This window comes from Speluncibacter jeojiensis, assembly GCF_029589495.1.
Taxonomy (GTDB): domain Bacteria; phylum Actinomycetota; class Actinomycetes; order Mycobacteriales; family Mycobacteriaceae; genus Speluncibacter; species Speluncibacter jeojiensis.
This window is the reverse complement of the sequence record NZ_JAAIVF010000002.1, coordinates 1-225963: the sequence shown is the minus strand read 5'-3', so window position 1 is coordinate 225963 and position 225963 is coordinate 1. Positions and strand designations below refer to the sequence as shown.

The window sequence follows — 225963 nt, the reverse complement described above, 5'->3', positions numbered from 1 at the left end:
GCAGCAACTGGTCGCCGCTGACGTCGCCGGGGACGACCCGTCGAGCATGGTCTACACCGGCGGGACCACCGGCAAGCCCAAGGGCGTGATCAACACCTTCCAGTCGGGGGTGACGCTGCCGCAGATCCAGATGGCCGAGTGGCAGTTCCCCGAGGAGATGCGCTTCCTCGCCTGCACCCCGCTCTCGCACGCGGGCATGGCGTTCTTCGTGCCGACGCTGCTGCGCGGTGGCAGCCTCTATGTGCTGCCCGCCTTCGAGCCGGGTGCCGTGCTCGAGGCCATCGAGAAGCACAAGATCACCGCGACCATGCTGGTCCCGACCATGATCTACATGCTGCTCGACCACCCGGACCTGGCCACGCGCGACGTGTCGAGCCTGCAGACCCTCTACTACGGCGCCGCCGCGATGTCACCGTCGCGGCTGCGCGAGGGCATCGACAAGCTGGGTCCGATCTTCTTCCAGTACTTCGGCCAGTCCGAGTGCGGCATGACGATCTCGGTGCTGCGCAAGGAGGAGCACCTGGCCGACGATCCGGAGCGCCTCGCCTCGTGCGGGCGGCCGGTGCCGTGGCTGGACGTGCGGTTGCTCGCCGACGACCTCAACGAGGTCCCGCGCGGCGAGCTCGGTGAGATCTGCGTGCGCGGCCCGCTGGTCATGCAGGGCTACTGGCGCAAGCCCAAGGAGACCGCCGACGCGCTGCGCGGCGGCTGGCTGCACACCGGCGACATCGCCCGGGCCGACAAGGACGGTTATCTGACGATCGTCGACCGCAAGAAGGACATGATCGTCTCCGGCGGTTTCAACGTGTTCCCGCGCGAGGTCGAGGACGTCATTTCCGCGCACCCGGCGGTCGCGTCGGTCGCGGTGGTCGGCGTACCCGACGAGAAGTGGGGCGAGTCGGTCAAGGCGTGCGTGGTGCTGCGCGAGGGCCAGACCGTCGACCCGGCGGAGCTGGTCGAGCGGGTCAAGGCGGCCAAGGGCTCGGTGCACGCGCCGAAGTCGGTCGACTTCGTCACGTCGCTGCCGTTGACCCCGATCGGGAAGCTCGACAAGAAGGCGCTGCGCGCGCAGTTCTGGGAGGGCGCGGCCCGGCGCGTCTGAGCGCCCGCGTCTGTGAGGCCGGCGAGTGTCAGGATGACCGGGTGCGTGTACTCCTCGCCCCCGACAAGTTCAGGGGATCGCTGACGGCGGCCGAGGTGGCCGCCGCGCTGGCCGTGGGTATCGCCTCGGCCCGGCCGGACTGGGTCGTCGATGCTCTCCCGGTCGCCGACGGCGGCGACGGCACGGTCGACGCGGCGCTGGCCGCGGGCTGGGACCGGCTCGACGTCGCCACCGTCGGGCCGACCGGCGGCCCGCGCACCGTGGCGTACGCGGTGCGCGGCGACGCGGCGGTCGTCGAACTGGCATCCGCGGTCGGAATGCAGGCGCTGCCCGGTGGGGTGCCGGACCCCGTGGGCGCGAGCACCTTCGGGCTGGGGACCGTGGTCGGGCAGGCGCTCGACCACGGCGCCCGGAGAGTCGTGCTCGCGCTCGGCGGCAGCGCCTCCACCGACGGCGGGGCGGGTCTACTGCAGGGACTCGGCGCGCGGATCCGTGACTCCGAGGGTCGGGACCTGCCGGTCGGCGGCGGCGCGCTGGCGCGGGCGGCGACGCTGGACCTGACAGGTCTGCACCCGGCAGTCGCGCATGCCGGGTTCGAGGTCGCGTGCGACGTCGACAACCCCTTGCTCGGACCCGAGGGCGCCGCCGCGGTGTTCGCGCCGCAGAAGGGGGCGAGCGTCGCCGACGTACGGGTGCTGGAGGCCGCGATGAGCCGCTGGGCGGAGGCGGTCCGCGCGGCCACCGGTCGCGACGAGGCCGACGAGCCCGGCGCCGGTGCGGCCGGCGGCACGGGCTTCGGCGCGATGTCGGTGCTGTGCGCCCGGCGCCGACGGGGGATCGACGTGGTGTTCGAGCTGACCGGGTTCGACGCGCGCCTGGCCGACGCCGACCTGGTGATCACCGGCGAGGGTTCGCTCGACGAGCAGAGTTTGCGCGGCAAGGCTCCGGTCGGGGTCGCGGCGGCGGCGCGGGCGCGGGGGATCCCGGTGGTCGCGGTCGCGGGACGGATCACGCTGAGTCGAGGGCAACTCGAGGCGGCGGGCTTCACTGCGGCCCACACGCTGGCGGAACTCGAGCCGGACCGGGACCGGTCGATGTTGCGCGCCGCGGAGTTGCTGCGCGAGGTGGGTCGGCGGGTGGCGGCCGAGACCGGGTGAGTGCGGGGCCTGATCACTTGCGCTCACCCGTCTCGCATGTGCGCGCTCGATCGCCTGGCGCGCCTTCCGCAACACAAATCGCGCTCAGAACGTGCAAACCACGGAATCTCGTCGATTTGTGTGCGGAAAGGCGCGGCGCCATACGCGCCTCTCCGCTGGGCAAGAATGTTCTTCCGCTTCCTGGAACAATGGGCTGAGCGAGTGAGTGGAGGCGTGATGGTGGAAGCGAAGTCGGGCGGGGTCCAGTCGGTCGAGCGGGCCTTCGACGTGCTCGAGTTGATGGCCGCGGCCGGCGGGGAGGTCGGGCTGAGTGAACTGGCGCAGTCGTCCGGGCTGCCGATCGCGACGATCCATCGGCTCACCCGCACGCTCGCGGCCCGTGGGTATGTCCGGCAGTTGCCGTCGCGCCGGTACGCGCTGGGCCCCGGCCTGATCCGGCTCGGCGACTCGGCGACGCGGTTGCTCGGTTCGTGGGCGCGTCCGCACCTGGCGGTCCTCGCGGAGAAGACCGGCGAGACCTCCAACATGGCGATGCTCGACAGCCCGATGGTCGTCTACGTCGCGCAGGTGCCGTCGGCGCACTCGATGCGGATGTTCACCGAGGTCGGGCGCCGGGTCCTGCCGCACTGCACCGGCGTCGGCAAGGCGATCCTGTGCCAGTTGCCCGACGACGAGGTGCGTCGCATCGTCGGACAGACCGGGCTGCCCGCGCAGACGACGAAGTCGATCACCGACGTCGACGCGTTGCTGAGCGAACTCGCGACCATCCGCGCGCGCGGCTACGCGATCGACGACGGCGAACAGGAGATCGGGGTGCGCTGCTTCGCGGCCCCGGTGCCGGGCGCGCCGACGCCGACCGCGGTGTCGGTGTCCGGCCCCGACGTGCGGGTCACCGCGGACTCCGACGCGCGCATGGTGCCGGTGCTGCGCCAGGCCGCCGCCGACCTGTCCGCGCAAATGAGCGGCGCTGTCTGACGACGGCGAAAAATACTCAGGGTTGAGCGGAACAGACTCAAGTTCTCGCGCGTTGGGCTTGATGACAGGCGCGTGGGCTTGATGACAGGCACACCGCCGAACCGACCGAAACTCGATGCACCGCACACACCGCGAAAGGGTGAGAAGTGGATTCGTTCAACCCCACCACCAAGACCCAGGCCGCCCTCTCGGCGGCGCTGCAGGCCGCCTCGGCGGCCGGTAACCCCGACATCCGACCCGGCCACCTGCTGGTGGCGCTACTCGACCAGACCGACGGCATCGCCGCGCCGCTGCTCAAGGCGGTCGGCGTCGACCCCGCGGTGATCCGCACGGACGCCCGGCAGCTGGTCGACGGGCTGCCCAAGGCCTCCGGCAGCACCACCACCCCCGGACTCTCGCGCGAGTCGCTGGCCGCGATCACCGCCGCGCAGCAACTCGCCACCGAGATGGACGACGAGTACGTCTCCACCGAGCACCTGCTCGTCGGCCTGGCGACCGGCGACTCCGATGTGGCCCAACTGCTCTCGACCCATGGCGCCGGGCCGAAGGTGCTGCGCGAGGCGTTCACGTCCGTGCGCGGCAGCGCCCGCGTCACCAGCCCCGACCCCGAGGGCAGCTACCAGGCGCTGGAGAAGTACTCCACCGACCTGACCGCCGCCGCGCGCTCGGGCAAGCTCGATCCGGTCATCGGCCGCGACACCGAGATCCGCCGGGTCGTGCAGGTGCTGTCCCGCCGCACCAAGAACAACCCGGTGCTCATCGGCGAGCCGGGCGTCGGCAAGACCGCGATCGTCGAGGGTCTCGCGCAGCGCATCGTCACCGGCGATGTCCCGGAGTCGTTGCGCGGCAAGACGGTCGTCTCGCTGGACCTCGGCTCGATGGTCGCCGGCGCGAAGTACCGCGGCGAGTTCGAGGAGCGGCTCAAGGCTGTGCTCGACGAGATCAAGGGCTCGGCCGGGCAGATCATCACGTTCATCGACGAGCTGCACACCATCGTCGGCGCCGGCGCGACCGGCGAGTCGGCGATGGACGCCGGCAACATGATCAAGCCGATGCTCGCCCGCGGCGAGCTGCGGCTGGTCGGTGCGACCACGCTCGACGAGTACCGTCAGCACATCGAGAAGGACGCCGCGCTCGAGCGTCGCTTCCAGCAGGTACTGGTCGGCGAGCCGAGCGTGGAGGACACCGTCGGCATCCTGCGCGGCCTCAAGGAGCGCTACGAGGTGCACCACGGTGTGCGCATCACCGACTCGGCCCTCGTTGCGGCGGCGACACTTTCGGACCGCTACATCACCTCGCGCTTCCTGCCGGACAAGGCCATCGACCTGGTCGACGAGGCCGCGTCGCGACTGCGCATGGAGATCGACTCGCGGCCCGTCGAGGTCGACGAGGTCGAGCGCAAGGTGCGTCAGCTCGAGATCGAGGAGATGGCGCTGCAGAAGGAGACCGACGACGCCTCCAAGGAGCGGCTCGAGCGGCTGCGCGAGGAATTGGCCGACGACCGAGAGAAGCTCGCCCAGCTCAACGCCCGCTGGCAGAACGAGAAGCAGGCGATCGACTCGGTGCGGCTGATCAAGGAGCAGCTCGAGGCGCTGCGCGGCGAGGAGGAGCGCGCCGAACGCGACGGCGACCTCGGCAAGGCCGCCGAGCTTCGCTACGGCCGGATCCCCGAGCTGGAGAAGGACCTGCAAACCGCTGCGGCGGCGTCGAATTCCGCGTCGGACGGTGCGGTCATGCTCAAGGAGGAGGTCGGCCCGGACGACGTCGCCGACGTGGTGGCGTCATGGACCGGGATCCCGGCCGGTCGGATGATGGAGGGCGAGACCGCCAAGCTGCTGCGGATGGAGACCGAGCTGGGCAAGCGGGTCGTCGGGCAAGCCGAAGCGGTGCAAGCGGTTTCGGATGCGGTGCGCCGCGCGCGTGCCGGGGTCGCCGACCCGAACCGGCCGACCGGCTCGTTCCTGTTCCTGGGCCCGACCGGTGTCGGCAAGACGGAGCTGGCGAAGGCGTTGGCGGACTTCCTGTTCGACGACGACCGCGCGATGGTGCGCATCGACATGTCCGAATACAGCGAGAAGCACGCCGTCGCCCGGCTGGTCGGCGCACCCCCCGGCTACGTCGGCTACGAGTCGGGCGGTCAGCTGACCGAGGCGGTGCGCCGCAGACCATACACGGTGGTGCTGTTCGACGAGGTCGAGAAGGCGCACCCGGATGTGTTCGACATCCTGCTGCAGGTGCTCGACGACGGCCGGCTCACCGACGGTCAGGGCCGCACGGTCGACTTCCGCAACACGATCCTGATCCTCACCTCGAATCTCGGTGCCGGCGGCGACCGCGACCAGGTGATGGCCGCGGTCCGGATGAAGTTCAAGCCGGAGTTCATCAACCGGCTCGACGACGTGGTCGTCTTCGAGCCGCTGTCCGAGGAGCAGCTCGAGTCGATCGTCGACATCCAGCTCGACCAGCTGGCCGAGCGGCTGCAGGCGCGCCGGCTCACGCTGGACGTGTCGGACTCGGCGCGGTTCTGGCTGGCGGTGCGTGGATACGACCCGCTCTACGGTGCGCGTCCGTTGCGGCGTCTGATCCAGCAGGCCATCGGCGACCAGCTCGCCAAGGAACTGCTGGCCGGGCGGGTCCGCGATGGCGACACCGTCCCGGTCACCGTCTCCGAGGACGGCGACAAGCTGCTCGTCGGGTAGGGCGCTGCGCGCCGGTGCGTGAGTTGCGGGGTCCCGACCTGCAACCCGCGCGCCGGCGGCGGAGCCGCATCCTGGGGCTTCCCGATGGTCGGGATCACACTCGATCTTCGAGTGTGATCCGCCTTACATTCCATCCGATTCGTTGATCGGTTGTGAGTGTGAGGAGCTGTTCATGGGTGTGTGGCGTCCTGGCCTGGTCGCGGTGGTTGCCGCGGCTGCGGTGACCCTGGCGGGGTGTGCCGGCTCGCAGTCCGATCGGGCAGGTGGAGGAGCCGACCAGCCGTACCGTGTGATGATCACTGCGGGCCTCGGCGGGCAGGGTGCGCTCGCCGCCAACGCGCAGACCTCGGTGCTGGCGGCGAAGGCCGGCGCGCAGGTGGTCAACGAGTCCGGCGGCATCGGCGGGCGCAAGGTGGAGCTGACCGTCGTCGACGACGGCGGCGACCCGACGACCGCGGTGACCAAACTGCGCGAGGCGATCTCGTCGAACCACAAGCCCGACCTCTACCTCGACTCCGGGCCGTCGACGGTCGCGCTCGCGGTGCTGCCGGTGCTCAAGTCGGCCGGGATCCTGTCGTTCAACATCAGTCCCACCGAGGACACCTCGAACCCGGCGAAGTTCCCGCTGAACTTCGACCTGGCGCCCGGCCCGGACGACAACGCCCGCGCCATCGCCGAATATGTCAAGCAGAAGGGGTACACGCCGGTCGGCGTCATCCACTCCAGCTCCGGGTCCGGCGTCGCCTACGGCGAGGCCGCCGCCGCCGCGATGAAGAAGGACGGCATCGCGGTGTCCGGCAACGAGTCCTACGACACCTCGGCGCTGGACATGACCCCGCAGCTGCAGGCGCTCAAGGACTCCGGGGCGAAGGCGCTGGTCGTCGACGCCTACGGCGCGCCGCTCGGCTACATCCTGCAGAACCTGCAGCGACTGGGCTGGAACGTGCCGCTGATCGGCCAGACCACCGTCTCGGCGACCAATCTGATCGCCGCCGACCCGCCGGCCGGTGTGCTCGGCACCCCGCAGGTCGCGAACCTGGTCACCCAGGTCTTCCAGAGCACCGTCTACGACGCCGCGAACGTGAACGTCAACAAGATGGTCGACACCATGGCCTCGCTCGGCAAGATCCCGGCGCCGCTGATCCTGGCCGACAACTATGACGCCTTCCAGCTGGTCGCCGCTGCGGCGAAGCAGGCCGGCACGACCACCGACGCGAAGAAGCTGGCCTCCGCGCTCGAGTCCGACCAGGTGCAGGCGAACGCGAAGACTGCCTTCCTGCCGCGCTACCACTACAGCGCGCAGTCGCACGCCGCCCAGCCCACCGTGGACGCGTACCGCTTCACCGCTCCGACCGCACTGGTCAACGGACAGTTCGGCAATCCCTCGGCCGGCGGGGCGCAGCGGTGACGCTGCTGTGGTCCGGTCTGGCCCTGGGCGCGGTGTACTCGCTGGTCGCGATCGGCTACAACATCGTGTTCGTCTCGTCGAACACCTTCAACTTCGCGCAGGCGCAGTTGATGATGGTCGGCACGTTCGTCGCCTACACCGGCCTGGTCACCTTCCACTGGCCGGTGTGGGTGGTCGCGATCGTCGCCACCGCGGTGGTCGCCGGGATCGCGGCGGCCGAGGAGATGATCGCGGTCTGGCCGGTGAAGAGCCACCAGAACCAGTTGGTGACCACGCTCGGCGTCGCCACCCTGCTCGGCGGAGCGAGCCAGTTGATCTGGGGCGCAGAACCGTTGACGGTGCCGTTCTTCGGGTCGAACCAGCCGGTCACGCTGCTCGGTGGCCGCACCTACCCGGTGGAGATCGCACTGCTGGTGCTGGCGGTCGCGCTGGTGATCGTGCTCTCGCTGGTGAGCAAGCGCACGATGACCGGGCTGGCGCTGATGGGCATCTCCGAGGACCGCGAGGCCGCGCAGCTGCGCGGGGTCAACGTGCGCCGGCTGGCGTTGGGCGCGTTCGCGTTCTCCGGGGCCCTGGCCGGACTGCTCGGATTGTTCGTGGGCCCCAAGACCTTTGCGGTCGCGACCCTGGGTACCGCACTGGCGATCAAGGGGTTCGTGGCGTTGGCGATCGGTGGCTTCGGGTCGCTTCCGGGCGCGCTGGTCGGCGGCCTGGCGGTCGGGCTGATCGAGTCGTTCTCGGCGCTGCACCTGGGCAGCGAGTACAGCAACATCGCCGTGTTCGTGGTGCTGATCGTGATCCTGCTGGCCAGGCCCGCGGGCCTGTTCGGCCGGGTCCGGGAACGGGTGGTGTGAGATGGATGTGACGGCGAACCTGTGGCGCCGCTACCGCGCGCTGCCGAGTTGGCTGCTGCCGCTGCTGATCGCGGTGGTCGCGCTGACCCTTCCCTATGCGGGACTGAACTTCTCGATGTCCCGGCAGATCCAGCTGGCGTGCATCCTGGCGCTGGTCGTCGGGGGGTTGAACCTGTCGCTCGGCTACGCCGGTGAGCTCGCGCTCGGGCAGGCCGCGATGTATGCGGCCGGCGCCTACACCGCCGGGCTGATGTCCATCCACGGCCACACCGACATCGTCGTGCAGCTGGTGGTCTCGGGGCTGGTCGCGTTGGTGGTCGGCATCGTCACCGGCATTCCCGGTCTGCGTCTGGGCGCGTGGTCGCTGGCGATGACGTCCTTCTTCCTGGTGCTGCTGGTGCCGGATGTGCTGTCGGTGTTCGCCGACACCACCGGTGGCCGCAACGGCCTGTCCGGTATCGAGTCGGCGACGCTGTTCGGCCAGACGATGGACCAGACCCAGTTCTATGTGGTGATCGTCGTGGTGACGATCCTGTGGTTCGCGATCATGCGCAACCTCGTCGTCTCCCGGCACGGCATCGCGATGCGCACCCTCAAACAGTCGCCGGTGCTGGCGGCATCGACGGGTGTGTCGGTGTTCCGGATGAAGCTGGCGGGCTACGCCATCGGCGCCTTCCCGGCCGGGCTGGCCGGCGCGCTGTTCGCGAACCTGGACCAGTACGTCTCGCCGGAGGCGTTCGGATTCACCTTCGCCACCGCGGTGCTGGCCGCGTCGATCCTCGGCGGGTCGGCCAGCGTGTACGGCGCGCTGGTCGGCGCGTTCATCATGCAGATCGGGCCGAACCAGTCGTCGGCGTTCCAGCAGTACTCGCTGGTGTTCTACGGTGCGTTCCTGATCGTCGGCGGCGTGCTGCTCTCCGGCGGACTGGCGAAGCTGGCGAATGGGCTGATCGCCCGGCTCGACCGCCGCGCCGGCGTCCGGGTGGTCACCCCGGTCCTCGACGACACGGCTACCGAAGGCGCGGATCCTGACCACGCGGGCCCCGCGGTCGACGCCTTGCGAGGCGGCGAACTGCGCGTCGAGCAGCTCTCGAAGGCCTTCGGCGGCAACCAGGTGCTGCGGTCGGTGACCCTGAGCGCCCCGCCCGGGCAGGTGACCGCGCTGATCGGACCGAACGGGTCCGGCAAGACCACCACCTTGAACATGATCTGCGGGTTCTACCGCGCCGACGAGGGACGGATCATGGTCGGCGACACAGATATCCAGAAGATGCGGCCGCACCAGGTGGCCCGGGTCGGGATCGCGCGCACCTTCCAGACGCCGTCCATCCCGGAGGGGATCACCGTGCTCGAGGCGGTCGCCGCGGGCCGGTACACGACCGACCGGGCGTCGATGTTCTCCACGGTGCTGCGGCTGCCGCGGTTCCGGCGGGTGCGCCGCGCCGACATCGCCGAGGCCGAACGGGTGCTCGCGCTGGTCGGGCTCGCGCACCTGCGCGACGCCGACGCGACGTCGCTGCCGCTGGGCAACCGCCGGCTGCTCGAGGTCGCGCGGGCGCTGGTGTCGAACCCGCGGGTGCTGCTGCTCGACGAGGCCGCTTCCGGGCTCGACGAGGACGAGGTGGCGCGCTTGGCCGAGCTGATCCGTCGCATCCGCGACGCGGGCGGCACGGTCGTGCTCGTCGAGCACAACTTCCGGTTGGTGCTCTCGCTCGCCGACACCATCGTCGTGCTGGCCGAGGGGCAGGTGATCGCCTGCGGCCCGCCGGACGAGGTCGAACAGGATCCGCGGGTGCTGCGCGAGTACCTGGGCATCACCGCGGGAGACAACCCGGACACCCCGGGAGACGACGAGACCCAGATGGCGGAGGTGCGGTCATGACCGATCCGATCCTGTCGGTGCAGGGCCTGGCGACCGGCTACGGCGACCTGCGCGTGGTCTGGGACGTGTCGCTGCAGGTGCACGCCGGCACGGTGACCGCCCTGCTGGGCCGTAACGGCGCCGGCAAGACCAGCACGCTGCGGGCGATCTCCGGGCTCAACAAGGTCGCCGCGGGGAGCGTCGAACTGGCCGGGCAGGACATCTCCGCGATGGCCGCGCACCGGCGGGTACGCGCCGGCATGGCCTACGTGCAGGAGGGCAAGCGGGTCTTCCACCGGCAGAGCGTCGAGCAGAACCTGCTCCTCGGCGGCTACACCCGGCGCCTGGGCCGGGCGAAGCTGCGCCGCGAGGCCGACAAGATGTACGACCTGTTCCCGATCCTCGCGCAGAAGCGGGCGCTGCCCGCCGGGTCGATGTCCGGCGGACAGCAGCAGATGCTCGCGATCGCCCAGGCGTTGATGGCCGCACCGAAACTGCTGCTGCTCGACGAACCATCGGGCGGGCTGGCCCCGTCGATCGTCGCCGAGGTGATGGACCGGGTCAAAGCGCTCACCGAGACCGGGCTGGCGGTACTGCTCGTCGAGCAGGCCGTCGAGGCCGCGATGAGCGTCGCCGACCACGTCACCGTCCTCGACATCGGCAAGGTCGTCCTCGACACGCCCGCGAACGAGATCGCCGACCTCGATCTGCTCAAGGCCGCGTACTTCGGACGGGTCGGGGCGACCGGGGAGGACGACAGGTCGGGCGCTCGTTTAGTGTGATGTCCGCGACTCGACCGCCGAGTGCGACCAATGACTTCGATCAGGAGGGCCCGTGTCGGAGCCGACCGATATGCCGACTCAGATCATGCCCGCGATCACCGACGACGCCCCGGCGCCGGGTCCGTCGGGCAAGAAGCAGGCCGGGAAGGGCCCGCTCATCGCCATCGGCGCATCCGTCGTGGCGTTGGTGATCGGCGCGTTCGGCGGGTATCTGATCGGCTCGGGCGACAACGGCGACAACGGCGCGGTCGCGAGCGCGGCGCCGCTCACCACCGCGGCTCCGGTGGTCCCCGCGGGCCAGACGACCTCGACGACCGGTGCGGTCGACTCGGTGGGCGGCGGCAGCCTTGTGCTGCTCGCCAACGACAAGTCCAAGGTGACCGTGCACACCTCGCCGACCACCAAGGTCATCACCCTGCGCGGCAACGCGCTCACCGACGTGCACGCCGGTGACTCGGCGGTGGTGACCGGATCGCGCACCGGCGATGTCGTGGACGCGGACCTGATCATCGCCGGCGGTCTGCCGGGCCTGGTGCCGACGAGCGCCGCGCCTGCCCCGGCCACGCAGGACGCCGTCGTCAAGTCCGCCCCGATCCAGCAGCAGGCCGTGGTGGACGACAGCACCGACGAGCCCGTGCAGGCCCAGTCGCCGACGGCCGCCGAGGCCCCCGCTCCCGCCCCGCAGGCGGCGGCACCGGCTCCGCAACCGGCCGCGCAGAACGAGATCGGGCCCAAGCAGCAGATCCAGGGGCCGACCGGCGACTACGGACCGAAGCAGGACAACTACGGGCCGAAGCAGGACAGCTACGGACCCAAGCAGGACAGCTACGGACCCAAGCAGGACAGCTACGGCCCCAAGTGCAACCCCTCGAACACGGGGCCGGGCTTCTACACCTGCTGACCGTCGTCGACGCGACCGGTCGCTGACCCGGACGGCCCACTTCCACGGGGTCTACGGGGTGTTCTCGTGTGCTTTTCGGGGTGAACCTCACGCGGCGCAGGATTCTCACAGGCGCACCTCAGGATCCGCTCGTAGCGTGGGTCGGGACACCGATCGGGAGTACGACGAGGCCAGGAGGACAGGCGATGGCTGAGCAAGACGGCGATCGTTCCGAGCAGGCCGATCAGCCCACCCGCAAGCTGCCGCCACCCGGCGATCCGCAGTGGGCGGAGCCGATCGACTACCCGACCACTCAGGCGTATGCGGCGAACACCCAGGCATACCCGACGGCCGGCTATCCGGGCGCCGACGGTGGTGCGCACCCGGGCACCGGCCGATACGGCTACGGCGCGCCCCCTGCCGACTCCACCTGGCCGCCGCCGGCGGGGGCGCCGACGTCGGTGCTCACCGCGCCGCCCGAGCCGCCGAAGCGTTCCACCCGCCGCACCGTCGGGCTCGCCTCGGCCGCGCTGGCCGGGGTGGGGCTGCTCATCGTCGGTCTCGGTGTGGGCTTCCTGATCGGGGTGAGCCAGACGCCGACGCCGACGAGCCTGCCCGGTCCGTACCAGCCGGCCACCCAGGCCCCGGCGAATCCCTACGCGCCGGCTCCGGCCCCCACCCCCGCGCCCGACCAGCAGCCCGGCCAGTCCGGTGGATCCGGTCAGCAGGGGCAGCACGGCAACGGCACCATCTCCGGCGCCGTCGGCACCATCGCCTCGATCAGCGGCGACTCGTTCTCGCTCAAGGCGCTCGACGGCAGCTCCGTGGCCGTCAAGACCACCCCCAGCACCCGGGTCGCCTCGCTGCGCGGCTCGGGCGGGCTGTCCAGCCTGTCCGTCGGCGACGCGGTCGTGGTCAAGGGCTCCACCGACGCGGACGGGACACTCACCGCGGACCTGGTGATCGCCGGTTCGCTGCCCAACTTCGCCGGCCGGTCGGACGGCGGGCTGCTCTGGCCCGGTACCGATCCGAACTCGGGTCAGGCGCCGGGGGACCAGGGCGGCGGCGGTTCGGGTTCCGGTGACACCGGCTCGGGCACGGGCGGCGGCCATGGTGCCTGATCCGACTTCCCCGGCTCGGCTTCGCGCGCGCTGCGGGACCGGGCGCATAAACTTTCGATGATGTCCGTCCTGTGGTTCGTACTCGCCTTCCTCGCGCTCGCGGGCGCCGGGGCGCTGCTCTATGTCGACAAGCACCGTCACCCCCGGGCCGACCACGCGCGCGAGTCCTGGGCGCGCGACCGCGGACTCGACTACGAAACCGAGGCGCCCGATCTCGAACGGGTCTGGCGGCGTGGGGTGTTCCCGACCGCACGGCGGGTCGTCGATGTCGCCGCGGGAACGTATCAGGGGCAGCAGCTGTACGTCTTCGACATCGAGGAGGCATCGACGGTCGTCGCGCTGCAGCGGCCGCTGGGATCACCGGTCGGGTTCGATCTGCGCTCGGACGCGCTGCCGCCGCCGCGCGAGCCGTACCTGCGGTTGTTCGGGGCCATCGGCACCCGGATCGCCTACTCGACCGACCTCGACGTCGCGCGGCGCGTGTGCGACCGACGCATGGTCGCCTACGCGGACACCGTGCCGGACTTCGTGCACGTGCTGTGGACCGAGGACGACTGGGCGCTGGCGAGCCTGCCGGTCGACTCGACACCGGACGACTGGGACGACGGAATCGCTGCGCTGGTGCACTTTTCGGACCTGCTGCGGGTACTGCCGCCGTCGGCTCCGCCGCGCCGGGCCCGCGCGGCGGCGCACGACCCCGGTCACCCGCACGTCCCTTGATCGGCCGGACGCCCGGCGGATCGCCGGGCCTTTTGCCGATACAGACTGTCCTACTACTGTGTCGGCCATGACACGTCCTGTTGCCCTCGTCACCGGACCCTCGTCGGGACTCGGTGCAGGGTTCGCCGAGCGGCTGGCCGCCTCGGGGCACGATCTGATCCTCGTTGCCCGTGACCGCCGCCGGCTCGACGACCTCGCACAGACCCTGTCCGCACGCCACGGTGCGCAGTCGGAGGTGCTGGTAGCGGATCTGTCCACCGCGGACGGACGCGAACGGGTCGCCGCGCGACTGGCGGGCGGCGTCGACGTGCTGGTGAACAATGCGGGCTTCGGCACCAGCGGTGAGTTCTGGACCGCCGACCCGGCGCTGCTGCAGTCGCAGCTGGATGTGAACGTCACCTCGGTCATGCGGCTGACCCGTGCCGCGCTGCCCGCCATGATCGCGCAGGGCCACGGGACCATCATCAATGTGGCGAGCGTGGCCGGGCTGGTCGCCGGCCGCGGCTCCACCTACTCCGCGAGCAAGGCCTGGGTGGTCTCGTTCACCGAGGGGCTTGCGGGCGGGCTCGCCGGCACCGGCGTCCGCATCCAGGCGCTGTGCCCGGGATGGGTCCGGACGGAATTCCACGAGCGTGCCGGCATCGAGATGCGTTCGATCCCGAAGTTCATGTGGCTCGATGTCGAGGATGTCGTCGACACCTGCCTGGAGGACGTGCGCAGGGGCAAGGTCCTGTGCGTGCCGGGTGCGCAGTACAAGGCGCTGACCACCGTGGGTCGGATGCTGCCGAAGAACCTCGTGCGGCGGGCAGCGAACCTGGTCGGCCGGGCGCGCGGTCGTACCTAGCGCAGGACCGGCGGCCGATCGGGCCGCCGCGCGCGTGAGTCTGAGATCAATCGTCGAGTCGGGATAGGGAGACATGCAAACTGTGCTGTTCGGAGTTCTGCCGGTGGTGGTGTTCCTGGGACTGTGCCTGCGGGCCGCGCTGCGCCACCGGCGTCCGGACGGGCACGACCAGGCGCCGCGGGAACCGGTGGCGGTGAGCGGAGGCGCGCCCGAGCCTGCGGGTAGGTTCGTAGCCGAACACCGGACCGAGCAGGGGTGACACATGGGCGATCGTGACAAGTTGGCAGCGCTGGTGCGTGAGCTGGCCGTCGTACACGGCAAGGTGACCTTGTCGTCCGGGCGTGAGGCCGACTACTACGTGGACCTGCGCCGGGCCACACTGCACCATGAGGCCGGTCCGCTGATCGGCACCCTGCTTCGGGAACTGGTGTCGGACTGGGAGTTCGACGCGGTCGGTGGTCTGACCATGGGCGCCGACCCGGTCGCGCTCGCGGTGATGCACGCGCCCGGCCGGCCGATCGACGCATTCGTGGTGCGCAAGGCCGCGAAGGCGCACGGCATGCAGCGGCAGATCGAGGGGCCGGACGTGACCGGCAAGCGGGTGCTCGTCGTCGAGGACACCACCACCACCGGTAACTCGCCGCTGACCGCGGTCAAGGCGCTGCGTGACGCCGGTGCGATCGTCGTGGGCGTGGCGACCGTCGTCGACCGGGCCACCGGCGCCGATGCGGTGATCGCGGCCGAGGGAGTCGAGTACCGGTCGATCCTGGGGCTGACGGACCTGGGCCTGGCCTGATGGCGCGCACGCGCCGCCGGTGGCGCCCCGAACTCGGCGTGTTCGCGGCGGCCGCCGCCGCGACGGTCGCGGGCGCGGTCACCGGTCGCGAGCGGGTGCAGCAGGTCGCCAAGCCTCTGATCGCGCCCGCCCTGGCTGTCGGCGTGGTGCGGGCGCTGCGCGGCAAGCGGATCGACGGACCGGACGGCGCCCTGCTTTTGATCGGTCTCGGCGCGGCCACCGTCGGTGACGTGTTCCTGATCGACCCGGACGACGACGCGCGCCTCACCCGCGGTGCTACCGCCTTCGGCGTGATGCAGTCCAGCTACACCACGCTGCTGCGTCAGCACCACGCGCGCCCGCACCTGAATACGGCGGCACCGCGCGCACTGGCGTGGGCGGGCGCCACCGGGCTGCTCGCAGCCAAGGCGCCGAACGTGGTCAAACCGCTTGCCGCCTATGGTTTTTCGCTCGCCACGACAGCCACCCTCGCGGGCGACCCGGCGCTCGCGCCCGGGGCGACGGTGGTGGCGGGCATGCCGTTGCCGGGCCGCGACCCGCGCAGTCGGCTGGCGCTCGGCGGGCTGGTCTTCACCGTGTCGGACGGGCTGATCGTGGCGCGCCGTTTGTTGCTGCGCTCCGAGCGCGGCCGTGCCGTCGCGGAGGGCGTCATCCTGGCGACCTATGCGGTCGCGCAGGTGCTGCTGGTCGAGGGGATGCTGCGGCTGAGCGCCGACCGCTGACGGTCGACGGCGGCGGCGGCCGATGTCGGCGGTCGGCCGGCGGGATCATTCGCCGCGAAGCCGCACGAGCACGGCGAGCACCCGGCGATGATGCTCATCCGATTGTGGCAGTTCGAGTTTGGCGAAGATGTTGCCGATGTGCTTCTCGACGGCGCGCTCGGTCACGACCAGCGAGCGGGCGATGCCCCCGTTGCTCAGCCCCTGCGCCATGAGTTCGAGCACCTCGCGCTCGCGGGGCGTCAACCGGCCGAGCGTGTCACCGCGCCGGCCCGCGCCGATCAACTGGCTGACCACTTCCGGATCGAGCGCGGTCCCGCCGGCGGCGACCCGGGTCAGGGCATCGACGAACTCTCCGACATCGGCGACCCGGTCCTTGAGCAGGTAGCCGACCCCGCGGGCGTCGCCGGCGAGCAACTCCGTCGCGTAGCGGGTCTCCACCCACTGGGAGAAGACGAGCACCCCCAGTTCCGGGTCGGACCGGCGCAGCGCGAGCGCCGCCACGAGCCCTTCGTCGGTGAACGAGGGTGGCATGCGGATGTCGACCACGGCCACGTCCGGGCGATGGTCGGTGACCGCGGATCGCAGCGCCTCCGCGTCGCCGACCGCGGCGACCACCTCGTGTCCGCGGTCCGTGAGCAACTGGGTGAGGCCGTCGCGCAGGATCGCGCTGTCCTCGGCGATGACGACGCGCATCAGCGCACCCCCTCGGTGGGCAGGTCGACGGTGACGGTCGTCGGCCCGCCGGCCGGGCTGTGCACGGTCAGCGATCCGTCGACGGTCTCCACCCGTGAGGTCAGGCCGGCGAGCCCGCTGCCCGCACCGGTCTCGGCGCCGCCGCGCCCGTCGTCGTGCACGGCGAGGCGCAGCCACCGGTCGTCCCCGTCGACCTCGACGCGGCAGGTGGTGGCGCCGGAGTGCCGGCCCACGTTCGTCAGCAACTCGGCGACGCAGAAGTAGGCGATCGTCTCGACCCCCGGGGAGGGCCGCCCGGTCATGTGCACCGACAGCTGGGTGGGGATCACGTTCCGCGCGGTCAGCGTCTCCAGTGCGGGTCCGAGTCCCAGATCCAGTGCTGGCGGGTGGATTCCGCGTACCAGGTCGCGCAGCTCGCGAATCGAGTCCTTCGTCGTGGCGTGGGCGACCGCGACCAGCTCGCCGGCATCTTCGCCCGCGTCGAGCTTCTCCTGGGCCCGCCCGAGGGTCATCCCGATCGTCACCAGCCGGGCCTGGGTGCCGTCGTGCAGATCCCGCTCGACCCGGCGCAGCGTGGCGGCGGCGTCCTCGACCGCCCCGGACCGGCTCCGCTCCAGCTGGCGCACCCGCGCGTCAGCCGGCGAAGAACCGAGCAGCCACCTGGTCAGGATCCCGCCGAGCGCGGCGACACCGCGGATCGGCCACGGTGCGACGAAGAACAGCACCAGCGCACCGCCCGCCGCGAGCAGCAGCAGCTTCGCCGCGCTGTCGAAGTAGAAGTCCCCGAACTGCACGAACGAGTGGTGCGCCACCCCTTCGGAGTCGGTGTTGATCGGGTCGCCGATCCACCAGATCAGCGGGGAGAGCACCGCGACCGCGGCCACCGCGACCAGCATCAGCGCGAGGTAGCCGCCGCACACCGCGACGACGGAGTTGAGCAGGAGGAACGCCAGCGCCCTCCACCCGACGCGGTCGCTCAGCGCCCCGCCGATCGTGGCGAGCGCCCCTTGCCGGCGGCGGAACCCGTCCGGTTCGGACACGTCGATTCGCAACAGCGTCCGCGCGAGCCACCGATACAGCCGGCCCCATTCGCGCGCCAGCGCCACGTAGCCGGCGGCGAGCGGGATCCCGACCAGCGTGACCGCCAGCACCACGCTGGAGATCACCGCCAGATAGAGGTAGCTGATCGCGAGCACGCCCAGGACGGCGCCGACCACCACGTAGCCGAGGGCGCGCCAGGTGACGCCGTCGACGGGCGCACGGAGGGCGGCGGCGAGAGGGGACCAGCGGGGTGGTTGGGGCTTGTCGGTTCGGGGCATGCACTCCATCGTGCTGGCCGGAGACGGGCTCCGCGAGGTGGCAGGCCGGTCGCTTCACGGTCGTGCTGGCCACACCATGCCGGGGCGTCCGGCGCCCGGTTGCTCACGGGCAGTGCAACTCACGGGCACAGCATGATGTGGTCGCGGTCCTTCGGGTCGACGCGGATCGGGATGGTCGCGCCGGGCACGAACTTGTCGGTCTCGTCGTAGTGCACCTCGTGCACGACCCGCCCCGAATACGACTGCGAACCGGGCACGGTCAGGTTCAACTCGATCTCGGCCAGCTCCCCGAAGTCGCGGGTGCGGCGCAGCGGCCGGATGTGCTCGATCGTCGCCCAGCCTTCGTAGCCGTGCTTGAACAGCTTGCGGTCCGCGTGGCTGGGGCGGCGTGCCCACATCAACCCGATGCCGAGTGCCGCGCCGAAGCTCGCGACGATGCCCATCAACTGCGCGCCGATGGTGTCCGGCGGCGCGAGGCGGACCAGGAAAGTCAACCACAGGCACAGCCCGACGAAGTAGATGGCGGTGACCACGACGACCGCCTTGACAACCCTGCGATGGTTCATCGACACACCCCCGTAGACCGCGTGAGGGAAGGTGTCCTGAACGTCATTTTAGTCGCGTTCGGCGGGCCGGGCCGGGTTAGCCTGAGGCGGTGAGCCCCAGTGACAGCCGGGACCGAGCGGTCCTGATCACCGGCGCCGCGTCGGGGATCGGCCGCGCGACCGCGCTCGCGTTCGCTCGGGCCGGCTACCTCGTCGGCGGCTACGACATCGACGAGCCGGGCCTGGTGTCGTTGCGCCGCGAGATCGACTCCGCGGGCGGCCTGGCGGTGACGGGCTTCCTCGACGTGACCGACGCGCCGGCCTGGCACGAGCGGCTCGCGGAGTTCACCGCGGCGGCGGGCGGTCGGCTTGACGTGCTGGTGAACAACGCCGGAGTGCTTTCGGCGGGCCGGTTCGAGGACATGACGCCGCTCGATCATCAGCGGATGGTCGAGATCAACGTGCTCGGCGCCGTCAACGGCTGCTACACGGCCTTCCCCTATCTGCGCGACACCCCCGGAGCGCAGGTGGTCAACCTGTGTTCGGCGTCGGCGATCTACGGTCAGCCGGAGCTGGCGACGTACGGTGCGACGAAGTTCGCGGTGCGCGGGTTGACCGAGGCGCTGGACCTGGAGTGGCGGCGTGACGACATCCGGGTGGTCGCGGTGTGGCCGTTGTTCGTGGACACCGGGATGCTGCACGATGTGACGACCGCGTCGACCGCGTCGCTGGGGGTGCGGCTGACCGCCGACGATGTGGCCGCCGAGATCCTCGCGGTCGTGCGCGGGCCGCGACGGCGGCTGCCGAGGGTGCACTACCCGGTCGGCCGTCAGGCCCGCGCGATGTTCGCGTCGGCGCAGTTCGCGCCGGGTTGGGTGCTGCGCGAGATCAATCGGCGGATCAACCGGAGCTGATGGGGGACCGGCGGCGTCGCGTACCGTCGATCCGTGCCGACTGCCGACGATCCCCATGCGAACGACGAACCCGGGGCGACCGAATGGGGGTCGCATCCGGTGGGGGTGGGTCCGTGGGTGCGCGAGTACGGGGAACCGTTGCCGACCGACCCCCGCTTCGACCCGGAGTTGCTTGCGGAGGGCGACCGCCGCAACGTCGTCGACGCCTACCGCTACTGGCGTCGTGAGGCGATCGTCGCCGACATCGACACCCGGCGGCACACACTGCACATCGCCATCGAGAACTTTCACCACGACGCCAACATCGGCACCGTCGTCCGCACTGCCAACGCCTTCGCCGCGGCGACCGTGCACATCGTCGGCCGTCGACGGTGGAATCGCCGCGGTGCCATGGTCACCGACCGATACCAGCATGTGCTGCACCACAGCACCGTCGAGGAGATGATGGCCTGGGCGCACGAGCGCGGGCTGCACGTGGTCGCCGTCGACAACGTGCCCGGATCGGTGCCGATCGAGACGGTGCAGCTGCCCCTCGAATGCCTGTTGCTGTTCGGGCAGGAAGGGCCGGGTGTGAGCGAGCAGGCCAAGGACCGTGCCGAACTGACCGTGTCGATCGCGCAGTTCGGGTCGACGCGCAGCATCAACGCGGGCGTGGCGGCCGGCATCGCGATGCACGCCTGGATCCGCCAGCACGCCGACCTGACGCAGGCGTGGTAGCGGCCGCGGCGGCGAGCGGGCAGGATTCAAGGGCATGGGGAACCTCTGGTCGAGGCGGGCCGACGCGGCGGAGCGGGCCGCGCTCGCGCGCCATGCGCGCCGGCTGTGGGGCCTTCCCTGCACCGAGCTCGGAGTGGTCGCGTGGCCACCGGAACTGCGTGAGCGCACGTTCGGGGTGTGGAACTACTGGTGGCAGGCCCATCTGATCGACTGCGCGGTCGATGCCGCGGTGCGGCTGCCGACCCAGGCCAGGGTCCGCCGGCTGCGACGGTTGACCCGGTCGCCGCGGATACGCAACCTGACCGGCTGGACCAACCGGTACTACGACGACATGGCGTGGATGGGCCTGGCGCTCGAGCGCGCCGGACGACAGCAGCAGGTCGAACACCCATCCGCGATCCAGACCCTGGAATCACGACTGGTCGACGCCTGGAATCCGGCGGCCGGCGGCGGCATCCCGTGGCGCAGACGCGACGACTTCTACAACGCACCCGCCAACGGTCCGGCGGCGATCCTGCTGGCGCGTACCGGGCGGTTGTGGCGGGCGCAGGAAATGGCCGATTGGATCGACGAGCGCCTGCGCGACCCGGTCACCGGGCTGATCTTCGACGGACTGCGCGGCACCGAGGTCGAGCGCGTCGTCTACAGCTACTGCCAGGGGGTGGTGCTGGGCGCGGAGACCGAACTGGCCGTGCGGATGGGCGACCCGCGGCACAGCATCCGGGTGCGCCGCCTCGTCGCGGCGGTGTCGGCGCACCTGTGTTCCGGTGGGGTGATCACCGGCGGCGGCAGCGGCGACGGAGGACTGTTCAACGGGATCCTGGCGCGGTACCTCGCGCTGGTGGCGACCGAGTTGCCCGTGCTGGACGCGGAGGACGAGGACACCCGCCGGCTCGCACGGTCGATCGTGCTGTCCAGTGCCGAGTCCGCGTGGGCGAACCGGCTGTCGGTCGACGGACTGCCGCTGTTCGGGTGCAGGTGGACCGTGCCGGCGGTGATGCCGGAGTTGCACGGCGAGGATGGGGTGCTGTGCGGCGATTCCGTGCACGCGTCGAGCGTGCCGGAGCGTGACCTGTCGGTGCAGCTGTCGGGATGGATGCTGCTGGAGGCGGCGCATACCGTGGAAGTGCTTCCATAGCAACAGGTTCTTTGCAGCGTGTGCCGATGACCGCGCGGTGCGCGGATTCGCGGAGGCGTCTGCCGTCGCACATGTGTCAGATGGTCGCGAGCAGCAGATCCTCCCCGCTCGATGGTCGCAGCCTGTCGCTGCGTTCGGCGAAGTAGCGGTCGGCGAGCGAGCTTCCCGACACATGCCGGACCTCGCGGAACCCGGACTCTCGGGCCAACGCGAGCATTTCGGTGGGGGTGTAGAAGCTGAGGAACGGTGTGCCCGAGGCCTGCGCGCCCTTCTTGCTGGTCTGCAGACCTGTCCGGTCGGCCTCGTCGACGAGCTCCGCCGGCAGCAGAAACGTCATGGCCAGCGTCGACCCGGGCCCGAGCCCGGCGATGCGGCGCAGCGTGGCAGCGGTGGCCGCCCGGGTGAGGTACATCGTCACGCCGGTCGACACGATCACCGTGGGCCGGTCGGGGTCGAACCCGGAGGCGACCAGCTGTTCGACCCAGTCGGGGGTCGCCTCGAAGTCGACCGGGACGAGATGGAGCCAGTCGGGGATGCCGTGGCCGGTCTCGATGAGGCGCCGACGTTTCCACGCCTGCGCGCCGGGCTGATCGATCTCGAACACCCGGACCCGCGAGGCGAACTCGGGCCTTCGCTGGACGAACGTGTCCAGTCCGGCGCCGAGGATCACGTACTGGTCGACGCCCCGATCGATCTGCTCGGTGATCAGGTCCTCGATGAAACGCGCGCGGGCCACGATCGCCGCCCGGAACCCGCGCGTGCCGTCGGGATCCATGTCGGGACGGCCGCGCCAGTCGGGATCGGGTTCTGTGAGCTGCAGCCCGACCTCGTCCTCGAGGACGTGCGGCGGGGCATCGACCTGCACGTGCATGGCGCGCCACAGTGCGGTCCGCACGGCGGTGTTGTCCGGTGCCGCGGTGGTGTCGTCGGTCATGTCTGGGTCCTCTCGTCAGTGCTCGATCGGCGCCTGCAGGCTCCACATCCGTCCATCCGGGTCGCGGACGGTCATCTCGCGGGTTCCGAAGTGGGTCGGCGCGAACGGCGTCACGACTTCGACGACGGGATCGGTGTGGAACGAATCGGCGTCCGGCACCTTGAGCACCAGCTGGGTCTGCGGCGCCTGGTCTTCGGGTACCTCGGCGATGAAGATGTACGGTCCTTCGCCGTTGCGGAGCTGCCCGGAACTGTGGTCGGTCGAGAACTCGAGCTCGTAGCCGAGTGCCTGGAAGAACTGCGCGGACCGGCCCCAATTGTGGGTGGTCAGGAACACTGCCTCGATGCCGTCGGTTGCCATGTCAACTCTCCTTCTCGGTTGATGCGTGCTCGTCGCGCCCGTCGGCGTCGAGGTACGACCGCAGCGCATCCGCGGTCAGTGCCGACAGTGACGTCCCTGTCTCGAGGGCGCGGTACTTGACCCGCTTGATGAGCTCGATGGGCAGGTAGACGTTGAACTGTTTGACTTCCTCGCCGGGCATGTAACTACGCTAGCATGCTAGCAACCTAGAACGCTAGCGTGCGTTGTCGCGCGCGAACGCGCCTCGTGATGACATGATCGGCGCGTGTCGACGACCGCGCGTAGATCCCGGGGCAGCGTGCTCTTCGTGGTGGGTGCGCTGCTCGCAGCGGTGGTGTCCGGACTGATGATCGCCCGGATCGCGACCCGCGACCCCAGCGCCGCGGCGATCGAGCAGGCGGAGGCAAGGTACCTGCCCGGATTCCACTTCGGTGCTGCGTCGTCCGATCAGGAGAAGATCGACGCGACCATCCGGCGGATGCTCACCGCGATGCAGGCGGGCGACGTCGCCACGGTCCGCACGCTCAGCTGCGGCGAGTTCGCGCAGGCCTTCGCCGGTCCGGAACCGCAGATCGGTGACGCGATGCGACAGGCGTACACCGCCGTGAGTTTCGCGGTCGCCGCGGTCGAGAACATCCGGGTCTCCGGCGACGATGCGCGGGCCGACGCGATCGAGATCGCCACCCAGCGCGACACCGGCAAGAAGAACCGGTCGGTGGAACAGTTCGTGCTGCAGCGCCACGGCTACGGGTGGCAGGTCTGCGACTCACACTGAGACGGCGGGGCGGGGCTTGCCGGCCGGCTAGATCTCGACTGTCTCGGGCGGCTTCGCCATCTCCTGGCGGTAGTGGCGCAGGCCGATCGCGGTGCCGGCGATCAGCGCCACCACCAGAGCCGCGGTCACGGCGGGCATCAGCCACGGGACCTTGCCCAGTTGGCCGCCGCCGTAGTAGCCGATCAGCAGGATCACCGGCGCCCAGAACACGGCCCCGATGCTGCTGGCGATCGTGAACGTGCGCCGGTTCATGTGGGCCGCGCCGGCGACCAGCGGGCACAGCGTGCGCACGAACGGTATCCAGCGGGCGATGAGCACACCCCAGAAGCCGTGCCGCTCCATGACCTGGCTGCACCGGTGCAGGTTCTTCGCGTTGAGGCAGCGCCCGCTTCGCCGGGCGATCACGCGATGGCCGTGTTTGTGCCCCAGGTGGTATCCGACCTGGTTTCCGACGATGGCCGCGGTCATCGCGCCGACCGCGAGCAGCCACACCTGCGCCTCGCTGCCGTGCGCCGCGAGCACCACGCCGGCGGTGATCAGCAGGGAGTCGCCGGGCAGGAACAGGCCGACGATCACCGCGCACTCGAGGAAGACGAACACCAGCACGATCAGCCAGACCATGACGGGTCCGGCGCTCTGCAGGGGACCGAACCCGTCCGCTGCGAGTCCCATGACCGTCAGGCCACTGGATCTTGGTCGGCCGCGGGGGCCGCGTGACGCGCACCGGCGTCCGGTAGATCACTCTTGGCGACCTCGTCGACCGCCTGGCCCGGCGTGGCGCCTCCGCGCCGCGCCGCCAGATACTTCTTGGTGATGCCGATGATGCCCGGCAGCACCGAGATGAGCACGATGAGGATGAAGATGGCCTCGATGTTCTTCTGGATGAACTCGTGTCCGCCCAGGTAGTAGCCGAGCAGCGTCACGCCGCCGCCCCACAGGATGCCGCCGACGATGTCGAACGCGAGGAACGTCGTGTACTTCATCTTCGAGATGCCCGCCACGACCGGGGCGAACGTCCGCACGATCGGCACGAAGCGGGCCAGGATGATCGTCTTCGGGCCGTGCTTCTCGAAGAACGCGTGTGATTCCGTCACGTACTCCTGCTTGAAGAACTTCGAGTCCTTTTTGCTGAACAGCGTCGGCCCGAGCTTGCGGCCGATCCAGTAGGCGACCTGATCGCCGAGGATCGCCGTCAGCGGCACCAGGATCAGCAGTGTCCAGATGCTGACCGGAGGGTGCGGCTGGTGCGCGAGCAGGCCGCCGGTGAACAGCAGCGAGTCGCCGGGCAGCAGGGGGAACAGCAGGCCGGTCTCGATGAAGACGATGGCCAGGATCGCGGGCAACACTGCGTGCCGCAGCGGCGACTCCGTCAGCAGGTACATCGGATCGATCCACTTCGGGCCGAGGGCCACGGTGGCGGTGCCGGGGTCGACAGCTGAGATGGTCTCGGCGAGAGTGTGCGCAATCACGCCAACAGCGTACCGGCGCGGCGGGGCGGCCCACGATCGACGAACCGTCGACGAACTCGAGCCATGGAGCGAGACCCCCCGTGACCGTGTCGCCGCCGCTTGTCATACTGCCTAGACAAGCGGGGCTCAACCGTGCCCTGACCACGCACACGACAGGACCTTTCACGATGCCGATCGCAACTCCCGAGGTCTACGCCGAGATGCTCGGCCGGGCCAAGGAAAACTCGTTCGCGTTTCCCGCCATCAACTGCACCTCTTCGGAGACGATCAACGCTGCGATCGCGGGCTTCGCGGCTGCGGGCAGCGACGGCATCATCCAGTTCTCGACCGGTGGCGCCGAGTTCGGTTCGGGCCTGGGTGTCAAGGACATGGTGACCGGTTCGGTCGCGCTCGCCGAGTTCGCGCACGTCGTCGCAGCCAAGTACGACGTGACGATCGCGCTGCACACCGACCACTGCCCGAAGGACAAGCTGGACGGCTTCGTCCGCCCGCTGCTGGCCATCTCGCAGGAGCGCGTCAACAAGGGCTGCAGCCCGCTGTTCCAGTCGCACATGTGGGACGGCTCGGCCATCCCCATCGACGAGAACCTGGAGATCGCGCAGGACCTGCTCAAGCTGAGCAAGGCCGCCAACATCATCCTCGAGGTCGAGATCGGCGTCGTGGGCGGCGAAGAGGACGGTGTCGAGGCCGAGATCAACGAGAAGCTCTACACCTCGTCCGAGGACTTCGAGAAGACCGTCGACGCGTTGGGCACCGGCGAGAACGGCAAGTACCTGCTGGCCGCGACCTTCGGCAACGTGCACGGCGTCTACAAGCCGGGCAACGTCAAGCTCAAGCCGGAGGTGCTCGCCGAGGGCCAGCGCGTCGCGTCCGCGAAGCTGGGCCTGGCGGCCGGTTCGCAGCCGTTCGACTTCGTCTTCCACGGCGGATCCGGCTCGCTCAAGAGCGAGATCGAGGAGTCGCTGAAGAACGGCGTGGTGAAGATGAACGTCGACACCGACACCCAGTACGCGTTCTCCCGCCCGATCGCCGGCCACTTCTTCACCAACTACGACGGTGTCCTCAAGGTCGACGGCGAGGTCGGCAACAAGAAGGTCTACGACCCGCGCAGCTACCTCAAGAAGGCCGAGGCCGGCATGACCGCCCGCGTCGTCGAGGCCTGCAACGACCTGAAGTCGGCGGGCCGTTCCGTCTCGGCGCGCTGACGCCGACCCGCACGCGAACAGCGCTGCGGGCGGCCCTGACCGGGGCCGCCGCAGCGCTGCTCTGTCTCGTGTCCGCGGTCGCCGCGCCGGCGGGAGCCGGGGCGGCCACACCGGCCACGCGGCCCGCGGCCGGGCCCAGCCCGCTGGACATGGGCCCGCTGGACACGGCAGCGCAGGCCGTCTACGCCGCGGTGCCCGCGCTGGCGAACGACTGGTCGTGCCGGCCGCGCGCCGACCATCCGGACCCCGTCGTGCTGCTGCACGGCACCCTCGAACCGGCGGTGGTCGCGTGGCGCACGCTGGTGCCACGACTGCGCGCCGACGGCTACTGCACGTTCGCACCGAGCTACGGCGATGTCGCCAGTGGCCCGCTGGAGCAGTCGGCCGCACAGATCGCCGTGTTCGTCGACCGGGTTCGCGCCGCCACCGGGGCCGCGCGGGTCGACATCGTCGGGCACAGCATCGGGGGAGTGCTGCCCCGCTATTACGTGCGCCTCCTCGGGGGCGCCCCGAAGGTCGTGCGGCTGGTCGCGCTGGCGCCGATCAACCACGGGTCGACCGTCGACGGCGAGGTCCTGGGCCCGATCTGTCCGGGATGCGCGCAGGAGTTCGACCCGCGCTCACCGTTCATGACGCGACTGAACCAGGGAGGCGACACCGTACCGGGAATCAGCTACACGGTGATCTCCTCGCGCGACGACGAGATGGTCACGCCCTTCCGGAGCCAGGGCCTGTCCGGCCCGCCGGACCGGGTGACCGACGTCGTCCTGCAGGATCGCTGCCCCGCCGACACGTCGAACCACTCGACGATTCTCGACGATCCGGTCGCCGCGCAGTGGGTGCTCGAGGCGCTGCGCAGCCCCGGCCCGGCAGATCCCGCGTTCGTGCCGGTTTGCTGAGCCGGGGCCACCGGCAACCGTCCGGTCCCATTCGGACAGAACGACCGGTGTCTGTCGGTCCGCGGTGGTAGAAAAATGGGACGATGCCCATCTTCGACGGGCCCGGATTTGCAAGATGTGGTTCTGGTGGGACCGGGGTCGTGACCAGGGGCCGATCAGGGTGATGGACCCACGCGGCATCGCAGGGTGGACCAGGAGGTCCTCATGCAGATACCGATGTCGCGCCTGACGTTGATCGGCTCGCTCCGCCCGGAACATCATGCCGAGAAGTACCGGTCCGAGTCCCACGTCGACGGCACTTTCATGGCGGGTGCCAGTCTGCGCTCGCAGGTCCTGCAGTGCAGCTTGTCCAGGACGGTCAACCCGTTCCTGCGGTTCTGGGCACACTTTCCCGATCTGCCGTGGCCGGCGGGCGCGGTCGACAGCCTCGCCCGGACCATCCCGCCGCCGCGGCACACCACCCGCCGGGCGGTCCGACTGGAGAACTGCCGGGCCGAGTTGCTGGCAGCCGCCGAGGTGGGCAGCGCGGCGGGTGCCGATCGGGTGCTGCTCTACCTGCACGGCGGCGGATTCGTGGTGTGCGGGCCGCACACCCACCGTGACCTGGTCGCCCGCGTCAGTGCGGCGGCCGACGCTCCGGCGCTGATCGTCGACTACCGGATGCTGCCGAAACACACCATCGCCGACGCCGTCGCCGACGGGGTGGACGGCTATCGGTGGTTGCTCGACGAGGGCTGGGCGCCCGAACAGATCGTGGTCTGCGGCGACTCTGCGGGTGGGTTCCTCACCTTCGCGGTGGCGGTGTCGATCCGCGACGAGGGGCTGCCACTCCCGGCGGGGCTGGCGGCGATGTCGCCGCTGATCGAGGTGGACCCCACCCGAAAGCTGGCGCACCGCAACGCCGATCGCTGCGCGGTCATCCCCGCGCAGGCCATGGTCGCGCTGTCGAACCGGCTGGTCCGTGAGGAGGGCACCCCGGTGCCGACCCCTGCCGATGCGGACCTGCGCGGCATGCCGCCGACACTGATCCAGATCGGATCACGCGAGTTCCTGCTGCCGGACGCCGAGTTGATGGCACAACGGCTCACGGATGCGGGCGGGAGTTGTGAACTGCAGGTCTGGCAGGGCCAGGTGCACGTGTTCCAGGCTGCGGCCGGGATCATTCCCGAGGCCAGGCTGGCCATCGCGGCCCTCGGCGAGTTCATCCGGAAGGTCACCTGGGCCGACCCGGTCGTGCGGTCGGGTCAGCGGGGCGCCTGAGCCGACCTCACAGGCCGAACAGCGCGCGCAACGTGTCGGCGAGTGCCGCCGCGGGCAGTTCGGGGCTGATCGCGCGCTGTAGACCGAGGCCGATGCCCAGGCTGAGCAGCGCGGTCGCGGCCTCCTCGGCTGGAAGCGTGCAGTGCAGACCGTGCCGGTCCGCGAGGCCGGTGACGATGGTCGCGATCGCCGCACGGACCCCCTGCGCACCCTCGGCCAGTTGCCGCCGGATGGCCTCGTTGTGCCGGGATCGGACCGAGAACTCGATCTCGAGCAGCGTCCAGCGGCGGTCGCCGATGGTGCGGTCGGCCCACCCCGAGAACGCGGCGAACGACTCCTCGAGCGTGGGTTCGGCGGCGAGCAGCGCGACGATCTCCGCCATCTTCTCCAGCCGGATGCGGTCGAGGACGGCCAGGCACAGCTCGTCCTTGTTGGCGAAGTTCGAGTAGACCGCACCCTTCGAGTAGCCCGCGACGTCGGCGATCTGATCGAGGGAGGCCGCGGCGTATCCCCGGTCGAGAAAGTGCTCGGCGGCGGTGGTCAGCAGATGTTCGCGGGTCTGGGCCTGCGCCTGTTGCCGGGTCATTCGGGCCACGCTCGACTCGCCTCCTGTTCGGTGGTCGCGACGCTATCAGCCCACGGGCGGGGCTACCGGAGACACTCAGATACCGCTAGTATCCGAAAAATGAGTGATGTGATGGACGCCACCTCGGGGCGGGTGCGGCGCGGACTGGCGATCGGTTGCGGCGGCACGCTCGGCTTCACCTGGACCGTCGCCGCTCTGGCGGCCGTGCGCGACGCGTTGGACTGGGACCCGCGTGAGGCCGACGCGCTGATCGGCACGTCCGCCGGGGCCGAGCTGGTCACCATGCTCGCGGCAGGGGTCGGCGTCGACGAGTTGCTCGACGCGCAGCTGGGAAGGCAGGGAGCGCGTCCGGCGCTGGCCCGACACCACGGACGCGTGCCGGGCATGGTGCCGCCGCTGCCGCGGCCGCGTCCGGGCTCGCCGCGGCTGTTGTTCGACCGCGGCCTGCCGCTGCTCAGCCGGGTCGCCGGACTGGCCCCGGAGGGCGGCGGAGACCCGGCCTGGCTCGAGGAGCTGGCACACGAGCTGGTGCCTGAGGGCACGTGGCCCGCGCACCCATCGGCGTGGCTGGTCGCCATGGACTACCGGACCGGACGTCGAGTCGCTTTCGGCTCGCCAGACGCCCCCGATGCCACTGTGGCCCAAGCCTTGTGCGCTTCGTGGGCGGTGCCCGGCTGGTTCCCGCCGGTGCGAATCGGTGGACGCCGGTACGTCGACGGCGGTGCGAGTTCGACGGCCTCGGCCGACCTGCTCGTCCCACTGGATCTCGACGAGGTGGTGGTGCTGGCGCCGATGGCCTCGGGCGCCCTGCGGCCCCCGCGCGGCGCCGCCCGTATCGAGCGGCTCGCGCTGCGCCGCGGCATGTCGGCGGGCCTCGACCGTGAGGTCGCGCAGTTGCGACGGGCGGGCACGACCGTACTGCGGATCGACGCAGGCGACGAGGACCTCGCCGCGATGGGCGCCAACTTCATGGATCACCGGCGCCGTCCCGCGACGCTCGAGACCGCGCTGCGCACCACCCGCGCCGCCGTCGAGCGGGAACTGGCCGCACACCCGAGGGGAGCGCTGCGATGACCGCCCAGGAAGCGGTACCGGACGAGACGCGACTGGACGGGCGCGAATACGACGTCGTCGTGATCGGTGCCGGGATCTCCGGGATCGGCGCGGCGATCCGGTTGCGCCAGTCGGGCATCACCGACTTCGTGGTGCTGGAGAAGGCCGACTCGATCGGCGGCACCTGGCGGGCCAACGACTATCCCGGATGCGCGTGCGACGTGCCGTCGGGCCTGTACTCGTACTCGTTCGCGGCGAACCCCGAATGGTCGCGGCTGTTTGCCGAACAGCCGGAGATCCGCGACTACATCCAGCGCACCGCCGCCGCACACGACGTGCCGCGGCACCTGCGGTTCGGCGTCGAGCTGCTGCGGGCCGACTGGGACGAGTCGGCCGCGCGCTGGCGGCTGACGACTTCGGCAGGCGTCGTCACGGCGCGTTTCACCATCGCCGCCGCGGGGCCGTGGAGCGAGCCGCTGATCCCGGAGATGCCCGGCCTGGACACCTTCCCCGGCGAGGTGTTCCACTCCTCGCGCTGGAACCACGACTACGACCTGGTCGGCAAGCGTGTCGCGGTGGTCGGCACCGGGGCCTCCGCGGTGCAGTTCGTGCCGAAGATCCAGCCGCAGGTCGCGCAGCTGCACGTGTACCAGCGCACCGCGCAGTGGGTGCTGCCCAAGCCGGACCACCACGTGCCCGCGGTGGAACGTGCTGTGATGCGGATGCCCTTCGCGCAGAAGGCATTGCGCGGCATCGAGTACGCGATCATGGAGGCGCTCGGGCTCGGCTTCCGGAATCCGTGGATCCTGCGCCAGGTGCAGCGCGCGGGATCCGCGCAGTTGCGCCTGCAGGTCCGCGACCGGCGACTGCGCCGGGTGCTCACCCCGGACTACACCCTCGGCTGCAAGCGGCTGCTGCTGTCGAACACCTATTATCCGGCGCTGACCCGGCCGAACGTCGACGTGCACGACGGCGCGGTCACCGAGATCCGGGGCCGGACCGTCGTCGGTGCCGACGGAACCGAGACCGAGGTGGACGCCATCGTCTTCGGCACCGGCTTCCACATCCTCGACATGCCGATCGCCGGACGGGTTTTCGACGGGGACGGGCGCAGCCTCGACGACCACTGGCAGGGCAGTCCGGAGGCGTACCTGGGCTCCGCCGTCGCCGGGTTCCCCAACGCGTTCGTGCTGCTCGGCCCGAGCCTGGGCACCGGGCACACGTCCGCCTTCCATATCCTCGAGGCTCAACTCGAGCATGTGACCGAGGCGGTGGCCCGGGCCGTGTGCGGCCGCTGGCGCACGATCGAGGTGCGCCGGGAGGTCCAGGACGCGTTCAACGCCGAGGTGCAGGCGGCGCTCGGCGCCACCGTGTACAACGCCGGCGGCTGCTCGAGTTACTTCTTCGATGTCAACGGCCGCAACAGCTTCAACTGGCCGTGGTCGTCGGAGGCGCTGCGGCGCCGGGTGTCGCGGTTCGATCCATGCGCCTACGACGTCACCCGTGACGACGACCTGGAGCGTGTCTCGTGATCTCGCCACTCCGAAGTCGTTACCCGAGCATCGAACTCGACGGCGCGGTCGTCGTGGTGACCGGGGGCGCCCGCGGCATCGGCCGGGCCACCGCGGAGCTGTGCGCCGACCGCGGCGCGACGGTGTGCATCGCCGATCTGGACCTGGACGTGGCGCAGGAGACCGCCGCGTCCATCGGCGGCGACGACGCCGTCGACAGGGTGCGGGCGTATCGCCTCGACGTCACCGACGCCGGGTCGTGGGCCGCCGTCGTCGGCGAGGTGCTGTCCGCGTACGGCCGGATCGACGTGCTGGTCAACAATGCCGGCGTCATGCCGCTCGGCGGGTTCCTCGACGAGCCCGACGGGACCGGCCGGGTGACCATGGAGGTCAACGTCTGGGGCCCCATCCACGGCATGCGGGCGGTGCTGCCGGGCATGCTCGCGCGGGGCCGCGGACACATCGTCAACGTCGCGTCGATGGCCGGCAAGCTGCCCGTGCCGGGCATGGCGGTCTACAACGCCAGCAAGTTCGGCGCGGTCGGGCTGACCGCGGCGGTGCGGGCCGAGTTCGCCGACTCCGGTGTCAGTGTCAGTGCGGTGCTGCCCAGCGCGGTGCGCACCGCGCTGTCCTCGGGGGTGCCGCTGGGCAAGGGGATGCCGACGGTCGATCCGGAGGACGTCGCCGCCGCGATCGTGGACACGCTGCGCACCCGCCGTGCCGAGACCGCGGTGCCGCGCTGGCTGGGCGGGTGGGGCCTGCTCGGCGCGCTCACCCCCGAGTGGCTGATGCGGCTGGCGCGCACCGTGATCGACGACCGCCGGGCGCTGACCTCGATCGATCCGGCTGGCCGGGCGGACTACGACGCGCGGGTGGCGCGGCAGGTCGCCGGTCAGGAGAAGCCGAGCACCTGACCGACCAGCGGGAGCTGCCGGTTGTGCGGTCCGGTGAGCACCGACGGATCCACGGGCAGCGGTGCGTCGCCGGTCGGCGCGGTCATCGCGGGGAGGTCGGTGACCCGGCCGAGCCCGCTGAAGGCGGTGAACTCGTAGGGCAGCCCGCGGGACTGCCGCAGCGACGGACGGTCCACCACCGCGAACCCCAGCCGAGGGCTCGCCGTCGCGGCCAGGTGCCCGATGACCTGACCTGTGTGGACCCGCTCGCCGGCGCGGACCGCGGTGTCGTGCAGGTGCGTGTACGTCGCGTAGCGGCCGCCGCCCGGTCCGAGGTCGAGGATCACCGACCCCGGCGTCGCCGCCACCACGGTCGCATCGCCGACCGCGAGCACCGGCTCGGGGGCGGAACTGGTTGCGGCGGTGCCGAACCCGCCGGCCGCGTCCAGCTTGCGCAGGTCGAGGGCGAACCGGTCCGCGGGCACCAGGGTGCCGTCGACAGCGCGTGGTGCGTCCGGCCTGTCGGCGGTCTGACAACAGCCGGCCGCCGCGACCCAGCCCGGTCCGCGCAGCGGCGGCGACACCACGACCGCGTCGGCTGCATCCACGGTGGTGCGGGCGGCGGTGAACGTGAGCGAGAGCGGACGGGTCTGCTCGGTCCAGTCGATGCTCACACGGTGCTCGATCCGGGCGATCGTCGTGCGCATCGGCACGAACGCGTCGATGTCGACCGTCGCGGAGGACCCCGGTGCGAGCACCGCGGGGGAGGCCGAGGCGTCATTCGGGCCGGCCGCCGGTTCGGGGGTTGCCGTGCTGTCGGCGGTGGACTCCGGGGACTGCGCAACAGCCTCCTCGAGAGCGGGACCGGACAGGTTCGCGATCGCCGTGCCCTGGGTGTCGGCGTTCAGCGCCTGGATCGACTGCACGGTCACCGGGTAGGCCGACAGGTTCTGCAGCGCAATCGCATACGGCAGGTGGACGAATCCGTCCGCGGCGACGACGGTGCGCGGCGTCGAGACCACGCGCACCGCGATCGGGGTGGCCTGCGCCTGCGCGTCGGGTCGCACGGTCTCGTCGGCCCAGTTGGGTGCCGGTGCGGTCGCCGGCCGCGACCCCGACGCCGAGGAGCACCCGGAGAGCAGGCCGGTGAGCAGCACCGCGAGCCCGGGCAGGGCCAGCGCCGCCCGCGCGGCCGGTCGACGGGTGGCGGGCGGAGCGGGATCCGGAGAACGGCGGGTCATGACCGCTGACGTTAGCCGCAGGGCGCCGACGATGTGATCAACTGCCGGCGACCGCCACCACGCGCGGCACCGGAACTGTCGGGTCGAAGACCATCGTCCACTCCTCTTGCCCGTCCCGGTGGGCGACCGGATAGCTCAGGTAGCCGCCGGCATCGGGTTCGGCCGGGCCGAGGATCTCGATCTCGTCGTCGCCGCTGACGATGATGTCGCCGGCGGCCAGCGTGGCCGGGTCGTTGTGCTCGCCGATCCGGTTGGCGGGGTCGGCGGCCTGGGCTGCGAGCAACCGGTGCAGCGGGTGCAGCACAGGCGCGGGACGGATCGCCGTGATCGTTCCGTCGTACGGGGACCAGGTGACCTCGCCGACGGTCGCGCCGGCGGCGGATCGGGCACGGGTGGTGCGCAGACCGTCCCCGGCCGGGAACGACTCGAATCGGAAGGTTGACGGATCGAACCGTTCTCTGTGCCAATCTGTTTCGTCGTCGAGGGCGAGGCTGACGGATTGCTCGCCGAACAGTGCGTCCACCCGGACGAAGCGCCGTCCGTCGGCGTACGCGTACGCCGACGGCGACTCGACCACCAGCAGCGGGGCGCCGCCGTCGACGACGATCAGCTCGCCGGGGGTGAGCAGCGCGGCGTCCGCGGTCCAATGCGCCGCGCCGTCCGGCACCTGCAGGTGCGGGCAGCGGTCCTGCGCGGCGAAGAGCAGGAAGCCGCGCAGTTGGTCGTGCGGGCTGGGCGGATCGATGTCGATCAGCGCGCCGTCGTGCTCGCGCCAGGACACGGCGCCGACTATGCCGCGTCCGGACCAGGCACGGATCTCGCGGACGGCGTCGCCCGCCGGGTCGATGTCGAAGTCGAGTCGCCGCAGATCCCGCGGGAGCCGGCGCACCGCGGCGTCCGCGTCGACGATGACCGGGGCGGGGCGCCGCCGACCGCGCACCGCGTCGACGACGACGAACGCCCGGCCGGAGGGCTGCGTGTGCTGCTGCGGGTGGCCGACGATCAGGAGGGCTCCGATGCGCGCGATGTGGACGAGGTCGCCCGGGGCGAGTTCTGCCGGACGCGGGGGTCGGTCGTCACCGGTCATCGGGGTGCGTCCCTTCGTGTCGATCAGAGCTCGTGCGATTGGGCCCCACCCGAAACGGGAGCGCTCTTGCCCACGCCAACCGGCATGTGCCGCTTCGTCATCCGAACCACCCCGTACACGCAGTTGGGGTTGGTGCGCGGCCCAGTCGGAGCTTGTCGCCGCATCTCGTGAAGCTCCCGCCACGCTACCCCGGCGGACCGCAACGGCCGGGGATTGACGACGGGACCGGACCGGCGCGTCGTGTGGTGGGTCTGCTCACACTCACCCCGACAGCAGCCGGATCAGGTCCCGCCGATCGCCCGACCCGGTGGTGAGTGGGCAGCGCGCCTCGACGCTGCGTCGAGGCACCGGCACAATGGCCGTCATGACTTCTTTCGGTGACCTGCTCGGACCCCCGCCGACCCTGCTGCCCGGCGACGACGAGGCGGAGTCCGCACTGCTCAACCACGAGGACCCCAAGAAGGTGGCCGCGGCGCACCCGACCGCCTCGATCGCGTGGGCGACGCTCGCCGAGGCCGCGCTGGCGGACGGGGAGCCGGTCACCGCCTACGCCTATGCGCGCACCGGCTATCACCGCGGTCTCGACCAGCTGCGGCGCAACGGTTGGAAGGGCTTCGGCCCGGTGCCGTTCAGCCACGAGCCCAACCAGGGCTTCCTGCGGGCGGTCGCCGCGCTGGCCCGCGCCGCGAAGGAGATCGGCGAGGACGACGAGTACGCTCGCTGCCTCGATCTGCTCGAGGACAGCGACCCGCGCGCGGCGGCGGAACTCGGCCTGGCCTGAGCGCTCAGCTCGGATCCGGATACAGGTCGACGTCGGTCGCCTTGGCGCTGAGCCACACCGGCGACCCGGCGTCGAGCCGGAGTTCGGCGACGGCGCCCGCGGTCACCTCGACCAGCGCCGATGGTGCGCCGTCGACCTGCACGCGCACCCGGTCGGTGAGCATCTCGATGCCGCTGATCGTGCCCGGCCAGAGGTTCCGCGGGCTCAGGTGCTCCGGCCGCTCGGTGTGCAGGGTGATCGACGACGGTCGTACGGCGACCAGGACCCGGCCGGTCGGCGCGCGCAGGTCGGGCTCGCCCGGATCAGCGCTGCCGGCCGCGTGCAGCACGCCGCCGCCGGCGAGGTCGACCGCGGTGGCGTCCGACGGGCGCCGGACGCCGGGATAGAGGTTCAGTCCGACCAGCCGGGCGACGTACTGGTTGACCGGTCGGCGGGCGACCGCGGCCGGGGTGTCCTGCTGGGCGATGCGACCGGCCTCGAGGACCAGCAGCCGGTCGGTCATCACCAGTGCGTCCAGCGGGTCGTGGGTGACCATCAGCACCGGCCCCGCGAAGTCGGCCAGGTGCCGACGCAGCTCGGTGCGCACCTCGAGCCGGGTGTGCGCGTCGAGGGCCGCGAGCGGCTCGTCGAGCAGCAGCAGCGCCGGCTCGGCGGCCAGCGCCCGCGCCAGCGCCACCCGCTGCGCCTGACCGCCGGACAGTTGCCCCGGCTTGCGTTGCGCGAACTCGCCGAGCCGCAGGCGCTCGAGCCAGTCGTGCGCCAGGCGGTGTGAGTGCCGTCGCCCCTTGCCCGCCACGCGCCCGGCGAAGGCCACGTTCTCCAGGACCGTCAGGTGCGGGAACAGCCGGTAGTCCTGGAACACCAGCCCGGCCGGGCGGTGCGCGGCGTCGAGGAACACCCGCTCGTGCGGGTCGTCGAGGACCTCGTCGCCGAGGGTGATCCGCCCGGCGTCGACGGCCAGCAGGCCCGCCAGCGTCCGCAGCAGCGTGGTCTTGCCGGCGCCGTTGGGGCCGAGCACGCCGAGCACCCGGCCCGGTTCGACCGCGAAGTCGACATCGAGCCCGAAGTCGCCCCGCGCGACCCGCGCCTGCACCCGCAGGCCGGTCACACGGCACCGCCGGAGCCGAGTCCGCCGCGCAGCCAGCGTTCGCGCAGGGCGACCAGGATGACCACGGCCACCGTCAGCAGCACCAGCGACAGCGCGATCGCCGCCTGAGGGTCGGTCTGGATCGCGTTGTAGACCGCCAGCGGCATGGTCTGCGTGGTGCCCGGATAGTTGCCGGCGAAGGTGAGGGTGGCGCCGAACTCGCCGAGCGCGCGGGCCCAGCACAGCACCGCGCCGGCGAGCAGCGACGGCAGGATCAACGGGAGCGTGACCCGCCGGAAGATGGTGATCCGCGAGGCGCCGAGGGTGGCCGCGGCCTCCTCCAGTCCGCGGTCGGCCGAGCGCAGCGCGCCCTCGACGGTCACCACCAGGAACGGCATCGCCACGAATGCCTCGGCGATGACGACCCCCGGCGTGGTGAACGGCAGTGTGACTCCCAGCCATCGGTCAAGGTACTGGCCGACGATCCCGTTGCGCCCCAACGCCAGCAGCAGCGCCAGGCCGCCGACGACCGGCGGCAGCACCAGCGGCAGGGTCACGGCCGCGCGCAGCAGCCCGATCCCGGGCAACCGCACCCGGGCCAGTACCCAGGCCAGCGGCACGCCCAGCACGATCGACACGGCGGTCGCGGCGGTCGCGCACTCGAGCGACAACCGTAGTGCCGTCAGCACCTCGTGACCGGTGAGCAGTGCGCGCATCGCACCCCACGGGGCGCGAACGACCAACGCCATCAACGGGACCAGCAGGAAGCCGACCCCGATCACCGCGGGCACGGCGAGCAGCAGCGGTGCGCCGCGACCGCCGGGCTCGGCGCGGCGGCCGCGGGCTCCGGCCCGGGGGCGGACGCGGATCAGGGCTGCTCGAATCCGTCGGCCACGAGGACCTGCCGGCCCGCGGGGGAGAGCACGTAGTCGCGGAAGGCGGCGGCGCCGGTGGCGTTGGGCGCCTTGGTCATCGTGGCGATCGGGTAGGAGGTCGACGCGTTGACGTCCGCGGGGATGGCGACGCCCTCGACCTTGGCGCCGGCCGCGCGCACATCGGTCACGTAGACGACGCCGGCGTCGACCTCGCCGAGTTCGACCTTCGTCAGCGTCGACTTCACGTCGGACTCGAGGGTGACCGGGGTGACCTTCACGCGCGCGTTGTCGAAGACCTTCTGCGCGTTGACCCCGCACGGCACCTGCGGCTGGCACAGCGCGACCTTGACGCCGGGACGGGCGAGGTCCGCGACGGTCGTGACGTGCGCGGGATCGGTCGGAGGGACGGCGATCTCCATGACGTTGCGGGCGAACGTCGTCGGCGCCGACGCCGCGCCGGTCTCGGTCACCTGGTCCATGTTGACCGGGGCGGCGGAGGCGAACACGTCCGCCGGTGCACCCTGATTGATCTGCAGCGCCAGCGCCGAACTGGCACCGAAGTTGAGCTTGACGTGCGTGCCGGGGTGCTGATGTTCGAACTGGCCGGCCAGCGTGGTGAAGGCCTCCTGCAGCGATGCGGCCGCGAAGACCTGGACGGTCCCGGTCGGCGCCGCCGCCGTGCCGCTCGTGGCGCCGGTACCCGCGCCGTTGTCGGATGAGCCGCAGCCGGCGGTCAGGGCGGCGATCGCGGCGGCCGCGACGATGACGATCGGGATCCTGCGCACAGGCATGTCCTCCTGAGAATGATTCGTGGTCAACGGGATTGGTCGGGGACCTCGATGACCACGTTGGTGGCCTTGATCGACGCGACCGCCAGTGACCCGGGTTCGAGCGCGAGTTCGTCGGCCGCCTCCCGGCTCATCAGCGAGACGACGCGGTGCGGGCCGGCCTGGATCTCGACCTGCGCCATGACGGTGTCGCGGGTGACCTTGGTGACCAGTCCGACGAACCGGTTGCGCGCGGATGCCCCGACGATCGGTGGCGTGACGAGGTCGGTGCCCTCGGCGTTCTCGGTGGCGAAACGGGCCAGTTCGGCGCCGTCGATGGCGCGCCGTCCCTGGTCGGTGGTCGAGGCGATCCGGCCGGAATCCGCCCATCGGCGGACGGTGTCGTCGCTGACACCGAGCAGCGCGGCGGCCTCCCGGAATCGAAACATCGGCATGCGGTCAGCCTATCCGCAAATGCGGAAGGTAAAGCGATCCGAGTTCCGGTTCGCGCATCGAGGTGAGGGATGGACGCACGATCTGCGGAGGGTTGCCGGGCGCAGTGCGGACGATGGGGCGCCGGTGGGCGCGCGATGCCACAGTTCCTTAAATTTCCGTTGCTAGCGTCTCGCGGCGTGATGAGGCGAGCGGTTGAACGGATGGTGGAAGGTCGGGCGTGGCCGTCGCGGCGGGCACTGGCACTGGTGACGCTGCTGGCGGTCGCGGTCGGCGCGGTGGTGTATCTGCTGGTCGTGCCGAACGCGGCAGGAGAGGGAGCGTCGCGGCAGGTGGCACTGGTCGACCAGAGCGGCTCGGCGACCGCGACCAAGTTGGCCGGCAAGTTGGCCGGCGGCGACGGGTTCGACTGGGAGAACGTGTCCGCGGAACAGGCGGAGGCAGGCCTGTCCAACGGGTCGTACCTCGCCGCCGTCACCGTTCCCGCGGGCTACGGCGTCGCGGTGGGGAAGGCCGGCGCAGACAAGCCCGCGCCCGCCGGATCGCCGGCCGATCAGCAGGTGTCGGTAGCCTTTTCGTCCCGTGCGGACCAGTCGTCGGCCACGACACTGGCGCAACAGATTTCGGCGGCCGTCACCGACGTCGGTGTCGGTAACCTGATGGTCGCGGTGAACTCGTCGCGGACCACGCTGTCCGCCGCGGGCATGTCGGCCGGGCTCATCAAGGGGGTCGCCGGGCAGGCCGACGGCGCGGTCGGCGAGCTGACCGCGCAGGCCGATCAGCTGACCGGGCAACTGCGCGTCGCGCTCGACGGATCGAAGCTGCTGCTCGACGGGGCGAACCAGGCCGGCGCCGCGATCGGTGACGCGACCCGGCAGATGGACACGCTCGCCGACGGACTGGGCGGCACCCAGGTGAGCATCGGCCAGATCCGGGACGGCGCGAAGTCGCTAGGGGACGGCATCGACGCGGAACTGACCCGGCTGCGACAGGTGCAGGCGGTGCAGGCGCAGGTCGCGCGGACCCTCGGCGCGGTCGCCGGCCAACTCCGGACGACGGGAGATCCCGCGGCTGTCGGCGCGGCCGACTCGGTCGGCCGGGCGGCGCAGGTCCTGACCGAGCAGGGGATGACCCCGGCGACGATCGACGGCCTGGTGAAGGTGGGTGACGGCTCGCGGGCGCTCGCCGGCCAACTCGACAGCACCTCGTCGATCCTCGGGATGCCGGTGCGCCCCGACACCGACATCGCCGACCTGCTTCGCGGTGGCGCCGGACAGCTGCGGCAGATGGGCGGCCTGCTGCAGCAGGGTGCCGAGCAGATGAACCAGGGGTTGAGGCAGGCGTCGACGCAGGTGGACGCGCAGCTGCCGCAGCTGCAGGACGGTCTCGAGCGCGGCCTGGCCCAGTTCCGGACGGTTACCGCGCAGCTGTCCGCGGACCTGACCAAGGGCACCGCGGGGCTCCCGACGCTCACGGCGGCCCAGCGGTCCACGTTCACGCCGGCGGTGGCGGAGGCGCCGTCGACCGCCACGGACGGGACCACTGCGGCCGAGGTAGGTGCGGTGCTGGGTGCGGCGGTGGGGACGCTGGTGCTGGGCGTCGCCGGGGCTGCCTGGTGGGCACGCCGTAGGAGCCGGCCGGCCGTGGTCGACGTCGGCTGAGTCATCCGACCGCGCCGGCGGTTGCCATACATGCATACATGCGCATATCCTCGTGATACTCGACGTGAGGAGAAGCCATGGGCGCCGGTCATGGGCATGCGCACGGTCACAGCCACGGCGTCGCGCCGGGCGACACGAATGTCAGCAGCGCCCGCATCCGCCGGATGGTGGTCGCGCTGGTGGCGCTGCTGGTGTTCCTCGGACTCGAGATCGGGGTCGCGCTGTCGGTCGACTCGCTGGCGTTGCTGGCCGACGCCGGCCACATGCTCACCGACGTCCTCGGGTTGAGCATGGGACTGGTTGCGCTGCACCTGGCCCGCCGCGGCAGCCGCGCCGCCTCCCGGACCTTCGGCTGGCATCGCGCCGAGGTGCTCACTGCGATCGCGAACGCCATGCTGCTGCTGGCGGTCGCCGGCTGGATCCTGTTCGAGGCGATCGACCGCATCGGCCGGCCGCCGAGCGTGCCGGGGCTGCCGCTGATCGTCGTCGCGGTGGCCGGGTTGGCCGTCAACGTGTTCGTGATGCTGATGTTGCGCGGGGATTCGAAGGACTCGCTGGCCGTGCGCGGCGCCTATATGGAGGTGCTCGCCGACGCGGTCGGCAACGTCGGCGTGCTGATCGCCGGTGCCGTCACCGTGCTGACCGGCTGGGGTTACGCGGACATCATCGTCGGTGTCGCGATCTCGATCTGGGTGGTGCCGCGGGCGATGTCGCTGGCCATGGCCGCGCTGCGGATCCTGACCCAGGCGTCGCCGTCGGACATCGACGTGCGCGCGGTCGAGCAGGAACTGCGGGCGGTCGAGGGTGTGGCCGACGTGCACGACCTGCACGTGTGGACGCTGACCACCGGCATGGACGTGGCGACCGCGCACATCTCCAGCGACGCCGACCCCGCCCGCGTGTTGCGCGGTGCGCAGGCGGTGCTGTCCGCGCACGGTCTCGAACACTCGACGATCCAGGTCGAGCCGTGCTCGACACGCGCCGACTGTGCGGAGACCATCACCTGGTAGCCGGCACCCGGCGGGAGGTCACCGCCAGAACTCGCGAACCCCCTGGCCCGGCCGCCAGGATCGGATGCGCATGCGGTCGGGGTCGTGCAGGACCTCGGTGAGCACCACCTGGTCGAGGTCCAGCGTGAAGTAGTGACAGGGCAGCAGCTCGGGCGGCAGCGCCGCGCACGCCTCGTCCAGTTCCGCTCCGGTCAGCTCTGCGGCGCGGCCGGAAAGCTTCGCGTCGCCGCCGACCATGGTGTGTTCACCGGGGTTGGCGTGCACGGCGAAGCGTGGATCGCGCTGCAGGTCGAGGGCTTTGCGTGCGCCGAACATCGAGCCCAGCCGCATCTCGTCGCCGGCGAACTCGACCTCGGTGCCGCTGACCCGGGGCGACCCGTCCGTGCGCAGCGTCGCGAGGACATGGTGGCGGTGCGCCTCGAACCTCGCGCGGACCGCCGCAGCGAGGTCGGGTGCTTGTTGCTCGAACTCGCTCCAATCGGCCATGTCGCGACCATGCCACGGGTCACCGACATCCGCGGCGGAGGGCGGGTGTTACATGCAACCCGCGGATACGGGGAAAATTCTGCGAGTGGCCTGTGGAATCCCACATCATTAGACGCCAGTCTAGACATAACGGTCAGGTCTCGGTGTAATTGTCCGATGCAGGTGCGCCTTCCGTTTGACAGTCGCCGAACCCAACTCGTGCGCGCCGCGCTCGAGCGCGCCGAGAAAGACGGCATCGACGCGGTGACCATCCGTCGTGTCGCCGACGACGCAGGCGTGTCGGTCGGCATGGTGCACTACTGCTTCGAGAACAAAGAAGACCTGATGTCGGCGATGATCGAGACGAACATCGACGAACTCGCCGCGGGGTTGCGGATGGCCTTCGCGTACGCCGCCACGGTCGGCGAGGAGGCCACGGCTGGGACGACGGGGCCGGTGGCGCTGTCGGCGCAACTGCAGGCCGGGCTGCGCACGATGTGGCAGTTGATCGAGCTCACGCCGTCCCGGCAGCGGCTGGCCTACGAGACGATCTGCTTCTCGCTGCGCCGGCAGGACGACCCGACCAACCCGTCGGCCCGATTGGCGAAGGTGCACAAGGAGCTCGCGCTCGCCGCGGCCGCGGAATTCCTGAGTGTCTGCGCGGAACAGACCGGCACCGAGTGGACGGTCACGGTCGAGCGGGTGGCACGCCTGTGCCTGTCGCTGCTCGACGGGGTGGTCATGCACTGGCTCGTCACGCGCGACACCGAGGCTGCCTGGGAGGACATCGACCAGATCATCGAGATGGTGGTCCAGCAGGCCCGCTGAGTGCTGTTCGAGGTGCTCAGGACCCGGCGATGCACCGCCCCGCACCCACGCGGGCGTCGTCGATCATATGTGGACCCAGAACCGCATCAGCAGGTAGCCGAAGGCGGAGAACACCCGCGGGACGCCGGACAACTCGAACAGCCAGTAGATGAGGTTGAAGAACGCGGTGTTCAGCACCGGCAGGGTCAGCAGCGCGAACACCGCGAGCATCCCGAACGGCGCCACCTGTGCCAGTGACCGGCGGGTGTTCGCGCTCAGGTGCGGTTCGAGCAGCGCGTATCCGTCGAGTCCGGGGATCGGCAGCAGGTTCAGGACCGTCGCCATCACCTGCAGGAACGCCAGGAAACTCAGGCCGTACCAGAAGTAGCGGTGGCTGCTGTCGACGCCGAGGGTGCGCACGGCGGCGAGCAGCACGATCGCGCACACCAGATTGGTCAGCGGGCCGGCGAGCGCGATCCGGCGCCGGATCTTCGGCGGGAAGCGGTTCGTGTCGAGGTAGACCGCGCCGCCGGGCAGACCGATGCCGCCGAGCGCGATGAAGATCAGCGGCAGCACCACCGACAACACCGGATGGCTGTACTTGAGCGGGTTGAGCGTCAGGTACCCGCGGGCCTCGACCTCGCGGTCGCCGGCGCGGTACGCGGTGTAGGCGTGGGCGAACTCGTGCAGGCACAGGCTGACCACCCAGCCGCCGACGACCAGGATGAACACACCGATCCGTCCGGTGGTGAGGTTCTGGTCGGACGTCCACGCGACGACGCCGCCGACGACGGTGAGCACCACCAGTGCGAGGAACACCGGGCTGGGCAGGACACGGGGCCCGCGGGCGCGGGAGATCGGTATGGCCATGGCCGGTTCAGCGTAGTCGGACGGCAGGTTCGCGAGCCGAACCACAGCGTCGGGACGAGCCGGGCAGGTGGCGGAGAAGCTCTGGCAGGCCGTGCTCAGACAGGTAACCGGGCCGCGGGGTCTGGTCCGCGGCCCGGTCGTCTGTGCCCCCCTCGAGTCCCGGCCGGGCCGTCGCTGTCGGCCCTGGCCGGGGTACGGGTGGTGACCGGCGGGCAGGTCCGGTGGCCACCCGGCCCCCTCTCCTCGACTGGCCTTCGCGCCCACTCCTCCCCTGAGGAACGACCACGAATGTCGACAGCGGGTGAGCGGCCTGGGCCGTGTTCGCCGTCGACACCCATAGTAGGAGCCGATCTTGGCGGACACATGCGTAGTGGACTACGCGGATTCGCGGACCGGAGGTCAGTGGACCAGGGGTCAGCAGACCAGAGGTCAGCGGACCAGCAGCCAATCCTGGACGTGCCGGTAGAAGGTCGAGCGGGTCAGCTCCCGAGTCTCGGACACGCCGTCGCGGACCAGGTGGGCGGCGACCGCCCCGGTCTGCGCGGCGCGACCGCTGAACCAGCGCCGGCGCAGGCCGCCGAGCCGGGCCGCCCGCAGTCCCGGTTCCTGCGGCGTGGGCCGGATCTCGACACCGCGGCAGTTCCCGCTGAACAGGACGTGGTCGTCGACGTAGGTCTCGCCGGTCAACTCGGCCCCTCCCGGTCCGGTCAGGGTCGCCGAACCGATCAGCGCCGCGCCGAGGTCGTCGCGCATCAGCGGGAGCGCGGTCGCCGCGCCGTCCAGGGCCCGCCGGGCGGCTCTTGACCCGGTCGGAAGGCGGTAGGCGCGGGTCGCGGGGGACTTCTCCGCACTGACGTAGGCGAGTTCGACGTCGAGTCGTTCGGTGCGCATCAGACGGGTCAGTGCGGCGGCCAGCGCCGCGTCCTGACCGACGACCACGAGCCGTCGGCACCCGTCGAGTGAGGCGTCGATCTGGGTCTGGGTGGGGATCTCGCCGACCTGCGACGACGGCAGCGCGGACAACTCCGGCGGGGTCGATCCGATCCCACAAACCAGGACGAAGGTGGTCACGAGCCGCTCCTGCACTAGGGTTGTTCCCCGGTTGCTGCATGTATTCGGCAGATATTTTGCCAGGGCGAACCCCGCCCCCGTGCCGGCAACCCGGCTCAGCCAGCCGGATGCACAGGGAGTGAGGCACAAATGTCGGCGATCGTCCTGATCGGAGCCCAGTGGGGCGACGAGGGTAAGGGCAAGGCGACCGATCTCTTGGGCGGTCGAGCGCAGTGGGTGGTGCGATACCAAGGCGGCAACAACGCTGGGCACACCGTCGTGCTGCCCAGCGGTGAGAACTTCGCGCTGCACCTGATCCCGTCCGGCATCCTCACGCCGGGCGTGAAGAACGTGATCGGCAACGGCGTCGTGGTCGATCCGGGCGTGCTGCTCGACGAGCTGGCCGGGCTGGAAGAGCGCGGCGTGGACACCTCGTCGCTGCTGCTCAGCGCCGATGCGCACCTGCTGATGCCGTACCACGTGGCCATCGACAAGGTGACCGAGCGCTTCCTGGGCAACAGCAAGATCGGCACCACCGGACGTGGCATCGGCCCGTGCTACCAGGACAAGATCGCCCGCGTCGGCGTCCGTGTCGCCGACGTGCTGGACGAGAAGATCCTCACGCACAAGGTCGAGGCGGCGCTGGAGATCAAGAACCAGATCCTGTCGAAGATCTACAACCGGCGCGCGCTGGATCCGCAGCAGGTGGTCGACGAGGTGCTCGGCCAGGCGGAGCGGTTCAAGCACCGCATCGCCGACACCCGCCTCGAGCTCAACCAGGCGCTCGAGCGCGGCGAGACCGTGCTGCTGGAGGGGTCGCAGGGCACCCTGCTCGACGTCGACCACGGCACCTACCCGTTCGTGACCTCGTCGAACCCGACCGCGGGCGGCGCGGCCGTCGGCTCCGGCATCGGCCCCACGAAGATCACCACCGTGCTGGGCATCCTCAAGGCCTACACGACCCGAGTCGGCTCGGGCCCGTTCCCGACCGAGTTGTTCGACGAGTCCGGCGAGTACCTGGCCAAGACCGGTGGCGAGGTCGGCGTGACCACCGGCCGCGCGCGCCGCTGCGGCTGGTTCGACGCGGTGATCGCGCGCTACGCCACCCGCGTCAACGGCATCACCGACTACTTCCTGACTAAGCTCGACGTGCTGTCGGGCCTGGACACCGTGCCGATCTGCGTGGCCTACGAGGTCGACGGCGTGCGCACCGACGACATGCCGATGACGCAGACCGACATCCACCACGCCAAGCCGATCTACGAGCAGATGCCGGGCTGGGCGGAGGACATCTCGTCGGCCCGTACGTTCGAGGAGCTGCCGGTCAACGCGCAGAACTACGTGCTGCGCATCGAGGAGCTCGCCGGCGCGTACGTGTCGTGCATCGGCGTCGGCCCGGGCCGCGACGAGACGATCGTGCGACGGGAAGTGCTGCGGTAACGGGGCGTGCTGCGGTAAGGGCTCGCACCTCACCCGCGCCCGCGCGACTTCGCATACCGCGGCAACACTTCGCATGGGCCCGGGCCTGTGCGAAGTACACCGTCGCCATGCGAGGTCGCGCTCTTCGTCGCGCGACCGAGCGCCTGGTAGTCCGCTGCGCCTGGTTCCCTCGCCGACCCCGCGGCCGAGTGCGTAGTCCACTACGCATGACGCCGGAGTGCGCCGGCGCGCACCATGGGTGACGAGGACTCGTCGGGCGCGTGCCGCGGCCGGCGGAGAGGAGTCCATGGACACGCCGCGCATCCATCTCCTGGAAATCTTGGCCCGCCTCGATCCCCGGATGTGGGATGTCGCGCGGGAGGGCGCTCGCCCGTGTGAGATCAAGGGGCCGTGCGCGGACAGCTGGGCCCGGCTGGGGGCACTGGTCGGGCGAGAGGTCGCGGCGCGCGCGGTCGCCGAGGAGGCGGCGCGGCACAGCGGGCGCGAGACACTCGAGTCGAGCGTGATCCGGTGGTGCGAGGGCGGCGGGGGGATTCGCGCCCGACTGCCGGACTGTTGCGTCTCGGGGGCCTGCCTGGTCTCGTCGCCGTCGGTGGCCGACCTGCTCGACGGCGCGGATCCGCAGCCGTGGCACGAGCGGTCGATGTACGCCGCGGGCGCGCTGACGATCGCCGGCTATGCCTCGCGGCTCGCCGAGGGGTCCCTGCGCAGCGCGATGCTCGACGCGGCCGACCGGTTGTGCCTGGCCGCGACCGAGCCGAGTCCGGGGCCGCCGCCGGGTTGACCTGTCCCACCCACCGCGCGCCCGGCCACCTGCGCCGGAGCGTCGATTCGTGCGAAGGCGACGGCGGGAGCCCGGCCCGGACCTAGAATCGTGATCATGGTCGATCGGTGGCCGACCGTGGGCCGAGCGGCGCAATTCGAGCAGGTCAGCGCCATTCTCGACGCCACGGATGGGCCGTGCGGGGTGGTGCTGGCCGGCGCCGCCGGGGTGGGGAAGACGACCCTGGCGCGTGCCGTGGTGCAGGCGTGGACGGGACGGTCCGCGTGGGTCGCCGGGACGGCTTCGGCGGGCTCGGTCCCGCTCGGCGCCTTCGCGCATCTCGTCGAGCCGCCGCCGGGGCTCGAACCGGCCGCGGTGCTGCGCGCGGCGCGCACCGCTCTGGTCGGGGGCGGGCCGATGGCGATCGGCGTCGATGATGCGCACCTGCTGGACCGGCTGTCCGCCACCCTGTTGCACCAACTGGCCGCGACCCGGTCGGTGCGCCTGGTGGCGACGGTCCCGTGGAGTGCGACGGCCCCGGACGCGGTCACCGCGCTGTGGAAGGACCAGTTGCTCACAAGGATCGACCTCGCCCCGTTCGATGCCGGGCAGACCCGACAGTTGCTCGAGGCGGTCCTCGGCGGCGACCTCGAGGACATCACGGTGGACCGGATCCACCGGCTTGCCGGCGGCAATCCGCTCTACCTGCGCCAGCTGATCGAGGGCGCGCTGCGGGCCGGGCGGCTGGCTGAGGTGGGCGGCGTCTGGCAGTTACGCGGGCAACCGGTGATCACGCCGCAACTCGGCGCGCTGGTCGGCGGTCGACTCGACGCCCTGACCGCGCCGCAGCGGCGGGTCGTGGACCTGGTCGCCCTGCACGACCCCCTTCCGCTGCCGGCGGCCGTCGCGCTGGCCGGGCGGGAAGCGGTCGAGGCGGTCGAACGTGCGGATCTCGTGGCGTTGCGGGCGGGCGCGGGCGGGCCGGTGGTGGCGCCGGCGCACCCGATGTACGGCGAGGTGGCGCGCGCACGGCTCGGGGCGGCCGCGGCCCGTCGCCTGCGCGGAGAGCTGGTGGGACGGCTGGCCGCCGCCGGCTCGACGCGTGTCAGCGACCGACTGCAATTGGCGGCGTTGGCGCTCGACAGCGACACGCCGCCGCACACCGACGAGATGCTGTCGGCGGCACGGGACGCCCTGCGGCTGGGCGAGCTGGAACTCGCCGAGCGTCTCGCCCGCGCCGCCATGGACGCGGACGCCGGATTCGAAGCCGTTCCACTGCTGGCGAATTCGTTGGTCTGGCAAGGGCGGGCGGATGAGGCTGAGCAGCTGCTCGCCGCGGTCGACTGGGAATCGCTGCCCGAGAACCAGCGTGTCGCGTGGCTGCTGCCGCGCGTCGGCAACCTCTTCTGGATGCTCGGCCGGGTGGGCGAGGCGGACGCCATCCTCAACCAGGTACGCGCCACCCTCACGTCCGGATCCGCCATCGACGTGACACGGGCGGTGTCGTCGATGTTCGTGCTGCACACCGGCGCTCCGGTCCGCGCGATCGAGCTGGCGGGTGAGGTGCTCGACTCGCAGAGCGGCCGGACCGCGCGGCTGTGGGCGCTCGTCGGCCTGGTGCTGGCCGGCGCTCGCACCGGACACTTCGAGGAGGTGGACGCTGTGGCACGCAACGGGATCGAGCAGGTGATCGGCTCCGACTACGGCTACATCCGCCTCGGCGTGGCGCGGGCGCAGATCCTCACCCGGATCATGCGGTTCGATCTGCCCGGCGCCGAACGGCTCGCGCGCGACATCGTCGAGGGCGCCGAGCAGCAGCAGCCGGCACGGGCACTCGGTGGCGTCCAGTTGGGCCTGGTCGCGATGCGGCACGGGAAGCTGGATCTGGCATTGGACGAGTTGCGCCAGTCTGCCGCGGCACTGGCAGGGGCCGGCTTCTCGTGGGAATTCGAGGCGACGGTCGGACTGTGCCAGGCCTACGCGGCGACCGGCCGGGTCGATGAGGCCGAACGCGCGCTCGCCCGCGCCCGCGAGTTGGAGGGGGAGAGCACGCAGTTGTTCGCGCCGGAACTGGCGGTGGCGCAGGCGTGGGTGTACGCGGCGCGCGGCAACGTGGCGGCCGCGGTCGAGGCAGCCCGCGGGGCGGCGGAGGTCGCGGATCGGGCGGGGCAGCGGGCGGTGGCGGTGCTGGCGGCGCATCTGGCGGTGCGGTTCGGCGACCGCGCCGCCGCGGGGAGGCTGGCGCGGCTGGCTGCCGGACTGGACGTCGAGTACGCGCGGCTCGTCGTCGCCCATGCCCGCGCCGTCGAGGCTTCCGATGCCGCTGCGCTGGAGTCGATCTCGCGGACGATGGAGTCCGGTGGCGCGTTGCTCGAGGCGGCCGAGACCGCCGCTCGGGCGGCGGTGATCCACCGGCGTGCCGGCCGGCATCGCCGTGAGTGGGCAGCGGCTGCGCGGGCGCGGGCGTTGACCGATCGGTGCGGGGGTGCGAACACCCCGGCGTTGGTCGAGGCGCAGCACCCGTTGCCGCTGACGGCGCGGGAGTTGGAGATCGCCTCGATGGTGGCCCGGGGCATGTCGAACCGTGAGATCGCCGACCGACTGGTGGTGTCTGTGCGCACCGTGGAGGGGCACATCTACCACTCGTGCACCAAGTTGGACGTGGCGGATCGGGCGGAACTCGCCCAGGCCTTCATCGCCCAGTGAGAGGAGCACCAGCCCGAGACAGTCCAGTTGGTATCAACTGGACTGCTTGTCAGTGGCTCCTCCAGAGCGGTGATCCTGTCGGTCGCGCTCCACAAAGATTCCTGCCAACGGCGCCGCGGGCCGGAACTGGTCCAGGTGGAAGGGTCGGTCGCCGTTGATTCGTCGGCCTATCAAAGCCAGCGAAGCGGTCGCGGACGCGACGACGAGGAGTACCAGCAATCCGATCATGCGACCAGTGTTCCGCGAAGTGGCCTTGTCAAAAATAGCCAGTTTCGGGACTCTGGACCGCATGGTGGCGAGAGTGGTCGGCGCGACGAACCTGACGAGGTACCTGGGCGACTGGCGCGCATCGGGCGCGGGTCGGGGCGCAGACCCCGCGTACCGGCTGCTCGCCGACGCCGTGCGGATGTTGATCAACGACGGCCGGATACCCACCGGCGTCGGCCTGCCGAGCGAACGTGACCTCTCCGCGGCGCTGGGGGTCAGCCGCACCACGGTGACCGCCGCCTACGCGATGCTGCGCGAAGCCGGATACCTGCAGAGCAGGCAGGGGTCGAGGAGCACTGTCGCGCTGCCCGCGTCGATCTCCTCGAACGGCCTGATGATGCACGACTCGCAGGACTCGGTGATCGACCTGAGCTACGCCGCCATGGACGGTCAGGACACGGCGGTGTGCGAGGCGTATGCGGAGGCGGTGCGTGCCCTGCCGTCCTACCTTGCCACCCATGGCATGAGCCCGGCGGGACTGTCGGTGCTGCGCGAGGCGGTCGCCGCACGGTACCGGCAACGCGGGGTGCCGACTGCTGCGGAGCAGATCATGGTGACCTCCGGTGCGCAGCAGGCATTTCGGTTGATCCTGCAGTTGCTCGCGATGCCGGGCGAACGGGTGCTCGTCGAGCAGCCCAGCTACCCGAACGCCATCGAGGCGATCCGCCGCAGCGGGCTCCTGCCGGTGCCGATGCGGGCAGGGGTCGGTGGGTGGGATCTCGACGCGCTCGGGGCCGCCGCCCGACAGTCGGATGCGCGCCTGGCGTATCTCATTCCGGACTTCCAGAACCCGACGGGTGCGTGCCTGGGCGCGTCGGACCGCCACGCGCTGGTCGAGCTGGCCGGCCGGACGCGCATGACGTTGGTGATCGACGAGACCATGGTCGAGATGGGACTCGATCACGGTGCGCCGGAACCCGTTGCGGCCCACGCCCACGGCTTGTCGCGGGCGGAGGTCATCACCGTCGGGTCCGCCTCCAAGTCGTTCTGGGGTGGCCTGCGGATCGGCTGGATCCGGGCGGACGCCGGTGTCATCACACGCCTGCTCGGCGCCCGGATGGCCATGGATCTGGGCACCGCCGTCGTCGACCAACTGGCGGCCGCGCACCTGGTCTCCGGCCCGCAGGAGCCGCTCGACCGGCGTCGCGACCGGTTGCGGGCCCGGCGCCGTGCGCTGCTGGACGCGCTCGGCGAGCACCTGCCGGGGTGGGAATGCGATCCCGGTCCGGGCGGCATGTCGCTGTGGGTCCGGCTGCCCGAGCCGGTCTCCTCGAAGCTCGCGGCGACCGCGGGGCGGTTCGGGGTCCGGCTCGCGGCGGGACCGCGCTTCGGCGTGGAGGGTGCGCTCGAGCGGTTCATCCGATTGCCCTATACCCGTGAGGAATCCGAACTGCGGGAGGCGGTGCCGTCGATCGCCGAGGCGTACCGTGCCCTCGGTGCCGACGCCGGAACGGAACCGCCTTCCGCGCTCGTCGTGTGACGGTCACTGCCCCCGGTCGCGGCGTCGGATGGTTCAGTCGCGGTCCAGCATCGCCTCTTCCAGATCGAGATCGTGCTGCACGCGCTTGAGCACCTCGTCGTCGATTCGGCCCGCGTCGCGTTCGGACACATAGACGACGCGCTCGGCGCCGAGCATCTCGCGCCGCAAGTTCCGGAACGCCTCCGACGGCGCCTCACCGAGTTCGTCGCCACCTCTGCCGAGCCGCTCCCACGCCTCGTTCTTGCGATGTTCTGCCCAGTGCCGCAAGAACTCCGCCGCGCGGACGCGACTGTCGTCCGGCGGCGTCTCGGCGACGATCTCGTCGAGGCGGGTGATGGCCGCCTGACCCGCGCGCTGCCTGGCCGCGGCCTCGGCGACCGCGTCGATCTTCGCCTCGTCGCTGCGGATGCCCAGGCGGCGGATCAGCCACGGCAGGGTCAGCCCGTGCAGCAGCAGTGTTCCCACCACGACGAAGAACGTCAGGAACATGATCTGGTCCCGTCCCGGGAACGGCGCGCCGCCCTGCACGGTCAGCGGGACCGCCGCGGCGGCCGCCAGCGAGACGACGCCGCGCATGCCTGCCCATGACACCACCAGTGCGGCCCGCGCGGAGGTCGGCGCCGACCGCCGGTCGAACCACACCCGCGGGGCGAGCGCGGCGCCCATCACCACGGCCATGCGCACCGCGATCACGGTGACCACCAGTACGATCCCGACGCCGATCAGCAGCCAGACGTTCTCCTCGTGGCGCAGGGACTCGACGATGCCGCGCAGTTGCAGACCGATCAGCAGGAACACGACCGACTCGAGCACGATGTCGGCGGCGCGCCAGACCGCGGTGTCCTGCAACCGGGTGGCGTAGCCCGCGCCGGTGAACCGCTGTCCGATCAGCAGTCCCGCGACGACCACCGCCAGCACCCCGGACCCGTGCAGCTCCTCGGCGGCCAGGTAGGCCCCGAACGGCACCACCAGTCCCATCGCGCTCTCGAGCACCGGATCGTCGAGCCGGGTACGCAAACGGTCGACGACGTAGCCGATGACCAGACCGACGGCGCAGCCCACCACGACCGCGACCGCGAACGTCCACAACCCCTGGAGCACCGATGCGCCGACGCCGATCGCCGCGGCGACCGCCACCTTGTAGCTGGTCAGCGCGGTGGCGTCGTTGAGCAGGCTCTCGCCGCTGAGCAGCGTCATCAGGCGCCGGGGCAGCCCCAGCTTCTGGCCGACCGCGGTGGCCGACACCGCGTCCGGGGGTGCGACCACCGCGCCGAGCACCAGCGCCGACGTGAGCGGCAGATCCGGCACCAGCAGGTGCGCCACGACGCCGACCGCGACGGTCGTGATCAGCGGCAGCGCCACCGCCAGCAGGCCCACCGACCGCATGTTCTGCCGCAACCCGATGACCGAACTGCCCATCGAGGCCGAGAACAGCAGCGGCGGCAGCACCACGAACAGCACGACGTCGGGGTCCAGGCGGACATCGGTCAGCCCCGGTATCGCCGCCGCCACCAGCCCGACCAGCACCAGCAGCAGCGGGGCCGGCAGATCCTTGCGCCGCGCGATGCCGGCGACCAGCAGGGCGACGACGGCAACCAGCAACAGTGCGCCATTCACGGGTGACTCCTTCCGCCTCCGACATACTGAATCACGAGTGCGGGAGAGAGGAGAGTGCGCGTGGTGCTCTGGCGAAGACGTGACAGGACGCGGTCGGACGCGCCGGAGGAGGCGTGCACGCACCTGGCGGCCGCCGCAGCCGCGGACGATCCCGCGCCGCTGACACCCGACGGATGCCAGGAATGCCTGCGGCTCGGCGAGCAGGCCTGGGCGCACCTGCGGATGTGCCTGACCTGCGGCCACATCGGTTGCTGCGACTCGAGCCCACACCGGCATGCGACCGCGCACCATCACGCGACCGGACATCCGGTGATGCGCAGCTTCGAGCCGGGCGAGTCGTGGCGCTGGTGCTACGTCGACGAGGTTGTAGGCTGACCGCACCGGGCACGCACGTGCGATCCGTTCAGACGCGATACCACTGACGCGCGTTGTGGCACAGCACCGCCGGCAGGTCGGCGCCGACCGCGTCGGCGAGCTGATCGAGGTCGGCGTAGCGGAACGGCCGCGGCGCGCGGGTGCCCGGCAGGTCGGTGCCGAACATCAGCGCGTCGGGGCTGACCGTGTGGATCGTGCGCAGCGCCTCGGCCACGTCGACCTCCACCCGGCCGAAGCCGCTCGCCTTCACCCGCACGCCCCAGTCGACCGCCGAGAGCAGGTGGAACAGCCCGTCGTCGGACAGCCCGAGATGATCGATGCACACCTGCGGCAGCTTCGCGAGGGTCGCCGCCAGTTCGGGCAGATCCGCCGAGTTCAGGTAGAACTCCGCGTGCCAGCCGGCGACGTCGTGGGCCTGCATCGCCTGGCGTTCGACCAGCGCCAGGTCCGGGTTCCCCCGCACCAGGTTGAACCGGACCCCGCGCACTCCCGCCCGGTCCAGTTCCGTGATGTCCTTGTCGGACGCGTCGGCCGGTAGCGTCGCCACCCCGACCCACCCCGGCCCCAGTTCGGCCAGGGCGGTCCGCAGATACCCCGGATCGGTGCCCTGGAACGAGCCGGACACCACCGCGCCGCCGGTGATGCCGAGCCCGGCGGTGCGGGCGCGGTAGTCGGCGATCGTGAACGGATCGGGCAGGTAGCCGTGATCGGCGATCAGCGGGAACCGCGGATCGATGATGTGGCAGTGCGCGTCGAAGATTTCGGACACCGCGCCATCCTGCCACCGCGGCGCCCGGAACGGTCAGTGCAACCCGCAGGCCCGGTATCCGCCGGCGGCGAAGACCGCGGCACTGCAGTAGGCGGCACGCGGATAGTAGGGACCCATGGTGACGGCCGGATCGGTGTGATCGTCCTGCGAGGCCTGGATGGACTGGGGATAGAAGGCCGGCGCCGGCAGCATGTACCGGAGGAACAGCACCTTCTTGGCAACTGTGGTTGAGCCCCAAGGTATTACGGTGACCGTGGGCGCGACCGTTGCGGGTGTGTCCGCCGGTGCGGCGACCACGTAGGTGTAGTAGCCGTCGGCGTCGAGCCGGGTCTGGAAGTCCGACGCGCAGGCGACGACCGGGTACGGCGAGACCAGATCGTTCTGGCACATCGACCAGTACCGCAACTGCCGCCCCGGGGCGGTCACCGGTTGGCCCGCGCGGGTGTCCGGAAACGACGGGGACTTGCCGCGGACGACGACGATGCGGCCGGGCTGGTAGGTCAGCCCCGCGCCGATGTACTTGTTGTCCCCGTTGGGGAACAGGCCGGAGGTGCTGGCCGGGTTCACGAACGTCGCCTCGGGCACGTTGCCGGGGAACGCCCCCGAGGCGGCCTTGGCGATGACGTTCTCGAAGCCGGCGGTGGCGGCGTCGGCGATCGGGCCGGTGTAGGCGGCGGGATCGAAGACCGCGCCGCACGGCTGCATCGGCAGTGCCGCGCCGCTGCCGATCTTCGCGGTGACCTCGGGCAGCGGCACACCGCCGGGCGCCGAGTTCGGGTTGTCGGGCACGTAGACCCGGATGATGAGGAACCCGATCGGCGCCGAACCGGCTGCCGCGGGCAGCCCGCGGATCTGGTTGCGCGCGTGGTCCGCCGCCCCGGGCACGACTGTCGCGTGCCAGCTCCGGTTCGTCGGCGTGGGAGCGGCCGCGCCGGCGTTGCCGAACGGGTTGGCACTGCCCGGATCGGGCACGATCTGGTTGTCGCGCAACGTGTCGACGGTGTTGAAGTCGGTGCCGTAGGTGTTCAGCGAGAAATACCGCGCGGCCGGATAGGTGCCCGACAGTTCCAGCGTGGTGTTCGGCCCCAGCGCGTAGGGGAGCACCCAATAGGTCGCGTTGGCGTCGGGGAAGGCCACGTTGAGCACCGTGCTGTTCGACATGTAGCGCCAGGCGCACAGTGGCGAAGGTGTGGGTGCGGCAGTGGGTACGGCGGTGGCGGTCGGCGGTGCCGCACCGGCCAGGCCCAGGCACACCAGCGCGAGGGTGCAGAGAAAGACTCGCAATCGAGCTGCTGCAGCGTGCATGACGCACTCCGTCCACTCTGTAGTGGACGGTACGGGAACCGCGTCAGCCGTGGCCGGGTTTTCGGCAGCTCGCCGGCGGGGCAACTGCCGAGTGTCGCCACGTGAAACGGCCGCGTCCGCCGACCCGGGGGATCGGCGGACGCGGCCGTTTCACGACTGTGTAGGTCAGGACTCCTGCGAGGCGCGCAGCATGTCCTCACGCTCGACGACCTTGACGCGCTCGCGGCCCTGCGGCTCGCCGAGGGCGCGCTCGTGGGCGTCGAGGCGGTACCAGCCGTCCCAGGTGGTGTATGGGTGCTGACGGCCGTCGAGGAGTTCGGTGATCGCCTCGAGGCGCGGATCCTGCGGCTGCGGCAGTGCGCCCTTGTTGAAGTCCTCGAGCAGGTTCGCGACGGTCTCGTTGGCGTCGCCCTTGGTGTGCCCGATCAGGCCGACCGGACCGCGCTTGATCCACCCGGTGACGTAGGTGCCGGTGAGGTAATGCGGACCCTCGGCTGCATCTTCGTCGTCGGCGAGCACCCGGCCGGCCTCGTTCGGGATGGTGCCGGCCTGCTCGTCGAACGGCAGCTTGGCGATGTTCTCGGACAGGTACCCGACCGCGCGGTACACGGACTGCACGTCCCACTCGTTGAACTTGCCGGTGCCGCGGACGTTGCCGGTGCCGTCCAGCTCGGTGCGCTCGGTACGCAGGCCCACGACCTTGCCGTCCTCGCCGAGGACCTCGACGGGGCTCTCGAAGAAGTGCAGGTACAGCTTGTGCGGGCGATCGCCGGCGTCGCGGATCGCGTAGTCCTGGATGATGTTGGCGACCTGGTCGCAGATCTTCGAGTTGCGGCGCGCCGCCTCGGAGGCCTCGTCGTAGTCGATGTCCTCGGGGTCGACGATGACCTCGATGGTCTTGGAGTGGTCGAGCTCCTTGAGCTCGAGCGGGGTGAACTTGGCCTGCGCGGGGCCGCGGCGCCCGAACACGTGCACCTCGAGGGCCTTGTTCTGCTTGAGACCCTCGTAGACATTCGCGGGGATCTCGGTGGGCAGCAGCTCGTCGCCGGTCTTGGCGAGCACGCGGGCGACGTCGAGCGCGACGTTGCCGACCCCGAGGACCGCGACCTTCTCGGCCTCCAGCGGCCAGGTGCGCGGGACGTCGGGGTGGCCGTCGTACCAGGACACGAAGTCGGCGGCGCCGTAGCTGCCGTCCAGGTCGATGCCCGGGATGTTCAGCGCGCGGTCGGCGTTGGCGCCGGTCGAGAAGATCACCGCGTCGTACATCGACCGCAGGTCATCGAGGGTGATGTCCGTGCCGTAGTCGATGTTGCCGAGCAGGCGGACCTGAGGCTTGTCGAGCACCTTGTGCAGGGCGGCGATGATCCCCTTGATACGCGGGTGGTCGGGGGCGACGCCGTAGCGGATCAGGCCGAAGGGCGCCGGCATCCGCTCGAACAGGTCGATGCTGATCCCCGGATCCTTTGCGGTGTCCGATTTCATCAGGGAATCGGCGGCATAGATGCCCGCCGGCCCTGCACCCACGATGGCAACACGCAATGGACGATTCACGATTTACCTTTTCGACTGCGGACTTCGACACCTCAGTTTAGAACAGAGCACCGCCCCGCCCGGTCCTGGAGCGCCCCCGCAGGCGGTTGCCGGGGGACGACCTTGCCGGATGTGGAACCCTTGGACTATGAGCGTTGAGGGAAATGCAGGCAACCCGGACCGCGCGTCGGGTGCCCCGGTGGGCGCCGCCGCCGCTGTGGATGGCTACGCGGGTGACCTGACTCCCGAGCAGTCGTGGGAGCTGCTGCGCACCGACCCGACCGCCGTGCTCGTCGATGTGCGCACCGACGCCGAGTGGCGCTACGTGGGCGTTCCCGACCTGGCCTCGCTGGGCCGCCGGACGCTGTTCGCTGAATGGGTGAGTTACCCGGCGGGGCAAGCGAATTCGCGTTTCGTCGAGCAGCTGCGCGAGCAGGGTGTCACCGCTGATCATCCGGTGGTGTTCCTGTGCCGGTCCGGTCAGCGTTCGATCGCCGCGGCCCGCGCCGCCACCGCCGCCGGGATGGGGCCCTCGTACAACGTGCTCGAGGGATTCGAGGGCGGACTGGACGGGCAGGGTCACCGCGGGTCGACCGGCTGGCGTGCCCGTGGCCTGCCCTGGCAGCAGTCCTAGCCGGCCACGGCGCCGCTCGACGCTGCGCCCGGCCCCAGTGGGCCACCCCTGTCGAATAAAAATCACCCTGATTCTTAATGCTCGCTTGGAGGAAGAAAGATGAGCCAACTCCCGGAGAACGTGCGGCCCGAGACCCTCGGGGTGCGCGGCGGCCTGATGCGGTCGAACTTCGAGGAGACCGCGGAGGCGCTGTACCTGACCTCGGGTTATGTCTACGAGAGCGCGGAGGCGGCCGAGGCCGCGTTCGTCGGTCCGGGTGAGCGGTTCGTCTACTCCCGCTACGGCAACCCGACCGTCGAGATGTTCCAGGAACGCCTACGCCTGATGGACGGCGCCGAGGCCTGCTTCGCGACCGCGAGCGGCATGTCCGCGGTGTTCACGGCGCTGGCGGCGCTGTGCGGTCAGGGCGACCGCCTGGTGGCCTCGCGCAGCCTGTTCGGCTCGTGCTTTGTGATCTGCAACGAGCTGCTCCCGCGCTGGGGCGTCGAGACGGAGTTCGTCGACGGGCCGGACCTCGAGCAGTGGGAGCGGGCGCTGTCGAAGCCGACCACCGCGGTCTTCTTCGAAACCCCGTCGAACCCGATGCAGGAACTCGTCGACGTGCGCCGGGTCTCGGAGATGGCGCACGCCGCCGGCGCGAAGGTCGTTCTCGACAACGTCTTCGCCACCCCGCTGTTGCAGCGCGGATTCGATCTGGGTGCCGACATCACCGTCTACTCGGGGACGAAGCACATCGACGGCCAGGGCCGGGTGCTCGGCGGCGCGATCCTGGGCTCCAAGGAGTACATCGACGGCCCGGTCAAGCAACTGATCCGGCACACCGGCCCCTCGATGAGCGCCTTCAACGCGTGGACACTGGTCAAGGGGCTCGAGACCATGGGCATGCGGGTCGAGAAGATGACCGAGAACGCGCTCAAGATCGCCGAACTGCTCGACACCCACCCGTCCGTGAGCTGGGTGAAGTACCCGTTCCTCAAGTCGCACCCGCAGTACGACCTGGCTCGTAGCCAGATGTCCGGCGGCGGCTCGGTGATCACCTTCGAGCTCAAGGCCCCCGAGGGGCAGGCCAAGGCGCGCGCGTTCGAGTTCATCAACAAGCTGCGTATCTTCGACATCTCCAACAACCTCGGCGATGCGAAGTCGATGCTCACCCACCCGGCCACCACCACGCACCGCGCGATGGGGCCGGAGGGGCGTGCCGCGATCGGTCTGACCGACGGGGTGGTGCGGGTGTCCGTCGGACTCGAGCACATCGACGACCTGCTCGAGGACGTCGCCCAGGCGCTGGGCTGAGCCCGCGGCGCACCCGTGCGGGTCAGTTGCCCTGCGGGGGCTCGCCGGGCGGCACCGCGCCGGGGAACGGCCCACCCCGCCCGGCGACCGGCGGCAGCTGTCCGGCGGCCGGCGGCATTTCCGCGCCGTCACCGCCCGTGCTTGCCTCACCGTTCTTGCCGGCGGCGATGACGCTGGTGGCGGTGGTCTTGTCGCCCGACGCGGTTGCGGTGATGTAGGCGGTGTCGCCGACGGCGATCATGGGGGAGCCGTCACCCGACCGGGATCCGGTGGAGGTGAGGGTTTTCGCGTCGATCACGTAGGTGTGCGCGTAGTCGTCCGCGCTGACCGCGGTGATCGATGTGTCGGAGACGGCAGTGACCTTGCCGGTCTGGGTGAGCTCGGTGGTGTAGCCGCCGTGGCCGTCGGACACGACGGACCGGGCGTGCAGCGACGTGCTCTGCTGCGATCCGAATCCGCGCATGCCGCCGGGGCCCGCGCCACCGGGTTCGCCGCCCATCGCGCCCAGGTGGGCGCCGGGTCCGCCGAAGCCGCCGGGTCCGCCGGTGTCGGTCGAACCGTTGCCCGCGGCGTAGATCGCCGCCCCGGCGCACCCGCCGAGCACGACCGCCACCGCCACGGTGGCGAGGGTCTTCTTGCGTGACCACGTGGGGTTCGGCGGCTGGGGAGCGCCCCAGACCGGTTCGGCGACGGGACCGGTCGGCGGCTCGGATTCGGGATGGGGCGCGGTCTCGTTCATGGCTGTTCTCCTCGAGTTCGTTGTGTCCGGCGATGGATGCGGTTCGTCACCGCGGGGCGGAAAGGTCGTAGATCGTGGTGTCGCCGAGGTTGATCGGCGTGAAGTTCGCCTGCACCCACTGGTCGATCTCGGCTCCCACGCCGCGGCCGCCCATCGGGCCCATCCGCCCGCCGCCGATGAAGTAGCGGATCTGCTTGTCCGCCACGTATTCCTGGAACTGGCTCAGCGTCGGGGAGTCGTCCGACCCGGTGAATCCGCCGATCGCCATCACCGAGGCGCCGGTCTTCAGTTCCAGGCTGGACGCGCCCTGCGAGCCGATGGTGGCTGCGGCCCAACGGGTTCCGGTATCGGAGATCAGGTCCTGCAGTGCGGCGTTGTCCGCGGCGCCGCCCAACCCGGGCGGTCCGGACATGCCCCCGGGGCCGTCGGATCGCGGTCCGGCGGTGGGGATGGCGCCGCTGTGCGGAACAGTCACGGTCACGATCGTGTAGGCGGCCGTGCCCGCCAGCCCGAACACCAGCCCGGCGATCGCGACCACGACAGCGCCCCTGCGGAACTGATGGACGCCGACGACCACCGCGGCGGCCACCACGACGCATCCGGCGACCACGATCCACCGCAGCGCGGGCATCCAGTCAGGGGTGCGGTCGAGCAGGATGAAGCCCCAGGTGCCGGTGGCCGCGATCATCAGGCCCAGCACGATCCGGGCGGGGGTGTGGTGCCGACCGCGCCACAGCTCGCACACCGAGATCGCGACCAGCGCGGCGATGCCCGGGGCCAGCGCGACCGTGTAGTACGGGTGGATGGTGCCGGCCATGAAGCTGAAGACCAGCCCGGTCACCACGGTCCAGCCACCCCAGAGGATCAGCGCCGCGCGGGTGCGGCCGGTGCGCGGGGTGCGTCGGGTGAACCACAGCCCGGCCACCAGCGCGATCAGTGCCGCCGGCAGCAACCAGGAGATCTCGGTGCCCATCGACTGACCGAACAGCCGGGTGAGGCCCGTCTGGCCGCCGAACATCGCGTTGCCGGCGCCGCCGCCCATGTTGCCGTCGCCGCCGAGGACGCGGCCGAGGCCGTTGTAGCCGAGCGCGAGCTGGAGCAGGCTGTTGTCGGTCGACCCGCCGATGTACGGCCGGGACCCGGTCGGCCACAGGCTCACCAGTGCGATGAACCACCCGCCGGCGACGATCATCGCAGCACACGCGCCGAGCAGTTTGCCGATCCGCTTCCAGAACCCGCCCGGCGCGGCGACCAGGAACACCAGCCCGAACGCCGGCAGGACCAGGAACGCCTGCAGCAGCTTGGTGAGGAAGGCGAAACCGACCAGCGTGCCGGCGAGCGCGAGCCACCGCCCGCTGCCCGACTCGGTGGCCCGCACCACGCAATACGCAGCCACGACCATCAGGAACACCAGCAGGGCGTCGGGGTTGTTGAACCGGAACATCACCGCGGCGACCGGGGTCAGGGCCAACAGGGTTCCGGCCAGCAGCCCCGCGACCGGGCCGCTCCACCGGCGCACCGCGCCGTACAGGAAGGCCACCGAGCCGACGCCCATCAGCGCCTGCGGGACCAGCATGCTCCACGGGCTGAACCCGAAGATCCGGCCCGACAGTCCCATCACCCACAGCGCGGCCGGCGGCTTGTCCACCGTGATCGCGTTGCCCGGGTCGAGCGAGCCGAACAGCCACGCCTTCCAGCTCTGGGTGCCGGACTGCACCGCCGCGGCGTAGAAGTCGTTGGCCCAGCCGCTGCGGCTCAGACCCCAGCAGTACAGCACCGCGGTGCCCGCGAGCAGGACCAGCAGCGCGGGCCGGACGAAGCGGGGCCGCTCCGGCGAGGAGCGTGTCGCCGGGGTCTCCGACGTGCGGGCAGGCGTGAGGAGGTCGACCATGATCTCCACGGTCGCCGACCGAGATCTGACGGCCGTGTGCGGAGGCTGTGAGTCGGCTATGAGCCCTGTCGGTCGATTGTCAGGGACGCAGATTCAGCGCCAGGCGGGTGACCTCGCCCGGCACGTCCAACTGCGGGCAATGCCCCACTCCGGGCAGCACCACCAGGGTGCTGCCGGGGACCAGTTCGTGCAGGCGCCGGCTGGCCGCGACCGGCACCAGTCGGTCCTTGGTGCCGTGCACGATCGTCATGGGGCAGTGCACCGCGGACGGGCTCAGGTCCGCGAGGAAGTCGTGCTCGGACTCGTGCACCACCGCGCGCCCCAACTCGAGCGCGGGCAGCGCGGCGTCGCGGTCGGGGATGAACCCGTTGACCAACCGCCATCGCCGGATCCGCCGTCGATCCGTGGGCGTAGGTGGCGCGCTTGGCGGCCTGGTACACGATCCGGTCGAACACCGGCCGGGGCAGTGGGAACCGCAGCAGCGGGACAAGTCGGTCGGGCAGCCCGATCAGGCGGGTGAGGGAGCGCCGCAACCCGAATCCGGCGAGGTCGATCGGCATGGCCGCGGCGATCGGCAGGTCCGGCGTGCACGCGGCGCGTACGGTCAGCGCCCCGCCCATCGAGTTGCCGACCAGGGTCACCTGTCCCGAGCCGGCCCAGTGCTCGACAACGCCGCGGACGAACTTGTCCATCTGCGGCATGACCGGGCCGTCGGCGAGGCGGTCGGCGGCGCCGAACCCGGGCACGTCGACGGCCACCGCGGCGTGACCGGCTGCGGCCAGCCGGGACAGCACCGGGCGCCACACGTCGGCGGTGTGGCTGTAGCCGTGCAGCAGCACCAGCGGGGCACCGTCGCCGGCGAGGACGAGCTCGCGGGTGCCGAACCCGGCGTACTCGGCACGACGCTCGGTGATCAGATCGGACATGGGTCATCACATTACGACCGGTTACGGGTATTTCCCGGGAAACCATCTTTCCAGGACTCCGTGGGTGGTCCCGGTTGCCGGGGCGACCGCGGCGCGAGCCGGTGCGATAGTGATTGAATCGCCGAAACGGTGCGGTCGGACGACCGCCGGACGAGGAGAGCGCTGTGGGATTGAAGCTCGGGTACAAGGCCTCTGCGGAGCAGTTCGGGCCGCGGGAGCTGGTGGAACTGGCGGTGTTGGCCGAGAGCCACGGGATGGACTCCGCCACGGTCAGCGATCACTTCCAGCCCTGGCGGCACAACGGCGGACACGCGCCGTTCTCGATCTCGTGGATGACCGCGGTCGGCGAGCGCACCAGCACCCTGCAGCTGGGTACCTCGGTGATGACCCCGACCTTCCGCTACAACCCGGCGGTGGTTGCGCAGGCGTTCGCCACCATGGGCTGCCTGTACCCGGGGCGCGTGATGCTCGGCGTGGGCACCGGCGAGGCGCTCAACGAGATCGCCACCGGCTACCGCGGCGACTGGCCGGAGTTCAAGGAGCGCTTCGCCCGGCTGCGCGAGTCCGTGCAGCTCATGCGTGCGCTGTGGACCGGTGAGCGCACCGACTTCGAGGGCGAGTACTACAAGACCGTCGGCGCCTCGATCTACGACGTGCCCGAGGGCGGCATCCCGGTCTACATCGCCGCCGGCGGACCGGTGGTCGCACGGTACGCGGGCCGCGCCGGTGACGGGTTCATCTGCACCTCGGGCAAGGGCATGGACCTGTACACGGAGAAGCTGATGCCGGCGGTCGCCGAGGGCGCGGCCAAGGTGGAGCGGGACGCCACCGAGATCGACAAGATGATCGAGATCAAGATCTCGTACGACACCGACCCGGAGAAGGCGCTGGAGAACACCCGGTTCTGGGCGCCGCTGTCGCTGACCCCGGAGCAGAAGCACTCCATCGAGGACCCGATCGAGATGGAGGCGGCCGCCGACGCGCTGCCGATCGAGCAGGTCGCCAAGCGCTGGATCGTCGCCTCCGACCCGGACGAGGCGGTCGCGAAGGTCAAGGACTACGTCGACGCCGGACTGAACCACCTGGTGTTCCACGCCCCCGGTCACGACCAGCGCCGGTTCCTCGAGCTGTTCGAGCGCGATCTGGCGCCGCGTCTGCGCGCCCTGGTCTGACGGCCGCGCGCTGCGGCCGCTGACTAGGCTGGGCGTTCATGGACGCCCAGCAGACCGCAAGCCTCCTTCGCGACCCTCTCGGTGAGGCCACCCGGGTCGTCCGGTTCCGTGCACCGGTCGACCCGGAGGCCCCCGCCGATTCCGAGGTGACCCCCGACGAGGTCGCGATCGTCATAGCCGACGCTTGTCCCGCAACGGGTTTCGCGTCGTACTCGACGCTCGATCTGGCGCGGTTCCCGACCAACGTCACCGCCGACGACGGCCGACCGATCCGCACCGAGCTGATCACCGTGGGCCGCGTCGGGTTCCGCGCGCAGGCGGACGTGCTGGCGCGCTGCGCCTTCGCGGTGGCCGGTGGTTCGATGCACGTGCTGCCCAACAGCTTGATCCCCGGTGCGGTCGCAGCGGTCGACGACGGCCGCGCCATGAAGCACGTGCTGCTCGTCGTGCCGTTCTGCTGGACCGATCTGGAGATCCTGATCGACGAGGGCGACGCGGTCACCACCTGGTTGCAGGTGGTGCCGATCTCCGACAGCGAGTTCGAGTTCGCCACGCGCAGTGGGACCGACGCGCTGTTCGCCCGGCTCGAGGCTGCCGGCGCCGACGTCTCGGACATCGATCGCGCGCCGGTGGTGTGACGAGGGGTGTGACCCGTCGCCGGGACATGCCGCTGTGATGCAGGTCCCGGCGCCACCCCCGATCAGGGGTGCGTGCCGTCACGTCCGCGGGCATATGCTGACGACATGGCAGCGGCCGAGTCGACCACCTCCAGCATCTACATCGCGTCGCCGGAGGGGGACACCGGCAAGTCGACCATCGTCCTCGGGTTGCTGCATCTGCTGGCCGCCTCGGCCGCCCGGGTCGGGGTGTTCCGGCCGATCGCGCGGTCGACGGTCGAGCGTGACTTCATCCTCGAGTTGATGCTCGAACACTCCACCGCGAACCTCGACTACGAGCAGTGCATCGGGGTGACGTACGACCGCGTGCACGTGGACCCCGAGGCCGCCATCGCGGAGATCGTGGACCGGTTCCACGAGGTCGAGCGTGAATGCGATGCCGTGGTGATCATCGGCAGCGACCACACCGACATCGTCAAGGCCGGTGAACTGGGCTTCAACGCCCGCATCGCCGTCAACCTCGGCGCCCCGGTGCTGCTGGCGATCAGCGGACTGGACCGCGACCCGGACACCGTCGCGCAGATGGCGCAGGTCTACCTGGGCGAGTTGACGGCGAACCACGCGCACACGGCGGCGGTCGTCGCGAACCGCTGCGATCCGGGCGCCCTGGGCGCGGTCACCGCCGCGCTGGACCCGCTGGGGCTGCCCGCGTGGGCGCTGCCCGAGGTCCCGCTGCTGGTGGCCCCGACGATGGCCGAGCTGATGGAGGCACTCGACGGCGAGCTGTACAGCGGCGACCCGGCGCTGATGCAGCGCGAGGCGATGAGTGTGATGGTCGGCGGCATGACCGCCGAGCACATCCTCGAACGGCTCACCGAGGGTCAGGTGGTGATCTCGCCTGCCGACCGCTCCGACGTGCTGCTGGCGCTGGTCACCGCGCACGAGGCGGAGGGGTTCCCGTCGCTGACCGGCATCATCCTCAACGGCGGGCTCAAACCGCATCCCGCGATCGACGCGCTGGTCAAGGGGCTCAAGCCGAGCCTCCCGCTGATCTTCGCCGAGTCCGGCACCTTCCGGACCGCCGAGATCGCCGCGCGTACCCGCGGGCGGGTGGGAATCGGCACGCTGCGCAAGGTCGACACCGCGCTGGCGGTGATGGAGCGGCACGTCGACGGGCCGGCGCTGCTCGAGCGGCTGCGGGTGCCGATCCCCGAGGTCGTGACCCCACAGATGTTCGAGTACCAACTGCTCGAGCGGGCCCGGGCCGACCGCAAGCACGTCGTGCTCCCCGAGGGCGAGGAGGACCGCGTGCTGCGGGCCGCCGGACGCCTGCTGCAGCGGCGCATCGTCGACCTGACCCTGCTCGGCGACGAGGCGGCGGTCCGCAAGCGCGCCGCCGAACTGGGGGTGGACCTCACCGACGCGCGGGTGCTCGACCCGAACGCGTGCGACCTGCTCGAGGGCTTCGGCAAGGAGTACGCGCGGCTGCGCGCGCACCGGGGCATCACCGAGGACCGGGCTCGCGAGATCATGCGCGACGTGTCCTACTTCGGCACGATGATGGTGCACCTGGGTGAGGCCGACGGCATGGTCTCCGGTGCGGTGCACACCACCGCCCACACCATCCGGCCGGCGTTCGAGATCATCAAGACCCAGCCCGGGGTGTCGACGGTGTCGAGCATCTTCCTGATGTGCCTGGCCGACCGGGTGCTCGCCTACGGCGACTGCGCGGTCGTGCCGGACCCGACCGACGAGCAACTCGCCGACATTGCGATCTCCTCCGCGCAGACGGCTGCGCAGTTCGGCATCGACCCGCGCATCGCGATGCTGTCCTACTCGACCGGCGACTCCGGCTCCGGCAAGGACGTCGACAAAGTGCGCACCGCAACGGATCTCGTGCGCGACCGCCGTCCCGACCTGCTGGTGGAGGGCCCGATCCAGTACGACGCGGCGGTCGAGCCGACGGTGGCACACACGAAGATGCCCGACTCGCCGGTCGCCGGGCGGGCGACGGTGCTGGTGTTTCCGGACCTGAACACCGGCAACAACACCTACAAGGCCGTGCAGCGCAGCGCAGGGGCCGTCGCCATCGGGCCGGTCCTGCAGGGCCTGCGCAAACCGATCAACGACCTGTCCCGGGGCGCGCTGGTCCAGGACATCGTCAACACGGTCGCGATCACCGCCATCCAGGCGCAGTCGATCGCCGCCGCGAACTGAGGAGCCCCCGCCGCATGAGCTCGAACAAGACAGTCCTGGTGATCAATTCGGGCTCGTCGTCGATCAAGTACCAGCTGGTCGACCCGGTCGGCGAGGCCGAGATCGCCGGCGGCCTGGTCGAGCAGATCGGCGAGCCGGACGGCCGGATCGTGCACGAGTTCGAGGGCCGCAGGTACGAACTGGTGGGGCCGATCGCCGACCACGCCGCCGGTCTGCGACTGGCCTACGACATGTTCGCGGATTCGGGCCTGAACCTCGACGACGCGGGCATCGCCGCGGTGGGGCATCGGGTTGTCCACGGCGGCACGAGCTTTCACGAGCCGACCCTGATCACCGGTGAGGTGCTCGCCGAGATCGTTCGGCTCTCGGAGCTGGCCCCGCTGCACAATCCGCCGAACGCCATCGGCATCGAGGTTGCGCGTGAACATTTCCCGGACCTCCCGCACGTGGCCGTCTTCGACACCGGATTCTTCCGTTCGCTGCCGGAGGCCGCCGCGACCTATGCGATCGACCGTGAGGTCGCCGCCGCATACGGTGTGCGCCGCTACGGTTTCCACGGCACCTCCCACGAGTACGTGTCGCGGCAGGTGCCGCAGTTGCTGGGCCGCGAGCCCGCCGAGACCAACACGATCGTGCTGCACCTGGGCAACGGCGCGTCGGCCTCGGCGGTGCGCGGCGGGGTGGCCGTCGAGACCTCGATGGGACTGACCCCGCTCGAGGGGCTGGTCATGGGAACGAGGCCGGGCGACCTGGATCCGGGAATCCTGCTGCATCTGCACCGGACCGCGGGGATGAACGTCGAGGACCTCGACGTGCTGCTCAACCGGCGATCGGGGCTCAAGGGCATGAGCGGGGTCAACGACTTCCGCGAGCTCGGGCGACTGCGGGCCGAGGGGGATGCGGCCGCGCAACTCGCCTACGAGGTGTACGTGCACCGGCTGCGCAAATACGTCGGCGCTTACCTGGCGGTGCTCGGCAGGGTCGACGCGATCGCCTTCACCGCCGGGGTGGGGGAGAACGCGGCCGACGTGCGTGAGGACGCGCTGGCCGGCCTCGAACGCCTGGGCGTCGCGGTCGACGCCGCGCGCAACCGCGCACCCGGCCGCGGCGCGCGGGTCATCTCGGCCGAGTCGTCCGAGGTGAGTGTGCTGGTGGTGCCGACGAACGAGGAACTGGCGATCGCGCAGGCGGCCTGGCGCTTCGTCTGAGCGGTGCCGGTCAGTGGGCCGGTTGCGAGGTGCCGGTCAGCGGCCGAAGCGGGCGGCGTACTCGCGGTGCATCCGCTCGTCGCGGCGGCGGGCCAACTCGTCGACCGCCTCCGGGTCGAGGCCGTGCCGCTTGAGCCGGGCGGCGCGGTAGATCTTGTTGAGCGCGATCGCGAAGTAGACGAACGGGATGAGGATCGGCAGTGTCATGCTGGCCAGTACCAGCGGCGTGGTGGGGAACAGCAGCAGCGGCGCCAGGAGGACGATCACCGGAATCGTCACGCGCACAACGGTCCTGCGTCCGGCGCCGGGGCCCGCCAGGTCGTTGCGGACCCAGTCGTTCATCGACGGCGGCAGCGTGCGGCCGTAGCAGTACGCGAGGTACTGCAGCGGGCTCGGGCGACGCAGGCTGACGGGGGTGCTCACGGGCCCACGGTAGCAGGGACGGCGCGGCCGGCTGTCGGGTGAACGGGAGGGCCGGTTTCACGCCCGAATCCGCCGCGGATCGGTCCGTGTGGTGGGAATAACTCTTGGAGCCGGCGGTGTTGTGGAGGACAGTTCTGTCCATCGGTTCGGACGAAGGGGAGGCCATGGCGACGACGCGTCCACAGCAGGCCCGGTGCCGCTCACGGGCCTACATACCGTTCTGTCCGAGCGTGCGCTGCGAGAAGGACGCCGGGCACACCGGTGTGCACCGCATCCGCAACTGGCAATGGGCCGACGCTGCGCGTGACGGCGGTTGGCCGACCGCGACGCCGGATGGTGGACGTGCCGGCCGCCGTCGCCCCCGTGCCTCCGTGTGAGCGAACCGTTCCTGGGCATCTCCTGAACCGGCAGCCAGACGCTCGAGTAGGTCACAGCACGCGCGTAACGTGACCGGCGAGACAGTTGGTGGATCGCATCGAGGAGATGGCATATGGCTGCTGTTCGTGGATCGAAGTCGATCTCGACGGCCCCGCCCGTGGCGCACACGGCGATGCTGGGCCTGGGCGTGTACCGCCCGGAGCGGGTCGTGACCAACGCCGAGATCTGCGAGCAGATCGACTCGAGCGACGAGTGGATCAGGACCCGTTCGGGCATTGTGACCAGGCGATTCGCCGCAAATGACGAGTCGGCCGTGTCGATGGGCGTGCAGGCCGGTCGTCGGGCGCTCGAGGCGAGCGGGATCGACGCCGCTCGGATCGGGTGTGTGCTGGTCGCGACCTCGACGCATCTGACGCAGACGCCGCCGGCGTCGGCGCTGGTCGCCGATGCGCTCGGGACCGGTGGCGCTGCCGCGCTCGATGTAGGGGCCGGTTGCGCCGGTTTCTGTTACGCCCTCGGACTGGCCGCGGACCTGGTTCGCGGCGGCAGCGAGGAGTACGTGCTGGTGGTGGGGACGGAACTGATGAGTGTGACCACCGAACCGACCGACCGCACCGTGCGTTTCATCTTCGGTGACGGTGCCGGCGCCGTGGTGGTCGGGCCGAGCGAGACCGAGGGGATCGGTCCGGTGGTCTGGGGATCGGACGGCTCCCAGGCCGAGGCCATCCGCCAGGAGCCCGATTGGCTGGACTTCGCGGAGAATCCCGACCAGAAGCGGCCGTGGATCAAGATGGAGGGCACCGCGGTGTTCCGGTGGGCGGCGTTCGAGATGGGCAAGGTGGCCCTGCGGACGCTGGAGCGGGCCGGCGTCGCCATCGAGGATCTGGACGCGTTCATCCCGCACCAGGCGAACTCGCGGATCACCGAGGTCATCGCGCGCAGCATCCACCTGCCCGAGTCGGTGGCGCTCTCACACGACATCGAGGAGACCGGCAACACGTCGGCGGCGTCGATCCCGCTCGCGATGGAACAGCTGCTCCGCACCGGCGCGGTGCAGCCGGGCGGGTTGGCGCTGCTGCTGGCGTTCGGTGCGGGGCTGGCATATGCGGGGCAGGTCGTGACCATGCCGCCGCTCGCCACCGGCGCGTAACGGCGCCTCCGCGGGTCAGACCGGCGCGGTCAGACCCGCGGAGCGGGGGCCGGCGCCGATTCGTGACGGTGACCGTCGGTGACCCCGCCGCGCAGTCCCTCCGGGTCGACGGCGAGTCCGCCGGAGAACGGCAGCCGCAACGAACCACCCCACGGTGTGGGCACCTCGACCAGCGGCACCCCGATGCGGTGCCGCGCGGTCATCCCGTGCTCCTCGAGCAGGGAGCCGTTGCCGGAGACGACGTCCGCCATGCTGCAGAGCGATTCGCTTCCCGGCGCGAAGTAGTGCGAGTGATCGCGCCAGGACAGGGTGTGACCACCGGGCACCTCCGCCTTGAATCGGACCGACCCGTACCCGTCGGCGGCGGGATCGCTCCCCAGACCGGCGACGCCGGCGTCGGACGCTCGCGCGAGCGGCGCGAGTTGTGGCAGCAGCCGCGCGGCGTCGGCGCCGCCGTGGACCGCCTCCGGTATGTGGCCGACCGGGTCGCTGGAGGCGTCGCCGACGAACACGTCCCCACCGGTGAGGTGGAAGTCCCCGGCGCCCCGGGCCAGATCGGTGCCGGGACACCCGACCAGGACCACGTCGTGGGTGCGCATGCCGTCGGCCGCGGCGGCGTCGGCGACGGTCGTCGCGCCGTAGGAATGACCGATCACCGTCACATGCGCCCCCGCACCGACATGCGTGGCTTCGAGGCCGTTCACGTCGGCGGCGAGCAGCGCGCCGCCGCGCCGGGCCAGTTCCGGGGTGGCGAGCCGTAGGTCGCTCGGAGCGTCGGGGGTCTCGTATCCCATCCACAGCACGACCGCGGTGGAGGTTCGAGGATCCGCCGTCGCGGCCTCGCGGTACAGGTTCAGCCCGTCGGAGCGGGACAGATAGCCGGCCCGGACACTCGACCCGACCCCCGGCACGACGACCGCGGTGCGTGCGGCGGTGTCCGGGTCGCCGAGGGTGACGGCGGCGCGTCCGCGGCCACCGAGCGACTCCGGTTGGTAGGTCATCAGGTGGACGGGATTCGCGCCGTCGTCCGACTGACGCAGCAGGGCCTGTTCGCACTGCCGGGCGTTGGTGTAGCGGGTGATGTCACGATCGGTCAGCCCGTAGCGGCCGGGGTGGACTGTGATCTCGTCGACCGAGGCCGACGGATGTGTCGCGGCCGCCACCTCGATCCGGTCGATGTCGGCGCGCATGACCCGCTCGTTGGCGAGACCGCGGGCTGCCACCGGGATCCCGTTCAGGTTGCCGAGCCGCTCCGACTGCGTGGCGAGCAGTCGTTGACGCGTGGCCTCGTCCAACCTCTCCCACCATGCGCGTACCTGCCGGGGCGGGCTGCCCGGTCCGGGCACGGCGTCGGATACCCGGCCGGTGGGGGACGGGGCGGGCCGCAGGTCCGCGCGCAGTTCGATGTTCGCGATACGGGCATCCAGCAACTCGGCGTAGTCGTCCCGCACGGTGCGCATCCGGTGGCCCTCGTCGCGCACGGTTGCGACGGCCTGGTCTGTCAGAGCCGAGCGGTCCGCTGGGTCGGCGACGTCGGCAAGACGTTCGTCGATGCGCCACAGCACCGATTCGAGCCCGGGCAGGGCGGCGCCGGCGGTCGCCTGCGCACCGGCGAGGGCCGTCGCGATCGCGTCGAGGTCCGAGGAGGTGCTCGTCAGCGCCCCGGCGGACAGCGGCAGATCGTGGGCGAGCCCGGTGACCAGAGGAGAGTCGTCGATCGGGCTCGTCGTGGTCTTCCCGCCGGCGTCACCGGATCGGTAACCATCGGCGAAGTGCTTGCGCGCGTGGGTGAATGCGTTATCGGCCTCGGTCATCTGGACGGCGGACCTGGCGAAGGCATCGCCGAGTCGCTCGATCGCCGGTGCGTCACCGACGAGGAGTTGGTCGTGGATGATCCACGGGTCGTCGGGAACCCGGGCGAGGACGGTGCGGATGTCCAGGTGTGGAAACGACGGTGCGGGCATGGCAGGTCCCGGGAGTGCGCGTCGTCAGCGTCGCAGCAGAGAGCGCCGCAGCAGGGAGTGGTTGTGCTGCTCGGCCGCGTCGAAGCCGTCGGCGGTGGCGACCGCACGGTCGGCGACCGAGACGATCCGGTCCCGCTGGGTGCGGGCATGTCCGACGTGACGGTGGTGGGCACCGGCCAGCCTGGCGTGAGCCGTGCGGGCGGCCGGAAAACCGCCGAACGATCCGACGGGCAGCGACGGCCCCGTCAACAGGCGCGCCGCGTCCTCGAGTCGTTCGGATGTCTCGTGTGATCGGTTCGCGCCCAGGCGAATTCGATGCGAATCGACGTACATGTTCCCCCCATGTGTCAGATCGACTGGCGGTCACGCTAGCACGGGGTGGGGACCTGCACGAGGGAATCAGGCGATTCGGTCAGTTCGTTCCGACGGCGTGGTCGGCGGTTGCGGAGGCCGGGCCGTCTTCGGCCAGATCGCTGAGGAACTCGTCGATGTGTGCCCAGGTCGTCTCGCGGGCCTCGGGTCCGGTCAGCACGCCGAGATGGCTGCCCGGCGCGGTCTCGAAACGTACCGAGGCCGCGCCCGGCAGCACGTTCGTGACCGCCCGCACGCAGCCGAGAGGCGCGATCACGTCGGTGGTGCCGCCCACGGCCAGGACCGGGACCTTGACTCCGGACAGTTCGACGGTGCGGTCGCGGAGCTTGAACCTGCCGGCCGCGAGGTCGTTGCGCAGGATCAGTCGCTTGTGCATCTGCGCGTACAGCCGTGCCGGGTAGCCCGGCATCGCGTTCATGAACCGCTCGATGGCCTCCATGCGGGCCAGCGTCTCGGTCTTGTGCAGGTTGCGGGCGATGAACCACGGCCTGGTCAGCTCGCGCTGCAGTGCGGTGGCACGGAAGCTGAGCTGGACCAGCGGCGCGGGAACACCTCCGATCAGCCTGGTCGCGACCGCGACGCTCTCGCCGTTGGTCAACTGGCCGAATACGCGCAGGAGGCCGGCGGAGGGGTTCTTGCTGTAGTCGATCGGAGTGCCGACGACGGAGATGGACCGGATCGGCAGTTCCGCGTGCGCGGCTGCGGTGAGCAGGGACAGGATCCCGCCCAGACTCCACGAGATCAGGTCGACGTCCGCACCGTCGCAGTCCTCGGAGACACGACGGATCGTGGCCGGGAGGATGTCGTCGACCCAGTCCTCGAAACCCATGCCGTGGTCGGCGTAGCGGATGGCGCCGTAGTCGACCAGATACGGGGTGCGGCCCGACTCGACGAGGAACTCGACCAGGCTCTGGCCCGGCAGCAGGTCGTAGCAGGAGGTGGCCACGGCCAGCGGTGGTACCAACAGCACCGGGTTGGCCCCGTCGGCAGGTCGGCCGCCGAAGCGGTGCAGGGTGCGGTGGGGTTCTTCGTGCAGGACCACCGATGCGACGGGGCTCGGTGACTTCACCCCGCCGCCCAGCGTCAGCGCCCAGGCGTTGCGGGCGGCGGTGGACGCGGCCGCGGTCAGGGACGAGATGTCGGGAACGAGGTTGAGCATGGGACCCCCTGCCGCCGTCGTCGCCGAGGCGGGTGTGTGATCGCGAACATTCTTGAAGATGCAACTGTTGGTTACAGTTACTACCAGCGTCCGATGCTCGGATGTGAAAGGCAAGACCGAAGCGCGGTCAAGTGTGATATGTCACAAAAATCGTCGCCAGTCCGGGCTCGCCGTGCAGGCGAGAGTGCCCGGTGTCGGCCGCGGCGATCTAGAGTGCCGTCAACCCTTGCTCGCACACGACCAGACCCGAGGTGCTCGATGCGTATTGGAATGGCGCTGAATTACAGCGGTGGCTTCGCCGAGACGGCGGACGAGGTCGGCGACCTCGAACGAGCGGGCTTGGACATCGCGTTCATCCCCGAGGCGTATTCGTTCGACGCGGTGAGCCAGTTGGGCTTTCTCGCGGCGCGCACGTCGCGGATCGAACTCGCGTCGGGCATCCTGCAGATCTACACTCGCACGCCGTCGTTGACCGCGATGACCGCCGCCGGCCTCGACTACGTCTCGAACGGACGATTCGTGCTGGGACTCGGGGCCTCCGGTCCGCAGGTCATCGAGGGCTTCCACGGCGTGCGGTACGACGCCCCACTCGGCCGCACCCGCGAGATCATCGACATCTGCCGCGCCGTGTGGCGTCGCGAGAAGCTCGAATACCAGGGCAAGTACTACCAGATCCCGCTGCCCGCGGATCGTGGCACCGGCCTGGGTAAGCCGCTGAAGCTGATCAATCACCCTGTTCGCGAACGTATCCCGGTGATCCTGGCGTCGCTCGGGCCGAAGAACGTCGAGTTGACGGCCGAGATCGCCGAGGGCTGGCAGCCGATCTTCTTCTACCCGGAGAAGGCGCAGACGGCCTGGGGTGAGCCGCTGGCCAAGGGCAAGGCCAAGCGTGATCCGTCGCTGGGGGAGCTGCAGATCTATGCCAGCCCGGCCCTGGCGATCGGCGAGGACGTCGACCACATGCACGAGTGGATCAAGCCACACCTGGCTCTCTACATCGGCGGCATGGGCGCTCGCGGCAAGAACTTCTACAACGACCTGGCGTGCCGCTACGGCTTCGAGTCCGAGGCCGCGAAGATCCAGGACCTGTACCTGGACGGCAAGAAGGACGCCGCCGCCGCGGCGGTGCCGGACGAGCTGGTGCGCGCGGTCTCGCTGATCGGCCCGGAGTCGCATGTCCGTGAGCGGGTGGCCGCGTTCGCGGAGGCCGGTGTGACGACGCTGAACGTCATGCCGATGGCGCAGGACCGCGCCGGCCGGGTGGCGTTGATCGAGAAGCTCCGCTCGATTTGCGACTGATCTGTTGCTCCGGCGCGGATTGCGATTAAGATCACGTCCGCTGCTCGGCTGTTGATCACCCCGGCCTGCGGTGGTGCGGATCGCGTTCCTTCGGAACTGGATGTGCCGCCGCGGGTTCGGGGTGTTCGGCGCGAAACCGTCTGATCCGATCGGGGAGAACATGAGGGCCTGGAAGACCACGTCGGGAGTGCTGCTGGTGGGCGCGCTGGTCGCGTTGCCGGTGCAGGTGGCGTCCGCGGATCCGGTTGCCACGCCGGCACCGCGTGCCGCGTTGGCGACCGACAGCAACAACCGGATCGCCGTCGCCGTCGAGGGCGGCTCACTGCGGATGGTCGACGGCGCGCTGTCGGTCGTGGGCGCGGACGGACTCGTCGACTCGGCGTTGCCGACGACGGTCACCGACGATCGTGGACGCACCGCGAAGGTCAGCTACGAGGTGGTCGGGGCCAACAGGGCGATCGTGACCGCGGATGCGCCGGTGATTCCGGTGGCGGCGTCGGTCGGACCGGGACTGCACCGCAGCGGGCTCGACCTGATCGGTTACGGCGAGTGTGTGGTCAGCGGTGCGGTCAAGCAGGCGACCGCTGCGGCACTCCAAGGCGGGCTCAAGGGCGCGGCGGCCGGCGGACTCGCGGGTGCCACCGCGGGTGGGCTGCTCGGCGGTGGGGTGACGATCTGGTCCGGACCGGGCGCGATCCTCGGGGCGGCGCTCGCGGCCGCGCCCGGCATCCTCAGTGGCGCGGCGACGGCTGCCGCCGCCGGTGCGGTCGCGGGCGCGACGTCGACGATCCTCACCGACGGGGTGAAGTCGCTGTTCAGTTGCACGCCTGCGCTGTTCCCGCAGCCGGCCGCGCCTGCGCCGACAGCGCAGCCGCAGGTCTCGCCGGCCGCGTAGGTCGGTTCGGGACCCGGGGGCACCCGGGGCCTCGAGGCTCCGACGCGAACTGGCGGCGTGGCTCGCGAACACGACTCGTTGCGCGCGGGCCCGCATGATCTCGTGCGCACGTCGACTCCGCATCGCTGCTGGCGGGGTCGACGTTTTCGGTTGTGGTGCTCTGGTTCCCACTCGGGGGCGGTGCGTCCTCGGCTGGGTCACGGCGAACCCGGTGCTGCTGGGACCGGAAACGCGCAACACATCCGCGGGGTCCAGGATCCGGCCCGCCTCACCCTCGGAGGGCAGCCCGACTGGATGCGCGGCCGGCCAGTTCTTCAACGACGGATGCGCCCGATCCCGGCACAACATCACGGGCGGGCATCTCCCTTGGTCTCCAACCACGGCATCGGCAGAGTCGAACTGAGGTTCGATGACGGCGACTTTCGGTGACTGTCCATCGGCGTGAATCGATCAGGGCAAAACGGACGCGCCGACCGGCCCCGGAAACGCCCCGCGCCCCATATTCTGGTGGGGAGCCACCCGGCGGTGCCCGGGTGCGGCGTGGTCAGCAGGCGGGAAGGTCGGATCGATGCGCGGCGACGGGGACGGTTGGGCCCTCGGGGCGGACGGACAACGGTATTGGGGCAGGCATGGTGCCGCCGGGTTGCTGCTCCGAGCACCGGACCGGGACGGATCACCGCAGGTGTTGCTGCAGCATCGCGCCGCCTGGAGCCATCAAGGCGGTACCTGGGCGCTGCTCGGTGGTGCCCGGGACAGCCACGAGACCACAGTTCACGCGGCGGTGCGCGAGGCCGAGGAGGAAGGCGGGATCGCCGGCGGGGTGATCGCGGTCCGCGCCGAACGGGTCACCGCGGGTGACCCTCACACGTGGACCTACACGACGGTCGTCGCGGACACGGCGGCGCCGCTGTCGACCACTCCCAACGCCGAGAGCCTCGAACTGCGCTGGGTCGCCGAACACGAGGTGCACGGAATGCCGCTTCACCCGGCCTTCGCAGCCGCGTGGCCCGCCCTGCGCACGGTGCCGGTGCGATTGCTGATCGACACGGTCAGTGCGCTCGGCAGTTGGAGTGGCCGGGCACTGTCCGGTCGGGACCTGGTCGACCTGGTCGCCAAGTCGGTGCCGCGGACGGTCGAACTGCCGAACCAGCGGTTCGGCTGGGTCCGCGATGTCCTCGAGTGGGGACCGGCGGATTCGGTGAGCGGAGCGGGAAACGGCGCGGAAGAAGACGCGGTGGACGTCGTCGTCACCGCGGACGAGACGCTCGCCGACCGACTCCCGGGTGCGGCACTGCTGCTCGATCCGGCGGTGCTGCCGCAGTGGGTCGCCTGACCGCGGCGGCAGCAGAGGTCGTCTCGCGCCTCGAGGTCAGTCTGCTGCGACGGCGGCCCGGAGTTCGCGGGCGGCGGCCTCGGGGTCCGCGGCCTGGGTGATCGCCCGGACCACGACGATCCGGTCGGCACCCGCGTCCAGCACCTGCGGCACCCGTTCGAGATCGATCCCGCCGATCGCGAACCACGGACGCGTCGGCGACGTGTCGGCGGTGGCGCGCACCAACTCCAGGCCCGGTGCCGAGCGGCCCGGTTTGGTCGGCGTCGGCCAGCACGGTCCGGTGCAGAAGTAATCGACGCCGATCTCGGTGGCGGCCGCAGCGGACTGTTCGGCGTCGTGTGTCGACCGGCCGATCACCACCCGATCGCCGAGGATCTCCCGTGCATAGTGGACCGGAAGATCTCCCTGGCCCAGGTGGAGCACGTCCGCGCCGGCGGCCAGTGCCAGATCGGCCCGGTCGTTCACCGCGAGCAGCGCCCCGTGCCGACGCGCAGCCGCGCCGAGCACCGCGAGCGCGGACAGTTCGTCGCGCGCCTCGAGCGGGCCGAACTGCTGCTCGCCCGGCGACCCCTTGTCGCGGAGCTGGATGATGTCGATGCCGCCGGCGAGCGCGGCGTCGGCGAACTCGGCGAGGTCACCGCGCTCACGCCGCGCGTCCGTGCAGAGATACAGACGTGCGTCGGCCAACCGGTCACGGGCGGGGATGCGGGAGGTGGGGGCGTGCACATGATCGACCGTAGGCGACTACGGTGGAAACGTCACACGGGAGTCCCGAGGTCCGCGGGGCTGAGAGGGGGCGCGCCGCCCCGACCGTCAGACCTGATCCGGATCATGCCGGCGCAGGAAGGCGAGGTTATGCGAGTGCACACAGGCAAACGTCTCACGGTCGTCGGTGCCGGGGTCATCGGCGCCTCCGTCGCGTGGCTGGCGGCCCGCGAAGGATGGCAGGTCGAGCTGATCGACCCGCTGCTCGCGGAGGGCGCCGAGCAGACCGGCGCCTCCTGGGCCGCCGGCGGGATGCTGGCCCCGTTCAGCGAGGCGTGGCCCGGCGAGGACGATGTGTTCGAACTCGGCGCCGCCTCACTGCGACGCTGGCCCGACTTCGGCGCCCGGCTGCGCGACGAGACCGGCGTCGACGTGTTCACCGGCACCGGGACCCTGCTGGTCGCCGTCGACGGCGCCGACATCGAGCGGCTCACGATGGTGGCGGACTGGCTGACCACCCACGGCTACCGGCCGCAGCGACTGACCCGCACGCAGGTGCGCGAGGAGGTGCCGTCGCTGTCCCGGTCCGTGCGCGGCGGCCTGCTGGTGCCGGAGGAACTGTCCGTCGACAACCGGGCACTGCTGCCGGCGCTGCGGCGTGCCGCGGAGGCGGCGGGTGCCAGGCTGAGCGCGCGCGAGCTGACGTCGATCGACGAATGCGGCGGTGACCAGGTGGTGCTGGCGGCCGGCTCCGACAGCCCCCGGCTGTGGCCCGGACTGCCGGTCCATCCGGCGAAGGGGGAGATCCTGCGGCTGCGCCGGCGCCCCGGGACGCCGCCGCTGCCCACCCGCATCGTGCGCGGGCTGGTGCACGGCCGGCACGTGTATCTGGTCCCGCGCGACGGCGGAATGGTGGTCGGCGCCACCCAGCACGAGGGACACGACCAGCAGGTCACCGTCGGCGGCGTGCGGGACCTGATCGCCGACGCCGAGGCGTTGCTGCCGTCGATCGGCGAATACCAGCTGGCGGATGCGATGGCCGGGCTGCGGCCGATGAGCCCGGACAATCTGCCGCTGATCGGCCGGCTGTCGGACCGGGTGGTTGCGGCCACCGGCCACGGGCGCAATGGTGTGTTGCTGACCGCGGTCACCGTCGACGCGGTGCTGGCGGAACTCGACGGCGGACAACTCGCGGATGCCAAGGCCGCGGATCCAGGGAGGTTCTGATGGAGGTGACGGTCAACGGCGACCGGCACGAACTCGACAGCGGGAGCACGCTCGACGAGCTGATGGCCGCACTCGGCATGCCCGCGCGCGGTGTCGCCGTCGCGGTGGACGGGCGGATGGTGCCGCGTTCGCAGTGGTCGCAGGCGGTTGCCGACGGCAGCGCCATCGAGGTGCTCACGGCGGTGCAAGGTGGCTGAGTCTGCGATGACCGACGTGCTGAAGATCGCGGACCGCGAGTTCTCGTCCCGGCTGATCATGGGCACCGGCGGGGCGGCGAACCTGGCCGTACTCGAGGAGGCGCTGGTCGCCTCGGGAACCCAGCTGACCACGGTCGCCATGCGCCGCATCGATGCGGCGAGCGGCACCGGTGTGCTCGACCTGCTCGAGCGGCTGGACATCGCACCGCTGCCGAACACCGCGGGCTGCCGGGACGCCGCGGAGGCCGTACTGACCGCGCAGCTGGCACGAGAGGCATTGGGCACCAACTGGATCAAGCTCGAGGTGATCGCCGACGACCGGACCCTGCTGCCCGACGGCATCGAACTGGTCACGGCGGCGGAACAACTGGTCGACGACGGATTCGTCGTGCTCCCGTACACCACCGACGACCCGGTTCTGGCGCTGCGGCTGGAGGAGGCCGGGTGCGCGGCGGTGATGCCGCTGGGCTCGCCGATCGGTACCGGGCTGGGCATCTCGAACCCGCACAACATCGAGATGATCGTCTCGCGTGCGTCGGTTCCGGTGATCCTCGATGCGGGCATCGGCACCGCCAGTGACGCGGCGCTGGCGATGGAGCTCGGGTGCTCGGCGGTGCTGCTCGCCAGCGCCGTCACCCGCGCGGAGGACCCGGAGCTGATGGCGCGCGCGATGGCGGCGGCGGTGTCGGCCGGTCGTCAGGCCCGTCGCGCCGGCCGGATCCCGAAGCGGTTCTGGGCGCAGGCATCGTCGCCCGCGCGGGTCTGCTGACGGCCTCGGATCCCCACCCGATAGGGTGACCACGATCGTCTATATAGTTGTAGACCGCAAGTAGTCGCCTGGATCCCCGGGGGTGCGTATGGCCGTGCGTTCGGCCGCCACTCGTGACGGCCGGAACCCGACACCCGGAGTGCGCGGGTTCGGGGTCCGGCGCTTCGTCGGCGATGGCGCACTGGCGCAGCTGATCCGCTTCGCCCTCGTCGGCGGCGCCAGCAACATCCTCTACATCGGGGCGTTCGCGCTGGCCGGACTCTGGGGGACCTCGGTGGCGAACTTGATCGGGGTGGTCATCAGCTCGGCCGCGGCCAACGAACTGCATCGGCGCCTCACCTTCCGCGCCGCGGACCGGGTGGGCTGGGTCGCCGCCCAGTTCGAGGGCGGGACGTTGGCGCTGGTGGCCCTCGCGATGAGTTCGGTGACGCTGTTCGTGCTGCACCGCGCGCTGCCCGGGCTCGGCGGGATCGACCAGGCGCTGCTGGTGATCGCGGTGAGCGGCATCGCCGGACTGGTGCGGTTCGTGGCGCTGCGCGGCTGGGTGTTCGGCCGGACGCTCGCCCGGTAGCCGGATCGGCGCAGCCCGAGCCCCGGAGGAAGCACACGGGGAGAACCCCGACGGCGGTGGCCCGCCGTCATCCCCAGGTATGACCGAACTCCAGACCTGCGCACGATGCCGCGGCGCCGCGCGGATGGCATCGTCGAGGCCATGATTGAAGTCAGGGGTTTGACCAAGCGGTACGGGCCCACGCTCGCCGTCGACGACCTGTCGTTCCAGGTGCGGCCCGGCAGCGTCACCGGTTTCCTCGGACCGAACGGGGCGGGCAAGTCGACGACGATGCGGATGATCCTCGGCCTGGACCGGCCGACCGCCGGAACCGCGCTGATCGCTGGTAAGCCCTACCGCGACCTGGACCACCCGCTGCGCACGGTGGGCGCACTGCTCGACGCCAAGTGGGTGCATCCGAACCGGTCGGCCCGGTCGCACCTGCGCTGGATGGCCGCGTCGAACGGGATCCCCGATTCGCGTGTCGACGAGGTCCTCGCGCTCGTAGGCCTCACCGAGGTGGCCGGTAAGAAGGCCGGCGGGTTCTCGCTGGGCATGTCGCAGCGCCTCGGGCTGGCCGGCGCCCTGCTCGGCGATCCGCAGGTGTTGCTGTTCGACGAGCCGGTCAACGGCCTCGACCCAGAGGGCATCGTCTGGATCCGCAAGTTCATGCAGCGACTGGCGGCGGAGGGTCGGACGGTGCTGGTCTCGAGCCACCTGCTGTCCGAGATGGCGCTGACCGCCGAGCACCTGGTGGTCATCGGCCGCGGCCGGCTGATCGCGGACACCTCGGTGCGCGAGTTCGTCGACCGTGCCTCCGAGTCCGTCGTGCGCGTGCGCAGTCCGCAGCTCGAGGCGCTGCGCAGCCTGCTCACGGCCCAGGGCCTGACCGTCCGGGAGGAGGGCGGCACCACCCATGACAAGCCGTCGCTGACCGTGCTCGACTCGACCACCGAGGCGATCGGCGAGCTCGCCGCGCAGTCTGGCATCGTCCTGCACGAGCTGGCCGGCCAGACCGGCTCCCTCGAGGACGCGTTCATGAAGCTGACCGGCGATCAGGTGCAGTACCACGGCACCGGCGCCGCCGAACTGCTCGAGGGGTTCCGGACAGCCCCGGCGCAGACACCACTCCAGCCACAGACACCCCCGGGGTACCCCCCGGCTCACGCAAAGGAGGCCGGACGATGAGTGTGCTTGCGGCAGAACGTATCAAGTTGACCTCCACTCGGTCGCCGTGGTGGTGCGGCGCCATCGTCGTGCTGCTCGGCATCGGGTTCGCGGCGGCGATGGGCCTGGCCGCGAAGGCGAGCGTGAACTCCACGAGCAGCGGCGACCACTTCCTGCCGACACCGGAGGCCGCGGCGAGCGGGGTGACGGGCTTCGGAGTCATGGTGATCATGATCATGGCGGCGCTCGCGGTCACCACGGAGTACCGCTTCGGGGTGATCCGCACGACCTTCCAGGCGGTGCCGAACCGCGGCCGGGTCATGGCGACGAAGGCCGCCATCCTCGCGGTGATCGCCGCGGTCCTCACCGCGGCCGTCACCTTCATCGCCTATTTCCTGGCCAAAGCCCTGAGCGGCTCGGACGCGGGCCGGGACCTGGTGCTGAGCAGCGGTGGCGATTGGCGTGCGCTCTACGGTGTCCCGATCTACGCGGCGCTGTGCGCTGTGCTGGCGGTCGGTGTCGGCGCGCTGATCCGGCAGTCCGCCGGCGCGATCGCCTTGCTGGTGCTGTGGCCGCTGGTGATCGAGAACCTGTTCGCGCTGTTCGGACGCATCGGCCGTGACATCCAGGTGTTCCTGCCGTTCACCAATGCGCACCACTTCCTCGGGGCGTCGTCGTCCGACGGCTTCCACTGGGGACCGTGGGGCGGTCTGATCTACTTCGCGGTGTTCGTCGCGGTGGTGTTCGGTGCCGGCCTGTTCGTGGTCAACAAGCGCGACGCGTGAATCGGCCCGCCCGGTCCGGGCGTCCTCGCCTACGCTGGTCCGGTGAGTGACGAGACCGGTGAGCTGCAGCAGGACGGTGCGCGCGACCGGGCGTCCGCGCTCGCGCGGTGGGTATTGGAACTGGACCGCCGGCCCGACCTCGTCGCCCTGATCCGCCGCACCCGCCGCGCTCTGCCCGGCGACCCGGGCTTCGGGGATCCGCTCTCGACCGCGGGCCCGGGCAGCGCTCGGGCGGTGGCGCGGGTCGCCGACCGGCTGCTCACCGACCAGCCCGGGGCTTCGCGAGAGGTCGGGCTCGCGGCGCTGCAGGTGTGGGAGGCGGCGCGGGAGCGTTCCGGCCGCGGTGGCGGCGACACCGAGGTGACGCTGGTGTTCACCGATCTGGTCGGCTTCTCCTCCTGGGCGCTCGCGGCCGGCGACGGCGCCACCCTGCGGATGCTCCGCGAGGTCGCCGCTGTCGCCGAGCCGGAGTTCGTGAACCGTCACGGTCGCATCGTCAAACGCATGGGCGACGGCCTGATGGCCGTCTTCCACGATCCGGCCCGGGCGGTCGCCGCGGTGTTCGCGGCCCGGCGCGCGCTAGCGGACGTCGAGGTGGCCGGGTACCGGCCGGTGATGCGGGTCGGCATCCACACCGGCACCCCGCGGCGGATCGGCGCCGACTGGCTCGGTGTCGACGTGAACATCGCGGCCCGGCTGATGCAGGCCGGCGGCAACGGGAACGTGATGATCTCGGCACCGTCGCTCGAGCAGTTGGGGGAGGAGCGCCTCACGGAGATGGGGCTGGCGGCCAAGCCGCTGCGGCGGTTCTTCTCCAGCCGAGCCCGCGGGGTCCCCGATGATCTGCGGATGTACACGTTGACGTCGGAGTGAGCCGGGTGGCGACCGCGTATTCGGCCGCCCCGCTCATGGGGCTGTGTTGTGTCGTCGCATTGTCGTCGGGCACTGGCGGCACGCCCGCCCCACACACGAATTGCGCCTTTCCCCACACAGATAGCGTCCGGATCCGTGGAACCACGTTTCACGACGGGCTTGTGTGGGGAAAGGCGCGGCGGTTGGCCGGCAGCGACGGCGCACGCCCAGCGGTCAAACGGCCAACCGTGCGCCGGTTCTCCTCAGTCGAGCGCCCTGTCCGGACCGCTCAACCGCCACAGCGGCGAGACGGGGCCGTGCCCGTGCCCCAGCGGATACGCGGCCTGCAGGCAGCGGTGCACCCAGGCCTTGCCGTACTCGACCGCCTCGGGCATCGAGAACCCGTGCGCCAGAGCGCAGGTGATGGCCGAGGCCAGGGTGTCACCGCCGCCGTGGTCGTGGCCGGTGGGCACCCGCACGGTGCGGAACTCGTGGAACCGGTCACCGTCGTAGAGCAGGTCCGGACTCTCGTCGCTGCTGCGCAGGTGACCGCCCTTGACCAGTGCCCAGCGCGCGCCGAGTTCGACCAGCGCGGCCGCTGCCTTGTGCTGGGTGCCGTCGTCGACGACGTCGATGCCGGTGATCAGCCGCACCTCGTCGAGGTTCGGGGTGACCAGCGTGGCCTGCGGGATCAGCTGCTGCCGAACGGAGTCCAGCGCGTCGAGCGCGAGCAGCGGATCGCCGTGCATCGACGCGCACACCGGGTCCACCACCAGTGGGATGTCGCCGCCACCGCCGATGCCGAGTTCTGCGCACACGGCGACCACGGCGTCGATGATCGGTGCGGACGCCAGCATGCCGGTCTTCGCGGCGGAGACCCCGATGTCGGTGACCACGCTGCGCACCTGTGCGGCGACCGTCTCGGGTGGGATCTCGTGAATGCCGGTGACGCCCACCGAGTTCTGCACTGTCACCGCGGTGATCGCAACGCAGCCGTGCACTCCCGACAGTGCCATCGTGCGCATGTCCGCCTGGATGCCGGCCCCGCCTCCGGAGTCCGAACCGGCGATGGTCAGCGCCCGCACCGGGGTCTGGCCGTCGGCCGGCGGTTCGAGCGTGATCATCCGTCGACCACCGGCAGGTAGACGTGCTTGCCGCGGTCGGCGAATTCCTCGGATTTGGCTGCCATGCCGTCGGCGATCATCCGGTCTATGTCCTCCTGTGTCTCGAGCCCGTTGCGTTGGGCGAACTCGCGCACATCGGCGGAGATCCGCATCGAGCAGAACTTCGGTCCGCACATCGAACAGAAGTGCGCGGTCTTGGCCGGCTCGGCCGGCAGCGTCTCGTCGTGGAACTCGCGCGCGGTGTCCGGATCGAGTGACAGATTGAACTGGTCGGTCCAGCGGAACTCGAAGCGCGCCTTGGACAGCGCGTCGTCACGCTCCTGGGCGCGCGGGTGCCCCTTGGCGAGGTCGGCGGCGTGCGCGGAGATCTTGTAGGTGATCACGCCGACCTTCACGTCGTCGCGGTCGGGCAGGCCGAGGTGTTCCTTGGGGGTCACGTAGCACAGCATCGCGGTGCCCGCCTGCGCGATGATCGCCGCGCCGATCGCCGAGGTGATGTGGTCGTAGGCCGGTGCGATGTCGGTGGCCAGCGGGCCGAGCGTGTAGAACGGCGCCTCCTCGCAGAGCTCCTCTTCGAGCCGCACGTTCTCGACGATCTTGTGCATCGGCACGTGGCCGGGGCCCTCGATCATCACCTGCACGCCATGGGATTTCGCGATGGTGGTGAGCTCGCCCAGGGTGCGAAGCTCGGCGAACTGCGCCTCGTCGTTGGCGTCGGCGATGGAGCCGGGCCGCAGCCCGTCGCCCAGCGAAAAGGTGACGTCGTACTTCGCGAGGATCTCGCACAACTCTTCGAAGTGGGTGTACAGGAACGACTCCCGGTGGTGCGCCAGGCACCACGCGGCCATGATCGAGCCGCCGCGCGAGACGATGCCGGTGACCCGCTTGGCCGTCAGCGGCACGTAGCGCAGTAGCACCCCCGCGTGCACGGTCATGTAGTCGACGCCCTGCTCGCACTGCTCGATCACGGTGTCGCGGTAGAGCTCCCAGGTCAACGCGGTCGGGTCGCCCTTGACCTTCTCCAACGCCTGATAGATCGGCACGGTCCCGACGGGCACCGGTGAGTTGCGCATGATCCACTCGCGGGTGGCATGGATGTCCTTGCCGGTGGACAGGTCCATGATGGTGTCGGCGCCCCAGCGGGTCGCCCAGACCATCTTCTCGACCTCCTCGGCGATCGAGCTGGTCACGGCAGAGTTGCCGATGTTCGCATTGATCTTGGTGGCGAAGCGCTTGCCGATGATCATCGGCTCGGATTCGGGGTGCCGGTGGTTGGCCGGGATCACTGCGCGACCGGCCGCGATCTCCCCGCGGACGAACTCCGGGGCGAACCCCTCGCGCGCGGCGATGAAGCGCATCTCCGGCGTGATGATGCCCTCGCGCGCCCAGGCCAACTGGGTCGCCGCGGTGTGACCCACGCCGTCGAGGGCGACCGGTTCGGGACGAGACCATCCGTCGCGGGTCTTCGGCAGCCCGGCCTCGAGGTCGATGACGGCGGTGTCGTCGGTGTACGGCCCGGAGGTGTCGTAGACGTCGTGATGCTCGCCGGTGGTCAGCTGGATGCGCCGCACCGGGACCCGCATGCCGTCGACGTCCAGATGGTGCTTCACCGATCCCTCGATGGGGCCGGTGGTGATGCCTTCGGGTCCCCCGGCGGGCCCGGGCGTCGCAGCGGACGCATCGCTGGTGACAGGTGTGCTCATGTCGATTGCTCCCTACGCCGGCATTACCCGGTCAGGTTCAACGGTCGACGGCCCTGACGCTCGGAGAGCTAGCCGTCCTCTCAGCCCGCTGGTGCGAGCCCCCGTGGGTGAAGTTGTACGACGACCACGGTAGCGCAGCCGGCATCGGGCCGGAACCTGCAGCGAAGGCTCGCCGGAGCCTGGGTGAAAGCTGTGCGAGGCTGCGAAATCGGGGACGGGCCGGGGCGTGAGTGCTTTACTTTCACTGTCATCCGTGCGCGTCCACGTGGCCTCCGGACCATCTGTCGGCACGGTGTTGGTACCGCGTCTGTGACCTGGTCTCGACCGAGGTCGACAGCGTGTGTCACGCGCCACGACGACGCGATGGCACATACCGCCGACAGGCCGAAGCCGATCGACTCGATCAGTGGAGGCGGCTGTGAAGCAGGTCAACGGGTCCGGTGACGATCTCGCCACCGCGCCCGTTGCGCCGCGGCCCCCGCCGAGCCCGGTCCGGGCCATCCCGACCCTGCTGCGGGGCCTGGCGCAGGTCGACTTCATGCAGAGCGCCTGGTGTGGGCTGTTCTTCGCGGCAGCGCTGTTCGCCTCGGGTTGGAAGTACGGGCTCTTCGCGCTGATCGGTACCGCGGTGTCCACGCTCACCGCGCTGGTGTGGCAGGTCGACGGTGATCGGGTGCTGGCCGGTCTCGAGGGGTTCAACGGCGCACTCGTCGGCACCGCTGCGGGGGTCTTCCTGGGGCCCGAGTACCTGTCGAGCTGGCTGATGGCCGCCGCCGGTTCGGTCGCCGCGACCATCGTGACGGCGGCCCTCGTCCGATTGCTCGGCACGTGGGACATCCCGACGCTGACCTTTCCGTTCTGCATCACCGCCGCGGTGCTGACCATCGCCGCACCCGAGTTCCAGCGACTGTGGCACGGACGCACCGGACTGGCCGGGCTCGTGGAACCGGCGCAAGGACCCACCGGGCTCGGCTGGGCGGACCTGTGGCGGGCGTTCTTCGCCAACGTCGCGCAGATCTTCTTCATGCCGCAGTGGTACGTCGGCCTGCTGTTCCTGGCGGGCATCTTCGTGGCCAGCCGTCGCGCCGGCGTGGTCGCCTCGCTGGGCAGCGTGGTCGGCATCGTCACCGCGTGGGCGCTCGGCTCACCGGCGGACGAGATCCGGGCCGGCCTGCTCGGCTACAACGCGGTGCTGGTGGCGCTGGCCCTGTGCGGGGTCTTCCTCGCCGTGAGCGTGTGGAGCGTGGCCTACGCGGTGATCGGCGCCGCCTCGTCGACCGGGGTCACCGGTGCGCTCAGCGACTTCTTCACTCCCGTCGGCGGGCACACCCTCACCTGGCCGTTCTGCCTGACGACGCTGGTGTTCCTGCTGGCGGCCCCGGCACTGCCACGGCTGCGGAGAACCGGGTGAGCCGGCAGATACGGACGTGCAGGCAGGCCGTGCAGACCGAGAAGGAGAGTGCCGATGAACCTCACCCAACGTGAGATCGACAAGCTGTACATCCACGTGGTCGCCGATCTGGCGCGCAAGCGGCGCGGCCGGGGCCTGAGGCTGAATTACAGCGAGGCCGTCGCCTTGATCAGCGAGGCCATCGTCGAGGGTGCCAGGGACGGCCGCACCGTCGCCGAGTGCATGGAACTGGGCACCCAGGTCGTCACGTCCGACGACGTGATGCCGGGTGTACGCGAGATGGCCAAGCTGATCCAGGTCGAGGCGACCTTCGTCGACGGCACCAAACTCGTCTCCTGTCACGACCCGGTGGGAGGCGCCGGCAGATGACCGGACCCGCGGACGTCACCGTCCTGCTGTCCTGCGGCCACGAGCGCGGCGAGCTCGCGCCGGGGGCCGGGCCGTGTGTGCCGGCGGGACGGAGACTGGCCGGGGCCGTCGAGGAGGCGCTGCACCGCGGGAACGGTCCGGTGTGCGTCGTGCCGATGACGCTCGGTCGCGACCCGCGCCTGATCGCGGAGTCCGCCCGCACCCTGCGCTGGGCGACCGGCCGGTGGCCCGGCCGGGTTACGCTGGCCGAATCCTTCGGCAGCACAGGTCATCTCATCGGATGGCTGCGGACCGCGGCGTTGCGCGTGTGGTCCGGCGTCCCGGATGGTGGCGAGCCGCAGCCGCGGGCACTGCTCATCACCGCACCCGCCGCCGATCCCTTCGACGACGCCGAGCTGTTCCGGATCGCCCGGTTGGTCCGGCAGTTCGGCCGTCACCGGTGGGTGGAGGTGGCGTTCACCGGTGGCGACCCGGACATCGCCGAGGGGGTGGATCGATGCCTGCGGCTGGGCGCGGAATGGGTGTCGGCGGTGTCGGCCGCGTTCGGGCCCGCGCTGACCGGCGACCTCGCCGCGCGACCAGATGTCGATGACGGTGGTGCACTGCTGACCGAGCCCGCCGTGCGCCGCGTGATCGACGCCCGTGTGGCCGTCGCGCTGGACCGGCTCGACCACGGCGACAACGGCATCGGCGCCGGGTTGGACGCCGAACACGGCCACGGCTACGCCCACTCGCACGGTCCCGGCGAACACGAGCAGGATGTGCCCGGGCCGGATGTGCCCGGGCCGGATGTTCACGGACACAACGGACATCACCATCACCACCACACACACGCCCATCACCACTGACAGGTTCGACGACCACGACCGAGGAGGCCGAACATGGCGTCAGGTGCGCACTATCTCTACGGTGACGATCCGGTCGAGTTGAACGTCGGCCGACGCAAGACCACGCTGCGCGTGAGCAATACCGGCGACCGCGCGATCCAGGTGGGCTCGCACTACCACTTCTTCGAGGCCAACCGGGAACTCGAGTTCGACAGGACGGCCGCGTACGGCATGCACCTGGACATCGCGTCCGGCACCGCGGTCCGCTTCGAACCCGGCGACACCCGCGAGGTCCCGCTCTGCACGTTCGGTGGCAACGGCCGCATCCTCGGATTCAGCAACCTGGTCGACGGCGGCCTGCACGCTCGCGACACCCGGGCCGCGGCGCTGCGCCGCGCCGCACAGCGAGGTTTCAAGGACTCCGGACCGCGGGAGGGTGAATAGCATGACGGTGCTTCCGAGGAAGACCTACACCGACCTCTACGGTCCGACCGTCGGCGACCGCTTCCAACTGGCCGACACCAATCTGATCGTGGAGGTCGAACGCGACTGCAACGCAGGCTTTCACGGCGACGAGGCGGTGTACGGCGGTGGCAAGACCATCCGGGACGGCATGGCGCAGGACCCGGGCGCGTCGGTCGGCCGCGGCGCGCTCGACCTGGTGATCACGAACGTGGTGGTGCTCGACGCGGTGATCGGGGTCGTCAAGGGTGACCTCGGCATCCGGAACGGTCGGATCGTGGCACTCGGCAAGGCCGGCAACCCGCACACGCAGGACGGCGTACATCCGGCCCTGGTGATCGGTCCCGGCACCGAGGTGATCTCGGGGGAGCACCTGATCGCGACCGCGGGCGGCATCGACACGCACATCCACTTCATCTGTCCGCAGCAGGTCGAGGACGCACTGTCGAACGGCATCACCACGATGATCGGCGGCGGCACCGGCCCCACCGACGGCACCAAGGGCACCACCTGCACGCCCGGGCCGTGGAACATCGCCCGGATGCTGCAGGCGGTCGAGACCCTGCCGGTCAACGTGGGGCTGCTGGGCAAGGGCAACGGCGCGGTGCCGAGAACCCTCGTCAAGCAGGTCGAGGCGGGGGTGTGCGGGCTGAAGGTTCACGAGGACTGGGGTGCGACGCCGGCGGCGATCCGCGCGGCGCTGACCGTCGCGGACGAACACGACATCCAGGTCGCCGTGCACACCGACACCCTCAACGAATCCGGGTTCTACGAGGACACGCTCTCGGCGATCGACGGCCGGGCCATCCACACCTTCCACACAGAGGGCGCAGGAGGCGGCCACGCGCCGGACATCATGCAGATCGCAGGCGAGCCGAATGTGCTTCCGGCGTCGACGAATCCGACCCTGCCGTACACGATCAACTCGGTCGACGAACTGCTGGACATGGTGATGGTCTGCCACCATCTCAGCCACGACATTCCCGAGGACGTCTCGTTCGCCGACTCCCGGGTGCGTGCGGAAACCATTGCGGCGGAGACGGTCCTGCACGACGAAGGCGTGATCTCGATCTTCTCGTCGGACTCGCAGGCGATGGGCCGGGTCGGCGAGTCGTGGACCCGCGCCTTCCAGACCGCGCACCATTGCAAGGACCAGCGCGGCCCGCTTCCCGAGGACGTCGGCGCGGACGGCTCCTCGCGCAACGACAACTTCCGGGTGTTGCGCTACGTCGCGAAGATGACGATCAACCCGGCGCTGGCGACCGGCACGGCCGCGCACATCGGATCGCTCGAGCCGGGCAAGCTCGCCGACATCGTGCTGTGGCCGATCAACGCGTTCGCGGCCAAGCCCGCCCTGATCGTCAAGGGCGGCATGGTCAGCTGGGCGCCTATGGGCGACCCGAACGCCTCGATCCCGACACCGCAGCCGGTGTACTACCGGCCGATGTTCGGCACGCTCGGCCGCGCCGCGCAGGCGACCCGGGTGACCTTCATGTCGCAACTCGCCATCGACCTGGGTGTGCCCGGGAATCTCGGCCTGGAGAGCGAGATCCTGCCGGTGACGCACTGCCGTTCCGTCGCGAAACAGGATCTGGTGCGTAACAACGCGACCCCGAAGATCAAGGTGGATCCGGACACGTTCCGGGTCACGCTCGACGGCGAGCCGGCGACGATCGAGCCGGCGCGGAGCCTGCCGCTGACCCAGCTGTACTACCTGGTGTGAGCGGTCATGACGACGAACGGTACGCGCGAACTGCTGGCGAGTCTGCAACTCGCGGACTCGGCGTTCCCCAGCGGCTTCTACACGCTCTCACACGGCCTGGAGGGGTTCGCGCAGGCGAAGGCGGTCGACGCGGACTCGCTGCCGGCGCTGCTCGAGGACCTGCTGCGGCACGGGATCGGCCCTTCCGACGCGACCGCGCTGGCCCTTGCGCACCGCGCGGCGAGCGCCGGCGACACGGACCTGTTGGTCGCCGTCGAGCAGCGCCTGTTCGCGAGCAAGCTCAGCGGTGAGCAGCGCGTGGCGTCCACCCGCACCGGACGCCAACTGCTCGACCTCGCCCGCGAGGTCTACGGCGGCACGGCGCTCGACGAGTACGCCCGGCTGCTCGCGGCGCGGCGCGTGCCCGGATGCCAGCCCGTCGTCGCGGGCATCGCCTATGCGGCGGCGGGTGTCGCGACCGAGCGGGCGGTGGTGAGCGACCTGTTCGCCGTCGCGGCCAGCTTCGTCGGCGCCGCGTTGCGGCTGCGGCTGACCGACCACCGCGTCGCCCAGGTGCTGCTGCACCGCGCGGGTCCGGTGATCGAGGAGGTCGCCGCCGACGCGTTGGTGCGCGACCTCGCCGATCTCGGCGGCTGCGTGCCGATGGTGGACGTGATGGCGGGCCGGCACGAGCGGGCGGAGGCGCGGCTGTTCGCCACGTGAGGCGGCGGGACACGAGTGGTACAGGCAGATCACGCAGGCACAGGAAGGAGAGTCATGGAGGCGAATACGCAGCGAGAGGTGCTGAAGATCGGGATCGGCGGTCCGGTCGGTTCGGGCAAGACCGCGCTGATCGAGGCGCTCGTGCCGGTGCTGACCGCACGCGGTCGCCGGCCCGCGGTGATCACCAACGACATCTACACCCAGGAGGACGCCGAGCACGTGCGGCGCACGCTCGACGGCGTGCTGGAGCCGGAGAAGGTGGTCGGCGTGGAGACCGGCTCGTGCCCGCACACCGCAGTGCGCGACGACCCGACCATGAACCTGGCGGCCGGGGCGGAACTGCTGGACCGGTTCCCGGACGTCGACACCCTGCTGTACGAGTCGGGTGGCGACAATCTGACCCTGACCTTCAGCCCCGTCCTGGTCGACGTGTTCGTGTTCGTGCTCGACACCGCGGAGGGCGAGAAGATGCCCCGCAAGCGTGGGCCGGGCATCACCGACTCCGACCTGCTGGTGATCAACAAGGTGGACATCGCACGATACGTGCGCACCGACATCGACGTGATGGAGTCCGATGCGCACCGCGTGCGCGAAGGCCGTCCGGTGCAGTTGACGAACTGCCTTGCGGGGCAGGGTATCGAAGAGGTCGTCGCGTTCCTCGAATCGCGTCGTCCGGTGCCGGCGTGACGGCGGTGCGGGAGGCCGAGCCGGTGGAGGTGGACCGGTTCTCGCCGGCGCACTACGAGCCCGAGCGGGTTCCGCGCGAGGTGCTGCGGCACCGGGGGACCCCGGACACGCTCGGAGTCGGTCGCCCCGGGAAGGTCGGACTGCTCGAGCTCGGGTTCGCGCGGGTCGGCGCGCGCACCGAACTGGTGCGACGCTTCCAGAAGTCCCCGCTGCAGATCATGCGTCCGCTCTACATCGACCCGCTCCGCCCGGACCTTCCGGTGGTGTATCTGATGTCGACCGGCGGCGGCATCCTGCAGGCCGATCGGCTCCGGACCGACATCGACTGCGGCGCCGACGCATCCGTGCTGGTCACCACCCAGGCGGCCACCAAGGTGCACCGGATGGATCGGGACTACGCGACCCAGCTCGTCCACCTCACCGCGGGCCGGGGCGCCTACCTCGAATACCTGCCCGGGCCGATCATCCCGTACGGCGGCACCCGGATCTATCAGCGCACGGTCGTGACCGCCGACCCCGCGGCCACGGTGCTGATCGCCGAGACCGTGTTGGCGGGCCGGTTGGCCCGCGGCGAGCGCCACGACTATCACGTGGTGGCCTCCGACCTCGAGATCGCCCGTCCGGGAGCCGGACTCGTCGCGGTCGACGCGGTCCGGCTGGACCCCGGCCGTGCGCGGGTGACCGGACCGGGCGTGCTCGCCGGGCACACGCTGATGTCGACGTTCTACGCGGTGAGCCCCCTTGCGACGCCCGCCGCGATCGCGGACGCGCTGCACGACGCGCTGAGCGGGCATCCGGTCGACCGCGGGGTGAGTGTGCTGCCGCACGATGCGGGCGCATGGGTGCGCATGCTCGCCGATGACCCGCCCGCGGTGACGGCGGCATTGGGCGCGGCGTGGGATGCGGTGCGGCAGTTGCTGACCGGTGTGCCCGCGCCCGCGCTGCGGAAGACCTGAGCGGTCAGCCCTGCAGGTCGACGATCACGGGTGCGTGGTCGCTGGCGCCCTTGCCCTTGCGTTCGTCGCGGTCGATCGAGGCGCCGGACACCCGTGCGGCGAGCGCGGGGGAGCACAGCGCGAAGTCGATGCGCATGCCCTGCCGCTTCGGGAAGCGCAACTGCGTGTAGTCCCAGTAGGTGTAGACGCCCGGCCCCGGTGTGTGCGGGCGTACGACGTCGGCGAACCCGGAGTCCACGAACGATGCGAACGCCTCCCGCTCGCCGACGGAGGTGTGGGTCTTGCCCTCGAAGAAGGACGGATCCCAGACGTCCTCGTCGGTGGGGGCCACGTTCCAGTCGCCGACCAGCGCGACCTGGGCGGCCGGGTCGCGCTCGAGCCATCCGGTCGCGTCCTTGCGCAGCGCGGCGAGCCAGTCCAGCTTGTACGCGTAGTGCGGATCGGTCAGCTCACGACCGTTAGGCACGTAGAGACTCCACACCCGCACGCCCGCGCAGGTGGCGCCGAGCGCCCGCGCCTCGGGTGCCTGCTCGGACTCCGGGTCCTTGTGGAAACCGGGTTGGTCCGCGAAGCCGACCTCGACGTCGTCGAGTCCGACCCGCGAGACGATCGCGACCCCGTTCCACTGCGAGTAGCCGACGTGCGCCACCTGATAGCCGATTTCGGTGAACCGCTCGGTCGGGAACTGCTCGTCCTTGCACTTGGTCTCCTGCATGGCCAGGACGTCGACGTCGCTGCGCTGCAGCCAGTCCACGATCCGATCGGTCCGGGCCCGCACCGAGTTCACATTCCACGTCGCCAATCGCACGATGCCAGGCTATGCGGCACCTCCGACATGCGGGATTCCGGGAGCCTGTGGTGCGCCACGAACGGGCCGGGAAGGTGCTGTGGATGTGCCCGAACCCGGCCGCGGTCGTGGCGCGAATGCCCTCGGCACTGTTAGATGGGTCACACCCGACGAGACGACCGGAGACACGATGACCACGAGCAGCCCGTCGATGGAAGTGACCGACAACCTCGAGCAGAGTCGGTTCGAGCTGCGCATGGACGGGGAACTGGTGGGGATCGAGGGCTACCGCGTGGAGGGCGCGGTCGACGACCCCCGGCACGCCGGCGCCGGCAGCGTGGTCGCGTTCATGCACACGGTCGTGCAGGAGGAGGTCTCCCATCGCGGACTGGCCGCGGTGCTGGTCGGCCGTGCGCTCGACGAGGCCCGCGACCGCGGCTGGCTGGTCCGGCCGGTGTGCACCTATGTGCAGCGCTTCCTCGACCGGCACCCGGGATACGAGGACGTGGCGCCCGGCCGATAGGGGCGATCGGCCGGACAGGCACGTCGCGTGCCGACCCGACCGCCCGATTCTCGGGGAATCAGATGCATGATGCCGGCCGCGAGGTCCATGCCCGCCGAGATCGGCGAGAGCCCGGGGTCGATCGCGCTGCTTCCGGTGTTGATCAGACGCCTGTGACGTGTGGACCCGGCGGGCGCCGCTCCCCGTTCTAGCCGTCGGGCGACCTACCGTCGCGTACGACATTCGGGGACTGCAGGATTCAGGGCAGCATCACAGCCCGTCCGGTCGAGCCCGGTGGTTCGCGACGGGCGGTTCAGGCGGGGTCGGCCGGCGAGGCCAAGCGGGTCCGGTGGTGGTCGGTGAAGCCGAGGGCGTGCAGGAATGCGAGCGTGTCCGGATCGGCCTGGGCGACCCGTGCGATGCACATCCGCGCGCCCTGGCGCTCACCCCAGGACATCAGGTCGGTGCAGATCCGGCGACCGTGTCCGGCGCGCCGCGCCGTGGCGGTGACCTCGACCCGCTGCAACACCATCCGAGGGACCTCGTCGGCGATCGTGGGGACGCTCGCCCAGGCCTGCGCGAGAACCGCGCCGTCGTCGTCGCGCAGCGTGGCGGCCACGGGTCGGGCCGAGCCGGGGACCTCCTGCATCACGGTGTCCCCGACGTCCGATCGGGGAGTGGACAGCGCGACGGTCAGCACCAGTTGCTCGTCGTGGGCCCGCCAGCCGTCGGGGACGCGGGCGAGCCGGTCGGGGATCTGCAGCAGGGCAGGCAGACCGCGGTCGGCGTACCAGCGCGACACCCGCTCGAGCGTGGCGTCGGCGAGCAGGTCGGCCAGTGCGCCGGCGCCGCGCATCGGGGAATCCGCGAGCGGCAGGGCCGAGCCGGAGTCGAGGACAGAGCCGGGCTCGCGGGCAGAGCCGGCCTCGGCACCGGCACGCACCCACCATCCGCCGACCCAGGCATCGTGCTCCGGGGCGGACGCCAGGGCGAGCGCCAACTCGGCCGTGCGGATGTCCTTGGTGCGCACCGGGCGTGGGCCGAGCGCCTTCAGCGCGACCACCCGGTCGGACGTCACCTCGACCTCGTGGCCGTCGGCGGCACGCACCCGGATCAGCGGGCCGGTCGCCTCGAGCGTGCCGATGACGTCGGTCATCGGATGGGTCGAGCCCGCGGGCAGCCGGTAGCGGAGCACCACCCGGGTGCCCGGCGTCAACGAGGGCAGGTCAGTCGTCATGCCCGAAGGGATCGGGACCCTCGCCGGGCACCCAGTCCAGCCCGGGGACACCCCAGCCGTTGCGCTTGACCGTCTTCTTGGCGGCGCGCGCGTTGCGCCCGATGAGCCGGTCCACGTAGAGGAAGCCGTCCAGGTGCCCGACCTCGTGCTGCAGGCAGCGGGCGAAGAACCCGCGCCCCTCGATGGCCACCGGCTCGCCTTGGGCGTCGACGCCGGTGACCCGCGCCCAGTCAGCGCGGCCGGTGGGGAACTGCTCGCCGGGGACGGACAGGCAGCCCTCGATGTCGTCGTCCTCGTCGGGCATGGTCTCCGGGATCTCGGAGGTCTCGAGGACGGGGTTGATCACCTCGCCACGCCGACGCTCCGTGTTGCCGTCGTCGTCGGTGTCGGGACAGTCGTAGACGAAGACCCGCAGCGGCACGCCGACCTGGTTGGCGGCCAGCCCCACACCGTTGGCCGCGTCCATCGTGTCGTACATGTCCTCGATGAGCTGGGCCAACTCGGCCGGGTTCTGGGTGACCTGCTCGGTGGGGTGGTGCAGGACCGGGTCGCCGATGATCCGGATCGGGAGAATCGCCATGGTCGATAAGGGTACTGGGGTGACCCGGGCCGGACGTACGTACCGGACGCGCGAACCGCGTGGCCCGGGCTCTTCGTTCCCGCCCGCTGTCGGTCGACCGTGGTTGAATGAGCGACGAACGACAGGGCTGTGATTCCCCGGGCCCGTGTGTCCAGAAGGCACCGTCCAGCAGGCAGTGTGTTCCCGAAGGCACGGCGATTCCGGGTGGCACGGCGATTCAGGGAGGTCGACAGCGACATGGACGCCGCAGCGGCGCGAAGCGACGAGCAGACCGCACCGGAGGCGGCCGGCGGGCAGACCGCCGCAGGATCCGGCGACGTCCACGAGGCCGGTCCCGACGGATTGACCCGACGCGAACGGGACATCCTCGCCTTCGAGCGGCAGTGGTGGAAGTACGCGGGCGCGAAGGAAGACGCCATCAAGGAACTCTTCGGGCTGTCCGCCACCCGCTACTACCAGGTGCTCAATGCGCTGGTCGACCGGCAGGAAGCGCTGGTCGCCGACCCCATGCTGGTCAAGAGGCTGCGCAGGCTCCGGGCCGGTCGGCAGAAGGCGCGCGCGGCCCGCCGCCTGGGATTCGATCTCACCTAGGGCTGTCGATGCAACCGCGCGCGTCTTATGGTCGAGCGGTGAAGAATCCGCCCCCGGAGCCCACCGGCCTCCCCTTGCGTGCAGCAGCGATGGTGCTCATCGCGGCCGCGATCGTGTTCGCCGGGCTGGGCTGGCTGTCCCTGGGCAAGTCGAACCCGGACAGTCAGCCCGACACGGCCACCGCCGCCGTCACCTCGTCGCTGACCACGTCTGCCGCACCACCCGCGGCCTCGTCGAAGGTCGCGGCCGCCGCGGCGCCGACCGGCTCGGCCGCGTCGGCGGCCACGACCACGACGGCAAGCGCCGGTGCAATCGCCGACGTGCCCGTGCGGGTGTTCAACAACAGCGATGTCGGCGGGCTCGCTTCACGCACCGCCGCCAAGCTGCGCGCGGAGGGATGGACCGTCGCATCGGTGCAGAACTACACGGCCGGCAGCATCCCCACCACCACTGTCTACTACGGCAGTGGTACGGGTGAACAGCAGGCAGCGCAGCGGATCGCGGGCGAGCTGGGCGTGGGCGCCGCGCCGCGGTTCGCGGGGATCAAGGATGCGAGCCCGGGAGTCATCGTCATCCTGACCGGAGCCCCGACCGGATTCTGACCCGTGGCCCGACCGGCTGACACGCCATCAGGTTTCGTGTTTATGCTTCGTCACCTAGTTGATCGGGCGGCCATCGCGGACATCTCAGGGATGCCCGTCGGCCGCAGGAGAAGTCCCGGCCGTCGCGCCGATGCCCGCAAAGGAGCGGATAGATGACCCAGCGTTCCCTTCAGCACAGGTCCCGGCGTGGATCCCGGTGGCTGGCGGCGGTCCCGATGGTCGCGATCGCCGCGCTGGGACTGACTGCCTGCTCGAACGGCGAGACCGCCACCAATGAGCCGAACAGCACCAGCGTGCCGGCCGTCTGGTCCGCCGCGCCGCAGCCGGGCAAGGTCGACAACGGTGCGCAGCCGGGCGCGGGGGCGCAAGGCGACGCCGCCGGCGCCGGTCTGACCGCCGACCTGGTCAACCCCGCCGGGTCGAAGGTCGGTACCGCCACGTTCAGCCAGGTCGGCGATGCGGTACAGATCCGGGTCACGGCCGAGGGGCTGGCCCCGGGCTTCCACGGATTGCACATCCATTCGGTCGGCAAGTGCGAGCCGCACAGCCAGGACCCCTCCGATCCGAGCAAGATCGGCGACTTCCTCTCCGCCGGACCGCACTTCACCAACTCCTCGGCCGAGACCGACAACGTCATGGCCAGCGGCGACCTGACCTCGCTGCAGGTCGGCGCCGACGGCAAGGCCACATTGGTCACCACCACGACTGCGTTCACGCTGGGCGAGCTGACCGCCGGCAAGGGGACCGCGCTGGTCGTCCACGCCGGCCCCGACAACTTCGGCAACATCCCGGCTCGGTACACCCAGGCAGGCGGCGCGACCGGGCCCGACAAGGAGACCGCCGCGACCGGCGACGCGGGTGCCCGCGTGGCCTGCGGCGTGATCACCGCGGGCTGACCGCAGCAGTAGTTCGACAGGGGCGGTCCGGTTGTCCGGGCCGCCCCTCGTCGTGTGTTCCCGGGCGGCATTGCGCCGTGCGCCGCGATACCTCGCCGGGGTGGCCGGGGTGTGGTTCGATCGGCGGTGTGGGAGTTCCCTTTCGCGCCTCGCCGCGCCCGACGATCGGTGTCGAGTGGGAGTTGGCGCTGGTCGACCGCTCGACGCGCGACCTGCGCAACTGCGCCGATCAGCTCTTCGACGGGGTGCGGGCCCGGTACGGCGGCGACAGTCCGCACGTGCACAAGGAGATGCTGCGCAACACCGTCGAATTGGTGACGGGGGTGTGCGCCACCGTCGGTGAGGCGATGGACGATCTGGCCGGCACGCTGAGACTGGTGCGGGAGGCGGCCGAGCCGCTCGGCATCGATCTGTTCAGTGCGGGCACCCATCCGTTCGCGCAGTGGTCCGCCCAGCAGTTGACCGCGTCGCCGCGCTACGACGAGTTGATCGCGCGGACCCAGTGGTGGGGTCGGCAGATGCTCATCTGGGGGGTGCACGTCCACGTCGGCATCTCCCGTGTCGACCGGGTCTTCCCGATCATCAATGCGCTCCTGCTGCGGTATCCGCACATGCTGGCGTTGTCCGCATCGTCACCGATGTGGGCGGGCGTGGACACGGGATATGCCAGCAACCGCGCGATGATGTTCCAGCAGTTGCCGACGGCCGGATTGCCGTTCCAGTTCCACACCTGGCGCGAGTTCGAGGGCTTCGTCGACGACCAGCTGGTCACCGGCGTCATCGACCAGCTCAACGAGATCCGGTGGGACATCCGGCCGGCGTCGCACCTGGGCACCATCGAGGTGCGGGTGTGCGACGGGGTGCCGACGTTGCGCGAGCTCGGTGCGCTGACGGCGCTGACCCACTGCCTGGTGGTCGACCTGGAACGGCGGCTCGACGCGGGGGAGCGGCTGCCCGAACTGCCGCCGTGGCACGTGCAGGAGAACAAGTGGCGCGCCGCCCGCTACGGCCTGGACGCGGAGATCATCGTCGGCGCCGACAACTCCGAGCGGCCGATGATCGACGACCTGCACGATCTGCTGGAGCAACTCGCCCCGGTCGCGGCCCGGCTCGGCTGCACGCGTGAGCTCGAATCGGTGGCCGAGATCCCCGCGCGGGGCGCCTCCTATCAGCGACAGCGGAAGGTCTCGGCGGGGGCCAGCGGCGACCTTCGCGCGGTCGTCGACTCGCTGGTGCACGAACTCGAGCCCTGACCCGGGGACCGTCGCCGAACCTGTCGAGCGATGCCGGGATCTGCACCCGAGTGTTCGCTCGCCGTTCGCTAGGCTGACACCTCGTGTTGACCAACCGGACGGTACGCCCAGCGGGGGTGCGGGGCCGGTGGATCGCACTGGCGGTCGCGGCGGTGGTCTTCCTGATCCTGTTGGAACTCGCGTCGGCACATTACGGCTTCACAGGGCCGACCGTGAACCTGCTGCACGATCTCGTCGGCCCGCCGAAGTCCGGGCCGGTGCTGTGGGCGGGACTGGCGCTGGCGGTGGTCCGGCTGCCTCCTCGGGCGCGATGGACGGCGGTGGCCTCGGCGGCCGGGATCGACGCGCTCTTCGCGGCGGCGCGGTTCGCGTTCACCGATGATCGCGTGACGTTCGGCAACGGAGCGCTGCTGACCATCCTCGGCATCGCGGTGCTCGCGTCGGTGCGGTGGTCCGGACCGCGCCGCGCCGACGCGCTCAAGGGTGTCGGCCTGGGCATGCTGCTGATCGTCGCGACCAAGGTCGGCGACGCGTGGCTGACGATCACCGCGCTGACCCGCCCGATGGTGCTGGACCAGTACGTGCAGACCTCGGATCGTGCGCTCGGCAACCCCTCGTGGGTGATGGGCCGGGTCGTCGACGCGCTCGGACCGGTCGGGTACCAGGTGCTGCACACGGTGTACATCGAGCTCCCGGTGGGCGCGATGGTGGTGGCGCTGTGGCAACTCCGGAACCATTGGCCGGAGCACCACCTGGTCCGCACCTTCCTGCTGATCGGGATCCTCGGTCCGCTGATCTATCTGGTGTTCCCAGTGGTCGGGCCGGTGTTCGCCTTCGGCGCCGACGGCGGTGCGTGGGCGGTCGCGAACGTGTGGCCGCACCGCGTCCCGATCGACCTGGCGCCGCACGCGGTGCGGTTCGACGAGTGGACCCCGCGCAACTGCATGCCGAGCCTGCACACCGCGTGGGCGTCGGCGATCTTCATCCACTCCCGCCGCGGTCCGCGGTGGTTGCGCATCCTGGGTGCCGTCTGGCTGGCCTGCACCCTCACCGCGACCCTCGGTTTCGGCTACCACTACGGGATCGATCTGATCGCCGGTGCGGTGTTCTGCCTGACCGTCGAGTCGGCTCTGCGCGAGCCGGGCCGCGGTTGGGGATGGTTCCGCTGGCGGCTGCTGCTGTGGGGCGCGGCGGGGGTGACTGCGGTGCTGGTGGCCACCAGATTCCTCGCGGTACAGATGGCCACGCACGCGATTCCCGCGGCCGCGGCGCTGGTGGGCGTGCTGGTCGTGACGATCCTCGGGTTCTATGCCACCTTCTTCGCCGAGGAGGGGACGCCGCTGTGGACGTGGGGGCATCCGGGCGAACGTGCCGGCGCCGCCGATCTGGGGGAGCGGCTCTCCTCAGCGTGACGGTGTGCCGGCGACGACGGTGCCGTCGTGCTCGGCGCTGTGCACGATTCGCGGCGTGAGGCCGTGGCGGACGAACTCGGCGGCGGTGCCCGACGCCTGCCGTTCGCTGGTCTCGATCAGCAACCGCCCGCCGGGCGCGAGCCAGTCCCCGGCGCCTGCGATGACCCTCCGTTGCAGGTCCAGGCCGTCGGGGCCGCCGTCGAGCGCGGCCAGCGGTTCGTGCTCGCGTGCCTCCGGCGGCATCAGCGCGATCGAGCCGCTCGGCACGTAGGGGGCGTTGGCGACGAGCACGTCCACCCGGCCCCGGAGCGAGCCGGGGAGCGGGGCATACAGGTCGCCGCAGTAGGCCCGGCCGGCGCCGATGTTCTGCCGCGTGCAGGCGACCGCCGGGGGATCGATATCGGCCGCGTGCAGTTCGACATCGGGGACCGCCGCGCGCACCGCCGCACCCAGCGCGCCGCAGCCGCAGCACAGGTCGAGCACGACGGCGCCGGGGCGCACACTCGCGATCGCCTCGCGCGCCAGCGCCTCGGTCCGCCGTCGCGGAACGAAGACGCCGCGGCGCACGTGAATCCGCAATCCGCAGAACGACACCCAGCCGACCACGTGCTCGAGCGGGACGCCCTCGATTCGCGCCGCGAGCAGGGCGGTGAGTTCTGCGGGGCTGCGCGCGGAGGTGACCAGGACGCGCGCCTCCTCCTCGGCGAAGACACAGCCGGCCGCCCGCAGGCGCGCGACCAGTTCTCCGGGCGGCGTCGCGGCGGCCCGGGTGTGGATGTCGCGGCCGTGGGAAGCGGTCACCGGCGGCACGCTAGCAGAGAGCGACGTTCGGGGACCGCCGATCGACGCGGTCCCCGAGCGTGCTCGATCGGCGGTCAGTCGCGGGCAGGACCCTTCGCGTCGAGGAAGTCCCGTGCGACCATGGCGGCCTTGAGCGTGCACAGGCCCGATGGCCGGGTCGGGTCGAGGCCGGTCAGCTGCGCGATCCGCTTCATCCGGTAGTCCACCGTGTTGGTGTGCAGGTGGAGCCGGTTGGCGGTGCGCTGACGGTTCAGATCGTTGTCGACGTGCACCTTCAGCGTCTGCAGCAGTTCGGGGGAGCCGTCCAGTGGACGGAGCAGTTGCGCCAGGTGGGCGCGTCCGGGCCCGGGCCGGGTGACCTGGAATTCCAGGGCGAGGTCGACCAGACCGTAGAGTCCCGGCGGCCGGCCCAGCTGGCGGGCCAGACTCAGCAGCTCGTGGACCTGCTCGGCGGCCGCGGGGATGTCCGCCGTGTGGACCTGGACCGCGCTGGCGGTGATGTCGACCTCCGCGGACATCGAGACCAGCCGGACGGCCTCACGGACCTGGTCCCAGTCCGGCGCGCCGGGGATCAGCAGCGTGCCGCCCTGCGGGCTGAGCAGGCCCAGCAGCGGCGAGCCGAACTGCGCGGCCAGTTCGGACTGGATGATGCCGAGCTTCTTGCGTGCCGCCGCGGCCTTGTCACGGCCCGCGGCCACCTCGTCCGGATGCGGCGCCACCCACAGGCCGACCACCAGATGGTCCGTCTGCAGCTCCAGCCCGAGCTGGCGCGCCACGGAAGTGGGGTTGGCCCCGCTGAGAAGGGCGTTCACCAGCGTGTGGGTGGCGGTGTGCACGTCACTGGTGAGCGCGCGGAACTCCTCGAGGTAGCTGGAGGACGCGGCGATGTTCAGGCGTTCGACGAGGCTGAACAGCAGCCGTCCGCCGGTCTGCAGGTCGGCTATGTCCTCCGGTGCGGCCTTCTCCATCACGAGGTCGCGGACGGTGCGGATGCCCTCGTGATAGACGGCGAGAACCTCCTCGAGGGGGACGCCGGCCCGTGCGCGGCGGGCGGCGGACGCCCGCACGTCGGCGAGGTCCTCGTCGGTGGGAAGCCGCTGCTCGTCGAGCATCTGGATGCCCAGTTGCAGGCATTGCACGGTGACCTCGGTCAGATCGCGCAGGACCTGTTCCTCCGGGAGCCCACCGAACGGCGAGATGGTCTTGCTGAAGTGCGCCACCAGGTCGGCGGCCAGCGGACGCAGGTTCCGCAGGGGGGTGGACATCGGCTCGCCCGCGACCTGGAGGGCGGCGATCCCGGTGTCCGGAGACTCGATGACGGTGCGCTCCCGGCTCGCCGGGCTGAGTTCTTGCACTGCTGCAGGGGTGTTCGACATCTGAAGGCGAAATCTCTCGTCCGGGGGCGTGTTCGACAGGATCCACGGACTTCGGTGCGGAATGCGGCTGAGAAGAGCCGACGTGTGGCGGACGCCCCGACAGAGCCGCACACACGCACGACACACAACCCTCACCGAGTGGAGAACGTGCGGTCTTGCAATCACAGCCGGTCACCGGTGACGCCGGTAGCCGGTCTGCCCGGTTGCCTGACGCTGCGGGCGCCAGGGTCGGTGATCACGACCGGATTGGGCCATCTCACCATTGCGACCCGTCGTGAGGTTGTGCCTACGGCGGCGGGCTCGGACCAAAGGTACTCAAATACGGTGCGGAACGGAACGATTATCGAAAACTTTGGACGATCGTCCAGCGCATGGGCCTGCGACGGTGCCGCGCCCGGGCGCGCGGCGGCGTCCAGGCCGACGTGGTGAGCGACGTGGAACGGTGCCGGCGCACGGGTTGTGAACGGACCCAGTCAGGTATCGGACCGGTTGCGATTTGGCCCAAGGTCGGTGCGTTCGTACGAGTTCGCGCCGACGGTCCTCCTAGCCTGCGGTGGTGCGTGCAACGAGCGTGACCGAGAGAAGTGCGGCGGTGAGCAGCGCGCCGACCGATCTCGCGGTGATGCGTGCGTTGCGTCGGACCGTCGCGTGCCACCTGGACGGCGAGCTCGCGGACCGGCAGCAGAGCGCATACTCGGCGGCCGGTTGCGAGGTCCCCGAGGGTGAGGTGGACGGCCTCGACGCCGACCTGCGCGCGGGTTTGTCGATGCTGCTGGAGATCAAGGCGATACGGCCCGATGCCCTGCGCGGACGCGGGTCGGTGGATGACCCGTGGCGCCGGTGGCTCGAGCGGTGGGACGAGCGGCGGCAGGAGCATCGGGAGACGTTGCGGCGGATGCTCGGTGACGTCCCGGCGGCTCGGCGGCCGGCTGCGCGTGCGCCGATCCGCCGCGACCGTGTGCTGGCGGTGCTCGCCGGGTTCGCCTTCGACGGGCAGTTGGCATACGAATTGGGCGCCGCACTTGTCGACTGGGTTCCGCAGTCCGAGGTCGTCGCGCTGCGCATGATGTGCGCCGATGACCGACGGTATGCGCGGTTCTTCCGTGACATGTGCGCGGAGGCATTCGAACTGGCCCCGGACACCACCGCCCGGGCGGTTGCCGTCGCTTTGCAGAGGTATCTGGAGCTACGGGTGACCTCGAGGGGGCGGTCGGATGTCGGCCTCCTGGAGGGCGTCCCACGCGACGAGCATTGGCATCATCAGCGGATCGTCCTGCCCGTCCTCGGCCAGTGGAGGGTGTTGGAGCGCAACGACCTCGGGTCGGCCGGCGCGCGGGCACGGGTGACGGTGGCGGGCCTGGTCGAGGGGTTCGACGAGAAGCTGCGGGCGGAGCGCGCCGCCGTCGAGGCCCGCCGTGATCGCGAGGCTCTGCGGCGCGAGCGTGAAGTGGCCTTCCTGGCGCGCATGGGCATCGTCCCGGAAATGGCGCTCTGAGAGCAGCGTTCGGCAACGTCAGCCGTTCAGGCGCGGATCGCGTGGTCCGTCGCAGGTCGTTGCGCTCGTTCGCGCCTCGGACACGACGAAGGCCGGGGTGGCTCCCTGTGGAGCCGCCCCGGCCGTTCTGTTGCGCTGTTACGCCGTGGGGGGTGCCGTCGTGGTGGGTGCCGGCGTGGCCGGCGTGGTCGCGGCGCCGACCGAGCCCATCGACCCGATGATCGCGTTGAGCAGCTGGGTGATGGTCGGCGAGATCGGGTTGGGATCGGCCGTCGGAGTGGGTGCGGTCATGATGACTCCTGTTGTGTTACAGATTGGTTCACATGGTCTTATCGATGGGCCGCGGTCATGTACCGGACCCGATTCGCCCCGTGAAGGGCCGCGCGTGGAAGCCCGCAGTCACCCTTCGGTGAGACCGTCAGCCCACTCGCGAGGTGATGTTGCCGACGTTCGCCGAGCCCGAACTGCTACCGCCACCGAACATCTGGAAGATCAGGTTGATCGTGGTGGAAGGGTCGCTCGGATCGGCGGTCGGAGGGGTGGTGTTTTCTGCGGTGGCCATGACGCGCTGCTTTCGTTGGGGCGGAAGCACATTCAGTGCTCGAAAATGATGGGGCGAGAGTAGCGCACCGCCCCGTCGAAGCGGGAACTACTGGTGGGCCTCGGAGCTGCCGATGTTGGAGCTGCCGATGGTGATGTTCGGGAACAGGCTGGGAAGGGTGAAGCTCAGACTTCCGAAGGAGAGCGTCATCGCTGGCACTACTTTCTGTGTGGTGTGGGATGCGAACGCTGTGCTGCTGTTTCCGGCGTCGACACAAGATCTCGGGACGACCTGGTGAACACCGTGGTGACGGGCCTGGGTCAGGCAGGCGTGGCCGGCTGGGTCACGCCCGCGCTGCCCGTGCCGATGGTCTGGAGGACCTGCACGATCAGGGTCTGCGCGGGTCCGAGGATTGCGTCCATGAGTTGCTCCTGGTGTGGTGATCGAACCGGTGCACGCGTCGCGCCACCGGACGGATGAGGTGAGCGGCTGATCAGGCTCCGGTACCCGTACCGGTCCCCGTGCCTGTGCCGGTTCCGGTGCCATTGGTCAGACCGCTGAGCAGATTGCCGAGATCGAGACCGCCGACGGTGGTCGCGAGTTGCAGGCTGCCGGTCCCGACGTTGCCGATGATGCCGGAAAAGTCCATCGAGGCTCCTAAATCGTCTGCCGTCGCAGAGGAACTCCCGACGGTGAACGGACGTGCACCAGCCGCGCACGACGCAGTGCGCCGCGACCGGTGTGGTGCCCGCGACCTGCGTTTCGGATGGTTCCGGCAGATGTACCGGCTCCCCCGCCACGGTTCCAGTGAAGCGAGGCACAGGGGATGTATAGCCGCTGAACTGCCGTCGGTCGAGGGGATTTGGCGGGTGCAAGAGCTAATTCGGGCGATTCCCAACGGTGCCTGTGAGCCGTCACCAGCCCTGGGTCACTCGTCCGGTTCGTCCATCTCGTCGACGGTCATCAGGTCCGTGCGGACGCTCTGCTCGCGATACGACAACCGCCCGACCAGGTGCGCGAACAGTGGTGAGGTGATCAGCGCGAACAGCGCGGCCAACACGAGCATGCCGAGGTCGACGCTGTCCCGCAGTCGCAGGCCCGCGCCGATCAGCACCAGCACCAGCCCGAGGACCTGGGGCTTGGTGCCGGGGTGCATCCGGGACAGGGTGTCGGGGAAGCGGACCAGGCCGATCGCCGCGGTCAGCGCGAACAGCGAGCCGATCAGCACCAGCACGGCGGCCACGACGTCCAAAGTGGTGCTCATGACTTGTCCCGTACCCGGAAGCGCACCACGCTGATCGACCCGATGAACCCGAGCAGCGCGAGCGCCACGATCGCGGATACGACCGTCGAGTCCCTGGTGTACGCCGCCCAGGTTCCCAGGCCGCACAGGACCAACGCCATGACCATCTCGATGGCCACCAACCGGTCGAGGGTGCTGGGCCCGCGCAGCAATCGGTACACCGCGAGGGCTGCGGAGATCAGCAGCACCGCGCCGGCGATCGCCATCACCGTGGTCATGGTCGCTCCTCCGGTTCTCCGGTCGTCTCGGGGGCGTCGTGTTCGTCGTCGACGTGAAAGTCGCTCGGGTGCCAGTCGTCGTCACGCTCGAAGGCGCGGATGAACAGCCTTTCGAGACGGTGGGTCTGGTGGCGGAAGCGTCCGACCGCTTGCGGCGTGCCGACGTCGAGCACGTGGATGTACAGCAGTCGGCGCACCCGGTCGATCTCCAGCACGAGGGTGCCGGGAATGAGGTTGATGGCGTTGACCAGCAGCGATAGCACCACGTCGGACTTGACCGCGACCTGCGTGCGGTACACGGCGCTCAGCGGGGGCGGGCCCGGACGGATCGCGAGCCAGGCCAGTTGGACGCTCGAGACCACCAGGTCGACGGCGATCCGCCCGGCGAGGCGCAGCGCCGAGAGCGGATGCAAGCGGCCCTCGACCGGCACCTGCGGCAGCGGCAGCAACAACATGATCAGGAAGCCGACGATCAACCCGCCGACGACGTTGGCGATGGTGAAGTCACCCCACAGCAGGACCCACACGAACGTCAGCCAGGCGAGCACCCACAGCCGGATGAGCACGTCACGCGTGGTCAGCGGGGTGCTGAAGCGTTCACGGAAGGACCTCATCGCGCGCCCCCCGAGGTTCCGGCGGCCTCCTGCACGGGCGCTGCGTGGGAGCCGAGGACCGCATCGATGTAGATCGAGCGGTCCATCAGATCCGTCGCGGTGCGCCCGGTGTAGCCGATCATCGGGCCGGCGAACACCGTCAGCGCCAACCCGACCGCCACGAGCGCGACGGTGGGCAGCAGCATCGCAGCGGGCATGCGGCCGACGTCGTCGCGGTCGGCGAAGGCAATGTCGGACGAATCGTCGAGCAGCACCGCGGGACGCTCGTCGGCGAGGTCGCCCTCCGGCGCGTCGGCGCGGGGACGCCAGAAGGCCTTGGTCCAGATCCGGGCGACCACGTACAGCGTCAGCAGGCTGGTGATCACGCCGCCGGCGACCAGCGTCCAGGACAACACGCTGGGATGGTCGACGCCCGCCTGCAGCAGCGCGATCTTCCCGATGAACCCGGAGAACGGCGGGATGCCACCGAGGTTGAGTGCGGGCACGAGGAACAGGATGGCCAGGAGAGGACTGGCCGCGGCCAGCCCCCCGAGGCGGCGCAGCGAGGACGAGCCGGCCTGGCGTTCGATCAGCCCGACCACCAGGAACAGGGTGGCCTGCACGATGATGTGGTGCGCGACGTAGTAGATCGCGCCCATCAGCCCGTAATGCGTCGAGAGTGCGATGCCGAACACCATGTAGCCGATGTGGCTGACCAAGGTGAACGAGAACAGTCGCTTGATGTCGGCCTGGGCGATGGCGCCGAGGATGCCGACCAGCATTGTCAGCAGGCCGCAGACCATCAGCACGTCGTCGAGGCTGCCGCCGGGGAACAGCAAGGTGTGCGCGCGGATCATCGCGTACACGCCGACCTTGGTGAGCAGACCGGCGAAGACCGCGGTCACCGGGGCGGGTGCGGTCGGATAGGAGTCCGGGAGCCAGGTCGACAGCGGGAACACCGCGGCCTTGATACCGAACGCCACCATCAGCACGGCGAAGATCGCGGTCCGGGTGCCGCCGGGGATACCGTCCAGACGGGTCGCCATCTCGGCGAGGTTCAACGTGCCGGTCGCGGCGTAGGCGAACGCGATGCCCGCCAGGAACACCAGCGACGAGACCATCGAGACCATCACATACGAGATCCCGGCGCGGACGCGGTCGGCGCTGGCCCCCAGTGTCAGCAGCACGAAACTCGACGTCAGCAGCACCTCGAAGCCGACGAACAGGTTGAACAGGTCACCGGCGAGGAAAGCGTTGCAGATGCCGGCCGTCATCACCAGATACGTCGGCTGGAAGATCGAGACGGGTTGGTTCTCGTCGCCGTCACGTACGCCCTGACCGACCGAGTAGACCATCACGGCCAACAGCACCACCGCCGAGATGACCAGCATCAGCGCGGACAGCCGGTCGGAGACCAACGCGATGCCGAGCGGGCCGACGTTCCCGGTCGACGCGTCCCATCCGCCGACCGCGAGCGAATGGGTGCCGTCCCGGTCGGCCAGATACAGCAGTGCGCAGGAGACCAGCAGCACCGCCGTCAGCGCGATGATCGTGACCGCGCGCTGGGCGCGCGGGCGTCGGCCGAGTACCAGCGTGATCGCCGCGGTCAGCAGCGGCACCAGCACCGGAAGCGGCATGAGGACGCCGATGATGCTCTCCGGCAGAACCGTGTCGAGTGCGCTCACAGGCGGTCCCACGCGTGGTCGGGCCCGTAGGAGTCGCCCTCGGGCCGCGCCGCGCCGGTGACCGGGTCGTCCGACCGGTCGTGATCCGGGGCCTCGGCGGCGGTGCGCCGCGTGGAGACCTTCGTGTCCTCGGTGTCGTCGTCGACGTCGTCGGCCTTGCTGATCGTGTACGACCGGTAGGCGAGTGCGAGCACGAAGGCGCCCACACCCATGGTGATCACGATCGCGGTGAGGATCATCGCCTGGGCCAACGGGTCGGCGCCGTGCTCGCCGTCGCCGGAGATGCGCCCGACGATCGGCGGGTTGCCCGCGCCGCCGCCGACGGTGAGCAGCAGCAGGTTGGTGGCGTTGCCCATCAGCAGCAGGCCCAGCAGCATCCGGATGAGCGAGCGTTCGAGCAGCAGGTAGACGCCGGTGGCGTACAGGCCCCCGATGACGATGAGCATCCCCAGGTCGGCGGTCATTGCAGCTTCACCTCCACCGGTGAGTCGAGTCGGGCGCCGAGACTGCGGAGCACGTCGAGCACGAGTCCCACCACGATCAGGTAGACGCCCAGATCGAAGAACATCGCCGTGACCACGGTGATGTGGCCGAGCAACGGCAGCGTCACCTCGACCACCGCCGAGGACAGCACCGGCGCGCCGAGCAGCATCGAGACCGTCGCGGTGGCCGCGGAGCAGAACAGGCCGAGCCCGAGGATCTTGCCGGCGTCGATGGGCACGGTCTCGCCGAGTTCGTACCGTCCGCCCGCCAGATATCGCAGCACCAGTGCGAGCCCGGCGGTGAGCCCGCCCGCGAAGCCACCGCCCGGGTGGTTGTGTCCGGCGAAGAAGAAGTACACCGACAGCACCATGATGGTCGGGAAGACGACGCGGGTGGTGACCTCGAGGACCAGCGTGCGGTGCCGGGGGTCGCGCAACTCGCTGCCGCGCAGCCAGGTGATCGGCCCGTGCGGTGAGCGGTAGGCGGGGTTGGGCACCAGATCCTCGTCGGTGTGGCTGTCGGACGCGACAGCCACAGGGGAACCTGCAGGGGGAGTGGTCGGCGGCACGGTGGCGGGGAGCGGAACCGTGGGCGGCTCGACGGCGGCGTCGGGGGCGTCGGCGACCCGGGGTGCGCTGCCGAAACGCCGGTTGCGGAACACCAGGCTGGCGACGCCGGTGGCCGCGACCAGCAGCACGGTGATCTCGCCGAAGGTGTCCCAGGCGCGAATGTCCACCAGCAGCACGTTCACGACGTTCTTGCCGTGCCCGACCGCGTATGCCGCGTGCGGCAGCACCGAGGCGACCGGTTGCGTGTTGCGTGCATTGATCGCGTAGGCGCCGATGGTGGTCAGCGCCGCGCCGACGAGCGCGGCCAGGACGATCCGCCACCCGCGAAAGCCCATGGCGCGCCGGACATTCGTGTCGGCCGGCAGTTTGCGCAGCACCAGCACGAAGATCACCAGCATCAGCGTCTCGACCAGGAACTGCGTCAGCGCCAGGTCGGGCGCGCCGTGCAGAGCGAAGATGACGCCGCTGCCGTAACCGGTGAAGCCGACCATCAACACCGCGGCGAGCCGGTTGCGCAGGACGGTCGCGGCGACTGCGGGGATCAGCATGAGCAGGCCGATGGCGACCTCGAGGGGACTGCCCCACAGATGCAGCCGGGCCGGGCCGGTGGCGCCGAAGATCAGCACCATCGTGGACAGCACGACCAGCGTGGTCAGGATGATCGTCTGGGTGAGCGGGAGCGAACCGCGCTGCACAGTGGAGGTCAGTCGCAGCGACAGGCTGTCCGCGGCGCGAAGTGCCCAGTCGTAGGCGCGGTCGGCGTTGCCGAGCGGCGGGTTGCCGAACCGTGCCCGTGCCACCGCGCGGTGCGCGAAGAACAACGCGAAGCCGCCGATGAAGACGAGGATGGTGATCCACATCGCCGGTCCGACGTGATGCCAGAGCGCGAGGTGGTAGCCACCCCCGGCGCCGGTCGGCAGTGTCTTGGCGTACGGCTCGAGCAGCGCGCCGATCCGCGGCGCCTGCAGACCCGCCGCGAGTCCCGCGAGGGCCAGGATCGTCGGCGCGGCGAGGAACAGCGGGCTGGGGCGGTGCATCTCGGCGACGGCCTTGCTCGGCGCGTCGAGTCCCTTGCCGGCGAAGGCGCCGGAGAGGAATCGCAGCGTGTAGGCGACGGTGAAGATCGAGCCGACGACGATGCCGACGAACACCAGACTGCGCGAGAGGTCGTCGAGGACCGGGGTGTTCAGATACGACTCGAGCGCCGCCTCCTTGCCGACGAAACCGAGGAACGGCGGCACCCCGGCCATGCTCGCGGCGGCCGCACACGCGATCAGAGTCAGCCCCTTGTGGGCGCGCCCGAGCCCGGCCAGCTTGCGGACGTCGCGGGTGCCGGTGGAGTGGTCGATGACGCCGACGACCATGAACAGGGTCGACTTGAACAGCGCGTGGGCCACGACGATCGTCACGCCGGCCAGCGCCGCGTCGTGGCTGCCGGTGCCGACCAGCACCATCATGAAGCCGAGTTGGCTGACCGTGCCGAACGCCAGGATCAGCTTCAGGTCGTACTCGCGCAGTGCACGCCAGCCGGCGAGAATCATCGAGACGATGCCGAGGGTGAGCACCAGCGGTCGCCACGGCGACGACTCGGCGAAGCCGGGCGCCAACCGGGCGACCAGGAAGATGCCGGCCTTCACCATGGCGGCGGCGTGCAGGTAGGCGCTGACCGGGGTCGGGGCGGCCATCGCGCCCGGTAGCCAGAAGTGCATCGGCACGATCGCGGACTTGCTCAGCGCGCCGATGAGCACGAGCACGATCGCGGTGGCGCTGAGCCATCCGTGCGGCGGGTGCGCGACCAGGTCGGAGAGCAGATAGGTGCCGGACATCTGGCCGAGCATGATGATGCCGACGAGCATCGCCAGCCCGCCTGCGGTGGTCACCAGTAGCGCCTGGGTGGCGGCACGCCGGCTCGAGGCGCGCTCGCCGTAATGCCCGACGAGCAGGAACGACAGCACCGTGGTCAGTTCCCAGAAGACGTAGAGCAGCAGCATGTTGTCGCTGAGCACGAGCCCGAACATGGTGCCGGCGAAGGCGACCATCTCGGCCGCAAACCAGCCCAGCCGAGGCGATCCCTCGTCGAAATAGCGGCCGCAGTAGACCAGCACCAGGGCGCCGACGCCCAAGACGAGGACCGCCAGTATCTGCGCCAGCGAGTCGAATCGCAGCGCGATGTTCATCGACAGACCGGGAACCCAGTCGAGCGTGAGGCGCTGTTCGGTCCCCCAGGCGTCGATGGTCCAGCCGAGCCCGGCGAGGGGAACCAAGGCCAGGAGATAGAAGCCGTTACGGCCTGCCACTCGCATGATCATCGGAGCCGAAACGGCGGCGATCGCGTGGGCGAGCAGTACAGCGAGCAAGTTTCTCCAGCTTGTCGGCCTGGGCGGTTGCCAGTGATCTTAGGGGCTGGGCGGTCCCCGAGCTAATCGACGCGGCTGGTCGAGGTGCCCGCTTCGACAGCGGGATTCCCTGAGAGTGGTGACGAGTTCTGCTGTGGCATCGCACAGAATGCGATCTCGGTGCTCGCCGTGTGGCGATGCGGTTCCCTAACCTGCAGAGCACAAGGAGAGAGAAAGGTCACGCCAGTGCGTCACCGTCATACCGCCGTCACCCTCATCGCGGGCGCGGCGCTGCTCGCCGCCGGTTGCAGTCAGTCCGGTGCCACGAACGCCGAGACCGCCGCGGCCCCGACGGTGACCGCGACGCAGCATCAGCTCACAGCGCAGGACGATGCGTTCTTGTCGCAGGTGGACCCGTTCTGGCTGGCGGGTGACCGCGGCACACTGATCCGGACGGCGACCGTCATGTGCGACCAGTTGCGCAGTGGTGGCACCAAGGACGACCTCTACCGCGCGGTGCGCGGCAAGGGACACGATCACGAGGGTGACGACCTGGTGAACACCGCGATAAAGAACTACTGCCCGCAATATCAGTAGGCGAGCCACCACCGGTAGTGACGGGGAGCGGAGCCTGCGCTAGCGGGGCGCGGGTCCTCCGATGGTGTGCCGGCCCGCGGCGGCCGGGAAGTCGTCGGCGACCATCGCCGCGAGCTCGGTGAACGCGCGGCGGGTGGACTTCGAACACAACTCCAGGTCGATCTCGGCGCCCTCGGCGAGGTGATCGTCGAACGGCACGAACTGCACGGCCCGGCAGCGGTCCAGGAACAACCGGCGCAGCTCGTCGAGGTCGACGCTGCCCGACCCGGTGCGGGTCGCGCTGATGACCACGACGGTGCGGTCGACCAGGTGCCGGTATCCGTGATGGGTGAGCCAGTCGAGCGTGGCGGAGGCGCTGCGCGCACCGTCGATCGCCGGCGAACTGACCAGCACCAGCGAACTCGCCATGCCGAGCACGCCGTTCATCGCCGAGTGCATGAGCCCGGTGCCGCAGTCGGTGAGGATCACGTTGTAGTACGACTGCAGGATCTTGATCACGGATCGGTAGTCGTGCTCGCTGAACGCCTCCGAGACCGACGGGTCCTGCTCGCTCGCAAGCACCTCGAGGCGGCTCGGTGCCTGCGAGGTGTAGGCGCGCACATCCGAGTACCGGTGGATCGAGGGATCCTGCAGCAGGTCCCGGACCGTGGCCATGGTCTGCCTGGGGATGCGCTGCGCCAGGGTCCCGAGATCGGGGTTGGCGTCCACCGCGATGACTCGATCGCCGCGCAGTGAGGCGAAGGTGGAGCCGAGCCCGATCGTCGTGGTCGTCTTGCCGACGCCGCCCTTGAGGGAGAGCACGGCGATGCGGTAGTCGCCGCGGATCGGCTGGTTCACCCGGTCGATGAGCTCGCGCTGGGCGATGTCTTCCGGTGATTCGCCCGGATTGACGGCGCCGCCGGACACCCGGAAGACCGCGCGCCGCCACCCGCTCTGCGGTGCGCGCCTGGCGCGGTGCAGCAGATCGAGTTCGTCGATGCCCGAACCGGGGGCCGCCATGGGGTCCGCCTGCGGCGCCGGGGGCTGGTACGGCAGCGGGGGTTGTGCCTGCGGCGGCAGCATCTGGGTCTGCTGGAACGCGACCTGCCGGGTGTCGGGTTGCGGGATCTGGGGCTGCGGGTACGCGGACTCGTCCGGGTGCTGGACGGGGAACTGCTGCGCAACGGGTGGTGGCCCCGGGGGGACGGGACCCGGTGGCGGTGGATGCGGCAGGGGAGTTACCGGCGCGGCGGGTGCCGGGGACACCGCCGCCGCCGCGGCGACCGTCGGAGCAAGGGGAGCCGGGACCTCGGGAGCGGGGACAGGGGGCATCGGGGCCGGGGGCATGGGCGGCTGGGGCGGGGCCTGCGCCGGCTCCGGCCGCGACGTGGGTACCGGTGCGGGCGGAGAGAACGGCTGTGGCGCACCCTGCGACGCCGGGATCGGCGGGGGCAGTTGCACCGGCATGTGATGGCGCTGAGGTGCGGCAGGTGGTTCCGGCACGGCGGAGGCGGCGGGTTGCGGTCGCGGAGGTGCCACCGGCCGCGCGGCAGTGACATCGCGTGGTGGCATGACCTGCTGCGGGGTGCTCGCCGGCTGGGGGGTACTCGGTAGCTGCAGGGCGGCCGCCGGAGCGGTCGGAGCCGGTGGTGGCGGTGCGACCTGGGTCGGCGGCGTCGGGATCGGAGTAGGTGCCGAAGGCGGCATGGCCTGCGTGCGCTCGGTTCCGGTAGGCGGGACGGGCGCGGGCTGCTGCGGCGAGAACGGTTGCGGCGTCGGCGGTGCGGCCACAGGTCGCGGTGACAGAGGCGGCTGCGACACAGGCGGATGTGACACAGGCGGATGCGACATGGGTTGCCCCGCCCCGGGGTCCGGCAGTTCGGGCTGCCGTGACGCCGACTGCTCGGGTGTCGACCGGCGGCCGCGTGATCGGCTCGGCGTCGGAGGCGCCGACTCCTCCTGCAGCCAGGGTGGCGCAATCGGCAGATCGAATTCGTCGCCGTTGTTCACAGCTCCCCCTCTGTTACTCGCCGACGGTTACGGACCGGCCGTCCGACTGACTGTGCCGGCGCGCCATCCTAGCAGCGCGCAGGTGCGGGCCCGCAGGTCGCAGGGGGCGTCCGCCGACGCCGCGGCCCCCGAAGTCGTGGACTCCGGGGGCCGTCGGACGGTGACTGGTCACCGCACGAATCGGTGGTCGCACTGGGCGATCACTGGGCGATCACGCAGTGCGCTCGCACTGCGTTGTCCGAGATCGTGGAATCGCGGGGATCAGACCGCCCACGAGGCGCCGGCGGCCTTGTCGACGTCGGCCATGTGCTGGTTGCCGTCGCCGACAGCGCGCGCGAGCTGCTGCAGGATGAGGTTGATGTCGTTGGCCGCGGAGTTCCACTTGGCCTGTGCCTGCTGGTAGTTGGTGGACGCGTCGCCGTCCCAGGTCGACACCAGCTGCTTGACGTAGCGCTCGAGATCGTCGAGTTCGGCCTTGATGTGCTGCGCCGCGACACCGATGTCCGCGGCGGACTGGGCGATGTGCGCGTGGTTGTAGAGAATCTCGCCAGGATTGGGCATGGACTTCCCCCTTCGGAAGGTGCTGCTTGAGCGTGTAGGACGGAGGACCCGTCAGTTCATGTTGAGCGGGCCGCCGTCCAGGCCGCCTCCCGCGCTGCGCAGGATGCGCGCGTGCTCCTCGACCGACTCCTGGAACTTCGAGCCATTGGCCTTGATGTTCTCGCTGATGGACTCCAGCGCCTGGCTGAGCTTCATCGAATCGGCCTGGTAACGCTCCATGATGTTGTGGAACTCCGTGGCCGAGATACCGACCCAGGAACCCTGCAGCATCTCGAGCTTGCCCTGCAGCGCCTTCAGCTCACCCTGGACCTGCTGGTTGACGTCGGCAACGTGTCGCGCCGCGATATCCATGTCCGATTGCGTTGCCCGCATCATCGGCGAACCCATAGATCACCCTCCAAATGTCATGCGCAACCTGCAGCATTCGGCCCCCCTTGGGCCGGCTCGTGTCACGCGAACACGATCAGCCGGTCGTGGCTAATCCCCCGGACGCCGAGATCGGCGCCCGAGCGAAACAATAGGTGGATCGGGCGCGGTGCGCCAGGGCACCTCGGGAAGCCTGGGGACAACCAGTTGCCCGGCGTGTCGGTGATGTCTGTGCACGAGAGATGAAAACAATTGTCGGACAGCGAGTGTCGATCGAATCGTGTCGTTGTGACAGTGTCGGGCGCCGGGCAGGGCCGGCTCGCGCGACGGCGGACGGTGACCTGTGAACACCGTTCTGGCGCCGATCACGGTGCCGTGATACCTTCCCCCTGCATCCGATTGGGGAACGTTCGGATGGGTGGGGTTCGAAGGATTTCGAGGGGGAGTCATCGGCGCTTCGGGATAGTCGCCGTCACAGTGATAGGTGATTTCGGTGGTCGGAGTCCGTCGTGAGTGAGTCCGACGGGCAACTTCGGGGCCGGAATCGATTGTCAGTCTTGTAATCGGGAGGAATCCGAGAATGACAGCGCCAGGACGAATGCTCGTCGTCCCCGAGGCATTGGTGGCCGCGGCCGCCGCGCTCGACGCCATTGCCGATCAGGTCCAGACCGCTGCGCAGGTGCACCTGCCCACGCTCCGGTTGCTGCCGGCCGGGCACGAGGAGGTGTCCACCGGCGTCACGGGTTTCCACAGCATCGTCGTCGACAGCTTCGAAACCGCCACCGCGAGCGGGGTTGCCGAGCTGCGCCAGGCCGCGGCCACGCTGCGGACGCAGGCCGCCGCATATGCGGAGCAGGACGCCGTCTCGGGTGCGGCCATCGGCCGCCTGCTCTGACCCGGCTCCTCCACGCATTCTTCGGCTTTCGGGCCTTCGTCTCTCGGAAACTTCACGTCAAGGAGTTCATGACATGTTGGGCTTTACCGGTGTCGTCTGGTACCCGCGTGGCGCCACGGTCAACTCGTTCAACCTCGACACCGGGGCGGGACCGATCCCGCTGGGTGCGGCCTCCGCCTCGTGGGCGGAACTGTCTGCGGTGCTGGCAGGGGCCAGCGCCGAGCTGACCGCCACGACGGCGGGGCTCGCGGCGGCATGGCAGGGCGTCGCTGCAGACGTGGCGCTGGTCAAACTGGCGGGCTTCGATGCCTGGCTCGGTCAGACCACCGCACACGCGGCGACCATGGCCGGCCTGACCACGGCCGGTGCCGCCGCCTACACCGTTGCGGCAGCGGTAATGCCGTCCCTCGCCGAGATCGCCGTCACCCAGGCGGCGGCCGCCACCGCCGTCGCGGCGGGCGCAGCGGGCGGGCCCGCGCTGGCCGGCGCCGGCGCGGCGGCCGAGACCGCACAGCGCGAACTCGACATCCGTGCCGCGATCGCGATGGAGGGATACGAGGCGGCCAGCACGGTCCTGTCGGCGCCGGTCCCGTTCAGCCCCGCGCCGCCCATCACGGGCATCGGCGCGGCGGCCGGCGGTACTGGCGGTCCGGTGCCGTTCGACCCGGTCGCGGCTGCCGAGAACCTGGCCACGCAGGCCGCCTCCGCGCTCGGGTCCAATCCGCTCGGATCGGTGCCCGGCTCGGTCGTCGCCGAAGTCGGAAACATCGCCGGGGGAACGGTTTCGACCGTCGCGTCCGGGGCCACCACGATGGTGTCCGCCGCCGGACAGGCCGCCATGGGTGGCCTCGGTGGTGGACTCGGCGGGCCCTCGCCGATCGCGGGCGCGGGCGCTGCGGCCGGCACGGTCGGTGGCGCGGCCGCGCTGCCCAAGTTGGGCGTGCTGTCCGCCGCGGGCGGCGGACTGGGCCTGCCCGCCGGCTGGGTGGGTTCGGCCGGCGGTGTGACCGCGATGCCGGGAGCGGGCGGGTTCGGCTTCGCCCCGGGCGCGCCGGGTCAGGTCTCCGGGCTCGGTGGCGCGACGGCCTCGTCGACCACCGGCGCGGCCGCGTCCGAACCTGCGGCCGCGAGCGGTCGCAGCGGGACGAGCCCGGCGATGACGGGCAGTCGTGGACCGGGTGCGGTCGGCGGGCTCGACGACGAGGACGAGCGCGACGCCCCGGACTACCTTCGGCACTTCGAGCATTTCGCCGACGGCCGGGTGGTGGTGCCCGCAGTCATCGGCGGTGCACCGGAAACCCGTTGATCCCCATGACCGTTGACGAACGTTCGGGCTCGGCGACGCTGAGTCCGGACGCGGTCGACTTCTGTATGTTCCTGCTCGGCATCGACGTGTTGCCGGTGGTGTTGGGCACGATGTCCACCCACGACGATTCATCCGCGCTCGCCAGGGCGAGGCTCGAGCAGCGCGCCGCCTTCGAGGGCGCGGGGCTGCTCGACGGCGACGACTTGGCCCCGAAGCTGGTCGACTTGTTCTCCGTGCTGGCCAGGCCGACGCGTGAATTGGCCATGCGGCTCTACACGCCGACCGACGTGCTGCGGCTGTGTCTGGTGACCGACGCCTCGCAACGGCACGTGCTGGCCATGCGCGGGCCGGAATCGATTGTGCTGCAGGATGCCTCCGTGACAGATTCGCCGCAGACCGTCGCGGCTCCGGTGCTGGCCGCGCTCGGCCGGCAGGCGGCGGCGCAGTTCGACCGCGTGAACGCACCCACCCAGACCCTGGTCGATGCACTCGAGGCGGGTCGTGAGACCGGCGACTACGAGTCCGCACTGCGCAGAGCAGGCGCGACAGAGGACGATGCTGCGGCGTTGGGCGCCGCCCTCGGGTCGATGTCGACCTATGCCGAGATCGTCGCCATCGCGCACGGCGACGCCAAGACCACCCAGGCGCCCGGCGCGGTCGTCGTCTACAACACAGCGAAGGGACGGGTCGTGGCCTCGCCCAGCCTGGCCGCGGACGGGGCCCTGTGGAGCACGTTCACGCCGGGCACGGACCATCGGATCGTGCAGGCCGTCGCCTCGCTGCTCTCGACTCTCGCCTGGTGACCGTTCCAAAAGTCCTTTCCGGAGTCAGTATTTGACTGTCGGTGCGTGGCCTGTTGTCCCGAGGACCGGGACCTCAGCGGACCCCGACCGCGCGGCGGCCCGGCTGGGACGCGCCGATGATGCGCAGCTCGTCGGGGATCGACACCATCGACAGCGTGAGCCGCCGATCGCCGATGTGCAGGTCGAACGTCTCCTCGTGGACATCCGGCTGCACCAGTCGGATGTCGGGAACGCCCGCGGCGCGCGCCGGCACCTCGTCGGACAGCAGCCGGATGACCGTGAGATCGGCACGCGGCACGCAGGATTCGGCGCCGTCGAGCAGCACGACCGTGTACTCGCGCTCGCTGTTCGCCTGGGACGACGCGGCCGCCGCGGTGGCGACCCGCAGCACCTGCTCGGCGCCGATCGCGTCGACCATCGGCTGCCAAACGTGCGGTCGGTCGGTGTGTACGAGCACCCGTGCGCCGATCGCGATCGCCCGCAGCGTGACCTGCTGCGCGAGGAAGAGCCCGCCCACGATGTCCACCCGTCGAACGTCCGGAGCAGCGATCCGCACCGCGATCGCATTGCCGGCCTCGTCTGCCCCGACGAGCTGGCCGCACCCACTGGCCGGGATCGAGATCTGTTCCAGTGCTTCGCCGTCCAGCACAGCCGGGTCGGCGATCGGCGCCTGACCGCGACCGCCGAACGGCAGACTCGCCAACAATGCCTCCTGCTGACGTCCGGCCAGCAGGCGAAGCGGGACGGTACGCGGCAGTTGCGCCGGACCCGGCGTGAGGTACCGGACGACGGCGCCCACCGTGGCTCCGTCCGCCGGTGCCGGACGGATCTGCAGCGTCAACGCGGTGTGCCGTGAGACGGGCCCCCACACGGGCGCCAACGCGTCCCCGCTCAGGGCGGAGCGATCCGCGACGAAGCTGGTGTGCACCTCGCGCGGGGATGCGGCGCAGTCCCAACGCTGTTCGAACCGGTCCACCGGTACGCCGCCGGTCAACTGGGCGATCGCGGCGTTGACGTCCAGGGCCGGCAACACCCGTGCGGCGTGGCCGCTCTCGGCGAGCTTGCGCACGATCCGGGTGGTCGCGACGGCGGCAGCGCGCAGCGCGCCGGTGGTGTCCCCGCCACGCCGGGCCACCGCCTCGGGACACGAGCGTGGACGGAACCGGACCGTCAGCCAGGTGTTGCGGCGGGCGATGGCCGGAAGCGGGCCGAGCAACCGCTCGTATACGGAGGCCTGCAGCGATTCGCCGACGGTGCGTGCGCCGAGGCACACGACGTCGATGCCCTCGAGCGCGATGTCGAACTGGTCGAGGGCATCCGCCAGGACCCGCAGCGGCACCGTGTCGCGGGTGAACGCCGTGCCGCCGCGCATCGAGGTCACCTCTGCACGGACCGGGAGGAGCCGGATCATCGAGGTGATCACCTCGCCGTCCCACCGCACGCCGATGCGGTCGCCGTCCGGGCCGGTGATGTCGAAGGCCTCCGGCAGCTCGGCGGTTCGGTCGTCGCGCTTCGCCACGGCGTAGCTCCACCGGGTGCGGATCAGCGTGGTGAGGAACCGGCCACGAACGTGGATCACCCACGGCAGCGCGAGCGCCAGCCCGATTGCGAAGGCGGCGGGCCAGAAGACCCCGAGCAGCCCACTTGCCAACGCGCCCATCAGGAACAATGCCTGCGCGGTGATCATGGTGGACAGAGGTATGCCGAACACGCTTCGCGACAGATTCCGCCCCACTTGCCCCATCCCTCCCGACGATGCCCGGTCGCCGCCTCCTCCGCGACGACCGCGCTGATCCCCGCCAGGCTACCGATCCGGTGGCGTCGACGCCGCCGCCGGGGCGGGTTTGCCGCTGCGGTAGCCTGCACCGCGGCGCGAGTACAGGGCGCGCGGGGGATCGCGGGTGCAGGGAGGGACGCTTTGCCGGCGCAATTGACTACCAAATCTCAGGTCAACGGATACCGCTTCATGGTCCGGCGGATGGAGCATGCGCTGGTCCGGCGTGATGTGCGCATGCTCGACGATCCGATGCGCTCGCAGTCGCGGGCGCTGACCGTCGGGATCGTGCTGGCGCTGTTGGTGCTCGGCGGGTGCGGTGTGCTGGCCCTGTTCAAGCCGCAGGCGAAGATGGGCGACGCGAAGATCGTGGTGGGCAAGGATTCCGGCGCGATGTTCGTGGTGGTGGACGGGCGCCTGCACCCGGTGTTGAACCTGGCCTCGGCCAGGCTCGTGGTCGGTTCCGCCGTGACTCCCCAAACCGTCAAGGACTCCGAACTCGGTTCGATGGCACGCGGTCCGCTGGTCGGCATCCCCGGCGCGCCGGAGCTGCTGCCGAACCGCAACGGCCAGCTGCATTCGGCATGGACGGTGTGCGACACGATCTCCGACGGGTCGGGCTCGGGATCTGCTGGATCGGCGCTGCCGTCCGGCGCCACGACCACCACCGTCATCGCCGGCAAGCCGGACCTCGGCGACGGGATCGGCGCGCTGGCGCCGGGCAATGCCCTGCTGGTGACCGACGGACGGACCGATTACCTGATCTACGACGGCAAACGGGCAGCGGTCGATCTCCGGGACACCGCCGTCACGCACGCACTGCAACTGGACGGCATCACGCCGAGGCCGGCCAGCTCCGGCCTGCTGAACGCGGTTCCGGAGGCGCTGCCCATCGTCCCGCCGCGGATCCTCGACATGGGGCGGCCGTCGAGCACCCCGATTCCGGGCCTGGTCATCGGTTCGGTCTTCTCGACCAGTAACGCCGGCGCGACCCAGTACTACGTGCTGCTGCGTGACGGCATGGAGAAGATCAGCCAGGCGACCGCCGACCTGATCCGCTACACGAACACGCAAGGCGGCGGGGAGATCCCGTCGATCGCGCCGCGGCTCACCGCCGGCGTACCGAGCGTCACCACGCTCGCGGTCGACTCGTATCCCTCGGTGGCACCGACGGTCGTCGACGCCAAGACGTCCCCGGTCAGCTGCCTGTCGTGGAACCGCGATGCCGATGCCAAGCACGCCGACCTCACGGTGCTGACCGGCAACTCGCTGCCCACGCCGCCGGGCGCACAGCCGGTGGCGCTGATCGGCGCCGACACCGGTGCCGACCGGCTCGACGAGTTCTACATGCCCCCGGGCAAGGCAGCGTTCGTCAGCGCCACCGGCGGAAGCCCCGATGCGGGGACGAGCGGACCACTGTTCCTCGTCTCCGACACCGGCGTGCGCTACGGCATCGCCGATCCCAAGACCGCGCAGATGCTCGGTTTGGGCGACAAGTCCGACCCGGCTCCGTGGCCGATCCTGTCGCTCCTGCCGCAAGGGCCGGCGTTGACCCGGACCGACGCGCTGGTCACCCACGACGGCATGAGTCCGGACCCGGCGCCCGGCAAGCTCGAGGTCAAGGAGACCAGCGGTAGCTGAAAGTCCGCTCAGCGCCTGCGGATTCGTCGCAGCGGCAAGGAAGCCAGCGAACCGGCGATCAGCAGCACAACGCAGACGGCCACGCCGATCAGTGCGGCATCGCGCGCGACGGTGCTCTTCGACTGTTCCGGCGCGGGTGCGGGAATCGCCTGGGACATCGGCGCGGATGCGCCTTCGCCGGACGGCAGGTCGGCGGTGACCGCGGCCACCGGGTCGACGATGCCGAACCCGACCTGTGAATCCCAACCGTGCGCGGGGGAGTGCGCGGTCCGCTCGATTCGCTCGATGACCTGCCGCGCATTCAGCTTCGGGTAACGCTGCCGGACCAGCGCGGCGACCCCGGCCACGTACGGGGCGGCGAAGCTGGTGCCCTCGATCGGGGACAGTTGCCCGTCGGCCCTGCGGAAGCTGTCGGCCAGGCCGCTGCCGGTGGCGAGCGAGACGATGCCCTCGCCGGGAGCGGCCACACCGATCCACGGCCCGGACAGGGTGAACTTGGACGGGGTGCCGTCGGCGTCGACCGAGCCGACCGCGAGCACGTCGCCCGAGAACCGGGCGGGCGTCGCCTCGACCTGCACGGAATCCTCGCCGGACGCGTCCGGGTGCAGCGGGTCGGGCAGCAGCGGGTTGTTCGCCGGGCAGTCCTGGCCGTTGCCGGTGTTGCCGGCCGCGGCGACGACCACGATGTTCTGGTCGGCCGCCTCCCGGACAGCGGCACCGAGGTTGCCGTCCCCGAGCTGTCCCTGCACGCGACAGGCCACCTCGGAGATGTTGATGACGGTGGCGCGTTCGGCGATCGCTTTACGCACCGCCGCCGCGAGGGTGTTCACGTCGCCGCCCGGTTGACCGCCGCCGTCCTTGCTGAAGTTGCTCGAGGACTGGCGGATCGCGATGATGGTCGCGTCCGGGGCGACGCCGGCGAAACCGTCTGACTGCGAAGATGCCCCGGCGATCAGTCCGGCGACCGCGGTGCCGTGGCCGTCGCAGTCCGAGGTCCCGTCCGATCCGCCGATGAAGTCGCCGCCGCCCTCGAGGGAATGCAGTCGCGGGTTGCGGCTGACACCGGTGTCGATCACCGCGACGCGCTGGTCCCTACCGGTGGCGAACTTCCAGGCCGGCTGGAAGTCCATGAACCGTTGCGCCGGTGAGGGATCGTGGAAGTTGCTGCCCGGTGCGGCGACCGCGACCGTGCAGGCGCTGGTCTGGCGCATCCCCGGGGGCGGCGGATTCGCGGCGAACGCGGGTGGCGCACCGGCCAGCGCGACCGTGCCGGACACGCAGACGGCGGCCAGCAGGCGGGAGGTGATCACAGTCCGCGCATGAGCCCGTAGAGGCCCATCACCCAGACCATCAGAGGGGCGACGGTCGCGATCAGCGCGTACTCGAACAACTCGACCGAGCGTCGCAACACCGGGGAATAGCTGTACTGAGGCGCGATGACACCGAATCCGATGCCGCCCACCAGCGTGAGCGCGGCGCTCGCGAACAGCGGGGCCGCCAGGTCCGGGTCGCCCAGCGCCAGCGTCACGACCGTGGCCAGTACGAGCGCGACTCCGGCGCCGATCAGGACGGTGGCCTGCGCCAGGTCGGTGTGGCTGCGTCCGCGCAGCATCAGCACGACCGCGAGCACACCGGCGAGGGCGACGCCCGGCCAGTCCGGTCCGGCGGCGGCATTGCAGCCGATGACCGCTCCGGCCACCGCGGTGCAGACGAGTCCGGCGATCAGTCCGGTCAGATAGTTGTTCGCCCGGATCGTGCGGACCTCGAGTTGCCCGGCGGAGGGCAGCGCGACCGCGCCGATCGGACCGATCGCCTCGACGTCGGACTGCGGCCCGACCCCGTCGGGGTCGGCGGTCGAACCGGTGCGCGGCACCGGTGGCAGCGGAAGGCGGGCGAGCATGATGGTCAGCCGCGGCGCGACGACGAGGCCCAGCATCGACACCACCGCCAGCCCCGCACCGACCGCCGGAACCTGGTCGGCGACCAGCGACGACACCAGTGCCGAGACCGCGGTAAGCGCAGACGCGGCGATCACCGCGGTGTTCGCCAGCAGCCCGGTTCCGCTGAGCCGCAACATGATCACCGCTGCGGTGGTGGTCAGTGCGGCGCCCAGCAACAGGTGCGGCGCGCCGAGCGGGCCGGGGACCAGCAGCGCGCCGCCGACCATGGTCAGGGGATAGGCGGCCCCGCCGAGCGCAGAACCGGCGAGGACGTCGTCGTAGAGCCTGGCGGCCAGCACCCCGGCGACCAGCAGGCACAGCGCGACGACCAGTGCGGCCAAGGGCAGGCCCAGACCCGGATGGGCGATCCCGCCGCGCAGCAGCACACCGGCGCCGGCGAGTGAGGCCGGCAGCGTTGCGACGCAACCGACCACGCGGGCCGACTGCGCGGTCCAGCGTCGGTAGCGCTCGTCGCCGACCAGTGCGACCGCATCGATGACGTCGTCGAACAGCGGCGGCATATCGGCGACCGACTCCGGGCGCAACAACAGCAGATCCCCGTCGCGCACACCGAGTTCGGCGAGGGTGCGGCTGTCGTTGAACGGGGCCTGGCCGATGCGCTGCAGCGTCCAGTACCGGCGCACCGCGGTGTCCGGCGCCGTGCGGTCCAGATCGGATCGGCGGCTCTCGACAAGGGTCACCAGCTCCGGGACCAGCGCTGCGACGGGTACCGAAGCCGGCAGCGCGATGTCCATCTGGGTGTGCTCGCCGAGGATCGAGACCCGGCACAGCTGGGCTCCCGCCCCCCTCGGCCGTCGCGCCCCGGTGTCAGCCGGCACAGGCACGCTCATTGCTCACTCCTGTCGTTCGCACGTGATCCGCTGCGACCGGGGCCGTGAACTCGACAGCGCGTTGCCCTCACTGCCATGTCCTCACCCCCGGGACGTGGAGACCGTTGCCCCCCGCAACCGCCAGACACAGTATCGTGTCGGGCGATGCGTGCGCCCGGCGCACCGCACGACAGTGGCAGACAGTCCCGCGCAGGGAGAGGCGCGGGCATCCGGGGGAGGTCCGATGAGTACGCGCGCCTTTGTCAGGAAGCCGCGGATCACACCTCCGCGCATGCCCGGCGGCGAAGTCGACCTGCAGCCGCCACCGGAGATCCCGCGGGTCGTCCCCGGCGGGATGCTCGGCAAGCTGATGCCGGTCGTGATGGTCGTGTCGATGCTCGGCATGGTCGGACTGATGTTCACCAGCGGCGTCCCGTCGAACCCGACGACGTTGCTGTTCCCCGCCATGATGGTCGTGTCGATGCTGGGCATGCTCGGGTCCGGCGGCCGGGGCAACGGCAAGAAGGCCGGTGAGCTGAACGAGGAACGCAAGGACTACTTCCGCTATCTCGGGCAGGTCTGCGACGAGGTGCGGTTGACCGGCGAGCAGCAACGCGACGCGATCGAGTGGTCGCACCCCGACCCGCGGACGCTGATCGGGCTGGTCGGCGGCCGCCGGATGTGGGAGCGTCGCGCCGCCGACCCCGACTTCTGCAACGTGCGACTGGGTTTCGGGCATCAGCAGCGACTGGCGACGAAACTGGCCTCGCCCGAGACCGGACCGCTCGAGGACCTCGAGCCGATCGCGTCGGTGAGCCTGCGGCGGTTCGTCCGCACCCACTCGGTGGTGCACGGCCTGGCGACCGCGGTGTCGCTGCGCGGCTTCGCGGCGGTCTCGGTCGAGGGTGACCGCGCCCAGGCCCGCGCGCTGGTCCGGTCGATGGTCTGCCAGCTGTCCACGTTCCAGGGCCCCGATCACGTGCTGGTCGCCGTCATCACCTCGAACCCGGACGGTCCGGAGTGGGCGTGGACGAAGTGGTTGCCGCACAACCAGCACCCGTCTGCGGTCGACGGACTGGGCTCGGCCCGGCTGGTCTTCTCCTTGCTCGGTGAGCTCGAGTCCGCGCTGGCCGCCGAACTCGAACCGCGCGGGCGGTTCTCCCGCAACGCGTCGCCGACCCCCGGACAGCCGCAACTCGTCGTCGTCTTCGACGACGGCTTCGTCGACGGCGACGAGCGGATCCTCGTCGAACTCGGGCTGGACGCGGTCACGGTGGTCGACCTGGCCGGCGAGTTCGCCACGATCGCGGCCCGGCGTGGCCTGCAGTTGATGGTCGCCGACGGGCAGGTGGGCGCCCGGACCCCGGAAGGCATCGACAACTTCGGCACGGCGGACCAGATGTCCACCGTGCAGGCCGAGGTGCTGGCGAGATCCATGGCGTCCTACCGTGTTGCGACCGCCGCGCAGGTCGAGGCAGGCGACGAGGGACGCTCGGTCGGTGCGGGGCTGATGGGGCTGCTCGGCATACCGGATGCCGCGGCGATCGATCCGGAGGTGGTCTGGCGCCCACGGTCCGCGCGGGAGCGTCTGCGCGTGCCGATCGGTGTCGATCCGAACGGGGCGCCGGTCGAGATCGACATCAAGGAGGCTGCCGAGAACGGCATGGGTCCGCACGGGTTGTGCATCGGTGCCACCGGGTCGGGTAAGTCCGAGTTCCTCCGGACGCTGGTGCTCGGCATGATCACCACGCACTCGCCCGATGCGCTGAACCTGGTGCTGGTCGACTTCAAGGGTGGTGCGACGTTCCTGGGCCTCGACGGTGCGCCGCATGTGGCCGCGGTGATCACCAACCTCGAAGAAGAACTGTCGATGGTGGACCGGATGAAGGACGCGCTCTCCGGTGAGATGAACCGGCGCCAGGAGTTGCTCCGTGCCGCAGGCAATTTCGCGAACGTCACCGAGTACGAGAAGGCGCGGACCGCGGGCGCGGCCCTGGATCCACTGCCTGCCCTGTTCGTCGTGGTCGACGAGTTCTCCGAGTTGCTCAGTCAGAAGCCGGAGTTCGCCGATCTGTTCGTCGCGATCGGGCGGCTGGGCCGCTCGCTGCACATGCACCTGCTGCTGGCCAGTCAGCGGCTCGAAGAGGGCAAACTGCGCGGACTCGACAGTCACCTGTCGTACCGCATCGGGTTGAAGACCTTCTCGGCGAACGAGTCCCGGACCGTGCTGGGTGTCCCCGATGCGTACCACCTGCCGAGCGTCCCGGGATCGGGATACCTCAAGTGCGACTCCGCGGATCCGATCCGCTTCAACGCGAGTTACGTCTCGGGGCCGTACTCACGAGTGGTACGCCGTATCACCGTCGACGGTGAGGAGGACTACGGCGACACCAGTCCGAAGCTGTTCACCGCTGCGGCCCTGCCGGTCGCCGCGACCGAACCGGTGCTCGCCGAGCCCGACGAGCCGGAGGAGGTCGAGGAACGCACCGAGACGAAGTCGCTGCTCGACGTCGTCGTCGACCGGTTGCGTGGGCATGGGCGCCCCGCCCACCAGGTCTGGCTCGACCCGCTCGACGAGTCGTCGACGCTGAACATGCTGCTGCCCGACCCGGACTGGCGTTCGCCGCGCAACCGGCACGGTGCGGTGTGGGCGCCGATCGGCATGGTGGACCGTCCGTACGACCAGCGGCGGGACGTGCTCACCGTCGACCTGTCCGGCGCGCAGGGCCATCTCGCGGTGGTCGGCGGTCCGCAGGCGGGCAAGTCCACCGCGCTGCGCACGCTGATCATGTCCATGGGGCTGACGCACACCCCGGAACAGGTGCAGTTCTACTGCCTGGACTTCGGCGGCGGCACGCTGACCGGCCTGGCGGATCTGCCGCACGTCGGTTCGGTCGCCGGGCGCCTGGACCAGGACCGGGTCCGCCGGACCGTCGCCGAGGTGGCCGCCGTCGTGCGGCAGCGCGAGGAGCGGTTCCGCGAGCTCGGGATCGATTCGATGCGTGAGTTCCGGCGGCGCAAGGCCGCCGCGCTGACCGCGCCCGATCCGGATGCCGACCCGGTTACCGCCGATCCGTTCGGCGACGTGTTCCTGGTGGTCGACGGCTGGGGCGTGGTGCGCCAGGAATACGAGGCGCTCGAACCGCAGATCACGGCCCTTGCCGGGCAGGGTCTGTCGTACGGCGTGCACGTGGTGCTCGGGGCCTCGCGCTGGGCCGAGATCCGCCCGGCGCTCAAAGACCTCATCGGCACGAAGATCGAACTGCGACTGGGTGATCCGGCCGACTCCGAGATGGCTCGCCGGCTCGCCGATCTGGTGCCGCTCGGTCGCCCGGGACGCGGCCTGACCCGCGACGGTCTGCACATGCTGATCGGCCTGCCGCGCATCGATTCGCGCAGTAGCACCGACGATCTGGTCGAGGGCGTCGCCGATGCGATCGGCCGGCTCGGGACGTTCTGGGACGGGCACCGGGCGCCGCCGGTGCGCATGCTGCCGGATCTGGTCCCGCGGGAGCAGATCCTCGCGCAGGCGGCGCGGCGGTTCGCCGGGGTGAGTCCCGAACAGCAACGGCTGCGGGTGCCGATCGGCATCGACGAGGCGGAACTGGCGCCGGTGTGCATCGACTTCGCCGTGGCGCAGAACTTCCTGGCGTTCGCCGATTCGGAATCCGGCAAGACGACGCTGCTGCGCAACATCTGTATGGGCCTGATGGAGGCCAACACCTCCCAGCAGGTCAAGATCATCCTGGCGGACTACCGCCGGACCATGCTCGGGGTCGTCGAGGGTGGACACCTGGCCGGGTATGCCGCCTCCGCCGACCAGCTGACCAAGATGGTCGCGCACCTCTGCGAGATCCTCGCGGGCCGGATGGCCGGGCCGAACATCACCCAGCAGCAGATGCGGGAGCGGTCCTGGTGGAGCGGTCCGGAGATCTTCCTGGTGGTCGACGACTACGACATGGTTGCCACCGCGAGCGGGAACCCGTTGGCCCCCCTCGTGGACTTCCTCGCCTCCGCGCGGGACGTCGGTCTGCACCTGGTCATCGCGCGCCGTTCCGGTGGCGCGTCGCGGGCGATGTTCGACCCGGTGATCGGCAGGCTCAAGGATCTGAGCGTCGACGGCCTGGTGATGAACGGCAGCCGCGACGAGGGCAACCTGCTCGGTACGGTGCGGCCGTCGGCACTGCCGCCGGGCCGTGGCACGCTCGTCACCCGGGCCCGCGGCGCCGAACTGGTGCAGGTCTCGTACCTGCCGCCGCTGTGACCGCCGTCGATGTGTGGCCGACGGGGTCTCCGATCCGAAGGCGTTGCCGCCCAGCATCGTCGGGCATCACGGTTGTCCCCAGGCGGATAATGCGCTGCTGGTGTCGAGGATCGACAGTCGGCTAAGGTCAGGGGCGTCTGATGACAGGGGGGACGAGATGAGTGGATTCGCCGCGCACACCGACGGCATCCGTAGTTATGCGGCGTCGGCCGGATCGATGAGCGAGCAGGTGGCACAGGCGGGCGGGATGAACGTCGCCGAATCACTTGCGACGCTGGGCCCGGTGTTCGGATTGATCGGTGCCGACTTCCTGGCCGCGTTCGGTGCGGTTCTCGGCACGCACGTGGCTTCGATCGGCGGGCTGGCCGCGGTGCTCGCCGGCACCGCGGACAACGCCGTCGCGATCGCCGGCGCGTACGACACGGCCGAGGAGGCCAACGCCGCGAACCTGCGGGCCGTCGGGGCCGGGCTGGGGGCGCGCGCATGATCCCGGTGCAGGCACTGGCGCAGCCGATCACGCAGCTGATCCAGGCGGTCGGCACGGGCGTGCTCGGCGGTGGAAGCGCGGCCTCGCTGCTGCAGGCGGGTTCGCTCGGCCTCGGTGCCGCGGTCGAACTCGGCGAGGTCGCGGTCGTCGAGCTGGCGCAGTCGTGGCAGGGGCAGGCGGCGGACGCGGCCCAGACCCACGCCACCCAGGGGCATCGCAGCGGCCGCGAGCTCGCGGACCGCGGTGAGTCGCTGGCCCAGATCGTCGGTGAGGCGTCCGCCTCGGTCAATCGCGGCACGGTCGAGCTCGAGGGAATCCTGCAGTCGTTCATGACGATCGCGGTCGCGACCGCGCCGATGATCATGACCCCGCCCGGCCAGGCCGTGCTGATGGCCGCCGCCGTCGAGCACATCGAACAGGCCCTCGCGGTCGTCGCGCGGGTCCGCGGTGAGCTGGCCGTGCATGCAGCGAAGCTGCCGGCGGTCGCCGACCAGGTGCAGTTGCCACCGATGCCGGACGTCGGTTCGCTCGCGAGCTCGCTGATGGGTGCGCTGCCGACCTCGCCCGCCTCGCTGGGGCCGGGTTCCGGCGGCTTCCAGACGTTCGACGGCGCCGCATCGACCTCGCCCGCATCCCTGTCCGGCGCCGGATACGGCGGGGGACAGGGCGGTCCGCTCCCCGGTGCCTCGGGCCTGTTCTCGGGCATCGGGTCGATGGGTGGGGCCGGTTCGTCCGGCGGCCCCACCACGGCGGACCCGGTCCCCGGACTCGGCGCGCTGCCGGGTGGTTCGTCGTCGGGCGTGGGGTCCTCGACGGGAAGCGCCGGCGGCGTGCGGATCACGCTGCCGGACGGCAGCACCGCGGTCGCGCCGAACGAGAAGGCGGCAGACGCGGTGCGCAGTGCGCTGAGTCAGCGCGGCGTCCCGTACCAGTGGGGCGGCACGGATCCGGGCAAGGGCCTGGACTGCAGTGGCCTGACCAAGTACGCGTACGGCCAGGCCGGCGTGGATCTGCCGCGCCTCGCGCAGGATCAGACGGTGGGCGAGCAGGTCTCGCAGAGTCAGATCGAGCCCGGCGACCTCGCGGTCTGGGACGGCCACGTCGCGATGGTGATCGGCAATGGCGAGATGGTCGAGGCGGGCGACCCGGTCCAGGTGAGCCGGGTACGCACCGACAACATTGGCATGGCGTTCAAGGGTTTCTATCGGCCCACCAGCTGACCACGGGTCTGCGTGAGTCGAGGGTGACCGGGCTGGAGGAGTGAATTGACGACGGCGAGTACACGGTCGGGCACGATCAGGGTGCACACCGACGAGCTCGGGCTACCGCTCGCGGTACACATCGAGCCGAATGAGATGCGCAAGGATGCAACGTATCTCGCGAGTGAGGTGCTGCGTCTGTGCAAGCAGGCGGCGCGGCGCGCGGATGCGGATCGACGGGTGGTGCTGGAGCAGGCGGGGGTGCCGGGAGCCTTCCTGGATCAGGCCGGCCTGCCCTCGCATCGATCGATCGCGGAGGAAGAGGCGCACGAGGAGCTCGAGTTCGAGGAGCAGCCACGGACCTGGTTGAGGTCGGTATGAGCAGCGAATGGCATGACCTGGTCGAGCAGGTGCGTGGACGGGCGCTGAAGATCGCCGAGACGTCCGCGACGCTGTCCGCGCTGCGGGTCACCGAGACCTCACCGGGCGGTGAGGTCACCGTCGAGGTCGGCGGCAACGGGGCGTTGACCGGGCTGCGGTTCACCGACGCCGTGACCAGGATGTCGGGCAGCGAACTCGGTGCGCTGGTGGTGGAGACGGCGGCGCGGGCCGCGGCATCCGCCCGGTCCGGCCGCGACGAGGTGTTCGACCGGTTGCAGGCCGAGTACTGATCCGACATCGCATCGACAGGGACACGCGGGGACGGAATCACGCGTAAACGGCGGAGCTCCGCGTACCGTGTGAAGTTTTCCTCGCGTGAACTGATCTTGATCGGGTAGAGTCACCGACTGCGCGGCCGTCGGGGTCGCGTGCGGGTGACCCGACCGGCGCGAAAGCCATTCCAGCGCAAGACGGGTGGTCGCTGCGTCGGACCTACGACATGATCGGGGAACGAACACCGTGGATCTCGAGACCTATCAGCATGCCATCACCCCTCCCTGGAACCGGCAGTTCCGGGAGTCGACGGCGGTGGCGTCGTTCGGGTCCTTCTCCACCCACACCACGGTGCTGCCTGCGCAGAACGGTCACGTCGGCCCGGGCCCGATCGATTTCTGGAACGGTGACGCCGCGCCGGAGCCGGTCTCGGGTACCGGGGGTGAGCATCCCGCGCCGCCCGCGGCGGAGCCCGGACCGCTGCCGCCGCCGACCATGGACGACGTCGCCGCGCAGTCGCTGCTCAAACGGCGTAAGGCGGCCCCCAGCGGTGGCTGGCGCCGCGCGGTGCACAAGCTGTCCGGCGGTCACCTGAATCCCGGTGACTCACCGGCCCAGGTCTACCGGCAGGCGCTCGCCGAGCGGATCAATCAGCCGCTGCGGGGCGACTATCGGATCGCCTTCCTGTCCCTCAAGGGAGGCGTGGGCAAGACCACGACCACCGTGGGGCTGGGGGCGACCTTCGCGTCGCTGCGCGGAGATCGGGTCATCGCGCTCGACGCCAACCCGGACTTCGGCACGCTCGCGCAGCGCGTGCCCAACCAGACGCTGTCGACGGTGCGGGATCTGCTCGACGACCGCGACGCACGCCGGTACTGCGAAGTGCGCCTGCACACCTCGCAGGCGTCGAGCAGGCTCGAGGTCCTCGCCAGCGAGCGCGACCCGGCGGTGTCGGAGGCGTTCAGCGAGGAGGACTACCGCGCTGCCGTCAAAGTCCTGCAGTACCACTACAACCTGATCCTCACCGACTGCGGCACCGGGCTGATGCACTCCGCGATGAACGGGGTGCTCGCCCTGGCCAACTCGCTGGTCCTGGTCAGCGCACCGGCGATCGACGGGGCCCGCAGCGCCGCGGCCACGCTGGACTGGCTGGACTGCCATGGCTTCGGACACCTCGTCGAGCGGACGGTGGTGGTGATCAGCGCGCCGCGGCCCGGGGCGTCGACCCTCGACGTCGACATGCTGGTGCGGCACTTCCGCGCCCGCTGCCGCGCAGTGCAGATCATCCCGTTCGACGAGCACCTCTCCGAGGGTGGTGTCCTCGAACTCGAACTGCTCCACCCGGACACCCGGCTGGCGTTCATGGAACTCGCGGCGCTGGTCGCGGAGGACTTCCCGGCGCCGGAGGGGCGGCACGCGGGCACCTTCCGCTGCTGACGGCGGACCGCGCTCAGCGCTTCCCGCGCCCCGCGAGCCGGACGGGGCGACGGGGCCGGCGCATGCCGAGCCGGAGCACCGCGCGGGCGTTCGATCCGTCCGAGCTGCGCCGGATCGCCCGGCGTTCGGAGGGTTTGAAATCCCACGTCTCGGGCCGTGCGGCCACCCAGCGCTTGCTGTGAATGGCGAACGGGATGTGCGCCAGATAAACCGCCACGAGGACGATCAGGACGACATACGGGTATGTGATCAGTCCGGCCGCGACCAAGGCGACACCCACCAGCAGCAGCGCGGCCATCCGGGGCGGTACCGACATGGATTTCATCGCCAACGTCGGGACCCGGCTGACCACGAGGGCCGCGGTGACCAGCATCCACGCGGCGACCGCGTACCGGTTGGTCCACCAGCCGTGTCCCCACTGCTGCAGCGCCGCGATCGGCACCATGCAGATCAGCGCGCCGGCGGGGGCCGGCACCCCGACGAAGAAGTCGCGGGTGTAGGCCGGCACCGTGTCGTCGTCGAGCAGGGTGTTGAACCGGGCCAGCCGCAACACGATCGACACCGCGAAGACCAGCGCGATCACCCAGCCGAGCGAATTCGGCTGCAGCAGCGTGATGTAGAGGACCATCGCCGGTGCGACACCGAACGAGATCGCGTCGGACAGTGAGTCCAACTCGGCGCCGATCTTCGTCGTTGCCGACAACAGCCTGGCGAGCCTGCCGTCGAGCGCGTCGAGCACCGCGGCGCCCGCGATCATCGCCAGCGCACTGCCCGGCTGGTGATCGAGCGCGAACTTGATCGAGGACAGGCCCACGCACAATGCGAGGATCGTGATGACGCTCGGCAACAGGCGGATGCCCGGTGCACGGCCCCTGCCGACGGCGACGTTCACGGCAGTTCTGCGAGCACGGTCTCGGCACCGACGGTGCGTTGCCCCCGCTCGACCAACAGCTTGGTGCCCGCGGGAAAGTAGGTGTCCACCCGGGAGCCGAACCGGATCAGACCGTAGGTGTCCCCGATCGGCAACCGGTCACCGACCTTCGCCTCGCAGACGATGCGACGGGCGATCAGACCGGCGATCTGCACGACCGCGACCTCGGCCCCGGAGCGGGTGCGCAGCAGCATCGAGTTGCGCTCGTTCGCCTCGCTCGCCTCCGGTAGGTCCGCGGACAGGAAGCGGCCCCTGCGGTGCACCACCTTGAGGACCTCCCCGCCGACCGGGCTGCGCTGCGTGTGCACGTCGAGCACGGACAGGAAGATGCTCACCCTCGGCAGGGGGTCTGTGCCCATGCCCAGTTCTGCAGGGGGAGCGGCGGTGTCGACCAGTGCGACCTCGCCGTCCGCCGGGGCGACGACGACACCGGGACGGTTCGGCGGGACCCTGTTCGGGTTGCGGAAGAACGCAGCGCAGGCCCCTGCGCCGAGCAGCCCGGCGCGGCGCACGAGCGTGGACCGGCGGCCGAGGACCGCGAGCGCGAGCGGGCCGAGCACGAACGGCAGCCCGGCCGGGTGCATCGGCGGCACCGTGTTGCGAACCAGCTCGACCACGTGGGCCGCGGAGGTGTCGGGTTGGGTTCCGGGTGGCTTGGGTCGGCGGGCCACGGTCTCCTCATCGGGTTGCGAGGTGGCGCAGTGGCGCCCTCGGTCTCGGTGTCGGCGCGGATGCGCCGTGTCGGACGGTGTTGCTTTGCCCACAATTGTGCCAGTCGACCGGCGGCCCGTTCAGCGCGGTCGGCCCACTCCCGCGATCGTGCGGACCAGCCAGAGCAGCAGGACCGCACCGAACACCGCGGCGAGGGCGCTGCCCAGGATCCCGAACTGGTGGACCTGCGCGCCGAAGAGCCACAGCAGCCCGCCGCCGAGCAGCCCGCCGAGGACCCCGATCACCGGCGCGGCCGCGGCCGCGGCGACGCGTCCGAGGGGCCGGTCGAAGCCGATCAGACGCGCTGCGGCCCAGCCGGCCAGTGCCCCGCAGACCACCCAGGCCACCGGTGACAACGGCAGCACGTCAGTCGTCCAGGTCCCACACGGAGATCGTGGCGCCGGCCGGCATCTCGGTGACGTCCTCCGGGATCTCCAGCAGGCAGTTCGAGGCGGCGAGCCAGCGCAGGTGGTGCGAGGCGGGCGGGCCGATGGGGTGCACGGTCCCCGCGGAGCGGTCGTGTACGCCGCGCTGGAACTGCCGCTTGCCCTGCGGAGAGCGGACCGGCTGGGTCAGCTCGGCGACCGACCGGGACCGTTCGGTGTCGGCGAAGCCCATGGCGCGCAGCAGCGCCGGCCGGACGAAGACCTCGAACGAGACCAGCGCGCTGACCGGGTTGCCGGGCAACGTGACGATGGGCACGCCGTCGAAGATCCCGGCGCCCTGCGGCATGCCCGGCTGCATGGCGACCTTCGCGAACTCGACCCCGCGCGTGGACAGAGTGTCCTTGACGACTTCGTACGCCCCGGCGCTGACCCCGCCGGAGGTGAGGACGAGGTCGACGTCCGCGGACCGCAGCGCCGACAGGAAGGCGTCCGGGTCGTCGGCCACGAACGCACGTTGCTCGGCGAGCGCGCCGGCCTCGCGGACCGCGGAGGCCAGCATGATGCCGTTGGATTCGTGGATCTGCCCGTGCTGCAACGGTTCGCCGGGCCGGACGAGCTCGCTGCCGGTGGACAGGACAAGCACTCGCAGCGGCGGGAAGACCGTCACCGTCGGCAACCCGAGCGCGGAGAGCAGGCCCAGCTGTGGCGCACCGAGACACCGGCCCGCGGTCAGGACGACCTCACCGGCGCGGACGTCGCCGCCGGCGAGACGGATGTGACGGCCCGGCTCGGTGGAGCCGAAAAAGGCCACGGTCCCGGTGCTGCCGTCGGTGAGTTCGACCGGCACGATCGCGTCCGCACCCGGCGGCACCGGGGCGCCGGTCATGATCCGGTGTGCGGTGCCCGGTCGCAGCGGGGGGCCGTCGACGCGGCCGGCCGGGATGTCCGCTGCCACCGGCAGGCGCACCGGCGTCGCGTCGGTTGCGGCGGCGACGTCGGCCGCGACGACCGCGTACCCGTCCATGGCCGAGTTGTCGAAGCCGGGCAGGGAAAGCGGTGCGGTGATGTCACGTGCGGACGCGAGGCCCAGCGCCTCCGCGAGGGGCGACTCGACGAGGGGGCGCGGGCGCAGCAGGTCCGCGACGATCGACCGGTGTTCGGCGACGGAACGCATGGCCACATTGTGCAGGGCGGCGTCGTGCAGGGCGGCGAGCGGGCCGTCCGCGCACGCCGTCGGGTCGGGGACCGGGTCTGGGGAGCGGGCGCGGGAATCGAGAGTCCAAAGTCCCTGGCCTCCCGCCCGATAAAGAGGAAAGATTTCCTCTGAATCAATGGTTCGACGAAGGAGCCGGCATGGCGGACACCAACAAGATCGTGGACGTGCGGACCGAGGAGCCGCGTCGTCGGCACGAACTGATCTTCGAGAACTACCTGGCACTCACTCCCGGTGAGGGATTCGTCCTGGTCAACGACCACGACCCCAAACCGCTGTACTACCAGTTCGAGGCCGAGCACACCGGGCAGTTCACCTGGGATTACCTGGAAGAGGGGCCGCTGACCTGGCGGGTGCGCATCGGCCGCACCGAGTCGGCGGCCTGACGCCGGCGCGTGCAGCGGCCCCTCTCGCGGGTCGTGCGTGGGTGTGGGATCAGCGGGCCTCGGCCTCGGACTTGATGCGGGCGAGGGTGGCGTTCATGCCCTCGACCATCTCGCGCTCGAAGCCCTCGGTGCCGCCCATGAGCTTGTCGACCAAGAACCGGGAGATCGCCGTCGTGCCGTTGGGAGCCTCCCGCGTCTCGGTCACGGTCGTGCCGGCGCCGGACGCGATCAGTTCGTAACTCCACACCGAGCGGTTCTCGTTGATGCGGAACGCGAGCTTGCGGTTCGGCTCGAACTCCACCACCTTCGAGGTGGTCGGCCACACCAGCAGGCCCCTGCGGTTGAGGTTGAAGGTCTTGGCGCCGCGACCGACCGGGCCGGACACGCGCATCTTGCGGCACTGCGGGCTCCACTCGCCCATCCGCTTGAGATCGGAGACGATCGACCACACCTGCTCGGGTGTCGCGTCGATGTCGATGGTGGCCGTCAACGTGTTGGTCACGGGTGTTCTCCCATTCGAGTGAAACTGTCGGTTACAGCTACTGCGGCATTCTAGGTGTGAGCCGGGACGCATCGCGCCCGCACCATGTTGCCCGTCTCGGTCTCGCAGGGTCGGACGGACCTCGCGGACGGGTCCCGAAGGTGAGAGCGTGGGCCTGTGGAGAAAGTCGTGTACACACTGTGGGCCGCGCCGTCGGAGGATCCGGAGGCGTTCGCGAGTGCACTGCTGGGTCCGGTCGCCCGGGAGGTGGTCGCAGCCGGGGTGCGGGGACTCCAGGTCAACGTCGCCGACGGGTCGGTGGCCGATGCGACGGTGCGGATCGCATCCGGAGAGCCGATTTCGGCGTTGGTGTCGGTGTGGTTGGACTCGGTGGCCGCACCCGAACGCACGGCGGTCGAGGACGTGCTCGGTGCGGCGGCGGCGCGGATCGCCGGCTACCTCGTCACCGAATCGGTCCCGCTGGCGCCGCCGGCCGGGCAGCCGGGCGCGCGCGACGAAGGATTCGCCCAGATCTCGCTGCTGCGCCGGCCGTCCTCCCTCGACCGCGAGAACTGGCTGGAGAACTGGCAGGGTCGGCACACCGCCGTCGCGATCGAGACGCAGAGCACCTTCGGATACGTGCAGAACGCGGTGGTCCGCGCGGTCACGCCCGATGCGCCGCCGACCGACGCGATCGTCGAGGAACTGTTCCCCACGGCCGCGCTGTCGGATCCCTACGCGTTCTACGACGTGGCCGCCGGGGACAAGCCGGCACTGCGGCAGCGGGTGCACGCGATGCTGGACAGCGTCGCGACCTTCGGCGGGCAGGAGGGCATCGACGTGGTGCCCACCAGCCGATACGTGACGTTGTCGCCGTTCGCCCGCAGCTGAGACCGGAGTTAGGCTCGACCGATGGCGCGCATCGACGGGGTCGTGTTCGACATCGACGGCGTCCTGACCACGTCGGGCCGGGCCATCGCCGGCGCGGACCGGGCGGTCGAGACGGTCCGGGAGCGGGGCCTGCGACGCGTCTTCCTGACCAACACCACCTCGCGGTCGCGCGCGGACATCGCGGCCATGCTCGCCGGCTGCGGGATCCCCGTCACGCCCGACGAGATCGTCACCGCCGCCCGGCTCACCGCCGAGTATCTGCGCGGCAACCATCCCGGGGCGCGCTGCCTGCTGCTCAACAGCGGCGACATCGGCGATGACCTCGGGTCCGTCGAGACGGTCGAGGACGGCGCCAGGCCGGACGTGGTGGTACTCGGTGGCGCCGGACCGGAGTTCACCCACCTGGCGCTGAGCCGGGTGGTCGCGTTGATGCTCGACGGCGTGCCGGTGGTCGCGATGCACCGGGGCCTGACCTGGGCGACGGCCGACGGGCTGCGGATCGACACCGGCGTGTACCTGCCGGGGATGGAGCAGGCCGCGAACACGAAGATCACCGCGGTCGGGAAGCCGTCGGCCGCGGGGTTCGTCACCGCCGCCGCATCGATCGGGGTGAGCCCGCACCGGCTCGTGATGATCGGCGACGACCTGCACTCGGACGTGCTTGCCGCGCAGCGTGTGGGGTACACCGGCGTGCTGGTGCGGACCGGCAAGTTCCGGCAGCAGACCCTCGCACGGGCGGGAGTGGCGCCGGACCACGTGATCGACTCGGTCGCGGACCTGCCGACGCTGCTCGAGAGCCTCGCCGGCTGAGTGCCGGTGCAGCCTCCCGGAACCTTGCACTCGACCGACCTGAGTGCTAAAAATGGCACTTGGCACTCGCAACAGCTGAGTGCCAGGTCGGGACGGTGAGACCGGGTCCATCGACACCCCTGGTCGTCCGTCGCGGGCACTGACCCCGGCCGGAAGCGTTACCAGGACGACCAGCCAAGTGGTCGTCCTCGGGTGTCACCCCGAATCATCCGGAGGATCACTTCGCAATGGCCAAGATCATCGCGTTCGACGAAGAGGCACGTCGCGGCCTCGAGCGTGGCCTGAACAGCCTCGCCGACGCCGTCAAGGTGACGCTGGGACCCAAGGGTCGCAACGTCGTGCTCGAGAAGAAGTGGGGCGCCCCCACGATCACCAACGATGGTGTCTCCATCGCCAAGGAGATCGAGCTCGAGGACCCCTACGAGAAGATCGGCGCCGAGCTGGTCAAGGAGGTCGCCAAGAAGACCGACGACGTCGCGGGTGACGGCACCACCACCGCGACCGTCCTGGCTCAGGCGCTCGTCCGCGAGGGCCTCCGCAACGTCGCCGCCGGCGCCAACCCGCTCGGCCTCAAGCGCGGCATCGAGAAGGCCGTCGAGTCGGTCACCGCCGAGCTGCTCAAGTCGGCCAAGGAGGTCGAGACCAAGGAGCAGATCGCGGCCACCGCGGGCATCTCCGCGGGCGACTCGTCCATCGGCGAGCTCATCGCCGAGGCCATGGACAAGGTCGGCAAGGAAGGCGTCATCACGGTCGAGGAGTCCAACACCTTCGGCCTGCAGCTCGAGCTCACCGAGGGCATGCGCTTCGACAAGGGCTACATCTCGGGCTACTTCGCCACCGACGCCGAGCGTCAGGAGGCCGTGCTCGAGGATCCCTACATCCTGCTGGTCAGCTCCAAGATCTCCACGGTCAAGGACCTGCTGCCGCTGCTGGAGAAGGTCATCCAGGCCGGCAAGCCGCTGCTGATCATCGCCGAGGACGTCGAGGGCGAGGCCCTGTCGACCCTGGTCGTCAACAAGATCCGTGGCACCTTCAAGTCGGTCGCCGTCAAGGCCCCCGGCTTCGGTGACCGCCGCAAGGCCCAGCTCGCCGACATCGCCATCCTCACCGGTGGCGAGGTCATCAGCGAAGAGGTCGGCCTGTCGCTGGAGACCGCCGGTCTCGAGCTGCTCGGCCAGGCCCGCAAGGTCGTCGTCAGCAAGGACGAGACCACGATCGTCGAGGGCGCGGGCGACTCCGACGCCATCGCCGGCCGCATCAACCAGATCCGCGCCGAGATCGAGGCGTCGGACTCGGACTACGACCGCGAGAAGCTGCAGGAGCGCCTGGCCAAGCTGGCCGGCGGCGTTGCGGTGATCAAGGCCGGTGCCGCGACCGAGGTCGAACTCAAGGAGCGCAAGCACCGCATCGAGGACGCCGTCCGCAACGCCAAGGCTGCGGTCGAGGAGGGCATCGTCGCCGGTGGTGGCGTGGCCCTGCTGCAGTCCTCGCCGGTTCTGGACGGACTCAAGCTCGAGGGCGACGAGGCCACCGGTGCCAACATCGTGCGCGTCGCGCTGTCGGCTCCGCTCAAGCAGATCGCCTTCAACGCCGGCCTCGAGCCCGGCGTCGTCGCCGAGAAGGTCTCGAACCTGCCCGCCGGCAGCGGCCTGAACGCCGCCACCGGTGAGTACGAGGACCTGCTCGCCGCGGGCATCAACGACCCGGTCAAGGTGACCCGCTCGGCGCTGCAGAACGCGGCGTCCATCGCGGCGCTGTTCCTGACCACCGAGGCTGTCGTCGCCGACAAGCCGGAGAAGGCCGCCGCACCGATGGGCGACCCGACCGGCGGCATGGGCGGCATGGACTTCTGATCTGACGATCGGAACGCCTGAGCTCAGGTAACCGGGAAGCCCGGGGCACCGCACGGTGTCCCGGGCTTCCTCGGTTCCGGCCTCGTTCGGGGCCCCGGCCTTGTGCCCGGCCATGACCGGGTCTGTGCATCGTCTGAACATCGTCCCGAACCTGACGTAACACCGGGGGTGTCGTGGTGCGATGCACTGGACGGGCCGTTTGTGTGCACGCCTCGGGTAGGTCGTGCGCGCGGCCCGTCTGCCGACCCCGAGTCGTCTGAACGACCCATTCAGGTCGGTCGGGTATAACTGCTGTGATCGATTCGACGAGAATGCCTGCGACCCGCGGGCAAAGACGAAGGTGAGACGACGGATGCCACGGAAGAAGACCAGGACGATGTCGAGGTTGTCGGCACGCGCAGCCGCTGCCGCCGCGATCGTGGTCCTTCCGCTGCTCGGCGCCGGCTACACCGCATCCGCCGACCCGGTCACCGCGGACACGGCCGCCACCGTCCAGGCTCGGGCGGTCAAGTCGTCCGACGGTTCCTACCTGCAGCAGGTGCAGCAGGTCGACGGCCGGCAGATGAACCTCTACGTCTACTCGGCCGCGATGGAGAAGATCATCCAGCTCGAGGTGATCACCCCGGCCGACACCAGCGCGCCGCGGCCGACCCTGTACCTGCTCAACGGCGCGGGCGGCGGCGAGGACTCGGCGACCTGGCAGGCGCAGACCGACATCGTCAACTTCTTCAAGGACAAGAACGTCAACGTGGTCACCCCGGTGGGCGGCGCGTTCAGCTACTACACCGACTGGCAGAAGACGGACCCGGTCCTCGGCAAGAACATGTGGACGACGTTCCTGACCGAGGAGGCGCCGTCGATCGTGAACTCGGCGCTGAACACCAACGGCGTCAACTCGATCGCCGCGCTGTCGATGTCCGGCTCGTCGGTTCTCTCGCTCGCCGAGCACGCCCCGGACCTGTACAAGTCGGTGGGCGCCTACAGCGGTTGCGCCGAGACCAGCACCCAGCCCGGCCAGGACTACGTCAAGCTGGTCGTGGCCAGCCGCGGCGGCGGCGACGTCACCAACATGTGGGGACCGGTCGGCGGGCCGGACTGGAAGGCGAACGACGCCTACGTCAACATCGACAAGCTCAAGGGCAAGAACATCGCGCTGTGGATCACCTCGGGTAGCGGGCTGCCCGGGCCGCACGACAACCTGAACGGCCCCGGCATCAACGGCAGTGTGCCGACGCTGGCCAACCAGATCATCGTCGGCGGTGTCATCGAGGCCGCGGTGAACCAGTGCACGCACGAACTCGCCACCAAGATGGCGAAGCTGCAGATCCCGGCTCACTTCGACTTCAAGCCGACCGGCACCCACTCGTGGGGATACTGGCAGGACGACCTGCACCAGTCGTGGCCGATGATCGCCAAGTCGATGAACATCTGACACGTGAGCATCGGACGCCCGGACGTCTGAGAGCCGGGGCATCCGGCACCGGACGACACCCGTCGCAGCGAGGACCCGCGCACACCGTGCGCGGGTCCTCGTCGTAGGTGAGGCCTGGCGGTGCGGGCGGTGGCCTGCTCGGCATGATCAATCTGCTGCCGCTGATGAACTCGATCATGGCGATCGACGCGGTCAGTTCCTCGCCGTCCGCCTGGTCCCGGACCGCATCCGCGAACCTTCCAGACCTGCTTTCAGGAGTTGACTGGACCAGATCATCGTCGGCGGGGTGATCGAGGCGGCGACGGATCAGTGCACGCACGATCTGGCCACCCGATTGGACGCGCTCCGCATCCCGGCGACCTTCGACTTCACCCCGACCGGCACCCACTCGTGGGGGTACCGGCAGGACGCGCTGCACAAGGCGTGGCCGATGATCGGCGCGTCGATCGGAGCCTGAAGCGCCGGCCCCGATCGGGTGTCGGGAGCGCCCTGTACGCGGAATCCGCGCTGGTGACAGCGTTTCTGTGAACGTTCACAGAAAACGGGGCGGATGGTCTGAAACAGGCCCGAGGGGACTGCGAAGCGGTGCGCGGCTGGGTAGAAATGGTGGTGCACCGCCTAGCAGGGATGGTGCAGAGAAATCCAGACGCATCCTTCTAGGAGACCTCATGTCCTCGTCCAGCTTCGGCACCATCTTCACCTCTCTCGGCACCCTGTTCACCGCCCTCTCGGGATTCGGGTCGACGGGCACCGGCGGCGCGACCGGTGGCACCAGCGGTACCGGATCCGCCTAGCCGACGGGGTCGCCCACGCACCTTCTCGGGGCCTGCACGCGCACGCGTGCAGGCCCCGAGGTGTGTTCGGGCAGCCGGGGCTGTCCGGAGGGCCCGAAATGGTACTAGAGTGACGGGCGAGTTTGATGTGGTCGACACGGCGTGTCGACGAAAAGGTGATGGGAGTAGCGCATGGCGCCGGTGAGTGCGGCGGAGAACGGGTCGAGCAACGGATCCTCCGGGGGATCCTCCGACCTTACGGTGCCGCTGATCAACGCGTTCTGGGCGATCAAGGACGCGCTGGGCTTCACGTTCTGACGGGTTTCACGTTCTGATCGATGCCCGGTTCGGTGAGGGCCCGGGCATCGATCAGAACGCCGACCACCGACTAGTTGTCCGCGCCGCCGCCCAGGTGGCGCCACAGGAACTCGTAGGCGAGCGCGGACTTGAACGCCTGCTGGCTGTTGTCCGCGGCGCCGCCGTGGCCGCCCTCGATGTTCTCGTGGTACCAGGTCGGGTGACCCTGCTCCTGTAGTCGCGCGGCCATCTTGCGGGCGTGGCCCGGGTGCACCCGGTCGTCGCGGGTAGAGGTGGTGATCAGGATCGGCGGGTAGGTGCGGTCGGCGCGCGCGTTCTGGTACGGCGAGTACTCGCGGATGAACGCCCACTCATCCGGATCGGACGGATCGCCGTACTCGGCAATCCACGATGCGCCGGCCGGCAACTGCGGGTACCGGTACATGTCGAGCAGCGGGACCTGGCACACGATGGCCCCGAACAGCTCCGGGTATCTCGTGACCATGATGCCCATGAGCAGCCCGCCGTTGCTGCCGCCCTGCGCACCGAGTTGCTCGGGTGTGGTCACCCCCCGCGCGACGAGATCCCGCGCGACCGCCGCGAAGTCCTCGTGCACCTTGTGCCGGCCCGCGCGCAGCACCTGGGTGTGCCAGGCCGGCCCGTACTCGCCGCCGCCGCGGATGTTCGCGACGACATAGGTGCCGCCCCGGGCGAGCCAGGCGCGACCGTTGATCCCGCTGTAGGACGGGGTCAGCGAGATCTCGAACCCGCCGTAGCCGTACAGCAGCGTCGGACCTGCCGGCACCCCTGCACGCCGGACCACGAAGTACGGCACAGCGGTGCCGTCCGCGGAGGTGGCGAAGTTCTGGGTGACGTCGAGATCGGCGGCGTCGAAGAAGGCGGGTGCGCGCTTGATCGGCTGCGGCTGCTCCGCGAGGTCGTCCGCGTCGATGCAGCCGCGTAGCAGCGTCGACGGCTGGGTGAATCCGCTCGCGGAGAGGAACAGCTCGTTGCTGCGATCCGGGTCGGTACCGGTGATCTCGATCGTGGCGGCGCGGGGCAGCCCCTCGAACGGCCGCGTTGTCCAGGTGCCGGGGTTGACGATGCGCAGCCCGGTCTGGACGTCGTGCAGCGTCACCAGCACCAGGTGGTCGGCCGTCCACGCGTAGGTCTCGAGGCTGGTGTGCTCATCGGGTGCGAACACCACAGTCAGGTCGCGGGCTCCGGCCAGATACTCCTCGAAGTCCGCGGCCAGCAGCGTGCCCGGGGGATGCTCGGTGCCCGCCACGGTCCACGGTGAGCGGGTGAACACCAGCAGCCACTGCTTGCGGACGGAGATCTCCGCGTCCTCGGGGGTGTCGATGCGCACCCGGTCGCCGTCGTCGGTGAGCAGCCAGCGCTGCGCGTTGTAGAAGTCGACGGCGCGCTCGACGAAGCTTCGCTCGAAGCCCGGGGTGGGGTCGAACCAGCCGGACGCGGCGACGTCCTCCGGTTTGCACTCGAACACCGTCGGTGCCTCGGCCAGGTCGGTGCCACGGCTCCAGCGTCGGATCACCCTCGGATAGCCCGAGTCGGTCAGCGAGCCCGGTCCGAAGTCGGTGCCCACATAGATCGTGTCGGAGTCGATCCAGCCGACGTCCGACTTGGCCTCCGGCAGGGCGAAGCCGCCGCGATCGACTCCGATGAACTCCCTTGTGCGCAGATCGAACTCGCGCACGACAGCGGCATCGGCGCCGCCGCGGGACAGGGTGACCAGGGCCAGCTCGTAGCCGGGGCGGAGCACGTTGGCGCCCTTCCACACCCAGTTCTCGCCCTCACGGTCGGCGAGTGCGTCCAGGTCGATCAGCACGTCCCACACCGGCGTCTCGGTGCGATAGGACTCGAGGGTGGTGCGGCGCCAGATGCCGCGAACGTGGTCGCCATCGCGCCAGAAGTTGTAGAGGTACGTGCCGCGCCGGCGCACGTAGGGGATCCGGGCATCGGTGTCGAGGACCTCGAGCAGGTCGGCCTGCAGGCTCGTGAATTCGGCGGTCGCGGTGAGTTCGGTGCAGGTGCGGTCGTTTTGGGCGCGCACCCACTGCATCGCGCGGTCGCCGGTGACCTCCTCGAGCCACAGGTACGGATCGTGTTCGGGATCGAGATTGCCGGCGTCGACGCCGCTTTCGCCTGCCATGATGCACATTGTGCAGGGTCGGGTGGCGGAGGGTGGCAGGTGCATCTGGCGCTGATCGGGCGGGCCTTCGGCATGTTCGTCGTGACCAACATCGACGACCTGGTGGTGTTGGCACTGTTCTTCGGGCGCGCGGTCGGACAACCGCCCGCGCAGTTGCGGATCGTCGTCGGGCAGTACCTGGGCTTCCTCGGGATCCTCGTGGTCGCGGCGGTGGGCGGGCTGGGGATCGGCATGCTCCCCGGCGGCGCCGTCCGATTCGCGGGGTTGCTCCCGCTCGTGTTGGGGCTGCGGCTGGTCTGGCGCGAGTGGCGGACGGCGGGCGCGGTGCTCGACGGCGGCGGGCTGGTCCGCAGCCGTCCGGGGGTGTGGACGGTCGCGGCGGTGACGCTGGCCAACGGTGGCGACAACCTGAGCGTGTACATCCCGGTGTTCGGCTCCGGACCGGCGCTCGACATCGCCGGATACGCGGCCGTGTTCCTAGTGCTCGTGGGCGTCTGGTGCGGGCTCGGCATCCTCGTTGCGGGGCGTGCACCGGTGGCCCGGGCGCTGGCGCGTTGGGACCGCGTGCTGCTGCCGGTGGTACTGATCGGCATCGGTGTGAGTGTGCTCGTGCTCGGCTGATCGTGGTTACCGGCGGGTAACGGTACCGAGCAGGGACAGTGCCCGGCGGCAGGTCTACGCTCGGGGCTTGTGGCCGCACACTATGACGTCGTTGTCCTCGGTGCCGGCCCAGGTGGGTATGTTGCCGCGATCCGGGCTGCCCAGCTGGGACTGAGTACCGCCATCATCGAAGAGAAGTACTGGGGTGGTGTCTGCCTGAACGTGGGCTGCATCCCCTCGAAGGCGCTCTTGCGCAACGCCGAACTGGCGCACATCTTCACCAAGGAAGCCAAGACCTTCGGCATCTCCGGCGAGGCGAGCTTCGACTTCGGGGCGGCGTTCGACCGCAGCCGCAAGGTCGCGGACGGGCGCGTCAAGGGCGTGCACTTCCTGATGAAGAAGAACAAGATCACCGAGTACGACGGACGCGGAAGCTTCGTCGACGCGCACACCCTGCAGGTGGCGCTCGGTGCCGGCGGCACCGAGACCGTCACGTTCGACAACGTCATCATCGCGACCGGCAGCACCACCAAGCTGCTGCCCGGGACGTCGCTGAGCAAGAACGTCGTCACCTACGAGGAGCAGATCCTCACCCGCGACCTTCCCGGCTCGATCCTCATCGTCGGCGCCGGTGCGATCGGCATGGAGTTCGGCTACGTCCTGAAGAACTACGGCGTGGACGTGACGATCGTCGAGTTCCTCGACCGTGCACTGCCCAACGAGGACGCCGACGTCTCCAAGGAGATCGCGAAGGCGTACAAGAAGCTCGGCGTGACGATCAAGACCGGCGCCGCGGTGCAGACCATCGAGGACGACGGCGCCAAGGTCACCGTCGCGATCAAGGACAACAAGTCCGGCGCGGTCGAGACCGTGGTGGTCGACAAGGTGCTGCAGTCGGTGGGCTTCGCGCCCAACGTGTCCGGCTTCGGGTTGGAGAACACCGGTGTCGAGCTCGAGCGCGGGGCCATTCGCGTCGATGAGCGCATGCGCACCAACGTCCCGAACGTCTACGCGATCGGCGACTGCACCGCCAAGCTCATGCTCGCGCACGTCGCCGAGGCGATGGCCGTGGTGGCGGCCGAGACGATCGCCGGCGCGGAGACGCTGGAACTGGGCGACTACCGGATGATGCCGCGCGCGACGTTCTGCCAGCCGCAGGTCGCCAGCTTCGGGCTGACCGAGGAGCAGGCCCGCGCCGAGGGCTACGACGTGAAGGTCGCGACCTTCCCGTTCACCGCCAACGGCAAGGCGCACGGCCTCGGCGACCCGAACGGCTTCGTCAAGCTGATCGCGGACAAGACGCACGGCGAGCTCGTCGGCGGGCACCTGATCGGCCCCGACGTGTCCGAGCTGTTGCCGGAGCTCACGCTCGCGCAGAAGTGGGACCTCACGGTCAACGAGCTGGCCCGCAACGTGCACACGCACCCGACGCTGTCGGAGGCGCTGCAGGAAGCCATCCACGGCCTGGCCGGTCACATGATCAACTTCTAGGTCGCCGCAGGCACCTGACGCGACGAGGGCGTCCGACCACACGGTCGGGCGCCCTCGTCGCGTCCCGTGAACATTCTTGCGCCGCAGCGCTGTCCGTTCGCGGGCCTGTGTCAGCGGCGGTCGTACCGCTCCTGGTCGGTGAGGATCTCCGGCATCTGCGACTCGATCAGCTCGACGAGCGAGAGCAGGTGCGCCGCAACCTGCTCGCCCCGCGGGGTCAGGCTGTACTCGACCTTCGGGGGGATCGTTACGAGGACCTCACGGTGGACGAAGCCGGACCGCTCCAGTGCTTGGAGGCTCTGGGCGAGCATCCGCTCGCTCACGCCGTCCACCCGGCGACGCAGCGCGCCGAAGCGGTACGGCCCCTCGCCCAGTGCGACCAGGGCGAGCGCTCCCCATCGTCCGGTGACCGTGTGGACAACCTCGCGCGAAGGGCATGCGCGCTCGAACACGTCGGCGGCGAAGTCGGGGCCGGGTTCGGAGACGGGCTGGTCGGGGGCGCTCATGGGCCCCAGGTTACTACCGGTTGATCAGTCAGTACATATGTATCAGTTTACACTTACGAAAAATAAGTGCATGATGTCAGGAAAGCATTCGCTCGCACTTTTGGAGGAACTGTCATGACCATCGCCGTCACCGGAGCGACCGGACATCTCGGCCGTCTCACCGTCGAAGCCCTGCTTGCGCGCGGAGCGCAGGCCGGCGACCTCGTCGCGGTGGTCCGCGATGAGAGCAAGGCGGCCGACCTTGCCGCCAAGGGCGTGCAGGTTCGCGTCGCCGAATACGGAGATCCGGTCGCGTTGAAGGCGGCGCTGGCCGGCGTGGACAAGTTGCTGCTGATCTCGGGTAGCGAGATGGGTGAGCGGCTTGCCCAGCACGCCAACGTGATCGAGGCCGCGAAGAACGCCGGCGTCGGATTCATCGCCTACACATCGGTGCTGCATGCGCCGACCAGTCCGCTGTCGCTGGCCGTCGAGCACAAGGCCACCGAGAAGCTGCTCGCCGAGTCCGGCGTCGATCACGCCCTGCTGCGCAACGGCTGGTACTGGGAGAACTACGTCACCGGCCTGGCGGGCACCGTCGAGCGCGGCGTGCTGGCCGGTGCGGGCGGAGAGGGTCGGGTCGCCGGCGCGGCCCGCGCGGACTATGCCGAGGCGGCCGCGGCGGTGCTGCTCGCCGACGGCGAGGCCGGCAAGATCTACGAACTCGGCGGTGGCGAGCGACTGACGCTGACCGACCTCGCCGGGAAGATGTCCGAGGCGGCCGCGAAGCCGGTTGTCTACCAGGATCTTCCGGTGGCCGAGTTTCAGGTCGTGCTCGAGGCGGCCGGTGTGCCCGCCGTCTACGCCGAGATGCTGGCCGGCTCCGACGCGGGTATCGCTGCCGGTGCGCTCGACACCGACAGCGGCGACCTGCAGCGGCTCATCGGCCGGGAGTCCACCCCGGTGCTCGACGTCCTGGGCGCGGCGCTGTAGCAGTCACGCCGGTCCGGCTCCGGACGGTGAGGTCCCCCGACCGAGACGCCGTCTGCAATGGACGTCTCGGCGGGGGACCCGTGACTTTCACCGCGCTGTCAGATCACGCCCTCGATGCCCTTGCTGATGGCGTTGCCGAGGATGTCGCTGACCGAACCGGTGGAGCTCAGCCCGCCCTGGGAGGAGCCGAGCCCGTTGTTGGCCAGGCTGCCGGTGACCGCCTGCCCGGCGTTCGGTGCGCCGACGGCGAAGCAGGCGGTCAGTGTGGGCATGGAGTTGGTGACGCCCTCCGTGCCGGACACGTTCGCGCCACCGGAGGTGACCGCCTGGCCGAGCGTCACGTTCGACGGGACGTTGTAGGTGAAGTTCGCGGTCACCGGGTTGCCCGAGTTGACGAACCATCCCGAGTTGGTGACCTGGTAGCCGCCGTTCGCCGGCTCGGCGGTCACGGTGGCGGTCTGCTGGCCTTGCAGAATGTGGTACGCGCTCACGGTCACGGTGGTGGGGGCGCCGAACCCGGTGGGCGGGAAGTCGGTGATGGCGTTGACGTACGGGTTGGCGGCGCCACTGGTCGTGCCGACGACGATGCTGTAGGTGACGGTCTGGGGGACGCTCGTCGCAACCGAGGCGGGCGCGACGGTCTTGTCGTAGGTCATCGTCATGCCGAGCGTGCTCGCGTCGTTCTTCGTCAGGTGGCTGGTCGCCGAGCAGGTGCCGGCGGCCGAGGCCACGCCGGTGCCGAGCCCGACACCGACGACGACCCCGGCGGTGGCGAGAGCCGCGGCGGTGGCGGCGGAGGCGATGCGGCGCATCGGGGTACGGGACATGAAACCCTCCAAATGGGGCTGGGGAATGGATTGCGCGGAGTGGTCACGCGCGTTGTGACCCCGATCGCACGAAACTTTTGTAGTGACCGCGGCTACATGCCGCAATGCGAAATGCCTGGTGATGTGGAAGGTCATAGAACATCTGTGACCAGAGCTCACAGATAATCTTCAGTGTTCTGTCGGCCGACCGGTGGCGGGCGCGCAGTTGTCGGCACGGACCCGCACGCGCCGCCCTGTTCGGCCCGAGCGCGCGTCACGGCCCGAGTTTGGTGGGAAAATCACCACAGATCGGTCGGATGAGAACCGACGAGGGGGTGGGACGCCCACGCTGATCGACCGGAACCGCCCGTCAACGGGGCCGACGGCCCTGACACCGGCACCGACACTGGAACCGGCACCGGCACCGGCAGCGGCATCGATGCCGGTGCGTGCCTCGGTGGTGGCTGTGGTGCGGTTGATCGGGCTCGTGGCGCTGATCGGCCTGGCCGTGGCGGCGCTGCGCGTACAGTTTCCGCCGCCCGCACCCCGTCGGGGCGCCGCAGGCGGGGAAAGCGCGGTGGTGGTGTTGGCTTCGCTGCTCGGATTGTCTGTGGCGGTGTTGATTGCGGCCCTCGTCGCACGGGCGCATACCGGCCCGAGAGGCCGGTTACCGGTCAACCACGAAGTCCGGCGGCGGACTGCCCACGTGTGGAGTCGCCGCGACCTCGTGGGGATCGCCGCAGTCGCCGTGGTGCTGACCGGCGCACTGCTGCTGCCGCTGATCGGGCACGTGGTCGGCACCCCGGCACGGCCACCGTCCGCGTCGTCGACCTCCCAGATCGACCGTCCCGCGCCGTCCGGCACCACCGCGCGAGACGCCAACGGTGTCGAGGCGCCGCCGCGGACCGGGAGCGGATCGCTGTGGACGGTGTCGCTGATCGCGCTGCCCACGTTGCTGGCGCTGATGACCGCAGGTGCGTTGCTCGGTCGTCGGCGCGTGGGTGCGGACGCGGTACCCGTGGTCCCGGCTGTGTCGTCGCATCCCGCTTCCGAACACGAAAACCTCACCCGCGCTGCGGAACTGGGACTGGCTGTCGTCGCGGCGTCGGAGCTCGACGCGCGGTCCGCGATCATCGCCTGTTACGCCGCGATGGAGGCCGCACTGGCGGGAACCGCGGACGCCGCGCCGCAGGAATCGGACACGCCGACGGAGGTGCTGGCCCGGGCGGTGGCGCGCGGGGTCGTGCGGGAGGAGTCGGCGGCCGCCCTGGTGCGGCTGTTCAGCGAGGCGCGGTTCAGCGCCCACCCGATGACCGAACGGCACCGCGCGCTGGCCGCGTCCCTGCTGCGCGCGACGCTGGACGACCTGAGGAGCCGGGCGTGCGTGCCGTAGTGGTCGCCGGGCTCGGCGCGGTCCTGGTGGCCGAGGGGGCCGCGGCCGCGGTCGGGCACCGCGACCGGATGCTGATCGTCGCCGGGGTGGTGGTCGCGCTGGTACTGGCCGCCCTGCACGCCGGGTTCTCCGGTCGCGAACGGACGGCCGCCGACGCCGACGAGGGGAGTGAGCGCGCCGAGGTGCTCGGCCAGTGGTCGGCCCGCACCCGGTCGTTGCTCGAATGGTCGGACGGGACCCGCGGTGACTGGGACCGGCACCTGCGGCCGCTGCTCGCGCGCGAACTGGCCCAGTCGGCGGGTCTGCGCACGCTCGACGAACCGGCGACCGGGCTGCTGTTGTTCGGACCGGAGTTGTGGCCGTGGGTGGACCCGTCGAATGTCGCCGCCGCCGGATCCGCGGCCCGCGACGAGCCGGGCCCCGGCCGGGCGGCGTTGTCGCGGATCCTCGACCGGCTGGAGCGGCTGTGAGCGTCACCGATCGCTCCGACGCGGCCACCACGACGGCCCGGGCCACCGCGGTGCTCGCCGAACTCGAGCGGGTGGTGGTCGGCAAACGCGACCAGCTCACCCAGATCCTGATCGGGATGCTCGCCGGCGGTCACGTGCTCATCGAGGATCTGCCGGGCCTGGGCAAGACGCTCATCGCCCGGTCCTTTGCGCAGGTGTTCGGGCTGCGGTTCACCCGCGTGCAGTTCACCCCGGACCTGCTGCCGGCCGACCTGCTCGGCAGCACGATCTACGACATGCAGTCGGGGCGCTTCGAGTTCCGCCCCGGGCCGGTCTTCGCCAACCTGGTGCTCGCCGACGAGATCAACCGGACACCGCCGAAGACACAGGCCGCGCTGCTCGAGGGCATGGCCGAGGGGCAGGTGAGCATCGACGGCACCACGCACGAACTGCCCCGCCCCTTCATCGTGCTGGCCACCGACAACCCGATCGAATACGAGGGCACCTACCCGCTACCCGAGGCGCAACTAGACAGGTTCGCGATGCGTATCCGGCTCGGGTACCTGTCCGGGGCCGACGAGGTAAGGATGCTGCGGCGCCGGCTCGACCGCGGATCCGAGCGGATCCAGGTCGGCTGCGTTGTCGATGCCGCCGGGTTGCTGGCCATGCGGGAGTCGGTGGAGCAGGTGCTCGTGCACCACGACGTGCTCGAGTACGTGGTCACCCTCGCCGAGGCGACGCGCAGCCACCCGCAGGTCGAGGTCGGCGCCAGCCCACGGGTGGAGCTGGACCTGGTGCAGACGGCACGCGCGCGGGCGCTGCTCGCCGGCCGTGACTACGTGATCCCCGAGGACGTCAAGGCGCTGGCGCCACCGGTGATCGCCCACCGGATCAGCCTGCGGCCGGAGATGTGGGTGCGGCGCATCCACCCGCAGCAGGTGGTCGACGAGTTGCTGCACCTGGTCCCGGTACCGCGCACCGAACGGCCCGGCTCGTGAACCAGCCCGTGACCCGGCCTGCGACGCAGTGGGACCTGCCGCTGCACTGGCGGACGTCGACGACGGCACGGACCCTGGCCACCGTCGCGGCGGTCGCGCTGGCCGGCGCGGTGCTGTCGGGGCACTGGCCGTTGGTCGTCTACGCCGCGCCGTTCCTCGGCGCGCTCGCCTCGGCCGGATGGCTGCGCCGCCCGCCCGCGCGTGCGCGGGTCGTCGTCGCCGGTGCGCCCCTGCGCTGCTTCGAGGCCGAGACCGTCGAGGTGCCGTTCGCGGTCGGGGCGGACCGGACCGAGTGGACGGTCGAACCGGAGCCGCGGCCCGGGCTGACCGTGCGTGCCGCGAGCGGCAGCGACGTCGGCGCCGTCACCTTGCGGGTGCGGGTGGAGCGGTGGGGTCGGCACCCGGTGGTGGTGAGGTTGGCTGCCACCGCGGCCGGGGGACTGTTGTCCGCGACCGAGCGGTTCGAGGTCGCGCAGATCCGAGGGTATCCGACCGTGGCGCCGGGGGAGGCGCCGATCCCGCGCATCGAGCTGCCCGCCCGCATCGGCACCCATCTCACCGCCCACCACGGCCTCGGCGTCGAGTACGCCGACATTCGCGGCTATCTGCCCGGCGACCAGCTGAGGTCGATCAACTGGGCGGTCAGCGCGCGGCGCCGGCGGCTGCACATCACCGAGCGGTACACCGATCGCGCCGCGGACGTCGTCGCGCTCATCGACGCCTATCCGGCGGCGCCCGGTCCCGCGGCCGCCGGCCTCGAGTGGTCCGTCCGCGGTGCCACGCAGGTCGTACAGAGTGCGTTGCAGATCGGGGACCGTGCCGGGGTGGTGGCGCTCGGGGGCCGTGTGCGGTGGCTCGGTCCCGACATCGGCCGACGGCAGTTCTACCGGGTCCTCGACACCGTCCTGGACGCTGGATATCCGGACGCTGGATATCCAGGTGCAGGGGAGTCGGCGCGGGGCGCCGCGGAGGGCACACTCGCCCCGCGTCCCGCCGTGCCGCCCGGAGCGCTGGTGTTCGCGTTCACGACCCTGCTCGAGACCGCCTTCACGTTGGCGCTGCTCGATCTGCGGTCGCGGGGACACGCCGTGGTGCTGATCGACGTGCTCCGCGGCGCCCCGTTCACCGAGGAACTCGACCCGCTCACCGCGCAGATGTGGCGGTTGGGACGCACGGCCATGCACCGTGATCTGCGGGCGCTCGGCGTCGACGTGGTCGAGTGGCCCGAGGGGGTTTCGCTGGAACAGGCCCTGATCCCGTTGGTCCGGTCCCGGCCCCGCCGGCAACGGCGGACGGCGCACCCATGACGGGGCGCGCGATCGTCCGTGCAGCGGTCACCGCGGTGGCGCTGGCGGAGATCGCGGTGTTCGCCTTCGTGCCCGCGCCGGCCGGTGCGGTCGCGGCGGCGGGTGTGGTGACGGTGCTGGTGCTGGTGTCGGTCACCCGGCGGCAGGGGGCCGGTGTGATCGCGTCGCTGCGGGGGCCGGTACCGGGCGCGGTGGCGGTCACACTGGGCGCGCTGGTCGGGTCGGGGCTGTCCGGCGGCGTCGGCTGGCTGCCGGTGCTCGCTCCGCTGGCGGCGGTGGCGGCGTACGCGTCCGCCGTTTCGGTCTACCCGCCGCGGTCACCCCGACCCACCCGCGTCGAGGGTCCACGCTAGTCGTCGGGGAGCTCGATACCGAGGTCGGCGGCCTTCTTCGCCACCGCCTCGGGAAACACGTTCCGGTACAGGAACAGATCCTGGCCGAGCACCCAGTCCGGGGCCAGTTCGGTGGCGTACCGCTCGAAGTAGCCGAGTTGCTTGCCGAACAGGACCAGTTCCTCGGGGCTGGCGACACCCCAGATCTTGCCGATGTTCACCAGCGACATGATCAGGTCACTCAGCCGCAGCGAGGCCAGGTCGCCGGCCAGCACCGGCGCCAGCACCGACTGCAACTGCATCCCCACCTGGGCGTCGGACGCGGCGACCTCGCTGGTGTAGCCCAGGCCGCGGATGGCGACGGCGACGCGGGAGAAGTCGCCGTCGATCAGCGTCGCGTAGAACATCTCGCGCAAGATCGCGCGCCACACCTCGGGCAACTCGCCGACGATGCCGAAGTCGAGGAACGCGATCCGCCCGTCGTCGAGAACCCACAGGTTGCCGGCGTGCACGTCGCCGTGGAACGGCCCGTGCAGGGTGATCGACTCGATCCAGGCCTTGACCCCACGCCGGATCAGCATCTGCGTGTCGACGCCGGACTCCCGGAGCGTGTCGAACCGGTCGAGCGGCACTCCGTGCATGCGTTCCATGCAGATCACGTGCGGTCCGCAGTACTCCCAGTAGACCTCGGGAGCGGTCACGTGCCGGTTGTCGCCGAAGCTCCACAGCGCACCGCGAAAACGGGTCTGACGGTCTGCCTCGACGGCGCTGTTGAGCTCGGTCATCGTCGCCGCGTGCAGGTCACGGATGATCGCGGTGGCATTGGCGATGCGGAAGAACTCGTGCAGTCGCTCGAGCAGGTGCGCGCCGGCGTAGGCGGTGCGCAGGTCGACCAGCATTCGGCGGAAGATGTCCGGTCGCTGCACCTTGATGACCGCTTCCCGGCCGTCCTGCAGGACGCAGGCGTGCACCTGCGCGACCGACGCGGCGGACAGCGGGGTGTCGTCGAAGCTGCGGAACAGCTCGTCGATCGGGTGGCCCAGATCGGCCTCGATGACCGCGCGCGCCTGGGCTGCCGGCACCGGTGGGACGTCGTCCAGACACCGCAGGCAGGCGTCGGCGAGCGGGCGCGGGAACACGCCCGACGAGGACGCCATCAGCTGACCGAGCTTGACGAACGTGGGGCCGAGTCGTTCGAATGCGTCGACCACGCCCTCGGAAGCCGCGTCCGCCAGCCCCCGCCTGCGGCGGCGCAGCGGCCAGCCCAGCACCGCGCGCAGCACGCTCCATACCAACACGACCGCGACGACGACAGCCCGCGACAGTTCGGTCAGGCCGAACCTGCTCAGCTGCGGTTTGGTCACCGTCAGCGCCGCGGGCGGCGGGCCGAAGGCGTAGGGGCCGAGCGGTTCCGGCGGCACGATGGGGTTTTCTGACACAGTCGATCCCGATGGGTGAAGGCCCGAGGCCGGGTGAAGGCCTTCAGGCTCAGGCGAAATCCCGCTGTACACGCAGCGTACCGAGCGTGGTCGCGAGGGCGTCGTACTGCCCGACCAGCAGGCAGAACTCGATCAGCTGACGTTCGTCGTAGTGGGCGGCGAGGTCCCGCCAGGCGTCGTCGTCCAGGTCGCGCTTGTCGACCAGCATGTCCACCGCCGACAGCAACGCCTGATGCCGAGGGCTCCAACCCGACGCGTCAGGTCCGGCGAACACCCGCTGCTGCAGTTCGTCGGTCACCCCGGCGCGCTTGGCCAGCCGCGTGTGGTGGTCGAGCTCATAGTCGCATCCGCGCAGGTGGGCGACCCTCAGGATGACCAGTTCGGTCTCGTGGCGGGAGATCCGGCCGAACGGCATCAGCATCGCGGAGAATGCCAGCCAGCCGCGGAACAGCCCGCGTGCCCGGCCGAAGGTGCTGAAGATGTGCGCGTCCGGGGCGCCGACCACCCGCGCGGCGGCGCGGCAGTACGCCCAGTTGATCAGGCCCAGCTCGCGCAGGCCGCCCGGGTTGATTCTCGGTGTGGTCATGGTGCTCAGTCCGGTTGAGGGGTGGTCAGGTCGGCGTGCTCGGCGCGAGCGATCTCCAGGGCTTCGGCCAGCCCACGCTGGGCCCGCAACTCGATCAGCCGCTGGGCGAGCATGCGGATCGGCAGCACCCACGCGACCCACCAGGGGGCGACGATGCGCCGCGAGCGCGCCGCGATGCCGCGTTCGATGCGGTCGATCGCGGACTCGAGGCTGGTGGTGCCGCTGAACGAGCCGCCGCCGGTCATCTTGGCGGCGGCCTCGGTGCCGAATCCGCGCGCGGTCATGTCCGTGTCGAGTTCGGCGAAGTACGCCACCCCGACCTTCGCGCCGCTGCGCTGCAGTTCGATCCGCAAGGTGTCGCCGAGCGCCTCGACCGCGGATTTCGAGGCGGAGTAGGCGCCCATCAGTGGCAGCCGGACCGCCGCCGCCGCCGAGGAGACCGCCAGCGCATAGCCGTCCCCGTGGCTGATGTGCGGGCCGGCGGCGCGCAGCGTGTAGTAGCTGCCGAGCACGTTGACCGCGATGGTGCGTTCGAAGATCCGCGCATCGCCGCCGATCAGCGGCAGCTGTGCGGCCACGCCGGCATTGGCGATGACGATGTCCAGGCCGCCGAGTTCCTCGACGACCTCCGCGACGGCGGCGTCGACCTGCTCGCGGTGGGCGACATTGCACTCACGCCACGGTGCGTCGCCGCAGCGGGCGGCGACCTGCGCCAACAGCTCGGGTTCGAGGCCGATCAGTCCCACGCGGGCGCCGCGCTGCGTCAGCCGGACGGCCAGCGCGGCGCCGATGCCTCGCGCGGCGCCGGTGATGAGTATTCGTCTGCCCCGCAGGGCCTGGTCGAGCACTCGCGCCATCGTCGGCTCCCCACTGTCCGAACACAACTCACCGTCAGGTCAGGCCACGCTAGCAGGGTGCTAGCTTCCAGTGCCAGAGGCGATTTCGCTGCTAGTGCACCAGGTAGGGGGACACGGTGCTGCGGTGTTCGTCGATGTCGAGTTCCCGGCCGAGCGGTGGGAACGCGCGTTGCGGGCAGTTCAGCCGCTCGCACACGCGGCAGCCCGAACCGATCGGGGTCGCGCCGGCGCCGGTGAGGTCGAGCCCGTCGCCGTAGATCAGCCGGCCGGCGTGCCGCAGTTCGCAGCCGAGTCCGATCGCGAAGGTCTTGCCGGGCTGGCCGAACCGCGCCGGACGCCGGGTGACCGTGCGCGCCACCCACAGGTAGGCGCGCCCGTCGGGCATCTGGGCGATCTGGCGGAGGATCTTGCCGGGCGAGCCGAAGGTCTCGTAGACGTTCCACAGCGGGCACGTGCCGCCCGAGGAGGAGAAGTGGAAGCCGGTCGCGGACTGGCGTTTGGACATGTTGCCGGCGCGGTCGACCCGGACGAACGAGAACGGCACCCCGCGCAACTGCGGACGCTGCAGCGTGGACAGCCGGTGGCAGACGGTCTCGTAGCTGGCCGAGAAGTAGTTGGACAGCCGCTCGATGTCGTAGCGGAACTCCTCGGCGGCGTCGTGGAACTGCTGGTAGGGCAGGACGGTCGCCGCAGCGAAGTAGTTGGCCAGGCCCAGCACGCCGAGCGACCGGGCCTCCGGGCTGGTGAACCCGCCCTCGTCGGCCAGCTTGTCGAGCAGGTCGCCGCATTCGAGGTAGGCGAGCTCCGCGGCCATCCGGAACGCGCGCTGCCCGGGCAGCAACTGGGTGGCGAACTCCATCGTGCGGGCCTCGGGGTCGTATCGGTGCAGAATGTTGTCGCCCAGGTCGATCCGCTTGACGATGCGCACCCCGTGCACGTCGGTCAGACGCGCGGCGATCTCCTTGAGGACGTCGCCGCGGTGCATCCGCAGCCGCTGGGTCAGCTCCTCGGCAGCGACGTCCAGCTCGTGCAGATAGTTCTGCCGTTGGTAGAAGTAGTCGCGGACCTCCTCGTGCGGCATGGAGATCACGCCGTTCTCGCCGAGCACCGCGTTGCGGCCCTCGGTGACGGCATTGAGCTGGTCGGTGGCGTTGCGGTAGCGGCGGTGGATGTTGACCATCGCCCGCGCCAGCGCGGGATGCGCGGAGACCATCTGGGCGATCTCCGCGGCGTCCGCATCGACGCCGACCTGCTCGTCCAGCACGACCTCGCGCATCTCCGCGATCAGCCGGGTGGCGTCCTGTGGGGAGAAGAACGTGGCGTCGACGCCGAAGACCTCGGTGATCCGGAGCAGGACGGGCACGGTCAGCGGCCGCACGTCGTGCTCGATCTGGTTCAGGTAGCTCGGGGAGATCTCCAACGTCTGCGCGAGCGAGACCTGACTGAGGCCGCGCTCGGTGCGGAGTTGGCGCAGACGCGCCCCGACGAAGGTCTTGGACACCTTTCGAGCGTAGGCGTGCCACCGATGATTCGCCACGCGCCCTTGGCAAAGTTCGCACGCTGTGACCTGTCACATCCGATCGGGGAATTCCGCACAAAGCGTTGCCGATCGTTCGACTGATTGTTAACGTGCGTCACGTTGTGCATGTGAGCCATGCAACACTGTCGAGTTTTACCGCCGTGGTCCACACCGGGAGCGGCGATCCACCAGATCTGGAGGAACGAATATGGGTTCATTGGCCGACGTGATCACCGCGCTGATCCCGACCCTCGGCTCGGCCGCGGCGGGCGACGGGCTGTTCGCCACTTTCCTGGGGTCGGTCGAGGGCATCACCGGGGTTACGCCCACCGCCTAGGGGCTCGGTCCGCGCATCGGTCGTGGACCTCATCGTCGCGTCATGCGACCACCCACCTCATCAGCGGCGCAGCGCCGCACAGACCTTTAGGAGCAGCACATGGGATCGGTCACCGACATCCTCAAGATCGTCACGGGCTTCGCCGGACCGCTCGGCACGCGCTTCGTCGACGCGCTCGTCACGCTCAGCGGCGGCACGCCGCAGGCGAAGTAGGGCGTACACCACACCCGCGATTCGGCCGTGGCTCGTGCACAATGCACGAGCCACGGCCGATCGTCATCGCAGGACGCGGCCGCCGGCCGGACCGAGAGTTGAGGCAGTAGAGCAATGCGGAGTATCAGAACACGGGTCGTCGCGGGTGCCGCCGCGCTGGTGACCGCCGCGGTCGTCGGTGTCGCGTCGGGCGGTGTCGCGTCGGCCGCGCCCGCGGGACCGGCCCGGCTGGTCTCGGAGACCGCGGGCCCCGGACAGCGCGTGGACATCACCGTCTACTCGCCCTCGATGGACCGCACGATCCCGCTGCAGGTGTTGCGTCCCCGGGACACCTCGGCTCCGGCGCCGACCCTGTATCTGCTCAACGGCGCCGGCGGCGGCGAGGACTCGGCGACGTGGTCCGCGCAGACCGACGTCGCCGCGTTCTTCGCCGGCAAACAGGTCAACGTGGTCACCCCGGTGGAGGGCGCGTTCAGCTACTACACGGATTGGGCCAAACCGGACCCTGGACTGGCGAAGAAGACCCACAGCAACGGCCGGAACATGTGGACGACCTTCCTGACGAAGGAGCTGCCGCCGGTCATCGACAAGGCGTTCCGCACCACCGGCACGAACGCCCTGGCCGGCATCTCGATGGCCGGCACCTCGGTGCTGGACATGGCCATCGAGTCGCCGCGGCTGTACCAGAGCATCGGCGCCTACAGCGGCTGCGCGATGACCAGCGACCCCGTCGGCCAGAACTTCGTCAGTCTCGTCGTCGGACTCGGCAACGGTGACGCCGAGAACATGTGGGGACCCTACGGCGGCCCGCAGTGGCGGCAACACGACCCGTACCTGAACGCGGCGAAGCTGCCCCGCGTCCCGATGTACATCTCGTCGAGCACCGGTCTGTCCGGCTCGTACGACACACTGGCGAACTGGCGGCTGCACGGCAACCAGGCCACCCTGGCCAACCAGCAGGTGGTCGGCGGCGTGATCGAGGCCGCCACCGACTACTGCACGCATCGGCTGGCCGAACGCACCACCGCACTCGGCATGAACAACATCAGGTACAACTTCCGGCCGACCGGCACCCACTCGTGGGGGTACTGGCAGGACGACCTGCACATCTCGTGGCCGATGATCGCGAAGTCGCTGGGGCTGTGACGCGCGGAGGGCTCGCGGTGCCGTCCCGGATGCGCGGACCGCTCCGGATGCTCGTACCGGCACTGGCGCTGGCCTCGGCGCTGCTGCTGTCACCTGCCGTCGGCGTCGGGCTCGCGCGCGCCGACGATGTCGTGCCGCCGCGGGTCCCGGTCGCCGCGGACGCCGCCCCGGCGATCGTCGGCGAGACCGCGCTCTCCGACCGACTGGTGCTGCTGCAGGTGGCCAGCCCGGCGATGCGGCGCGTGGTGCCGGTGAAGGTGTTGAAAGCCGCGGACGGAAGCCGGCCCCGGGGCGCCTACTACCTGCTCGACGGCAACTCCGGGCGGGTCGACGACACCAACTGGCTCGATCCGGCCGACGGCGATGCCCAGGCGTTCTTCACCGACAAGAACGTCAACGTCGTGTTCCCGATCGGGGGCACCGGCACCATGTACACCGACTGGCAGCAGGACCATCCGAAGTTCGGCCGTGTCAAGTGGGAGACGTTCCTGACCGAGGAACTCCCGCCGCTGATAGACGCGCGGTTCCACACCGACGGCCGCAACGCGATCGGCGGCATCTCGATGGGCGCCGAGGCCGCGGTGATGCTGGCCGAGCGTCATCCAGGTCTGTACCGCGCGGTCGCCGGTTACAGCGGTTGCTACCAGACGATGGGTGCGGCGGGGGAGCTGCTGACCGACCTCGTGGTGATCAACGGGAACGCCAGCGGCGCGCAGATGTGGGGTCCGCCCGGGGGCCCCGATTGGCGCGCTCACGACATCTTCGCCGGCGCCGCGAAGCTGCGCGGTACGGCGGTATACCTGTCGTCGGGGTCGGGCCTGCCCGGGCCCCACGAGACCCTGCAGACGCCGAACCTGCTGCAGGTGGTGACGACGGGCGGCGTGCTCGAGTTCGGGTCGAATGCCTGCACCGATCAGCTCACCGGGGCGTTGCGGTCGGCCGGGGTGGACGTCACCCGCAGCGCGACCCCCGTCGGCGTGCACGCATGGGCCTACTGGCGCGACGAGCTGGCGCGGTCCTGGCCGACGTTGCAGCGCGCCCTCGGCTAACCAGCCTCGGACCCGGCGAGTTCGCGCAGCTCTACGCGCAGCAGATCCCGATACCGTTCCGGGTCCGGCATCGCGGCGAGGTCGACGCTGAAGGTGATCGCGAGGTGCGAGCCCTGGGTGCTGATCAGGTGGCGCAACCCGTCGCCGTCAAAGATCGGCAGCACCCCCAGCGCGACCACGAGCGGCCCGCCGCGCAGGCTCAGCCGGTCGGCGGCAGGCGGCAGGTTGCTGATGGTGGTGTGGTGCAGGAGCACGGTCTCGCCGTCGGCGGCTCTGTGTGACTTGGCCCAGCCGGCGAGCCTGAGCAACCATGCCGGCGACGATTCGACCCGCTCGGCCGCCCGGCGAACGTCCTCGTGCGCGTGCCGGGACTTCTCACGGCGCGCGGATTCGGAGATCGCCCGCAGGCGGTCCGCGGCGTCGCGTACGTCGGTGTGCAGGTCGACGGTCATCAGCGCGAGCTTGTTCGCGGAGTCCCAGTCGGCGATGGGGCGCACCGACATCGGCACCATGGCGGCCAGCGAGGTGCCGGGCTGCAGGCCGCGGCAGGTGAGGTAGGCCGTCAACGCCCCAGACACCGTGGCCAGCATGACGTCGTTGACGGTCGAACCGGGGTGGCGTCGCCTGGCCCGCTGGACCTCGTCGAGCGACAGCAATGCGACGTCGAAGGTCCGCTCGCCGGTCACCGGCCCGTTGAACACGGTGGCCGGACGGACCGCGGCCGGTTCGTGCAGGACGCCGGAGGAGACGAGGGTCTGCACCCGCCGAGCGGCGCGGCCGGTACGGGCGAGCCCGCGCCCGAAGTCGAGCATCCGCAGCGGGAAGCGCACCACCGCGTCGACGGCCCGTGTCACCTCATCCACCGCCGCGGCGACCCCGGCGCGTGCGGGTGCATGGTCCACGGCCGGCGGTTCGTCGGACGCGAACAACCGGGCCTCCAGCTCGCGGGTGGCGACCCCGTCGCCGGCGCTGTGATGGAGTTTGAGCACCACGACCGTCACGACCTCCGGCAGGCCCGGGATGTCGGAGGCGCCGACGAGGAAGTGGACCTCCCAGGGCGGACGGGTCAGGTCCAGCCGGGTGCGCGCCACGGCCGCGATCGCTGCGCGCACCGGCGTCCAGCCGGGCTGGTCGATCTCGGTGACGACGACGTGTCGGTTCACGTCGAAGGACGGGTCGGCGACCCATCGGGGCAGGTCCAGGTCGAGCGGAATCCGCCGCAGGCGACGGCGGAAGATCGGCGACATTCCCAGTCGCCGGCGCATCCAGTCGACGGCCTCCGCGCGGGAGAAGCCGCCCCCCCGCGCCCCGTCGGCGGGGGCGGCGAAGGCGTACACGGCCAGGAAATGGGACGGGTGCCGATCGGACTCCTCGTACACGAACGTGGCATCCCGGGGCCGCAGCCGGGTCTGTGGATCGGGCACGGGCACCGGCGTCTCTCGCTTCCCCGGGTCCCGTACGGACCCTCGTCACAGGTCTGGATCGCGGTCGGTCGGCGGACCGTGAGGCCGCACCGCGCCCGCTCGCTGTCGACAGTAGCCGGACGGGCGAGGTGAGAACGGCCACATCGGTCGCTTCGGGCGGTGTCGTCGGGCGGGTGCGCAGGGGCGCCGGCCGGGCCGTCGGGCCGCGGTGTCCGTCACCTCGGTTGACATCAAAACCGCAGGCCGACCCCACTTTTCGCCTACTGGCCGGTAACTTGATCTACCGATATCGCCAAGCTTGCTTTGCAAAATTAGCCAAATGCGATGAAAACATGGCGAAGATTGGCATTTGCAAGGGGTGGACCTGCGTGTTTACCGTGTGCCATCGTCTGTGTAGTACAGGCCAAGCGCTGGTACGGGGTTGCGAAATCGCGAGCACTGATCCGGCTTCCGGATTTCGGTGTCGGGGCTTGAAACCGCCCCCTCCGTCGCAGTCGTACCTGCCTTGAGGGCCAAGGCATGATCATGAGAAACGGGAGCCTCGATGTCGAACGTCGGCAAGCCGAAGACCGCCGCTGAGATCCAGCAGGATTGGGACACCAACCCGCGCTGGAAGGGCATTACTCGTAACTACACCGCAGAGCAGGTCGTCAAGCTGCAGGGCAGCGTCGTCGAAGAGGCCACCCTCGCGCGCCGCGGCTCGGAGATCCTCTGGGACCTCTTGAACAACGAGGACTACATCAACTCCCTCGGCGCCCTCACCGGCAACCAGGCCGTGCAGCAGGTCCGCGCGGGCCTGAAGGCCATCTACCTGTCCGGTTGGCAGGTCGCCGGCGACGCGAACCTCTCCGGCCACACCTACCCGGACCAGAGCCTGTACCCGGCCAACTCGGTGCCGCAGGTCGTCCGCCGCATCAACAACGCGCTGCTGCGCGCCGACGAGATCGCCAAGGTCGAGGGTGACACCTCGGTCGAGAACTGGCTCGCCCCGATCGTCGCCGACGGTGAGGCCGGCTTCGGTGGCGCCCTCAACGTCTACGAGCTGCAGAAGGCCATGATCGCGGCCGGTGTCGCCGGTTCGCACTGGGAGGACCAGCTCGCGTCTGAGAAGAAGTGCGGCCACCTCGGCGGCAAGGTGCTCATCCCGACCCAGCAGCACATCCGCACCCTGACCTCGGCCCGTCTCGCGGCCGACGTCGCCGGTGTCCCGACCGTGGTCATCGCCCGCACCGACGCCGAGGCCGCCACCCTGCTGACCTCCGACGTCGACGAGCGCGACCGCCCGTTCCTGGACGGCACCCGCACCGCCGAGGGCTTCTACGGCATCAAGAACGGCGTCGAGTCCTGCATCGCGCGTGCCAAGGCCTACGCCCCGTACGCCGACCTCATCTGGATGGAGACCGGTGTCCCGGATCTCGAGGTCGCCAAGCACTTCGCCGAGTCGGTTCGCAGCGAGTTCCCGGACCAGCTGCTGGCCTACAACTGCTCGCCGTCCTTCAACTGGAAGGCGCATCTGGACGACGCGACCATCGCGAAGTTCCAGCGCGAGCTCGGCGCGATGGGCTTCAAGTTCCAGTTCATCACCCTCGCCGGCTTCCACTCGCTCAACTACGGCATGTTCGACCTGGCGCACGGCTACGCCCGCGAGGGCATGACCGCCTTCGTCGACCTGCAGGAGCGCGAGTTCAAGGCTGCTGCCGAGCGCGGCTTCACCGCGGTCAAGCACCAGCGTGAGGTCGGCGCCGGCTACTTCGACGCCATCGCCACCACGGTCGACCCGAACACCTCGACGGCGGCGCTGAAGGGCTCCACCGAAGAGGGGCAGTTCCACTAAAGCGGAGGGATCATGCCCCGGAGGTTCTCTTCGGGGCATGATCGACTTCGGACCTCCGTAGACGGCATCCACCACGAGACTGCTTCCACCACGAGATTGAGGAGCTGATGTGACCAGCGAGAAGATCCAGCGAGTCGGAGTCATCGGCGCCGGACAGATGGGTGCCGGTATCGCGGAGGTGTGCGCCCGTGCGCACGTCGACGTGCTGGTGTACGAGGCCACCCGCGAGCTCGCGGCCGCGGGCCGCGCCCGCATCCTGCGTTCGCTCGACCGCGGCGTGAGCAGCGGCAAGATCACGGAGCGCGAGCGTGAGCAGGCCGCCTGGCGGCTGCGCTTCACCTCCGACCTCGGTGACTTCGCCGACCGCCAGCTCGTGGTAGAGGCCGTCATCGAGGACGAGAAGGTCAAGACCGAGATCTTCGCCGAGCTCGACAAGGTCGTCACCGACCCCAACGCAGTGCTCGCCTCGAACACCTCGTCCATCCCGATCATGAAGCTCGGCATGTCGACCCAGCAGTCCAACAGGGTCGTGGGCATGCACTTCTTCAACCCGGTGCCGGTGCTGCCGCTGGTCGAGCTGGTCACCACGCTGATGACCAGCCCCGAGGTCGCCGAGCGGGCAGAGTCGTTCGCCCGTGACGTGCTCGGCAAGGAGGTCGTCCGCTCGGCCGACCGCTCCGGTTTCATCGCCAACGCGCTGCTGGTGCCGTACCTGCTCTCGGCCATCCGGATGGTCGAGTCGGGCTTCGCCAGCGTCGAGGACATCGACAAGACGATCTCGCTCGGCCTGGCCCACCCGATGGGTCCGCTCAAGCTGGCGGACCTGATCGGCCTGGACACGGTCAAGGCGATCGCCGACTCGATGTACGAGGAGTTCAAGGAGCCGCTGTACTCGCCGCCACCGCTGCTGCTGCGCATGGTGGAGGCCGGCCGGCTGGGCAAGAAGTCCGGTCACGGGTTCTACAAGTACCCCGAGAACGGTCAGTCCTCCGGCAAGTGAGCCCTCTCGGCCACCAGGATGTGGAGTTCGCCAGGGACGTGGCCGTCAGCGGCTGCGTCCCTGTGCGCATCGAGGCATTCCGGGGCACTCCGGGAAGTAACGTTCCACATGGGCCCGGCGGTCCGGCGCCGGCACAGTCCGAAGTTTCTACAGGCACACTCGCGCAGCGCACCCGGCCAGGGCCCCCGCCCCGGGGCTCCTGGCAGGGCACGAGGGAAAGGTCGACATCGGTATGACCAGCTCCGCAGTTCCGGCAGGTATCGGCTCGAGCGTTCTCGGCTACCCGAGGATCGGTCCGCGCCGTGAGCTCAAGCGTGCACTGGAGTCGTATTGGCACGGCGAGTCCGGCAAGGACGAGCTGCTCGCAGTGGGCAGGGAGATCCAGGAGCAGACCTGGCTCGAGCTCGCGGCGACGGGCCTGACCCAGGTGCCCGGCAACACCTTCTCCTTCTACGACCACGTCCTCGACAACGCGCTGCTGTTCGGCGCGGTCCCGCGGCGGTTCGCCTCGCTGGAGGCCGACCTCGACCCGCTGGACTTCTACTTCACGCTCGCCCGCGGGCGCGAGGACTTCCCGCCGCTGGAACTGGTCAAGTTCATCAGCAGCAACTACTACTACCGGCAGCCGGAGCTGGACGAGCAGACCACGTTCTCGCTGCGCTCCGAGGCCCTGCTCGACGAGTTCCACCGGGCCAAGGAGCACGACGTCGAACTGCGGCCGGTGCTGCTCGGGCCGATGTCGCTGCTGATGCTGTCCAAGCCCGGCCCCGAGGCGGCCGAGGGATTCCGCACGCTCGACCTGCTCGACGCGCTGCTGCCGCAGTACGAGGCGCTGTTCGAGCAGCTCGCCCGGGCCGGCGCGACCTGCATCCAGCTCGACGAGCCGTGGTTCACGCTGGACCGCAGCGAAGAGGAGCTGGAGAAGTTCCGCAACGCCTACGACTCGCTGACCAATGCGCCGCTCCGCCCGCGCCTGCTGGTGACCGGACCGTACGGCGACCTCGGGCCCGCGCTGGAGATCCTCGCGTCGACCAACGTCGAGGCGATCGGCCTGGATCTGGTCACGGTGCGGCGCAGCGCCGAGGAACTCGCCGCGATCCCCGGCATGCGGCGCAAGCGTCTGTACGCCGGCGTCATCGACGGCAAGAACGTCTGGCGGGTCGACCGGCTCGCCACGCTCGAGTACCTGCAGCAGCTGTACGCGGTGATCCCCGACCTCGTCGTGTCGACCTCGTGCTCGTTGATGCACGTCCCCTACGACGTGCTCTCCGAGTACGACCTCGACGATGCGGTCGCGGGGCGGCTGGCGTTCGCCAAGCAGAAGGTCGGCGAATCGGTCGCGCTGGCCCGCGCGCTCAAGGACGGTGCGCCGGAGAAGTGGCGCGCCGCCGGGTCCGCGTCCGCGGTGCTGCCCGACGAGGCGGTCCGGTCCCGGGTCGCCGCGGTGACCGACGCCGACCGCGCGCGGGTGCCCTACGCGCAGCGTCGCCTGGCCCAGCAGGAGGCGCACCGCCTGCCGGTCGTGCCGGCCACCACGCTGGGTTCGTTCCCGCAGACCACCGAGATCCGCAAGGCCCGGTACGACCTGGGTCAGGGCCGGCTGAGCTGGGAGGACTACCAGAAGCGGGTGCACCAGGAGATCGAGCGGGTCATCCGGCTCCAGGAGGACATAGGGCTGGACGTGCTCGTGCACGGCGAGGTCGAACGCAACGACATGATCCAGTTCTTCGCGGAGCAGCTCGACGGCGCCGCGGTCACCCGCAACGGCTGGGTGCAGGTCTACGGCTCGCGGGCGGTTCGGCCGCCGGTGATCTACGGCGACGTCTCCCGGCCGAAGCCGATGTCGGTGGACTGGGTCGGTTATGCGCAGTCGCTGACCGACAAGCCGGTCAAGGGCATGCTCACCGGTCCGGTGACGATGCTGGCGCTGTCGTTCGTGCGGGAGGACCAGCCGGCCAAGGACACCGCGGATCAGCTGGCGCTCGCCGTCCGCGACGAGATCGCCGACCTCGAGGCGGCCGGCATCACGATCATCCAGGTCGACGAGCCGGCCATCCGGACCCTGCTGCCGCGCCGGCAGTCCGGCCGCGACGAGTACCTGGACTGGGCGGTCGGCGCATTCAAGCTGGCCACCGGCGGGGCGCAACCGTCGACCCAGATCCACACCCACATCGGGCTCTCGCAGGTGCACGCCGTCGTCGAGGCGATCGAGAACCTCGACGCGGACGTCACGTACATCATCTCGACCCGCACCATCAACTGGGTGCTCGACTCACTCCAGGATGCCGGGCTGTCCCGTGAGGTGGGGCCGGGTGTGTACGAGAGCCGGTCGGCGCGTATCCCGGACATCGACGAGCTCGACGACCTGCTCACGCGGGCCGCCGACGCGATCGATATCGACCGGCTGTGGGCGAATCCGGACGGCGGGCTCAAGACGCGGCACTACTGGCAGCTCGAACCGTCGCTGCGCAATCTGGTGGCGGCGGCCCGGCGGCTGCGCCGGCGGGCGGCCGCCGAGCAGGCGGGCTAGCGGGCCACGCCGGTCGAGAAGCCGGAAACGACGACGGTCCCCGGCCCTTGCGGGTCGGGGACCGTCGTCGTCTACGGAGTGGGGACGGCTGCGGTGCCGCTCAGTCCTCGTCTTCCGGCCGGACCAGCGGATGGTCCATCGCGTTGAACCGGCTCGGCGAGGCGCCTGAGGCGGCGATCCCGGCGATGGCGCTCCAACCGAACATCACGAGGTAGTCGATCAGCGCGTCGACCGACATGGTCTTGTGGGTCATCCACCGGTGGGTGGCCAGCTGCACGCCGCCGACCACGGCGTAGGCCCACGGCTCGGCACCCCCGGAGTCCATCCCGCGCGCCCGCAGGTGCTCGCCGAGCACAGTGGAGAGCATCTCCGCGATCACCCGCTCGCTCTTCGCGACCGCGTCCTGGACACCGGTCCCCGACGACGAGGTCATCCCCATCACGAACGGGTAGATCTCCGGCTCGTCCGCGACCGTGCGCACGTAGACGCCGATCGCGGCCTTGCACAGGCCGTACTCGTCGAGGTCCTGGGAGAGGGCCTCGGCCAGTGCGGGCGCCAGCCGGGTCTCCATGAACCTGGTGGTGGCGGCGCCGGTCAGGTCCGACTTGTCGGTGAAGTAGCGGTAGAGCACGGTCTTCGACACGCCGATCTCCGCGGCGATCTCGTCCATGCCGATGTCGCTGCCGCGCAGCCTGATCGCGGCGAGGGTGCCGTCGACCAGCTCCTCGCGCCGGGCCAGCTTGTGTTCCTGCCAGCGGCGCTTGCGCCCGTCCATCCTCGCCGCTCCCGTCTTGTCGGAGCCCCTCTTGTGATCCCGCTTCGATGCCGGGTCGAGATCGGCCGAATCTGTCTGTGCCTTTGCCATGTCCATCGTTTCGCAGGGTGGTCGTCGGACGCGGTAGCGCGTGCCTGACGGCTCCACCCTATGTGTTCCGGTGTGTCGAGAGGTCCGGATGGTCCCGACCAGCGGTGGGTGAACAATGGCGGACGTGCAGCTGATGAGCTTCGACGACACGGCCAAGGTGCGAGATCTGCGGCGGATGAAGACCGTCGCGACCGGATTCCTGGTGCTGGCGACGGTCGTCTACGTGGTGGCGCTGTGGCGTGAGCACGCCGGCGCCGGGGTCTGGGTGGGCTATGTGAAGGCCGCGGCGGAGGCCGGCATGGTGGGCGCGCTGGCCGACTGGTTCGCGGTGACCGCGTTGTTCCGCCACCCCCTCGGGCTGCCGATCCCGCACACGGCGATCATCAAGCGCAAGAAGGACCAGCTCGGGACCGGCCTGGGCTCGTTCGTCGGGGAGAACTTCCTGGCCCCGGACGTGGTGACCGCCAAGCTCGACAGCGCCCGGATCCCGCTGCGGGTCGGCACGTGGATGGCGGAGCCGGACCACGCCCAGCGGGTCGCGTCGGAACTCTCGACGCTGGCGCTGGGCATGGTCACGGTGCTCCGCGACGAGGACGTGCAGCAGATCATCGACGCCACGATCGTGCGCCGGCTGGCCGAGCCCGCGTGGGGACCGCCGATCGGCAAGGTTCTCGAAGAGCTGATCAAGGAGAACCGGCAGTTGCCGCTGATCGAGCTGCTCGCCGAACGGGCGTACCAGTGGGCGCTGGGCTCGCAGGAGACGATCGACCGGATCGTGACCCGGGACGCGCCGACCTGGTCTCCGCGGTTCGTCGACCTGCTGCTCAGCGAGAAGATCCACCGCGAGTTGGTCGAGTTCACCTGGAAGGTGCGGTCGGACCCCGACCACGAGGTGCGGCAGGCCGCCAACCGGTTCCTCGTCGAGTTCGCGAACGATCTGCAGCACGACCCGGAGACGATGGCCAAGGCCGAGAAGATCAAGGCGGAGGTGATGGGGCGCAAGGAGATCACCGGTGCCGCGGAGGCCGCGTGGCGGGTCGCGAAGAAGCTGATCACGGACTCCGTCGAGGACCCGTCGAGCACGCTGCGCCGCAAGCTCGTCGAGTACGTCACCCGATTCGGTGAGCGCCTGCGTGACGACGACGCGATGCGCGCGAAGTTCGACCGGTGGTTGTCCGACGGGGTGCGCTATGTCGTCGAGAACTATGCGCACGAGATCACCGGGTTGATCACCGACACGGTGGCGCGCTGGGATGCGGAGGAGGCCAGCCGGAAGATCGAGTTGCAGGCCGGTCGCGACCTCCAGTTCATCCGGATCAACGGGACCGTGGTGGGCGCCCTCGCGGGCTTGGTGATCTTCGGCATCTCTCAGTTGTTCGTGGGCTGACCGAGGTCGTCGACCCGCCGCCCGCAACTGAACGATCGACCAATTAAACCCGGCCCCACCTGCGCAAGCATTGTGCTTGCAATAGCTAGCACCCGTCGGTAGCATCGCCGGTGCAGCCAACGGAGGTGATGGCGATGTCCGATTCGGATCCTTCTTTCCCCGCGGAGAACTCCACCGGGGAAACGGCCGATTCAGCTGAGAACTCCGCTGTCGATGCGATCGACGGCGGACCGACGCGGGGTGCTGACCAATCAGGCGACGGGGCGGGCGAGTACGCCGCACGGGTGGTCAGCTCGGCAGCGCAGGACATCGGCAGCTTCATCAGGTCTCAGCGGGAGGCCGCGCAGGTCTCGCTTCGGCAACTCGCCGAGCGGGCCGGCGTGAGCAACCCGTATCTGAGTCAGATCGAGCGTGGGCTGCGCAAACCGTCCGCCGAGGTCCTCGGTCAGATCGCCAAGGGCCTGAGGGTTTCCGCCGAGGCGCTTTATGTTCGCGCGGGAATCCTCGAACAGCGGGAGCCGAGCCCGGTGCGTGACGCCGTGCTCGCCGACACCGCGATCACCGAGCGGCAGAAGCAGGTGATCCTCGAGATCTACGGGTCGTTCTGTCGCGAGAACGCCGCGGCGCCAACGGGACCCGAGTCCGGCGATCCCGCGCCGGAGTGATCTCGAACGTCCGCACTGCGCCGGGCGATCAGCAAACACACCAACCCACATGACCGGGAGATCCGCAATGTCCAACCCCATCGAGAACGTCAGGACGCCGCTGCTCGCGGCCGTCGGTGCCGGTGACATCGCCGTTCAGGCCGTCGCCGACATCGCCACCAAGCTGCGTGAGCGCGCCGAGTCGGCCTCCACCGACTGGCAGGTCCGCGCCGACGAGACCCGCGAGCGCCTGCAGTCCTTCCCCGACGAGTTCCCCGAGCAGATCGCCGAACTGCGCGAGAAGTTCACCTCCGAGGAACTGCGCAAGGTCGCCGAGGCCTACATCCAGGTCGCCACCGACCTGTACAACTCGCTCGCCGAGCGCGGCGGGGAGGCCGTCGACCGGATCCGCAAGCAGCCGCTGGTCGAGGAGAACATCGAGCGCGCCGAGGCTGCCGTCGCCGATGCGCGTGAGCGTGCCGAGTCAGCCGTCGCGGACGCCCGCGAGCTGACCGAGGAGGCCCTCGGCACCGTCGCGGCCAAGACCCGTGAGGTCGGCGAGCGCGCCGCGAAGCTCGCCGGTCGCGCCTCCGGCCGTATCTCCGACGCCGCGCTCGACGCCGCCGAGGACCTCGAAGAGGCCGCGGGCGAGGCTGCCGACCGGGTCGTCGACGCCGGCGCCGACGTCGCCGACAAGGTGACCGACCTGGGTGAGAAGGCGCAGGCCCGCGCCACCGCCGCCTCCAAGCGGGTGCAGGCCGCCGCGAAGCCGGCCCCCGCGAAGAAGGCCCCTGCGAAGAAGGCGCCCGCCAAGAAGGCTGCACCGAAGGCCTGATCGTCGAAGGCCTGATTTCGGGCCTCCCACGACACCCCGGTTCCGGACTTCTGGAGCTGGGGTGTCGTGGCGTTCCGGTCGTCGGACCGGAACCCCGTGCGGCTCCTCTAGACTGGACGTCGTGTTCGGACTCGCATCGTTGATCATGACCGTCCTCTACTGGGCTGCCATCGCGTTCGGTGCGTTTGCCGTCGTGCACGCGGTTCGCCAGCGCCCCGACGCGTTCACCGCCGTCGACAAGCTGACCAAGCCCATCTGGCTGGGTATCCTCGCCGTCGCGATCCTGGTGTTGTTCCTGACCGGGCCGATCAGCATGCTCGGCGTGCTCGGCATCGTGGCCGTGGGCGTCTACATGGCGGACGTGCGCCCCAAGGTCGACGCGGTGCAGCGCGGTCCGCGCTGGTGACCCGCCCGCCCTGCCGAACTCCGGCGGGGCGTTTCCTCATCCGGTGACGGCCCATGCCGCGACCGATTCTTGCTGTGACGTGCGGGTACGGAAAACCTGTCCGTAAACCTTGCCAATGCTCGTTGTCTCAATCCATACTGGTATCAGTAACCGGAAGTACCGGGTTTCTGGATCGGATTGGGAGCGATGATGTCGATCACCGAGGATCGGACCGTGGCGCAGGGGCGCCGGTCCAAGCACGGGGGACGTCAGGAGACCGCGGCCCGCTTGCTCGCCTCGTCGGCCCGTAAGTCGTACGACCCGACGGTCGAGGTCGACTGGGAGGCGCCGATCGACGACTCGCTCTACGGCATGACCCCCGAGTGGTGCAGCCTGTACGGCACCGAGATGTGGGAGTCGATGACCCAGGAGCAGCGCGTCACGCTCAGCAAGCACGAGGCCGCGAGCATCAGCTCCACCGGCATCTGGTTCGAGATGTGTCTGATGCAGATGATCCTGCGCGACGTCTACTGGCAGCGCTACGACAGCAACCATGTGATGTTCGGCCTGGCCGAGATCGCCGACGAGTGCCGGCACTCGACGATGTTCGCGCGCGCCTTCCAGAAGTTCGGTATCCCCAACTACAAGCCCAACAAGGCGATCATGTGGCTGGGCGCGTTCTTCAAGTCGACCTCGACGGGGTCGCTCGCCTACGGCGGCACGCTGTTCGCCGAGGAGATTCTCGACATGATGCAGCGCGACTTCATGAAGGACGACCGCGTCCAGCCGATCACCCGCTCGGTGAGCAAGATCCACGTCACCGAGGAGGCGCGGCACATCCGCTTCGCCCGCGAGGAGACCATCCGAAAGGCCGCGGAGCTGGGCCGGGTCCAGCGCGCCTATGCGCGGTTGCTGATGGGCGGAACCGCGTATTTCGTCGTCAAGACGCTGGTACACAAGGACGCCTACAAGGCGGCGGGGCTGGATCCGAAGGAGGCGCGCAAGGTCGCCGCGAACAACCCGCATCACCAGTCGATGATCCGCAACGGCTGCGCCGGCACCGTGCAGTTCCTCGACTCGGTCGGCTTGGTAGGCGGTCCGTCGAAGTTCCTGCTCAAGCGGGCCAACATCGTCTGACTCGCCACTCCTCACGCCGACCTCACACACTGTGCGCGCACTTCACATGCACCCGGGTTCGTGTGAAGTGCGCCCTGGATATGTGAGGTGACACCGGTCCCTGACCGGCCCCGCTCAACGAGCGCGGGCCGCGGTCGCGCAGCCGCTAGAATTCAGCAGGACGCGCGTACTGAGAGGGCCGAGGCAGGCGATGAAGGAGTACCGGATCGACGACCTGGCCCGCGAGGCCGGGGTCAGTGTCCGCAACGTCCGTGTCTATCAGGATCGGGGGCTGCTGCTGCCGCCGCGCAGGCAGGGCCGCTCGGGCTGGTACTCGGAGAACCATCTGGCGCGGCTGCGGCTGATCTCGCGGATGCTCGACCGCGGCTACACCTTCGCCACCATCCGCGAGTTGCTCACCGCCGCCCAGTACGGGCTCCGGGTCGAGGACCTGTTCGAGACCGGCGACATCGGCGGGCGCTGGGGGAGTATCCGGCAGAAGGCGCGATTGACCATGGCCGAGCTGCGCAAGCTGTTCGGCGAGCGGACCACCGCGGCGGACATCGAACGCACCACCGAGCTCGGTGCGCTCGCCGCGGACGGGGAGGACGGGTACTCGGTGCGCAGGCCGCAGCTGGTGCAGGCCGCGTCGGCGCTGGTGGAGGTCGGTGTGCCGCTGGAGGATCTGCTGTCGCTGGCCGAGCACGTGCGGGCCGATCTGCAGGACGTGGCGCAGCGGTTCGTCGGGCTGGTCGCCGACCACTACCTCGGCACCGTGGGCAGCGAGCGGGACCTGGACCCGGACAAGGTCCGGGAGATCGCGACGTTGATCAACAAGGTCCGTCCCGATGCCAACCGAGTGGTCCAGGTGCTGCTCGCCGAGAGCATGGAGCAGGAGATCGCCAAGGCCATCGGGCGGGCGGCCGACCAGCTGCAGACCGACGAATAGCCTGTGATCCGCCATCGTGCGGTGAACGAATGTTAACGATTAGGTCCAAAAAACGGACCTCCGTGTAACGCAAGCCTCGCGTATGTGTAACTCTCAGTTGACTGAGAGGTTGATCACACTTCCTCCTCGTCGCCTCGAGGAAAGGACGCGCGATGGTGGCCATGAAGCCTTCGATCGACCGGTTGCCGCTGGGACTCGTACCGATCGGGTTCGTGCCGACCGGGATCGGACAGGCCGGTCTCGTGCAGAAGCTGACGACCGGCATCGCTGCGCCGATGTCGCGGTCCAGGTCGCTGGCCGAGGCCCGGGCACGATCCGAACGCCGCCTCCTCGACCGGTTGCTGCGCAGCCCGGCGGACGACCCGGAGCGCATCCCGGTGTCCGGCGCGGACGGGTGCCCGATCAACGTCGAGGCCAGGGGGCCGGCCGACGGCCCGCTGGTCGTGCTCAGCCACGGCTGGACCTGCTCGACCGAGGTGTGGCACGCGCAGGTCAACGATCTCGCCCGCGACCACCGCGTGATCACCTACGACCAGCGCGGTCACGGCCGGACGCCGACCGGTGCGATGCCGCTGGACGCGAACACGCTCGCCGACGACCTGGCCGCGGTGCTGCAGGCGACCGTGCCGCGCGGCAGGCGTGCGGTGATCGCCGGGCACAGCATGGGCGGGATGACCGTGATCGCCTGGGCCGGAAGGCATTCCGGTCAGGTCCGGCGCTATGCGGGTGCGGTGCTGTTGGCCAGCACGGCGACCGACCGGCTGATCGCGGACGTCGGTGTGGTGCCGGTCCCCGAGGGGCTGCCCTGGGCGACCGAGCGGATCGGTCACGCCGCACTGACCGCGCGTGTGTCCGCGGCGCTGCTGCCGCAGTGGGGTTTCCGTTATGTCGCGGTCGGACCCGACGCGACGCCCGCGCAGGCGGAGTTCTGCAGGAAGGTGGTCAACTCGTGCTCGGCCCGCAACCGCGCCCTGTGGGGCGCGGCGATCGCCGGCCTGGACATCCGGGCCGCACTGCACGGGCTGACCGTGCCGACGTCGGTGCTCGTCGGACAGGCCGACCGTCTCACCCCTCCGGTCCACGCGCGCCGGATCGCGCAGGTGCTGGCCGAGACCGGGCATCTCGAGCGGTTGCTCGAACTGCCCCGCGTCGGTCACATGAGCCAGGTCGAGTCGCCGCGCGCGTTCACCGCCGAACTGCGCCGGCTGGCGGTGCTGTCGGCACGTTCCACGACGGCCGCGGGGCGTCGGCACGCCTGACCGCGCCGTAGCGGCCGGCGCCCGAAGGGTCGACGCTCAGCTGAAGACGACGGTCTTGCGGCCGTGCACCAGCACCCGGTCCTCGAGGTGCCAGCGCAGGCCCCGCGCCAGGACGAGCTTCTCGATGTCACGGCCCTGGCGCACCATGTCGGGGACCGTGTCGGAGTGGTCGATGCGGGTGACGTCCTGCTCGATGATCGGTCCCGCGTCGAGTTCGCCGGTCACGTAGTGGCAGGTCGCGCCGATCAGTTTCACGCCGCGGGCGAACGCCTGGTGATAGGGGCGGGCGCCGACGAAGGACGGCAGGAAGCTGTGGTGGATGTTGATCGCCCGGCCCGTCCAGTGTTCGCACAGTTCCGGCGGCAGCACCTGCATGAAGCGGGCCAGCACCACCGCGTGCGGGTCGTGGGCGTCGACGATCTCCCGAATCCGCGCGAAGGCCGCGGTGCGGGCCTCGACACGGGCGTCGTCGTCGGTTCCGGCAGCGGGGAACGGCACGTGGTGGAAGGCGACGCCGTGCGCGCGGGCGACCGGTTCGAGGTCGCGGTGGTTGCCGATGACCGCGGTGATGGTCGCGGGCAGTTCGCCGCCGGCCGCGCGACCGAGCAGGTCGTGCAGGCAGTGGCCCTCCTTGCTGACCAGCAGCACCACCCGTTTCGGCTCGCCGCTGTCGTGGAGCGACCACTCGGTCTCGGGGCCGAGTTCGGCGGCGACCTTCGCGAACCGCTCACGGATCTCGTACGCGCTCAGCTCGACCGAGCTCGCCCGGATGGCCTGCCGGGTGAAGAACCAGCCGGTGTCCTCGTCCGCGTGGTAGGCCGCCTCGACGATCCATCCCCCCAACTCGGCCAGGAAGGCGGAGATCCGCGCCACGATGCCGGTGCGGTCGGGGCATCCGAGGGTGAGGACGAAACGGCGATCGTCGCCGACGGCGGGATTCATGTGGCCAGTGTCTCAGGCGGCACAGCGGACAGGGGCGCGAGGTCGCCTTGTGTCAAGCTGTCGGGCATGTCATCCCCGCAGCCGAACCGCAGCCAGCTCGCCAAGATGATCGACCACACCCTGCTCAAGCCGGAGGCGACCGTGGCGCAGGTGCGTGCGCTGGTCGACGAGGCAGCCGGACTCGGCGTGCTGGCGGTGTGCGTCTCTCCGTCGATGCTGCCGCTGCGGGCGCCGGGGCTGGTCACCGCGACGGTGGTCGGGTTCCCGTCGGGTGCCCACCACTCGCTGGTTAAGGCGGCCGAAGCCCGGCTGGCGGTGGACAGCGGCGCGCAGGAGGTGGACATGGTGATCGACCTCGGCGCGGCGGTGTCCGGCGACTACGGCGCCGTGCTGGCGGACATTCTCACGGTTCGCGAGGCGGTACCGGCGCCGACCGTACTCAAGGTCATCATCGAGTCCGCCGCGCTGCTGGCCTCGGATCGAGGCGAGGAGGCCGTCGTCGAGTGTTGCGCGGCGGCCGAACGGGCGGGCGCGGACTTCGTCAAGACCTCGACGGGGTTCCACCCGGCCGGCGGGGCCGGCGTCGCCGCGGTGTCGCTGATGGCCCGTACCGTCGACGGCCGGCTGGGGGTCAAGGCGTCCGGAGGGATCCGGACCGCCGAGTTCGCGCTCGAACTGGTGGCCGCGGGTGCCACCCGGCTGGGGCTTTCGGGTACGCGGACGGTGCTCGACGGCCTGCCCGCCTGACAGACGGTCGGTCCGGCTCTGGTCAGGCCAGCGAGCAGCCGCTCTGACCGGACTGCGTACCCGACGCGGGTTGCAACGTGGTGTGGCCGCCGGTGAGACCGATCTGGATGCCGGCGTCGGAGACCTTCACCGCGGTCGGGGTCAGGCCCATCGGATAGCCGGCCATGCTCCCGGTCATCAGGTCGACGACCTGGGCGACGGCGTCGGTGGGCAGCCCGATCCCGAATGCCTGGGCACCGAGCGTGTTGACGACGACGCGGTCGTTCTGGATCTGCGGCTGCAGCGTGATCGAGCCGAGGCCGCCGACGAACTGCAACTGCATCGAGCCATCGGCGCCCGTGGTGTCGATCCCGGTGATCAGCCCGCCGAACGGCAGGGTCTGCAAGCTCTGCTGGATCGCGGAGGTGGGCCAGGTGACCGTGGCGGTGGAGCTGGCGATGGAGCCGTCCTGGCCGCTGCCCTGGGGAAGTCGCACGTCGTCGAACCGGGACTGGACCTGCATGTTCTTGAGCTGCGGGCCGCCGGGCTGACCGAAGGTGGCGTCCTTGCTGTCGACTGTGATGTACGGGATCTTCTTGTCGAGCATCGTCAGCAGCATCGGCTTCGGGCTCAGGCCGACGTCGACGGGTCCGCCCATCTGCTCGGACAGTGAGTCGCTCAGGCACGACGTGACCTTGTGGCGCAGGTAGAACTCGCCGCCGACCCCGGCTGCGACAAGCGCGACGAGGACGGCGACGACGACCAGCAGCGCGATGCTCGCCTTGGAGCGCTTCGGCTTCTGCGGGCTGCCGGTGATCGAGTGCGTGTAAGTGGTCATCGTCGGCCATTCTTCCCGATGATCGGGGGCTCGGACGCGGGAAATGTCTGAAGGTTCTGTGAGGGTTCCCGTTGTCCTGTGGCGCAGATCACATACGGATAGCATTCGGTCATGAACGGTCGCATCGGTTCCCGTTCCGGCGGCTCGCCCGACCCCGCGTATCGGGGCACGCCGGAGCGCCGGCTGCGTAGGCTCGCCTTCGAGCAGGCGGGCTACTTCACGGTCGGGCAGGTGCTCGACATCGGCTACTGCGCACGCGAGATCGGCGACAACCTGGCCCGTGACGCCTGGCAGCGGGTGGACCGCGAACTGTTCCGGCTGCCGGACTGGCCGCACTCGGACACCGAGGAGTTCGCCCGGTGGTGCCTGTGGGCAGGGGAGCGGGGCGTGATCTCGCACCAGTCGGCGGCGGGCCTGCACGGGCTCGGGACGCTGCGCCCCTATTTCGTCCACCTGGTCGCGCCGGACGGGGTCAACCCGACCGCGCCGCAGGTCGTCGTGCACCATGAATCGCTCGCGCCCACGGATGTCGAACGGGTGCAATGCTTTCCGATCACCACCGCGGTGCGGACGGTGTGCGACCTCGCGGACGTGGGCATCTCCCAACACGAACTCGACCTCGTGGTCGGCGATGCGGTGCGGCGCGAAGACGTCACCGTCGAGGATCTCGAGGAGCGGACCCACGAGCTGACCGATCACGGGTCGGAACGGCTGCTGCGCGCACTCGAGGCCGGCCTGGGCTGAGCATCTGGTCCGGTTCCTGGGCCGGGGCCGGCAGCGGTCGCGGTCAGGACGGCTGGACGCAGCTCCACGGCACCGTCAGCACGCAGTCCCGGAGCCGTCGGCGCGGGCGTGCGACCTCGATCCCCGCGTCGCGGAGCAGTTGGCACGCCACCCGCCACCGGGCCCGCGGACCGAACGGGGCGTGCGGCGCGGCCGTGGCCCAGCACCGGTCCGCGAGTTCGAGCAGGTGGTGGATCCGCTCGCCGGGCACGTTGCGGTGGATCAGCGCCTTGGGGAGCCGTTCGGCCAGATCGGAGGGGCGCTCGACGGTGTGCGGATCCCACGCCAGCGTCAGCGACCTGGGGCCGTCGGCGTCGAGCAGCACCCAGACGCAGCGGCGACCCAACTCGTCGCAGGTTCCCTCGATGATCAACCCGCCCGGCGCGAGCCTCCGCCGCAGCGACGCCCAGGCCTCGGGCACCGCCTCCTCCGGGTATTGCCGCAGCACGTTGAACGCCCGCACCAGTACCGGGCGCAGCCCGGCCATCTCGAACCCGCCGCGCGCGAACACCACGCCCTCGCGGCCGGGGACCACGCGGGCGGGATCGATCTCCAGCCCGACCATCCGCAGATCCGGGCGGACCGTGCGCAGCCGTCGGGCCAGCTCGATCGTCGTGACCGGGCTGGCGCCGTAGCCGAGGTCGACCACCAGCGGCTCGGCCGCGCGGGTGAGTGCACGGTGAACCGAGGGGTCGTGCACGAGCCAGCGGTCGCTGCGGCGCAAACGGTTGATGCCGGTGGTGCCGCGGGTGATGACGCCGACGGGGCGCGGGGTCGTGTGTGACCGGCTCACGCCCGGTCGCTGAGCCACTTCTCGGTGAACTCGGCCTCGGCACGGAACAGGTCGACGAGGTTGACCAGCATGAGCTGCTCGAGCTTGCTGCCGACGAACGGGATGAACACCTTGGCCTCGGGCGAGGTCCGCAGCGTCGACCCGGTCGGGGTGTTGAACAGCTCGATCGTGCCGTCGAGCGCGCCCGGACCGGCCGGGATGGAGGCGGAGAACTCGCCCTTCGCGGTGTCACCGTCGAACGGGCCGTAGCTGGCCTTACGGGTGATGACCAGGTCCTTCTTCATCACGGTCTGGGCGATGGTGGGCAGGGTCTCGCGCGGGATCACCTGGGTCAGGTGCACGGCGATGCCGCTGTCCTCGACGGTGAGGGACTCGACGTGCGAAGTGGGGGTCAGCTCACGCATCTCGGCCATCAGGCCGTCCCAGTAGTCGCGGTCGGACAGCGCGGCGTACACCCGATCTGCCGAGAAGGGCAGTCGGGCGGAGTAGTCGATGCGGCGGGCCATGACAGGCAGGTTACCGTGACAGGTTGTGTCCACCATCGACCCAGCGCAGATCGCGACGCGAGCCGGTGCCCGGTTCGAACGCGACGTCCCCCTCGCGCCGTACACCACCTTGCGTCTGGGCGGTCCCGCCACGGCAATGGTGACCTGCACCTACACCGACTCGTTGGTGTCGGTCGTGCGGGAACTGGACGCTGCCGGCGTCCCGCTGCTGGTCCTGGCGGGCGGCTCCAACCTGGTGATCGCCGACACGGGATTTGACGGCGTCGTGGTGCGGGTGGCGAACCCGGCGGTGCAGATCGGCGGTCCCGCCGACGGGACCACTGACGGGACTGTTGTGCGGGCCGAGGCCGGGGCGGTGTGGGACGAGGTGGTCGCGGCGACCGTGTCCGCCGGGCTCGGCGGGCTGGAGTGTCTGTCCGGCATCCCCGGATCCGCGGGGGCGACCCCGGTGCAGAACGTCGGTGCCTACGGCGTCGAGGTCGGTTCGGTGCTGCGGCGCGTGCGGCTGCTGGACCGGCGCACCGGGAACGTCCACTGGGCTCAGCCGGGCGAACTGTCCCTCGGGTACCGCACCAGCGTCCTCAAGCATTCGGACGACGCGCTGGTACTCGAGGTCGAGCTGGACGTGACCGCCGACGGTCTGAGTGCGCCGCTGCGCTATCGCGAGCTGGCGTCCGCGCTGGGTGCCGCCGAGGGCGAGCGCGCGCCGGTCGCGCACGTGCGCGAGTGCGTGCTCAAGCTGCGCGCGGGCAAGGGGATGGTGCTCGATCCCGCCGACCACGACACCTGGAGCGCGGGGTCGTTCTTCACCAACCCGATCGTGCCGGCGGACCGGCTGCCCGCCGTGCTGTCCGCGATCGAGACGCGGGTGGGCGCCGATGTCGCGGTCCCGCGGTACCCGGTCGCCGGCAGTGACGCGGTCAAGTTGTCCGCGGGGTGGCTGATCGAGCGGGCCGGCTTCCACCGCGGCCATCCGGGCACGTCCGCTCCCGCGCGGCTGTCGACCAAGCACACCCTCGCGCTGACCAACCGGGGTGCGGCGGCCACCACGGATCTGCTCGACCTGGCCCGGGACGTGCGGGCCGGGGTACGGGAGGCGTTCGGGGTGACGCTGGAACCGGAACCCGTGCTGGTCGGCTGCGCGTTCTGACGCGCCGCCCCGTGCGCCGCGCCCGACCGGGTCGAGGATGGACCGGACCGGGCGGTCCTGTTCGGGGAGCCGTCCGGCAAATCTGTCGTCCGACTTCGGTAACGTTGCCCCATGCGTATGAGGGGTGTGGGGGCCGTGCTCGGCGCCCTGATGATCGGGGCCGGTCTGCTGGCGGGGTGCTCCGGTACTTCCGGTACGGCCAAGCCGGCCGCCGGGCCGGTCGCGCTCGTCAGTTTCCAGCCGGGCGACCACGCCGCCGGGATCAACCCGAAGGCCCCGGTGTCGGTGCAGGTCGCGCGGGGCACTTTTCAAGACGTGGCGCTGACCAACCCGTCCGGCAAGCAGATCGCCGGCACGTTGAACCCGGCCCGCACCGTGTTCACGGTCGCCGAACCGCTGGGTTACGGGACGACCTACCGCTGGTCGGGCCGCGCGGTCGGCACCGATGCGAAGCCGGTGCCGGTCAGCGGCAGTTTCACCACCGTCGCTCCGTCGTCCACGACCGAGGCCAGGCTGAACATCGCCGACGACCAGTCGGTCGGCATCGCCGCGCCGATCATCCTCAAGTTCGACAAGCACGTCGAGAACAAGGCCGCGGTCGAGAAGGCGCTGTCGGTCACGACGAACCCGCCGACGACCGGCGGCTGGGCGTGGCTCCCGGACGACGGCGGGTCGCGCGTGCACTGGCGCCCGCAGCACTACTGGACGCCCGGGACGACCGTGCAGGTCAAGGCCCCGCTCTACGGTGTCGACTACGGCCAGGGCGCGTGGGGCGCGCAGGACCTGACGTTGAACTTCGCCATCGGGCGCAGCCAGATCGTCAAGGCCGACGCGACCAGCCACCGCATGCAGGTGGTGCGCGACGGCCAGACCGTGATGGACATCCCGGTCAGTTACGGGCAGGGCAACGAGCTGCGCAACGTCACCCGTAGCGGCATCCACGTGGTGACCGAGAAGTACGAGGACATCCACATGTCCAATCCGCCGTACTACACCGACGCGCACGAGCGCTGGGCGGTGCGGATCTCCAACAACGGCGAGTTCATCCACGCGAACCCGCTCACGGTCGGCAACCAGGGCTCGACGAACGTCACCAACGGCTGCATCAACCTGTCCACCTCGGACGCGCAGCAGTACTTCGGCACGGCCGTCTACGGCGATCCGGTCGAGGTCAGCGGTACCCGCATCGACCTGTCCGCGGCGGACGGCGACCTGTACGACTGGGCGATCGACTGGCCCACCTGGCAGTCGATGTCGGCGCTGCCGGCCCCGCCCGCCTGACCGGTCCCGTCGGGGCCCGGCCAGGCCCGTCGAGCGGTCAGTGGGTCCGGTGGCTGCGGGTCGCCGACGCCTGATCGCGCGGCTTGACCACGATCTGATCGATGTTGACGTGCGAGGGGCGGCTCGCGACGAAGCCGACGATCTCGGCGATGTCCTCTGCGATCAGCGGGGTCAGCCCGGCGTAGACGTCGGCGGCGCGTTCGGCGTCGCCGCCGAAGCGCACCAGCGAGAACTCGGTCTCGACCATCCCGGGGCAGATCTCGGTGAGCCGCACGGGCTTGCCCAGCAGTTCGCCGCGCAGCGTGCGGTGCAGCACGCCCTGTGCGTGCTTCGCCGACGTGTATCCGGACCCGTTGTCGTAGGTCCCCAGCGCCGCGACCGACGTGACCGTGACGATCAACCCGTCGCCGGAGTCGATCAGCTTGGGCAGCAGCGCCTTGGTCATGCGCAGGGTGCCGAGCACGTTCGTCTCCCACATCCAGCGCCAGTCGTCCAGGTCGGCCTCCAGGACCGGGGCCAGTCCCTTCGCGCCGCCGGCGTTGTTGACCAGCACGTCGACTCGCGGGATCACCGCGGTGAACGCGTCGACCGAGTCCTCGTCGGTGACGTCCAGGGCCAGCGCGGTGCCGCCGATCTCCTCGGCCAGCTCCTCGAGGCGCTCGACACGACGGGCGCCGAGTACGACATGAAATCCTTGTGCGGCAAGGGTTCTGGCAGTGGCGGCACCGATTCCGGAGCTGGCGCCGGTGACGACTGCGATACGGGATTCGGCTGGTTGGGTCATGCCGCGATCCTAGTTCGCGGGGTCGCGCGCCCCGGTGCCGCCGGTGGCCGCGTGATCGTCGTCGCGCCGGGCCGGGGCATACCCTGAACACATGGCAGAACACAGCGCGGCGGTCCGCGAGGCACTCAGTGCCGACGGCACCCGCATCGTCTACCGCGTGGACGGGCCGGCCGACGCGCGTCCGCTGGTCCTGGTGCACGGCTGGGCCCAGTCGTCGGCGTGCTGGGGGCCGAACGTGCTGGCCGCCCTGACCCGGCAGTTCCGGGTCGTCGCGCTGGACCTGCGCGGGCACGGGTACTCCGGCGCGCCCGACGACGGCTACGCCGATCCGGAGAACTGGGCCGCAGACCTGGCCGCGGTGCTCGCGGCCGAGCAGATCACCTCGGGTGCGGTACTCGTCGGATGGTCCTACGGTGGGCTGGTGTGCTGTGACTACCTCGACCGCCGCGGCAGTGAGGCGGTGGCCGGCCTGGTGCTGGTCGGCGCGATCACCGGCATCGGCATGGGCCAGCACGGCGGGCGGATCGGCAAGGCGATGACCGGCGCGATGCCGGACGCGCTGTCCGCCGATCCCGATGTCGCAGTGCCGGCGCTGACCGAGTTCACCGCCGCCTTGCGCGGCACCGCGATCGGCAAGGGCGACCGGGAGCAGGCGCTGCTGGGCGCCGGACTGGCGACCCCGCCGCGGGTGCGGGCCGCACTGTTCGGCCGGACCGTCAACCACGACGATCTGCTCGCCCGGCTGACGATCCCGGTCCTGGTCATGCACGGCACCGCCGATCGTGTGGTCGATCTGCAGTCGGCGCGATACGCGGTCGAGACGGTCCCGCACGCCCGGGCGTCGTTCTGGGAGGGCGGCGGCCACGTCCCGTTCCTGGAGAACGAGGGGCGGTTCATCGGGGAGATCGGCGAGTTCGTGGCCTCTCTACCGGCGCGGCCGGTGGGGGAGCGGTGGGTCCACAGTCAGCCGCGCGGCGAGGAGATCGCACGGTGATGGCATCACCCGGTCGGGCGCCGGCGCTGCGCCGCGTCGCCGTGCTGTCCGTGCACACCTCGCCGCTCGCGCAGCCCGGCACCGGGGATGCCGGCGGCATGAACGTCTATGTGCTGCAGACCGCCCGCGAGCTCGCGCAGCGGGGTGTGGAGGTGGAGATCTTCACCCGCGCCACCAGCTCGGCGACCGAGCCGGTGCAGGAGGCGGCCCCCGGAGTGCTGGTCCGCAACGTGGTCGCCGGGCCGTTCGAGGGGCTGGACAAGCGCGACCTGCCCACGCAGCTGTGCGCGTTCGCCGCCGGGGTGCTGCGCGAGGAGGCCCGCCGCGAGCGCGGCTACTACGACCTGGTCCATTCGCACTACTGGCTGTCCGGGCAGGTCGGCTGGCTGGCCCGCGACCGGTGGGGGGTGCCGCTGGTGCACACCGCACATACCCTGGCCGCGGTGAAGAACGCGTCGCTGGCGGAGGGGGACACCCCCGAGCCGGCGGCGCGGCAGATCGGTGAGCAGCAGGTCGTGGACGAGGCCGACCGGTTGATCGCCAACACCGTCGAGGAACGCGACCAGCTGGTCTCGATCCACGGTGCCGACCCAGAGCAGGTCGACGTGGTCGCCCCCGGTGCGGATCTGACCCGCTACCACCCCGGCAACCGCGCGGCGGCCCGTGCGGAGCTGGGCCTCGACCCGGACGAGACCATCGTGACCTTCGTCGGGCGGATCCAGCCGCTCAAGGCGCCGGACGTGCTGCTGCGCGCGGCGGCGGCGATGCCGGACCGTGCGGTCCGGGTGCTGGTGGTCGGCGGTCCGTCCGGCACCGGGCTGGACCGGCCGCAGGCGCTGATCGAACTGGCCGCGCAGCTCGGCATCTCCGACCGGGTCACGTTCCTGCCGCCGCAGCCGCCCGCGCGGCTCGCGCAGGTGTACCGAGCGTCGGACCTCGTGGCCGTACCGAGTTATTCGGAGTCGTTCGGGCTGGTGGCCATCGAGGCCCAGGCCTGCGGGACGCCGGTCGTCGCGGCCGACGTCGGCGGGCTCGGGGTCGCGGTGCGCGACGGCGAGACCGGGCTGCTGGTGGCCGGGCACCGCACCGACGACTGGGCGGCGGCATTGACGTCGCTGGTCGCGGATCCGGGCCGTCGGGCGCGGCTGGCGCAGGCGGCGCCCGAGCATGCGGCCGGGTTCTCCTGGCGGCACACCGCGGACGGGCTGCTGGCCAGCTACACCGCGGCGCTCGAGGATCGGCACCTGGTGACGGTGCCGTCCGGGATCGCGGCCCCGCGCGGGCCGCTGCGGACCCGGGGAATGTGGAAGCTGCGACGAACCGGAGGGGTGCGGACATGACCGGCGGCGAGGATGTGGTCGAGCGGAACTGCGAGCTGATCGAGGCCACGCTGCGCGAGCGGGACCTGGAGTTCACCCGGCCGGAGGGGCCGCACTTCGTGGTCACCCTGCCCGGTGAGCACAAACTCAAGACGACCTGCCTGCTCACCGTCGGCCGGCACGGGGTGCGCGTGGAAGCGTTCGTCTGCCGGCATCCCGACGAGAATTTCGCCGAGGTCTACCGGTTCCTGTTGCGCCGCAACCGCAATCTCTACGGCGTGGCCTACACGATCGACAAGATCGGCGACATCTACCTGGTCGGCCGCCTGGCGGGCGACGTCGTCGGCGCCGAGGAGATCGACCGCGTGCTGGGGCAGGTGCTCGAGGCCGCCGACGGGGACTTCAACACGATCCTCGCGATCGGCTTCCTCACCTCGATCCGTCGCGAATGGCGGTGGCGGACGGTGCGGGGCGAGTCGCTGCGCAATCTCGAGGCCTTCGAGCACCTCGTCACGGACGTGGACCGCGCGGCCGCGGCGCGCGGTGAGGTGCAACTGGCCGAGCGTGAGGCGCAGACCGGACTGCCGGAGTAGTTCCTGTCGGTCGACCGGCTCGGGATGGTCGATTACTGTAACCGTCGATGCACCGGTACCTCGAAGGAGAGCGATGAGCTTCCGCAGTCCCTACCCCGACGTCGACATCCCCGAGCAGTCGCTCTACGACTACCTGTTCGGTGGCATCGCCGAGGCCGACCTCGTCCGCACGGCGCTGATCGACGGTCCGACCGGCGCCGAGACGTCCTACGGCGAGCTGATCGAGCAGATCGACGCGGTCGCGGGTGCACTGGCCGCGCGGGGTCTCGCCGTCGGAGACGTCGTGGGTCTGCTGTCGCCGAACAGCCCCGCCTTCGCCGCGGTGTTCCACGGCATCCTGCGCGCAGGCGGCACGGCGACGACGATCAACGCGCTGTACACGGGGCCGGAGATCGCCAAGCAACTCGCCGACGCGGATGCGCGGTTCCTGATCACCGTCTCCCCGCTGCTCGACCACGCGAAGGAGGCGGCCGCGCAGGCAGGCCTCGACGACGAGCACCTGATCGTTCTCGACGGCCCGGGCCGGGCGGCCGGGGAACATCCCAGCCTGGCGGACCTGCTGGCGCAGCACGCGCCGGTGCCGGAGGTGTCGTTCGACGCGGCCACGCATCTGGCAGCGCTGCCGTATTCGTCGGGCACCACGGGCCGGGCCAAGGGCGTGATGCTCACCCACCGCAATCTCGTCGCCAACGTCGCGCAGACGGCCGAGCTGACCAACACCACCCGGGACGACACCGTCCTCGCGGTGCTGCCGTTCTTCCACATCTACGGCATGACCGTGCTGCTGAACTCGGCGCTGCGCTCGCGCGCGAAGCTGGTCACCATGCCGAGGTTCGACCTCGTGCAGTTCCTGACATTGATCCAGCAACACCGCTGCACGTTCGTCTACATCGCCCCGCCGGTCGCGGTCGCGCTGGCCAAGCACCCGATCGTCGACCAGTACGACCTGTCCAGCGTGCACACGATCCTCTCCGGCGCGGCGCCGCTCGACGAACAGCTCGGCAAGGCCGTGGCCGCGCGCATCGGCTGCAAGGTTCGGCAGGGCTACGGCATGAGCGAGATGAGCCCGGTCAGCCACGTGATCCCGCACGACGGCGACGCGATGGCGCTCGACTCGGTCGGGGTGACCGTCCCCAACATGGAGTGCAAGCTCGTCGACCCGGACACCGGTGACGAGGTCGCGGTGCCCGCCGCCGGTGTGAGCGAGCCGGGCGAGCTGTGGTGCAAGGGGCCGAACGTGATGGTCGGGTACCTGAACAACGCCGAGGCCACGGAGGCCACGCTCGACGCCGACGGTTTCCTGCACACCGGCGACATCGCCACCGTCTCCGCCGACGGTGTGGTCACGATCGTCGACCGGCTCAAGGAGCTGATCAAGTACAAGGGCTATCAGGTGCCGCCTGCCGAACTCGAGGCCGTACTGCTGACCCATCCGCAGATCGCCGACGCCGCGGTCATCGGCGTGATCGACCCGGCCGCCGGCGAGGAGGTGCCGAAGGCGTACGTGGTGCGGCAGCCTCAGTCGGGGCTGACCGAGCAGGACGTCATCGACTTCGTCGCGGCGAAGGTGGCTCCGCACAAGAAGGTCCGGCAGGTCGCGTTCATCGAGGCGATTCCGAAGTCGTCGGCGGGGAAGATCCTGCGTAAGGACCTGCGGGCCGCCAACTGAGTCACGGGCACGGCCGGACCGTGTCGGCCGGGCACCGTCGGCGACTAGGATCGGCGGTGTCCGGTGCGGCATCCGGCCGGGCGTGAGATCTCACGCGAGATCTCACGGCAATCAGCGACCCCGCGGAATGGGAGGCCGGAATGGATGACGTCCTCCGCGAATACCGCGACGAGCTGAAGGCGATCGAGCGGCGGGTCGCCGCCGAGATCGTGCCGGGCCGTCGGGGACTGGTCATCGCGGGCCTGATCGGCGCGGTCGTCGTGGCGATGTTGCTGCCGTATCCGCATGCGGGCTCCGGTTGGGCGGTGTTCGGGCAGGATCTGCATCCGCGGTTCGGCCCGGGCGTGGTCTTCCCCGCCGTGTTCGCGCACTTCGTGCTCGTCTTCGGCATCCTGGCCTCCGGGCTGGCGCTGCTGACCCGCCGCTGGGCGTTCGCCTGGATCGCGATGTACGGCACCGCGCTGGGCACCGTGATCGGCTTTCTCGCACTGTGGTCCCGTCAGACGCCGACCGGCGGCAGGCCGCCGCGCGGGACCGGCACGGGTGCGGTCACCGAGCCGGTGTGGGGGCTGAGCGTGCTGGTCGTCGCGATGCTGGTGATGGCCGTGCTGTGGGTCGGATTGGTGTGGAGCCGGGCGAACGTCATGCCCCGGCGGTCGGACCGGTAGCCCCTCGGCGCGCGCTCGACCGGGCGGAGAACCGGCAGCCACCGGTCGAGAAGGTCGGGGGCGGATGCCAGGATGAACGCATGAGTATCGGAACCCTTGTGCTGCTCCGCCACGGCGAGAGCGAGTGGAACGCCCTGAATCTGTTCACCGGCTGGGTGGACGTGCGCCTGACCGAGAAGGGCATGGCGGAGGGCAAGCGGGCCGGTGAGCTGCTCAAGGAGCATGACCTGCTCCCCGATGTGCTGTACACCTCGCTGCTGCGCCGCGCGATCAGCACCGCCAACCTGGCGCTCGACGAGGCGGACCGGCACTGGATCCCGGTCGTGCGCGACTGGCGGCTCAACGAGCGCCACTACGGCGCCCTGCAGGGCAAGAACAAGGCGCAGACCAAGGCCGAGTTCGGCGAGGACCAGTTCATGCTGTGGCGTCGCAGCTATGACACCCCGCCGCCGCCGATCGAGGCCGGCAGCGAGTACAGCCAGGACACCGACGCGCGCTACGCCGACCTGCCGGAGGTCCCGCTGACCGAGTGCCTGCTCGACGTCGTCAAGCGGCTGATCCCGTACTGGGAGTCGACGATCTCCCAGGAGCTCAAGGCCGGCAAGAACGTGCTGGTCACCGCCCACGGCAACTCGCTGCGGGCGCTGGTCAAGCACCTCGACGGCATCTCCGACGACGACATCGCCGGGCTGAACATCCCGACCGGCATCCCGCTGCGGTACGACCTCGAGGTCACCGAGGACGGGTCGCTGCGCCCTCTCAACAAGGGCGGCACCTACCTCGACCCGGAGGCCGCCGCCGCCGGCGCCGCCGCGGTCGCGAACCAGGGAGCCAAGTAGCACCGGCGACGTGCGCCGACCATGGCCGGCCGCGCGGGCAGTTCGCCCGCGCGGCCGGCCGTGTCGTTTCCGGCGCCCGGCCCGGCCGTCTTCGTCCGGGCGGGGGGCGTGGGTTCGGGTCCGTCGGCCGGGGCCCGGGGCAGGCTCGCAGTGGCGCCGACCACACCGTCGGCCAACAGCGGGTGAACGGCGGCCGAACATCGTCGAATCGGCTTGTGACATGCTGCGCGAACGACGCACCCTGCTCGGGTGATCATGTTTTCGCACGTACGATTCGTGGGTGACCGTGGTGGAGGCGCTGCTGCTGGCCGTCGTGGCCGCGTTCGCGGGGTATCTGATCGGCGCGGTCGTCATACCTCGACTCAACGCCCGCCACGAGCGGCGTCAGGAAGAGCGCAACGGCCTGACCGTCTCGGAGGTGCTCGACCTGATCGTGCTGTCGTCGAGGAGCGGGATCGCGGTGGTCGACCAGTTCCGGGACGTGGTGCTGTTCAATCCGCGCGCCGAGGAACTCGAACTGGTGCGTGAGCGGCAACTCGACGAGCGCGCATGGGTCGCCGCGGAGCGGGTGCTCGCCGAACGCGGCCGCCCCGACGCCGACCTCGGCAGGGGCGTCGACTTCGACCTGAGTGGTCCGGGCCGGCAGCCCGGACGCGGCACCCTGTCGGTGCGCGGCCAGGCGCGGCTGCTCAGCGAGCAGGACCGGCGCTTCGCCGTCGTGTTCGCCGACGACGATTCCGAGCAGGTCCGCATGGAGGCCGCCCGGCGCGACTTCGTCGCCAACGTCAGCCACGAGCTCAAGACACCGGTCGGCGCGATGGCGCTGCTGGCCGAGGCCCTGCTCGAATCGGTTGACGACCCCGACATCGTGCGGCACTTCGGCAAGCGGGTGCTCGAGGAGTCGAACAGGCTCGGAGAGATGGTGACCGAACTGATCGCGCTGTCCCGGTTGCAGGGTGCGGAGAAGCTGCCCGACCTCGAGGTGGTCGACATCGACGACGTGGTCGCGGAGTCGCTCAACCGGGCGCGGCTGGCCGCGGAGGCGGCGGAGATCCGGGTGACCACCGACCGTCCGGGCGGGCTGCAGGTGCTCGGTGACCGCACGCTGCTGGTGACCGCGCTGACCAACCTCGTCTCCAATGCGATCAACTACTCATCGCCGGGGACGAAGGTGTCGGTCAGCCGTGCGCTGCGCGGCGACGTCGTGCAGATCAGCGTCGCCGACCACGGCATCGGGATCGCACCCGAACACCAGGAGCGGGTCTTCGAACGGTTCTTCCGCGTCGACAAGGCGCGCTCGCGGGCGACCGGGGGGACGGGGCTGGGCCTGGCGATCGTCAAACACGTCGCCGCGAATCACAACGGCACGATCAAATTGTGGAGCAAGTTGGGCATGGGGTCGACGTTCACGTTGGAATTGCCGGCGTACGTCGGCCCGGGCGCCCGGACGGCGACCGGCACCGAGTCCGGTGCCGAGCAGAGGCAAGAGAGCAGAGAGGACATTCGTCGGTGACCCGAGTGCTGATCGTGGAGGACGAGCCCGCGCTGGCCGAGCCCCTGGCCTTCCTGCTGGGCAGGGAGGGCTTCGAGGTGGCGGTCGCCGCGGACGGCCCGTCCGCGCTCGTCGAGTTCGACCGGGTCGGCGCGGACATCGTGCTGCTGGACCTGATGCTGCCGGGCATGAGCGGAACCGACGTGTGCAAGCAGTTGCGGGTCCGGTCGTCGGTGCCGGTCATCATGGTCACCGCCCGGGACAGCGAGATCGACAAGGTCGTCGGGCTCGAACTCGGCGCGGACGACTACGTCACCAAGCCGTACTCGGCGCGCGAGCTGATCGCCCGGATCCGGGCGGTCCTGCGCCGCGGTGCCGACAACGGCGAGGACGTCGCGCTCGACGGTGGTGTGCTCGAGTCCGGCCCGGTGCGGATGGACGTCGAGCGGCACACCGTCATGGTCGACGGCGCGCCGGTGACGCTGCCGCTCAAGGAGTTCGACCTGCTCGAGTATTTGATGCGCAATTCCGGGCGGGTGCTCACCCGCGGGCAGCTCATCGACCGGGTCTGGGGATCGGACTACGTCGGCGACACCAAGACGCTCGACGTGCACGTCAAGCGGCTGCGCGCCAAGATCGAACGCGACCCCGCCAAGCCGACCCATCTGGTGACAGTGCGGGGGCTGGGCTACAAGCTCGAGGGCTGACCGCCCCGTGAACGATGCGGTCGGGCTCTATCCCCCCACGGGCAACTCACGCAACGGGTGGCGTCGCCGCCTCAGGCGCGCCGGAGCACCGCGACCATGAAGTCCGACACCGGGGTGAACGGCCGCAGGTCCCAGGTGGACAGCATCAGATCGGGGACGAAGCCGGTCGCCTCGGCGTCGGCGCGGAACTCGTCGAACTCGTAGCCGCGGCCGATCCCGAAGCCGAACACGGCGCGTCCGTCGTCGGCGAGCAGCGGGCACAGGTTGGCCAGCACCTGCCGCCGGGTGCTCGGCGCCAGGAAGGTCATCACGTTCCCGGCACACACGATGGCGTCGAAGCCGGCGTCGACGCCGACCCGCGCGAGGTCGAGTTCGGCCAGGTCCTGGATCAGCCAGGTGGGCCCGGGATGTTCCTCGGCGGCGGCAGCGACCAGCACCGGATCGACGTCGACGCCGACCACCGTGTGCCCGCGGCGGGCCAACTCGCCGCCCACCCGGCCGGGGCCGCAGCCGGCGTCGAGGATGCGCGAGCCGCGCCGGACCATCGCATCGATCAGTCGGGCCTCGCCGTCGAGGTCCTCGCCGGCCTCGGCCATGGCGCGGAACCGCTCGATGTACCAGACGGAGTGCTCGGGGTTCGACTCGACCTGCTGGGTCCACAGACTCTTCTCGACCATGACCGCATTGTCGTCGACCGGCGCGGGCAGACGCAGGTGGGGTGGCCGGGATCGTTCGCCGATCGTCACCTGCGCGCGGTCACCGGCCGCCGGGTCACTCCCCGTCGCCGGCGCGGCGCTGCGCCTCGGCAGTCGCGGGATGCACCGCGATCAGCCCCAGCCCCGCGCGCCGCTTGCACAGCACCGCAAGCTCGGCGTACGCCTCGTCGCCGATCAGTGCGGTCAGCTCGGGACCGTAGGACTGCCACACCGCCTCCGACCCGACATGCGCGGCCGGGTCGCCGGTGCAGTACCAGTGCAGGTCGGCGCCGCCGGGTCCCCAGCCGCGCCGGTCGTACTCGCCGATGACCGTACGCAGGATCTGAGTGCCGTCGGGGCGCTCCTCCCACTCCTCGGTGCGGCGCACCGGCAGCTGCCAGCAGACGTCGGGCTTGACCTCGAGCGGATGCCGGTCGGTGCGCAGCGCCATGCGATGCAGCGCGCAGCCGGGGCCGCCCGGGAATCCGGGTCGGTTCAGGAAGATGCAGGCGCCCTGGTGGCGCCGGGTGCGCAGGGCAGGCTCGTCCTCGAGTTCGTCCTCCTCGACGTAACCTTTCTTGCCCAGTCCCTTGGTGCGAAACTGCCAGTCCTCGTCGGTCAGATCGGCGACCGCGGCATCCAGGCGGTCACGGTCGTCCTCGTCGCTGAGGAAGGCGCCGTGGGAGCAGCAACCGTCGTCGGGGCGGCCGGCGACGGTGCCCTGACACGCCGGGGTGCCGAAGACGCAGGTCCACCGCGACAGCAGCCAGGTCAGGTCCGCCTGGATCAGCCGCTCGGGGTCGGCGGGGTCGACGAACTCGATCCACTCCCGAGGAAAATCCGGATCGACCTCGCCGGTCGGTTTCTTCACGCCACGCGTCACAGTTGTCGACGGTAGACCGTCTAAGTTGATAGCTGTGCGTCTAGGTGTGCTCGATGTCGGTAGCAACACGGTCCATTTGCTCGTCGTAGATGCCCACCGGGGTGCGCATCCCACGCCGATGAGCTCGACCAAGGTGGCGCTGCGCCTGTCGGAGCAGCTGTCGGACGACGGCCGGCTCAGCGACCGTTGCGCGGAGCGCTTGGTGGCGATCGTCGCGGAGTTCGCCGAGATCGCGCGGACCTCCGGTTGCGGTGAGCTGATGGCCTTCGCGACCTCGGCGGTCCGCGATTCGACCAACTCCGACGAGGTCCTGGAGAAGGTCCGCCGCGACACCGGGGTGGAACTCGAGGTGCTCTCGGGGGTCGACGAGGCGCGGCTGACCTTCCTCGCGGTGCGCCGCTGGTACGGCTGGAGCGCAGGGCGGATCGTCAACCTCGACATCGGCGGCGGATCGCTCGAGCTGTGCAGTGGGATCGACGAGGACCCGGAGGCCGCGTTCTCGCTGCAGCTGGGCGCCGGCAGGTTGACCCGCGATTGGCTGCGCGCCGATCCGCCGAGCAAGCGGAAGGTCGAGGTCCTGCGTGACTGGCTCGAGGCCGAGCTGTCCGGCCCGGCGAAGGAACTCAAGGCCGCGGGCCGGCCCGAACTGACCGTGGCGACGTCGAAAACCTTCCGAACGCTCGCCCGATTGACCGGTGCGGCGCCGTCGAGCGCGGGTCCTCGGGTGCAGCGGACACTCACAGTGAGCGGTTTACGCCAACTCATCGCATTTATTTCTAGGATGACTGCAGCAGATCGCGCAGAACTGGAAGGCGTCAGCGCCGACAGGTCTCCGCAGCTGGTCGCGGGGGCGCTGGTGGCGGAGGCGAGCATGCGTGCCTTGTCGATCGACCAGGTGCAGATCTGCCCTTGGGCGCTGCGGGAGGGACTCATCCTGCGCAGACTGGATACTGAGATGGGTGGCGAACTGGTGGTGGGAGCTCGATGAGCAGTCAGGCTGACGACGGGCAGGACGCCCGGCCGGTGACGGTCGCGGAGCTGCTGGCGCGGAACGGGTCACAGCCCGGCTCGCGGGCACACCGGCGCCGCACCCGCAAGGGCGGGATCTCGGTGGCCGAGCTCACCGGAGAGATCCCGGTGATCCGCGACGAGCCCGGCGACGAATACGCGGAGCACGGTCAGGGCGCGGACCCGGAGCCCGCGCAGCCCGAGGACCACGGCACCGCCGACGAAGACACGGCCCGCGACGACGGCACCGCCGGCGACCACGCCGCGACCACGACGGAAGCGGAAGACGACGCCGCGGCCGCGGACGTTGTCACGGACGCCGACCCCGCGGACGCCGACCCCGTCGACGTCGGCGCGCCCGACCCCGTCGACCCGGGTACCAAGGCGTTCACCCCACCGTGGGCCGCACGCCGTCAGGCGGCGGCCGCGCAACCGGCCGTCGGGCTGCTCACCACGGACAGCGCCGCAGCGGAACTGATGCGCGCCCGGTACGAGGGCGGGGACTACGCGGACCCCGAGTACGACGACGCGCGGTACGACGACCTCGACCACGAGGCCGGCCACGGGCACGACGACCACGCGGCGCGCGTCGGGGTCGACGCGTCCGCCGGCGACCTCGAGGCGACCGAGGATCCCACCGACGGCACGTCGCAACCGTCCTCCCGGGGCGCGCTCAAGCAGTGGGCGGTGATCACGCTGCAGTGCGTGGTCGCGATCGTCGCGGGCGCGCTGCTGTTCAAGGGCTTCGAGAAGCTCTGGGACGTGCTGCCGTGGGTCGCGCTGGTGCTGGCGGTGCTGGTCGTCCTCGGCCTGGTCGCGCTGGTGCGGATCCTGCGCAAGACCGACGACATCATGAGCGTCCTGATCGCGGTCATAGCCGGGCTGATCGTCACGCTCGGACCACTGGCCTTCCTGCTCAGTACGCGATGACGGCCCACCGCATCCCGGTCGGGCTGTCGACGGCCTCGGTGTACCCGCAGACGACCGAGAGTGCGTTCGAGTTCGCCCAGGAGCTGGGCTACGACGGCATCGAGCTGATGGTCTGGGCGGAGTCCGTCAGCCAGGACGTCGACGCGGTTCGCTCGCTGATCGACCGGTACCAGGTGCCGGTGCAGGCCGTGCATGCGCCGTGCCTGCTCATCTCGCAGCGGGTCTGGGGAGCGGATCCGATCGAGAAACTCGACCGCACGGTCGACGCGGCGCGGGAGGTCGGCGCCACCACCGTCGTCGTGCATCCGCCGTTCCGGTGGCAGCGCAAGTACGCCGAGGGGTTCGCCGCCCAGGTCGCCCGGCTCGAGGACCGGACCGGGATCGTCGTCGCGGTCGAGAACATGTTCCCGATGCGCGCCGACCGGTTCTTCGGCCGCAAGGACCGCTCCATCGAGCGGCTGCGCCGCCGCGGCGGCCCGGGCATCGGCGTCTCGGCATTCGCGCCCGGCTACGACCCCACCGACCAGGGACACCGGCATTACACGCTGGACCTGTCCCACGCGGCGACCGCCGGCGCCGACGCGCTGGCCCTGGCCGCGAAGATGGGGAGCCGGCTCGCCCACCTGCACCTGGCCGACGGGCGCGGGGCCTCCGTGGACGAGCACCTGATCCCGGGGCACGGCGGGCAACCCTGCGCGGAGGTCTGCCGGAACCTCGCGTCGAGCGGCTTCACCGGCCAGGTCGTGCTCGAGGTCAACACCCAGGATGCGCGCACCCGCAGCGAGCGGGCGGCGATGCTGGCGGAGTCGCTGGCCTTCGCCCGCACCCATCTGGCCAAGCCGAGCACCGCACTGCGGACGCCGTGATGAGTCCCGGTCCGTTCGATCGGGCCATGGCACTGTCGCAGCTCGGGTCGGGCCGCTACCAGGCGACGCTGGACCCCGACTGGACCATCGGACCGAAGGTGCACGGCGGCACCATGCTGGCGTTGTGCGCCGCGGCGGCCCAGGCTGAACTCGACGGCGCCCCGGCAACATCGGACCCTGCAGGGCCGAACCCTGCGGGGCCGACCGGCCAACCGGTCGCCGTCAGTGCGGGGTTCCTCTCCGCGCCCGACCCCGGACCTGTCGAGCTGATCGCCACCGTGCGCAAGCGGGGCCGGCGGATCTCGCTGGTCGACGTGGAACTCGAGCAGGGCGGCCGCACGGCGGTGCGCGCCGCCGTCACGCTCGGCGCACCGGACGTCGGGCCGCCGCTGCACGCCGACGGGGGAGCCGAGCTGCACCGGCTGCCGGCCCGGCCTCCCGCGAGCGCGGTCGAGGTCGCGGGCCATCCGATGGCCCGGATCATGCACCTGGCGCAGGTCTGCGACGTCCGCTTCGACCCCGCCTCGACCGCCTTCCTCGACGGCGGTCCGGGCGCGCCGGAGGTTCGATTGTGGGTGCGGCCGAAGCAGGAGGCCACATCGGCGCTGTTCGCACTGATGGCCGGCGACATCTCCGCGCCGGTCACGCTGAACCTCGGCCGCTTCGGCTGGGCGCCGACCGTGCAGCTGACCGCCTACCTGCGCGGGTTGCCGGTGGACGGCTGGCTCCGGGTGTCGGCGACCAGCACGCTCGTCGGCGGTGTCTGGTTCGAGGAGGACCACCTGGTGCTCGACGAGACCGGGGCCGTGGTCGTGCAGTCCCGCCAGCTCGCACTCGTGCCGGCCGATCCCGGGGAGCGGCGGTCCGAACCCGACGTGGCAGGCTGAGTGCCATGACGAGAATTGCGGTGATCGGCGGCGGCCGGATCGGTGAGGCGTTGATCTCGGGGCTGCTGGGGGCCGGCCGACCGGCCAAGGACCTGGTGGTGGCGGAGAAGTTCGAGGAGCGCGCGCGTGAGCTCACCGAGCGTTTCGGCATCCGCGTGACCTCGACCGCCGATGCGGCGGAGGGTGCGGACATCATCGTCGTCGCCGTCAAGCCGGGCGACCTGCCCGCCATCCTCGACGATCTGGCCCCGGTCGTGGAGGAGAGCGACCTCGACCAGCTGCTGGTGTCGATGGCCGCCGGCGTGCCCACCACGCTGTTCGAGGCCCGGCTGCCGGCCGGCACCCCGATCGTGCGGGTGATGCCGAACACGCCGATGCTGGTCGGGCAGGGGGCGAGCGCGGTGACCGCCGGCCGGCACGCGACCGCCGAGCACCTCGCCGCCGTGGAGGCGATGCTGTCCCCGGTCGGTCTGGTCGTCAAGGTCGGCGAGGCCCAGCTGGACGCGGTCACCGCGGTGTCGGGCTCGGGCCCTGCGTACTTCTTCCTCGTGGTCGAGGCGATGGTCGACGCCGGTGTGGCGCTGGGGCTGCCGCGGACGGTCGCGACCGAGCTGACCGTGCAGACGATCGTCGGCTCGGCGGCCATGCTCGCCGAATCCGACGAATCGGCGACCGAGCTCCGTGCGGCGGTCACCTCGCCCGGGGGCACCACCGCGGCCGCCGTCGGTCAGCTCGAGCGAGGCGGGGTCAGGGCGGCGCTGCTCGACGCGCTCACTGCCGCCCGCGACCGCTCGGTCCAGCTCGGCGCGGGCTCGCAATAGAGCCCGCAACAGGGTCGGGTTTCCCACACCCGTCGCAGGAACACCACTGGTCCCGCTAAACTCCATATAGCACGTGCGTGTCTGTTCCGTCGGAGGGGAAGCCGATGGCGCGGGCGTGCCGGAGGATTTGATATCGATGGCGACTTCGGAAAAGCCGCCCGGCGGCCCACGATCGACGAACTCTGCCCCGGCGGACGGTGGTGAACAACCGGCGCTGGCCGGTACCCAGTTCCTCACCGTCGCCGAGGTGGCGGCGTTGATGCGCGTGTCGAAGATGACCGTGTACAGGCTCGTGCACAACGGCGACCTCCCGGCTGTCCGGGTCGGGCGCTCGTTCCGCGTGCACGCGAAGGCGGTCCACGACTATCTGCAGACCTCGTATTTCGACGCGGGCTGACGGGCTCCGGGCCCGAGCGGAAGCGGTACCTGATTGGTCGGGCCGGCACCCGCGGCGGTAACATCACTGTCCGTCGTGCCGGCCTGCCGGTGAGTCGAACGTGTGACCTGCACGAGCACCGTGCACCAGGACGATCCAGTGGGATGGTCCGACAAACAGACAGTGAGGATTGCCCGACATGGGTTCAGTGATCAAGAAGCGCCGCAAGCGCATGTCGAAGAAGAAGCATCGCAAGCTGCTCCGCCGCACCCGCGTCCAGCGTCGCAAACTCGGTAAGTAAGCCGCCTCCGGCAATCGGAGATTTCGTGGCCGTGCCCGCCCCGCGAGGGGTGGGCACGGCCACGTTCCGTCTCCGGGTGTAAGAAAGCTGTTACGTCATAGGCGCGTTGTGGTCTTTCACACAGACCCGTGACTACTCTTGAGGCGATGAGCGAGACGGAGGCGGGCACCCGGGTGCCGAAGGTGGTCCTGGTGACCGGCGCGAGCAAGTTCCTCGGTGGCTACCTGGCCACCCGGTTGGCGCACGATCCACAGGTCGACCGTGTACTTGCCGTCGACAGTGTTCCGCCCAGCAAGGACATGCGCCGTCGGATGGGGCGCGCCGAGTTCGTCCGCGCGGACCTGCGCAACCCGCTCATCGGCAAGGTCATCCGCTCGGAGGCGGTCGACACCGTCGTCCACACCGGCCTGCACACCAGGCCCGCCGAGACCGGTGGCCGGGCGGTGATGAAAGAGATCAACGTCATCGGCGCGATGCATCTGTTCGCCGCGTGCCAGAAGTCGCCGCACGTGCGGCGCCTGGTGGTGCGGTCCTCCTCGGCGGTGTACGGCAACAGCGCCACCGATCCGGCCCGGTTCACCGAGGAGATGACCTCCAAGAACCCGCCGCGCGGTGGATTCCCGAAGGACTGTGTCGAGATCGAGGGCTATGCGCGCGGCGCGGGCCGTCGGCGCGACGACCTCGACGTCGCGATCCTGCGGTTCGCGCCGGTCATCGGCAGCCGGATGGACACGCAGCTGTCGCGGTACTTCGCGCCCCCGGTGGTGCCGAGCATGGTCGGCCGCGACCCGCGCCTGCAACTGCTGCACGAGGAGGACGCGCTCGGCGCGCTCGAGCGGGCGACGATGACCGATGTGCGTGGAACCTTCAACATCGGCGCCGACGGCACCGTCTCGTCGTCGCAGGCGATCCGCCGCGCGGGCCGTGTCGAGCTGCCGCTGCCGAGCGTGTTGTTCCGCCGGTTGGGCGGACTCCTGCGCGGCGTGCGGATGGCGGACTACACCGCCGAGGAGCTGGCGTATCTCAACTACGGGCTCGGCCTGGACACCACCCGGATGCGGACCGAACTCGGTTTCCTTCCCCGGTGGACGACGGTCCAGGCATTCGACGATTTCGTGCGGGGCCGGGCCCTGAGCCCGGTGGTCGACCCGCTGTCGGTGCGATCCATGGAACGCAAGGTCGTCGGCGCCGCACGGCGTCTGGCGTAGGGAGGGTGTGAGATATGTCGGTTGCGAAGGTGATCCCCCTGCACGCGGACGAGCCGCAGCGGGGTGAGACCCCGGACTGGGGGTCCGGCTACGCGCCCGCCGACGACGGCCGGGGGAGTGCGACCGTCACCGAGCTGCCGGCGCCCGGCGGCGCCGGCTGGCTGACACCGAAGCTGGCCGGGCAGATCGCCGACGGAGCCGCGTTCCTCCGTCGCCGTGTCACCGGCGACTACCAGATCGACGAGTTCGGGTTCGATCCCCACCTGAACACCGGGGTGCTGCTGCCGATCCTGCGGCCACTGTTCGACAAGTGGTTCCGGGTCGAGGTCAGCGGGGTGGAGAACATCCCCTCGGACGGCGCCGCGCTGGTGGTGTGCAACCACGCCGGGGTGGTCCCGCTCGACGGGCTGATGACCTCGGTGGCCGTGCACGACCACCACCCGGCGCAGCGGGACCTGCGCATGCTCGCCGCGGACCTGGCGTTCCAGACGCCGGTGGTCAGCACGCTGGCGCGCAAGGCCGGTCACACGCTGGCCTGCCATCCCGACGCCGAACGGCTGCTGCGCTCCGGTGAGGTGACCGCGGTCTTCCCGGAGGGGTTCAAGGGCATCGGCAAGCCCTTCTCGGACCGCTACAAGCTGCAGCGCTTCGGCCGCGGCGGATTCGTCACCTCCGCGCTGCGCACGGGCGCGCCGATCGTGCCCTGCTCGATCGTCGGGTCGGAGGAGATCTACCCGATGATCGCCGACTTCAAGCCGCTCGCCAGGATCCTCGGGTTCCCGTATTTCCCGATCACGCCGTTGTTCCCGATGCTCGGACCGCTGGGCATGGTCCCGCTGCCCTCGAAGTGGCACATCAAGTTCGGTGAGCCGATCGAGACCGCGTCGTACGGCGCGGCCGCCGCCGAGGACCCGATGGTCACCTTCGACCTGACCGACCAGGTGCGCGAGACGATCCAGCAGACGCTGTACACGTTGCTGGCGCGCCGCCGCAACGTGTTCCTCGGCTAGACGTTCCCCGGGGAGGACGTTCCGGCGCGGCGCTCAGGCGCGGGTCTGCGCGCGCCGGCTGAGGACCGCGACGGCGGCCCCGCCCAGCGCGCCCAGCCCCAGCGCGGTCGGCACGCCGATCCGCGCGGCCTTGCGTCCGGTGCGGAAGTCGCGCACCTCCCAGCCGCGGGCCTTGGCCAGTTCCCGCAGATCCTGGTCGGGGTTGATCGCGACCGCCGTGCCGACCGTGGTGAGCATCGGGACGTCGTTGTGACTGTCCGAATACGCGCTGCACCGCTTGAGGTTGAGTCCCTCGCGGACGGCCAGCGCGCGCACCGCGTGCGCCTTGCCGCGGCCGTGCAGGATGTCGCCGACGAGCCGGCCGGTGAACTTGCCGTCCTCGCTCTCGACCACGGTGCCGAGCGCGCCGGTCAGGCCGAGCCGCTTGGCGATCACCTGGGCGAGTTCGACGGGGGTGGCGGTGACCAGCCAGACCTGCTGACCGGCATCGAGATGCATCTGGGCGAGCGCACGGGTGCCCGGCCAGATCTTGTCGGCGATCAACTCGTCGTAGATCTCCTCGCCGAGCCGCGAGAACTCCGCCGTCTCGCGTCCGGCGATGAAGGCCAACGCCTTCTCCTTGCCGCTCGCGACGTCGTCGCTGTTCTCCTTGCCGGTGACCCGGAACTTGAGTTGCTGCCAGCCGAACGTGGCCATGTCGCCGAGCGAAATGTACCTGCGCGACGCCAGCCCGCGCGCGAAATGGATTATCGAGGCGCCCTGCACCATCGTGTTGTCGACGTCGAAGAACGCCGCGGCGGTCAGGTCGGGGGCGATCGCCGGGGCCGGGGGCTCTGATTCGGGCGGTTCCGCGGACGCGATCTCCGCGGTGGCCGCGGCCTCCGCCTCGTGCAGCGCGAACGCCGCGTCGGCGCTGGCCTCGCCGGCGAGGTTGGCGCGCAACTCGGCCAGGCTGGGGCCCAGCGGGTTCCGGGCCACTGCCCGGCCCACCCGACGCCGGCCGGATTCGACGATCCTCGACTGGGAGAAGTAGCCGGCACCGGACCGTCTCGACCGCTTGGACACGTGTACCTCCTGTTTCGAGCCGTCCGCCGGACACGCATCGGGGCGCCGATCCGTGTACGCCCACCTGGCGGGGACCGGTGCCCCGACAGTGGTCCAACCCTAGCCGCCGATCCGCCGCTTTCGGTCACGCAGCGCCGCGGCGCAGGCCCCACCAGCGCCGGATGGGGCCTGTGATATTGGTCTCCGGGGTCGCGCGGCGGCCGTGTGGCGGGCCGGTGCCCGCGTCCGGCGGCGCCCGAGCCGACCGTGCCAGACTTGCATTCAGGTGGTGCGGGGTGTCTCCGGCTCCCGAGCGTCCGGACCGGCCCCCGCCCAACGAATCGATGGACGAACCCGAACGAGAGGATCACGGTGAGCCAGCGGCCGACGATCACCCTGCTGACCCGCGTGGGCTGTCACTCCTGCGCGCGTGCAGCGGAACAACTTGCGGTGCTGTGCAGGGAATTTGACCTACCGCTCGAGTCCGTGGACGTCGACCTCGCTGCGGGCGACCGTCCGGAACTGCGCGCGGAGTTCGGTGACCGGTTGCCGGTGGTGCTGCTCGACGGGCGCGAGCACAGCTATTGGGAGGTCGACGAGCCCCGGTTGCGCGCGGACCTGGCCCGCAGTGTCCCGGGTGAGCAGAATCACGGCGGCTCCGAAAGGCGCTAGAGCTGGACAGATGCGCTACGAGCGACTTTGTGCAGGAGTTCACAAGCGGTTACCGTGAGGTGGACATGCACCCGGATCGCCGTGAGCACGCGGCCGGAATCCCGGTCGTTACGAGGAGTCAGCAACGTGGCGGAAGAGCACCAGGCGCACGGGCGTGATACCCGGCGTGTCGGGGTCGACGTGCCCGCCGGTGCCCCTCGTGAGATCACCCGCGACATCCCCAACGCCACCGTCGGCCGGCTCGCGCTGTACCTGCGGGTGCTCAGCGCCATGGCCGAGTCCGGCACCGACCTGGTCTCCAGCGAACAACTTGCCGAGGCGGCCGGCGTCGGGTCGGCGAAGCTGCGCAAGGACCTGTCGTTCCTCGGCTCGAACGGCGTGCGCGGAGTCGGATACGACGTCGACAATCTGATCGCCCGCATCGAGACCGCGCTCGGCCTCGACCGCGGCCACCGGGTGGTGCTCGTCGGCGTGGGCAATCTGGGGCACGCGCTGGCCGGATACGGCGGGTTCGGCCGCCGGGGGTTCTCGATGGTGGCGCTGTTCGACGTCGATCCGGCGTTGGTCGGCACCACCGTCCGCGGGCTGCCGGTGCGCCACATGGACGACCTGGACCGGGTGTGCGCCGAGGTCGGCAGCACCATCGGGGTGATCGCCACCCCGCCCGAGGCCGCGCAGGCCGCGTGTGACCGGCTCGTCGACGCCGGGGTGCACAGCATCTTGAACTTCGCGCCGGTGGTGTTGCAGGTGCCCGAGCACATCGAGATGCGGCGGGTCGACCTCGCCGTCGAGATGCAGGTGCTCTCGTTCCACATCGCCCGCAATGCGCGCCAGGCCGCGGGCGAGTCCGCGGGCCGTGAGCCGCGGCGCGGCGCTCGTCCGGGAGTGCTTTCCGCGGCCCGGCAGGACGGCAGATCATCACAGTCAGTACCCGGGGCCGGCTCCGCGGGTAACACCTCACCAAGAAGCGGATCGGTGGTTGCGCAGTGAGTGTTCTGCTCGTCGGGATTTCGCACCGGAGCGCCCCGGTGTCCGTGCTCGAGCGGGTGGCGGTCGGGGAGACCGATCGCCCCAAGTTGCTCGACCGGCTCCTGCACTCCTCCCATGTCTCCGAGGCGATGCTGGTCTCGACCTGCAATCGGGTCGAGATCTATGCGGTCGTCGACGCATTCCACGGCGCGCTCGGAGACATCAGCGAATTGCTCGGTGAGCACTCCGGGCTCGGTGCCACGGAGCTGACCCGGCACCTCTACGTGCGCTACAGCGAGGCCGCGGTCGAGCACCTGTTCGCGGTCGCCAGCGGACTCGATTCGATGGTGGTCGGCGAGCAGCAGATCCTCGGCCAGATCCGGTCGGCGTACGCGGCCTCGGACACCCATGAGGCGGCGGGCCGCGCGATCCACGAGTTGGCCCAGCAGGCGCTGCGGGTCGGCAAGCGGGTCCACTCGGAGACCGGGATCGACTCGGCCGGCGCCTCGGTGGTGTCGGTGGCGCTCGACCGCGCGGCCGGGCTGCTCGGCGAGGACCCCGCGGTCTCCTCGCTCGCCGGGCGGACGGCGGTCGTGCTCGGCGCCGGCGCGATGGGCGGACTCGCGGTCGCGCACCTGATCCGCGCCTCGATCGGCAAGGTCGTCGTCGTCAACCGCACCACCGAGCGGGCCCGGCGCCTGGCCGAGACGGCCGCCGAGGCGGGTGTCGGTGCCGACGTCGTCGAGCTCGAGCGGTTGCCGCAGGCACTGCGTGATGCCGATGTCCTGGTCACCTGCACCGGCGCGGTCGGGACCGTCGTCGGGGTCGGCGAGGTGCACGTCGGACTCACCGGACGCGACAGCGGCCGACCGCTGGTGATCTGCGACCTCGGACTGCCGCGCGACGTGGACCACGCGGTCGCGGGCCTGCCGGGCGTGCACATCCTCGACATGGAGTCGCTGCAGCGCGACCCGGGTGCCGGCGCCGCCGCGACCGACGCGGCGGCGGCGCGCGCGATCGTCGCCGACGAACTGGCCGGCTACCTGACCGGGCAGCGGATGGCCGAGGTGACCCCGACCGTGACGGCACTGCGGCGGCGCGCCGCGGAGGTGGTCCAGGGCGAGCTCCTGCGCCTGGACTCGCGGTTGCCGGAACTCGGAGATGCCGAGCGTGACGAGGTCGCGCGCACGGTACGCCGAGTCGTCGACAAGCTGCTGCACGCGCCCACCGTCCGCGTCAAGCAGTTGGCCACCACACCCGGCGGTGACAGCTATGCGGAGGCGCTGCGGGAGCTGTTCGAACTCACCCCGGGTGTGACGACCGCGGTCGCCGCGCCGATGGAGAGCGGTGCGGCCGCCGAGGACCCGGAGGACTTCACCGTGGACGGACCGACGCACGTGAGCGGGCTCACCGCCGACGGCGGAGAGGGAGAGAGCCGATGAGCACCAAGACGATTCGGATCGGGACCCGCGGCAGCCTGCTGGCGACCACGCAGGCCGGCACCGTGCGCGACGCGCTGATCGCCGCCGGTCACCCCGCCGAGCTGGTGATCATCTCGACCAAGGGCGACCGGTCCCAGGCACCGGTCGACCGCATCGGGGTCGGGGTCTTCACCGCGGAACTCCGCGAGGCGCTGATGGCCGGCCAGGTCGACGCCGCCGTGCACTCCTACAAGGACCTGCCGACGGCGCCGGACCCGCGGATGGTGATCGCCGCGGTCCCGCCGCGTGAGGACCCGCGTGACGCACTCGTCGCCCGGGACTCGATGGTGCTCGGCGAGCTGCCGCCCGGCTCACGGGTGGGCACGTCGGCACCCCGCCGGATCGCGCAACTGCGTGCGCTCGGGCTCGGGCTGGACGTGGTGCCGCTGCGCGGAAACCTCGACACCCGCCTGGGCAAGGTGGCGAGCGGTGAACTGGACGCGGTGGTCGTCGCGAGGGCCGGGCTGGCGCGCATCGGCCGGCTCGACCGGGTCACCGAGGCGCTCGAACCGGTGCAGATGCTGTCGGCGCCCGCACAGGGGGCGCTCGCGATCGAATGCCGGTCCGAGGACGTCGAACTTGCGCGAATCCTCGCGGAACTGGACGATGCGGGAAGTCGTGCGGCGATCACCGCCGAGCGTGCGCTGCTCGCCGAACTGGAGGCCGGGTGCACCGCCCCGGTCGGTGCGGTCGCGGACGTGGTCGAGTCGCTCGACGACGCGGGACGGGTGATCGAGGAGTTGTCGCTGCGCGGCGGCGCCGCCGCGGTCGACGGTTCCGATGTGATCAGGGCGTCGGCGGTCGGACCACTGTCCGCTGCAGCGGATCTCGGCCGTGCGGTCGCGACGGAACTGCTCGAACTCGGTGCACGGGAACTGATGGCGGACGGGAGGGTCGGCAATGCCTGACACGATCGCGCCGATCGCCGCGGCGACCGCGGACCGTCGAACACCTCCCGGGCGCCGGCGTCCACCGCGCGCCCCGAGTTCTTTCCTGCGGAGCGGACACGTTGTGTCTCAGGCGGGAAATCCCTTGCTGCAGAACGAAAATTCACCGATAACAGCCACTTCACTGGAGATTCACCGATGAGCCGAGCACGCAAGACCAGTCCCGGGCGGATCCTGTTCGTCGGATCCGGTCCCGGGGACCCGGCCCTGCTCACCATGCGCGCACGCGACGTGCTGGCCGGCGCCACCCTCGCCTTCACCGATCCGGATGTCGACCACGGGGTGCTGGCGCTGATCGGCACCGCACTCGAGCACGATCCGGAGACCGGGGCCAACCCGGCCGAGGTCCGTCCGGCCCTCGGTGAGCCCGCAGAGGTTGCGAAAACCCTTGTGGCGGAGGCGAAGCACGGCCACGATGTCGTGCGGCTGGTGTCCGGTGACCCGCTGACCACAGACTCGGTGATCGCCGAGGTGAGCGCGGTGGCCCGCACCCAGGTGCACTTCGAGACGGTGCCCGGGCTGCCGTCCGGCACTGCGGTCCCGGCCTACGCGGGGATGCCGCTCGGCTCGGAGCACACCGAGGCGGACGTGCGCGGCGAGGTGGACTGGGCGGCGCTGGCCGCCGCGCCCGGGCCGCTGGTCCTGCACGCCGGCGCGGCGCACCTCGCGGAGACGGCGAGCGCGTTGGTCGAGCACGGCCTGGCACCGCAGACCCCCGCCGCGATCACCGTGCGCGGGACCACCCGTCAGCAGCGCACCGTCGAGGCCACGCTCGCGACGCTCAACGACGCCGGTTCCGAACTGGTCGGCCCGCTCATCGTCACCGTCGGCAAGGTCGTCACCCAGCGTCACAAGATGTCCTGGTGGGAGTCGCGCGCCCTGTACGGCTGGACCGTGCTGGTGCCGCGCACGAAGGACCAGGCCGGCGACATGAGCGAGCGGCTGGTCACGCACGGGGCCATCCCGATGGAGGTGCCGACCATCGCGGTCGAGCCGCCGCGCAGTCCCGCGCAGATGGAGCGCGCGGTCAAGGGCCTGGTCGATGGTCGCTACCAGTGGGTGGTGTTCACCTCCACCAACTCGGTCCGCGCGGTGTGGGAGAAGTTCGAGGAGTTCGGCCTGGACGCGCGCGCCTTCTCGGGCGTGAAGATCGCCTGTGTCGGCGAGGCCACCGCGGACAAGGTGCGCTCGTTCGGCATCAACCCGGAACTGGTGCCCCGCGGCGAGCAGTCCAGCGAGGGCCTGCTGGCCGAATTCGCGCCGTTCGACGACGTCTTCGATCCGGTCAATCGGGTGCTGCTGCCGCGCGCCGACATCGCCACCGAGACGCTGGCCGAGGGCCTGCGTGAGCGGGGCTGGGAGATCGACGACGTCACCGCGTACCGCACGGTCCGGGCGGCGCCGCCGCCGGCCGAGACCCGCGAGATGATCAAGACCGGCGGTTTCGACGCGGTGTGCTTCACCTCGTCGTCCACGGTCCGGAACCTGGTCGGCATCGCGGGCAAGCCGCACGCGCGCACCATCGTCGCCTGCATCGGGCCGAAGACCGCCGAGACCGCCGTCGAGTTCGGTCTGCGCGTCGACGTGCAGCCGGAGACGGCGCAGATCGGCCCGCTGGTCGACGCGCTCGCCGAGCACGCCGCGCACCTGCGTGCGGAGGGGCTGCTGCCGCCGCCGCGCAAGAAGTCCCGTAGGCGCTGACCCGCCCTGTGCGTGAGTTGCAGGGGCCCGGCCCCGCAACTCACGCACGGCCCGACGAAGGAGGGCACGCCGTGTACCCGGCCCACCGACCGCGCCGACTGCGCACTACCCCGGCGATGCGCCGCCTCATCGCCGAGACCGCCATCGAGCCGCGGCACCTCGTGCTGCCGATGTTCGTCGCCGACGGCATCACCGAGCCGCGGCCGATCGAGTCGCTTCCCGGCGTCGTGCAGCACACCCCGGACACGCTCCGCGCGGCGGCGGTCGAGGCGGCGGCGGCCGGCGTCGGCGGACTCATGCTGTTCGGGGTGCCGAGCCGGCGTGACGCCACCGGCACCGGCGCCGACGACCCGGATGGGATCCTCAACCTGGGCCTGCGCACGCTGCGTGAGGAACTCGGCGACGACACCGTGCTGATGGCCGACACCTGCCTCGACGAGTTCACCGACCACGGGCACTGCGGCGTGCTCGCCGCCGACGGTTCGGTCGACAACGACGCGACCCTCGACCGCTATGTGTCGATGGCGCTCGCCCAGGCCGAGGCCGGGGCACATGTACTCGGCCCCAGCGGGATGATGGACGGCCAGGTCGCCGCGATCCGGTCCGGGCTCGACGCCGCGGGCCGCACCGACACCGCGATCCTCGCCTACGCCGCCAAGTACGCCTCCGCGCTGTACGGCCCGTTCCGCGAAGCGGTCGGATCGACCCTCGTCGGCGATCGCAAGACCTATCAGCAGGACCCCGCCAACCGCCGCGAATCGCTGCGCGAGGTCGACCTGGACCTGGCCGAGGGCGCCGACATGGTGATGGTCAAGCCCGCGATGCTCTACCTCGACGTGCTGCGGGAGGTCGCGGACCGTTCGGACGTGCCGGTCGCCGCCTATCAGGTCTCCGGCGAATACGCGATGATCTCCGCCGCCGCCCAGCGCGACTGGATCGATCGCGACCGTGCGGTGCTCGAATCGCTGACCGCGATCCGGCGCGCCGGGGCGGACATCGTGCTCACCTACTGGGCCACCGAGGCCGCCGGGTGGCTGCGCTGAGCCGGACGTTCCGTCGGCGCTCGGCAGCCCTGGGCCGGACCTCTACGGTGGTGGCATGACCGAACCGGGGAACCAGACCCCAGTGACGCCGCCGACCGGGCCGGGCCTCCACGACCAGCCCGGTCCCCACCCGTATCCGAACCCGTACGGGTACGGCCCGCCCGCGCGCCCGCCGCGCCCGCCCCGACCGGTCGACGTGCGCACCTCGTTCGAGCTGTGGCTGGTGGTGGCCGCGCTGAGCGTGGCCAGCATCGTCGCCCAGGTCTTCGTGCTGCTCGCCGACACCGACCGCTCCGCCGACACGCTGCTGCGGGAACTGCGCCGACGCGATCCCGGCGCGGCGGTCGACCACGCCGACGCGGTGTTCTACTTTCACCTGTCGGTCGGCTTGTTCGCCGTCATCTCCGGACTGCTGGTCGCCGCGTTGGTCGGGTTGGCCTTCCTCATGCGGGCGGGCCGCAACTGGGCGCGGGTGCTGCTGTGCGCGGTCGGGGCGATGCTCATCGTGTTCGGTATCCGGTCGATCTTCGGCGGCGGCCCGGACGCGGGCGTGGCCGGCGTGGTGCTGCAGGTCGCCACCATCCTGCAGGGTGTCGCCGCGGCCGGCGCGGTCGTGCTGCTGTACCGCAAGGACGCCAATTCCTACTTCGTCCCGCCCGGCCCCGCGTGAGCACCGACCGTCGGGAACCGCCGTCGGAGCGTCCGGTGCCCGACCCGGCGGCCCGACCGCGCGTGGTCGAGGCGGCGTACTGGCTGTGGATGCTTGCCGCGGGTCTGTTGATCGTGCTGGCGTTGCTGTCGCTGACCACCTCCTCCGACGCGGTGCGCGAGCGCTTCGCCTCCGCCGATGCCGGACACGTCGACGCGCTGGTGACACTGTTGCGGGTGAGCGGGGGCGTCTGGCTGTTCGCCGCGGTGGTGGTCGGGCTGCTGGCCGGGCCGGTCCGCGCCGGACACGCGCGACTGCGTCCGGTGCTCGTCGGCTGGTCGGTGGTCGTGGCGGTGCTGCTGCTGGTGCAGGTCGCGACCGGGCTGACGACCGCGGTGCTGCTGCCGGTCCCGGTGCTGCTGCTGATCGCGGCGGTGCTGGCGTACCGGTCGTCGGCGAACATATGGTTTCGACCGTGACCGCCGCCCGCCCCGAACCCACTGCGCCGCAGCCATCGGAGGCCGCCGCCGACGTGCTGTTCTCCGAGCCCGGCGCGCGCCGGCGCGGGCTGTGGTTCGGTCCGCTGTTCGGACTCGCTGGCTTCCTGATCGACCTGATCATCGGCGGCGGCGTCCACGTGGTCGTGTGGCTCGCGGCGGCCCTGATCATCCTGGTGTTCACCCCGCTGCCGATCCGTGCCGCCCGGATGCACGCGAGTGTGGAGTTGACGCGGGCGACATTGCGTCAGGGCACCGAGACGACACCGCTGCACCAGATCGTGCGGATCTTCGACGCGCCGCCCGACGACCGCGCGAACGACGACCCGCGAGAGCCCTGGGAGTCCGCCCGAGCGCTCGGCGAACTGCCCGGGGTTCCGCGGCGCCGGACCGGAATCGGTCTGCAGCTGCGCAACGGCACGCTGGTGCAGGCCTGGGCCAAGGACGACGAGCTTCTGCGCACGTCGCTGACCGAGGCGCTGGTGGCCTGGTACCGCGCACACCCCCGGCGACGTCCACAGCAAGGGGCCGCCGGCGGCCGGGACGACGCCGGCGAAACAGGGAGGAACGACGATCATGGCTAGACGATTCGGACCGGTGGCCGAGGCGGTCGCCGCGGTGGTGCTGCTCGGTCTCTCGGTGTGGTGCTGGACGTTGGGTGTCGGTTCGGTCGTGGCGGTGGTTCCCGGGCTATCCGACGTGCACCTGAAGACCTATGACGGGTCGTGGTTGACCACCGCGTGCGTACTGTTCGCGGCGGCGGGACTGCTTGTCGTCGACGTCGTCCGGCGGCGGCGGGAAGGCGCCGCGCGCACCTGATCCCGGTGGATCCGGGGGTGTGTTGCGACACCTTGTCGCAGGTTCCGCTTGCGTGCGGCGATAGGATGTCCGCGATGTCATTCGTCGATGGGCTCATGGAACGCGTTCCACAGCCGGTGCGCGCCTTCGCCACCAAGTACACCGAACTGATCAAGTTCCTGATGGTCGGTGGGACGACGTTTGTCGTCACCACGGTGCTGTTCTACGTGCTGAAGCTGACGATCCTGTCGACGAAGCCGGTCACCGCGAACGTCATCGCCGTCCTGGTCGCGACGATCCTGTCGTATGTGCTCAACCGTGAGTGGGCCTTCCAGGAACGCGGCGGACGTGAGAGCACCCACGAGGCGCTGCTGTTCTTCCTGATCTCCGGCATCGGCCTGGCGATCAACCAGATCCCGCTGTGGATCTCCAGCTACGTCTTCGACCTGCGCACCCCCGACGTCTCCCTCACCACCGAGAACATCGCCGACTTCATCAGCGGCATGATCCTCGGAACCCTGCTCGCGACCGTCTTCCGATGGTGGGCGTTCCGCCGCTTCGTCTTCCCCGAGCAGATGGAGGAGCTGCGCCGCGAGATCGTCGACGTCGAGCGGGTGCTGCTGCACGAGGAGACGACCCTGGGCCCCGATCAGGAGCGGCTAAAGCCGTAGCCGCGCGGTCAGACGGTGGTGAGCGACCCGTCCTCCGCCGCGGTCTCCGGCACCCGGCGACCGGCCCGCCGCGCGACGATCCGTCCCACGCCCCGGCAGATCAGGTAGATCGCGAACGAGATCGTGGTGACGAACACCGACACCGGCACGCCGGGCGCCAGCGACACCACGATCCCGCCCACGACCGCGACCTCGGCGAACACGACCGAGAGCACCGTGGCGCGCAGCGGACTGGCGGTCACGTGCGCGGCGGCGGCGGCCGGGGTGATCAGCAGCGACAGCACCAACAGCGCCCCGACGATCTGGACCCCCATGGCCGCGGTGACGCCGACGAGGACCGCGAAGATCATCGACAGTGCCCGCACGGGCACGCCGCGCGCGGCTGCGACGTCGGGGTCGACGCTGGAGAACAGCAGCGGCCGGTAGATCACCAGCAGCACCGCCAGCACGATGACGGACGTCCAGATCAGCAGCGACAGCCCCGCCGAGTCCACGCTGACCACCTGGCCGACCAGCAGCGAGAACTTGTTGGTGGTGCGCTCGGGGTTGAGCCAGATGAACAGCACCGACAGGCCGAGCCCGAACGAGAGCACCGCGCCGATCACCGAGTCGCGTTCGCGGGCGCGGGTGCCCAGCAGACCGAACATGATCGCGGCCACCACGGCGCCGCCGATCGCGCCGATGCCGACGCTGATGCCGAACAGCAGGCCGAACGACGCGCCGGCCATCGACAACTCGCTGGTCCCGTGCACGGCGAACGACATCTGCCGGCTGACGATCAGCGGGCCGGTGGCGCCGGCGACCAGTCCGATCACGGCGGCGGCGATCAGCGCGTTCTGCACGAAGCCGAGCTGTAGCAGTTCGCCGGTCGTGTGGAAGTCCAGCAACTGGGTCCACAGCTGTTCGAGTTTGTCGTTCACCGGGAGACCTCATGATCGTGGGTGTGGCCGATGTCGTGACCGGCGCAGGCGGCTTCGTCGACCTCGGCGGTGCGGGCCTCGTCGATGCCGTCGCCGGACCCGACGACGACCAGACGCCCACGCACCCGCAGCACGTCGACCTCGGTCCGGTACAACTCGGAAAGCACCTCGGAGGTCATCACCTCGTCGGGTGTGCCGATCCGGAACCGACCGTCGACCAGGTACAGCACCCGGTCGACCATGGGCAGGATCGGGTTGATCTCGTGGGTGACGAACAGGACGGCGGTGTCGGCGGACCGGCGGCGCTCGTCGATCAGCCGGGCGACCCGCTGCTGATTGGCCATGTCCAGGCTCAGCAGCGGCTCGTCACAGAGCAGCACCGCGGGGTCGCCGGCGAGGGCCTGCGCCACTCGCAGGCGTTGCTGCTCGCCGCCGGAGAGCAGGCCGACAGGGGCGTCGGCATAGCGTTCGGCGCCGACCGCTTTGACTGCCGCATCCACCGCCGCGCGGCGGCGGCGCCGGCCGGCGAGCCCCGGCCCCCAGCGGTGCCCGTCGACCCCGAGGCCGACCAGATCGCGACCGCGCATCGTGATCCCGGCCTCGAGGGTCTTCTGCTGTGGGATGTAGCCGACCCTCGGGTTGCCGGTGCGCGCGGGCGAGCCGGCGACCGTCACGGTGCCCGAGGACAGCGACTGCACGCCGAGCAGGACCTTGAGCAGGCTGGTCTTGCCGGCGCCGTTGGGGCCGAGCACCGCGAGGAACTCGCCGGGGCGCACGTTCACCGTCAGGCCGGACCACAGGGTGCGCGGCCCGTACGACAGGGTCGCGTCGGCCAGCGCGATCGCGGGGCCGGCCGGGACGGCGGGCGTACGGTCCGTCACAGCGCGCCGACGGCCTTGCCGAGTGCGGTCAGTTCGCCGGTCACCCACTGCGTGTAGTCGACGTCGGCGGGCATCGACTCGGTCACGTCGACGACCGGGATCGAGGCGTCGTGCGCCCGCTGCAGGACCGCCTTCGTGGTCGGATCCTGGGTCTGCGTGTTGTAGACCAGCGCAGACGCCTGCTTCGACCCGAGCAGGCGGCCGATCTCGGCGACCGCGGCGGGGGAGGGGTCGGTGCCCTGCTCGACCGCCTCGGTGAACTCCTGCGGGGCGATGTCGACCAGGCCCGACTGCGCGAGCAGATAGTGCAGCACCGGTTCGGTCTCGATCACCTTGGTGCCGCGCCGCTGCTCGTCGATGCGTGCGGCGAGGTCTGCCACCGACTGCAACCGGCCGCGCAGCGCGTCGGCGTTGGCGTGGAAGGTCGCGGCGCCGGCCGGGTCGATCGCGGCGAGGTCGTCGGCGATGGTGCGGGCGACGGCGTCGACGGTGGCCGGGTCGTACCAGACGTGCTCGTTCGGGTCGGACTGCGTGCGGGTGCTGCCCAACGCGCCGGTCACCGGCAGCGCGTAGGCGTCGACCGTGCGCTTGCCGCTGCCGACGGACTCGACGATGTCCGAGGCGAACTTGTCGTAGCCGCCGCCGTTGTAGATGACCAGGTCGGCCTTGGCGACCTTGGCCGCGTCCGACGGGGTGGTCTGGTAGTCGTGGGGGTCCGTGCCGGGGTCGCCGATCAGCGTGGTGACGTCCACCGCGTCGCCGCCGATGGTCTTCGCGATGCCGCCCCACACGTTGGTCGACGCAACCACCTGCGGTCGGCCGTCGTGACCGGACGAAGTTCCCGGCGAAGTGCACGCGGCGAGCGTCAACGCCCCGGCGGTGAGGGTGGCGGCGATCAGTGCGCCGCGGCGCCGTCGGAGCGCCCGTCGACGACGGGGGAAGGTCGGCACGGCGCGGCTCCTCGGCGATCAGATAATAGAAACGATTGTCATTAGCAGAGTAGCATCCGACCTCGCTGTGGGCTGCCGCCGCGGCACCGACTACGGTCCGGGTTATGTCGCGCTCACGCCATCCTCGCCGCCGCAATGCGACGCTCGCGTCGCTGGCCGCCGAGTTGAAGGTCTCGCGCACGACCGTTTCCAATGCCTACAACCGTCCGGATCAGCTCTCGCCGGAACTGCGCGCGCGTGTGCTGGCGACCGCGAAGCGCATGGGGTACCCCGGTCCGGATCCGGTTGCCCGTTCGCTGCGCACCCGCAAGGCCGGCGCGGTGGGGCTGTTGCTCACCGAGGCGCTCAACTACTCGTTCCGGGACCCCGCCGCGGTCGACTTCCTCGCCGGTCTCGCCGAGTCCTGCGACGACGCCGGGCAGGGGCTGCTGATGGTGCCGGCCGGCCCGGGGCGCGATGTGGCCGAGGCCGCCGCGGTGGTCCAGCAGGCCGGGGTGGACGGGTTCGTGGTCTATTCGGTCGCCGACGACGACCCGTACTTCCGGGCCGTGTTCGACCGCAACCTGCCGATGGTGGTGTGCGACCAGCCGCTGGAGGTGCCCGGCGCCTCGCGGGTGGGGATCGACGACCGCGGGGCGATGCGCCGGGTGGCCGAGCACGTCATCGGCCTGGGCCACCGGTACATCGGGGTCCTGTGCATGCGACTCGGCCGCGCCCGCGCCGACGGTGTGGTCGCGCCGGAACGGCTGCGGTCGCCGCACTTCCACGTGCAGAGCGAGCGGATCGCCGGGGTGTCCGACGCGATGGCCGCGGCCGGGCTCGATCCGTCGGCGCTGACCGTCGTCGAACGCTTCGACCACCTGGTGCAGTCCGGGGCCTCCGCCGCCGCGGAGGCGCTCGCGGTCGATCCGCGGATCACCGCGCTGATCTGCACGACCGACGTGCTCGCCCTGGGCGCCTGCGAGCATGCGAAGTCCGCCGGACTGGACGTCCCGGGGCGACTGAGCGTGACCGGGTTCGACGGCGTCGAACGCGCGCTGCGTGAGGGGTTGACGACGGTGCGGCAATCAGCGGAACTGAAGGGCCGGCGCGCCGGTGCGCTGCTGCTCTCGCCGGGCGACGACGGGCCGGTCACCGAGATTCTCGACACCGAACTGCTGGTCGGCCGGACCACGGGCCCGGCGCCGTCCTGACCAGATCGGTCCCGTGCCCGGACCGGCGCGGACCGAGAGCTTTCAGCCCGCCGCCGACAGCAGCTGTGCGCAGCGCAGCAGGCCCAGGTGGCTGTACGCCTGCGGGTGGTTGCCGAGCGAGCGCTCGGCCACCGGGTCGTACTCCTCGGCGAGTAGCCCGGTCGGTCCCGCGGCGTGCACGAGCTGGTCGAACAGCGCGTCGGCCTGAGAGCGTTGGCCGGTCAGCAGGTAGGCCTCGACCAACCACGCGGCGCACAGGTGGAACCCGCCCTCGCCGCCGGGCAGCCCGTCGTCGTGGTGATAGCGGTACACGGTCGACCCGCTGCGCAGCACCGCCTCGGTCGCGGTGACCGTGGCGGCGAACCGTTCGTCGGCGGGGTCGATCAGTCCGGACAGCCCGATGTGCAGCGTCGCCGCGTCCAGGTCGACGCCGTCGTACGCGGCGGTGAACGAGTGCGCCTCTTCGCTCCAGCCCCGCTCGAGCACCTCGGCGGCGATCTCGTCGCGCAGCGCCGACCACCCCGGCTCGACCTCGCGGCCGAACTTCGTGGCCAGCGTGATCGCGCGGTCGACCGTCAGCCAGCACATCACCTTGGAGTACACGTGGTGACGCGGCGCCCCGCGGATCTCCCAGATGCCGTTGTCCGGTTCGGACCAGCGCTGCTCGACCGCGCTGGCCATCGCCAGCACCATGCCCCAGTCCTGGTCGGTCAGCGGGTCGGCGCTGCCGGCCTCCTCGCGCGCGTGCGACAGCGAGCACACCAGGTCGACGACCGGACCGAACACGTCCAGCTGGACCTGCTGGTTGGCCGCGTTGCCGACGCGCACCGGCCGCGACCCCGCATAGCCGGGCAGCGAGTCGATCACGGCCTCGGGCGGCAGGCCGCCGCCCTGGAGTGTGTACAGCGGGTGCAGGCGCTCGGGTCCGGGCAGCGTCTCGAGCACCCCGTGCAGCCAGGTCAGGTAGCCCTCGGCCTCCTCGAGCGAACCGACGGACACCAGCGCGGATGCGGTCAGCGCGGCGTCGCGCAGCCAGCAGTAGCGGTAGTCCCAGTTGCGCACCCCGCCGATGTCCTCGGGCAGTGAGGTGGTCGCGGCGGCAAGGATCGCACCGGTGTCGTTGTGGACCAGCCCACGCAGGGTCAGCGCCGACCGCTTCATCAGCGAGGGCTTGAGCGGCGGCAGGGTCAGGCCGTCGACCCAGTCGCGCCAATGGCTCTCCGAGGCCGCGCGGCGCGCCTCTTCCGGCAGGGCGCAGGGGGCCGTGTCGTCAGTGCCGCACCGCATTTCGAGCACGATCGGGCCGCCGGTCGGATCCAGGACGGCATGCGCGGTCTGCTGGACGCCGTCGCTGACGATCTCCCACTGCACACCGGGGGAGCGCAGCACCATGGGGTCGTTGGTGCCGAAGACCAGCAGGCCCTCGTCGTCCGGGAGCAGTTGCACCTGCACCTGACCGAACTCCGGACGCGGGGCGAACGTGGCGATCGCCTTGGCGCTGCCGCTGACCACCCGGGTGAGGTCGGTGCGCCCCGACTCGACGTCGTGCGGGAGATAGTCGGTGACCAGCAGGCTGGCCCAGCGGGTCTCGACCGTCATCGTGCCGTCGACATACTTCTGGCTCAACGGGAGCCCGGTGCGCTGCGGTTCGATGCTGAAATGGCCGGCGTCGTTGCCGCCGAGGAGGTGCGCGAAGATCGCCGCCGAGTCCGGTTCGGGATGGCACAGCCAGGTCAGCGTGGCGTCCGGGGTGACCAGGGCGACCGCGTTCGGGCTCGCGAGCATCGTCAACCGCTCAATGGGTGTGGCGCTGGCGCCCAGCAGCCAGGTGCGCCGCTCCTCGACGAGGAAGGCCAGTGCCGCGGCGACGTCGTCGGGGGTGTCCACCCGGTACTCGGCACGGGAGGGACCCTCGCCGACCTTGATGCCCAGGTCTGGTCCGTGCAGTCGGCGGAACGCCTTCTCGTCGGTCACGTCGTCGCCGATGAAGACGGCGGCCGAGGCGCCCTCCTGGTGGCGCAGGATGTCGAGCGCCCGGCCCTTGTCGGTGCTCACCACCGCCAGTTCGATGACGGCCTTGCCCTCGGTGACCTGCACCCCCGGCCAGGTCGCGGCGCCGACGCGGACCTTGTCGAGTGCGGCGTCGGCGGTCTCCTGGCCCGAATTGCGCACGTGCAGCGCGACACTCGCGGGCTTGGTCTCGATGGTCACGCCCGGGCTCTGGTCCGCGATCACGCCCAGTTCGGCGGTGATCTGCTCGAGCAGTTCCCTGGCGGCGCTGTCGATCTCGTGCACGAAGCCGATGTCGAACTCCGAGCCGTGACTGCCGACGAGATGGACCTCTGCGGGCAGCCGTGAGAGCGTCGCCAGATCGCGCAGGGCGCGACCGGAGATGACGGCCGCGGTGGTGCCGGGCAGCGAGGCCAGGGAGCGCAGCGCGCGGACGGACTCGGGATGCGGGTGCGCGTCGCTGGGATTGGACACGATGGACGCGACGGTGCCGTCGTAGTCCGACGCGACCAGCAATCTCGGGGTCTTGGCGACGGCCGCCAGGGCCCTTCGGAGTTCGACTGGCAGGTCTTGAACTGTCACGTGGTCAGAACCTCTGCGGATCGCTGGTCGGCGGGTGTGCGTCCTGCGCAGGGTCGACGGGGGCTTTCCGTGGCGGCCCGTGCATTACCCGCAGTCTACGGGCAACGCGCGGCCGTCATGATGCGGACCGAGGTCGTCGGTGTCGGGTGACCCGGTGGTGCCGGCAGCGGTCAGGGCTTGTCGGCGTTCTCGCCCAGCAGCAGTTGGATGGTGAGCTCGAGCCGCTTGGCGACGTCGGAGGCCGAGGCCCGGCGGGTGAGCCACGCGACCAGGTTCGACATCCACACGTCGCTGATCACGCGGGCGACGTTGAGCTGGTCCTCGGTGGGCTCGGTGTCGGGTGTGATGGCCTTGGCGAAGATACGGTCGATCAGCGTGCCGACGGTGGCGACCTCGGCGGCCGCGGACGCGTCCGCGAACATGAAGGCGCGGGTCATCGCCTCGGTGAGCAGGGGGTCGCGCTGCATCGTCTGGGTGATCTGGTTGAGCATCAGCTCGAGTCGCTCGTTGACGGTCAGGCCCGTCGGCAGACGACGATCCGTCTTGGACTCGATGCGCTCGAACTCGCGAGCGAGCGCAGAGACCAGCAGGTGCACCTTCGACGGGAAATACCGGTAGAGCGTGCCCACGGCGACATCGGCCCGTTCGGCCACCGCCCGCATCTGGACGGCGTCGTAGCCGCCCTTGGATGCCAGCGCGAGGGTGGCGTCGAGGATGCGCTTGCGACGGTCGCGCTGCGCGGCCGAACTCAGTTCGTCGTCGCTGAGCGTCGCGGTGGCGCCGTTGTTCCTCGCCTTCGGTCGGGGAGTCGATGTCATCGAGTTGGTCCTTGTTGTCGGGTGCGCCGGGAAGCCTAGTTGCAGGCACCGCCCCCGGAGTGGGATTTTTGTGTGAACGTGTTGCAATTCACCCGGCCCCGCGCCAGGTCGATGCCGTGACCTTGACGCGGCACCAGGTTCCATATTAGAACACGTTCTAAGGCGTTGTGAATGCCTTTTGTCCGTACCGCCGAGGAGTTCTTGTGACCATTGCGACCACCGACGAACAGCGCGCGGTGCAGGAATCGATCCGGGCGTGGGCCCGCTCGGCCGAACCGAGTGTGACGGTGCGCGCGGCGGAGACCGACGCGCAGGCGTGGCGGGCGCTGTGGCCCGCGCTGGCCGAACTCGGACTGTTCGCGGTCGCGCTCCCCGAGGATCTCGGCGGCGTCGGCGCCACCGTGGTCGATCTGGCGGCGATGCTCGAGCAAGCCGCGACCGAACTTGCGCCCGGTCCGGTGCTGCCGACGGCGGTCGCCGGGCTGGCGCTCGCCGCGGCCGGCGGGGGCGTGGCCGAGGAGTTGTGTCCGCGGGTGGCGGAAGGCGCGCTGACCTTCGGCGTGTCGTCGGCCCCGGAACCGGTGCAGGCGGACTCCGCTGCGGACGGCGCGCGGACGTTGAACGGCCGCACCGGGCTGGTGCTCGGCGCGGACTCCGCCGGGGCGCTGCTGCTCGAGATCGCCGACACCGACGGGTCGGTCTGGGTGGTCCTGGACCCCGCGGCCGAGGGGGTGCAGGTCGAGAAGGTGACGTCCGTCGACTTCGGTGTCCCGCTGGCGCGGGTCGAGCTCACCGACGTACGGGTGAGCCCGGACCGGGTGCTCACCGGGCTGCGCGACGGGCTGGTCGCCGACCTGCTGGCGACGCTCGCCGCCGCCGAGGCGGCCGGGGTGGCCGGGTGGTGCCTGACCACTGCGGTCGAGTACGCGAAGATCCGTGAGCAGTTCGGCAAGCCGATCGGTTCCTTCCAGGCCATCAAGCACCTGTGCGCCGAGATGCTGTGCCGCACCGAGCAGATCCGCGCGGTCGCGTGGGACGCCGCGGTCGCCGCCGAGTCCGGCGACGAGCTGCCGATCGCCGCCGCGGTCGCCGCGTCCGTCGCACTCGATGCCGCCGTCGACACCGCCAAGGACTGCATCCAGGTCCTCGGTGGCATCGGCTTCACCTGGGAGCACGAGGCCCACTTCTATCTGCGCCGGGTGCTCTCGCTGCGGCAGCTGCTCGGCGGCGGCGCCGCGTGGCGGGCTCGCGTCGCCGAGCTGACCCGCGCCGGAGCGCGCCGGCACCTCACCGTCGACCTCGGTGACCTCGAAGCACAGCGGGAGACCGTGCGGGCCGAGGTCGAGGCGATCTCCGCACTGCCGGAGGCCGAGCGCCGCGTGGCGTTCGCCGAGTCCGGGTACCTGGCCCCGCACTGGCCCGCGCCGTACGGGAAGTCCGCGAAGGCCGCCGAGCAGATCCTCATCGGCGAGGAACTGGTTCACGCCGAGCTCGAGACGCCGAACCTGGTGATCGGCTGGTGGGCGGTGCCGACCATCCTCGAGCACGGCACCGCCGAGCAGATCGAGCGGTTCGCCATGCCGACGCTGCGCGGCGAACTGGTGTGGTGCCAGCTGTTCTCCGAGCCGGGCGCCGGTTCCGACCTCGCCTCGCTGCGTACCACCGCCGAGAAGGTCGACGGCGGTTGGATCCTCAACGGTCAGAAGGTGTGGACGTCGCTCGCCCGTGAGGCGGACTGGGCGATCTGCCTGGCGCGTACGGACAAGGACGTGCCGAAGCATAAGGGCATCACCTACTTCGTCGTGGACATGCAGTCCGCGGGCATCCGCATCTCGCCGCTGCGGGAGATCACCGGCGACGCCCTGTTCAACGAGGTGTTCCTCGACGGCGTGTTCGTCCCCGACGAGTGCGTCGTCGGGCAGGTCAACGGCGGCTGGAAGTTGGCCCGCACCACGCTCGCCAACGAGCGGGTGGCGATGAGCGGCGGATCCTCGCTGGGCAAGGCGATGGAGGAGCTGCTCGAGTTGTCCGGCCGCGGCGGCACCGATCCGGTCACCGAGGAGCGGATCGGCTTCCTCATCGGGGAGGCGCTGGTCGGTTCGCTGCTAGAACACCGCACCACGCTGCGTCAGCTCGACGGCCAGGATCCGGGTCCGGCCTCGAGCGTGCGCAAGCTCGTCGGGGTGCGGCACCGGCAGGCGGTGGCCGAGTTCGCGCTCGGCTGCGCGGGAGCCGAGGGCGCGGTAGAGGGGCCGCTGTCGCGCGAGTTCCTCAACACACGGTGCCTGAGCATCGCCGGCGGCACCGAGCAGATCCTGCTGACCGTCGCCGCCGAGCACCTGCTCGGGCTCCCCCGCGGCTGACCGCTACCGAACAGCGGGAGTGCGATGTGCCCCGCGGCGCAGCCGGTGTTTCAATGCGATGAACGCCAACTACGTGCACAGATACTGATACTGCTCGACGTATCTCGATAGGACGGTTCTCAGGTGGACTTCACTTTTGGCAGTGAGCAGCAGGCGGTGGCCGAGGTGGCCGCCACCGTGCTGCAGACGGCGGCGAGCGCCGAGGCGCTCGCGGCCATGGACAGGAAAGCGCCCGTGTGGGACGCCACGCTGTGGAAGCGGCTGGCCGACGAGGGCGTGCTCTCGCTGCCCCTGCCGGAGTCGCTCGGCGGCGACGACCTGGGGATCGGCGAGATCGGCGTGCTGCTGGGCCAGGTCGGCCGGCATGCGGCGCAGGTTCCGGTGCTCGAGACCCTCGGCTTCGGCGTGCTGCCGCTGCTGGCACTCGGCGGCGACGCGAAGCGGTTCCTCGCCGGCGTCCCCGGCGGCGCGATCCTCACGGCGGCGCTGAGCGAGCCCGGCGCGCCGCTGCCCGCCACCCCCGCGACGACCGCCACTGCGGACGGTGACGGCTACGTCGTCAGCGGTCGCAAGGTCGGTGTCCGGTACGCCGAGCAGGCGGCGTTCGTGTTGGTGCCCACGTCCGCGGGTGTGGCCGTGGTGGCGCCCGACGCCGACGGTGTCACGCTGACCCGCACGTTCACCGCCTCGCTGGCCCCCGAGTACACGATGGTGCTCGAGAACGTCCGCGTCGACGCGGGTGCGCTGCTCACCGCCGTGCCGGTCGCGCAGGTCTACCGGATCGCGCTCGCCGCGGTCGCCGCGCAGGCGGCGGGGCTGGGCACCGGGATGACCGACCTCACCGCGAAGTACGTGAGCGGCCGTGAGCAGTTCGGCAAGCCGATCGCGGTCTTCCAGGCCGTCTCGCAGCAGCTCGCCGACTCCTACGTCACCGCCCGCACGCTCGAGCTGGCCGCCAGGTCGGCCTGCTGGCGCCTGTCCGAGGGGCTCGACGCCGCCGAGGACACCTCGGTGGCCGCCTACTGGATGGCCGAGCGGTTGCCGGTGTCGATGCAGCAGTGCAGCCACATGCACGGCGGCATGGGTGCCGATGTGACCTACCCGGCCCACCTGTACTACGAGCAGACCAAGGATCTCGTCCGCCTCGTCGGCGGCCCGTCCTCCCGTCTGTCCATCCTCGGCGCACTCAGCGCCCGCGACCTCGGTGTGGAGGCAGCATGCTCATCGATCTGACCCCCGAGCAGAAGAAGCTCCAGGCGGAACTGCGCGACTACTTCGCCGGCCTGATCTCGCCCGACGAGGCCGAGGCCATGCTCACCGACCGGCACGGCCCCGAGTACCACGAGGTCATCCGGCGGATGGGCCGCGACGGCTGGCTCGGTGTGGGCTGGCCGAAGGAGTTCGGCGGCAAGGGCTTCGGTGAGATCGAACAGCAGATCTTCACCAACGAGGCCGTGCGCGCCGACGTGCCGCTGCCGTCGGTGACCCTGCAGACCGTCGGCCCGACCCTGCAGGTGTACGGCACCGAGGAGCAGAAGCAGAAGTTCCTGCCCTCGATCCTGTCCGGCGAGGTGCACTTCGCGATCGGCTACACCGAGCCCGAAGCCGGCACCGACCTCGCGTCGCTGCGTACCACCGCCGTCCGCGACGGAGATCACTACGTCGTCAACGGCCAGAAGTACTTCACCACCGGTGGTCACGCGGCCGACTACATCTGGCTGGCCGTGCGCACCGGCACCACCGAGGACCGCCACCGCGGAATCTCGATCCTCATCGTGGACACCAAGGACCCGGGCTTCTCGTGGACCCCGGTGATCACCGCCGACGGTGCGCACCACGTCAACGCCACCTACTACGAGAACGTGCGCGTGCCGGTCGAGATGCTCGTCGGCGAGGAGAACAAGGGCTGGCGCCTGATCACCACCCAGCTCAACCACGAGCGCGTCATGCTCGGCCCGTGCGGCCGGGTCGGCGGGCTCTACGACCACGTCAGCGAATGGGCCAAGCGCCCCGGTCCCGACGGCAACCCGCTGTTGACCCAGCCCGACGTGCAGCGCGCGCTCGGTGAGATCCGTGCGATCTACCGGCTCAACGAGTTGCTCAACTGGCAGGTCGCCTCGCAGACCGGTGCGCTCGACATGGCCGACGCGTCGGCCACCAAGGTGTTCTCCACCGAGCAGATCCAGCGGATGGGTCGGCTGGCGGAGGAAGTCGTCGGCCGCTGGGGCGACCCGGCCGATCCCGAGACCGGGCACTTGCTGCGGTGGCTGGACGCGCAGACCAAGCGCAACCTCGTGATCACCTTCGGCGGCGGAGTCAACGAGGTCATGCGTGACCTCATTTCCACCGCCGGCCTGGGACTGCCGAAGGTGTCGCGCCGGTGACCGGGAACAAGCAGATGAGCGATCAGGACATCCTCGACGCCGCGCAGCGTGTGCGTGACGACGGCGGCAGTGCGCGCCGCAGCGGCCGCGATCCGATCAACCAGCCGATGGTCAACAACTGGGTCGAGGCGATCGGTGATCGCAACCCGATCTATGTCGACGAGGCGGCCGCGAAGGCGGCGGGTCACGCCGGCGTCGTCGCCCCGCCGGCGATGGCGCAGGTGTGGACGATGCGCGGGCTCGGCGCGGTGCGCGAGGCCGACGATCCGCTGGGCCGCATGACCGACCTGCTCAACGAGGCGGGCTTCACCTCGGTGGTGGCGACCAACTGCAACCAGACATACCACCGCTACCTGAGTCCGGGCGACGAGGTGACCATCGAGTCGGTGCTCGAGGACGTCGTCGGCCCGAAGAAGACGGGTCTGGGCGAAGGCTGGTTCTTCACCACCCGCAACTTCTGGCGGGACGCCGACGGCGAGGTCGTCGCGGAGATGGAATTCCGCATCCTCAAGTTCCGCCCGCCTGTGGCCGAGACGAAGTCGGAGCCGGCGCAGCTCACCGAGGCGCGCGCCGCCAGCGGCGCCCCCGTCGACGACCTCGACGGCAGCAAGCTCATGCGTCCGCAGGCCTCGCGCGACACCCAGTTCTTCTGGGACGGCGTGGCCGCGCACGAGTTGCGCCTCCAGAAACTCGAGGACGGCACGCTGCAGCATCCGCCGGTCCCCGCGCTGTGGAAGACCAAGGACGAGACGACGGACTATGTCGTCGCCTGCGGCCGCGGCACGGTGTACAGCTTCATCGTCCACCACGCCCCGAAGGTGCCGGGCCGGCAACTGCCGTTCGTCATCGCACTGGTCGAGCTGGAGGAGGGCGTGCGGATGCTTGGTGAGCTGCGCGGCGTCGACCCCGACAGCGTCGAGATCGGGCAGCCGGTCACCGTGGACTTCCTCGATTTCCCGGCCGATCCGGACAACGAGGCCAAGGGCCCGTGGACCCTGTACGCCTGGCGCCCCGCCGACCATGCCGAGGAGACGCGATGAGCAACAGCACGACCGGCGCCGCAGTTGTGGTGCCGCCCGCCGAACCCCCCGTCGTCGCGGTCGGGGACGCCCTGCCCTCCCTGACGATCGAGGGCACGCCCACGTTCATCGTCTCCGCGGCGCTTGCCACGCGCGACTTCGAGGACGTGCACCACGATCGTGACCGTGCCCAGCAGCGCGGGTCGAAGGACATGTTCGTCAACATCCTCACCGACACCGGCCTGGTCCAGCGTTACGTGACCGACTGGGCTGGGCAGAAGGCCGTGATCCGGTCGATCTCGCTGCGACTGGGCGTGCCGTGGTACGCGTACGACACGCTGACGATGGCAGGCAGCGTCGAGTCGATCGTCGACGGATTGGTGACGCTCGCCGTCACGGGCACCGATTCGCTCGGCAAACACATCACCTCCACGGTCACCCTGGTCATGGACGGGACGATCGCAAAGGAGGCCGACGCATGAGCGGACTGTCAGGACAGGCGGCGATCGTCGGCATCGGTGCCACCGACTTCAGCAAGGATTCCGGGCGTAGCGAACTCAGGTTGGCGGCCGAGGCCGTGAAGGCAGCCGTCGCGGACGCCGGCCTCCAGCCGTCGGATGTGGACGGCCTCGTGTCGTTCACGATGGACACGAACATCGAGATCGCCGTCGCGCGCGCGCTCGACATCCCGGAGCTGAAGTACTTCACCCGAATCCACTACGGCGGCGGCGCGGCCTGCGCGACCGTGCAGCAGGCCGCCATTGCGGTGGCGACCGGTGTCGCGGACGTGGTGGTCGCCTACCGGGCGTTCAACGAGCGTTCCGGCAAGCGGTTCGGCCAGGTCGACTCGGGCCTTGCGGCCCGGGTGGACTCATCCGGCACCGACTACGCGTTCTCCTACCCGCACGGGTTGAGCACGCCGGCCGGGTCGGTGGCGATGATGGCACGCCGGTACATGCACCAGTTCGGTGCCACCAGCGAGGACTTCGGCCGCATCGCCGTCGCCGACCGCAAGCATGCCGCGACCAACCCGAACGCGTTCTTCTACGGCAAGCCGATCACGCTCGAGGACCACCAGGCCTCGCGCATGATCGCCGACCCGCTGCACCTGCTCGACTGCTGTCAGGAGTCGGATGGCGGTATCGCGATCGTGATCACCTCGGCCGAGCGCGCGAAGGACCTGCAGCAGAAGCCGGTGAACATCCTGGGTGCGGCGCAGGGCAGCGCGCGAGACCAGTACACGATGATGAGCTACTACCGTCCCGACCTCGCCTGCATTCCCGAGATGGGTCTCGTGGGCAACCAGCTCTGGGCTCAGTCCGGGCTCCGCCCGCAGGACATGGACATGGCGGTCCTCTACGACCACTTCACCCCGTATGTGCTGATGCAGCTCGAGGATCTCGGGTTCTGCGGGCGGGGAGAGGCGAAGGACTTCGTCCGTGAGCCCGGCGCCCTCGAGGTCGGCGGCAAGCTGCCGCTGAACACCCATGGTGGACAGCTGGGCGAGGCCTACATCCACGGGATGAACGGCATCGCCGAGGGCGTTCGGCAGATCCGCGGCACCTCGGTGAACCAGGTACCAGGCGCCGAGCACGTGCTCGTCACCGCCGGCACCGGCGTTCCGACGTCGGGTCTCGTCCTGGCCGGCTGACAACCACAGACAGGGAAGGGGCCGTCGCATCGTTTGATGCGACGGCCCCTTCTTTTTGCCATTGATGGCCCGACGAACCGCTCAAACCCGGACATCTGCCCCTCCGCGCCCCTACCGATGGTCCCCGGCGACATCAAAGTGAACGAAAAACCGTCTCTGACCAGGCGATTTGGTATTGCGTTCGGATTCGCGTAACTTAATCCAGGTCAGAGCGACACGGACACCGACCCGGAGCCCGCAAGGCCCCGGGGAACGAGGTTGGACGAAGAAAGTCTGATACGCTAATCTAGCAGCACCCCGGAGAGATCGAGATTGTTTCTCGGTGTTGATGGTGTGTGCGTGTTCTTTGAGAACTCAACAGTGTGCCGATGAAAGTCAGTGCCAAATTTTTTTGGTGCATCCCGCATCGTTTGGATGTGGGTGTTGCTGATCGTTTCACACCCCCGTGTGGGATGGTCAGTGTTTTTGCTAGTTTGAGTTTTTTTTGCTAGTGATTTGACTCGATGTCTTTGACTGATTGCCGGTTTTGCCGGCCAATCGAGAGTCTTCAACGGAGAGTTTGATCCTGGCTCAGGACGAACGCTGGCGGCGTGCTTAACACA

Annotated in this window: 223 protein-coding genes, 3 pseudogenes and 2 riboswitches (1 of these 228 only partly in view); of the genes and pseudogenes, 145 read left to right on the top strand and 81 right to left on the bottom strand. The window is 70.4% G+C overall.

Annotated features, from left to right (window positions below):
- From G4X40_RS08285 to G4X40_RS08215, 15 genes are all read left to right on the top strand, one after another.
- Window positions 1-1102, top strand: partial view of an AMP-binding protein gene (locus G4X40_RS08285; RefSeq protein WP_277831635.1) — the 3' portion only. 476 nt of this gene lie to the left of the window's left edge; 1102 of the gene's 1578 nt are visible here — the last part of the coding sequence; its start codon lies off the left edge, out of view; it ends in the stop codon at window positions 1100-1102.
- Window positions 1103-1143: 41 nt separating this feature from the next.
- Window positions 1144-2259 carry a glycerate kinase gene (locus tag G4X40_RS08280; protein ID WP_277831633.1) on the top strand — a complete coding sequence of 372 codons (1116 nt, stop codon included), beginning with the start codon at window positions 1144-1146 and terminating at the stop codon, window positions 2257-2259.
- Window positions 2260-2475: 216 nt separating this feature from the next.
- Window positions 2476-3234: an IclR family transcriptional regulator gene (locus tag G4X40_RS08275; protein ID WP_277831632.1), complete on the top strand. Its 759-nt coding sequence runs from the start codon at window positions 2476-2478 to the stop codon at window positions 3232-3234.
- 146 nt (window positions 3235-3380) lie between these two features.
- Window positions 3381-5933 carry an ATP-dependent chaperone ClpB gene (gene clpB, locus G4X40_RS08270; protein ID WP_277831631.1) on the top strand — a complete coding sequence of 851 codons (2553 nt, stop codon included), beginning with the start codon at window positions 3381-3383 and terminating at the stop codon, window positions 5931-5933.
- A gap of 172 nt (window positions 5934-6105) precedes the next feature.
- Complete coding sequence (locus tag G4X40_RS08265; protein ID WP_277831630.1) at window positions 6106-7341, top strand: ABC transporter substrate-binding protein; 1236 nt, start codon at window positions 6106-6108, stop codon at window positions 7339-7341.
- Window positions 7338-8195 carry a branched-chain amino acid ABC transporter permease gene (locus tag G4X40_RS08260; protein ID WP_277831629.1) on the top strand — a complete coding sequence of 286 codons (858 nt, stop codon included), beginning with the start codon at window positions 7338-7340 and terminating at the stop codon, window positions 8193-8195. Before G4X40_RS08265 ends, G4X40_RS08260 begins: the two co-directional genes overlap by 4 nt.
- A gap of 1 nt (window position 8196) precedes the next feature.
- The gene (locus tag G4X40_RS08255; protein WP_277831627.1) at window positions 8197-10077 is read left to right on the top strand and encodes a branched-chain amino acid ABC transporter ATP-binding protein/permease; all 1881 of its coding nucleotides are present in this window, start codon (window positions 8197-8199) and stop codon (window positions 10075-10077) included.
- Complete coding sequence (locus G4X40_RS08250) at window positions 10074-10838, top strand: ABC transporter ATP-binding protein (protein WP_277831625.1); 765 nt, start codon at window positions 10074-10076, stop codon at window positions 10836-10838. Before G4X40_RS08255 ends, G4X40_RS08250 begins: the two co-directional genes overlap by 4 nt.
- A gap of 52 nt (window positions 10839-10890) precedes the next feature.
- Complete coding sequence (locus G4X40_RS08245; RefSeq protein WP_277831623.1) at window positions 10891-11739, top strand: hypothetical protein; 849 nt, start codon at window positions 10891-10893, stop codon at window positions 11737-11739.
- Between the two features lie 185 nt (window positions 11740-11924).
- A complete protein-coding gene (locus tag G4X40_RS08240; RefSeq protein WP_277831621.1) occupies window positions 11925-12839 on the top strand; it encodes a DUF5666 domain-containing protein in 915 nt (304 codons plus the stop codon).
- Between the two features lie 60 nt (window positions 12840-12899).
- On the top strand, window positions 12900-13559 hold the full coding sequence (locus G4X40_RS08235) for a type III secretion system chaperone family protein (protein ID WP_277831619.1): 660 nt from the start codon (window positions 12900-12902) through the stop codon (window positions 13557-13559).
- Window positions 13560-13626: 67 nt separating this feature from the next.
- Window positions 13627-14403 (top strand): SDR family NAD(P)-dependent oxidoreductase, encoded by a 777-nt coding sequence (locus G4X40_RS08230; protein ID WP_277831617.1) that lies wholly within the window; start codon window positions 13627-13629, stop codon window positions 14401-14403.
- A gap of 73 nt (window positions 14404-14476) precedes the next feature.
- The gene (locus G4X40_RS08225; protein WP_277831616.1) at window positions 14477-14662 is read left to right on the top strand and encodes a hypothetical protein; all 186 of its coding nucleotides are present in this window, start codon (window positions 14477-14479) and stop codon (window positions 14660-14662) included.
- A gap of 3 nt (window positions 14663-14665) precedes the next feature.
- The gene (pyrE, locus tag G4X40_RS08220) at window positions 14666-15199 is read left to right on the top strand and encodes an orotate phosphoribosyltransferase (protein WP_277831614.1); all 534 of its coding nucleotides are present in this window, start codon (window positions 14666-14668) and stop codon (window positions 15197-15199) included.
- Entirely contained in the window at window positions 15199-15921 is a 723-nt protein-coding gene (locus G4X40_RS08215) for a lysoplasmalogenase (RefSeq protein ID WP_277831613.1), read from the top strand. Before pyrE ends, G4X40_RS08215 begins: the two co-directional genes overlap by 1 nt.
- Window positions 15922-15966: 45 nt before the next feature.
- Here G4X40_RS08215 and G4X40_RS08210 read toward each other — a convergent pair whose 3' ends face one another.
- The 3 genes from G4X40_RS08210 to G4X40_RS08200 all read right to left on the bottom strand — a co-directional run bounded on the left by G4X40_RS08210 (window position 15967) and on the right by G4X40_RS08200 (window position 18499).
- Entirely contained in the window at window positions 15967-16614 is a 648-nt protein-coding gene (locus G4X40_RS08210) for a LuxR C-terminal-related transcriptional regulator (protein WP_277831612.1), read from the bottom strand.
- The gene (locus G4X40_RS08205) at window positions 16614-17933 is read right to left on the bottom strand and encodes a sensor histidine kinase (protein ID WP_277831611.1); all 1320 of its coding nucleotides are present in this window, start codon (window positions 17931-17933) and stop codon (window positions 16614-16616) included. Before G4X40_RS08205 ends, G4X40_RS08210 begins: the two co-directional genes overlap by 1 nt.
- A gap of 119 nt (window positions 17934-18052) precedes the next feature.
- On the bottom strand, window positions 18053-18499 hold the full coding sequence (locus G4X40_RS08200) for a hypothetical protein (protein ID WP_277831610.1): 447 nt from the start codon (window positions 18497-18499) through the stop codon (window positions 18053-18055).
- A gap of 89 nt (window positions 18500-18588) precedes the next feature.
- On the opposite strand from G4X40_RS08200, the gene G4X40_RS08195 reads away from it, so the two are divergent.
- Genes G4X40_RS08195 through G4X40_RS08185 form a run of 3 tightly spaced genes read left to right on the top strand, consistent with a single transcriptional unit; the run spans window position 18589 to window position 21247 of the window.
- Window positions 18589-19392 carry an SDR family oxidoreductase gene (locus G4X40_RS08195; protein WP_277831609.1) on the top strand — a complete coding sequence of 268 codons (804 nt, stop codon included), beginning with the start codon at window positions 18589-18591 and terminating at the stop codon, window positions 19390-19392.
- 33 nt (window positions 19393-19425) lie between these two features.
- Window positions 19426-20109 (top strand): TrmH family RNA methyltransferase, encoded by a 684-nt coding sequence (locus G4X40_RS08190; protein ID WP_277831607.1) that lies wholly within the window; start codon window positions 19426-19428, stop codon window positions 20107-20109.
- 34 nt (window positions 20110-20143) lie between these two features.
- Window positions 20144-21247: a glycoside hydrolase family 76 protein gene (locus G4X40_RS08185; protein ID WP_277831606.1), complete on the top strand. Its 1104-nt coding sequence runs from the start codon at window positions 20144-20146 to the stop codon at window positions 21245-21247.
- 76 nt (window positions 21248-21323) lie between these two features.
- Here the strand turns inward: G4X40_RS08185 and G4X40_RS08180 are convergent, their stop codons facing one another.
- The 3 genes from G4X40_RS08180 to G4X40_RS08170 are packed head-to-tail and all read right to left on the bottom strand — an operon-like array spanning window position 21324 to window position 22722.
- Window positions 21324-22181 carry a class I SAM-dependent methyltransferase gene (locus G4X40_RS08180; RefSeq protein WP_277831604.1) on the bottom strand — a complete coding sequence of 286 codons (858 nt, stop codon included), beginning with the start codon at window positions 22179-22181 and terminating at the stop codon, window positions 21324-21326.
- A 15-nt stretch (window positions 22182-22196) separates the two neighbouring features.
- Entirely contained in the window at window positions 22197-22541 is a 345-nt protein-coding gene (locus G4X40_RS08175) for a VOC family protein (RefSeq protein WP_277831602.1), read from the bottom strand.
- Window position 22542: 1 nt separating this feature from the next.
- Window positions 22543-22722 (bottom strand): CopG family transcriptional regulator, encoded by a 180-nt coding sequence (locus tag G4X40_RS08170; protein WP_277831600.1) that lies wholly within the window; start codon window positions 22720-22722, stop codon window positions 22543-22545.
- An 84-nt stretch (window positions 22723-22806) separates the two neighbouring features.
- Here G4X40_RS08170 and G4X40_RS08165 point away from each other — a divergent pair, with 84 nt between their 5' ends.
- A complete protein-coding gene (locus G4X40_RS08165; protein ID WP_277831598.1) occupies window positions 22807-23316 on the top strand; it encodes an Rv0361 family membrane protein in 510 nt (169 codons plus the stop codon).
- 27 nt (window positions 23317-23343) lie between these two features.
- Here the strand turns inward: G4X40_RS08165 and G4X40_RS08160 are convergent, their stop codons facing one another.
- Both G4X40_RS08160 and G4X40_RS08155 read right to left on the bottom strand, forming a co-directional pair.
- The gene (locus G4X40_RS08160; RefSeq protein ID WP_277831596.1) at window positions 23344-23988 is read right to left on the bottom strand and encodes a DedA family protein; all 645 of its coding nucleotides are present in this window, start codon (window positions 23986-23988) and stop codon (window positions 23344-23346) included.
- A gap of 5 nt (window positions 23989-23993) precedes the next feature.
- A complete protein-coding gene (locus G4X40_RS08155; protein WP_277832366.1) occupies window positions 23994-24698 on the bottom strand; it encodes a VTT domain-containing protein in 705 nt (234 codons plus the stop codon).
- A 254-nt stretch (window positions 24699-24952) separates the two neighbouring features.
- On the opposite strand from G4X40_RS08155, the gene fbaA reads away from it, so the two are divergent.
- The 3 genes from fbaA to G4X40_RS08140 all read left to right on the top strand — a co-directional run bounded on the left by fbaA (window position 24953) and on the right by G4X40_RS08140 (window position 28149).
- A complete protein-coding gene (fbaA, locus tag G4X40_RS08150; RefSeq protein ID WP_277831595.1) occupies window positions 24953-25990 on the top strand; it encodes a class II fructose-bisphosphate aldolase in 1038 nt (345 codons plus the stop codon).
- A 68-nt stretch (window positions 25991-26058) separates the two neighbouring features.
- On the top strand, window positions 26059-26889 hold the full coding sequence (locus G4X40_RS08145; protein ID WP_277831593.1) for an esterase/lipase family protein: 831 nt from the start codon (window positions 26059-26061) through the stop codon (window positions 26887-26889).
- A 204-nt stretch (window positions 26890-27093) separates the two neighbouring features.
- Window positions 27094-28149: an alpha/beta hydrolase gene (locus G4X40_RS08140; RefSeq protein ID WP_277831592.1), complete on the top strand. Its 1056-nt coding sequence runs from the start codon at window positions 27094-27096 to the stop codon at window positions 28147-28149.
- Between the two features lie 7 nt (window positions 28150-28156).
- Here G4X40_RS08140 and G4X40_RS08135 read toward each other — a convergent pair whose 3' ends face one another.
- Window positions 28157-28735, bottom strand: a complete 579-nt coding sequence (locus G4X40_RS08135; protein WP_277831591.1) for a TetR/AcrR family transcriptional regulator — start codon at window positions 28733-28735, stop codon at window positions 28157-28159.
- A gap of 111 nt (window positions 28736-28846) precedes the next feature.
- Here G4X40_RS08135 and G4X40_RS08130 point away from each other — a divergent pair, with 111 nt between their 5' ends.
- The 3 genes from G4X40_RS08130 to G4X40_RS08120 are packed head-to-tail and all read left to right on the top strand — an operon-like array spanning window position 28847 to window position 32213.
- Window positions 28847-29809, top strand: coding sequence for a patatin-like phospholipase family protein (locus G4X40_RS08130; RefSeq protein ID WP_277832365.1), 963 nt, complete (start codon window positions 28847-28849; stop codon window positions 29807-29809).
- Entirely contained in the window at window positions 29806-31320 is a 1515-nt protein-coding gene (locus G4X40_RS08125) for a flavin-containing monooxygenase (RefSeq protein WP_277831589.1), read from the top strand. The genes G4X40_RS08130 and G4X40_RS08125 overlap by 4 nt, the downstream gene beginning before the upstream one ends.
- Window positions 31320-32213, top strand: coding sequence for an SDR family oxidoreductase (locus tag G4X40_RS08120; RefSeq protein ID WP_277832364.1), 894 nt, complete (start codon window positions 31320-31322; stop codon window positions 32211-32213). The genes G4X40_RS08125 and G4X40_RS08120 overlap by 1 nt, the downstream gene beginning before the upstream one ends.
- Here the strand turns inward: G4X40_RS08120 and G4X40_RS08115 are convergent.
- Together G4X40_RS08115 and G4X40_RS08110 are read right to left on the bottom strand one after the other, a co-directional pair.
- Window positions 32192-33433 carry a M23 family metallopeptidase gene (locus G4X40_RS08115; protein ID WP_277831587.1) on the bottom strand — a complete coding sequence of 414 codons (1242 nt, stop codon included), beginning with the start codon at window positions 33431-33433 and terminating at the stop codon, window positions 32192-32194. The genes G4X40_RS08120 and G4X40_RS08115 overlap by 22 nt on opposite strands.
- 37 nt (window positions 33434-33470) lie before the next feature.
- The gene (locus tag G4X40_RS08110) at window positions 33471-34520 is read right to left on the bottom strand and encodes a hypothetical protein (RefSeq protein WP_277831585.1); all 1050 of its coding nucleotides are present in this window, start codon (window positions 34518-34520) and stop codon (window positions 33471-33473) included.
- A 57-nt stretch (window positions 34521-34577) separates the two neighbouring features.
- A riboswitch (SAM riboswitch) is annotated at window positions 34578-34693 on the bottom strand.
- Window positions 34694-34884: 191 nt separating this feature from the next.
- Here G4X40_RS08110 and G4X40_RS08105 point away from each other — a divergent pair.
- A complete protein-coding gene (locus tag G4X40_RS08105) occupies window positions 34885-35301 on the top strand; it encodes a DUF3151 domain-containing protein (protein ID WP_277831583.1) in 417 nt (138 codons plus the stop codon).
- Window positions 35302-35305: 4 nt separating this feature from the next.
- Here G4X40_RS08105 and G4X40_RS08100 read toward each other — a convergent pair whose 3' ends face one another.
- The 4 genes from G4X40_RS08100 to G4X40_RS08085 all read right to left on the bottom strand — a co-directional run bounded on the left by G4X40_RS08100 (window position 35306) and on the right by G4X40_RS08085 (window position 38485).
- Window positions 35306-36409 (bottom strand): ABC transporter ATP-binding protein, encoded by a 1104-nt coding sequence (locus G4X40_RS08100; protein WP_277831582.1) that lies wholly within the window; start codon window positions 36407-36409, stop codon window positions 35306-35308.
- Window positions 36406-37179 (bottom strand): molybdate ABC transporter permease subunit, encoded by a 774-nt coding sequence (modB, locus tag G4X40_RS08095; protein WP_408642152.1) that lies wholly within the window; start codon window positions 37177-37179, stop codon window positions 36406-36408. Before modB ends, G4X40_RS08100 begins: the two co-directional genes overlap by 4 nt.
- Before the next feature lie 77 nt (window positions 37180-37256).
- Window positions 37257-38054 (bottom strand): molybdate ABC transporter substrate-binding protein, encoded by a 798-nt coding sequence (modA, locus tag G4X40_RS08090; RefSeq protein ID WP_277831581.1) that lies wholly within the window; start codon window positions 38052-38054, stop codon window positions 37257-37259.
- A 23-nt stretch (window positions 38055-38077) separates the two neighbouring features.
- Entirely contained in the window at window positions 38078-38485 is a 408-nt protein-coding gene (locus tag G4X40_RS08085) for a TOBE domain-containing protein (RefSeq protein WP_277831579.1), read from the bottom strand.
- A 201-nt stretch (window positions 38486-38686) separates the two neighbouring features.
- On the opposite strand from G4X40_RS08085, the gene G4X40_RS08080 reads away from it, so the two are divergent.
- Entirely contained in the window at window positions 38687-40144 is a 1458-nt protein-coding gene (locus G4X40_RS08080) for a YhgE/Pip domain-containing protein (RefSeq protein WP_277831578.1), read from the top strand.
- Between the two features lie 77 nt (window positions 40145-40221).
- Window positions 40222-41154 carry a cation diffusion facilitator family transporter gene (locus G4X40_RS08075; RefSeq protein ID WP_277831577.1) on the top strand — a complete coding sequence of 311 codons (933 nt, stop codon included), beginning with the start codon at window positions 40222-40224 and terminating at the stop codon, window positions 41152-41154.
- Between the two features lie 18 nt (window positions 41155-41172).
- Here the strand turns inward: G4X40_RS08075 and G4X40_RS08070 are convergent, their stop codons facing one another.
- Complete coding sequence (locus tag G4X40_RS08070; RefSeq protein ID WP_277831575.1) at window positions 41173-41640, bottom strand: pyridoxamine 5'-phosphate oxidase family protein; 468 nt, start codon at window positions 41638-41640, stop codon at window positions 41173-41175.
- A 156-nt stretch (window positions 41641-41796) separates the two neighbouring features.
- Between G4X40_RS08070 and G4X40_RS08065 the strand changes: the two genes are divergently transcribed.
- Window positions 41797-42447, top strand: coding sequence for a TetR/AcrR family transcriptional regulator (locus G4X40_RS08065; RefSeq protein ID WP_277831574.1), 651 nt, complete (start codon window positions 41797-41799; stop codon window positions 42445-42447).
- Window positions 42448-42510: 63 nt separating this feature from the next.
- Here the strand turns inward: G4X40_RS08065 and G4X40_RS08060 are convergent, their stop codons facing one another.
- The gene (locus G4X40_RS08060) at window positions 42511-43296 is read right to left on the bottom strand and encodes a site-2 protease family protein (RefSeq protein WP_277831573.1); all 786 of its coding nucleotides are present in this window, start codon (window positions 43294-43296) and stop codon (window positions 42511-42513) included.
- Window positions 43297-43725: 429 nt separating this feature from the next.
- A complete protein-coding gene (locus G4X40_RS08055) occupies window positions 43726-44367 on the bottom strand; it encodes a hypothetical protein (protein WP_277831572.1) in 642 nt (213 codons plus the stop codon).
- A gap of 129 nt (window positions 44368-44496) precedes the next feature.
- On the opposite strand from G4X40_RS08055, the gene G4X40_RS08050 reads away from it, so the two are divergent.
- The 4 genes from G4X40_RS08050 to yczR all read left to right on the top strand — a co-directional run bounded on the left by G4X40_RS08050 (window position 44497) and on the right by yczR (window position 51002).
- Window positions 44497-45786 (top strand): adenylosuccinate synthase, encoded by a 1290-nt coding sequence (locus tag G4X40_RS08050; RefSeq protein ID WP_277831570.1) that lies wholly within the window; start codon window positions 44497-44499, stop codon window positions 45784-45786.
- Between the two features lie 286 nt (window positions 45787-46072).
- Window positions 46073-46570: a hypothetical protein gene (locus tag G4X40_RS08045; RefSeq protein ID WP_277831568.1), complete on the top strand. Its 498-nt coding sequence runs from the start codon at window positions 46073-46075 to the stop codon at window positions 46568-46570.
- A 96-nt stretch (window positions 46571-46666) separates the two neighbouring features.
- Window positions 46667-49255 (top strand): helix-turn-helix transcriptional regulator, encoded by a 2589-nt coding sequence (locus G4X40_RS08040; RefSeq protein ID WP_277831567.1) that lies wholly within the window; start codon window positions 46667-46669, stop codon window positions 49253-49255.
- A 289-nt stretch (window positions 49256-49544) separates the two neighbouring features.
- On the top strand, window positions 49545-51002 hold the full coding sequence (gene yczR, locus G4X40_RS08035) for a MocR-like transcription factor YczR (RefSeq protein ID WP_277831566.1): 1458 nt from the start codon (window positions 49545-49547) through the stop codon (window positions 51000-51002).
- A 33-nt stretch (window positions 51003-51035) separates the two neighbouring features.
- Here the strand turns inward: yczR and G4X40_RS08030 are convergent, their stop codons facing one another.
- A complete protein-coding gene (locus G4X40_RS08030) occupies window positions 51036-52619 on the bottom strand; it encodes a Na+/H+ antiporter (RefSeq protein WP_277831564.1) in 1584 nt (527 codons plus the stop codon).
- 54 nt (window positions 52620-52673) lie between these two features.
- Here G4X40_RS08030 and G4X40_RS08025 point away from each other — a divergent pair, with 54 nt between their 5' ends.
- Entirely contained in the window at window positions 52674-52994 is a 321-nt protein-coding gene (locus G4X40_RS08025; protein ID WP_408642151.1) for a UBP-type zinc finger domain-containing protein, read from the top strand.
- Between the two features lie 28 nt (window positions 52995-53022).
- Here the strand turns inward: G4X40_RS08025 and G4X40_RS08020 are convergent, their stop codons facing one another.
- From G4X40_RS08020 to G4X40_RS08010, 3 genes are all read right to left on the bottom strand, one after another.
- Window positions 53023-53754, bottom strand: coding sequence for an amidohydrolase family protein (locus G4X40_RS08020; RefSeq protein WP_277832360.1), 732 nt, complete (start codon window positions 53752-53754; stop codon window positions 53023-53025).
- A gap of 42 nt (window positions 53755-53796) precedes the next feature.
- Window positions 53797-55068, bottom strand: coding sequence for a hypothetical protein (locus G4X40_RS08015; RefSeq protein ID WP_277831562.1), 1272 nt, complete (start codon window positions 55066-55068; stop codon window positions 53797-53799).
- A 165-nt stretch (window positions 55069-55233) separates the two neighbouring features.
- Window positions 55234-56619 (bottom strand): FAD-dependent oxidoreductase, encoded by a 1386-nt coding sequence (locus G4X40_RS08010; RefSeq protein WP_277831560.1) that lies wholly within the window; start codon window positions 56617-56619, stop codon window positions 55234-55236.
- Window positions 56620-56746: 127 nt separating this feature from the next.
- On the opposite strand from G4X40_RS08010, the gene G4X40_RS08005 reads away from it, so the two are divergent.
- Both G4X40_RS08005 and G4X40_RS08000 read left to right on the top strand, forming a co-directional pair.
- On the top strand, window positions 56747-57232 hold the full coding sequence (locus tag G4X40_RS08005) for a rhodanese-like domain-containing protein (protein ID WP_408642150.1): 486 nt from the start codon (window positions 56747-56749) through the stop codon (window positions 57230-57232).
- 99 nt (window positions 57233-57331) lie between these two features.
- On the top strand, window positions 57332-58525 hold the full coding sequence (locus tag G4X40_RS08000) for an O-succinylhomoserine sulfhydrylase (RefSeq protein ID WP_277831558.1): 1194 nt from the start codon (window positions 57332-57334) through the stop codon (window positions 58523-58525).
- 22 nt (window positions 58526-58547) lie between these two features.
- On the opposite strand, the gene G4X40_RS07995 is transcribed toward G4X40_RS08000, so the two are convergent.
- The 4 genes and pseudogenes from G4X40_RS07995 to G4X40_RS22950 all read right to left on the bottom strand — a co-directional run.
- A complete protein-coding gene (locus G4X40_RS07995) occupies window positions 58548-59264 on the bottom strand; it encodes a hypothetical protein (protein WP_277831557.1) in 717 nt (238 codons plus the stop codon).
- A 46-nt stretch (window positions 59265-59310) separates the two neighbouring features.
- Window positions 59311-61155: an ArnT family glycosyltransferase gene (locus tag G4X40_RS07990; RefSeq protein WP_277831556.1), complete on the bottom strand. Its 1845-nt coding sequence runs from the start codon at window positions 61153-61155 to the stop codon at window positions 59311-59313.
- A gap of 79 nt (window positions 61156-61234) precedes the next feature.
- Complete coding sequence (locus G4X40_RS07985) at window positions 61235-61645, bottom strand: alpha/beta fold hydrolase (protein ID WP_277831554.1); 411 nt, start codon at window positions 61643-61645, stop codon at window positions 61235-61237.
- 85 nt (window positions 61646-61730) lie between these two features.
- Window positions 61731-62081: pseudogene (locus tag G4X40_RS22950) on the bottom strand (alpha/beta fold hydrolase); the annotation flags it as partial.
- 164 nt (window positions 62082-62245) lie between these two features.
- Between G4X40_RS22950 and fgd the strand changes: the two are divergent.
- The 4 genes from fgd (at window position 62246) to G4X40_RS07965 (ending at window position 67295) form a co-directional block, all read left to right on the top strand.
- The gene (fgd, locus tag G4X40_RS07980) at window positions 62246-63253 is read left to right on the top strand and encodes a glucose-6-phosphate dehydrogenase (coenzyme-F420) (RefSeq protein ID WP_277831553.1); all 1008 of its coding nucleotides are present in this window, start codon (window positions 62246-62248) and stop codon (window positions 63251-63253) included.
- Window positions 63254-63291: 38 nt separating this feature from the next.
- The gene (locus tag G4X40_RS07975; RefSeq protein ID WP_277831552.1) at window positions 63292-63891 is read left to right on the top strand and encodes a suppressor of fused domain protein; all 600 of its coding nucleotides are present in this window, start codon (window positions 63292-63294) and stop codon (window positions 63889-63891) included.
- Between the two features lie 105 nt (window positions 63892-63996).
- On the top strand, window positions 63997-66087 hold the full coding sequence (gene pta / locus G4X40_RS07970) for a phosphate acetyltransferase (RefSeq protein WP_277831551.1): 2091 nt from the start codon (window positions 63997-63999) through the stop codon (window positions 66085-66087).
- A 14-nt stretch (window positions 66088-66101) separates the two neighbouring features.
- On the top strand, window positions 66102-67295 hold the full coding sequence (locus G4X40_RS07965; RefSeq protein ID WP_277831550.1) for an acetate kinase: 1194 nt from the start codon (window positions 66102-66104) through the stop codon (window positions 67293-67295).
- Between the two features lie 36 nt (window positions 67296-67331).
- On the opposite strand, the gene G4X40_RS07960 is transcribed toward G4X40_RS07965, so the two are convergent.
- Entirely contained in the window at window positions 67332-67718 is a 387-nt protein-coding gene (locus G4X40_RS07960) for a DUF5313 domain-containing protein (protein WP_277831549.1), read from the bottom strand.
- Window positions 67719-68208: 490 nt separating this feature from the next.
- On the opposite strand from G4X40_RS07960, the gene G4X40_RS07955 reads away from it, so the two are divergent.
- Entirely contained in the window at window positions 68209-69246 is a 1038-nt protein-coding gene (locus G4X40_RS07955; protein ID WP_277831548.1) for a beta-ketoacyl-ACP synthase III, read from the top strand.
- A 29-nt stretch (window positions 69247-69275) separates the two neighbouring features.
- Here the strand turns inward: G4X40_RS07955 and G4X40_RS07950 are convergent, their stop codons facing one another.
- The 3 genes from G4X40_RS07950 to G4X40_RS07940 all read right to left on the bottom strand — a co-directional run bounded on the left by G4X40_RS07950 (window position 69276) and on the right by G4X40_RS07940 (window position 72741).
- On the bottom strand, window positions 69276-71210 hold the full coding sequence (locus G4X40_RS07950; RefSeq protein WP_277831547.1) for a putative alpha/beta hydrolase: 1935 nt from the start codon (window positions 71208-71210) through the stop codon (window positions 69276-69278).
- Window positions 71211-71234: 24 nt separating this feature from the next.
- Entirely contained in the window at window positions 71235-71543 is a 309-nt protein-coding gene (locus G4X40_RS07945; protein ID WP_277831546.1) for a DUF2563 family protein, read from the bottom strand.
- Between the two features lie 79 nt (window positions 71544-71622).
- Entirely contained in the window at window positions 71623-72741 is a 1119-nt protein-coding gene (locus tag G4X40_RS07940; protein WP_277831545.1) for an alpha/beta hydrolase, read from the bottom strand.
- A gap of 258 nt (window positions 72742-72999) precedes the next feature.
- Between G4X40_RS07940 and G4X40_RS07935 the strand changes: the two genes are divergently transcribed.
- From G4X40_RS07935 to G4X40_RS07925, 3 genes are all read left to right on the top strand, one after another.
- Window positions 73000-74040 (top strand): LLM class F420-dependent oxidoreductase, encoded by a 1041-nt coding sequence (locus G4X40_RS07935; protein WP_277831544.1) that lies wholly within the window; start codon window positions 73000-73002, stop codon window positions 74038-74040.
- Between the two features lie 160 nt (window positions 74041-74200).
- Window positions 74201-74935, top strand: a complete 735-nt coding sequence (locus G4X40_RS07930) for a hypothetical protein (RefSeq protein WP_277831543.1) — start codon at window positions 74201-74203, stop codon at window positions 74933-74935.
- A gap of 568 nt (window positions 74936-75503) precedes the next feature.
- On the top strand, window positions 75504-76268 hold the full coding sequence (locus tag G4X40_RS07925; protein ID WP_277831542.1) for an NUDIX hydrolase: 765 nt from the start codon (window positions 75504-75506) through the stop codon (window positions 76266-76268).
- A 36-nt stretch (window positions 76269-76304) separates the two neighbouring features.
- On the opposite strand, the gene thiE is transcribed toward G4X40_RS07925, so the two are convergent.
- Entirely contained in the window at window positions 76305-76994 is a 690-nt protein-coding gene (thiE, locus tag G4X40_RS07920; protein WP_277831541.1) for a thiamine phosphate synthase, read from the bottom strand.
- A gap of 26 nt (window positions 76995-77020) precedes the next feature.
- Window positions 77021-77132, top strand: a riboswitch (TPP riboswitch).
- Between thiE and thiO the strand changes: the two genes are divergently transcribed.
- The 7 genes from thiO to G4X40_RS07885 all read left to right on the top strand — a co-directional run bounded on the left by thiO (window position 77124) and on the right by G4X40_RS07885 (window position 82541).
- Window positions 77124-78200: a glycine oxidase ThiO gene (gene thiO, locus G4X40_RS07915; protein ID WP_277831540.1), complete on the top strand. Its 1077-nt coding sequence runs from the start codon at window positions 77124-77126 to the stop codon at window positions 78198-78200. It overlaps the preceding riboswitch by 9 nt.
- Window positions 78200-78397 (top strand): sulfur carrier protein ThiS, encoded by a 198-nt coding sequence (gene thiS, locus G4X40_RS07910; RefSeq protein ID WP_277831539.1) that lies wholly within the window; start codon window positions 78200-78202, stop codon window positions 78395-78397. Before thiO ends, thiS begins: the two co-directional genes overlap by 1 nt.
- Window positions 78398-78404: 7 nt before the next feature.
- On the top strand, window positions 78405-79166 hold the full coding sequence (gene thiG, locus G4X40_RS07905) for a thiazole synthase (RefSeq protein WP_277831538.1): 762 nt from the start codon (window positions 78405-78407) through the stop codon (window positions 79164-79166).
- An 88-nt stretch (window positions 79167-79254) separates the two neighbouring features.
- On the top strand, window positions 79255-79737 hold the full coding sequence (locus G4X40_RS07900) for a GtrA family protein (protein WP_277831537.1): 483 nt from the start codon (window positions 79255-79257) through the stop codon (window positions 79735-79737).
- 141 nt (window positions 79738-79878) lie between these two features.
- Window positions 79879-80904, top strand: a complete 1026-nt coding sequence (locus G4X40_RS07895) for an ABC transporter ATP-binding protein (RefSeq protein ID WP_277831536.1) — start codon at window positions 79879-79881, stop codon at window positions 80902-80904.
- Window positions 80901-81668, top strand: coding sequence for an ABC transporter permease (locus tag G4X40_RS07890; protein WP_277831535.1), 768 nt, complete (start codon window positions 80901-80903; stop codon window positions 81666-81668). Before G4X40_RS07895 ends, G4X40_RS07890 begins: the two co-directional genes overlap by 4 nt.
- Before the next feature lie 42 nt (window positions 81669-81710).
- Complete coding sequence (locus tag G4X40_RS07885; RefSeq protein WP_408642149.1) at window positions 81711-82541, top strand: adenylate/guanylate cyclase domain-containing protein; 831 nt, start codon at window positions 81711-81713, stop codon at window positions 82539-82541.
- A 242-nt stretch (window positions 82542-82783) separates the two neighbouring features.
- Here the strand turns inward: G4X40_RS07885 and thiD are convergent, their stop codons facing one another.
- Both thiD and thiC read right to left on the bottom strand, forming a co-directional pair.
- A complete protein-coding gene (gene thiD, locus G4X40_RS07880) occupies window positions 82784-83644 on the bottom strand; it encodes a bifunctional hydroxymethylpyrimidine kinase/phosphomethylpyrimidine kinase (protein WP_277831533.1) in 861 nt (286 codons plus the stop codon).
- Entirely contained in the window at window positions 83641-85347 is a 1707-nt protein-coding gene (gene thiC, locus G4X40_RS07875; RefSeq protein WP_277831532.1) for a phosphomethylpyrimidine synthase ThiC, read from the bottom strand. The genes thiD and thiC overlap by 4 nt, the downstream gene beginning before the upstream one ends.
- Window positions 85348-85765: 418 nt before the next feature.
- On the opposite strand from thiC, the gene G4X40_RS07870 reads away from it, so the two are divergent.
- Genes G4X40_RS07870 through G4X40_RS07835 form a run of 8 tightly spaced genes read left to right on the top strand, consistent with a single transcriptional unit; the run spans window position 85766 to window position 92484 of the window.
- Window positions 85766-86758 (top strand): urea transporter, encoded by a 993-nt coding sequence (locus G4X40_RS07870; protein WP_277831531.1) that lies wholly within the window; start codon window positions 85766-85768, stop codon window positions 86756-86758.
- A gap of 54 nt (window positions 86759-86812) precedes the next feature.
- On the top strand, window positions 86813-87127 hold the full coding sequence (locus G4X40_RS07865; RefSeq protein WP_277831530.1) for an urease subunit gamma: 315 nt from the start codon (window positions 86813-86815) through the stop codon (window positions 87125-87127).
- On the top strand, window positions 87124-87975 hold the full coding sequence (locus G4X40_RS07860; protein ID WP_277831529.1) for a sirohydrochlorin chelatase: 852 nt from the start codon (window positions 87124-87126) through the stop codon (window positions 87973-87975). The genes G4X40_RS07865 and G4X40_RS07860 overlap by 4 nt, the downstream gene beginning before the upstream one ends.
- 33 nt (window positions 87976-88008) lie before the next feature.
- Complete coding sequence (locus tag G4X40_RS07855; RefSeq protein WP_277831528.1) at window positions 88009-88398, top strand: urease subunit beta; 390 nt, start codon at window positions 88009-88011, stop codon at window positions 88396-88398.
- Between the two features lies 1 nt (window position 88399).
- On the top strand, window positions 88400-90139 hold the full coding sequence (ureC, locus tag G4X40_RS07850) for an urease subunit alpha (protein WP_277831527.1): 1740 nt from the start codon (window positions 88400-88402) through the stop codon (window positions 90137-90139).
- 6 nt (window positions 90140-90145) lie between these two features.
- A complete protein-coding gene (locus G4X40_RS07845; protein ID WP_277831526.1) occupies window positions 90146-90841 on the top strand; it encodes an urease accessory protein UreF in 696 nt (231 codons plus the stop codon).
- Window positions 90842-90895: 54 nt separating this feature from the next.
- Window positions 90896-91528: an urease accessory protein UreG gene (gene ureG, locus G4X40_RS07840; RefSeq protein ID WP_277831525.1), complete on the top strand. Its 633-nt coding sequence runs from the start codon at window positions 90896-90898 to the stop codon at window positions 91526-91528.
- Window positions 91525-92484, top strand: a complete 960-nt coding sequence (locus G4X40_RS07835) for an urease accessory protein UreD (RefSeq protein WP_277831524.1) — start codon at window positions 91525-91527, stop codon at window positions 92482-92484. Before ureG ends, G4X40_RS07835 begins: the two co-directional genes overlap by 4 nt.
- Window positions 92485-92488: 4 nt before the next feature.
- Here G4X40_RS07835 and G4X40_RS07830 read toward each other — a convergent pair whose 3' ends face one another.
- Complete coding sequence (locus tag G4X40_RS07830) at window positions 92489-93292, bottom strand: exodeoxyribonuclease III (protein ID WP_277831522.1); 804 nt, start codon at window positions 93290-93292, stop codon at window positions 92489-92491.
- Between the two features lie 169 nt (window positions 93293-93461).
- Here G4X40_RS07830 and G4X40_RS07825 point away from each other — a divergent pair, with 169 nt between their 5' ends.
- Window positions 93462-93794 carry a GNAT family N-acetyltransferase gene (locus G4X40_RS07825; RefSeq protein ID WP_277831521.1) on the top strand — a complete coding sequence of 111 codons (333 nt, stop codon included), beginning with the start codon at window positions 93462-93464 and terminating at the stop codon, window positions 93792-93794.
- A 292-nt stretch (window positions 93795-94086) separates the two neighbouring features.
- On the opposite strand, the gene G4X40_RS07820 is transcribed toward G4X40_RS07825, so the two are convergent.
- Window positions 94087-95010 (bottom strand): GNAT family N-acetyltransferase, cg3035/Rv0428c family, encoded by a 924-nt coding sequence (locus G4X40_RS07820; RefSeq protein WP_277831519.1) that lies wholly within the window; start codon window positions 95008-95010, stop codon window positions 94087-94089.
- On the bottom strand, window positions 95000-95590 hold the full coding sequence (locus G4X40_RS07815) for a peptide deformylase (protein WP_277831517.1): 591 nt from the start codon (window positions 95588-95590) through the stop codon (window positions 95000-95002). The genes G4X40_RS07820 and G4X40_RS07815 overlap by 11 nt, the downstream gene beginning before the upstream one ends.
- Window positions 95591-95827: 237 nt before the next feature.
- Here G4X40_RS07815 and G4X40_RS07810 point away from each other — a divergent pair, with 237 nt between their 5' ends.
- The 5 genes from G4X40_RS07810 to G4X40_RS07790 all read left to right on the top strand — a co-directional run bounded on the left by G4X40_RS07810 (window position 95828) and on the right by G4X40_RS07790 (window position 100344).
- Complete coding sequence (locus G4X40_RS07810) at window positions 95828-96181, top strand: DUF3263 domain-containing protein (RefSeq protein ID WP_277831515.1); 354 nt, start codon at window positions 95828-95830, stop codon at window positions 96179-96181.
- Between the two features lie 38 nt (window positions 96182-96219).
- Window positions 96220-96783 (top strand): LytR C-terminal domain-containing protein, encoded by a 564-nt coding sequence (locus tag G4X40_RS07805; protein WP_277831514.1) that lies wholly within the window; start codon window positions 96220-96222, stop codon window positions 96781-96783.
- 152 nt (window positions 96784-96935) lie between these two features.
- Window positions 96936-97679, top strand: a complete 744-nt coding sequence (gene sodC / locus G4X40_RS07800) for a superoxide dismutase[Cu-Zn] (RefSeq protein ID WP_277831512.1) — start codon at window positions 96936-96938, stop codon at window positions 97677-97679.
- Window positions 97680-97807: 128 nt separating this feature from the next.
- On the top strand, window positions 97808-98932 hold the full coding sequence (locus G4X40_RS07795; protein ID WP_277831511.1) for a glutamate--cysteine ligase: 1125 nt from the start codon (window positions 97808-97810) through the stop codon (window positions 98930-98932).
- 86 nt (window positions 98933-99018) lie between these two features.
- Window positions 99019-100344, top strand: a complete 1326-nt coding sequence (locus tag G4X40_RS07790; RefSeq protein WP_408642173.1) for a phosphatase PAP2 family protein — start codon at window positions 99019-99021, stop codon at window positions 100342-100344.
- Here G4X40_RS07790 and G4X40_RS07785 read toward each other — a convergent pair.
- Window positions 100336-101145, bottom strand: coding sequence for a putative protein N(5)-glutamine methyltransferase (locus G4X40_RS07785; RefSeq protein ID WP_277831509.1), 810 nt, complete (start codon window positions 101143-101145; stop codon window positions 100336-100338). The genes G4X40_RS07790 and G4X40_RS07785 overlap by 9 nt on opposite strands.
- Window positions 101146-101219: 74 nt before the next feature.
- Window positions 101220-102500, bottom strand: a complete 1281-nt coding sequence (locus G4X40_RS07780; protein ID WP_277831508.1) for a PucR family transcriptional regulator — start codon at window positions 102498-102500, stop codon at window positions 101220-101222.
- A 613-nt stretch (window positions 102501-103113) separates the two neighbouring features.
- On the opposite strand from G4X40_RS07780, the gene G4X40_RS07775 reads away from it, so the two are divergent.
- A complete protein-coding gene (locus G4X40_RS07775; RefSeq protein ID WP_277831507.1) occupies window positions 103114-104016 on the top strand; it encodes a ferritin family protein in 903 nt (300 codons plus the stop codon).
- 138 nt (window positions 104017-104154) lie between these two features.
- Here G4X40_RS07775 and G4X40_RS07770 read toward each other — a convergent pair whose 3' ends face one another.
- The 9 genes and pseudogenes from G4X40_RS07770 to G4X40_RS07730 form a co-directional block, all read right to left on the bottom strand.
- Window positions 104155-104307, bottom strand: a complete 153-nt coding sequence (locus G4X40_RS07770) for a hypothetical protein (RefSeq protein ID WP_277831506.1) — start codon at window positions 104305-104307, stop codon at window positions 104155-104157.
- Window positions 104308-104434: 127 nt separating this feature from the next.
- The gene (locus G4X40_RS07765; protein WP_277831505.1) at window positions 104435-104578 is read right to left on the bottom strand and encodes a hypothetical protein; all 144 of its coding nucleotides are present in this window, start codon (window positions 104576-104578) and stop codon (window positions 104435-104437) included.
- 472 nt (window positions 104579-105050) lie between these two features.
- Complete coding sequence (locus tag G4X40_RS07760; RefSeq protein WP_277831504.1) at window positions 105051-105206, bottom strand: hypothetical protein; 156 nt, start codon at window positions 105204-105206, stop codon at window positions 105051-105053.
- A 279-nt stretch (window positions 105207-105485) separates the two neighbouring features.
- On the bottom strand, window positions 105486-105821 hold the full coding sequence (gene mnhG / locus G4X40_RS07755; protein WP_277831503.1) for a monovalent cation/H(+) antiporter subunit G: 336 nt from the start codon (window positions 105819-105821) through the stop codon (window positions 105486-105488).
- Window positions 105818-106078: a monovalent cation/H+ antiporter complex subunit F gene (locus tag G4X40_RS07750; protein WP_277831502.1), complete on the bottom strand. Its 261-nt coding sequence runs from the start codon at window positions 106076-106078 to the stop codon at window positions 105818-105820. The genes mnhG and G4X40_RS07750 overlap by 4 nt, the downstream gene beginning before the upstream one ends.
- A complete protein-coding gene (locus G4X40_RS07745; protein WP_277831500.1) occupies window positions 106075-106692 on the bottom strand; it encodes a Na+/H+ antiporter subunit E in 618 nt (205 codons plus the stop codon). The genes G4X40_RS07750 and G4X40_RS07745 overlap by 4 nt, the downstream gene beginning before the upstream one ends.
- A complete protein-coding gene (locus G4X40_RS07740; protein WP_277831498.1) occupies window positions 106689-108356 on the bottom strand; it encodes a Na+/H+ antiporter subunit D in 1668 nt (555 codons plus the stop codon). The genes G4X40_RS07745 and G4X40_RS07740 overlap by 4 nt, the downstream gene beginning before the upstream one ends.
- A 17-nt stretch (window positions 108357-108373) precedes the next feature.
- Window positions 108374-108820 (bottom strand): annotated as a pseudogene (locus tag G4X40_RS07735) (Na(+)/H(+) antiporter subunit C); the annotation flags it as partial.
- Complete coding sequence (locus G4X40_RS07730) at window positions 108817-111765, bottom strand: Na+/H+ antiporter subunit A (RefSeq protein WP_277831497.1); 2949 nt, start codon at window positions 111763-111765, stop codon at window positions 108817-108819. The gene G4X40_RS07730 and the pseudogene G4X40_RS07735, both read right to left, overlap by 4 nt.
- 225 nt (window positions 111766-111990) lie before the next feature.
- Here G4X40_RS07730 and G4X40_RS07725 point away from each other — a divergent pair, with 225 nt between their 5' ends.
- A complete protein-coding gene (locus tag G4X40_RS07725; protein ID WP_277831496.1) occupies window positions 111991-112341 on the top strand; it encodes a DUF732 domain-containing protein in 351 nt (116 codons plus the stop codon).
- A 39-nt stretch (window positions 112342-112380) separates the two neighbouring features.
- Here the strand turns inward: G4X40_RS07725 and G4X40_RS07720 are convergent, their stop codons facing one another.
- The 3 genes from G4X40_RS07720 to G4X40_RS07710 all read right to left on the bottom strand — a co-directional run bounded on the left by G4X40_RS07720 (window position 112381) and on the right by G4X40_RS07710 (window position 115278).
- Window positions 112381-113652, bottom strand: a complete 1272-nt coding sequence (locus tag G4X40_RS07720) for a MinD/ParA family ATP-binding protein (protein ID WP_332844329.1) — start codon at window positions 113650-113652, stop codon at window positions 112381-112383.
- 939 nt (window positions 113653-114591) lie between these two features.
- Window positions 114592-114891 (bottom strand): WXG100 family type VII secretion target, encoded by a 300-nt coding sequence (locus G4X40_RS07715; RefSeq protein ID WP_277831494.1) that lies wholly within the window; start codon window positions 114889-114891, stop codon window positions 114592-114594.
- A gap of 51 nt (window positions 114892-114942) precedes the next feature.
- Entirely contained in the window at window positions 114943-115278 is a 336-nt protein-coding gene (locus tag G4X40_RS07710) for a WXG100 family type VII secretion target (protein ID WP_277831493.1), read from the bottom strand.
- Window positions 115279-115837: 559 nt separating this feature from the next.
- Here G4X40_RS07710 and G4X40_RS07705 point away from each other — a divergent pair.
- The 3 genes from G4X40_RS07705 to G4X40_RS07695 all read left to right on the top strand — a co-directional run bounded on the left by G4X40_RS07705 (window position 115838) and on the right by G4X40_RS07695 (window position 118261).
- Window positions 115838-116152: a PE family protein gene (locus G4X40_RS07705; protein ID WP_277831492.1), complete on the top strand. Its 315-nt coding sequence runs from the start codon at window positions 115838-115840 to the stop codon at window positions 116150-116152.
- Window positions 116153-116225: 73 nt separating this feature from the next.
- Window positions 116226-117458, top strand: coding sequence for a PPE domain-containing protein (locus G4X40_RS07700; RefSeq protein ID WP_277831490.1), 1233 nt, complete (start codon window positions 116226-116228; stop codon window positions 117456-117458).
- 5 nt (window positions 117459-117463) lie between these two features.
- Window positions 117464-118261 (top strand): ESX secretion-associated protein EspG, encoded by a 798-nt coding sequence (locus G4X40_RS07695; RefSeq protein WP_277831489.1) that lies wholly within the window; start codon window positions 117464-117466, stop codon window positions 118259-118261.
- 73 nt (window positions 118262-118334) lie between these two features.
- Here the strand turns inward: G4X40_RS07695 and eccE are convergent, their stop codons facing one another.
- Complete coding sequence (gene eccE / locus G4X40_RS07690; RefSeq protein WP_277831488.1) at window positions 118335-120005, bottom strand: type VII secretion protein EccE; 1671 nt, start codon at window positions 120003-120005, stop codon at window positions 118335-118337.
- 174 nt (window positions 120006-120179) lie between these two features.
- On the opposite strand from eccE, the gene eccB reads away from it, so the two are divergent.
- Complete coding sequence (gene eccB / locus G4X40_RS07685) at window positions 120180-121676, top strand: type VII secretion protein EccB (RefSeq protein ID WP_277831487.1); 1497 nt, start codon at window positions 120180-120182, stop codon at window positions 121674-121676.
- 8 nt (window positions 121677-121684) lie between these two features.
- Here the strand turns inward: eccB and mycP are convergent, their stop codons facing one another.
- Window positions 121685-122986, bottom strand: coding sequence for a type VII secretion-associated serine protease mycosin (gene mycP, locus G4X40_RS07680; protein ID WP_277831486.1), 1302 nt, complete (start codon window positions 122984-122986; stop codon window positions 121685-121687).
- Window positions 122983-124467 carry a type VII secretion integral membrane protein EccD gene (gene eccD, locus G4X40_RS07675; RefSeq protein WP_277831485.1) on the bottom strand — a complete coding sequence of 495 codons (1485 nt, stop codon included), beginning with the start codon at window positions 124465-124467 and terminating at the stop codon, window positions 122983-122985. The genes mycP and eccD overlap by 4 nt, the downstream gene beginning before the upstream one ends.
- A gap of 223 nt (window positions 124468-124690) precedes the next feature.
- On the opposite strand from eccD, the gene eccCa reads away from it, so the two are divergent.
- The 6 genes from eccCa to G4X40_RS07645 all read left to right on the top strand — a co-directional run bounded on the left by eccCa (window position 124691) and on the right by G4X40_RS07645 (window position 132487).
- The gene (gene eccCa, locus G4X40_RS07670; RefSeq protein WP_277831483.1) at window positions 124691-128710 is read left to right on the top strand and encodes a type VII secretion protein EccCa; all 4020 of its coding nucleotides are present in this window, start codon (window positions 124691-124693) and stop codon (window positions 128708-128710) included.
- Window positions 128711-128867: 157 nt separating this feature from the next.
- The gene (locus tag G4X40_RS07665; RefSeq protein WP_277831481.1) at window positions 128868-129197 is read left to right on the top strand and encodes a type VII secretion target; all 330 of its coding nucleotides are present in this window, start codon (window positions 128868-128870) and stop codon (window positions 129195-129197) included.
- Window positions 129194-130417: a C40 family peptidase gene (locus tag G4X40_RS07660; RefSeq protein WP_277831480.1), complete on the top strand. Its 1224-nt coding sequence runs from the start codon at window positions 129194-129196 to the stop codon at window positions 130415-130417. The genes G4X40_RS07665 and G4X40_RS07660 overlap by 4 nt, the downstream gene beginning before the upstream one ends.
- Window positions 130418-130498: 81 nt before the next feature.
- Window positions 130499-130777, top strand: coding sequence for a hypothetical protein (locus tag G4X40_RS07655; protein WP_277831479.1), 279 nt, complete (start codon window positions 130499-130501; stop codon window positions 130775-130777).
- Window positions 130774-131067: a YbaB/EbfC family nucleoid-associated protein gene (locus G4X40_RS07650; RefSeq protein ID WP_277831478.1), complete on the top strand. Its 294-nt coding sequence runs from the start codon at window positions 130774-130776 to the stop codon at window positions 131065-131067. Before G4X40_RS07655 ends, G4X40_RS07650 begins: the two co-directional genes overlap by 4 nt.
- A gap of 229 nt (window positions 131068-131296) precedes the next feature.
- Window positions 131297-132487, top strand: coding sequence for a MinD/ParA family ATP-binding protein (locus tag G4X40_RS07645; protein ID WP_277831477.1), 1191 nt, complete (start codon window positions 131297-131299; stop codon window positions 132485-132487).
- A 13-nt stretch (window positions 132488-132500) separates the two neighbouring features.
- Here the strand turns inward: G4X40_RS07645 and G4X40_RS07640 are convergent, their stop codons facing one another.
- The 4 genes from G4X40_RS07640 to moeA form a co-directional block, all read right to left on the bottom strand.
- Entirely contained in the window at window positions 132501-133379 is an 879-nt protein-coding gene (locus G4X40_RS07640; protein WP_277831475.1) for a CDP-alcohol phosphatidyltransferase family protein, read from the bottom strand.
- Window positions 133376-134089, bottom strand: a complete 714-nt coding sequence (locus G4X40_RS07635) for a phosphatidylserine decarboxylase (protein ID WP_277831473.1) — start codon at window positions 134087-134089, stop codon at window positions 133376-133378. Before G4X40_RS07635 ends, G4X40_RS07640 begins: the two co-directional genes overlap by 4 nt.
- Window positions 134090-134209: 120 nt before the next feature.
- Window positions 134210-134494, bottom strand: a complete 285-nt coding sequence (locus tag G4X40_RS07630; protein WP_277831471.1) for a GlsB/YeaQ/YmgE family stress response membrane protein — start codon at window positions 134492-134494, stop codon at window positions 134210-134212.
- Window position 134495: 1 nt separating this feature from the next.
- Window positions 134496-135689 carry a molybdopterin molybdotransferase MoeA gene (gene moeA, locus G4X40_RS07625; protein ID WP_277831470.1) on the bottom strand — a complete coding sequence of 398 codons (1194 nt, stop codon included), beginning with the start codon at window positions 135687-135689 and terminating at the stop codon, window positions 134496-134498.
- A gap of 179 nt (window positions 135690-135868) precedes the next feature.
- Here moeA and G4X40_RS07620 point away from each other — a divergent pair, with 179 nt between their 5' ends.
- Window positions 135869-136114: a DUF2249 domain-containing protein gene (locus tag G4X40_RS07620; RefSeq protein ID WP_277831469.1), complete on the top strand. Its 246-nt coding sequence runs from the start codon at window positions 135869-135871 to the stop codon at window positions 136112-136114.
- A 49-nt stretch (window positions 136115-136163) separates the two neighbouring features.
- Here G4X40_RS07620 and G4X40_RS07615 read toward each other — a convergent pair whose 3' ends face one another.
- Window positions 136164-136616 carry an SRPBCC family protein gene (locus G4X40_RS07615; RefSeq protein ID WP_277831468.1) on the bottom strand — a complete coding sequence of 151 codons (453 nt, stop codon included), beginning with the start codon at window positions 136614-136616 and terminating at the stop codon, window positions 136164-136166.
- 168 nt (window positions 136617-136784) lie between these two features.
- Between G4X40_RS07615 and G4X40_RS07610 the strand changes: the two genes are divergently transcribed.
- The 7 genes and pseudogenes from G4X40_RS07610 to G4X40_RS07580 all read left to right on the top strand — a co-directional run bounded on the left by G4X40_RS07610 (window position 136785) and on the right by G4X40_RS07580 (window position 142672).
- Entirely contained in the window at window positions 136785-137486 is a 702-nt protein-coding gene (locus G4X40_RS07610) for an EthD domain-containing protein (RefSeq protein WP_277831467.1), read from the top strand.
- Between the two features lie 21 nt (window positions 137487-137507).
- Window positions 137508-138296, top strand: a complete 789-nt coding sequence (locus tag G4X40_RS07605; RefSeq protein WP_277831466.1) for an HAD-IIA family hydrolase — start codon at window positions 137508-137510, stop codon at window positions 138294-138296.
- 227 nt (window positions 138297-138523) lie between these two features.
- A complete protein-coding gene (groL, locus tag G4X40_RS07600) occupies window positions 138524-140149 on the top strand; it encodes a chaperonin GroEL (protein ID WP_277831464.1) in 1626 nt (541 codons plus the stop codon).
- Window positions 140150-140501: 352 nt separating this feature from the next.
- Window positions 140502-141581 (top strand): alpha/beta hydrolase, encoded by a 1080-nt coding sequence (locus G4X40_RS07595; protein WP_408642148.1) that lies wholly within the window; start codon window positions 140502-140504, stop codon window positions 141579-141581.
- A 265-nt stretch (window positions 141582-141846) separates the two neighbouring features.
- Window positions 141847-142038 (top strand): annotated as a pseudogene (locus G4X40_RS07590) (esterase family protein); the annotation flags it as partial.
- A gap of 211 nt (window positions 142039-142249) precedes the next feature.
- Window positions 142250-142375 (top strand): hypothetical protein, encoded by a 126-nt coding sequence (locus G4X40_RS07585; protein ID WP_277831462.1) that lies wholly within the window; start codon window positions 142250-142252, stop codon window positions 142373-142375.
- Window positions 142376-142546: 171 nt separating this feature from the next.
- A complete protein-coding gene (locus G4X40_RS07580) occupies window positions 142547-142672 on the top strand; it encodes a hypothetical protein (protein WP_277831461.1) in 126 nt (41 codons plus the stop codon).
- A gap of 70 nt (window positions 142673-142742) precedes the next feature.
- Here the strand turns inward: G4X40_RS07580 and G4X40_RS07575 are convergent, their stop codons facing one another.
- The gene (locus tag G4X40_RS07575) at window positions 142743-144824 is read right to left on the bottom strand and encodes a prolyl oligopeptidase family serine peptidase (protein WP_277831460.1); all 2082 of its coding nucleotides are present in this window, start codon (window positions 144822-144824) and stop codon (window positions 142743-142745) included.
- Between the two features lie 39 nt (window positions 144825-144863).
- Between G4X40_RS07575 and G4X40_RS07570 the strand changes: the two genes are divergently transcribed.
- Both G4X40_RS07570 and lpdA read left to right on the top strand, forming a co-directional pair.
- Window positions 144864-145445, top strand: a complete 582-nt coding sequence (locus tag G4X40_RS07570; RefSeq protein WP_277831458.1) for a cadmium resistance transporter — start codon at window positions 144864-144866, stop codon at window positions 145443-145445.
- A gap of 69 nt (window positions 145446-145514) precedes the next feature.
- Complete coding sequence (gene lpdA / locus G4X40_RS07565) at window positions 145515-146915, top strand: dihydrolipoyl dehydrogenase (protein WP_277831457.1); 1401 nt, start codon at window positions 145515-145517, stop codon at window positions 146913-146915.
- Window positions 146916-147025: 110 nt separating this feature from the next.
- Here lpdA and G4X40_RS07560 read toward each other — a convergent pair whose 3' ends face one another.
- Window positions 147026-147421, bottom strand: a complete 396-nt coding sequence (locus tag G4X40_RS07560; RefSeq protein ID WP_277831456.1) for a winged helix-turn-helix transcriptional regulator — start codon at window positions 147419-147421, stop codon at window positions 147026-147028.
- A 114-nt stretch (window positions 147422-147535) separates the two neighbouring features.
- Here G4X40_RS07560 and G4X40_RS07555 point away from each other — a divergent pair, with 114 nt between their 5' ends.
- A complete protein-coding gene (locus G4X40_RS07555; protein ID WP_277831454.1) occupies window positions 147536-148390 on the top strand; it encodes an SDR family oxidoreductase in 855 nt (284 codons plus the stop codon).
- Window positions 148391-148488: 98 nt separating this feature from the next.
- Here the strand turns inward: G4X40_RS07555 and G4X40_RS07550 are convergent, their stop codons facing one another.
- Window positions 148489-149217 carry a hypothetical protein gene (locus G4X40_RS07550; protein WP_277831452.1) on the bottom strand — a complete coding sequence of 243 codons (729 nt, stop codon included), beginning with the start codon at window positions 149215-149217 and terminating at the stop codon, window positions 148489-148491.
- A gap of 706 nt (window positions 149218-149923) precedes the next feature.
- Here G4X40_RS07550 and G4X40_RS07545 point away from each other — a divergent pair.
- The 5 genes from G4X40_RS07545 to G4X40_RS07525 are packed head-to-tail and all read left to right on the top strand — an operon-like array spanning window position 149924 to window position 153696.
- Window positions 149924-150589: a DUF4129 domain-containing protein gene (locus G4X40_RS07545; RefSeq protein WP_277831450.1), complete on the top strand. Its 666-nt coding sequence runs from the start codon at window positions 149924-149926 to the stop codon at window positions 150587-150589.
- Window positions 150577-151059, top strand: coding sequence for a hypothetical protein (locus G4X40_RS07540; protein ID WP_277831449.1), 483 nt, complete (start codon window positions 150577-150579; stop codon window positions 151057-151059). Before G4X40_RS07545 ends, G4X40_RS07540 begins: the two co-directional genes overlap by 13 nt.
- Window positions 151056-152036, top strand: a complete 981-nt coding sequence (locus tag G4X40_RS07535; RefSeq protein WP_277831447.1) for an AAA family ATPase — start codon at window positions 151056-151058, stop codon at window positions 152034-152036. The genes G4X40_RS07540 and G4X40_RS07535 overlap by 4 nt, the downstream gene beginning before the upstream one ends.
- Entirely contained in the window at window positions 152033-153343 is a 1311-nt protein-coding gene (locus tag G4X40_RS07530; protein ID WP_332844328.1) for a DUF58 domain-containing protein, read from the top strand. Before G4X40_RS07535 ends, G4X40_RS07530 begins: the two co-directional genes overlap by 4 nt.
- A complete protein-coding gene (locus G4X40_RS07525) occupies window positions 153340-153696 on the top strand; it encodes a hypothetical protein (protein ID WP_277831446.1) in 357 nt (118 codons plus the stop codon). Before G4X40_RS07530 ends, G4X40_RS07525 begins: the two co-directional genes overlap by 4 nt.
- Here the strand turns inward: G4X40_RS07525 and G4X40_RS07520 are convergent.
- The 4 genes from G4X40_RS07520 to ramB form a co-directional block, all read right to left on the bottom strand.
- On the bottom strand, window positions 153693-155114 hold the full coding sequence (locus G4X40_RS07520) for an ABC1 kinase family protein (protein WP_277831445.1): 1422 nt from the start codon (window positions 155112-155114) through the stop codon (window positions 153693-153695). The genes G4X40_RS07525 and G4X40_RS07520 overlap by 4 nt on opposite strands.
- A 49-nt stretch (window positions 155115-155163) precedes the next feature.
- Window positions 155164-155700 (bottom strand): carboxymuconolactone decarboxylase family protein, encoded by a 537-nt coding sequence (locus tag G4X40_RS07515; RefSeq protein WP_277831443.1) that lies wholly within the window; start codon window positions 155698-155700, stop codon window positions 155164-155166.
- A 5-nt stretch (window positions 155701-155705) separates the two neighbouring features.
- A complete protein-coding gene (locus G4X40_RS07510; protein ID WP_277831441.1) occupies window positions 155706-156557 on the bottom strand; it encodes an SDR family NAD(P)-dependent oxidoreductase in 852 nt (283 codons plus the stop codon).
- A 91-nt stretch (window positions 156558-156648) separates the two neighbouring features.
- The gene (ramB, locus tag G4X40_RS07505; RefSeq protein ID WP_277831440.1) at window positions 156649-158058 is read right to left on the bottom strand and encodes an acetate metabolism transcriptional regulator RamB; all 1410 of its coding nucleotides are present in this window, start codon (window positions 158056-158058) and stop codon (window positions 156649-156651) included.
- 226 nt (window positions 158059-158284) lie between these two features.
- Between ramB and G4X40_RS07500 the strand changes: the two genes are divergently transcribed.
- The 3 genes from G4X40_RS07500 (at window position 158285) to G4X40_RS07490 (ending at window position 160821) form a co-directional block, all read left to right on the top strand.
- Complete coding sequence (locus G4X40_RS07500; protein WP_277831439.1) at window positions 158285-158413, top strand: hypothetical protein; 129 nt, start codon at window positions 158285-158287, stop codon at window positions 158411-158413.
- A gap of 327 nt (window positions 158414-158740) precedes the next feature.
- Window positions 158741-159772 carry an alpha/beta hydrolase gene (locus G4X40_RS07495; RefSeq protein WP_277831437.1) on the top strand — a complete coding sequence of 344 codons (1032 nt, stop codon included), beginning with the start codon at window positions 158741-158743 and terminating at the stop codon, window positions 159770-159772.
- Window positions 159773-159801: 29 nt separating this feature from the next.
- Window positions 159802-160821 (top strand): alpha/beta hydrolase, encoded by a 1020-nt coding sequence (locus G4X40_RS07490; RefSeq protein ID WP_277831435.1) that lies wholly within the window; start codon window positions 159802-159804, stop codon window positions 160819-160821.
- Here G4X40_RS07490 and G4X40_RS07485 read toward each other — a convergent pair.
- The gene (locus G4X40_RS07485; RefSeq protein WP_277831434.1) at window positions 160818-162245 is read right to left on the bottom strand and encodes a wax ester/triacylglycerol synthase family O-acyltransferase; all 1428 of its coding nucleotides are present in this window, start codon (window positions 162243-162245) and stop codon (window positions 160818-160820) included. The two genes, G4X40_RS07490 and G4X40_RS07485, sit on opposite strands and share 4 nt — an antisense overlap.
- Window positions 162246-162789: 544 nt before the next feature.
- Between G4X40_RS07485 and aceA the strand changes: the two genes are divergently transcribed.
- The 3 genes from aceA to metE all read left to right on the top strand — a co-directional run bounded on the left by aceA (window position 162790) and on the right by metE (window position 167609).
- On the top strand, window positions 162790-164079 hold the full coding sequence (gene aceA / locus G4X40_RS07480) for an isocitrate lyase (RefSeq protein ID WP_277831432.1): 1290 nt from the start codon (window positions 162790-162792) through the stop codon (window positions 164077-164079).
- Window positions 164080-164188: 109 nt separating this feature from the next.
- Window positions 164189-165079: a 3-hydroxybutyryl-CoA dehydrogenase gene (locus tag G4X40_RS07475; protein ID WP_277831430.1), complete on the top strand. Its 891-nt coding sequence runs from the start codon at window positions 164189-164191 to the stop codon at window positions 165077-165079.
- A gap of 232 nt (window positions 165080-165311) precedes the next feature.
- The gene (gene metE / locus G4X40_RS07470) at window positions 165312-167609 is read left to right on the top strand and encodes a 5-methyltetrahydropteroyltriglutamate--homocysteine S-methyltransferase (protein ID WP_277831429.1); all 2298 of its coding nucleotides are present in this window, start codon (window positions 165312-165314) and stop codon (window positions 167607-167609) included.
- A 100-nt stretch (window positions 167610-167709) separates the two neighbouring features.
- Here the strand turns inward: metE and G4X40_RS07465 are convergent, their stop codons facing one another.
- Window positions 167710-168384: a TetR/AcrR family transcriptional regulator gene (locus G4X40_RS07465; protein ID WP_277831428.1), complete on the bottom strand. Its 675-nt coding sequence runs from the start codon at window positions 168382-168384 to the stop codon at window positions 167710-167712.
- Between the two features lie 205 nt (window positions 168385-168589).
- Between G4X40_RS07465 and G4X40_RS07460 the strand changes: the two genes are divergently transcribed.
- The 7 genes from G4X40_RS07460 (at window position 168590) to G4X40_RS07430 (ending at window position 175049) form a co-directional block, all read left to right on the top strand.
- The gene (locus tag G4X40_RS07460) at window positions 168590-169861 is read left to right on the top strand and encodes a DUF445 domain-containing protein (protein WP_277831427.1); all 1272 of its coding nucleotides are present in this window, start codon (window positions 168590-168592) and stop codon (window positions 169859-169861) included.
- A 134-nt stretch (window positions 169862-169995) separates the two neighbouring features.
- Window positions 169996-170526: a helix-turn-helix domain-containing protein gene (locus G4X40_RS07455; protein ID WP_277831426.1), complete on the top strand. Its 531-nt coding sequence runs from the start codon at window positions 169996-169998 to the stop codon at window positions 170524-170526.
- 67 nt (window positions 170527-170593) lie between these two features.
- Entirely contained in the window at window positions 170594-171340 is a 747-nt protein-coding gene (locus G4X40_RS07450; RefSeq protein ID WP_277831425.1) for a heparin-binding hemagglutinin, read from the top strand.
- 112 nt (window positions 171341-171452) lie between these two features.
- Window positions 171453-171746 (top strand): DUF2516 family protein, encoded by a 294-nt coding sequence (locus tag G4X40_RS07445; RefSeq protein ID WP_277832351.1) that lies wholly within the window; start codon window positions 171453-171455, stop codon window positions 171744-171746.
- Window positions 171747-171935: 189 nt separating this feature from the next.
- Window positions 171936-172862 (top strand): AurF N-oxygenase family protein, encoded by a 927-nt coding sequence (locus G4X40_RS07440; RefSeq protein ID WP_277832350.1) that lies wholly within the window; start codon window positions 171936-171938, stop codon window positions 172860-172862.
- Window positions 172863-173052: 190 nt separating this feature from the next.
- Complete coding sequence (locus tag G4X40_RS07435) at window positions 173053-173790, top strand: MerR family transcriptional regulator (RefSeq protein ID WP_277831424.1); 738 nt, start codon at window positions 173053-173055, stop codon at window positions 173788-173790.
- A 161-nt stretch (window positions 173791-173951) separates the two neighbouring features.
- Window positions 173952-175049 (top strand): alpha/beta fold hydrolase, encoded by a 1098-nt coding sequence (locus tag G4X40_RS07430; RefSeq protein WP_277831423.1) that lies wholly within the window; start codon window positions 173952-173954, stop codon window positions 175047-175049.
- Between the two features lie 36 nt (window positions 175050-175085).
- Here the strand turns inward: G4X40_RS07430 and purU are convergent, their stop codons facing one another.
- Window positions 175086-175991 (bottom strand): formyltetrahydrofolate deformylase, encoded by a 906-nt coding sequence (gene purU, locus G4X40_RS07425; RefSeq protein WP_277831422.1) that lies wholly within the window; start codon window positions 175989-175991, stop codon window positions 175086-175088.
- Window positions 175992-176057: 66 nt separating this feature from the next.
- Here purU and deoC point away from each other — a divergent pair, with 66 nt between their 5' ends.
- Window positions 176058-176738 carry a deoxyribose-phosphate aldolase gene (gene deoC / locus G4X40_RS07420; RefSeq protein ID WP_277831421.1) on the top strand — a complete coding sequence of 227 codons (681 nt, stop codon included), beginning with the start codon at window positions 176058-176060 and terminating at the stop codon, window positions 176736-176738.
- 22 nt (window positions 176739-176760) lie between these two features.
- On the opposite strand, the gene G4X40_RS07415 is transcribed toward deoC, so the two are convergent.
- A complete protein-coding gene (locus G4X40_RS07415) occupies window positions 176761-177555 on the bottom strand; it encodes an LmeA family phospholipid-binding protein (protein WP_277831420.1) in 795 nt (264 codons plus the stop codon).
- Between the two features lie 111 nt (window positions 177556-177666).
- Here G4X40_RS07415 and G4X40_RS07410 point away from each other — a divergent pair, with 111 nt between their 5' ends.
- Complete coding sequence (locus G4X40_RS07410; RefSeq protein WP_277831419.1) at window positions 177667-178299, top strand: type IV toxin-antitoxin system AbiEi family antitoxin domain-containing protein; 633 nt, start codon at window positions 177667-177669, stop codon at window positions 178297-178299.
- Window positions 178300-178342: 43 nt separating this feature from the next.
- Here the strand turns inward: G4X40_RS07410 and G4X40_RS07405 are convergent, their stop codons facing one another.
- Both G4X40_RS07405 and G4X40_RS07400 read right to left on the bottom strand, forming a co-directional pair.
- Entirely contained in the window at window positions 178343-179131 is a 789-nt protein-coding gene (locus G4X40_RS07405) for an O-methyltransferase (protein WP_277831418.1), read from the bottom strand.
- Window positions 179128-179637, bottom strand: coding sequence for a DUF2505 domain-containing protein (locus G4X40_RS07400; RefSeq protein WP_277831417.1), 510 nt, complete (start codon window positions 179635-179637; stop codon window positions 179128-179130). The genes G4X40_RS07405 and G4X40_RS07400 overlap by 4 nt, the downstream gene beginning before the upstream one ends.
- Before the next feature lie 34 nt (window positions 179638-179671).
- On the opposite strand from G4X40_RS07400, the gene G4X40_RS07395 reads away from it, so the two are divergent.
- Window positions 179672-180787, top strand: a complete 1116-nt coding sequence (locus tag G4X40_RS07395) for a UDP-N-acetylmuramate dehydrogenase (protein WP_408642172.1) — start codon at window positions 179672-179674, stop codon at window positions 180785-180787.
- A 111-nt stretch (window positions 180788-180898) separates the two neighbouring features.
- Window positions 180899-182068, top strand: coding sequence for a L,D-transpeptidase (locus G4X40_RS07390; RefSeq protein WP_277831415.1), 1170 nt, complete (start codon window positions 180899-180901; stop codon window positions 182066-182068).
- A gap of 37 nt (window positions 182069-182105) precedes the next feature.
- Here G4X40_RS07390 and G4X40_RS07385 read toward each other — a convergent pair whose 3' ends face one another.
- Window positions 182106-182852: an SDR family NAD(P)-dependent oxidoreductase gene (locus G4X40_RS07385; RefSeq protein WP_277831414.1), complete on the bottom strand. Its 747-nt coding sequence runs from the start codon at window positions 182850-182852 to the stop codon at window positions 182106-182108.
- Window positions 182853-182943: 91 nt separating this feature from the next.
- On the opposite strand from G4X40_RS07385, the gene G4X40_RS07380 reads away from it, so the two are divergent.
- The 8 genes from G4X40_RS07380 to G4X40_RS07345 all read left to right on the top strand — a co-directional run bounded on the left by G4X40_RS07380 (window position 182944) and on the right by G4X40_RS07345 (window position 191133).
- Window positions 182944-183846, top strand: a complete 903-nt coding sequence (locus G4X40_RS07380; protein WP_277831413.1) for an alpha/beta fold hydrolase — start codon at window positions 182944-182946, stop codon at window positions 183844-183846.
- Window positions 183846-185186, top strand: coding sequence for a D-inositol-3-phosphate glycosyltransferase (mshA, locus tag G4X40_RS07375; RefSeq protein ID WP_277831412.1), 1341 nt, complete (start codon window positions 183846-183848; stop codon window positions 185184-185186). Before G4X40_RS07380 ends, mshA begins: the two co-directional genes overlap by 1 nt.
- Window positions 185183-185758, top strand: coding sequence for a type III secretion system chaperone family protein (locus G4X40_RS07370; RefSeq protein ID WP_277831411.1), 576 nt, complete (start codon window positions 185183-185185; stop codon window positions 185756-185758). The genes mshA and G4X40_RS07370 overlap by 4 nt, the downstream gene beginning before the upstream one ends.
- Window positions 185759-185831: 73 nt before the next feature.
- A complete protein-coding gene (locus G4X40_RS07365) occupies window positions 185832-187427 on the top strand; it encodes an AMP-binding protein (RefSeq protein ID WP_277831409.1) in 1596 nt (531 codons plus the stop codon).
- A 140-nt stretch (window positions 187428-187567) separates the two neighbouring features.
- Window positions 187568-188095 carry an Rv2732c family membrane protein gene (locus tag G4X40_RS07360; RefSeq protein WP_277831407.1) on the top strand — a complete coding sequence of 176 codons (528 nt, stop codon included), beginning with the start codon at window positions 187568-187570 and terminating at the stop codon, window positions 188093-188095.
- A gap of 80 nt (window positions 188096-188175) precedes the next feature.
- Complete coding sequence (locus tag G4X40_RS07355) at window positions 188176-188934, top strand: phosphoglyceromutase (protein WP_277831405.1); 759 nt, start codon at window positions 188176-188178, stop codon at window positions 188932-188934.
- A gap of 280 nt (window positions 188935-189214) precedes the next feature.
- Window positions 189215-190447 carry a sensor histidine kinase gene (locus G4X40_RS07350; RefSeq protein ID WP_277831403.1) on the top strand — a complete coding sequence of 411 codons (1233 nt, stop codon included), beginning with the start codon at window positions 189215-189217 and terminating at the stop codon, window positions 190445-190447.
- Window positions 190444-191133 carry a response regulator transcription factor gene (locus tag G4X40_RS07345; RefSeq protein ID WP_277831401.1) on the top strand — a complete coding sequence of 230 codons (690 nt, stop codon included), beginning with the start codon at window positions 190444-190446 and terminating at the stop codon, window positions 191131-191133. Before G4X40_RS07350 ends, G4X40_RS07345 begins: the two co-directional genes overlap by 4 nt.
- A gap of 71 nt (window positions 191134-191204) precedes the next feature.
- On the opposite strand, the gene G4X40_RS07340 is transcribed toward G4X40_RS07345, so the two are convergent.
- Complete coding sequence (locus tag G4X40_RS07340; RefSeq protein WP_277831399.1) at window positions 191205-191810, bottom strand: class I SAM-dependent methyltransferase; 606 nt, start codon at window positions 191808-191810, stop codon at window positions 191205-191207.
- 94 nt (window positions 191811-191904) lie between these two features.
- On the bottom strand, window positions 191905-192699 hold the full coding sequence (locus G4X40_RS07335; RefSeq protein ID WP_277831398.1) for a hypothetical protein: 795 nt from the start codon (window positions 192697-192699) through the stop codon (window positions 191905-191907).
- A gap of 46 nt (window positions 192700-192745) precedes the next feature.
- Here G4X40_RS07335 and G4X40_RS07330 point away from each other — a divergent pair, with 46 nt between their 5' ends.
- From G4X40_RS07330 to G4X40_RS07290, 9 genes are all read left to right on the top strand, one after another.
- On the top strand, window positions 192746-193699 hold the full coding sequence (locus G4X40_RS07330) for a Ppx/GppA phosphatase family protein (protein ID WP_277831396.1): 954 nt from the start codon (window positions 192746-192748) through the stop codon (window positions 193697-193699).
- A complete protein-coding gene (locus G4X40_RS07325; protein WP_277831394.1) occupies window positions 193696-194649 on the top strand; it encodes a hypothetical protein in 954 nt (317 codons plus the stop codon). Before G4X40_RS07330 ends, G4X40_RS07325 begins: the two co-directional genes overlap by 4 nt.
- Complete coding sequence (locus tag G4X40_RS07320; protein ID WP_277831392.1) at window positions 194646-195515, top strand: sugar phosphate isomerase/epimerase family protein; 870 nt, start codon at window positions 194646-194648, stop codon at window positions 195513-195515. Before G4X40_RS07325 ends, G4X40_RS07320 begins: the two co-directional genes overlap by 4 nt.
- Window positions 195515-196402: a thioesterase family protein gene (locus G4X40_RS07315; RefSeq protein WP_408642147.1), complete on the top strand. Its 888-nt coding sequence runs from the start codon at window positions 195515-195517 to the stop codon at window positions 196400-196402. Before G4X40_RS07320 ends, G4X40_RS07315 begins: the two co-directional genes overlap by 1 nt.
- A 5-nt stretch (window positions 196403-196407) precedes the next feature.
- On the top strand, window positions 196408-197223 hold the full coding sequence (gene proC, locus G4X40_RS07310) for a pyrroline-5-carboxylate reductase (RefSeq protein ID WP_277831388.1): 816 nt from the start codon (window positions 196408-196410) through the stop codon (window positions 197221-197223).
- A 136-nt stretch (window positions 197224-197359) separates the two neighbouring features.
- On the top strand, window positions 197360-197620 hold the full coding sequence (locus G4X40_RS07305) for a helix-turn-helix domain-containing protein (protein WP_277831386.1): 261 nt from the start codon (window positions 197360-197362) through the stop codon (window positions 197618-197620).
- Between the two features lie 178 nt (window positions 197621-197798).
- Complete coding sequence (locus G4X40_RS07300) at window positions 197799-197900, top strand: 30S ribosomal protein bS22 (RefSeq protein ID WP_003402602.1); 102 nt, start codon at window positions 197799-197801, stop codon at window positions 197898-197900.
- Between the two features lie 146 nt (window positions 197901-198046).
- A complete protein-coding gene (locus tag G4X40_RS07295) occupies window positions 198047-199108 on the top strand; it encodes an NAD-dependent epimerase/dehydratase family protein (RefSeq protein ID WP_277831383.1) in 1062 nt (353 codons plus the stop codon).
- A gap of 14 nt (window positions 199109-199122) precedes the next feature.
- Window positions 199123-200118 carry a lysophospholipid acyltransferase family protein gene (locus tag G4X40_RS07290; RefSeq protein WP_277831381.1) on the top strand — a complete coding sequence of 332 codons (996 nt, stop codon included), beginning with the start codon at window positions 199123-199125 and terminating at the stop codon, window positions 200116-200118.
- A 33-nt stretch (window positions 200119-200151) separates the two neighbouring features.
- Here G4X40_RS07290 and G4X40_RS07285 read toward each other — a convergent pair whose 3' ends face one another.
- Complete coding sequence (locus tag G4X40_RS07285) at window positions 200152-201183, bottom strand: HAD family hydrolase (protein WP_277831379.1); 1032 nt, start codon at window positions 201181-201183, stop codon at window positions 200152-200154.
- A 351-nt stretch (window positions 201184-201534) separates the two neighbouring features.
- Here G4X40_RS07285 and G4X40_RS07280 point away from each other — a divergent pair, with 351 nt between their 5' ends.
- From G4X40_RS07280 to G4X40_RS07230, 11 genes are all read left to right on the top strand, one after another.
- On the top strand, window positions 201535-201834 hold the full coding sequence (locus tag G4X40_RS07280) for a glutaredoxin family protein (protein ID WP_277831377.1): 300 nt from the start codon (window positions 201535-201537) through the stop codon (window positions 201832-201834).
- A 126-nt stretch (window positions 201835-201960) separates the two neighbouring features.
- Window positions 201961-202824: a redox-sensing transcriptional repressor Rex gene (locus G4X40_RS07275; RefSeq protein WP_277831375.1), complete on the top strand. Its 864-nt coding sequence runs from the start codon at window positions 201961-201963 to the stop codon at window positions 202822-202824.
- Window positions 202821-204245, top strand: coding sequence for a glutamyl-tRNA reductase (locus G4X40_RS07270; RefSeq protein WP_277831374.1), 1425 nt, complete (start codon window positions 202821-202823; stop codon window positions 204243-204245). The genes G4X40_RS07275 and G4X40_RS07270 overlap by 4 nt, the downstream gene beginning before the upstream one ends.
- Complete coding sequence (gene hemC / locus G4X40_RS07265; protein WP_277831372.1) at window positions 204242-205192, top strand: hydroxymethylbilane synthase; 951 nt, start codon at window positions 204242-204244, stop codon at window positions 205190-205192. Before G4X40_RS07270 ends, hemC begins: the two co-directional genes overlap by 4 nt.
- 177 nt (window positions 205193-205369) lie before the next feature.
- Window positions 205370-206932 (top strand): bifunctional uroporphyrinogen-III C-methyltransferase/uroporphyrinogen-III synthase, encoded by a 1563-nt coding sequence (locus G4X40_RS07260; RefSeq protein ID WP_277831370.1) that lies wholly within the window; start codon window positions 205370-205372, stop codon window positions 206930-206932.
- A 71-nt stretch (window positions 206933-207003) separates the two neighbouring features.
- Window positions 207004-207975 (top strand): porphobilinogen synthase, encoded by a 972-nt coding sequence (gene hemB / locus G4X40_RS07255; protein ID WP_277831368.1) that lies wholly within the window; start codon window positions 207004-207006, stop codon window positions 207973-207975.
- 55 nt (window positions 207976-208030) lie between these two features.
- Window positions 208031-208645 carry a hypothetical protein gene (locus G4X40_RS07250; protein ID WP_277831366.1) on the top strand — a complete coding sequence of 205 codons (615 nt, stop codon included), beginning with the start codon at window positions 208031-208033 and terminating at the stop codon, window positions 208643-208645.
- A gap of 35 nt (window positions 208646-208680) precedes the next feature.
- Complete coding sequence (locus G4X40_RS07245; RefSeq protein WP_277831364.1) at window positions 208681-209103, top strand: hypothetical protein; 423 nt, start codon at window positions 208681-208683, stop codon at window positions 209101-209103.
- Window positions 209100-209705, top strand: a complete 606-nt coding sequence (locus G4X40_RS07240; protein ID WP_277831363.1) for a hypothetical protein — start codon at window positions 209100-209102, stop codon at window positions 209703-209705. The genes G4X40_RS07245 and G4X40_RS07240 overlap by 4 nt, the downstream gene beginning before the upstream one ends.
- Window positions 209698-209940 (top strand): hypothetical protein, encoded by a 243-nt coding sequence (locus G4X40_RS07235; protein ID WP_277831362.1) that lies wholly within the window; start codon window positions 209698-209700, stop codon window positions 209938-209940. The genes G4X40_RS07240 and G4X40_RS07235 overlap by 8 nt, the downstream gene beginning before the upstream one ends.
- Window positions 209941-210014: 74 nt before the next feature.
- Entirely contained in the window at window positions 210015-210590 is a 576-nt protein-coding gene (locus G4X40_RS07230; protein WP_277831360.1) for a GtrA family protein, read from the top strand.
- An 8-nt stretch (window positions 210591-210598) separates the two neighbouring features.
- On the opposite strand, the gene G4X40_RS07225 is transcribed toward G4X40_RS07230, so the two are convergent.
- From G4X40_RS07225 to G4X40_RS07215, 3 genes are read right to left on the bottom strand one after another with little or no spacing between them, the layout of a single operon-like run.
- A complete protein-coding gene (locus G4X40_RS07225; protein ID WP_277831358.1) occupies window positions 210599-211510 on the bottom strand; it encodes a metal ABC transporter permease in 912 nt (303 codons plus the stop codon).
- Window positions 211507-212391, bottom strand: a complete 885-nt coding sequence (locus G4X40_RS07220) for a metal ABC transporter ATP-binding protein (RefSeq protein WP_277831356.1) — start codon at window positions 212389-212391, stop codon at window positions 211507-211509. The genes G4X40_RS07225 and G4X40_RS07220 overlap by 4 nt, the downstream gene beginning before the upstream one ends.
- A complete protein-coding gene (locus tag G4X40_RS07215) occupies window positions 212388-213341 on the bottom strand; it encodes a metal ABC transporter solute-binding protein, Zn/Mn family (RefSeq protein WP_277831354.1) in 954 nt (317 codons plus the stop codon). The genes G4X40_RS07220 and G4X40_RS07215 overlap by 4 nt, the downstream gene beginning before the upstream one ends.
- Before the next feature lie 104 nt (window positions 213342-213445).
- Here G4X40_RS07215 and G4X40_RS07210 point away from each other — a divergent pair, with 104 nt between their 5' ends.
- The gene (locus G4X40_RS07210; protein WP_277831352.1) at window positions 213446-214534 is read left to right on the top strand and encodes a LacI family DNA-binding transcriptional regulator; all 1089 of its coding nucleotides are present in this window, start codon (window positions 213446-213448) and stop codon (window positions 214532-214534) included.
- A 42-nt stretch (window positions 214535-214576) separates the two neighbouring features.
- Here G4X40_RS07210 and otsB read toward each other — a convergent pair whose 3' ends face one another.
- Window positions 214577-217126 carry a trehalose-phosphatase gene (otsB, locus tag G4X40_RS07205; RefSeq protein ID WP_277831350.1) on the bottom strand — a complete coding sequence of 850 codons (2550 nt, stop codon included), beginning with the start codon at window positions 217124-217126 and terminating at the stop codon, window positions 214577-214579.
- Window positions 217127-217296: 170 nt separating this feature from the next.
- Window positions 217297-217944, bottom strand: a complete 648-nt coding sequence (gene kstR / locus G4X40_RS07200) for a cholesterol catabolism transcriptional regulator KstR (protein WP_277831349.1) — start codon at window positions 217942-217944, stop codon at window positions 217297-217299.
- 203 nt (window positions 217945-218147) lie between these two features.
- Between kstR and G4X40_RS07195 the strand changes: the two genes are divergently transcribed.
- From G4X40_RS07195 to G4X40_RS07170, 6 genes are all read left to right on the top strand, one after another.
- Entirely contained in the window at window positions 218148-220307 is a 2160-nt protein-coding gene (locus G4X40_RS07195) for an acyl-CoA dehydrogenase (RefSeq protein WP_277831344.1), read from the top strand.
- Between the two features lie 123 nt (window positions 220308-220430).
- Entirely contained in the window at window positions 220431-221540 is a 1110-nt protein-coding gene (locus G4X40_RS07190; RefSeq protein WP_277831343.1) for an acyl-CoA dehydrogenase family protein, read from the top strand.
- Window positions 221525-222691: an acyl-CoA dehydrogenase family protein gene (locus tag G4X40_RS07185; protein ID WP_277831341.1), complete on the top strand. Its 1167-nt coding sequence runs from the start codon at window positions 221525-221527 to the stop codon at window positions 222689-222691. Before G4X40_RS07190 ends, G4X40_RS07185 begins: the two co-directional genes overlap by 16 nt.
- Window positions 222692-222705: 14 nt before the next feature.
- Window positions 222706-223731, top strand: coding sequence for a bifunctional MaoC family dehydratase N-terminal/OB-fold nucleic acid binding domain-containing protein (locus G4X40_RS07180; protein WP_277832349.1), 1026 nt, complete (start codon window positions 222706-222708; stop codon window positions 223729-223731).
- Window positions 223728-224192: a MaoC family dehydratase gene (locus tag G4X40_RS07175; RefSeq protein WP_277831339.1), complete on the top strand. Its 465-nt coding sequence runs from the start codon at window positions 223728-223730 to the stop codon at window positions 224190-224192. Before G4X40_RS07180 ends, G4X40_RS07175 begins: the two co-directional genes overlap by 4 nt.
- Entirely contained in the window at window positions 224189-225361 is a 1173-nt protein-coding gene (locus tag G4X40_RS07170) for a lipid-transfer protein (protein ID WP_277831338.1), read from the top strand. Before G4X40_RS07175 ends, G4X40_RS07170 begins: the two co-directional genes overlap by 4 nt.
- Window positions 225362-225642: 281 nt before the next feature.
- On the opposite strand, the gene G4X40_RS07165 is transcribed toward G4X40_RS07170, so the two are convergent.
- Window positions 225643-225963: hypothetical protein (locus G4X40_RS07165; RefSeq protein WP_277831336.1), on the bottom strand; the 321-nt coding region annotated here is incomplete at its 5' end.

What these genes read in the sequence shown, in the direction of transcription:
- G4X40_RS08275 (WP_277831632.1), top strand. Translation starts at nt 2,476, where the DNA reads ATGGTGGAAGCGAAGTCGGGCGGGGTCCAGTCGGTCGAGCGGGCCTTC.
- G4X40_RS08265 (WP_277831630.1), top strand. Translation starts at nt 6,106, where the DNA reads ATGGGTGTGTGGCGTCCTGGCCTGGTCGCGGTGGTTGCCGCGGCTGCG.
- G4X40_RS08255 (WP_277831627.1), top strand. Translation starts at nt 8,197, where the DNA reads ATGGATGTGACGGCGAACCTGTGGCGCCGCTACCGCGCGCTGCCGAGT.
- G4X40_RS08250 (WP_277831625.1), top strand. Translation starts at nt 10,074, where the DNA reads ATGACCGATCCGATCCTGTCGGTGCAGGGCCTGGCGACCGGCTACGGC.
- G4X40_RS08240 (WP_277831621.1), top strand. Translation starts at nt 11,925, where the DNA reads ATGGCTGAGCAAGACGGCGATCGTTCCGAGCAGGCCGATCAGCCCACC.
- G4X40_RS08235 (WP_277831619.1), top strand. Translation starts at nt 12,900, where the DNA reads ATGTCCGTCCTGTGGTTCGTACTCGCCTTCCTCGCGCTCGCGGGCGCC.
- G4X40_RS08230 (WP_277831617.1), top strand. Translation starts at nt 13,627, where the DNA reads ATGACACGTCCTGTTGCCCTCGTCACCGGACCCTCGTCGGGACTCGGT.
- G4X40_RS08225 (WP_277831616.1), top strand. Translation starts at nt 14,477, where the DNA reads ATGCAAACTGTGCTGTTCGGAGTTCTGCCGGTGGTGGTGTTCCTGGGA.
- pyrE (WP_277831614.1), top strand. Translation starts at nt 14,666, where the DNA reads ATGGGCGATCGTGACAAGTTGGCAGCGCTGGTGCGTGAGCTGGCCGTC.
- G4X40_RS08215 (WP_277831613.1), top strand. Translation starts at nt 15,199, where the DNA reads ATGGCGCGCACGCGCCGCCGGTGGCGCCCCGAACTCGGCGTGTTCGCG.
- G4X40_RS08210 (WP_277831612.1), bottom strand. Translation starts at nt 16,614, where the DNA reads ATGCGCGTCGTCATCGCCGAGGACAGCGCGATCCTGCGCGACGGCCTC.
- G4X40_RS08205 (WP_277831611.1), bottom strand. Translation starts at nt 17,933, where the DNA reads ATGCCCCGAACCGACAAGCCCCAACCACCCCGCTGGTCCCCTCTCGCC.
- G4X40_RS08200 (WP_277831610.1), bottom strand. Translation starts at nt 18,499, where the DNA reads ATGAACCATCGCAGGGTTGTCAAGGCGGTCGTCGTGGTCACCGCCATC.
- G4X40_RS08185 (WP_277831606.1), top strand. Translation starts at nt 20,144, where the DNA reads ATGGGGAACCTCTGGTCGAGGCGGGCCGACGCGGCGGAGCGGGCCGCG.
- G4X40_RS08180 (WP_277831604.1), bottom strand. Translation starts at nt 22,181, where the DNA reads ATGACCGACGACACCACCGCGGCACCGGACAACACCGCCGTGCGGACC.
- G4X40_RS08175 (WP_277831602.1), bottom strand. Translation starts at nt 22,541, where the DNA reads ATGGCAACCGACGGCATCGAGGCAGTGTTCCTGACCACCCACAATTGG.
- G4X40_RS08170 (WP_277831600.1), bottom strand. Translation starts at nt 22,722, where the DNA reads ATGCCCGGCGAGGAAGTCAAACAGTTCAACGTCTACCTGCCCATCGAG.
- G4X40_RS08160 (WP_277831596.1), bottom strand. Translation starts at nt 23,988, where the DNA reads ATGGGACTCGCAGCGGACGGGTTCGGTCCCCTGCAGAGCGCCGGACCC.
- G4X40_RS08155 (WP_277832366.1), bottom strand. Translation starts at nt 24,698, where the DNA reads ATGTACCTGCTGACGGAGTCGCCGCTGCGGCACGCAGTGTTGCCCGCG.
- fbaA (WP_277831595.1), top strand. Translation starts at nt 24,953, where the DNA reads ATGCCGATCGCAACTCCCGAGGTCTACGCCGAGATGCTCGGCCGGGCC.
- G4X40_RS08140 (WP_277831592.1), top strand. Translation starts at nt 27,094, where the DNA reads ATGCAGATACCGATGTCGCGCCTGACGTTGATCGGCTCGCTCCGCCCG.
- G4X40_RS08135 (WP_277831591.1), bottom strand. Translation starts at nt 28,735, where the DNA reads ATGACCCGGCAACAGGCGCAGGCCCAGACCCGCGAACATCTGCTGACC.
- G4X40_RS08130 (WP_277832365.1), top strand. Translation starts at nt 28,847, where the DNA reads ATGGACGCCACCTCGGGGCGGGTGCGGCGCGGACTGGCGATCGGTTGC.
- G4X40_RS08125 (WP_277831589.1), top strand. Translation starts at nt 29,806, where the DNA reads ATGACCGCCCAGGAAGCGGTACCGGACGAGACGCGACTGGACGGGCGC.
- G4X40_RS08115 (WP_277831587.1), bottom strand. Translation starts at nt 33,433, where the DNA reads ATGACCCGCCGTTCTCCGGATCCCGCTCCGCCCGCCACCCGTCGACCG.
- G4X40_RS08110 (WP_277831585.1), bottom strand. Translation starts at nt 34,520, where the DNA reads ATGACCGGTGACGACCGACCCCCGCGTCCGGCAGAACTCGCCCCGGGC.
- G4X40_RS08105 (WP_277831583.1), top strand. Translation starts at nt 34,885, where the DNA reads ATGACTTCTTTCGGTGACCTGCTCGGACCCCCGCCGACCCTGCTGCCC.
- modA (WP_277831581.1), bottom strand. Translation starts at nt 38,054, where the DNA reads ATGCCTGTGCGCAGGATCCCGATCGTCATCGTCGCGGCCGCCGCGATC.
- G4X40_RS08085 (WP_277831579.1), bottom strand. Translation starts at nt 38,485, where the DNA reads ATGCCGATGTTTCGATTCCGGGAGGCCGCCGCGCTGCTCGGTGTCAGC.
- G4X40_RS08080 (WP_277831578.1), top strand. Translation starts at nt 38,687, where the DNA reads ATGGTGGAAGGTCGGGCGTGGCCGTCGCGGCGGGCACTGGCACTGGTG.
- G4X40_RS08075 (WP_277831577.1), top strand. Translation starts at nt 40,222, where the DNA reads ATGGGCGCCGGTCATGGGCATGCGCACGGTCACAGCCACGGCGTCGCG.
- G4X40_RS08070 (WP_277831575.1), bottom strand. Translation starts at nt 41,640, where the DNA reads ATGGCCGATTGGAGCGAGTTCGAGCAACAAGCACCCGACCTCGCTGCG.
- G4X40_RS08065 (WP_277831574.1), top strand. Translation starts at nt 41,797, where the DNA reads ATGCAGGTGCGCCTTCCGTTTGACAGTCGCCGAACCCAACTCGTGCGC.
- G4X40_RS08060 (WP_277831573.1), bottom strand. Translation starts at nt 43,296, where the DNA reads ATGGCCATACCGATCTCCCGCGCCCGCGGGCCCCGTGTCCTGCCCAGC.
- G4X40_RS08050 (WP_277831570.1), top strand. Translation starts at nt 44,497, where the DNA reads ATGTCGGCGATCGTCCTGATCGGAGCCCAGTGGGGCGACGAGGGTAAG.
- G4X40_RS08045 (WP_277831568.1), top strand. Translation starts at nt 46,073, where the DNA reads ATGGACACGCCGCGCATCCATCTCCTGGAAATCTTGGCCCGCCTCGAT.
- G4X40_RS08040 (WP_277831567.1), top strand. Translation starts at nt 46,667, where the DNA reads ATGGTCGATCGGTGGCCGACCGTGGGCCGAGCGGCGCAATTCGAGCAG.
- yczR (WP_277831566.1), top strand. Translation starts at nt 49,545, where the DNA reads ATGGTGGCGAGAGTGGTCGGCGCGACGAACCTGACGAGGTACCTGGGC.
- G4X40_RS08015 (WP_277831562.1), bottom strand. Translation starts at nt 55,068, where the DNA reads ATGCACGCTGCAGCAGCTCGATTGCGAGTCTTTCTCTGCACCCTCGCG.
- G4X40_RS08005 (WP_408642150.1), top strand. Translation starts at nt 56,747, where the DNA reads ATGAGCGTTGAGGGAAATGCAGGCAACCCGGACCGCGCGTCGGGTGCC.
- G4X40_RS08000 (WP_277831558.1), top strand. Translation starts at nt 57,332, where the DNA reads ATGAGCCAACTCCCGGAGAACGTGCGGCCCGAGACCCTCGGGGTGCGC.
- G4X40_RS07995 (WP_277831557.1), bottom strand. Translation starts at nt 59,264, where the DNA reads ATGAACGAGACCGCGCCCCATCCCGAATCCGAGCCGCCGACCGGTCCC.
- G4X40_RS07990 (WP_277831556.1), bottom strand. Translation starts at nt 61,155, where the DNA reads ATGGTCGACCTCCTCACGCCTGCCCGCACGTCGGAGACCCCGGCGACA.
- G4X40_RS07975 (WP_277831552.1), top strand. Translation starts at nt 63,292, where the DNA reads ATGGACGCCCAGCAGACCGCAAGCCTCCTTCGCGACCCTCTCGGTGAG.
- pta (WP_277831551.1), top strand. Translation starts at nt 63,997, where the DNA reads ATGGCAGCGGCCGAGTCGACCACCTCCAGCATCTACATCGCGTCGCCG.
- G4X40_RS07965 (WP_277831550.1), top strand. Translation starts at nt 66,102, where the DNA reads ATGAGCTCGAACAAGACAGTCCTGGTGATCAATTCGGGCTCGTCGTCG.
- G4X40_RS07955 (WP_277831548.1), top strand. Translation starts at nt 68,209, where the DNA reads ATGGCTGCTGTTCGTGGATCGAAGTCGATCTCGACGGCCCCGCCCGTG.
- G4X40_RS07950 (WP_277831547.1), bottom strand. Translation starts at nt 71,210, where the DNA reads ATGCCCGCACCGTCGTTTCCACACCTGGACATCCGCACCGTCCTCGCC.
- G4X40_RS07945 (WP_277831546.1), bottom strand. Translation starts at nt 71,543, where the DNA reads ATGTACGTCGATTCGCATCGAATTCGCCTGGGCGCGAACCGATCACAC.
- G4X40_RS07940 (WP_277831545.1), bottom strand. Translation starts at nt 72,741, where the DNA reads ATGCTCAACCTCGTTCCCGACATCTCGTCCCTGACCGCGGCCGCGTCC.
- G4X40_RS07935 (WP_277831544.1), top strand. Translation starts at nt 73,000, where the DNA reads ATGCGTATTGGAATGGCGCTGAATTACAGCGGTGGCTTCGCCGAGACG.
- G4X40_RS07930 (WP_277831543.1), top strand. Translation starts at nt 74,201, where the DNA reads ATGAGGGCCTGGAAGACCACGTCGGGAGTGCTGCTGGTGGGCGCGCTG.
- G4X40_RS07925 (WP_277831542.1), top strand. Translation starts at nt 75,504, where the DNA reads ATGCGCGGCGACGGGGACGGTTGGGCCCTCGGGGCGGACGGACAACGG.
- thiO (WP_277831540.1), top strand. Translation starts at nt 77,124, where the DNA reads ATGCGAGTGCACACAGGCAAACGTCTCACGGTCGTCGGTGCCGGGGTC.
- thiS (WP_277831539.1), top strand. Translation starts at nt 78,200, where the DNA reads ATGGAGGTGACGGTCAACGGCGACCGGCACGAACTCGACAGCGGGAGC.
- thiG (WP_277831538.1), top strand. Translation starts at nt 78,405, where the DNA reads ATGACCGACGTGCTGAAGATCGCGGACCGCGAGTTCTCGTCCCGGCTG.
- G4X40_RS07900 (WP_277831537.1), top strand. Translation starts at nt 79,255, where the DNA reads ATGGCCGTGCGTTCGGCCGCCACTCGTGACGGCCGGAACCCGACACCC.
- G4X40_RS07895 (WP_277831536.1), top strand. Translation starts at nt 79,879, where the DNA reads ATGATTGAAGTCAGGGGTTTGACCAAGCGGTACGGGCCCACGCTCGCC.
- G4X40_RS07890 (WP_277831535.1), top strand. Translation starts at nt 80,901, where the DNA reads ATGAGTGTGCTTGCGGCAGAACGTATCAAGTTGACCTCCACTCGGTCG.
- thiD (WP_277831533.1), bottom strand. Translation starts at nt 83,644, where the DNA reads ATGATCACGCTCGAACCGCCGGCCGACGGCCAGACCCCGGTGCGGGCG.
- thiC (WP_277831532.1), bottom strand. Translation starts at nt 85,347, where the DNA reads ATGAGCACACCTGTCACCAGCGATGCGTCCGCTGCGACGCCCGGGCCC.
- G4X40_RS07865 (WP_277831530.1), top strand. Translation starts at nt 86,813, where the DNA reads ATGAACCTCACCCAACGTGAGATCGACAAGCTGTACATCCACGTGGTC.
- G4X40_RS07860 (WP_277831529.1), top strand. Translation starts at nt 87,124, where the DNA reads ATGACCGGACCCGCGGACGTCACCGTCCTGCTGTCCTGCGGCCACGAG.
- G4X40_RS07855 (WP_277831528.1), top strand. Translation starts at nt 88,009, where the DNA reads ATGGCGTCAGGTGCGCACTATCTCTACGGTGACGATCCGGTCGAGTTG.
- ureC (WP_277831527.1), top strand. Translation starts at nt 88,400, where the DNA reads ATGACGGTGCTTCCGAGGAAGACCTACACCGACCTCTACGGTCCGACC.
- G4X40_RS07845 (WP_277831526.1), top strand. Translation starts at nt 90,146, where the DNA reads ATGACGACGAACGGTACGCGCGAACTGCTGGCGAGTCTGCAACTCGCG.
- ureG (WP_277831525.1), top strand. Translation starts at nt 90,896, where the DNA reads ATGGAGGCGAATACGCAGCGAGAGGTGCTGAAGATCGGGATCGGCGGT.
- G4X40_RS07825 (WP_277831521.1), top strand. Translation starts at nt 93,462, where the DNA reads ATGACCACGAGCAGCCCGTCGATGGAAGTGACCGACAACCTCGAGCAG.
- G4X40_RS07820 (WP_277831519.1), bottom strand. Translation starts at nt 95,010, where the DNA reads ATGACGACTGACCTGCCCTCGTTGACGCCGGGCACCCGGGTGGTGCTC.
- G4X40_RS07815 (WP_277831517.1), bottom strand. Translation starts at nt 95,590, where the DNA reads ATGGCGATTCTCCCGATCCGGATCATCGGCGACCCGGTCCTGCACCAC.
- G4X40_RS07810 (WP_277831515.1), top strand. Translation starts at nt 95,828, where the DNA reads ATGGACGCCGCAGCGGCGCGAAGCGACGAGCAGACCGCACCGGAGGCG.
- sodC (WP_277831512.1), top strand. Translation starts at nt 96,936, where the DNA reads ATGACCCAGCGTTCCCTTCAGCACAGGTCCCGGCGTGGATCCCGGTGG.
- G4X40_RS07770 (WP_277831506.1), bottom strand. Translation starts at nt 104,307, where the DNA reads ATGACCGCACCCACTCCGACGGCCGATCCCAACCCGATCTCGCCGACC.
- G4X40_RS07765 (WP_277831505.1), bottom strand. Translation starts at nt 104,578, where the DNA reads ATGGCCACCGCAGAAAACACCACCCCTCCGACCGCCGATCCGAGCGAC.
- G4X40_RS07760 (WP_277831504.1), bottom strand. Translation starts at nt 105,206, where the DNA reads ATGGACTTTTCCGGCATCATCGGCAACGTCGGGACCGGCAGCCTGCAA.
- mnhG (WP_277831503.1), bottom strand. Translation starts at nt 105,821, where the DNA reads ATGAGCACCACTTTGGACGTCGTGGCCGCCGTGCTGGTGCTGATCGGC.
- G4X40_RS07750 (WP_277831502.1), bottom strand. Translation starts at nt 106,078, where the DNA reads ATGACCACGGTGATGGCGATCGCCGGCGCGGTGCTGCTGATCTCCGCA.
- G4X40_RS07745 (WP_277831500.1), bottom strand. Translation starts at nt 106,692, where the DNA reads ATGAGGTCCTTCCGTGAACGCTTCAGCACCCCGCTGACCACGCGTGAC.
- G4X40_RS07720 (WP_332844329.1), bottom strand. Translation starts at nt 113,652, where the DNA reads ATGCCCCCTGTCCCCGCTCCCGAGGTCCCGGCTCCCCTTGCTCCGACG.
- G4X40_RS07715 (WP_277831494.1), bottom strand. Translation starts at nt 114,891, where the DNA reads ATGCCCAATCCTGGCGAGATTCTCTACAACCACGCGCACATCGCCCAG.
- G4X40_RS07710 (WP_277831493.1), bottom strand. Translation starts at nt 115,278, where the DNA reads ATGGGTTCGCCGATGATGCGGGCAACGCAATCGGACATGGATATCGCG.
- G4X40_RS07705 (WP_277831492.1), top strand. Translation starts at nt 115,838, where the DNA reads ATGACAGCGCCAGGACGAATGCTCGTCGTCCCCGAGGCATTGGTGGCC.
- G4X40_RS07700 (WP_277831490.1), top strand. Translation starts at nt 116,226, where the DNA reads ATGTTGGGCTTTACCGGTGTCGTCTGGTACCCGCGTGGCGCCACGGTC.
- G4X40_RS07695 (WP_277831489.1), top strand. Translation starts at nt 117,464, where the DNA reads ATGACCGTTGACGAACGTTCGGGCTCGGCGACGCTGAGTCCGGACGCG.
- eccE (WP_277831488.1), bottom strand. Translation starts at nt 120,005, where the DNA reads ATGGGGCAAGTGGGGCGGAATCTGTCGCGAAGCGTGTTCGGCATACCT.
- eccD (WP_277831485.1), bottom strand. Translation starts at nt 124,467, where the DNA reads ATGAGCGTGCCTGTGCCGGCTGACACCGGGGCGCGACGGCCGAGGGGG.
- eccCa (WP_277831483.1), top strand. Translation starts at nt 124,691, where the DNA reads ATGAGTACGCGCGCCTTTGTCAGGAAGCCGCGGATCACACCTCCGCGC.
- G4X40_RS07665 (WP_277831481.1), top strand. Translation starts at nt 128,868, where the DNA reads ATGAGTGGATTCGCCGCGCACACCGACGGCATCCGTAGTTATGCGGCG.
- G4X40_RS07660 (WP_277831480.1), top strand. Translation starts at nt 129,194, where the DNA reads ATGATCCCGGTGCAGGCACTGGCGCAGCCGATCACGCAGCTGATCCAG.
- G4X40_RS07650 (WP_277831478.1), top strand. Translation starts at nt 130,774, where the DNA reads ATGAGCAGCGAATGGCATGACCTGGTCGAGCAGGTGCGTGGACGGGCG.
- moeA (WP_277831470.1), bottom strand. Translation starts at nt 135,689, where the DNA reads ATGCGTTCCGTCGCCGAACACCGGTCGATCGTCGCGGACCTGCTGCGC.
- G4X40_RS07620 (WP_277831469.1), top strand. Translation starts at nt 135,869, where the DNA reads ATGGCGGACACCAACAAGATCGTGGACGTGCGGACCGAGGAGCCGCGT.
- G4X40_RS07605 (WP_277831466.1), top strand. Translation starts at nt 137,508, where the DNA reads ATGGCGCGCATCGACGGGGTCGTGTTCGACATCGACGGCGTCCTGACC.
- groL (WP_277831464.1), top strand. Translation starts at nt 138,524, where the DNA reads ATGGCCAAGATCATCGCGTTCGACGAAGAGGCACGTCGCGGCCTCGAG.
- G4X40_RS07595 (WP_408642148.1), top strand. Translation starts at nt 140,502, where the DNA reads ATGCCACGGAAGAAGACCAGGACGATGTCGAGGTTGTCGGCACGCGCA.
- G4X40_RS07585 (WP_277831462.1), top strand. Translation starts at nt 142,250, where the DNA reads ATGTCCTCGTCCAGCTTCGGCACCATCTTCACCTCTCTCGGCACCCTG.
- G4X40_RS07580 (WP_277831461.1), top strand. Translation starts at nt 142,547, where the DNA reads ATGGCGCCGGTGAGTGCGGCGGAGAACGGGTCGAGCAACGGATCCTCC.
- G4X40_RS07575 (WP_277831460.1), bottom strand. Translation starts at nt 144,824, where the DNA reads ATGGCAGGCGAAAGCGGCGTCGACGCCGGCAATCTCGATCCCGAACAC.
- G4X40_RS07560 (WP_277831456.1), bottom strand. Translation starts at nt 147,421, where the DNA reads ATGAGCGCCCCCGACCAGCCCGTCTCCGAACCCGGCCCCGACTTCGCC.
- G4X40_RS07555 (WP_277831454.1), top strand. Translation starts at nt 147,536, where the DNA reads ATGACCATCGCCGTCACCGGAGCGACCGGACATCTCGGCCGTCTCACC.
- G4X40_RS07550 (WP_277831452.1), bottom strand. Translation starts at nt 149,217, where the DNA reads ATGTCCCGTACCCCGATGCGCCGCATCGCCTCCGCCGCCACCGCCGCG.
- G4X40_RS07525 (WP_277831446.1), top strand. Translation starts at nt 153,340, where the DNA reads ATGACGGGGCGCGCGATCGTCCGTGCAGCGGTCACCGCGGTGGCGCTG.
- G4X40_RS07515 (WP_277831443.1), bottom strand. Translation starts at nt 155,700, where the DNA reads ATGACCACACCGAGAATCAACCCGGGCGGCCTGCGCGAGCTGGGCCTG.
- G4X40_RS07510 (WP_277831441.1), bottom strand. Translation starts at nt 156,557, where the DNA reads ATGGCGCGAGTGCTCGACCAGGCCCTGCGGGGCAGACGAATACTCATC.
- G4X40_RS07500 (WP_277831439.1), top strand. Translation starts at nt 158,285, where the DNA reads ATGGGTTCATTGGCCGACGTGATCACCGCGCTGATCCCGACCCTCGGC.
- G4X40_RS07495 (WP_277831437.1), top strand. Translation starts at nt 158,741, where the DNA reads ATGCGGAGTATCAGAACACGGGTCGTCGCGGGTGCCGCCGCGCTGGTG.
- G4X40_RS07490 (WP_277831435.1), top strand. Translation starts at nt 159,802, where the DNA reads ATGCGCGGACCGCTCCGGATGCTCGTACCGGCACTGGCGCTGGCCTCG.
- aceA (WP_277831432.1), top strand. Translation starts at nt 162,790, where the DNA reads ATGTCGAACGTCGGCAAGCCGAAGACCGCCGCTGAGATCCAGCAGGAT.
- metE (WP_277831429.1), top strand. Translation starts at nt 165,312, where the DNA reads ATGACCAGCTCCGCAGTTCCGGCAGGTATCGGCTCGAGCGTTCTCGGC.
- G4X40_RS07465 (WP_277831428.1), bottom strand. Translation starts at nt 168,384, where the DNA reads ATGGACGGGCGCAAGCGCCGCTGGCAGGAACACAAGCTGGCCCGGCGC.
- G4X40_RS07460 (WP_277831427.1), top strand. Translation starts at nt 168,590, where the DNA reads ATGGCGGACGTGCAGCTGATGAGCTTCGACGACACGGCCAAGGTGCGA.
- G4X40_RS07455 (WP_277831426.1), top strand. Translation starts at nt 169,996, where the DNA reads ATGTCCGATTCGGATCCTTCTTTCCCCGCGGAGAACTCCACCGGGGAA.
- G4X40_RS07450 (WP_277831425.1), top strand. Translation starts at nt 170,594, where the DNA reads ATGTCCAACCCCATCGAGAACGTCAGGACGCCGCTGCTCGCGGCCGTC.
- G4X40_RS07440 (WP_277832350.1), top strand. Translation starts at nt 171,936, where the DNA reads ATGTCGATCACCGAGGATCGGACCGTGGCGCAGGGGCGCCGGTCCAAG.
- G4X40_RS07435 (WP_277831424.1), top strand. Translation starts at nt 173,053, where the DNA reads ATGAAGGAGTACCGGATCGACGACCTGGCCCGCGAGGCCGGGGTCAGT.
- G4X40_RS07430 (WP_277831423.1), top strand. Translation starts at nt 173,952, where the DNA reads ATGAAGCCTTCGATCGACCGGTTGCCGCTGGGACTCGTACCGATCGGG.
- purU (WP_277831422.1), bottom strand. Translation starts at nt 175,991, where the DNA reads ATGAATCCCGCCGTCGGCGACGATCGCCGTTTCGTCCTCACCCTCGGA.
- deoC (WP_277831421.1), top strand. Translation starts at nt 176,058, where the DNA reads ATGTCATCCCCGCAGCCGAACCGCAGCCAGCTCGCCAAGATGATCGAC.
- G4X40_RS07415 (WP_277831420.1), bottom strand. Translation starts at nt 177,555, where the DNA reads ATGACCACTTACACGCACTCGATCACCGGCAGCCCGCAGAAGCCGAAG.
- G4X40_RS07410 (WP_277831419.1), top strand. Translation starts at nt 177,667, where the DNA reads ATGAACGGTCGCATCGGTTCCCGTTCCGGCGGCTCGCCCGACCCCGCG.
- G4X40_RS07400 (WP_277831417.1), bottom strand. Translation starts at nt 179,637, where the DNA reads ATGGCCCGCCGCATCGACTACTCCGCCCGACTGCCCTTCTCGGCAGAT.
- G4X40_RS07390 (WP_277831415.1), top strand. Translation starts at nt 180,899, where the DNA reads ATGCGTATGAGGGGTGTGGGGGCCGTGCTCGGCGCCCTGATGATCGGG.
- G4X40_RS07385 (WP_277831414.1), bottom strand. Translation starts at nt 182,852, where the DNA reads ATGACCCAACCAGCCGAATCCCGTATCGCAGTCGTCACCGGCGCCAGC.
- G4X40_RS07380 (WP_277831413.1), top strand. Translation starts at nt 182,944, where the DNA reads ATGGCAGAACACAGCGCGGCGGTCCGCGAGGCACTCAGTGCCGACGGC.
- mshA (WP_277831412.1), top strand. Translation starts at nt 183,846, where the DNA reads ATGGCATCACCCGGTCGGGCGCCGGCGCTGCGCCGCGTCGCCGTGCTG.
- G4X40_RS07370 (WP_277831411.1), top strand. Translation starts at nt 185,183, where the DNA reads ATGACCGGCGGCGAGGATGTGGTCGAGCGGAACTGCGAGCTGATCGAG.
- G4X40_RS07365 (WP_277831409.1), top strand. Translation starts at nt 185,832, where the DNA reads ATGAGCTTCCGCAGTCCCTACCCCGACGTCGACATCCCCGAGCAGTCG.
- G4X40_RS07360 (WP_277831407.1), top strand. Translation starts at nt 187,568, where the DNA reads ATGGATGACGTCCTCCGCGAATACCGCGACGAGCTGAAGGCGATCGAG.
- G4X40_RS07355 (WP_277831405.1), top strand. Translation starts at nt 188,176, where the DNA reads ATGAGTATCGGAACCCTTGTGCTGCTCCGCCACGGCGAGAGCGAGTGG.
- G4X40_RS07340 (WP_277831399.1), bottom strand. Translation starts at nt 191,810, where the DNA reads ATGGTCGAGAAGAGTCTGTGGACCCAGCAGGTCGAGTCGAACCCCGAG.
- G4X40_RS07325 (WP_277831394.1), top strand. Translation starts at nt 193,696, where the DNA reads ATGAGCAGTCAGGCTGACGACGGGCAGGACGCCCGGCCGGTGACGGTC.
- G4X40_RS07320 (WP_277831392.1), top strand. Translation starts at nt 194,646, where the DNA reads ATGACGGCCCACCGCATCCCGGTCGGGCTGTCGACGGCCTCGGTGTAC.
- G4X40_RS07315 (WP_408642147.1), top strand. Translation starts at nt 195,515, where the DNA reads ATGAGTCCCGGTCCGTTCGATCGGGCCATGGCACTGTCGCAGCTCGGG.
- proC (WP_277831388.1), top strand. Translation starts at nt 196,408, where the DNA reads ATGACGAGAATTGCGGTGATCGGCGGCGGCCGGATCGGTGAGGCGTTG.
- G4X40_RS07305 (WP_277831386.1), top strand. Translation starts at nt 197,360, where the DNA reads ATGGCGACTTCGGAAAAGCCGCCCGGCGGCCCACGATCGACGAACTCT.
- G4X40_RS07300 (WP_003402602.1), top strand. Translation starts at nt 197,799, where the DNA reads ATGGGTTCAGTGATCAAGAAGCGCCGCAAGCGCATGTCGAAGAAGAAG.
- G4X40_RS07295 (WP_277831383.1), top strand. Translation starts at nt 198,047, where the DNA reads ATGAGCGAGACGGAGGCGGGCACCCGGGTGCCGAAGGTGGTCCTGGTG.
- G4X40_RS07290 (WP_277831381.1), top strand. Translation starts at nt 199,123, where the DNA reads ATGTCGGTTGCGAAGGTGATCCCCCTGCACGCGGACGAGCCGCAGCGG.
- hemC (WP_277831372.1), top strand. Translation starts at nt 204,242, where the DNA reads ATGAGCACCAAGACGATTCGGATCGGGACCCGCGGCAGCCTGCTGGCG.
- G4X40_RS07260 (WP_277831370.1), top strand. Translation starts at nt 205,370, where the DNA reads ATGAGCCGAGCACGCAAGACCAGTCCCGGGCGGATCCTGTTCGTCGGA.
- G4X40_RS07250 (WP_277831366.1), top strand. Translation starts at nt 208,031, where the DNA reads ATGACCGAACCGGGGAACCAGACCCCAGTGACGCCGCCGACCGGGCCG.
- G4X40_RS07235 (WP_277831362.1), top strand. Translation starts at nt 209,698, where the DNA reads ATGGCTAGACGATTCGGACCGGTGGCCGAGGCGGTCGCCGCGGTGGTG.
- G4X40_RS07230 (WP_277831360.1), top strand. Translation starts at nt 210,015, where the DNA reads ATGTCATTCGTCGATGGGCTCATGGAACGCGTTCCACAGCCGGTGCGC.
- G4X40_RS07210 (WP_277831352.1), top strand. Translation starts at nt 213,446, where the DNA reads ATGTCGCGCTCACGCCATCCTCGCCGCCGCAATGCGACGCTCGCGTCG.
- kstR (WP_277831349.1), bottom strand. Translation starts at nt 217,944, where the DNA reads ATGACATCGACTCCCCGACCGAAGGCGAGGAACAACGGCGCCACCGCG.
- G4X40_RS07185 (WP_277831341.1), top strand. Translation starts at nt 221,525, where the DNA reads ATGCTCATCGATCTGACCCCCGAGCAGAAGAAGCTCCAGGCGGAACTG.
- G4X40_RS07180 (WP_277832349.1), top strand. Translation starts at nt 222,706, where the DNA reads ATGAGCGATCAGGACATCCTCGACGCCGCGCAGCGTGTGCGTGACGAC.
- G4X40_RS07175 (WP_277831339.1), top strand. Translation starts at nt 223,728, where the DNA reads ATGAGCAACAGCACGACCGGCGCCGCAGTTGTGGTGCCGCCCGCCGAA.
- G4X40_RS07170 (WP_277831338.1), top strand. Translation starts at nt 224,189, where the DNA reads ATGAGCGGACTGTCAGGACAGGCGGCGATCGTCGGCATCGGTGCCACC.